Source organism: Aliiroseovarius sp. D2-2, from assembly GCF_055809455.1.
The window spans coordinates 854,976-1,085,661 of the sequence record NZ_CM147913.1 but is presented as its reverse complement, the minus strand read 5'-3'; the positions used below and the strand labels follow the sequence as shown (position 1 = coordinate 1,085,661).

At 56.2% G+C, this 230,686-nt stretch carries 198 protein-coding genes, 2 tRNA genes, 20 pseudogenes and 1 riboswitch (2 of these 221 only partly in view); of the genes and pseudogenes, 94 read left to right on the top strand and 126 right to left on the bottom strand.

Annotated elements, in window-relative coordinates; translation table 11 throughout:
- Positions 1–829 carry the 5' portion of a xanthine dehydrogenase family protein molybdopterin-binding subunit gene (locus AC0L6A_RS05340; RefSeq protein ID WP_473292681.1) on the bottom strand. Its footprint begins 1,406 nt before the window's first position, so 829 of the gene's 2,235 nt are visible here — the first part of the coding sequence; its start codon is at positions 827–829; its stop codon lies off the left edge, out of view.
- A 2-nt stretch (positions 830–831) separates the two neighbouring features.
- On the bottom strand, positions 832–1,290 hold the full coding sequence (locus AC0L6A_RS05335) for a (2Fe-2S)-binding protein (RefSeq protein ID WP_473292680.1): 459 nt from the start codon (positions 1,288–1,290) through the stop codon (positions 832–834).
- Between the two features lie 282 nt (positions 1,291–1,572).
- Here AC0L6A_RS05335 and AC0L6A_RS05330 point away from each other — a divergent pair, with 282 nt between their 5' ends.
- From AC0L6A_RS05330 to AC0L6A_RS05320, 3 genes are all read left to right on the top strand, one after another.
- On the top strand, positions 1,573–3,249 hold the full coding sequence (locus AC0L6A_RS05330; RefSeq protein ID WP_473292679.1) for a cytochrome D1 domain-containing protein: 1,677 nt from the start codon (positions 1,573–1,575) through the stop codon (positions 3,247–3,249).
- A gap of 109 nt (positions 3,250–3,358) precedes the next feature.
- Positions 3,359–5,185: a NapC/NirT family cytochrome c gene (locus tag AC0L6A_RS05325; protein ID WP_473292678.1), complete on the top strand. Its 1,827-nt coding sequence runs from the start codon at positions 3,359–3,361 to the stop codon at positions 5,183–5,185.
- A 66-nt stretch (positions 5,186–5,251) separates the two neighbouring features.
- A complete protein-coding gene (locus tag AC0L6A_RS05320; RefSeq protein WP_473292677.1) occupies positions 5,252–5,671 on the top strand; it encodes a cupredoxin domain-containing protein in 420 nt (139 codons plus the stop codon).
- A gap of 12 nt (positions 5,672–5,683) precedes the next feature.
- Here AC0L6A_RS05320 and AC0L6A_RS05315 read toward each other — a convergent pair whose 3' ends face one another.
- The 9 genes from AC0L6A_RS05315 to AC0L6A_RS05275 form a co-directional block, all read right to left on the bottom strand.
- The gene (locus tag AC0L6A_RS05315) at positions 5,684–6,382 is read right to left on the bottom strand and encodes a Crp/Fnr family transcriptional regulator (protein WP_473292676.1); all 699 of its coding nucleotides are present in this window, start codon (positions 6,380–6,382) and stop codon (positions 5,684–5,686) included.
- Between the two features lie 141 nt (positions 6,383–6,523).
- On the bottom strand, positions 6,524–7,423 hold the full coding sequence (locus tag AC0L6A_RS05310) for an FAD:protein FMN transferase (protein ID WP_473292675.1): 900 nt from the start codon (positions 7,421–7,423) through the stop codon (positions 6,524–6,526).
- The gene (locus AC0L6A_RS05305) at positions 7,420–7,938 is read right to left on the bottom strand and encodes a nitrous oxide reductase accessory protein NosL (protein ID WP_473292674.1); all 519 of its coding nucleotides are present in this window, start codon (positions 7,936–7,938) and stop codon (positions 7,420–7,422) included. The genes AC0L6A_RS05310 and AC0L6A_RS05305 overlap by 4 nt, the downstream gene beginning before the upstream one ends.
- Positions 7,935–8,756, bottom strand: a complete 822-nt coding sequence (locus AC0L6A_RS05300; RefSeq protein ID WP_473292673.1) for an ABC transporter permease — start codon at positions 8,754–8,756, stop codon at positions 7,935–7,937. Before AC0L6A_RS05300 ends, AC0L6A_RS05305 begins: the two co-directional genes overlap by 4 nt.
- Positions 8,753–9,649 carry an ABC transporter ATP-binding protein gene (locus AC0L6A_RS05295; RefSeq protein ID WP_473292671.1) on the bottom strand — a complete coding sequence of 299 codons (897 nt, stop codon included), beginning with the start codon at positions 9,647–9,649 and terminating at the stop codon, positions 8,753–8,755. Before AC0L6A_RS05295 ends, AC0L6A_RS05300 begins: the two co-directional genes overlap by 4 nt.
- On the bottom strand, positions 9,639–10,898 hold the full coding sequence (locus AC0L6A_RS05290) for a nitrous oxide reductase family maturation protein NosD (RefSeq protein WP_473292670.1): 1,260 nt from the start codon (positions 10,896–10,898) through the stop codon (positions 9,639–9,641). Before AC0L6A_RS05290 ends, AC0L6A_RS05295 begins: the two co-directional genes overlap by 11 nt.
- A gap of 4 nt (positions 10,899–10,902) precedes the next feature.
- Positions 10,903–12,816, bottom strand: a complete 1,914-nt coding sequence (nosZ, locus tag AC0L6A_RS05285; protein ID WP_473292669.1) for a TAT-dependent nitrous-oxide reductase — start codon at positions 12,814–12,816, stop codon at positions 10,903–10,905.
- Positions 12,813–14,954 (bottom strand): 4Fe-4S binding protein, encoded by a 2,142-nt coding sequence (locus AC0L6A_RS05280; protein ID WP_473293385.1) that lies wholly within the window; start codon positions 14,952–14,954, stop codon positions 12,813–12,815. Before AC0L6A_RS05280 ends, nosZ begins: the two co-directional genes overlap by 4 nt.
- A gap of 59 nt (positions 14,955–15,013) precedes the next feature.
- Positions 15,014–15,505 carry a hypothetical protein gene (locus AC0L6A_RS05275; RefSeq protein WP_473292667.1) on the bottom strand — a complete coding sequence of 164 codons (492 nt, stop codon included), beginning with the start codon at positions 15,503–15,505 and terminating at the stop codon, positions 15,014–15,016.
- A gap of 550 nt (positions 15,506–16,055) precedes the next feature.
- Between AC0L6A_RS05275 and cobA the strand changes: the two genes are divergently transcribed.
- Genes cobA through AC0L6A_RS05230 form a run of 9 tightly spaced genes read left to right on the top strand, consistent with a single transcriptional unit; the run spans position 16,056 to position 23,701 of the window.
- On the top strand, positions 16,056–16,817 hold the full coding sequence (gene cobA / locus AC0L6A_RS05270) for a uroporphyrinogen-III C-methyltransferase (RefSeq protein ID WP_473292665.1): 762 nt from the start codon (positions 16,056–16,058) through the stop codon (positions 16,815–16,817).
- Positions 16,810–17,115 (top strand): c-type cytochrome, encoded by a 306-nt coding sequence (locus tag AC0L6A_RS05265; RefSeq protein WP_473292663.1) that lies wholly within the window; start codon positions 16,810–16,812, stop codon positions 17,113–17,115. The genes cobA and AC0L6A_RS05265 overlap by 8 nt, the downstream gene beginning before the upstream one ends.
- Positions 17,112–18,263 (top strand): cytochrome D1 domain-containing protein, encoded by a 1,152-nt coding sequence (locus AC0L6A_RS05260; RefSeq protein ID WP_473292662.1) that lies wholly within the window; start codon positions 17,112–17,114, stop codon positions 18,261–18,263. Before AC0L6A_RS05265 ends, AC0L6A_RS05260 begins: the two co-directional genes overlap by 4 nt.
- Before the next feature lie 3 nt (positions 18,264–18,266).
- Positions 18,267–19,265: a siroheme decarboxylase subunit beta gene (gene ahbB, locus AC0L6A_RS05255; protein WP_473292661.1), complete on the top strand. Its 999-nt coding sequence runs from the start codon at positions 18,267–18,269 to the stop codon at positions 19,263–19,265.
- The gene (locus tag AC0L6A_RS05250) at positions 19,262–19,714 is read left to right on the top strand and encodes an Lrp/AsnC family transcriptional regulator (RefSeq protein ID WP_473292659.1); all 453 of its coding nucleotides are present in this window, start codon (positions 19,262–19,264) and stop codon (positions 19,712–19,714) included. Before ahbB (AC0L6A_RS05255) ends, AC0L6A_RS05250 begins: the two co-directional genes overlap by 4 nt.
- Complete coding sequence (ahbB, locus tag AC0L6A_RS05245) at positions 19,711–20,199, top strand: siroheme decarboxylase subunit beta (protein WP_473292658.1); 489 nt, start codon at positions 19,711–19,713, stop codon at positions 20,197–20,199. The genes AC0L6A_RS05250 and ahbB (AC0L6A_RS05245) overlap by 4 nt, the downstream gene beginning before the upstream one ends.
- Position 20,200: 1 nt before the next feature.
- Positions 20,201–21,415 carry a heme d1 biosynthesis radical SAM protein NirJ gene (gene nirJ, locus AC0L6A_RS05240; RefSeq protein ID WP_473292657.1) on the top strand — a complete coding sequence of 405 codons (1,215 nt, stop codon included), beginning with the start codon at positions 20,201–20,203 and terminating at the stop codon, positions 21,413–21,415.
- Positions 21,390–22,952, top strand: a complete 1,563-nt coding sequence (locus AC0L6A_RS05235; RefSeq protein ID WP_473292655.1) for a cytochrome D1 domain-containing protein — start codon at positions 21,390–21,392, stop codon at positions 22,950–22,952. Before nirJ ends, AC0L6A_RS05235 begins: the two co-directional genes overlap by 26 nt.
- 29 nt (positions 22,953–22,981) lie before the next feature.
- The gene (locus AC0L6A_RS05230; protein WP_473292654.1) at positions 22,982–23,701 is read left to right on the top strand and encodes a cobalamin biosynthesis protein CbiX; all 720 of its coding nucleotides are present in this window, start codon (positions 22,982–22,984) and stop codon (positions 23,699–23,701) included.
- A gap of 3 nt (positions 23,702–23,704) precedes the next feature.
- On the opposite strand, the gene AC0L6A_RS05225 is transcribed toward AC0L6A_RS05230, so the two are convergent.
- The 11 genes from AC0L6A_RS05225 to AC0L6A_RS05175 form a co-directional block, all read right to left on the bottom strand.
- A complete protein-coding gene (locus tag AC0L6A_RS05225; protein WP_473292652.1) occupies positions 23,705–24,208 on the bottom strand; it encodes a DUF2478 domain-containing protein in 504 nt (167 codons plus the stop codon).
- On the bottom strand, positions 24,209–25,432 hold the full coding sequence (gene hemA / locus AC0L6A_RS05220) for a 5-aminolevulinate synthase (protein WP_473293384.1): 1,224 nt from the start codon (positions 25,430–25,432) through the stop codon (positions 24,209–24,211).
- Positions 25,433–25,799: 367 nt separating this feature from the next.
- Positions 25,800–27,026 (bottom strand): NnrS family protein, encoded by a 1,227-nt coding sequence (locus tag AC0L6A_RS05215; protein ID WP_473292650.1) that lies wholly within the window; start codon positions 27,024–27,026, stop codon positions 25,800–25,802.
- Positions 27,023–27,301, bottom strand: coding sequence for a hypothetical protein (locus AC0L6A_RS05210; RefSeq protein ID WP_473292648.1), 279 nt, complete (start codon positions 27,299–27,301; stop codon positions 27,023–27,025). The genes AC0L6A_RS05215 and AC0L6A_RS05210 overlap by 4 nt, the downstream gene beginning before the upstream one ends.
- The gene (locus AC0L6A_RS05205; RefSeq protein WP_473292647.1) at positions 27,301–27,501 is read right to left on the bottom strand and encodes a hypothetical protein; all 201 of its coding nucleotides are present in this window, start codon (positions 27,499–27,501) and stop codon (positions 27,301–27,303) included. Before AC0L6A_RS05205 ends, AC0L6A_RS05210 begins: the two co-directional genes overlap by 1 nt.
- 76 nt (positions 27,502–27,577) lie before the next feature.
- Positions 27,578–27,841 carry a cytochrome C oxidase subunit IV family protein gene (locus AC0L6A_RS05200; protein WP_473292646.1) on the bottom strand — a complete coding sequence of 88 codons (264 nt, stop codon included), beginning with the start codon at positions 27,839–27,841 and terminating at the stop codon, positions 27,578–27,580.
- A complete protein-coding gene (locus tag AC0L6A_RS05195) occupies positions 27,841–28,377 on the bottom strand; it encodes a cytochrome c oxidase subunit 3 (RefSeq protein WP_473292644.1) in 537 nt (178 codons plus the stop codon). The genes AC0L6A_RS05200 and AC0L6A_RS05195 overlap by 1 nt, the downstream gene beginning before the upstream one ends.
- Entirely contained in the window at positions 28,374–30,317 is a 1,944-nt protein-coding gene (locus AC0L6A_RS05190) for a nitric oxide reductase activation protein NorD (RefSeq protein WP_473292643.1), read from the bottom strand. The genes AC0L6A_RS05195 and AC0L6A_RS05190 overlap by 4 nt, the downstream gene beginning before the upstream one ends.
- A 71-nt stretch (positions 30,318–30,388) precedes the next feature.
- Positions 30,389–31,195, bottom strand: a complete 807-nt coding sequence (locus AC0L6A_RS05185; protein ID WP_246928370.1) for a CbbQ/NirQ/NorQ/GpvN family protein — start codon at positions 31,193–31,195, stop codon at positions 30,389–30,391.
- Between the two features lies 1 nt (position 31,196).
- Positions 31,197–32,561 (bottom strand): cbb3-type cytochrome c oxidase subunit I, encoded by a 1,365-nt coding sequence (locus tag AC0L6A_RS05180; RefSeq protein WP_246928371.1) that lies wholly within the window; start codon positions 32,559–32,561, stop codon positions 31,197–31,199.
- A 21-nt stretch (positions 32,562–32,582) separates the two neighbouring features.
- A complete protein-coding gene (locus tag AC0L6A_RS05175; protein ID WP_473292641.1) occupies positions 32,583–33,035 on the bottom strand; it encodes a c-type cytochrome in 453 nt (150 codons plus the stop codon).
- A gap of 395 nt (positions 33,036–33,430) precedes the next feature.
- Here AC0L6A_RS05175 and AC0L6A_RS05170 point away from each other — a divergent pair, with 395 nt between their 5' ends.
- The 4 genes from AC0L6A_RS05170 to AC0L6A_RS05155 are packed head-to-tail and all read left to right on the top strand — an operon-like array spanning position 33,431 to position 38,836.
- A complete protein-coding gene (locus AC0L6A_RS05170; protein ID WP_473292640.1) occupies positions 33,431–33,790 on the top strand; it encodes a hypothetical protein in 360 nt (119 codons plus the stop codon).
- Positions 33,787–34,395: a TetR/AcrR family transcriptional regulator gene (locus AC0L6A_RS05165; RefSeq protein WP_473292638.1), complete on the top strand. Its 609-nt coding sequence runs from the start codon at positions 33,787–33,789 to the stop codon at positions 34,393–34,395. The genes AC0L6A_RS05170 and AC0L6A_RS05165 overlap by 4 nt, the downstream gene beginning before the upstream one ends.
- Positions 34,392–35,750 (top strand): efflux RND transporter periplasmic adaptor subunit, encoded by a 1,359-nt coding sequence (locus AC0L6A_RS05160; protein WP_473292637.1) that lies wholly within the window; start codon positions 34,392–34,394, stop codon positions 35,748–35,750. Before AC0L6A_RS05165 ends, AC0L6A_RS05160 begins: the two co-directional genes overlap by 4 nt.
- On the top strand, positions 35,747–38,836 hold the full coding sequence (locus tag AC0L6A_RS05155; protein ID WP_473292636.1) for an efflux RND transporter permease subunit: 3,090 nt from the start codon (positions 35,747–35,749) through the stop codon (positions 38,834–38,836). Before AC0L6A_RS05160 ends, AC0L6A_RS05155 begins: the two co-directional genes overlap by 4 nt.
- Positions 38,837–39,241: 405 nt before the next feature.
- On the opposite strand, the gene AC0L6A_RS05150 is transcribed toward AC0L6A_RS05155, so the two are convergent.
- Both AC0L6A_RS05150 and AC0L6A_RS05145 read right to left on the bottom strand, forming a co-directional pair.
- Complete coding sequence (locus AC0L6A_RS05150; protein WP_473292634.1) at positions 39,242–41,668, bottom strand: SIR2 family protein; 2,427 nt, start codon at positions 41,666–41,668, stop codon at positions 39,242–39,244.
- Between the two features lie 131 nt (positions 41,669–41,799).
- The gene (locus tag AC0L6A_RS05145; protein ID WP_473292633.1) at positions 41,800–42,552 is read right to left on the bottom strand and encodes a BglII/BstYI family type II restriction endonuclease; all 753 of its coding nucleotides are present in this window, start codon (positions 42,550–42,552) and stop codon (positions 41,800–41,802) included.
- Positions 42,553–42,637: 85 nt separating this feature from the next.
- Here AC0L6A_RS05145 and AC0L6A_RS05140 point away from each other — a divergent pair, with 85 nt between their 5' ends.
- A complete protein-coding gene (locus AC0L6A_RS05140) occupies positions 42,638–43,255 on the top strand; it encodes a BglII/BstYI family type II restriction endonuclease (RefSeq protein WP_473292631.1) in 618 nt (205 codons plus the stop codon).
- Here the strand turns inward: AC0L6A_RS05140 and AC0L6A_RS05135 are convergent.
- The 3 genes from AC0L6A_RS05135 to AC0L6A_RS05125 all read right to left on the bottom strand — a co-directional run bounded on the left by AC0L6A_RS05135 (position 43,252) and on the right by AC0L6A_RS05125 (position 45,579).
- Positions 43,252–44,871 carry a DNA cytosine methyltransferase gene (locus tag AC0L6A_RS05135; RefSeq protein WP_473292630.1) on the bottom strand — a complete coding sequence of 540 codons (1,620 nt, stop codon included), beginning with the start codon at positions 44,869–44,871 and terminating at the stop codon, positions 43,252–43,254. The two genes, AC0L6A_RS05140 and AC0L6A_RS05135, sit on opposite strands and share 4 nt — an antisense overlap.
- Positions 44,872–45,039: 168 nt before the next feature.
- Positions 45,040–45,306, bottom strand: a complete 267-nt coding sequence (locus tag AC0L6A_RS05130; protein WP_473292628.1) for an Arm DNA-binding domain-containing protein — start codon at positions 45,304–45,306, stop codon at positions 45,040–45,042.
- A 183-nt stretch (positions 45,307–45,489) separates the two neighbouring features.
- A tRNA-Ser gene (locus AC0L6A_RS05125) sits at positions 45,490–45,579 on the bottom strand.
- 192 nt (positions 45,580–45,771) lie between these two features.
- On the opposite strand from AC0L6A_RS05125, the gene AC0L6A_RS05120 reads away from it, so the two are divergent.
- Complete coding sequence (locus AC0L6A_RS05120) at positions 45,772–47,682, top strand: cation:proton antiporter domain-containing protein (protein WP_473292626.1); 1,911 nt, start codon at positions 45,772–45,774, stop codon at positions 47,680–47,682.
- Between the two features lie 43 nt (positions 47,683–47,725).
- Here AC0L6A_RS05120 and AC0L6A_RS05115 read toward each other — a convergent pair.
- Positions 47,726–47,812: transfer RNA gene (locus tag AC0L6A_RS05115), tRNA-Leu, on the bottom strand.
- Between the two features lie 125 nt (positions 47,813–47,937).
- Here AC0L6A_RS05115 and lipB point away from each other — a divergent pair.
- The 3 genes and pseudogenes from lipB to AC0L6A_RS05100 all read left to right on the top strand — a co-directional run bounded on the left by lipB (position 47,938) and on the right by AC0L6A_RS05100 (position 51,078).
- On the top strand, positions 47,938–48,621 hold the full coding sequence (gene lipB / locus AC0L6A_RS05110; RefSeq protein WP_473292625.1) for a lipoyl(octanoyl) transferase LipB: 684 nt from the start codon (positions 47,938–47,940) through the stop codon (positions 48,619–48,621).
- Positions 48,622–48,735: 114 nt separating this feature from the next.
- Entirely contained in the window at positions 48,736–49,209 is a 474-nt protein-coding gene (locus AC0L6A_RS05105; RefSeq protein WP_473292623.1) for a c-type cytochrome, read from the top strand.
- A 194-nt stretch (positions 49,210–49,403) separates the two neighbouring features.
- Positions 49,404–51,078 (top strand): annotated as a pseudogene (locus tag AC0L6A_RS05100) (cytochrome c oxidase subunit I).
- Between the two features lie 60 nt (positions 51,079–51,138).
- Here the strand turns inward: AC0L6A_RS05100 and AC0L6A_RS05095 are convergent.
- Positions 51,139–51,459, bottom strand: coding sequence for a hypothetical protein (locus tag AC0L6A_RS05095; RefSeq protein ID WP_473292621.1), 321 nt, complete (start codon positions 51,457–51,459; stop codon positions 51,139–51,141).
- Positions 51,460–51,640: 181 nt separating this feature from the next.
- Between AC0L6A_RS05095 and AC0L6A_RS05090 the strand changes: the two genes are divergently transcribed.
- Positions 51,641–52,153, top strand: coding sequence for a DUF2244 domain-containing protein (locus tag AC0L6A_RS05090; protein WP_473292619.1), 513 nt, complete (start codon positions 51,641–51,643; stop codon positions 52,151–52,153).
- On the opposite strand, the gene AC0L6A_RS05085 is transcribed toward AC0L6A_RS05090, so the two are convergent.
- Both AC0L6A_RS05085 and AC0L6A_RS05080 read right to left on the bottom strand, forming a co-directional pair.
- Positions 52,150–52,545, bottom strand: a complete 396-nt coding sequence (locus tag AC0L6A_RS05085; RefSeq protein WP_473292618.1) for a hypothetical protein — start codon at positions 52,543–52,545, stop codon at positions 52,150–52,152. The two genes, AC0L6A_RS05090 and AC0L6A_RS05085, sit on opposite strands and share 4 nt — an antisense overlap.
- 77 nt (positions 52,546–52,622) lie before the next feature.
- Entirely contained in the window at positions 52,623–53,081 is a 459-nt protein-coding gene (locus AC0L6A_RS05080; protein WP_473292616.1) for a GatB/YqeY domain-containing protein, read from the bottom strand.
- 189 nt (positions 53,082–53,270) lie between these two features.
- Here AC0L6A_RS05080 and carA point away from each other — a divergent pair, with 189 nt between their 5' ends.
- Together carA and AC0L6A_RS05070 are read left to right on the top strand one after the other, a co-directional pair.
- The gene (gene carA / locus AC0L6A_RS05075) at positions 53,271–54,443 is read left to right on the top strand and encodes a glutamine-hydrolyzing carbamoyl-phosphate synthase small subunit (protein WP_473292614.1); all 1,173 of its coding nucleotides are present in this window, start codon (positions 53,271–53,273) and stop codon (positions 54,441–54,443) included.
- A gap of 127 nt (positions 54,444–54,570) precedes the next feature.
- Entirely contained in the window at positions 54,571–56,577 is a 2,007-nt protein-coding gene (locus tag AC0L6A_RS05070; RefSeq protein WP_473292612.1) for a glycosyltransferase family 2 protein, read from the top strand.
- On the opposite strand, the gene AC0L6A_RS05065 is transcribed toward AC0L6A_RS05070, so the two are convergent.
- The gene (locus AC0L6A_RS05065; protein WP_473292610.1) at positions 56,549–57,193 is read right to left on the bottom strand and encodes a GntR family transcriptional regulator; all 645 of its coding nucleotides are present in this window, start codon (positions 57,191–57,193) and stop codon (positions 56,549–56,551) included. The genes AC0L6A_RS05070 and AC0L6A_RS05065 overlap by 29 nt on opposite strands.
- A gap of 150 nt (positions 57,194–57,343) precedes the next feature.
- On the opposite strand from AC0L6A_RS05065, the gene AC0L6A_RS05060 reads away from it, so the two are divergent.
- From AC0L6A_RS05060 to AC0L6A_RS05050, 3 genes are all read left to right on the top strand, one after another.
- Complete coding sequence (locus AC0L6A_RS05060) at positions 57,344–58,015, top strand: pyrimidine 5'-nucleotidase (protein ID WP_473292609.1); 672 nt, start codon at positions 57,344–57,346, stop codon at positions 58,013–58,015.
- 15 nt (positions 58,016–58,030) lie between these two features.
- Positions 58,031–59,230 (top strand): FAD-dependent monooxygenase, encoded by a 1,200-nt coding sequence (locus AC0L6A_RS05055; protein WP_473292607.1) that lies wholly within the window; start codon positions 58,031–58,033, stop codon positions 59,228–59,230.
- Between the two features lie 97 nt (positions 59,231–59,327).
- On the top strand, positions 59,328–59,528 hold the full coding sequence (locus AC0L6A_RS05050; protein WP_473292605.1) for a hypothetical protein: 201 nt from the start codon (positions 59,328–59,330) through the stop codon (positions 59,526–59,528).
- 44 nt (positions 59,529–59,572) lie between these two features.
- Here AC0L6A_RS05050 and AC0L6A_RS05045 read toward each other — a convergent pair whose 3' ends face one another.
- The 3 genes from AC0L6A_RS05045 to AC0L6A_RS05035 are packed head-to-tail and all read right to left on the bottom strand — an operon-like array spanning position 59,573 to position 61,667.
- The gene (locus tag AC0L6A_RS05045) at positions 59,573–60,700 is read right to left on the bottom strand and encodes an aminotransferase class V-fold PLP-dependent enzyme (RefSeq protein WP_473292603.1); all 1,128 of its coding nucleotides are present in this window, start codon (positions 60,698–60,700) and stop codon (positions 59,573–59,575) included.
- Between the two features lie 59 nt (positions 60,701–60,759).
- Positions 60,760–61,215, bottom strand: a complete 456-nt coding sequence (locus tag AC0L6A_RS05040) for an Lrp/AsnC family transcriptional regulator (RefSeq protein ID WP_473292601.1) — start codon at positions 61,213–61,215, stop codon at positions 60,760–60,762.
- Positions 61,212–61,667, bottom strand: a complete 456-nt coding sequence (locus AC0L6A_RS05035) for an Lrp/AsnC family transcriptional regulator (RefSeq protein WP_473292599.1) — start codon at positions 61,665–61,667, stop codon at positions 61,212–61,214. Before AC0L6A_RS05035 ends, AC0L6A_RS05040 begins: the two co-directional genes overlap by 4 nt.
- A 139-nt stretch (positions 61,668–61,806) precedes the next feature.
- Here AC0L6A_RS05035 and ilvC point away from each other — a divergent pair, with 139 nt between their 5' ends.
- Positions 61,807–62,829, top strand: coding sequence for a ketol-acid reductoisomerase (gene ilvC / locus AC0L6A_RS05030; protein ID WP_473292598.1), 1,023 nt, complete (start codon positions 61,807–61,809; stop codon positions 62,827–62,829).
- Positions 62,830–62,918: 89 nt separating this feature from the next.
- Positions 62,919–63,821 carry a DMT family transporter gene (locus AC0L6A_RS05025; protein ID WP_473292596.1) on the top strand — a complete coding sequence of 301 codons (903 nt, stop codon included), beginning with the start codon at positions 62,919–62,921 and terminating at the stop codon, positions 63,819–63,821.
- Here AC0L6A_RS05025 and glmM read toward each other — a convergent pair.
- The 9 genes and pseudogenes from glmM to AC0L6A_RS04980 all read right to left on the bottom strand — a co-directional run bounded on the left by glmM (position 63,818) and on the right by AC0L6A_RS04980 (position 74,191).
- Positions 63,818–65,164 carry a phosphoglucosamine mutase gene (gene glmM / locus AC0L6A_RS05020; protein ID WP_473292594.1) on the bottom strand — a complete coding sequence of 449 codons (1,347 nt, stop codon included), beginning with the start codon at positions 65,162–65,164 and terminating at the stop codon, positions 63,818–63,820. The genes AC0L6A_RS05025 and glmM overlap by 4 nt on opposite strands.
- A 20-nt stretch (positions 65,165–65,184) precedes the next feature.
- Positions 65,185–66,188, bottom strand: a pseudogene (folP, locus tag AC0L6A_RS05015) (dihydropteroate synthase).
- A complete protein-coding gene (locus AC0L6A_RS05010; RefSeq protein WP_473292593.1) occupies positions 66,185–67,084 on the bottom strand; it encodes a dihydroneopterin aldolase in 900 nt (299 codons plus the stop codon). The pseudogene folP and the gene AC0L6A_RS05010 overlap by 4 nt, the downstream one beginning before the upstream one ends.
- A gap of 90 nt (positions 67,085–67,174) precedes the next feature.
- The gene (locus AC0L6A_RS05005) at positions 67,175–67,834 is read right to left on the bottom strand and encodes a cell wall hydrolase (protein ID WP_473292591.1); all 660 of its coding nucleotides are present in this window, start codon (positions 67,832–67,834) and stop codon (positions 67,175–67,177) included.
- Positions 67,835–67,890: 56 nt separating this feature from the next.
- Positions 67,891–70,466: pseudogene (locus AC0L6A_RS05000) on the bottom strand (putative PEP-binding protein).
- Positions 70,467–70,550: 84 nt separating this feature from the next.
- Positions 70,551–71,079, bottom strand: a pseudogene (locus AC0L6A_RS04995) (DALR anticodon-binding domain-containing protein); the annotation flags it as partial.
- A gap of 191 nt (positions 71,080–71,270) precedes the next feature.
- A pseudogene (glyS, locus tag AC0L6A_RS04990) lies at positions 71,271–72,776 on the bottom strand (glycine--tRNA ligase subunit beta); the annotation flags it as partial.
- Positions 72,777–72,781: 5 nt separating this feature from the next.
- Positions 72,782–73,250 (bottom strand): annotated as a pseudogene (locus AC0L6A_RS04985) (DUF6446 family protein).
- Positions 73,247–74,191: a glycine--tRNA ligase subunit alpha gene (locus tag AC0L6A_RS04980; protein ID WP_473292590.1), complete on the bottom strand. Its 945-nt coding sequence runs from the start codon at positions 74,189–74,191 to the stop codon at positions 73,247–73,249. The pseudogene AC0L6A_RS04985 and the gene AC0L6A_RS04980 overlap by 4 nt, the downstream one beginning before the upstream one ends.
- A gap of 212 nt (positions 74,192–74,403) precedes the next feature.
- On the opposite strand from AC0L6A_RS04980, the gene AC0L6A_RS04975 reads away from it, so the two are divergent.
- A complete protein-coding gene (locus AC0L6A_RS04975) occupies positions 74,404–76,248 on the top strand; it encodes a trypsin-like peptidase domain-containing protein (RefSeq protein ID WP_473292588.1) in 1,845 nt (614 codons plus the stop codon).
- A gap of 74 nt (positions 76,249–76,322) precedes the next feature.
- Here the strand turns inward: AC0L6A_RS04975 and AC0L6A_RS04970 are convergent, their stop codons facing one another.
- The 3 genes and pseudogenes from AC0L6A_RS04970 to AC0L6A_RS04960 form a co-directional block, all read right to left on the bottom strand.
- Complete coding sequence (locus AC0L6A_RS04970) at positions 76,323–77,771, bottom strand: TrkH family potassium uptake protein (protein WP_473292587.1); 1,449 nt, start codon at positions 77,769–77,771, stop codon at positions 76,323–76,325.
- Positions 77,772–77,843: 72 nt separating this feature from the next.
- Positions 77,844–78,950 carry a GTP cyclohydrolase FolE2 gene (gene folE2, locus AC0L6A_RS04965; protein WP_473292585.1) on the bottom strand — a complete coding sequence of 369 codons (1,107 nt, stop codon included), beginning with the start codon at positions 78,948–78,950 and terminating at the stop codon, positions 77,844–77,846.
- Between the two features lie 87 nt (positions 78,951–79,037).
- Positions 79,038–80,218, bottom strand: a pseudogene (locus tag AC0L6A_RS04960) (aminotransferase class I/II-fold pyridoxal phosphate-dependent enzyme).
- A gap of 70 nt (positions 80,219–80,288) precedes the next feature.
- Positions 80,289–80,367: riboswitch (SAM riboswitch) on the bottom strand.
- A gap of 120 nt (positions 80,368–80,487) precedes the next feature.
- On the opposite strand from AC0L6A_RS04960, the gene AC0L6A_RS04955 reads away from it, so the two are divergent.
- Positions 80,488–81,189 (top strand): glutathione S-transferase N-terminal domain-containing protein, encoded by a 702-nt coding sequence (locus AC0L6A_RS04955; RefSeq protein WP_473293383.1) that lies wholly within the window; start codon positions 80,488–80,490, stop codon positions 81,187–81,189.
- Between the two features lie 15 nt (positions 81,190–81,204).
- Here AC0L6A_RS04955 and AC0L6A_RS04950 read toward each other — a convergent pair whose 3' ends face one another.
- The 3 genes and pseudogenes from AC0L6A_RS04950 to ftsY all read right to left on the bottom strand — a co-directional run bounded on the left by AC0L6A_RS04950 (position 81,205) and on the right by ftsY (position 84,108).
- Positions 81,205–81,816 (bottom strand): inner membrane-spanning protein YciB, encoded by a 612-nt coding sequence (locus AC0L6A_RS04950; protein ID WP_473292584.1) that lies wholly within the window; start codon positions 81,814–81,816, stop codon positions 81,205–81,207.
- 10 nt (positions 81,817–81,826) lie between these two features.
- Positions 81,827–82,729, bottom strand: coding sequence for an EamA family transporter (locus tag AC0L6A_RS04945; RefSeq protein WP_473292582.1), 903 nt, complete (start codon positions 82,727–82,729; stop codon positions 81,827–81,829).
- Positions 82,730–82,735: 6 nt separating this feature from the next.
- A pseudogene (gene ftsY, locus AC0L6A_RS04940) lies at positions 82,736–84,108 on the bottom strand (signal recognition particle-docking protein FtsY).
- Positions 84,109–84,211: 103 nt separating this feature from the next.
- Here ftsY and AC0L6A_RS04935 point away from each other — a divergent pair.
- The gene (locus AC0L6A_RS04935) at positions 84,212–84,958 is read left to right on the top strand and encodes a hypothetical protein (RefSeq protein ID WP_473292581.1); all 747 of its coding nucleotides are present in this window, start codon (positions 84,212–84,214) and stop codon (positions 84,956–84,958) included.
- Here the strand turns inward: AC0L6A_RS04935 and AC0L6A_RS04930 are convergent.
- The gene (locus AC0L6A_RS04930; RefSeq protein WP_473292580.1) at positions 84,955–85,590 is read right to left on the bottom strand and encodes a lysoplasmalogenase family protein; all 636 of its coding nucleotides are present in this window, start codon (positions 85,588–85,590) and stop codon (positions 84,955–84,957) included. The two genes, AC0L6A_RS04935 and AC0L6A_RS04930, sit on opposite strands and share 4 nt — an antisense overlap.
- A gap of 96 nt (positions 85,591–85,686) precedes the next feature.
- Complete coding sequence (locus AC0L6A_RS04925) at positions 85,687–87,372, bottom strand: NAD(P)H-dependent oxidoreductase subunit E (protein WP_473293381.1); 1,686 nt, start codon at positions 87,370–87,372, stop codon at positions 85,687–85,689.
- A gap of 157 nt (positions 87,373–87,529) precedes the next feature.
- On the opposite strand from AC0L6A_RS04925, the gene AC0L6A_RS04920 reads away from it, so the two are divergent.
- From AC0L6A_RS04920 to dtd, 7 genes and pseudogenes are all read left to right on the top strand, one after another.
- On the top strand, positions 87,530–88,588 hold the full coding sequence (locus tag AC0L6A_RS04920) for an alkane 1-monooxygenase (RefSeq protein WP_473292579.1): 1,059 nt from the start codon (positions 87,530–87,532) through the stop codon (positions 88,586–88,588).
- A 268-nt stretch (positions 88,589–88,856) separates the two neighbouring features.
- On the top strand, positions 88,857–89,744 hold the full coding sequence (locus AC0L6A_RS04915; protein WP_473292578.1) for a 5-bromo-4-chloroindolyl phosphate hydrolysis family protein: 888 nt from the start codon (positions 88,857–88,859) through the stop codon (positions 89,742–89,744).
- 16 nt (positions 89,745–89,760) lie between these two features.
- The gene (locus AC0L6A_RS04910; RefSeq protein ID WP_473292576.1) at positions 89,761–90,954 is read left to right on the top strand and encodes a toxic anion resistance protein; all 1,194 of its coding nucleotides are present in this window, start codon (positions 89,761–89,763) and stop codon (positions 90,952–90,954) included.
- Positions 90,955–90,986: 32 nt separating this feature from the next.
- Complete coding sequence (locus tag AC0L6A_RS04905; protein ID WP_473292575.1) at positions 90,987–91,952, top strand: DUF2927 domain-containing protein; 966 nt, start codon at positions 90,987–90,989, stop codon at positions 91,950–91,952.
- A gap of 19 nt (positions 91,953–91,971) precedes the next feature.
- Positions 91,972–93,078 (top strand): SPFH domain-containing protein, encoded by a 1,107-nt coding sequence (locus tag AC0L6A_RS04900; protein ID WP_473292574.1) that lies wholly within the window; start codon positions 91,972–91,974, stop codon positions 93,076–93,078.
- 69 nt (positions 93,079–93,147) lie between these two features.
- A pseudogene (locus AC0L6A_RS04895) lies at positions 93,148–94,264 on the top strand (TFIIB-type zinc ribbon-containing protein).
- Positions 94,265–94,302: 38 nt separating this feature from the next.
- Positions 94,303–94,740, top strand: coding sequence for a D-aminoacyl-tRNA deacylase (gene dtd / locus AC0L6A_RS04890; RefSeq protein ID WP_473292573.1), 438 nt, complete (start codon positions 94,303–94,305; stop codon positions 94,738–94,740).
- Positions 94,741–94,764: 24 nt separating this feature from the next.
- Here dtd and AC0L6A_RS04885 read toward each other — a convergent pair whose 3' ends face one another.
- The 8 genes from AC0L6A_RS04885 to AC0L6A_RS04850 all read right to left on the bottom strand — a co-directional run bounded on the left by AC0L6A_RS04885 (position 94,765) and on the right by AC0L6A_RS04850 (position 104,923).
- Complete coding sequence (locus AC0L6A_RS04885; RefSeq protein ID WP_473292571.1) at positions 94,765–95,697, bottom strand: 2-hydroxyacid dehydrogenase; 933 nt, start codon at positions 95,695–95,697, stop codon at positions 94,765–94,767.
- Positions 95,697–96,842 (bottom strand): rod shape-determining protein RodA, encoded by a 1,146-nt coding sequence (gene rodA / locus AC0L6A_RS04880; protein WP_473292570.1) that lies wholly within the window; start codon positions 96,840–96,842, stop codon positions 95,697–95,699. Before rodA ends, AC0L6A_RS04885 begins: the two co-directional genes overlap by 1 nt.
- Positions 96,839–98,794, bottom strand: a complete 1,956-nt coding sequence (gene mrdA, locus AC0L6A_RS04875; RefSeq protein WP_473292568.1) for a penicillin-binding protein 2 — start codon at positions 98,792–98,794, stop codon at positions 96,839–96,841. The genes rodA and mrdA overlap by 4 nt, the downstream gene beginning before the upstream one ends.
- A complete protein-coding gene (locus AC0L6A_RS04870) occupies positions 98,791–99,330 on the bottom strand; it encodes a rod shape-determining protein MreD (RefSeq protein WP_473292567.1) in 540 nt (179 codons plus the stop codon). The genes mrdA and AC0L6A_RS04870 overlap by 4 nt, the downstream gene beginning before the upstream one ends.
- Positions 99,327–100,268, bottom strand: coding sequence for a rod shape-determining protein MreC (mreC, locus tag AC0L6A_RS04865; protein WP_473292565.1), 942 nt, complete (start codon positions 100,266–100,268; stop codon positions 99,327–99,329). Before mreC ends, AC0L6A_RS04870 begins: the two co-directional genes overlap by 4 nt.
- Positions 100,269–100,319: 51 nt before the next feature.
- Entirely contained in the window at positions 100,320–101,357 is a 1,038-nt protein-coding gene (locus AC0L6A_RS04860; RefSeq protein WP_473292564.1) for a rod shape-determining protein, read from the bottom strand.
- 253 nt (positions 101,358–101,610) lie between these two features.
- Positions 101,611–103,149 carry a 2-isopropylmalate synthase gene (locus tag AC0L6A_RS04855; RefSeq protein WP_473292562.1) on the bottom strand — a complete coding sequence of 513 codons (1,539 nt, stop codon included), beginning with the start codon at positions 103,147–103,149 and terminating at the stop codon, positions 101,611–101,613.
- 259 nt (positions 103,150–103,408) lie between these two features.
- Complete coding sequence (locus AC0L6A_RS04850; protein ID WP_473292561.1) at positions 103,409–104,923, bottom strand: MORN repeat-containing protein; 1,515 nt, start codon at positions 104,921–104,923, stop codon at positions 103,409–103,411.
- 183 nt (positions 104,924–105,106) lie between these two features.
- On the opposite strand from AC0L6A_RS04850, the gene AC0L6A_RS04845 reads away from it, so the two are divergent.
- Positions 105,107–106,768, top strand: a complete 1,662-nt coding sequence (locus AC0L6A_RS04845; protein ID WP_473292559.1) for an NAD+ synthase — start codon at positions 105,107–105,109, stop codon at positions 106,766–106,768.
- A 21-nt stretch (positions 106,769–106,789) separates the two neighbouring features.
- On the opposite strand, the gene AC0L6A_RS04840 is transcribed toward AC0L6A_RS04845, so the two are convergent.
- A complete protein-coding gene (locus AC0L6A_RS04840) occupies positions 106,790–107,719 on the bottom strand; it encodes an MBL fold metallo-hydrolase (RefSeq protein WP_473292557.1) in 930 nt (309 codons plus the stop codon).
- A 96-nt stretch (positions 107,720–107,815) separates the two neighbouring features.
- Between AC0L6A_RS04840 and AC0L6A_RS04835 the strand changes: the two genes are divergently transcribed.
- Entirely contained in the window at positions 107,816–108,244 is a 429-nt protein-coding gene (locus AC0L6A_RS04835) for a DUF1801 domain-containing protein (RefSeq protein ID WP_473292555.1), read from the top strand.
- A gap of 9 nt (positions 108,245–108,253) precedes the next feature.
- Here AC0L6A_RS04835 and AC0L6A_RS04830 read toward each other — a convergent pair whose 3' ends face one another.
- On the bottom strand, positions 108,254–108,652 hold the full coding sequence (locus AC0L6A_RS04830) for a metallopeptidase family protein (protein ID WP_473292554.1): 399 nt from the start codon (positions 108,650–108,652) through the stop codon (positions 108,254–108,256).
- A gap of 61 nt (positions 108,653–108,713) precedes the next feature.
- On the opposite strand from AC0L6A_RS04830, the pseudogene gltX reads away from it, so the two are divergent.
- From gltX to AC0L6A_RS04810, 4 genes and pseudogenes are all read left to right on the top strand, one after another.
- Positions 108,714–110,040 (top strand): annotated as a pseudogene (gene gltX / locus AC0L6A_RS04825) (glutamate--tRNA ligase).
- Between the two features lie 66 nt (positions 110,041–110,106).
- Complete coding sequence (locus tag AC0L6A_RS04820; protein WP_473292553.1) at positions 110,107–110,646, top strand: hypothetical protein; 540 nt, start codon at positions 110,107–110,109, stop codon at positions 110,644–110,646.
- A 277-nt stretch (positions 110,647–110,923) separates the two neighbouring features.
- Positions 110,924–111,574, top strand: a complete 651-nt coding sequence (locus AC0L6A_RS04815) for a hypothetical protein (RefSeq protein WP_473292551.1) — start codon at positions 110,924–110,926, stop codon at positions 111,572–111,574.
- 103 nt (positions 111,575–111,677) lie between these two features.
- Positions 111,678–113,078 carry an MATE family efflux transporter gene (locus AC0L6A_RS04810; RefSeq protein ID WP_473292549.1) on the top strand — a complete coding sequence of 467 codons (1,401 nt, stop codon included), beginning with the start codon at positions 111,678–111,680 and terminating at the stop codon, positions 113,076–113,078.
- Here AC0L6A_RS04810 and AC0L6A_RS04805 read toward each other — a convergent pair.
- On the bottom strand, positions 113,007–113,627 hold the full coding sequence (locus AC0L6A_RS04805; RefSeq protein WP_473292547.1) for a gamma-glutamylcyclotransferase family protein: 621 nt from the start codon (positions 113,625–113,627) through the stop codon (positions 113,007–113,009). The two genes, AC0L6A_RS04810 and AC0L6A_RS04805, sit on opposite strands and share 72 nt — an antisense overlap.
- A gap of 98 nt (positions 113,628–113,725) precedes the next feature.
- On the opposite strand from AC0L6A_RS04805, the gene gcvH reads away from it, so the two are divergent.
- Complete coding sequence (gene gcvH, locus AC0L6A_RS04800; RefSeq protein WP_473292545.1) at positions 113,726–114,085, top strand: glycine cleavage system protein GcvH; 360 nt, start codon at positions 113,726–113,728, stop codon at positions 114,083–114,085.
- 66 nt (positions 114,086–114,151) lie between these two features.
- On the opposite strand, the gene AC0L6A_RS04795 is transcribed toward gcvH, so the two are convergent.
- From AC0L6A_RS04795 to ctlX, 3 genes are read right to left on the bottom strand one after another with little or no spacing between them, the layout of a single operon-like run.
- A complete protein-coding gene (locus AC0L6A_RS04795; protein ID WP_473292544.1) occupies positions 114,152–115,201 on the bottom strand; it encodes an ornithine cyclodeaminase in 1,050 nt (349 codons plus the stop codon).
- A 9-nt stretch (positions 115,202–115,210) separates the two neighbouring features.
- Positions 115,211–116,140 (bottom strand): arginase, encoded by a 930-nt coding sequence (gene rocF, locus AC0L6A_RS04790; protein ID WP_473292542.1) that lies wholly within the window; start codon positions 116,138–116,140, stop codon positions 115,211–115,213.
- Positions 116,137–117,093, bottom strand: a complete 957-nt coding sequence (ctlX, locus tag AC0L6A_RS04785; RefSeq protein WP_473292540.1) for a citrulline utilization hydrolase CtlX — start codon at positions 117,091–117,093, stop codon at positions 116,137–116,139. Before ctlX ends, rocF begins: the two co-directional genes overlap by 4 nt.
- Positions 117,094–117,219: 126 nt before the next feature.
- Here ctlX and AC0L6A_RS04780 point away from each other — a divergent pair, with 126 nt between their 5' ends.
- The 5 genes from AC0L6A_RS04780 to AC0L6A_RS04760 all read left to right on the top strand — a co-directional run bounded on the left by AC0L6A_RS04780 (position 117,220) and on the right by AC0L6A_RS04760 (position 122,116).
- Positions 117,220–117,645 (top strand): Lrp/AsnC family transcriptional regulator, encoded by a 426-nt coding sequence (locus AC0L6A_RS04780; RefSeq protein WP_473292539.1) that lies wholly within the window; start codon positions 117,220–117,222, stop codon positions 117,643–117,645.
- A gap of 60 nt (positions 117,646–117,705) precedes the next feature.
- A complete protein-coding gene (gene trxC / locus AC0L6A_RS04775; RefSeq protein WP_473292537.1) occupies positions 117,706–118,146 on the top strand; it encodes a thioredoxin TrxC in 441 nt (146 codons plus the stop codon).
- 385 nt (positions 118,147–118,531) lie between these two features.
- Positions 118,532–120,016 carry a di-heme oxidoreductase family protein gene (locus tag AC0L6A_RS04770; RefSeq protein WP_473292536.1) on the top strand — a complete coding sequence of 495 codons (1,485 nt, stop codon included), beginning with the start codon at positions 118,532–118,534 and terminating at the stop codon, positions 120,014–120,016.
- Positions 120,017–120,024: 8 nt separating this feature from the next.
- Positions 120,025–121,038 carry an imelysin family protein gene (locus tag AC0L6A_RS04765; protein WP_473292534.1) on the top strand — a complete coding sequence of 338 codons (1,014 nt, stop codon included), beginning with the start codon at positions 120,025–120,027 and terminating at the stop codon, positions 121,036–121,038.
- Positions 121,039–121,042: 4 nt separating this feature from the next.
- Positions 121,043–122,116, top strand: coding sequence for a DUF1513 domain-containing protein (locus AC0L6A_RS04760; protein ID WP_473292533.1), 1,074 nt, complete (start codon positions 121,043–121,045; stop codon positions 122,114–122,116).
- A gap of 60 nt (positions 122,117–122,176) precedes the next feature.
- On the opposite strand, the gene AC0L6A_RS04755 is transcribed toward AC0L6A_RS04760, so the two are convergent.
- The 4 genes from AC0L6A_RS04755 to AC0L6A_RS04740 form a co-directional block, all read right to left on the bottom strand.
- Entirely contained in the window at positions 122,177–124,681 is a 2,505-nt protein-coding gene (locus AC0L6A_RS04755; RefSeq protein ID WP_246928179.1) for a GcvT family protein, read from the bottom strand.
- A gap of 109 nt (positions 124,682–124,790) precedes the next feature.
- A complete protein-coding gene (locus AC0L6A_RS04750) occupies positions 124,791–125,447 on the bottom strand; it encodes a hypothetical protein (RefSeq protein ID WP_473292531.1) in 657 nt (218 codons plus the stop codon).
- Position 125,448: 1 nt separating this feature from the next.
- On the bottom strand, positions 125,449–125,982 hold the full coding sequence (locus AC0L6A_RS04745; RefSeq protein WP_473292530.1) for a hypothetical protein: 534 nt from the start codon (positions 125,980–125,982) through the stop codon (positions 125,449–125,451).
- 6 nt (positions 125,983–125,988) lie between these two features.
- Entirely contained in the window at positions 125,989–126,975 is a 987-nt protein-coding gene (locus tag AC0L6A_RS04740) for a 2-hydroxyacid dehydrogenase (RefSeq protein ID WP_473292529.1), read from the bottom strand.
- 134 nt (positions 126,976–127,109) lie between these two features.
- Between AC0L6A_RS04740 and AC0L6A_RS04735 the strand changes: the two genes are divergently transcribed.
- Both AC0L6A_RS04735 and AC0L6A_RS04730 read left to right on the top strand, forming a co-directional pair.
- Positions 127,110–127,655, top strand: a complete 546-nt coding sequence (locus tag AC0L6A_RS04735) for an SH3 domain-containing protein (protein ID WP_473292528.1) — start codon at positions 127,110–127,112, stop codon at positions 127,653–127,655.
- 50 nt (positions 127,656–127,705) lie between these two features.
- Positions 127,706–128,617 (top strand): cation diffusion facilitator family transporter, encoded by a 912-nt coding sequence (locus AC0L6A_RS04730; RefSeq protein WP_473292526.1) that lies wholly within the window; start codon positions 127,706–127,708, stop codon positions 128,615–128,617.
- Here AC0L6A_RS04730 and AC0L6A_RS04725 read toward each other — a convergent pair.
- From AC0L6A_RS04725 to AC0L6A_RS04695, 7 genes and pseudogenes are all read right to left on the bottom strand, one after another.
- Positions 128,614–130,632 carry a M3 family metallopeptidase gene (locus AC0L6A_RS04725; RefSeq protein WP_473292525.1) on the bottom strand — a complete coding sequence of 673 codons (2,019 nt, stop codon included), beginning with the start codon at positions 130,630–130,632 and terminating at the stop codon, positions 128,614–128,616. The two genes, AC0L6A_RS04730 and AC0L6A_RS04725, sit on opposite strands and share 4 nt — an antisense overlap.
- A gap of 66 nt (positions 130,633–130,698) precedes the next feature.
- Positions 130,699–131,181, bottom strand: a complete 483-nt coding sequence (locus tag AC0L6A_RS04720) for a GNAT family N-acetyltransferase (protein WP_473292524.1) — start codon at positions 131,179–131,181, stop codon at positions 130,699–130,701.
- Positions 131,174–132,115, bottom strand: coding sequence for a HesA/MoeB/ThiF family protein (locus tag AC0L6A_RS04715; RefSeq protein WP_473292522.1), 942 nt, complete (start codon positions 132,113–132,115; stop codon positions 131,174–131,176). Before AC0L6A_RS04715 ends, AC0L6A_RS04720 begins: the two co-directional genes overlap by 8 nt.
- The gene (locus AC0L6A_RS04710) at positions 132,075–132,209 is read right to left on the bottom strand and encodes a hypothetical protein (RefSeq protein ID WP_473292521.1); all 135 of its coding nucleotides are present in this window, start codon (positions 132,207–132,209) and stop codon (positions 132,075–132,077) included. Before AC0L6A_RS04710 ends, AC0L6A_RS04715 begins: the two co-directional genes overlap by 41 nt.
- 1 nt (position 132,210) lies before the next feature.
- Positions 132,211–132,680 (bottom strand): annotated as a pseudogene (dut, locus tag AC0L6A_RS04705) (dUTP diphosphatase).
- Positions 132,677–133,882, bottom strand: coding sequence for a bifunctional phosphopantothenoylcysteine decarboxylase/phosphopantothenate--cysteine ligase CoaBC (gene coaBC / locus AC0L6A_RS04700; protein ID WP_473292520.1), 1,206 nt, complete (start codon positions 133,880–133,882; stop codon positions 132,677–132,679). Before coaBC ends, dut begins: the two are co-directional and overlap by 4 nt.
- A gap of 66 nt (positions 133,883–133,948) precedes the next feature.
- Positions 133,949–134,749: a ChaN family lipoprotein gene (locus AC0L6A_RS04695; protein ID WP_473292518.1), complete on the bottom strand. Its 801-nt coding sequence runs from the start codon at positions 134,747–134,749 to the stop codon at positions 133,949–133,951.
- 89 nt (positions 134,750–134,838) lie between these two features.
- Between AC0L6A_RS04695 and cobU the strand changes: the two genes are divergently transcribed.
- From cobU to AC0L6A_RS04675, 4 genes are all read left to right on the top strand, one after another.
- On the top strand, positions 134,839–135,375 hold the full coding sequence (gene cobU, locus AC0L6A_RS04690; RefSeq protein WP_473292517.1) for a bifunctional adenosylcobinamide kinase/adenosylcobinamide-phosphate guanylyltransferase: 537 nt from the start codon (positions 134,839–134,841) through the stop codon (positions 135,373–135,375).
- A complete protein-coding gene (locus AC0L6A_RS04685) occupies positions 135,372–135,956 on the top strand; it encodes a histidine phosphatase family protein (RefSeq protein WP_473292516.1) in 585 nt (194 codons plus the stop codon). Before cobU ends, AC0L6A_RS04685 begins: the two co-directional genes overlap by 4 nt.
- A gap of 57 nt (positions 135,957–136,013) precedes the next feature.
- Positions 136,014–136,895 carry a glutathione S-transferase gene (locus tag AC0L6A_RS04680; protein WP_473292514.1) on the top strand — a complete coding sequence of 294 codons (882 nt, stop codon included), beginning with the start codon at positions 136,014–136,016 and terminating at the stop codon, positions 136,893–136,895.
- Positions 136,896–136,963: 68 nt separating this feature from the next.
- Positions 136,964–138,475: a YifB family Mg chelatase-like AAA ATPase gene (locus AC0L6A_RS04675; protein ID WP_473292513.1), complete on the top strand. Its 1,512-nt coding sequence runs from the start codon at positions 136,964–136,966 to the stop codon at positions 138,473–138,475.
- Here AC0L6A_RS04675 and AC0L6A_RS04670 read toward each other — a convergent pair.
- From AC0L6A_RS04670 to rsmI, 4 genes and pseudogenes are all read right to left on the bottom strand, one after another.
- Complete coding sequence (locus tag AC0L6A_RS04670; protein WP_473292512.1) at positions 138,448–139,374, bottom strand: alpha/beta hydrolase; 927 nt, start codon at positions 139,372–139,374, stop codon at positions 138,448–138,450. The genes AC0L6A_RS04675 and AC0L6A_RS04670 overlap by 28 nt on opposite strands.
- Positions 139,371–140,313 (bottom strand): annotated as a pseudogene (gshB, locus tag AC0L6A_RS04665) (glutathione synthase). Before gshB ends, AC0L6A_RS04670 begins: the two are co-directional and overlap by 4 nt.
- A gap of 64 nt (positions 140,314–140,377) precedes the next feature.
- The gene (locus tag AC0L6A_RS04660; RefSeq protein ID WP_473292511.1) at positions 140,378–140,731 is read right to left on the bottom strand and encodes a YraN family protein; all 354 of its coding nucleotides are present in this window, start codon (positions 140,729–140,731) and stop codon (positions 140,378–140,380) included.
- Complete coding sequence (gene rsmI / locus AC0L6A_RS04655) at positions 140,728–141,585, bottom strand: 16S rRNA (cytidine(1402)-2'-O)-methyltransferase (RefSeq protein WP_473292509.1); 858 nt, start codon at positions 141,583–141,585, stop codon at positions 140,728–140,730. The genes AC0L6A_RS04660 and rsmI overlap by 4 nt, the downstream gene beginning before the upstream one ends.
- 79 nt (positions 141,586–141,664) lie before the next feature.
- Here rsmI and AC0L6A_RS04650 point away from each other — a divergent pair, with 79 nt between their 5' ends.
- The 3 genes and pseudogenes from AC0L6A_RS04650 (at position 141,665) to murJ (ending at position 147,146) form a co-directional block, all read left to right on the top strand.
- A complete protein-coding gene (locus tag AC0L6A_RS04650; RefSeq protein WP_473292508.1) occupies positions 141,665–142,837 on the top strand; it encodes a penicillin-binding protein activator in 1,173 nt (390 codons plus the stop codon).
- Positions 142,818–145,608: pseudogene (locus AC0L6A_RS04645) on the top strand ([protein-PII] uridylyltransferase). The gene AC0L6A_RS04650 and the pseudogene AC0L6A_RS04645 overlap by 20 nt, the downstream one beginning before the upstream one ends.
- Positions 145,608–147,146, top strand: coding sequence for a murein biosynthesis integral membrane protein MurJ (gene murJ / locus AC0L6A_RS04640; protein ID WP_473292506.1), 1,539 nt, complete (start codon positions 145,608–145,610; stop codon positions 147,144–147,146). The pseudogene AC0L6A_RS04645 and the gene murJ overlap by 1 nt, the downstream one beginning before the upstream one ends.
- Positions 147,147–147,220: 74 nt before the next feature.
- On the opposite strand, the gene AC0L6A_RS04635 is transcribed toward murJ, so the two are convergent.
- Positions 147,221–147,907 (bottom strand): rhomboid family intramembrane serine protease, encoded by a 687-nt coding sequence (locus AC0L6A_RS04635; RefSeq protein ID WP_473292505.1) that lies wholly within the window; start codon positions 147,905–147,907, stop codon positions 147,221–147,223.
- Positions 147,908–148,004: 97 nt separating this feature from the next.
- On the opposite strand from AC0L6A_RS04635, the pseudogene trpS reads away from it, so the two are divergent.
- The 4 genes and pseudogenes from trpS to AC0L6A_RS04615 all read left to right on the top strand — a co-directional run bounded on the left by trpS (position 148,005) and on the right by AC0L6A_RS04615 (position 150,451).
- Positions 148,005–149,031: pseudogene (trpS, locus tag AC0L6A_RS04630) on the top strand (tryptophan--tRNA ligase).
- Positions 149,032–149,155: 124 nt separating this feature from the next.
- Positions 149,156–149,800: a CDGSH iron-sulfur domain-containing protein gene (locus AC0L6A_RS04625; RefSeq protein WP_473292504.1), complete on the top strand. Its 645-nt coding sequence runs from the start codon at positions 149,156–149,158 to the stop codon at positions 149,798–149,800.
- The gene (locus AC0L6A_RS04620) at positions 149,797–150,000 is read left to right on the top strand and encodes a DUF2461 family protein (protein WP_473292502.1); all 204 of its coding nucleotides are present in this window, start codon (positions 149,797–149,799) and stop codon (positions 149,998–150,000) included. The genes AC0L6A_RS04625 and AC0L6A_RS04620 overlap by 4 nt, the downstream gene beginning before the upstream one ends.
- Positions 149,990–150,451, top strand: coding sequence for a DUF2461 family protein (locus tag AC0L6A_RS04615; protein ID WP_473292500.1), 462 nt, complete (start codon positions 149,990–149,992; stop codon positions 150,449–150,451). The genes AC0L6A_RS04620 and AC0L6A_RS04615 overlap by 11 nt, the downstream gene beginning before the upstream one ends.
- Positions 150,452–150,462: 11 nt before the next feature.
- Here AC0L6A_RS04615 and AC0L6A_RS04610 read toward each other — a convergent pair whose 3' ends face one another.
- Both AC0L6A_RS04610 and hisS read right to left on the bottom strand, forming a co-directional pair.
- The gene (locus AC0L6A_RS04610) at positions 150,463–152,259 is read right to left on the bottom strand and encodes an ATP phosphoribosyltransferase regulatory subunit (RefSeq protein WP_473292499.1); all 1,797 of its coding nucleotides are present in this window, start codon (positions 152,257–152,259) and stop codon (positions 150,463–150,465) included.
- Entirely contained in the window at positions 152,252–153,727 is a 1,476-nt protein-coding gene (gene hisS, locus AC0L6A_RS04605; protein ID WP_473292497.1) for a histidine--tRNA ligase, read from the bottom strand. The genes AC0L6A_RS04610 and hisS overlap by 8 nt, the downstream gene beginning before the upstream one ends.
- A 143-nt stretch (positions 153,728–153,870) precedes the next feature.
- On the opposite strand from hisS, the gene AC0L6A_RS04600 reads away from it, so the two are divergent.
- The gene (locus AC0L6A_RS04600; protein WP_473292496.1) at positions 153,871–154,080 is read left to right on the top strand and encodes a SlyX family protein; all 210 of its coding nucleotides are present in this window, start codon (positions 153,871–153,873) and stop codon (positions 154,078–154,080) included.
- A gap of 35 nt (positions 154,081–154,115) precedes the next feature.
- On the opposite strand, the pseudogene dnaE reads toward AC0L6A_RS04600, so the two are convergent.
- The 3 genes and pseudogenes from dnaE to AC0L6A_RS04585 form a co-directional block, all read right to left on the bottom strand.
- Positions 154,116–157,632: pseudogene (gene dnaE, locus AC0L6A_RS04595) on the bottom strand (DNA polymerase III subunit alpha).
- Between the two features lie 43 nt (positions 157,633–157,675).
- Positions 157,676–158,041, bottom strand: a complete 366-nt coding sequence (locus AC0L6A_RS04590) for a VOC family protein (protein WP_473292494.1) — start codon at positions 158,039–158,041, stop codon at positions 157,676–157,678.
- 50 nt (positions 158,042–158,091) lie between these two features.
- Complete coding sequence (locus AC0L6A_RS04585) at positions 158,092–158,913, bottom strand: DUF6544 family protein (RefSeq protein ID WP_473292492.1); 822 nt, start codon at positions 158,911–158,913, stop codon at positions 158,092–158,094.
- 189 nt (positions 158,914–159,102) lie between these two features.
- Between AC0L6A_RS04585 and xdhA the strand changes: the two genes are divergently transcribed.
- The 11 genes and pseudogenes from xdhA to AC0L6A_RS04530 all read left to right on the top strand — a co-directional run bounded on the left by xdhA (position 159,103) and on the right by AC0L6A_RS04530 (position 171,553).
- Positions 159,103–160,467 carry a xanthine dehydrogenase small subunit gene (gene xdhA / locus AC0L6A_RS04580; protein ID WP_473292490.1) on the top strand — a complete coding sequence of 455 codons (1,365 nt, stop codon included), beginning with the start codon at positions 159,103–159,105 and terminating at the stop codon, positions 160,465–160,467.
- Positions 160,464–162,740, top strand: coding sequence for a xanthine dehydrogenase molybdopterin binding subunit (xdhB, locus tag AC0L6A_RS04575; protein ID WP_473292489.1), 2,277 nt, complete (start codon positions 160,464–160,466; stop codon positions 162,738–162,740). Before xdhA ends, xdhB begins: the two co-directional genes overlap by 4 nt.
- The gene (gene xdhC / locus AC0L6A_RS04570; protein ID WP_473292488.1) at positions 162,730–163,719 is read left to right on the top strand and encodes a xanthine dehydrogenase accessory protein XdhC; all 990 of its coding nucleotides are present in this window, start codon (positions 162,730–162,732) and stop codon (positions 163,717–163,719) included. Before xdhB ends, xdhC begins: the two co-directional genes overlap by 11 nt.
- 7 nt (positions 163,720–163,726) lie before the next feature.
- Positions 163,727–165,223: an ABC transporter ATP-binding protein gene (locus AC0L6A_RS04565; protein WP_473293380.1), complete on the top strand. Its 1,497-nt coding sequence runs from the start codon at positions 163,727–163,729 to the stop codon at positions 165,221–165,223.
- A complete protein-coding gene (locus tag AC0L6A_RS04560; RefSeq protein WP_473292487.1) occupies positions 165,220–166,308 on the top strand; it encodes an ABC transporter permease in 1,089 nt (362 codons plus the stop codon). Before AC0L6A_RS04565 ends, AC0L6A_RS04560 begins: the two co-directional genes overlap by 4 nt.
- An 11-nt stretch (positions 166,309–166,319) precedes the next feature.
- Positions 166,320–167,243 (top strand): ABC transporter permease, encoded by a 924-nt coding sequence (locus AC0L6A_RS04555; protein ID WP_473292486.1) that lies wholly within the window; start codon positions 166,320–166,322, stop codon positions 167,241–167,243.
- An 82-nt stretch (positions 167,244–167,325) separates the two neighbouring features.
- On the top strand, positions 167,326–168,033 hold the full coding sequence (locus AC0L6A_RS04550; RefSeq protein ID WP_473292484.1) for an ion transporter: 708 nt from the start codon (positions 167,326–167,328) through the stop codon (positions 168,031–168,033).
- A gap of 1 nt (position 168,034) precedes the next feature.
- Positions 168,035–169,114, top strand: coding sequence for a BMP family ABC transporter substrate-binding protein (locus AC0L6A_RS04545; RefSeq protein WP_473292482.1), 1,080 nt, complete (start codon positions 168,035–168,037; stop codon positions 169,112–169,114).
- A 124-nt stretch (positions 169,115–169,238) separates the two neighbouring features.
- Positions 169,239–169,739, top strand: coding sequence for an EF-hand domain-containing protein (locus tag AC0L6A_RS04540; RefSeq protein WP_473292481.1), 501 nt, complete (start codon positions 169,239–169,241; stop codon positions 169,737–169,739).
- Between the two features lie 155 nt (positions 169,740–169,894).
- The gene (locus AC0L6A_RS04535; RefSeq protein WP_473292480.1) at positions 169,895–170,491 is read left to right on the top strand and encodes an aldo/keto reductase; all 597 of its coding nucleotides are present in this window, start codon (positions 169,895–169,897) and stop codon (positions 170,489–170,491) included.
- A pseudogene (locus tag AC0L6A_RS04530) lies at positions 170,484–171,553 on the top strand (NAD(P)/FAD-dependent oxidoreductase). Before AC0L6A_RS04535 ends, AC0L6A_RS04530 begins: the two are co-directional and overlap by 8 nt.
- Here the strand turns inward: AC0L6A_RS04530 and AC0L6A_RS04525 are convergent.
- The 4 genes from AC0L6A_RS04525 to AC0L6A_RS04510 all read right to left on the bottom strand — a co-directional run bounded on the left by AC0L6A_RS04525 (position 171,550) and on the right by AC0L6A_RS04510 (position 178,143).
- Positions 171,550–172,473: a histone deacetylase family protein gene (locus tag AC0L6A_RS04525; protein WP_473292478.1), complete on the bottom strand. Its 924-nt coding sequence runs from the start codon at positions 172,471–172,473 to the stop codon at positions 171,550–171,552. The pseudogene AC0L6A_RS04530 and the gene AC0L6A_RS04525 sit on opposite strands and share 4 nt — an antisense overlap.
- A 37-nt stretch (positions 172,474–172,510) precedes the next feature.
- A complete protein-coding gene (locus AC0L6A_RS04520; protein WP_473292477.1) occupies positions 172,511–175,192 on the bottom strand; it encodes a bifunctional acetate--CoA ligase family protein/GNAT family N-acetyltransferase in 2,682 nt (893 codons plus the stop codon).
- A 90-nt stretch (positions 175,193–175,282) separates the two neighbouring features.
- Positions 175,283–175,684, bottom strand: a complete 402-nt coding sequence (gene cueR, locus AC0L6A_RS04515; RefSeq protein WP_473292475.1) for a Cu(I)-responsive transcriptional regulator — start codon at positions 175,682–175,684, stop codon at positions 175,283–175,285.
- Positions 175,681–178,143: a heavy metal translocating P-type ATPase gene (locus AC0L6A_RS04510; protein ID WP_473292474.1), complete on the bottom strand. Its 2,463-nt coding sequence runs from the start codon at positions 178,141–178,143 to the stop codon at positions 175,681–175,683. The genes cueR and AC0L6A_RS04510 overlap by 4 nt, the downstream gene beginning before the upstream one ends.
- Positions 178,144–178,276: 133 nt before the next feature.
- On the opposite strand from AC0L6A_RS04510, the gene AC0L6A_RS04505 reads away from it, so the two are divergent.
- Complete coding sequence (locus tag AC0L6A_RS04505; RefSeq protein ID WP_473292472.1) at positions 178,277–178,468, top strand: heavy-metal-associated domain-containing protein; 192 nt, start codon at positions 178,277–178,279, stop codon at positions 178,466–178,468.
- A gap of 28 nt (positions 178,469–178,496) precedes the next feature.
- Here AC0L6A_RS04505 and oppF read toward each other — a convergent pair.
- From oppF to AC0L6A_RS04480, 5 genes and pseudogenes are all read right to left on the bottom strand, one after another.
- A pseudogene (gene oppF / locus AC0L6A_RS04500) lies at positions 178,497–179,478 on the bottom strand (murein tripeptide/oligopeptide ABC transporter ATP binding protein OppF).
- A gap of 2 nt (positions 179,479–179,480) precedes the next feature.
- A pseudogene (locus tag AC0L6A_RS04495) lies at positions 179,481–180,456 on the bottom strand (oligopeptide/dipeptide ABC transporter ATP-binding protein).
- Positions 180,457–180,470: 14 nt separating this feature from the next.
- Entirely contained in the window at positions 180,471–181,376 is a 906-nt protein-coding gene (locus AC0L6A_RS04490; RefSeq protein ID WP_473292470.1) for an ABC transporter permease subunit, read from the bottom strand.
- A 10-nt stretch (positions 181,377–181,386) separates the two neighbouring features.
- The gene (oppB, locus tag AC0L6A_RS04485; RefSeq protein WP_473292468.1) at positions 181,387–182,328 is read right to left on the bottom strand and encodes an oligopeptide ABC transporter permease OppB; all 942 of its coding nucleotides are present in this window, start codon (positions 182,326–182,328) and stop codon (positions 181,387–181,389) included.
- Positions 182,329–182,401: 73 nt separating this feature from the next.
- The gene (locus tag AC0L6A_RS04480; protein ID WP_473292466.1) at positions 182,402–184,024 is read right to left on the bottom strand and encodes a peptide ABC transporter substrate-binding protein; all 1,623 of its coding nucleotides are present in this window, start codon (positions 184,022–184,024) and stop codon (positions 182,402–182,404) included.
- Between the two features lie 536 nt (positions 184,025–184,560).
- Between AC0L6A_RS04480 and deoC the strand changes: the two genes are divergently transcribed.
- From deoC to AC0L6A_RS04465, 3 genes are all read left to right on the top strand, one after another.
- A complete protein-coding gene (gene deoC, locus AC0L6A_RS04475; protein WP_473292465.1) occupies positions 184,561–185,574 on the top strand; it encodes a deoxyribose-phosphate aldolase in 1,014 nt (337 codons plus the stop codon).
- A gap of 10 nt (positions 185,575–185,584) precedes the next feature.
- The gene (locus tag AC0L6A_RS04470) at positions 185,585–187,936 is read left to right on the top strand and encodes an aldehyde dehydrogenase family protein (RefSeq protein ID WP_473292463.1); all 2,352 of its coding nucleotides are present in this window, start codon (positions 185,585–185,587) and stop codon (positions 187,934–187,936) included.
- A 198-nt stretch (positions 187,937–188,134) separates the two neighbouring features.
- A complete protein-coding gene (locus AC0L6A_RS04465; protein WP_473292462.1) occupies positions 188,135–189,232 on the top strand; it encodes a Hint domain-containing protein in 1,098 nt (365 codons plus the stop codon).
- A gap of 1 nt (position 189,233) precedes the next feature.
- Here the strand turns inward: AC0L6A_RS04465 and AC0L6A_RS04460 are convergent, their stop codons facing one another.
- From AC0L6A_RS04460 to AC0L6A_RS04425, 8 genes are all read right to left on the bottom strand, one after another.
- Entirely contained in the window at positions 189,234–189,911 is a 678-nt protein-coding gene (locus AC0L6A_RS04460) for a DUF1523 family protein (RefSeq protein WP_473292461.1), read from the bottom strand.
- Positions 189,912–189,919: 8 nt separating this feature from the next.
- Positions 189,920–190,189, bottom strand: coding sequence for a hypothetical protein (locus tag AC0L6A_RS04455; protein WP_473292459.1), 270 nt, complete (start codon positions 190,187–190,189; stop codon positions 189,920–189,922).
- The gene (locus tag AC0L6A_RS04450; protein ID WP_473292458.1) at positions 190,189–191,553 is read right to left on the bottom strand and encodes a DUF6638 family protein; all 1,365 of its coding nucleotides are present in this window, start codon (positions 191,551–191,553) and stop codon (positions 190,189–190,191) included. Before AC0L6A_RS04450 ends, AC0L6A_RS04455 begins: the two co-directional genes overlap by 1 nt.
- On the bottom strand, positions 191,550–192,179 hold the full coding sequence (locus AC0L6A_RS04445; RefSeq protein ID WP_473292456.1) for a hypothetical protein: 630 nt from the start codon (positions 192,177–192,179) through the stop codon (positions 191,550–191,552). The genes AC0L6A_RS04450 and AC0L6A_RS04445 overlap by 4 nt, the downstream gene beginning before the upstream one ends.
- A complete protein-coding gene (locus AC0L6A_RS04440; protein WP_473292455.1) occupies positions 192,179–194,113 on the bottom strand; it encodes an ATP-binding protein in 1,935 nt (644 codons plus the stop codon). Before AC0L6A_RS04440 ends, AC0L6A_RS04445 begins: the two co-directional genes overlap by 1 nt.
- Positions 194,114–194,128: 15 nt before the next feature.
- Complete coding sequence (locus tag AC0L6A_RS04435) at positions 194,129–195,298, bottom strand: hypothetical protein (protein WP_473292453.1); 1,170 nt, start codon at positions 195,296–195,298, stop codon at positions 194,129–194,131.
- Positions 195,288–195,503: a hypothetical protein gene (locus AC0L6A_RS04430; protein ID WP_473292452.1), complete on the bottom strand. Its 216-nt coding sequence runs from the start codon at positions 195,501–195,503 to the stop codon at positions 195,288–195,290. Before AC0L6A_RS04430 ends, AC0L6A_RS04435 begins: the two co-directional genes overlap by 11 nt.
- A gap of 256 nt (positions 195,504–195,759) precedes the next feature.
- Positions 195,760–196,836, bottom strand: coding sequence for a hypothetical protein (locus tag AC0L6A_RS04425; RefSeq protein WP_473292450.1), 1,077 nt, complete (start codon positions 196,834–196,836; stop codon positions 195,760–195,762).
- Positions 196,837–197,038: 202 nt separating this feature from the next.
- Here AC0L6A_RS04425 and AC0L6A_RS04420 point away from each other — a divergent pair, with 202 nt between their 5' ends.
- Positions 197,039–198,328, top strand: coding sequence for an acetylornithine deacetylase/succinyl-diaminopimelate desuccinylase family protein (locus AC0L6A_RS04420; protein ID WP_473292449.1), 1,290 nt, complete (start codon positions 197,039–197,041; stop codon positions 198,326–198,328).
- A gap of 3 nt (positions 198,329–198,331) precedes the next feature.
- Here the strand turns inward: AC0L6A_RS04420 and AC0L6A_RS04415 are convergent, their stop codons facing one another.
- Together AC0L6A_RS04415 and AC0L6A_RS04410 are read right to left on the bottom strand one after the other, a co-directional pair.
- Entirely contained in the window at positions 198,332–200,854 is a 2,523-nt protein-coding gene (locus AC0L6A_RS04415) for an ABC transporter permease (protein WP_473292447.1), read from the bottom strand.
- Positions 200,851–201,519, bottom strand: coding sequence for an ATP-binding cassette domain-containing protein (locus tag AC0L6A_RS04410; protein WP_246928981.1), 669 nt, complete (start codon positions 201,517–201,519; stop codon positions 200,851–200,853). The genes AC0L6A_RS04415 and AC0L6A_RS04410 overlap by 4 nt, the downstream gene beginning before the upstream one ends.
- Before the next feature lie 26 nt (positions 201,520–201,545).
- Between AC0L6A_RS04410 and AC0L6A_RS04405 the strand changes: the two genes are divergently transcribed.
- Positions 201,546–202,199 carry an arylesterase gene (locus AC0L6A_RS04405; RefSeq protein ID WP_473292445.1) on the top strand — a complete coding sequence of 218 codons (654 nt, stop codon included), beginning with the start codon at positions 201,546–201,548 and terminating at the stop codon, positions 202,197–202,199.
- A gap of 161 nt (positions 202,200–202,360) precedes the next feature.
- Positions 202,361–202,981: a LuxR C-terminal-related transcriptional regulator gene (locus AC0L6A_RS04400; RefSeq protein ID WP_473292444.1), complete on the top strand. Its 621-nt coding sequence runs from the start codon at positions 202,361–202,363 to the stop codon at positions 202,979–202,981.
- Between the two features lie 6 nt (positions 202,982–202,987).
- On the opposite strand, the gene ccoS is transcribed toward AC0L6A_RS04400, so the two are convergent.
- The 8 genes from ccoS to ccoN all read right to left on the bottom strand — a co-directional run bounded on the left by ccoS (position 202,988) and on the right by ccoN (position 211,092).
- Positions 202,988–203,149 (bottom strand): cbb3-type cytochrome oxidase assembly protein CcoS, encoded by a 162-nt coding sequence (gene ccoS / locus AC0L6A_RS04395; protein WP_473292442.1) that lies wholly within the window; start codon positions 203,147–203,149, stop codon positions 202,988–202,990.
- 4 nt (positions 203,150–203,153) lie between these two features.
- Entirely contained in the window at positions 203,154–205,349 is a 2,196-nt protein-coding gene (locus AC0L6A_RS04390; RefSeq protein WP_473292440.1) for a heavy metal translocating P-type ATPase, read from the bottom strand.
- Positions 205,350–205,379: 30 nt separating this feature from the next.
- Complete coding sequence (locus AC0L6A_RS04385) at positions 205,380–205,865, bottom strand: FixH family protein (protein ID WP_473292439.1); 486 nt, start codon at positions 205,863–205,865, stop codon at positions 205,380–205,382.
- A 3-nt stretch (positions 205,866–205,868) separates the two neighbouring features.
- Positions 205,869–207,281, bottom strand: a complete 1,413-nt coding sequence (gene ccoG / locus AC0L6A_RS04380) for a cytochrome c oxidase accessory protein CcoG (protein ID WP_473292438.1) — start codon at positions 207,279–207,281, stop codon at positions 205,869–205,871.
- Between the two features lie 362 nt (positions 207,282–207,643).
- Positions 207,644–208,516, bottom strand: coding sequence for a cytochrome-c oxidase, cbb3-type subunit III (ccoP, locus tag AC0L6A_RS04375; RefSeq protein ID WP_473292436.1), 873 nt, complete (start codon positions 208,514–208,516; stop codon positions 207,644–207,646).
- A gap of 36 nt (positions 208,517–208,552) precedes the next feature.
- The gene (locus tag AC0L6A_RS04370) at positions 208,553–208,732 is read right to left on the bottom strand and encodes a cbb3-type cytochrome c oxidase subunit 3 (protein ID WP_370738861.1); all 180 of its coding nucleotides are present in this window, start codon (positions 208,730–208,732) and stop codon (positions 208,553–208,555) included.
- A 9-nt stretch (positions 208,733–208,741) separates the two neighbouring features.
- Positions 208,742–209,476 (bottom strand): cytochrome-c oxidase, cbb3-type subunit II, encoded by a 735-nt coding sequence (gene ccoO / locus AC0L6A_RS04365; RefSeq protein WP_473292434.1) that lies wholly within the window; start codon positions 209,474–209,476, stop codon positions 208,742–208,744.
- Between the two features lie 14 nt (positions 209,477–209,490).
- Positions 209,491–211,092, bottom strand: coding sequence for a cytochrome-c oxidase, cbb3-type subunit I (gene ccoN / locus AC0L6A_RS04360; protein ID WP_473293379.1), 1,602 nt, complete (start codon positions 211,090–211,092; stop codon positions 209,491–209,493).
- Between the two features lie 213 nt (positions 211,093–211,305).
- Between ccoN and AC0L6A_RS04355 the strand changes: the two are divergent.
- A pseudogene (locus AC0L6A_RS04355) lies at positions 211,306–212,146 on the top strand (universal stress protein).
- A gap of 20 nt (positions 212,147–212,166) precedes the next feature.
- Here the strand turns inward: AC0L6A_RS04355 and fnrL are convergent.
- Positions 212,167–212,907 (bottom strand): transcriptional regulator FnrL, encoded by a 741-nt coding sequence (fnrL, locus tag AC0L6A_RS04350; RefSeq protein WP_473292433.1) that lies wholly within the window; start codon positions 212,905–212,907, stop codon positions 212,167–212,169.
- Positions 212,908–212,985: 78 nt separating this feature from the next.
- Here fnrL and hemN point away from each other — a divergent pair.
- Positions 212,986–214,342 (top strand): annotated as a pseudogene (gene hemN, locus AC0L6A_RS04345) (oxygen-independent coproporphyrinogen III oxidase).
- Between the two features lie 53 nt (positions 214,343–214,395).
- On the opposite strand, the gene AC0L6A_RS04340 reads toward hemN, so the two are convergent.
- On the bottom strand, positions 214,396–215,076 hold the full coding sequence (locus AC0L6A_RS04340; protein WP_473292431.1) for an esterase/lipase family protein: 681 nt from the start codon (positions 215,074–215,076) through the stop codon (positions 214,396–214,398).
- Positions 215,077–215,305: 229 nt separating this feature from the next.
- Positions 215,306–216,442: a DUF8173 domain-containing protein gene (locus AC0L6A_RS04335; protein WP_473292430.1), complete on the bottom strand. Its 1,137-nt coding sequence runs from the start codon at positions 216,440–216,442 to the stop codon at positions 215,306–215,308.
- A gap of 204 nt (positions 216,443–216,646) precedes the next feature.
- Here AC0L6A_RS04335 and AC0L6A_RS04330 point away from each other — a divergent pair, with 204 nt between their 5' ends.
- A complete protein-coding gene (locus AC0L6A_RS04330) occupies positions 216,647–216,982 on the top strand; it encodes a cupin domain-containing protein (RefSeq protein ID WP_473292429.1) in 336 nt (111 codons plus the stop codon).
- A gap of 107 nt (positions 216,983–217,089) precedes the next feature.
- On the opposite strand, the gene groL is transcribed toward AC0L6A_RS04330, so the two are convergent.
- The 4 genes from groL to AC0L6A_RS04310 all read right to left on the bottom strand — a co-directional run bounded on the left by groL (position 217,090) and on the right by AC0L6A_RS04310 (position 221,107).
- Positions 217,090–218,739: a chaperonin GroEL gene (gene groL, locus AC0L6A_RS04325; RefSeq protein ID WP_473292427.1), complete on the bottom strand. Its 1,650-nt coding sequence runs from the start codon at positions 218,737–218,739 to the stop codon at positions 217,090–217,092.
- Positions 218,740–218,779: 40 nt separating this feature from the next.
- Positions 218,780–219,067 (bottom strand): co-chaperone GroES, encoded by a 288-nt coding sequence (locus AC0L6A_RS04320; protein ID WP_473292426.1) that lies wholly within the window; start codon positions 219,065–219,067, stop codon positions 218,780–218,782.
- A gap of 139 nt (positions 219,068–219,206) precedes the next feature.
- Positions 219,207–220,280 carry a cytochrome-c peroxidase gene (locus AC0L6A_RS04315; RefSeq protein WP_473293377.1) on the bottom strand — a complete coding sequence of 358 codons (1,074 nt, stop codon included), beginning with the start codon at positions 220,278–220,280 and terminating at the stop codon, positions 219,207–219,209.
- Positions 220,281–220,456: 176 nt separating this feature from the next.
- Complete coding sequence (locus AC0L6A_RS04310) at positions 220,457–221,107, bottom strand: DUF2161 domain-containing phosphodiesterase (RefSeq protein WP_473292425.1); 651 nt, start codon at positions 221,105–221,107, stop codon at positions 220,457–220,459.
- A gap of 193 nt (positions 221,108–221,300) precedes the next feature.
- Between AC0L6A_RS04310 and AC0L6A_RS04305 the strand changes: the two genes are divergently transcribed.
- On the top strand, positions 221,301–222,221 hold the full coding sequence (locus AC0L6A_RS04305; protein WP_473292423.1) for a manganese-dependent inorganic pyrophosphatase: 921 nt from the start codon (positions 221,301–221,303) through the stop codon (positions 222,219–222,221).
- Between the two features lie 85 nt (positions 222,222–222,306).
- On the opposite strand, the gene AC0L6A_RS04300 is transcribed toward AC0L6A_RS04305, so the two are convergent.
- On the bottom strand, positions 222,307–222,864 hold the full coding sequence (locus AC0L6A_RS04300; RefSeq protein ID WP_473292421.1) for a hypothetical protein: 558 nt from the start codon (positions 222,862–222,864) through the stop codon (positions 222,307–222,309).
- A gap of 269 nt (positions 222,865–223,133) precedes the next feature.
- On the opposite strand from AC0L6A_RS04300, the gene AC0L6A_RS04295 reads away from it, so the two are divergent.
- The 6 genes from AC0L6A_RS04295 to AC0L6A_RS04270 all read left to right on the top strand — a co-directional run bounded on the left by AC0L6A_RS04295 (position 223,134) and on the right by AC0L6A_RS04270 (position 227,460).
- Complete coding sequence (locus AC0L6A_RS04295; RefSeq protein WP_473292420.1) at positions 223,134–224,009, top strand: TIGR01459 family HAD-type hydrolase; 876 nt, start codon at positions 223,134–223,136, stop codon at positions 224,007–224,009.
- A gap of 187 nt (positions 224,010–224,196) precedes the next feature.
- Positions 224,197–224,640: a MaoC family dehydratase gene (locus AC0L6A_RS04290; RefSeq protein WP_473292419.1), complete on the top strand. Its 444-nt coding sequence runs from the start codon at positions 224,197–224,199 to the stop codon at positions 224,638–224,640.
- 81 nt (positions 224,641–224,721) lie between these two features.
- Positions 224,722–225,672, top strand: a complete 951-nt coding sequence (locus AC0L6A_RS04285; protein ID WP_473292417.1) for a bifunctional riboflavin kinase/FAD synthetase — start codon at positions 224,722–224,724, stop codon at positions 225,670–225,672.
- Positions 225,669–225,959: a Dabb family protein gene (locus AC0L6A_RS04280; protein WP_473292416.1), complete on the top strand. Its 291-nt coding sequence runs from the start codon at positions 225,669–225,671 to the stop codon at positions 225,957–225,959. The genes AC0L6A_RS04285 and AC0L6A_RS04280 overlap by 4 nt, the downstream gene beginning before the upstream one ends.
- The gene (locus tag AC0L6A_RS04275; protein WP_473292415.1) at positions 225,959–226,411 is read left to right on the top strand and encodes a YcgN family cysteine cluster protein; all 453 of its coding nucleotides are present in this window, start codon (positions 225,959–225,961) and stop codon (positions 226,409–226,411) included. Before AC0L6A_RS04280 ends, AC0L6A_RS04275 begins: the two co-directional genes overlap by 1 nt.
- A complete protein-coding gene (locus AC0L6A_RS04270; RefSeq protein WP_473292414.1) occupies positions 226,411–227,460 on the top strand; it encodes a threonine aldolase family protein in 1,050 nt (349 codons plus the stop codon). The genes AC0L6A_RS04275 and AC0L6A_RS04270 overlap by 1 nt, the downstream gene beginning before the upstream one ends.
- 11 nt (positions 227,461–227,471) lie before the next feature.
- On the opposite strand, the gene AC0L6A_RS04265 is transcribed toward AC0L6A_RS04270, so the two are convergent.
- The gene (locus tag AC0L6A_RS04265; protein ID WP_473292412.1) at positions 227,472–228,293 is read right to left on the bottom strand and encodes an alpha/beta fold hydrolase; all 822 of its coding nucleotides are present in this window, start codon (positions 228,291–228,293) and stop codon (positions 227,472–227,474) included.
- Between the two features lie 2 nt (positions 228,294–228,295).
- Positions 228,296–228,895: a DsbA family protein gene (locus AC0L6A_RS04260; RefSeq protein ID WP_473292410.1), complete on the bottom strand. Its 600-nt coding sequence runs from the start codon at positions 228,893–228,895 to the stop codon at positions 228,296–228,298.
- 106 nt (positions 228,896–229,001) lie between these two features.
- Here AC0L6A_RS04260 and AC0L6A_RS04255 point away from each other — a divergent pair, with 106 nt between their 5' ends.
- A complete protein-coding gene (locus tag AC0L6A_RS04255; RefSeq protein WP_473292409.1) occupies positions 229,002–230,015 on the top strand; it encodes a ribose-phosphate pyrophosphokinase in 1,014 nt (337 codons plus the stop codon).
- A gap of 63 nt (positions 230,016–230,078) precedes the next feature.
- Here the strand turns inward: AC0L6A_RS04255 and AC0L6A_RS04250 are convergent, their stop codons facing one another.
- Together AC0L6A_RS04250 and AC0L6A_RS04245 are read right to left on the bottom strand one after the other, a co-directional pair.
- Positions 230,079–230,426: an H-type lectin domain-containing protein gene (locus AC0L6A_RS04250; protein WP_473292408.1), complete on the bottom strand. Its 348-nt coding sequence runs from the start codon at positions 230,424–230,426 to the stop codon at positions 230,079–230,081.
- Positions 230,427–230,492: 66 nt separating this feature from the next.
- Positions 230,493–230,686, bottom strand: the 3' end of a protein-coding gene (locus AC0L6A_RS04245) for an MFS transporter (protein ID WP_473292406.1). 1,003 nt of this gene lie beyond the right edge of the window; 194 of the gene's 1,197 nt are visible here — the last part of the coding sequence; its start codon lies beyond the right edge, outside the window; it ends in the stop codon at positions 230,493–230,495.

Sequence of the window (230,686 nt, the reverse complement as noted above, 5' to 3'; positions counted from 1 at the left end):
CATCAGCGGCATCAAAGGACAGCATCTCGCCCCCTTTGCGCGGGTTCACGCGAACGGCCGCATGCACCATGCCCTCCATCCGCATATCAATGCCATAGCTTTGCGTGCCGGTGGATTTCGCGACCATATCAACGCGCTGCATCGGCTTACCGACCAGACGCCACTGGGTCGAGGGGCGCAGGGTCACATCTGTCACGGGCTCGATTTCTGCGGCCTTAGCTGCGAGCGCTTCATAGGGAATGCGCTTGCCGTCGGGCAAAACCACGGCACCGCGTTCCGTTTTCAGCTGCGTGATGGCGAGGCCAGACATTTCGGCCGCCGCTGCCTTCAAAGTTTCACGCGCAACGGCACCTGCCACGCGCAGTTTTTCAAACCCGTCTGGAACGGTTGTCGAACCACCCGTGATCTGCATACCCATCAGCTTGATCACAGCGCCCATGAACCCGCGCATGGTTTCAGCCGCCATACCCCGATCGGTGGATGGGAACGGCACCCCTTCGGCAGCAATGGCCGTGTTCCAATAGGCGGGCGATGGCGGGCCGGGATCGACATTGATCTGGTCCAGCTCAACATCCAGCTCTTCAGCGATCAAAGCCGCTTGAACCGAGTACGCCCCTTGCCCTTTGTCAGCACGCGGGGTGATCAATGTGACACCATCCGCGTTGATCAGCACATAAGGTGTCAAAGCCGCCGTGCCGTCGCCCGGATCATCGTTCAGAGGATTATCTGCAGGTTGTTGGTACTTATAGTAACCAAAGGCGACACCGCCTAGAAAGGCTGCCGATCCGACAAGGAAAGTGCGGCGTGCAATCGTTCCGATGCGTCCCATGATCAGCCCTCCTGCAGGTTTTGAGCGGCGGTTTTTACCGCGGCACGAATGCGTGGATAGGTACCACAACGGCAGAGATTTCCGGACATGGCGTCGTCGATATCAGCATCACTTGGAGACGGGTTGTTGGCCAGCAAATCAGCGGCCTGCATCATTTGCCCACCTTGGCAGTAGCCACACTGCGCCACCTGATGCTCCAGCCACGCTTCCTGAATAGCGTGCAAATTGTCAGGGTTTCCCAGCCCTTCGATTGTGGCGACTGGGCCGTCCACATCAGACATCAATGTCTGGCAAGATCGGACCGCGACACCATCCACATGAACCGTACACGCCCCACAGGCAGCAACGCCGCAGCCATACTTCGGACCATCAATTTTCAGCTCGTCCCTTAGAACCCACAACAGTGGCATGTCATCTTCGACATCTACGTCGTGCGTAACCCCATTAACCGTTAGCTTCATTGCGATGGTCCTTTTTTGGCTACGGTTCGAGTCGTTTTGCCATCTGACAAAACACTAATGACCGCCGGTCATTAATACTGGCCACAGATACCTGCAGCCTGCAAGCCAAAATCTTGCTTTGTGAGCTTCAATAGGGATTTGAATTGTCCAGTCCGTTCGATTGGGACCTAGATCAAGAGCAGAGATCTCACTTTTTCGAGAGCTTCGTTGACTATTGTCAAGTTGCTAAGCCTCTTTTGGGCGCACTGTCCTGTTGCCTCACCAAGCAAACGGAGAGTGATCATGTCACTTGGAAACACCCAAAAGAAAATCCGCAGTTCGCTAGGGATCGGCTTTGCCATGATGCTCGGCACCGTTGCAATGCCGGCATTCGCCGAAGGACCAACGCTGAGCGATGAAGCATTTGAAGCTTCCAAGCAACTTTACTTTGAACAATGCGCAGGCTGTCATGGTGTACTGCGAAAAGGTGCGACGGGTAAGAACCTCGAACCACATTGGAAGAAGACCGCTGCCGACGGCACGATGACCGAAGGCGGTACACTTGCCCTTGGCCAGGAACGTCTTGAAAAGATCATTACCTGGGGTACCGAAGGCGGTATGAACAACTTCTCGGACATCATGACCGAGCAGCAAATCAAAGATATGTCGACCTATATCATGATGGATCCGCCCAAGCCGCCAGAAATGTCGCTTGCGCAGATGAAAGAGACCCGCAAGGTCTACGTCGAAGAAGCTGACTACCCGACCGAGCCACTTCATGGCCGCAACTGGGAAAACTTCTTCGTCGTCATCGAACGTGATGCTGGTAAAGTTGCTGTCATCGACGGCGACACCAAAGAAGTTCTGGCCCACATCCCGACCGGCTATGCCGTGCACGTGATCAAGGCCTCAGAGCACCACAAGATCACCGAACCTGAACAGCCCGGCCGCTTCTGGTACACGATGGGCCGTGATGGCAAGATGACCAAAATCGACCTCTGGCAGACACCGGACAAGATGTTGGTTTCAGAGGTTAAAGTTGCCTATGACGCACGTGACGTGGCCGTATCCGGCGACGGTAAGTACATCATTGGTGGCGGTTACTGGCCTCCGCACTTCGTGATCTCGGACGCCAAAACGATGGAACCGCTGAAAGTCGTATCGACCCGTGGCGTGAACACCGAAGGTGACTATGTAGAAGAAGCCCGTGTGGCCGCGATCTACACCACACCGAACGAGCCAACATGGCTGGTCGCTGTGAAGGAACTGGGCCAAATGTGGCAGGTCGACTATTCCGACCTGGACAACCTGCGTATTGACAAAATCGACACTGCACGGTTCTTGCACGATGGCTTCTTTGATCCGACAGGTCGCTATTTCCAAATCGCCGCAAACGCGTCGAACCAGATGGTCGTAGTTGATAGTAAAGAGCGTAAGCTTGAAGCCATCATCGACACCGCCGCATTGCCGCACCCCGGCCCCGGCGCCAACTGGGAAGATCCGAACTGTGGCCCGGTTGCAGGTACAACCCACCTTGGTGTTGGTACTGTAACGGTCTGGGGCAACGACCCCGAAGGCCATCCGGACAACGCTTGGAAAACTTGCTACGAAGTTGAAACCGACGGCGCGGGCCTGTTTATCCGGACCCACCCGAACTCCAAGTACTACTGGGCTGACCAAACGAAGCACCCAGAGCCTGAAGTTCAGCAATCGGTTCAGGTCATCTCGAAAGAGACTGGCGAGATCGTGAAAACCATCCAGGTTACAGATCAAGAAGGTCACGCTGCTGTGCACTTCGAGTTCAACGCAGACGGCACCGAAGTTTGGGTGTCGAACTGGAACCTGTCAGACTCGCTTGAGCCAAACGGTGAGATCGTGATCTACGACGCTGAAACGCTGGAAGAAAAAGCCCGCGTGAAGGGTCTGTATGCCCCGACTGGTAAGTTCAACGTCTTCAACCGTTCGAACCACGTAACCTAATCGTGAGTTCAAAGAAAACCAAAGGGGCGGGCACTACGCCCGCCCCTTTTCTGCTGTGCCTCAGCACATACCAACCAGCCATTAACCCAGCCAGTACGGAGCTCGGATTATGACCAACGGTCAAGAACCCAAAAAGCCACTTTGGCGTCGATATTTCATCTGGGGTATGCCGCTTGCAGGCATCGCAGGCGTCTTCGTTGCCGGCATTATCTTCTGGGGCGGGTTCAACACCGCCATGGAAGCCACGAACACCAAAGATTTCTGCATCTCGTGCCACGAGATGGAGGATTACGTTTACCAAGAATACAAAGGCACCATTCACGACGTGAACCGGTCTGGCGTTGGCGCAGTTTGTTCTGACTGCCACGTTCCGAAGGACTGGACCCACAAAATGATCCGCAAGATCAAAGCTTCGAAAGAGCTGTGGGGCAAGTTCACCGGCAAAATCAACACGCCTGAAAAGTTCGACGCTCATCGCCTGCAACTTGCGATGAACGAATGGGAGCGCATGAAGAACTCAGACAGCCGCGAGTGCCGTAACTGTCACCACTTCGACAGCATGATGCCTGAATACCAAGCTCCGCGTGCCCGTCAACAACACCTCAACGCGATGAAAACCGGTCAGACATGTATCGATTGCCACAAGGGCATCGCACACCTTGATTTGCGTGACCGCGCCGATGAGGAATACTTGGAGGCCTTGGAAGCTCCAAACCCAAAGTACGCCCGTGAAGTACCTCAGGCCTATCTGGATAGCCTTGCCCGAATTGAGGCGAAAGAAGCTGAAGAGACCGCGGCCCGCAAGGCCGACGAAGAAGCACAGAAAGCGCGCATCATGGCGGCCGTAGAAGCCGCACGTACAGATGAACGTGCCAAGGTCGAAGCCGAATTGGCCAGTTCTTCAGGCGCGACGACTGATGCCGCTACTGGAACCCCAGCCGCCGCTCCGTCTGGTGACACTGTTGCCGCGAATGTGGTGTGGGACAGCGTGCCCACAACTGATTTGGGCTTGTTCTATCCGGGCCAAGCCTCGTTTGAGTGGGTGCAAAACGGTAAGCAACACGGGGGGGCCCGTCCGCTGACCAAAGGTGGAGATCAATGTACAACCTGTCACGCTCAAGAGCTTGAGACGATCGGCAACAAAATCGTTGCAGGTGGCGGCGGTAAAGGTGACGGGCTTGAGCCGACACCGATCCCTGGCAAACGCGGCTTCATCAATGCCTCGTTGCAAGCAACCTATGACGATCAGAACGCCTATTTCCGTCTGCAATGGACGGATGGCGGTCACAACCCTGCCCCGTTTGTTGATGGCGGCAAGATGGACCCCGACAACCAGATCAAAGTAGGCATGATGATCACGGGATCCGGGATTGAACTGGGTCCACAAGTTGGGTGCTGGGCAAGCTGCCACGCCGACAACACCTATATGCCGTTCGATCCGGGCGCCGAGGCGATCTCAGCGAACAGCGCTGTTGCTGCTCAGCTTCAGGCTGACCAAACGATCACCAAATATCTGGCCGAAAGCCGGACTAAGATCGAGGTCAAAGGCCGCCGTGGCAAGGCGCAAGGTGGTTGGGACCAACTGAAAGACACCGCTGAGGTCGACCAACTTCTGGCCGATGGCACTTACTTGGATCTGTTGCGCGTCTATGCCGATGGCTCGTCTTCAAACGGGTATCTGCTGGACCGGCGTGTTGTGAACGATGGTGAAATGGCTGCCGAGGCGAACCTTGCCCCGGATGGCACTTGGACCGTGACATTCTCGCGGCCCCTGACCGGAGGCGCAGGAGACGTCGCCTTGGAAGCAGGCACAACTTACACAGTTGGCTTTGCGATCCACGACGACTTTGCCGCTGCGCGGTTCCACCATGTGACGCTGAACACGACCTTAGGGTTGGATAATGCAGAAGCCGCGATTAACGTGGTCGCACAATAAAAAACTGACGCGGCGGTGGCCTCAACCCGCCGCCGCGTTTTTTTTACACGTAGGAAAGGATCACCAATGACACGCATCTTGCACAAACTGGCCCTGCCCTTCACCGTCGCACTTTGTGCAGCACTTCCTGTTTTTGCCGACGACGACAAAACCGCCGCCATCTGCGCCGAAGCAGAAGAACGCTATGTCGAGCTGATCGGCGCACCCTCCGTGGACGCAGAAGGCGTCACCGTAGTGAAAATGTACAAATACAATTTCTGCCCTGCCGAACTGGTGGTTCCCGTCGGAACCACCGTGCGCTGGGTCAACGTGGACAAGCGCACGAGCCACAGCGTCATTGTCCCGAACGAGCCTGAAAGTGATCGTGCGTTTCCCGAGGAAACCATAGAATTCACGTTCATGACCGAAGGTGATCAGGAATACCTATGTGGCCCACATTGGGAAACGCAGAAGATGATCGGGATGGTAACGGTTGGCGGTAAATAGGCCGACTGAAGCTCACCGCATCCACGCCTGTGCGGGATCTTCTTCACAATAGATCCGCAGATGCTCGATATCATCAATTTTGGCGCGGTTCTGTTTGACCCGAACCCCCTCATCCTTCAGCCGTGCAAAGGCTCGGCTAAGGCTTTCTGGCTTCATACCAAGACGTCCCGCAATCAAAATCTTGTCGTAAGGAAGAACAACTTCGCATGCGCCTGTTTGGCATTCCGCAAGTTCGCAAAGGAACTCGGCCACCCTTTGGGCGCCGGTGCGCGCTTTAAGGGCTTCGATCTGAGATACCAGGTTGTGCAGATGCACAAAGGTTGCTGACAATAGCGAAATTGCGGTTTCTGGCGTTTCCCGAATTCGACGTAGATAATCCTCGGCATCAATGCGCAACAGAGTGCATTGCGTCACCGCTTCTGATGATACTGGATATACATCGCCCTGAAAGGCCAGCGCTTCGCCAAAGCTGCGCCCTTTGGTGAACACACCCACAACAGCTTCGGCCCCGCTTGGTGCAATACGATAAAGCTTTGCCCAACCATCCACCACGATGAAGATGGCGGTTGCCCGTTCACCTTGTAAAAAGACTGTCTGACCACGGTCGTAGTTGCTCACGCTGGCGCGCGAGAGCAATGCTTCGGCATCATCCGATGGCATACTGCTTAACAGCAAAGACTGATGCGCCACCGCCTTATGCTCTGGCTGCATATCTGGCTCCCCTAGCTTGATATGTTAATGAATACGCTTTTCTAAGGCCGCATTGCAACCGGCCTGAAAGGTTCATGAATTGGGCGTGAATGTCCGTGGGACCGTCCTCACTCTGCCCCATGAGGGCACGAGGAGGGAAAGCTAAGCCTGTTCGAGATACTCTAAACGAGCACCTTTGAAGGCCTGAACAACGTCAACCGATCGGGAGGCTGGAACAAGGCAAAGCGCTGTGGAAAGCCCATCGGCAAGCACCGCACGAGGCGCAGATACAGACACGATTTTCGCACGCGCGCGCATTCCTGTTGGGGACAAGATATGACCATTGCCAAGACCAATGGTCATCGCTTCAGGGACAGAGGTTGCGACGGCTCGATCATGCGCGGTCAACCGGTGCACCAACGTGCCATCGGGCAATGCCACGCCAATGTTCCAAGGGCCGCTTGGCCCGTTTCCGACAGCCGCAATTTCCCCCATGTCGACCAACACGTTATGAAGCCCATGGCGTTTCAAAAGGTCAACCACAGCATCCGTGACCGCACCCTGCGCGATACCATTCAGGGTCAACGCCCCTGCGTCGGGCAGACGGACACTGCTTGTGTCAAAGTGCACACGAGACCAGCCTACTGATTGTTTTGCTTGGGTAATTTCGCCTTCACCTTTGTTCAACGCAATGGCGCTCCACAGTGGTTGAATGCTGGGATCAAACGCGCCGTCGCTTGCAGAATGCAGCGCAGTGCACAAGCTGAGGACGGACAGAAGCTCGGGCGACGGTGCTGATAACTGCCCGTCCCGGTTCAGGCGAACAAGTTCTGATGTGTCCTGATACAGGCTGAAGATTGCCTCCAGCCGCGCCAGTTCAGCTTCCACCGCTGTGAAAATGGGCTGCGCTTCAGCATCGTTTAAGCCCGCAAGTTGCATCGACACTGGCCCGCCCAATGCCCGCCCGGTCCAGCGGGCCACTGAAGAGGCCGCAGCCGCACCCGGCATGGCGAAGGCAGCCGCAGTAATGGCCAGGAAACGACGGCGATCAAGACGGCTCATGATGGGGTCTCCAAAGTCAGGGATAGGTCGACAGGCGCTAAAACGGCGTCGTCCGGAATGGTGTCCAAGGTCAACATCTTGCCGCCATAGGTTTCGATGAACGAAGCGGCGGCTTCGGGATTAGCAAACGGCACAATTTCAGGGGCACCCATGCCGCCCGCAACTGGTGCGCCGACAACGAAATTTGCCTCTTCTGCGGGGATCCAGTTAGAGATACCTGGTTCCGCCCAACTGGGGGCCACGCCCATGTCACTGACGTAGACGGCCGTAATTGCAGCCTCGCGTTCAGGGCTTTTCAGATAGGCCATCAGATCGCGCACCTGCGCAAAGAACAGCGGGGCGGGAAAGCCTTCCAAATGGATTTGCCCCTTGGGGCCACCGTGTTCCGCAATGTTCATCTGGCAGAAGTAACTGAGGGCCTGATCAGTTAGATCGGAAGGCGATGGCGGGGCCTTCGCCTCGTCCTCATTACAAGCGGCCAGTGCGAGCACGGCCAGAAATACGATGCGCTTCATGGCTCAACCCTCTGAAAAGCAGCGCGCGCCATCAAGAAGGCGAGCACAGGCCAGATCACCAGCGACAAAGGCGCGGCCCAAGCGGGCAAGGTTTGCGCAGCGCCGGCCATGCCAGATGCCAGTGCAACCCCGTCTGAGGCCGCAATGTTCCACACGCGGAAAGCGTCTGCTGGGTTTGCAACCATCAGCCACGGGAAGATCGAGCGGGTGAAGCTACCGCCGCCATCCATCACAACCGCGCCCAACAGGCCGAGGTCGTAAAGCACAACGAAAACAAGCCACAGGCCAGCCGACAAGCCCGCCGCAGCGGTCGCGCTGCGTGACAAGGCCGACACAAGATAGCCAAGCGCCAAAAATACCGCGCCCAGCAAGATCGAGGTCAGGATGAGGCGTACAAGGGCAACAAGGCTTTCAGCGCCTGCCCCACCGAACCATGCGGCGACCGCTCCGGCGGTTCCGAAGCCGACAGTCATTGCGAACGCGAGAGCGGCCAGATGGGCTGCGAACTTGCCTAGCAAGATTTCTCCTCGTCCGGCGGGATAGGACAAAAGCAGCGACAAGCTGCCCCGTTCGGCTTCGCCCGCGATGGCATCAAAGCTGATCATCAGGGCCAAAAGGGGCGCAAGATACACTGACAGCGTGGTCATCGACGTGACCGAAACGGTCAACATATCAACGCCCAACGTCCCTGTTGGCGCACTGCCTGCAAAGGTTAGTGCCAGTGCGAACAGAACCATGATGACGGTTGCCATCAACAGCCAGCGGTTACGGCGCAGGATCAACATCTCGGTTGCGGCTATAGATAGGAAACGGGTCATTGTGTCCCCTCCTTGGCGTAGTGGCGATAGAGGTCTTCAAGCCGTGGCGGCATCATCTCGATATCCGCAACCACCTCGCCCATCGCGGCGACATCGCGCAGCCGGGCCATTTTCTGATCCGGTGCACAAAGGATTTCCACCGAAGCTCCGTTGATACGTGTGCCGCCGGTTGCTTCGGCAATCTGATCGGCATGCGCACCAGTTGCCCGAATGCGTAGTTTTGTCGGCAGACCAGCTTTGGCTGACAGGCTTTCAAGAGTGTCATCTGCCACCTTCACGCCTTGGCGCAGAATGGCGATCCGATCCGTCTGGGCTTCAACCTCGGTCAACGCATGGCTGGCGATCAGAACCGCGGTTCCCTGCCCGGCCAGCTCATCGATAATGGCATACAGGTCTTGGCGCGAAATCGGGTCGAGCCCGCTTGTCGGTTCGTCCAGAAGCGCAACCTTTGGACTACCAAGTAGTACCTGTGCCAACCCAAGCCGTTGCCGCATGCCTTTGGAATAAGCGCCAATTCGGCGATCCATGGCATCGCCCAACCCTACGCGATCCAGCAGACCGGGAACATCCGCAGCCTGCCCATCAAGGCGCGCAAACAGGGTTAACTGTTCGCGGCCCGTCAGAGCAGGGTGGAAGCTGACCGCTTCGGGGAGGTAAGCGGTCAGCCGTCGGGCCTGAGCAGAGCCGGGCTTCGCGCCATCGACGCGTATCCGGCCCGCCGTGAGTGGAGTCAGGCCCAAAATTGTTTTGATCAGGGTCGATTTTCCGGCCCCGTTATGACCCAGAAGCGCCACGCGCTCGCCGGGTTGCACGATCAGGGACACGTCATCCAAAACGGTCGCGTTACCGCGATCCTTCCGGACGTTTTCAATAGTCAGTGCGTTATCCGTCATGGGGCACCTTTGCGATTGCAGGCGGTCTCGGTGCCTGCATGAGTGGGTGAGAGTCCACCACCCCGCCCGGTAAAAGCGCGGGGAAAGCGGATTGAGACCAGCGCACCAGCTGAACAGCCGGAGAGCCAAGAAGCAATTTTGCGGCGGGTTGGGTCCACAGCACGTGATCCATGCTGTCATTAGGGCGATAGGGCGCGTCGGCCACGCCGTCTCCGTCCACGTCAAACGCAGCGAAGTCGGACCAGTGGTTGCCCTGCCCGTCCTCGGACCATTCGACCCATTTGGTCGACACGTACTTTACCTGAGTGCGATTGCCGATGAAGCTGTTGCCAACGATCCGGTTGTCATCGGACCCGGCGGTGAAGTGAATGCCAATTCCGCAGCCCTGAAACCAGTTGCCCGAGAAGTCGTTTTTATTCGAATTGTACAAGAATGTGCACTTCTCAGCCGCATTCTTCACATAGTTTCCGGTGATCACCGACTTATTCGCATAGTTCAGCATGACCCCGTGGTCGCGGTCATTTATCGACACATTGTCGGTCACCTTTACGCGGGTCGAGAACATGACTGCATAACCAAGGTGATTACCGATCGATACATTGCCCGTGACCTCGGAATTATCGGCATACATGTAATGCACGGCAAATCGCAGATCTCGGAAAGTATTGTTTCTAAATATGTTTTTCTTAGACGAGTTAACGAAGATGCCGTCACGGCCCCAACGAACCTCGTTTCCTTCAACAATCGCGCCGGGCGCGTTCCAGACGTAGATGCCATTGCCACGCGCATTCATGCGGCGATCTTGGCGGCCTTCAATGCGGTTTCCTGACACTCTCGCATCATCTGCACCGTGAATATCGATGCCATAAAGGTTGCCTAGAAGGACATTGTCGCGAATGACAGGGGCGTCGGCGGTCTTCAAAAGTTGGATACCGCTGTCGATGCCTTCATGCTCAGAACCTGAGCCGATCACGGTCAGCCCTTGAACGGTCACGTCATCACCGGTCACTGTGATTACGCTGCCCATGCCCTGCCCGTCGATGGTGGCATAGCCACCGCCGTCAAGCGTGATGGGCTTGTCCAACACAACAGTCTCAAGATAGGTCCCGGGCCGCAGGCGAAGCGTGTCGCCTTCTGCGGCCCGAGCCAGTGTTTCAGCAATGGCTCCCGGCGTTACGGGCACGTCCCAATCAGCCGCCTGCAAGCAGGAAGCGGAAAGAACAAATCCAAGGGTCAGGAGCCAGCGCATTGTCTTATGCGTCCCGTGGCTCGACCATCATCCGGCCGCGCATTTCCATGTGGAGCGCGTGGCAGAACCACTGGCAATAGAACCAGTGAACGCCCGGACGATCCGCAACGAAGGTCACCGACGCAGTTGCCATTGGTCCGACTTCCATGGCGACACCGAAGTTGGCCATACAGAACCCGTGGGTCACGTCGTCCACGTCGTCAAGGTTGGTCACATAAACCGTAACTTCGTCACCCTGCTTCACAGTGAACTTCTCAAGCGAGAAGGTCGGCGCGATCGAGTACATGTAGACACGTACTTTGGTGGGATCGTCCTTATCCCGGATGATCTCGTCCGAGCCTTCTTCCAGATCGACGCCATCGGCTTCGGCCTGTTTGCGGGCATCTTCCCACATCGGGTCATTGCGATCCCAAACGTTAACTGGGTTTACGATGTCGCGGCGAACAATGATTGAATCGTGCGGCTCGGCGAAGGTCGGGCCATCATGGACCACCTTCATCTTGTCGCCAGTGATATCAATCAGCTGCTCGTTTTCAGGCTTCAACGGGCCCACGTTCAGGAAGCGGTCTTTCGAGAATTTGTTCATCGAAATCAGCCATTGACCATCGGCATCCGCAGTTTCACCCATCGAGGTTGAGTTGTGACCGGGCTGATAATGCACGTCCACTTTGTCAACGATCGGATCAACTTCTTCACCCGCGTAAGCTTTGATCGCCTTGGCGATATCCCACTTCACAACCTGGCTGTCCAAGAACAGCGTGGTGTAGGCATTGCCGCGGTTATCAAACGCAGTGTGTAGCGGTCCAAGACCCAGCTCAGGTTCAGCAACGATGCACGAACGCTCATCCGCACCAGCAAACACGTCATCCAACTTGGTCACATCGATCACCGAAACGGTGGGCGACAGTTTACCATTGATCATGATGTGCTGTTTGTCAGGGGCCGCGTTTACGCCGTGTGGCGAGTTCGGGATCGGAATGTAACGGGTGTAGTTTTTGTTCTGACCTTTACGGCCATCAACAACTTTCACGCCTTTCATTTCCGTATAATCGCCGTTCTCGATCGCTTTCTCGATCTCTGCGATGTTGAACACAACAACGTGGTCCAGCTCGTTCTCGGTCATCTCGGGCAGGGTCATCCCCATTTCCGAGTTGTACGAAGTCGAGAAGGCGTATTTGCCCTGATAATCACAATCAGTGTTATCAAGGTTGCCCGAGACAATCACCTGCCAAGCCACTTCCATCTCGTCGCCATCAATGGCGGTGAAGATGTTCACATACTGCTCTGGCTCGTCCAGGATTTTGCCGTCGTTAACCAGCGGTGCTTCGTGCTCACCGTTGGCGAAAACATAGCCAGTGCGCGGGAATTTCTGCGGACGCAGGCCGTGGATGTCATGCGCGTTCGGGATCTCGATGATCTTGTCGCATTTCATCACGTCACAACGCACACGAGCCACACGGGTGTTGGCTTTGTCGTTCATGAACAGGAAGCGACCGTCATAGGTGCCATCTGTGAAAGACATGTGTGGGTGGTGCAAATCGCCGTTGTCATAAGTGACTTTGTTGTTCGACGCCAAGAACTGCTTGGTTTCAGGCAGAAGGCCTTCGGTCAAAATTTTCAGCAATTCATTTGTCTGGCCCCAACCGGTTGCCGAGCAACGGTTGAACACTGGGATACGCATGAATTCACGCATGGACGGCACACCCAAGATGCGCAGTTCGCCGGTTTGGCCCGAAGACCAGAAGCCGTAATAATCGTCCAGTTCACCTGGTTCCAGATGCGCGTTGGCAGCTGCACTTGCTTCTTTGGCTGACATCAGTGTCGAACCGATACCGGTACCTGCGAAGACCGCGCCCGTAGCGGTGGCCCCCAGCATACCCCGGCGGGTCATTGAGAGTTTTTCGTTCTTATCAGTCATTGTGTTTCCTCCTTAGGAGCTGTCGTTCTTTTGGCGTTTGGATGGTTCGCCGGTGGTTTCTTTGACGGGATATTCAGGTCCGCCACGCCGGTCTTGGCCCGCCGCTTAAGCGTGCGGATGACCACCGGACATTTTTCGGTCGACTGATAAAGAACCTGACAATGCAGGCAGTCGACACACTCGTTTGGATTAATTTCGCCCGTTGGATGGATGGCTTGAACGGGGCACTCGTTACTGCAGGTCTGACAAGGGTGCCCGCAGTCGTGATAGCGTTTCAGCCAGTCAAACATCCGCATCCTGGCAGGTATCGCCAGTGCTCCGCCCAGTGGGCAAAGATAGCGGCAATAGAAACGCTCGATAAAAAGCCCGGCGATCAGAAGTACGACGGCAAAGACCACGAAGGGCCATTCGCGCACGAACTTTAGAATGATCGCGGTCTTGAAAGGCTCGACCTCGGCATAGGTCTCGGCCAACGGGATGGACACCATGGACAGCCCAAAGAGCCCAAAAAAGATCATGTACTTGATTGGCCAAAGGCGTTCATGCAGACCCCAAGGCAAGGTCCATTGCGGCACTTTCAACGCTTGCGCGGCTTTGTTCAAAAGCTCCTGCAACGCGCCGAAGGGGCACAGCCAACCACAATAGGCACCCCTGCCCCAGAAGATCAGGGCAGCCGCCACGGCAAACCATTGGATGAAGACCAGCGGGTCCATCAAGAAGGCATCCCATGTAAAGCCAGACCGCAGGCTGCCGGCCAGCGCCATCAGGTTTACGATGGACAGCTGCGCGTTTGCGTACCAGCCAAGGAATACCAGCGTGAATGTCAGATACCCGATGCGGAACCAGTAGAAGGCGCGCGCATTGCGGGTAGCGTGGAACTGGAAGAAGAACGCACCAGACAGCACCAAAAGCATGACGCCCAGCACGCCAATCTCGACCGTTTTGTCTTTCCAGATGCGTTTCCAGAGCGCCGATTTGGCAGCGGCTTCGGCTTCGGCGTCATCAACAACGGGTGCGGCAGCGGCAACCGGCATCAGGAAGCGATCAGGCAGTTTGTAGCCCAGATCGAAAGTCAGGAAGGTCTTTTCTACTGCGCCAATCGCGCGCTGCGCCAGCAACTGCAGGCGAAACGGTTCGGCGGGATTGAACTCGGCCTCTGCAGGGATTTTGAACAAGTCAAGTTCAGCAAAGCTGGGGCTGTCCGTGGTGGCCAGATCGCCCAAGCGGCGCTGCTGCTTGTCAAAAAAGCGCACCGAATTGTCGCCTTGGATCAGCTGAATGCGGTCAAAGATACCGCCGCGCACATATCCAGAGCCCTTGAAACTATACGCCCCGCGCCCCAGCAAAAGGATCGCGTGTTCACCTTCTTCCAGCCAGCCCGTCAGGTTGGCATACTCAGCGTCGCCCAACAGCGACTTGCCGATCGAAGGCACGGACACGACCGCCATGTGCATGTCGATGAACGTATCCTCAGGCGCACCACGTTCGGGGCGTGCGATGGCTTTGGGGTCGCCTGTCGCTTCAAACGCCGCGTTGATTTGACCTATGTCCAGCGTCAATCGGCGCACCGACCCGTCGCCAGACAAAGTTGCCCAGTCTGAAATCGTTTCGTTCGCAAGATCAATCTTGCGCTTCGGCCCATCAGCCTGACGCGGAGACAACCCGCCCAGCCCCAGCGCACGCGCCACTTTAATGCCACCACGCACAAGACTGTCATCGATCACCATGATCGTAACGGTCGCGCCCGAGATAATATCAAGGTCGTGGGCTCCGCCGCCCGCAGCGGCTTCGGCTTTCAGGTCCAGCCCCGCATAGCCTTCGGTCAACTTGACCATCTTCGAGTTGGGAATACCAATCAGAACAATGGGTTCCGAGTGCTTTACAAGCTTCACGCCTGTCAGGATTGCTTCAGGGTCAATCGCTGCAACGACATGGATGGGTTTGCCCGAGTACCCGGTCGTTCCAACGAAGTCCGAGGTCAGGAACGCGTAGGCAATCGTCTTGCCACCTTTTAGGATCGGGGCGACGGGCACATCTTCACGGATGGGTCCAAACGCATCAGCGCCGGGGGCCAATTCAGCAGGTGTCAGGTCTGGGAGGAATTTGGCAAGGCTGTCCGCCTTTGCGGTATCGGTCATGACCCCAGTTAGGATCAGGACAATGGCACAGAGCCAAGAATGGATTGCGCGCTTTATGTTCACAGCGCACCTCCTTTTAGATGAGGGATTACTGTGAATGCGCCACGCGCGGCGCAGTTCGATTTTCCAGTTTTCGCGGCTGGAGGTCCACGGGTTTCAGGCCAAGCTCGTTCTTGGTTCAAACCAAGGGTTTGGGTGTGCAAAACTGTTGCCTGGGTCAAACCGGAACGATCATAACTTCTTCCATCCTGTCCGTAAGACAGGCCAGTCATAGAAGACGAACAGATTACGCAATTGGTGCAATCCTCACAGCACTTGTGGTCGCTTTCCGGATCGGAATCGCCGCTGCTCAGATCAACCTGAATATAAGTCCCACCTTCATCGGCACAAATCTCGATCCACGTCATATTACTGGCATGCCCGAGCGAGGCGGTGAATGGCTGTAACACCAGCGCCATAGCGCCCAACAGTGTAAGGAAAGCACGAAGAGACAGGCGACCACTGCGGTCACCTGACGTGTTCGTTTCAATCCTATGCCTGCGGAAAAGCATCCATGGCTCCGGTTACTGATTCCATGAAACAATTAGGCGAATCCACAGGCCTCGCCTTGACAAGGATCAAACATGCACATGTGAACTTTCGGGGACAGAACACACCAGCGAACCAACTCTTATATATTAATAACAAATAGATACGGACATCGTGTATGATAGAATTCCAACCAAATTAAAGATCATTAACTCGTGCAGTTTTTAATCCAGAAGCTCTCAACAGCAACCAGTCGTTCCTAGCTAGCATGCTGAACATTGTTCGTTGCCTGCTTGGGTTTCATGATGGCGAACCCACGGCCTTGGGTTCTCGAACTCATAATCATCGAGGCATCGTAGATCGGTTTTTGCGGAACAACTGGTCAATACAACCGTTCCTTCTTCCACTCTCTTAACATTCGTCAAGGAACATAAATCATCAAAGGCCCATCTTATTCCCACAAACCGGCCCATGCCTCACCCGCTGGCGATGTTTTAATTGGCGCGACCCCGCGCTTTCGTCTCTCAGTTGGTGTGTGGCGTCCAGCCAGCCATTTGACGAGCGAGAGAGAATATGACCGGTAAAGTATACCTGATCGGCGCAGGCCCCGGAGACCCGGAACTGATGACCATGAAGGCCACCCGCATGCTGTTAGAGGCCGACGCGGTGGTCTATGATCGCCTAGTCTCGGACGAGATTGTGGGCATGGCGCGTGCGGATGCGAAGATGATCTTCGTCGGTAAATCGTCCGACCGTCACACAGTTCCGCAAGACGGCATCAACGAAATTTTGGCCGAAGAGGCGCGCGCCGGGCGAACTGTGGCCCGTCTTAAAGGCGGTGACCCCCTGATTTTCGGGCGTGGCTCGGAAGAGGCCGCGCATTTGCAGGCCCAAGGGATCGAGGTTGAATACGCCCCTGGCATCACTGCGGCCCAAGGTGTGGCCAGTGTGACAGGCGTGCCCCTGACCCATCGCGGCTTGGCGACAGGCGTGCAATTCGTGACCGGGCACCGACAGGCCAATGGTGTGTTGGACCTTGACTGGAAACGGCTGGCCAATCCCGACACAACGCTGGTCGTCTATATGGGCGTGGCCAACATCGGTCAGATCGCTGTTGGCCTTATGACCGAAGGCCTGCCCGGTGCGACGCCTGTTATGGCGATCTCGAAAGCCACCTCGCAAGACGAACAACGCATGATTTCGACCCTTGATCATGTGGCAACGGACGCGCGCGAGGCTGGGCTTAAACCACCAACGCTGTTTGTCATCGGCAAAGTCGTCACGCTTTACGCAGGCGCCCTGCCCAGTCCCGCACAAGAGGTCGCCCATGCGTAGCCACTTGGCACTGCTGCTTCTGACCGGGGCCGCCTATGCAGGCGAACCCGCCTTGGATCAGACGGCGTTGACCCGTCTGGTGCATCAGGATTGCGGCTCGTGCCATGGGTTGACGCTGAAAGGCGGGCTTGGGCCGGACATCCGGCCCGAAACCATCGAACATTACGACGCCGAGGTTCTGACGACTGTCATCCTCGACGGCATTCCCGACACCGCGATGCCCCCATGGCGCCCCCTCATTTCCGAGCAAGAGGCCGCATGGATCGCAGAGTATCTTTTGAAAGGGGAAACCCCATGAAAACCCTGATTTCCGCCATCGCGCTTGCCGCCACTCTGGGCACCGCTGCCTTCGCCGAGACCATCGCCACCGGCGACTTGGGTCTGGTGATCGAACGCGCCAAAGGGTCCGTCCTTCTGGTCGATCAGTCCGAGCGCGCGTCGCTTACGCGGATTGAAGGGTTGGGTGATTTATCCCATGCCTCGATGGTTTACTCCCCAGACGAGCGTTTTGCTTATGTGTTTGGTCGCGACGGTGGCTTAACCAAAGTCGACATCGTGGAACGCAAGATCGCGAACCGCGTTGTTCAAGGAGGCAATTCGATCGGCGGTGCGATTTCGGATGATGGCAAGCTTGTTGCGGTATCAAATTATGAACCCGGCGGCGTACGCGTCTTTGATGCCGACACGCTGGAATTGGTTGCAGACATTCCAACAGGATCGAAAACAATCGGGCTGGTCGACGCCCCCGGTCGCCGTTTCGTGTTTACCATGTGGGACACGGGCGAGACGTGGATTGCGGACATGTCCGGTGAAGGCGATCCCACAATCACCAAAATCCCCGACATGGGCAAAAACCCCTATGACGCGTTGGTCACCGGAAACGGTCGCACCTATATCACCGGGCTGTTTGGCGAAGACGGTCTGACCGCGCTGGATCTGTGGGCAGACGATCCCCAGCCGATCCGCGTACTGCCAAACTATGGTCGCGGGCAGGAAGATATGCCGGTTTACAAGATGCCCCACCTGGAAGGTTGGGCGCTGACCGGATCCGAATTTGTGCTGCCCGCCGTGGGCCATCACGAGGTTCTCTGGATCGACGCAAATACACTTGAGGAAACTGGCCGCACCAAGACCTATTCCCAACCTGTATTCGCAATGGCCCGCCCCGATGGCCGTCAGGTCTGGGTCAACTTCGCCCACCCCAAGAACGACACCATTCAGGTGATCGACACCGTAACGAAAAAGATCATCCACGAGTTTAAACCCGGCCCCGCCGTGCTGCATATGGAGTTCACCTCGCGAGGCCATGAGATTTGGGTCAGCGTGCGTGATGAGAACAAGGTGAAGGTCTATGACACCCACACGTTCGAACTGCTGCGCGAGATTGAGGCCGACAGCCCCTCGGGCATTTTCTTCACCGCCCGCGCGCACCGGACGGGGCTGTAAGCCATGAAAGATATCGCCGACCCCATTGACCGTGCCCTGCTGGACGATTGGCAGCGCGATTTCCCTGTGGTGCCCCGACCCTTCGCAGAGATTGCGAAGGTTGCCGGTACCACCGAGACTGATGTGCAGACCCGCCTTGCAGATATGCAGGAATCTGGGCGTATCACTCGGGTTGGCGCGACATGTGCGCCGAACACTCTGTCGGCCTCGACCTTGGCGGCGGTGGCCGCCCCTGAAGGTCAGATCGAGAAGGTCGCGGCGATCATCAACGAAGACCCCGGCGTCAATCATTCTTACGAGCGTGAGGACCGGTGGAACATCTGGTTTGTGGCCACGGGTCCGGATCGCGATGCGGTGAATGCGTCGCTTGTGCGCATCTCGGATCGCACCGGATTACGTGTGTTAGACTTGCGACTGATGCAGCCGTTCAACATCGACCTTGGCTTCAAGATGAGCGGCGGTGACACCCCCGTGATGCAGACCGCCCCTCGTGCCGTGGATATGTCTGCGATCCGCGAGGGCGACAAAGCCTTGATGAGCATCCTGACCACCGGAATGCCTTTGGTCCCCGCCCCTTACGCCGTGATTGCTGATCAACTTGGTCGCAGCGAGGGCGAAGTGATCACCCGCATTCGCGCCTTGACGGATGCGGGTATCCTGTCGCGCCTTGGCGTGATCGTGCGCCATCGCAAGCTGGGCTGGAAATCCAATGCGATGGTCGTTTGGAACGTGCCGGAAGGCCGGATTTACGAGGCGGGTACCCAACTGGCTGCCCTGCCCGGTGTGACGCTTTGCTATGAGCGCCGCCCAGTCGCTGGCATCTGGCCTTATCGGCTTTACTGCATGATCCACGCGATGTCGCGCGAAGATGCCTTGTCTGTTCTGGACAAGGCGAAGGCCCTGCCCGCGCTGTCGGATGTGGACCACAAAACCCTCTTTTCCACCCGCTGTTTTCGCCAGACCGGCGCAATGATTGCCAAAGCGAAGGAGACCGCAGAATGACACCGCTTGATGATATCGACCGCAGCTTGGTGAACGCGCTTCAAGACGACCTGCCGCTTGAGCACCGCCCCTTTGCACCCTTGGCTGAGAAACTGGGATTGACCGAAGACGAATTGCTGACCCGCGTCACAAACCTGCGCAGCTCGGGTGTTCTGACCCGCTTTGGCCCGTTTTTCGACGCGGCCGCGATGGGGGGGGCCTTTTGCCTCTGCGCAATGGAAGTGCCCGCCGAACGCTTTGACGAGGTGTGCGAGCAAGTGAACGCCCACCCGGAAGTCGCCCACAATTATGAACGCTCACACAAGTTGAATATGTGGTTTGTATTGGCCTGCGAAACGCCAGATTGCATCGACCAGATGGCCACCCGGATCGAGCAAGAGACCGGGCTTGAGGTGAAACAATTTCCCAAGCTTCAGGAATTCTTCATTGGCTTCAGGGTGGCAGCATGAGCATTGACGCAACAGACCGCGCCATCATCGAAGCGCTGCAATCCGGCTTGCCGCTGGTCTCTACCCCGTTTGCTGAAGTGGCGGGTTGGTTACGACTGGACGAAGACGACCTGACCAAACGGTTGGAAGCGATGAAAGAAAGCGGCATCATCCGCCGGATTGCCGCTGCCCCCAACCACTATAAATTGGGCATGACAGCCAACGGTATGACCGTTTGGGACGTGGACGACGCGGCGCTTGGCAAAATCGGCCCCAAGATCGGCGCCTTGCCCTTCGTCACCCATTGTTACGAACGTCCGCGCGCGCTGCCGGATTGGCCTTATAACCTGTTTGCCATGGTCCACGGGACGTCTCGTGACGAGGTCGAGGAAAAACGTCAGCAGATCGTGACCCTTCTGGGCGATGCGCTGAACGCATCCGACACGCTCTATTCCACACGTATTTTAAAAAAGACGGGGCTTCGGCTTCGGAAGAAAGGGGACTGACATGTTCCGCCTGACTGAATACATGCACCAGCTTGTTGCTCCGACCCCCGTGCGCAAACGCGGTGGGGCCGGCATGGTCAAACCAGTGGTGATTTGGAACCTGACACGCCGCTGTAATCTGCGCTGTCGGCACTGCTACACGGTCTCTGCAGACGTAAAGTTTCCCGGTGAACTGTCTGAAGAACAAGCGTTTGATACGCTCGAGGATCTGGGCCAGTTTAAAGTGCCTGCAATCATCCTGTCAGGCGGCGAACCTCTCGATAGCCCCTATCTATTCCCGCTGGCCGAACGGGCCCGCAAACTGACCCGCGTGCTGGCCTTGTCCACCAACGGCACCAAGATTTTCGGAAAGACCGCCGATCAGGTCGCCGAGATCGGGTTCAACTATGTCGGCATCTCGATCGACGGCATTGGCGAAACGAATGACTGGTTTCGCGGTGTCGATGGCGCGTTTGATGCCGCCGTACGCGGCGTGCGCGAGCTGAAGAAACGCGGTGTTCGCGTGGGTCTTCGGTTCTGCCTGACCGAAGGCACCCAGCATCACCTGCCCGACCTTATCAAGCTGTGCGATGATGAAGGGGTCGATAAGTTCTATCTGTCCCACCTTGTCTACGCTGGACGTGGCGACAAAAACCGGGGCGAAGACGCGCACCACCAAATGACCCGAAAAGGGTTGGACCTGCTGCTGGAACGCGCTTGGGAAAGCGCGAATGGCGGCCGTCAGCTGGACATCGTGACCGGCAACAATGACGCCGACGCAGGTTACTTCCTTCGCTGGGCGGCAGAACGGTTTGACGCTGACAAGATCGCTCATCTGCGTGAACATCTTGTGGCTTGGGGTGGCAATTCATCCGGTCTGGGCGTCGCCAATATCGACTTCCTGGGCAAAGTACACCCCGACACCTATTGGTCCGACTACACCGTCGGCAATGTGAAAGACGACAAGTTTTCCGACCTTTGGACAAGCGACGATCAAATGCTCGCAACTTTGCGCACCCGCCCACGTCCGCTGAAGGGACGCTGCGGGGCCTGCGCGATCCAAGATGTCTGCGGCGGCAACACCCGAATTCGCGCCCTGCAAGTCACGGGCGACCCATGGGCCGAAGATCCGGCCTGTTACCTGACAAACGACGAAATTGGCGTGGCTGAAGCCGACCGGCTGGAAGTCACCCCCTTCCGAGGAAAAAGCAATGACCCGAAACACCAGTTCTTTTAAAGCCGCAATCCTTGCCACGGCGCTGGTCGCGTTGCCTTTCGCGGCAAGCGCCGATCCCATCGCGGATTACAAGGAATTCTGTGCGGATTGCCACGCGGAAAACCGTCTGGGTGCGCAAGGCCCAGCCGTAATCCCCGAAACACTCAAACGCATGCGCGGCCCAAAGATCGAGGCTGTCATTCGCGATGGGCGCGTCGCAACGCAGATGCCAGGCTACAGCGAAGAGCTGTCAGACCAGCGCATCGAAGAATTGGCCGCCTATCTGAAAACCCCGCTTGATGTCGTCCCCCCATGGGGCGAGGAACAGATCATGGCCAGCCGCGTGATGGACGAAGACTATGCGCCTGTTGACGCGCCGGTCTGGGACTCGGATCCCATGAACATCACGCTGGCCGTTGAAACCGGCGACCACCATGTATCGGTTCTGGACGGCGACACGTTCGAGGTGCTCGACCGGTTCGCAACGCCCTTCGCCGTGCATGGCGGGCCTAAGTTCACCCCCGATGGCAAGTTCGTCTTCATCATGTCACGTGATGGCTGGGTTCAGAAATACGACATCTACGCGCTGAAACAGGTGGGCCGCGTGCGCGCCGGCCTGAACAGCCGCAACATCGCGATGTCGGGCGATGGAAAGTGGTTGGCTGTTGCAAGCTATCTGCCCAACACGCTGACCATTCTATCGACCGAAGACCTCTCGGTTGCCGAAGTACACGAGGTTGTTGGCAAGGATGGCACACCAAGCCGCGTGTCTGCTGTTTATCAGGCCCCGCCGCGCGAAAGCTTCGTAGTAGCCCTGAAAGATGTAACCGAAATTTGGGAGGTCTCGTACAGCGAAAACCCCGATCTAGGCATATATGCTGCCGGATTCACACATGATTGGCGCATCGAAGGACCGACAAAACAGGACACAGATTTCCCGATCCGCAAGATCACCACGCCGGATTATCTGGACGATTTCTTCTTTGACCAAAGTTATGAACACGTCATGGGTGCGTCGCGCAAAGGCGAGGACGGCTTGGTCATTGATCTGGTGATCGGCATGAAAGTTGCCAATCTGGATCTGCCCGGCATGCCTCACCTTGGGTCGGGCATCACCTGGGAACGCAACGGATCAACCGTGATGGCAACCCCGCACCTGAAAGAGGGCGTGGTGTCGGTCATTGATATGAACAGCTGGGAAACCGTGAAGCGGGTCGAAACCGAGGGCCCCGGCTTCTTCATGCGAAGCCATAAGAACTCGCCTTACGTCTGGGCTGATGTGTTCTTCGGGCCAAACAAGGATGCGATGCACATCATCGACAAGAAATCGCTTGAGATCGTTAAGACGTTGCGCCCCGTTCCCGGTGCCACCGTGGCCCATGTAGAGTTTACCAAAGATGGCAGCCACGCGCTGGTTTCAGTCTGGGAAGACGACGGCGAGGTGTTGGTTTATGACGCGAAAACGCTTGAGATCGTGAAGCGTCTGCCCATGCGCAAACCGTCTGGAAAATACAACGTATGGAACAAGATCACCTTCGAAGAAGGTACGAGTCATTAACCACGCGCCAGCCCTGAAGGGAGCCAGCCATGGACCATTTCGACGCCTTGATCATCTCACACGGGCAACCGTCCTCGCCTGAACCGGCCGAAGACGCTCTGGCCGACTATGTCGCCCGAGTGCAAACCCATTTGCCCGGTGTGAAGCTAGGTTGCGCTACGCTGGCCGCGCCCGGCCGTGTGAGTGACGTGCTGGCCAAGACAAAACCCGGCGCACCTGTCTATCCGTTGTTCATGTCGGATGGCTGGTTCGTGCGGACCTGTCTGGCAGGCCGGCTGGGCGACGCGCCCGTCGAACTGATGGCACCATTTGGAATGGACCCGGATTTGCCCGGTTTGGCAGCAGCAGGTTTGCATGCAGAAGGTCTGGGCGATGGCGACCCCTTATTTCTGGTCGCGCATGGATCAGGCAGCGGCCGCCCTGCCCCCGAACGCGCCACGCGTGACTTTACCTCGAAGCTGGAAATCGCACTGGGTGGCACATCCATCGAGGTTGGGTTTCTGGAACAAGACCCCTCGATCCCCGAGAAGGTTAAGGGGCTGAACGGGGACAATCTGTGCCTGCCCTTCTTCGCGATGGAAGGTGACCATGTGCGCCGTGATGTTCATGCAGCCTTGAAAGCGGGTGGGTTTAACGGGCGGGTTTTACCTGTGATCAGCCAGTTGCCGGGCGTTGACGCCATGGTAGCCCGCGCAATCAAATTACATTTGGCGGGCCAGGGTTCGCCGCTTAAAGCCGCGTCTGCCTAAAAATCAGCCGCGGACCCAGGTCAGAACAGACTCTGGGTCTGCGGGCAGCGTTTCCGCCGTTTCGCCAACAAAATCGGCAAAACCTTTGCGACTGTTTTCCCCTGCCCCAAGGCCGACCAGAACGGGGATATCGTTTTCGATCGCCTCAGCAATGGCCGCGCGAAATCCACGGCCTTCAACTTCTTCGGGTCCGAATTTGTTTAGGATGAAAACATCCGCATTTTGAACACCGCACCCTGTCACCGACGCAACCGCATCTGCAATTCCGGCGGGATCCAAACGGCACGCGCCTGATCCGGGGCCAAGCGGTTGGGTGATTGCGATCACCGGGCCATCTGGCAAAACGCGCACTTTCATATCGCACCCGTTCTCAAACTCACTTTCATGTTCTAGGTGTTTTACGATCCCCACAGCCCGCGTTCCGGCTCGTTGCAGTGTCGTGGCGAGTTCAGCCAACAACCGATCCGTTTCACCACGGCCCTGCGCGGTAACAGACGCGATGCGCATTTACTGCGCCGCCATGGGAACGCGTGCAATTTCGCACTGGCTCCACAATTCTTCCAATGCGTCCAGCAGATGCGCGATGTCGGCATCCGTGTGAACAGGTGACGGCGTGATCCGCAACCGCTCAGTCCCTTTGGGCACGGTTGGATAGTTGATCGGCTGAATATAAACCCCAAAGTCACGCATCAACGTGTCGGTGATGAACTTACACTTCACCGGATCACCCACCATCACGGGGATGATGTGGGACGGGTTTTCAATATGGGGAATGCCCATCGCGTCAAGCCCCGCGCGCACTGTCGCCACGCGTTCTTTCTGGCTGTCACGTTCGGTGTTCGAACGCTTCAGGTGCTGCACAGACGCACGTGCGCCAGCGGCCACGGCGGGTGGCAAGGCGGTCGTAAAGATGAACCCACTGGCAAAACTGCGCACGAAATCACAAAGCTCGGCCGAGGCAGCAATATAGCCGCCCATGACGCCAAACGCTTTGCCCAATGTGCCTTCGATGACGGTCAGACGGTCCATCAGACCTTCGCGTTCGGCAATGCCACCGCCGCGTTGTCCAAAAAGGCCAACGGCGTGTACTTCGTCCAGATAGGTCATGGCGCCGTATTTATCGGCCAGATCGCAGATCTCTTTGATCGGGGCGATGTCGCCGTCCATCGAATAGACGCTTTCAAACGCGATCAGTTTCGGCGCGTCGGGATCTGCAGCGGCCAGCTTGGCCTCAAGATCTTCAAGATCGTTGTGCTTCCAAATCACCCGCGCGGCTTTTGAATGGCGAATACCTTCGATCATCGACGCATGGTTCAGCGCGTCCGAGAACACGATACAGCCCGGAATTTGCGAGGCAAGCGTGCCAAGTGCGGCCCAGTTCGACACATAGCCCGACGTGAACAGCAGCGCGGCTTCTTTGCCATGCAAGTCTGCCAATTCGGCCTCTAACAATACGTGCTCATGCGTTGTGCCCGAGATATTGCGCGTGCCCCCTGCGCCAGCACCCACGGTGTCGATCGCGGTGTGCATCGCATTTAATACGTCAGGATGTTGACCCATGCCCAAATAGTCGTTTGAACACCAGATCGTCACATCCCCAGTGCCATCGGCACCTCGGTGTTTGGCGTTTGGAAAGGATCCGCGCTTTCGCTGAAGATCGGCAAATACGCGATAATTACCATCATCGCGCAGCGCGTTCAGGCGGGTTTTGAAGTAGCCTTGATAATCCATGGGACGTCCCTCCGGTGCATCATCTGTTGAGCCATTGAACCCGATTGCACGATCCCTCGACATGATGTTTGTCAAGTCGGCGACAGATATCGAGATGCGGGCCCAAACCCTTTGACTGTAGAAAAGTAAGACCAACCACCCGCCACCCAGATGGATGACACTCGGCCTCATGGTGCAAATAAATACACCTGAGCGGTTGGCCTAAGGGTTCGAAAACCCAAGCGTGATCGGTTTCGCCACCGGCCTCACCCAAGAACAGAGGCGACATGATCACAGAGGCCGTATTCGCAGTATTAGGACGAGGCTGTGGGATAACCTCGCTGGGTGGGCCTTGCCCGGACTGTGACACAAGACCAGAGGCACGCACTTAACCAACGTCAAGCCGCAGACGTTTCATGTGGTCTGGCAGGGGTGGCGTTGGGCGCACCTCGCGAACCGGACGCGGGCCGGTCAGTGCATGAATAAATCCGACGAGGAACAGCACGAAGGCTGCGATCCACGCTGCGCCCGCAATCAAGATCAACGTGTTGTGCCAAGTGATCAGAAGATCAGCGGCCAGCCAGCGCGTCACGGCAGACAGAATCATCAGCCCATATCCCCATGCAACGGATGTCGGTGGAATGGGAGCACGACCCGTATGGCCAAGGATCGCGCGGCTCATAACTGCAAGCGTCATGCCACCGATCCCGCCAACGCCCAGAACGTGCAACGCACCAACCTCATCTCCGAAGCCCCATTGCGCAAAGGCCCAAAGAGCAAGGCCAGCGACAACCAAAGTCTGCGCGGAAAGTAAAGACCATAAAAGAGGATCACGAAGCGTCCATGTCACCCGCCATTGCGCCAATCGCAGCCCATGAAATAAGGCAAGTGCCAAGGCGATCATCGGGTGCAGGGTGGGAATGAGCAGGCTCCACGGCAAAAGTACAGCAAAGGCCACCGTTCCACGATCTAGCCGGGGCGTGACGGGGGGCCACGTCGCCTCGGGTCGTTGGGCACGTTTCATCGCATTTCGGATAAAGCCGGGCGTCACGCGGCCACCCAGCACGATGATCAATCCGATTTGCGCAAGCAGACCCAGTCGAAGGCCTTCATAGGCGGCACCCGGAACAAGACCGGTCCAATCCAGATGCACAGCGATGTTTCCCGCCATAAGCGCGGTTAGGAACACCAAAAACACCGCATGTTGGGGTTTTGGGCGACGCACCAATTGAACGGCTATCCGCGCGATCAAGACCAGTAGAAAGGAAAGATCAATGCCAGCAACAACCCCAGAAGGTAGCGCCGATGATTGCCACATCGCAATCCGGCCCGCCGCCCAAAGACAAGCAGTCAGCGTTATCACCAAACCGCGCCCGCTTGCCACTGCCGTTAGGAAAAACCCGCCGATCGCAGCGCCAGCATATCCGAAAATCATCTCATGCGCGTGCCATTCATAAGGCGACATGGCGAGGTTCGACATCTCAACCCCGTTGCCAACGGTTTGCGCGCCCAACCAGAACTCCCAGATCACGCCAGACAAGATGGCCCAGATCGCTGCCCCCAGAAAAAACGCTCGAAACCCTTCACTGAGGATGCGTTTTAGAACCTGGGTCATGGTCTGCCCTTCATATCTGTGTCCGTCAGGCTTCGTCTTCCGCCTTGTCGATTAACCCGCGCATCCATTTCCCGGAGAATCCACGCAAATGGCACGCCAAGAATGACGCCCCCGATGATGGATTGCACGGGCGTCAACGCGGTTAACCCGATGGCTTGCGTCATCAGGGTAAAGAAAAACAAGTTTACAGCCGCCGCACCTGCGGCGAGCGGGTAAAGCACGACGGCCAGCAACCAGACTGGCCAACGGCCAGATCTGTCTTGCGCATCAGCCATCACTTACGAAACACCGATTTCTGTACAGCGATCATCGCGATAATCATTGCAATAGCAGCGCCAGCCAACCAAAAGGTTGCGCCACCTACATCGTGGGTATGTCCATCGACAACGGCCTCGCGCAGCGGGGTTTTGTCGTGATGCGCCATAGCGGGTGAGGCCACGACCATGACCCAAACGGCCAATTTCAGAGCGTTCATGGTGAGACTCCTGTCAAGTTCAGACCCATGGGTATCAAGCCAAACGCACCCCGGCCTTGATCATCGTCAAGCTAATCTACATCGCCATCGGCAACGCATAGATCAACGCCGCCAACCCTAAAAACCCGATGAGAAACGCCGTGAACCCACCCCGAAAGCTGGGCGCATCACGAAGTCCCAGATAATCCGACAGGATCACGCGGGCCTTCAGACCCGACAGCGCCAGGACGGTTAGGACAAAGATGGGGCCGGCTTCGGGCAGAACGCCAGCGAAGACCGTGGTGACAAAGCTTAAACCGATCAACAGGATAAGGGCGCGGTTTAGGATCGGTGTTGTCATCAGTGCACCAGATAAATGATCGGAAACAGCAGCACCCAGACCAGATCGACCATGTGCCAAAAGGCGGCGCCGGCTTCCAGATTGCGCGGGGTGCCCCAGCGCATCAACAGCGCAAAGATCACCAGCCCAGCCACGACATGCAACGCATGAAAGCCGGTCAGAAGGTAGTAGAAGGTGAAAAAATCGCTGCTCTCGATCCCGATCCCGTGGCGTGCTTTCTCAGCATATTCGATCCATTTGATGATCAAGAAAACAAGGCCAAGCGCCATTGCGCCGGACAACCACGCCCGCATGTGACGTGCAGACTGCACCGCGCGCGCAGCGCAATACCCGCTGGACACCAGAACGATTGTGTTCACCGCCCCGGCAACACGATCAAGTTGCGCTTGATCGGCTGCAAATCCCACCGGGTCCATCGCCCGCATGCCCAAAAAGGCCAATAATCCCGCGCCGAACACCAAAAGCTCCGAGACGATCAGGATCCAGATCATCAGATCTCCGGGCAGCTCGTCCAAAACGGAAGCCTGGTCACTCATGCGCCACCCGTGATCTGGCGATAGATCTCTGGCAGAGCGGCCGTCAGCTTTGTGGGGTCTGGCACAATCGAAAATCCATCCGTGCCAAAGATACGCTGAACCCAGCCCTGCCCTTTCTGATCAACAACAACGCCATGCACCGCATGCCCTTTTCGGCGGGCTTCGCGTACGGCCATGCGGCTGTCTTCGATCCCGTGTCGTCCTTCGTAGTGATCAAGATCATTGGGTTTGCCATCGGTGAGAACCAGCAGCAACCGGCGCGTGTTTGGGCGGTCGTCCAACTCTGCCGTCATGTGGCGGATTGCGGCACCGAGCCGCGTGTAAAACGCAGGTGTCAGCCCACCAATGCGCGCCTCGACGCGGGGGCCCATTTTTTCGTCGAAGCCTTTGCATTTCTGCACATACACCCGGTCACGTTTCAGGGACGAAAACGCGTGGATCGCAAAATCATCCCCACAGGCATTTAACCCCCAAGATAGGGCGGTCATGGCTTCACGTTCCACGTCAATCACATTGCGCTCGCCGATCGAGGCTTCCGTTGATCGCGAGATGTCCATCAAGACCGAGATCGCCAAATCCCGCTCCATCACGCGTGCGGCCCGATAGACGCGATCGCTAGAGCGTCCGGTAGCCCTTAGTTCGACCTGGGCTGCAATGGCGGCTTCAAGATCAAGCTCATCGCCGTCCATCTGGCGCGGTAGGATCACGCGTTTGGGGCGCAAGGCTTCAAACTGGCGTTTCACCGCGCGGATGCGGCGTTCGGTGGCGGGATCGTGTTCCAGCGCCTCGACCTCATCTGCGACGCTGGCCAGAACGCGTGCATGCGCGGGAATATAGGCCCCTTTCCGGTGATCCCATTCGGGATAGAGAAACTTGCCTGATAAACGTTCCCGTTCCGCATCTTCCGGTGACAAATCAAGGTGGAATTTCAATCGCGTGGCGGTCTTTTTGGACACCTGACCAAGCGCCAACTCGTCCTGATCTTCGGCGGCACGGCGGGCGTTGTCTTCATCATCATCTTCGACCCGGCGGTTCATATTCAGGCTTTCAACCCAGCTGAAAATCGCCTCGAACTTATGCAAGATCAGGCTATCACGCCGTTCAGCCAGATCGCTTTCGGAACGGCGGGCCGCCTTGGTGCCCTCGGCCTCGTCGCCGGGTCCCTGCCCTTGTTCTTCGCTTTCCGGCAGCCGGTCAGCCGCTGCGCGTTTCGCCATGGGGCGTAGGTCAGGCCACATCGGCACCGGGCGAAACGGGCGATAGCCGTTTGGCGCGCGCAGGTGATCCAAATCCGCATCTGGCTGACGGATCAGCGCCACGAACTCACCATCAAGTTTGCCTTTAGGTTCCGGCCCACCCAACAGATGGTCAATTGCACCCTCCATCGCGGCCTCAAATTTTGGCAGCTTCGAGTCAGGTCGGGTTGCCCGACACGCCCCGACAAGAGTTTCATAAAACCCGCGCAAGCCGGGGCAGTCCTTCAGCGTTGCCTGCGTCATCGCGATCGACGCCTGAAGTGCACGCAGATCAGCCCGCAAAGGGTCTTCGTCGACAATAGGTTCGGGCGCATGCGCAACCGATGCCACAAGCCAGAAATAGAGCGCAGCGTTGGCCTCGCGCGCTGGGAATTCGGCGATAATCTCGGGAAGACGCAGAGCTTCGCCATCAAAGCTGGGCCGTGCTTCACGTTCGCGCCACGTGCCCAAGGCACGGCGGAAGGAAAGCCGGTGGTTTGAGACTTGCAGAGTCGCTGGCTTGATCTCAGCCGCATGAGATTCGCCAAGCCCGCGGAAGAATACACCTAGACGGCCGGAGATTTCTTCGAGCGAAACAGCGGTTTCGTCATGCGTGCTGCGGGCGTCAAGACCGCTGGCGTATTTATGCCAGATCTTGCCAACGGTTTCTTCGGGCTCAAAGGGGTCGAATACACGTTCGGACATAGGGAACCTCGGGTGTCAGGTCATCCAGTGTGAAGGCTGCGACCGACCCCATGGCCGGTCGCAGATTGGCATCAGCCATAGATCGCGGTGACAAGGTCCATCAGTCCCCGTTTGACGTCTTCATCGTCAGACAGAGGCTCAATCATCGCCGCGCGGATTGCACGGTCAACGGACATGCCGTCTTCGATCAGCGTGGCGCAATAGATCACAAGGCGGGTCGAAACGCCCTCTTCCAGATCTTGCCCTTTCAGGCCGCGCAGTTTGTTTGCCAGCCGAACAAGGGACGTTGCCCGACTGACATCCAGCCCGCTTTCGCGTGTGACAATATCGATCTCACGTTCGTGGGAAGGAAAATCGAAGTCGATCGAAAGGAAACGCTGGCGGGTTGAAGGCTTCAGGGTCTTCAGGATGTTCTGATACCCCGGGTTGTAGGATGCGACGAGCATGAAGCCGGGGGCGGCCTCGATTTCTTCGCCGGTTTTATCCAGAGGCAAGATGCGACGATCATCGGTCAGCGGGTGCAGAACAACGGTCACGTCTTTGCGCGCCTCGACCACCTCGTCCAGATAACAAATCGCCCCTTCACGCACAGCGCGCGTCAGTGGACCATCAACCCAGACGGTTTCCCCGCCCTTCAGAAGATAGCGACCAACAAGGTCAGCAGCAGACAAGTCATCGTGACAGGCTACGGTATAAAGTGGGCGACCCAAACGGGCAGCCATGTGAGAGACGAAGCGCGTCTTACCGCAACCGGTCGGACCTTTCAAAAGCAGCGGCAGCCCATGGCGTTCAGCAGCTTCGAAGATATCGCATTCGTCAGAAACGGGTGAGTAGAAGGGGGCGCGAGCCCCCTCCGTGGTTTTTTCTACGGCGGCCATATCAGGCACCTTCGCTTTCAGCACCGCGCGCAATCACTTCGCGACGAGGGGCCAGTTGGGCGTAGATGAACAGGATGGCGCCAATGACGACACACAGTCCCGAACCCCAGCGCATGATGAAGAACAGGTGCAGACCTTCTTGGATCTCCATGAAGTTCTCACCCAGCACACGTTGCATGTGGGTCTGAATGGTACCGGCAAAGGTCAGGACGAATGTCATGAACGCCATACCACCGGTCATCAGCCAGAAGCTAACCATGTTGAGAACCTGGTTATACGGGTCGCGGCCCGTCAGGATCGGCATGGCATAGGTGATGATCGCAAGGTTCACCGACACATAGGCACCAAAGAAGGCCAAGTGACCGTGGGCTGCGGTGATCTGCGTGCCGTGGGTGTAGTAGTTCACACCGTGCAGCGTATGCAGGAAGCCCCAGACACCCGCGCCAAAGAAGGCGACAGTTGCGGCACCCAATGCCCAAAGCAAAGCTGCTTTGTTGGGGTGATCACGTTTGCCCTTCCAGACCATGACGAAGCTGAAGCTCATCATTGCAAAGAACGGGATGACTTCTAGCGATGAGAAGATCGACCCGATCCACTGCCAGTAGCCCGGCAGACCGATCCAGTAGTAGTGGTGGCCCGTACCCAAAATGCCCGAGAACAGAGCGGTTGCGACGATGATGTAGAGCCATTTCTCAATGACCTCTCGGTCGACACCAGTCAGTTTCAACAGCAGGTAAGCAAGGATGGATGCCATAACCAGCTCCCAGGTACCTTCTACCCACAGGTGGACGATGTACCACCAGAACATTTTATCCAGCGCAAGGTTCGCCGGGTTGTAGAAGGCAAACAGGAACAGCAGCACCAGACCCCAAAGGCCCAGAAGCAGCACGTTCGTGATGGCAGTCTTACGACCTTTCAGAACCGTCATCGAGATGTTGAACAGGAAGATCAACGCCGCAACAACGATGCCAAGCTTCACCCAAACGGGTTGCTCAATGAACTCGCGGCCTTCTTTGCCCAGGAACCAGTTTCCGGGGAACAGGTCGAACGTGTATGTTACAACCACGCCCAACGTGCCGACCAAAAGGATGATCAGCTGAAGGTAGGCCAGCATTGGTGAATGGATCTCACGTTCGGCTTCTTCCGGTACAAGGAAATAGGCCGCGCCAAAGAACCCTAGAAGCAGCCACACAATCAAAGAGTTTGTGTGCAGCATGCGAACGATGTTGAACGGTAGCAGCTCGGACAGGAAGTTCGGGCTGACATAGATCCAACCTGCCAAAAGGCCACCCAGCACCTGAACGGCGAAGATCGCCATCGCTGCCAGGAAGTACCAATAGGCAATTTTTTGTGTTTGGTATTTCATGTCTTGTCTCCTCGTCCGGCCTTAGCCCGCCTCGTTCGGCGGCCAACCTTGTGCGTCGATCGTGTTGACCCAACGGAAAAACTCCGACAGATCGCGAATATCTTCGTCGCTCAGGTTGAATTGAGGCATCTGACGACGCCCTTCGATGCCGGTTGGCTGTGCTTCCATCCAACCTTTCAACACTTCGAAAGCGTCTTCAGGTTCGTCTTGCACGCCCCAACGGGTCATTACGTTTTGCAGTTCAGGGGCGAAGTAAGCGCCTTCCCCCATCAGTGTGTGGCAGTTGATACAGGCGTGTTTTTCCCACACATGTTTGCCACGGGCGACACTGTCCGTCAGTGGTGCATTTGCTGTCGACTGGGTCACCACATAGCGAACCGAATGTGCCGACAAGAGCAAAAAGACTACAATGAAGAACAGCGAGCCGCCATAGAACACGTTACGTGCCATGGTCTTAGTCATGACTTCTCGCATATCGGCCTCCAGCTCAGTTATCCAATTTTCTGGATAGAGGAGCCCGCGCGCCAGTAGCTTGACTATTGTTAAGGAGGTTGGGTTTTCATGAATTTGGGGCGCGTTTTCAGACGAATTCGAGGTGTCCAAGGCCTCTGGTCGCATGATTTCCATCCACTGCAGTTGTTCCATCAGCCGACCAATGGCGGTTCACTAAGCTTTTCGAACTGAGAGCCTTTCAAGAATTCGCGTCGATGGCTTTCAGAGCCACTCGGCGATAACCCAGCACCCTGTGCCGCTGCTAGGTGTTGCAATCCGGCAAACTGATCATTAGTTATAAGTCTATAACCTATATGGATTCTCCGATGACAACCCCGTCACTTCGCCCTTCAACTCCCCCCTTTCGGATAAAGGTCATGGCGATTTTTGCGCTGGTCTTTGGCATCATGACGGTTATCTCCGGGGGCGGCGTACTGTTCGGACCAGCCGACCTACAGGCAAAGGCAGGAGATTTCGTCGGATTTGTCGTCTGGTTCAATTTTGTTGCCGGTTGGGTCTATGTTGTCACCGCGATCGGCTTGTGGCTCGGAAAAGCATGGGCCGCACGATTTGCTGCGCTCATCGCGATTTCAACAGCCCTTGTCGGATTAGGTTTTGGTATCGCGGTTCTGCGCGGCACCCCGTTCGAGATGCGCACCGTAGGTGCATTGATGCTTCGGTTCTCGATCTGGCTCGCGATTGCGCTTGTTGCTAAACGGGCGGGTCGATCAACATGAACACACGCAAATCGTCCCCTGATCGGAAAGCAGAAATTCTGACAACGACGTTAGGGCTGGCATTCGAGGTTGGCCCGGACCACGTAACCACGGGCATGATTGCGGGCCGGCTTGGCCTTTCACAGCCCGCGATTTACAAGCATTTTCCCAAGAAGGAAGACGTCTGGCAAGCCGCCGCGCAATCGCTTTGTGAACGCATAGCTGAAAACACCCGGTTGGGCAGCGTGACGGACAGGTCAGCGATCGAAAATTTGCGGCACTTGGTCTTAAGTCACCTGCATCTGGTCACCGAGATTCCGGCCTTGCCCGAAATCATGGTCACGCGCGATCCAACAGGGTCATTGACCGCCGCACGCCAGCAAATCCAAAGGGCAATGAGCGAATTTCGCGCCGCTGTGACCGCAGCATTGGACACAATGAGGACTGCGGGACAAATGCGTGCCGGGCTCACCACCGATGACGGCGAGATGCTCGTCTTTGGCATCATTCAAAGCCTGATACTCCGCTTGATCGTAACTCGTGATCCTGCACCACTTGTACCTGACGGCAAACGTTTGCTTGATCTGCAACTCATGCTGTTCACTGATAAAGGAAGCGCGCCATGAAAACTGGTTTCAAACTGGCCCTGATCACCCTGCCAATCGCGGCAATCGGCGCGGGTATACTGGCGCTGGTCGTCTCGAACTCTCCGCCGCCCGAACGGGTCGAACTGGCGGAACGTGCCAACACGGTCAGCATAGTTACAGCCGAGACCCGTTCGATCATTCCGAAAATTTTGGGTTTCGGCGTTGTCGCCCCAGCGCACACATTCGATGCTATCGCGGAAGTTGGTGGAACGGTCGACTATGTGAATCCACGGCTACGTGATGGACAAATCCTGCCAGAGGGCGCGGTGTTGCTGCGTCTTTCTCCAACGGATTTCAACTTGGCCATTGCCCAAGCAAACGCAAATATCCGAGCAGCTGAAGCACGCCTGACCGAACTGGACGTTTCTGAGGCGAACCAACGCATAGCACTTGAAATAGAACGTGAAGTTCTTGCCGTGCGTGCGTCCGACCTTGCACGGGCCGAGACATTGTTCGCCGCCGGAACGCTAACCCAAACCGCCCGAGATACCGCCCGCGCGGCACATCTGGCGCAGCGACAAAAAGTACAGGGTATCGAGGGCACGTTGGCCCTATTCCCAACCCAACGTGCAGTCCAATCCGAACAAATCTCTATTTATCAGAGCACCCTAACCACAGCTGAGCGAAACCTTGAAAGAAGTGAGCTTCGTCTACCTTTCACGGCGCGGGTCGCCGAGCACAATGTGGAGGTCGGGCAGTTCTTGAAAGTCGGTCAGACTGCCGCCAGTCTTGATGGGATCGACAATGCAGAAATCGAGGTTCAGGTCTCGATCAATGCGCTGCACGGTCTGGTGCGGTCAGCTGTATCCCCGCAAGCGACGCTTCCCCTTGATCCAACCCGAATGAGCGAGGTTCTGGCTGAAATGAACCTGATCGCGCAGGTGCATCTGCGTCTGGGCAACGAAGTTGTCACATGGCCTGCCCGCGTAGATCGGTTGGCCGATGGTATTGACCAGAAAACCGGGATGATGGGTGTTATCGTACAGGTCGAAGGCGCTTATGGTCAGACCGGTGCAAGTAACCGCCCGCCGCTGACGAAAGGTATGTTTGTCAACGTCACACTTGGCGCACGGCCTGTCTCTGGCATCGTCCTGCCGCGCAGTGCGTTGCGTGATGGGCAGGTCTATCTTGCCGACAACGACAACCGGCTGCGCATCATCGCCGCCACACCACATTTGGTTCAAAGCGGGATCGCGCTTTTCTCTGACACGATTGCCGAAGGTAGCCGCATCGTGCTTGCGCCCCCCAACCCGGTGATCGATGGGCTTTTGCTAGATCCGGTTTTAGACGCTGAATTGATTCCCCAACTGTTGGCCGAGGACGCCGCACAATGATCCGGTTCTTCGCCGCACATCCGACCATCGCCAACTTGCTGATGATCCTGTTTCTGGCCGCTGGCCTGTTCGTCAGCCCGACGCTACTGCGTGAAACCTTCCCGCGTGCTGACGCAAGTGAAGTCGAGATCAACGTGCCCTATCCGGGCGCCCGCCCCGAGGATGTTGAAACCGCGATTTGCGAGCGGATCGAAAGCGCGTTGGACGCGGTGACCGGCATCGAGCGGCACTCATGTGAGGCGCGCGAGAACTCCGCGCGTGCCGTGGTAAAGCTTCGCGAAGGTGATGATTTTCAGGCCTTCGTGGCCGAAGTGAAATCAGAAATCGATGCGATCACAGACTTCCCCGACCGCGCCGAGGCCGCGACCGTCAGGCCGCTTGGCTTGACAGATTTTGTCGCCTCGGTCGCTATCACGGGGCCGAAATCGCGCAGTGATCTGAACGACTATGCCGAACAGATTCGCACCGACATGCTGCGATGGGGTGGTTTGCCCCGCGTTGATATTCGTGGTTTTTCCACGCGAGAGTTACAGATCGAACTGCGCCCGGATGATCTGCAAAAGTTCGGCGTATCAGTCGCCGATATTGCACGTGCGGTGCAGGCAGGAAGCCTTGATCTTCCAACGGGCAGCATTGAAACGGCAACTGAAACCCTGTTGATCCGTGTGGCCGAAGAACGGCGCAGCACAGATGCTTTGGCGGCACTGATTGTACGATCCTCATCGCAAGGGGGACAGGTTCAACTGGGCGAGATCGCTGACATTTCGCAGGGATTTGCGTCGAAGGATGATGTGATCTTGTTTGATGGCGAACCCGCTGCGATCCTAGACATCACCAAAACCCGTGCCGAAGACAGCCTGCGTACATTGGATGCTCTCAAGGCATTTCTTGAGGCTGAACGTGCACAAGCCCCACCCGGTGTAACACTGGAAATTACCGCTGACGGGGCATCAGTCGTGCGCGATCGACTGACCCTAGTCGTGGTTAACGGCTTGCAGGGCTTGGCACTTGTATTCCTTGTTCTGTGGTTATTTTTCGGATTTCGGTTCTCGTTCTGGGTGGCGATGGGGTTGCCGGTGTCGTTCATGGGCGGCGTCGCCTTGATGGGGATGGTTGGATATTCCCTGAACCTGATGACAACGCTTGGCCTGTTGATCGTGATCGGATTGCTGATGGATGACGCCATCGTCATTGCCGAAAACATCGCCCGACAACGCGAGAAAGGACGCAGCGCATTGGATGCAGCCGTTGAAGGTGCTGCACAGGTATTCCCCAACGTGTTTGCCTCGTTCGGCACAACAGCCATGATCTTCGGATCGCTCGCCTTTCTGTCCGGCGATCTGGGAGCAGTTTTGCGCGTCGTGCCCGTGGTGATGCTGTTCGTCCTAATGGTATCATTGGTCGAGGCGTTCCTGATCCTACCCCACCACTTAATCCATAGCCTTGAGACAACGCACAACGACACAGGCGTTCGTGCGCGGGTCGAAGCCACTGTCGCCTGGACCCGCGAAAACGTCGTCGGCCCGCTGGTCGATCTAACTATCCGCTGGCGTTACGCCACTGCCGGGATCAGCCTTGCGGTTCTGCTGGTCTCAGCTTCAATGTTGGCAGGTGGGTACCTAAAGTTCACTGCGTTTCCGGAACTGGACGGCGACACCATCGTCGCCCGCGTGCTGTTGCCCCAAGGCACGCCCCTGTCACGCACCGACCAAATTGTTGCGCAATTGGAAAAGGGGTTGGATGAGGTCAACGCCACACTATCCCCTGAACAACCGGTTGAGGCACCTTTGGTTCAGCACATCTCGGTCTTTCACGGGCTGAACCGGGATGCTTTCGAAACAGGCGCACATGTGGTCACGATCAGCGTTGATCTTCTGCCCTCGGCGGAGCGTGTCAGTAGCCCCGACGAAATCATGGAGCTGTGGCGCAATTCAGTTGGGCCGGTACCGGATGTCATCAGCCTGAAGTTTGCCGAAAGCACAATCGGACCTGCAGGGATCGCAATTGACCTCCATTTGAAAGGTGACGACCTGACCGCGCTCAAGTCCGCGTCGATCGAGCTGCAGAACTGGTTATGGCAATACAATGGGGTGACTTCGATCCTGGATGACCTGCGCCCAGGGAAACGCGAACTGCGTGTGATGCTGACGGATGCAGCAGGGCCAATGGGGATCACAGCTGCCATGGTCGCGGATCAGTTACGTGCCGCCTATTTCGGCACAACAATCAGTGAAATGCAGATCAATGGATTACTGGTCGAAGTCACCAGCCAGTTCACTGATCAAGATCGCGGCAGCCACACTGTATTTGATGATTTCATAATCACCCGTGCCGACGGGTCCTATGTGCCGCTGTCGGTGGTGGCACAGGTCGAAATTGGTCAGGGCTACAGTCGGATTAATCGCGAAAACGGCGTGCGTAGCGTGACTGTGCAGGGCTCTATCGACACCCGGATTGCCAACGCGAGCGCCATTGTCGGCGACACGCTTGACCGGTTCGTGCCAAAGCTACTTGAGCAGTTTCCAAGCGTAACCCTTGACGTAGAAGGCCAGAATGCTGAAGCCGGAAAGACACAAAAATCCATGGTTAAAGGTTTCGCGATCGGACTTCTGGGTGTGTTCCTTCTGCTCAGTTTTCTGTTCCGGTCATATGTTGAGCCCATCGTGGTGATGCTGGTGATCCCGCTGTCCTTGCCAGGTGCGATCTTCGGGCATATGGCGATGGGTCTGAACTTTTCGATGCCCAGTATGCTGGGTTTCATCGCTTTGGCCGGTGTTGTCGTCAACAACTCGATCTTGCTGGTGGATTTCGTAAAACACGAACACTCTGACGCAACAAACATTTCGCAGGCCGCCGCGCGTGCTGCACGTGCGCGTTTCCGAGCGATTTTTCTGACCACCACCACGACAACGGCAGGGCTTCTGCCGATCCTGACCGAAACCAGCTTGCAGGCGCAGATCCTGATCCCACTGGTGGCAAGTTTGGTCTTTGGCCTGCTGACCGCCAGCCTTGTTGTTCTGTTCGTTCTTCCGGCAATCTACGCAATACTGGATGACCTTGGTCTGAGCACACTGAGCAAAGAATAGAGCAAGAGTGGGAGAACAAAGGTCTGTGTGCATTCTGTGTGCGTTGACCTTGCACAATCCACCCTGCATTCCTTCTTGGTTTCACGCCGCCATCAGCGCGTTGAACACATCAATCGGATCGAAATTGAGCACTTCTGCAATCCACCCCCAATTCAATCTCCAAAGCGACCGATTAGTAAAACAAAGAAAGGTCGGATGAGCGACCAAACCTCCACAGCCACCAAACGTCCGTAACCGTCCGAAATCACGGAAGACTATCGAGAAAACACACAGATACAGAAAACCGAAGGGTGGGTGGCGGAGACGAAGGAATGCAAATAAATAACCCAAATTATTGATTTATAAATACATTATATGTGAGCAGTAAAATCCATACCACAAAACGTACCCCAGCAGGTCACCCAATTAAGCTTTACCAACACATTTCAGTGAGATCGATTTACAAATCTCATGCGCGTGTTCCATCGAATCCTTCACATACCCCGGTTGTTGGGATTGGCAACGTCCATCCACCTGCTGAGCCAGAACATTTAGATTCCTGGATATGATTAACTTATGCGCTTCAATGAGGGACGGCTCGGCTTTCTCAAAATATTCAACTATCGACTTTATGGTCAAGTAAGGGTGAGATGTCTGATCCGGTCTACCTACGAGCCGAGACATTATCTGAATGACTTCATTGAAAGCTCTAAGATAATTCGCTGAAGTATCTCCGGCTTTCGCAGACTCCAACATCAGGCCAGCTTTTTGATCATCCAGGTGATGAGTGTCAAAGCCTTCCCAGTTATGAGATCGCCCATACGCTTCATCAAGATACTGTTTTGCTCGGACAAAATCTTTATTGTCTCTCATGGCCATCGACCATTGGAGCCAGAACAAAACATGGCTTTGGCAAAATCCAAATTCTGAGAGCCGATCAAAAAAGAAGTCACGCTCTGATTCACTCAAAACTACATGCTTTAGCTGGGTATATCTCATTAACTGGGAATACACTGACTTGAACAAGACTTGCGTTCTTAAGGGAGCCAATCGTTCTAGCGCATCGATAATTGCCAGTACCACTTCGCGATCATCAAACAAAAATGCCAATGCATCGCGGGCGTTGATACTAGCAATCACATCAAACCGCTTAAGTGTTTTATTATAAGAGATAAACGGCGATGCAGCATCACCCAGCAATGCCTTAGCACTGTCTCCCCCCAGCATTTCATCAAGCAAATTTACTTGAATATTCTCGCCAATATGGCGCAAATAGAAGGCAAGTATTAGCGCTTCAGTCGCAGTTTTGCCACGGGTCCGGAAGCGATCAAGCTCTCCTACGAACTTGTTGCGTATGTGTTGTGAATTGAAGCGACCTAGCAAAAATCCGGAAAGCCGCGCATTGTTATCTCTTGCAACTATGCGCTTCTTGTCAGATTCTTTTGTAACATCTTTGCCCCATCCGCCTATCCTGTTCGTACAGGCGATAATACCGTCAACTTCACTGTCAGACATGACTTCTGTGTCAAAAATTTGAAGGGGGGTATCCTCCAGCAAAAATGTTCTAATGTCTTCCTCAGAGTCGTAAGGCAGTGTTCTAGATGCTAAAAGGAGACGATTCCCGGCCCCATTGACGATCTTCAAGACGGATCGCAATTCATCCCTCAGCGTGAAGCAATCATCGATAACGAAAATTGCAGTCGGATAAGACTCGACAATCCTTTGTGCTTCTCGGGACAGGTCATGATATTTTTCTCTTAAGTAGAAGACGGTTTCACCCCGTGCCGAAAGATCAAAACAAACTTCTTCAAGAAGCGTAGTCTTGCCAGAGCATATTCCCCCCAAAATGAGAGCGACAGAATGGTCCTTCCTCAGGAAATCGGCAATGTTAGCACGCTCACTCCTCGGAGCCCTGAAGCTCAGAGAAGACTCAAACATGTCTTTATAGTGAAATGGTCTCTTATATTGTCCGTATACCAGAAAACCTTCCTGATCCTCAACGCTTGCAGGATCGTCAGGTAGTTTCGGTAGTTCTTCATAACTGAAACTAAGAGTGTTCAGTTCGTAACTTGCCGCTCCTGAGTGCGCGTCCACAACGAGTCCGGCGAAACCATCCTTGCCAATAGACAAAGACTGCCCAAACTTCCTTTGCTTCGCCAACAAGCTTCGATCACCCCCAGAGCCTTCGCGATTTATGAAAAACACCTTATCCGTTGAACCCGCCGCAGAAAATAGCGCTTCCGCAAGATAGAAATCTGTGTTCGAAAACCCGACGAAAAAGATGGCTTTAGCTCGGGCAAAGTCTTCCCGGAGAGTTGGGTTCCAGTTCGTATCCTTTGCAATCCGCATGTAGCTTTCGCGACCTAAGACACAGCTCTGAAGAAGGTTATGGATATCCCAGCTTCGGAGCGCGCCATGTAGATGCACCACCCATTGGCTGTTCGCGGAACGCTTTTCAAAGTCTCTTTTGGACTCTGTATTGTTAGCCACCGAATGCTTGAGGCCCAAATCGGTTAGACTTTGAGAAATTAGGTCGTCGTAGTTCGTCGTGTAAATCCGATCCCATGGGTATTTCAGTATTTCATCTGTAGAGGAAGTTCGCTTCGAAATTGTGTATTTTTGCGACAACATGGCAAACAAGCCATGCTCACCTTGTTTTTCGACGTATTCATCAGCAGCTTCTTGCAAATCGGGGTACTCAAAGCCTACAGCATCATTGAGAGCTTTAAGCAAAGGGGAAGAAGCCCCCAACTCATCGCCAGAAAAATTCAGGCTGTCAGCCGAAAATCCAGCACCGCAGAACAACAGATTTCCACCACCGCAACCCAGCGCTAAATACTCTTCAATAGACAATTTATGGCTCCCCGAATGAAATACTCTCGTAGAGCAAAACCTTAATTGAACTGTTCTGCAAGGCATCAATGAGATTTAGGTCGTAGTGAACACTATCAAAAAGTAACAAAACGCCACAGGTCCACAGCCAATCAAGTAAAATCGACGATTCTGTCTGGCAGCCCTATGAGCAAAAGTGGACATGGGTTTCCAACTCCCCTCTGCACACGATCTTCCAATTTCCGCCAATGTGTCGTCGCTTCACCAAATTTGTCGGCAACAAACTTGCGGCAAAATGCTTCGCGAAATGTAAGCGGATTCTTCACTCGATTTACCAAGCCGCTGATAGTTGCTTTTTGGCGTGAAGTCGGTTCATACCCAAAATCCGCTAGGCCATCGAGCGTAAGAATTTGGTTCTCGTCCAAGAACCTTCCGACCATGTCCCTCATGTTTTCATGAAGTGACGTGCCGCGAGTAATGATAACCCCTACTGAGATCGCACCATCAGCATGAAGTCGTTTGTAATTCTCCAAATCCCGGTCAAAGAACGGGTCTTTATTGTTCCATTCGATTTCTAAGGCCACCCGACCAGCCGGAAGCTCTCGAACATGGTCAACCTCATGGGACTGGCTCTCAAGGAGCTTTCCATTGATCTTACGCTCGACATGGAAGTGAAATTTTGGCCACTGCCTTTCAGCGAGTGCATTTCTCAGTCTCTGAGTGCCTTTGGCCTCACCACCACCCCCAGCGATCAGTTCCTTCACGGGAATCTTGAAGCCCTTGAGAACTTCGGTCAGCTCAGCTTCAACCTCTGGAAAATCAACCTCAAGGATTGCACGAGCATGAGATAGGACTTCGACTTGGTAGCCTTGCTTTTGCAGTTCAAGTAACATCGTTGCTTCCATCAGGTTTGGCCATGATAATCGCTGAATACCCGCTGGAGTCGAGTCGATTCCGTTGGACCAGCATTCAGGAAGCCATTGTTACCTCATGAAAATCCACAAAATTTACTCGCACTTGAACGGCGAAGAATACTTGATAGCAAGAAAGCCTGCTCTCTGGGCAGAAATTCAAAGTGTGATAGCAAAAGTTGATAGCGCTGCTTGCAAGACCAAACGGTCAAAAGAGAAGCGCAGATATGGCGACATGCTGTATTCTCCACCCGCCCTGAACGCTGAATTCAAAAAATGGTTTGGAAAGTGTGCACCACCTTGGGCAAGTGAGGAATTCAGCTATCATGTTTGTGAAGATGAACGCACGACACGGCGTATCCAAAACTTGCCCAAAACCGAGCAAAAGAGGCTCATTAAGGACGCTGGTTTCGAAGTGCTGTCGACAAAGAATGAGACTGATTTTGTTAAAGAGCGGGTAGCGGTTGAAGTCCAATTCGGCAAGTATTCGTTCGTCGCCCACGATCTGTACGTGAAGCATCTGGCCTTCTTTGCAGCAGACAAAATTGATGTCGGGGTGGAGATATTACCAATGAAGTGCTTATCCCGCGAAATGTCTTCCGGACCCACATTCTTCGAGAAAGACCTGAGCAACATCATAAGGCAAGGCAGGGGCATACCGGGTGTACCGCTAGTCGTCATTGGGGTCGGCCCTTAGGCTGCCCGCGCAAGCTGCTTAGCGAAGTTCTTCTGGCCAAACCAAACACCGACGATGGCTCCAGAAATTATCCGGTGAGCATACCGCTTGAGCTTTGCTTCATTCGCAAATTTACCGTTGCTCTCACGCTGCCCAACCAGTTCAAGCACAACGCGCTCCGCGTCCTCTTCGGGCAAGGCAGCGACGAGATCGTCATAAACATCGCTGGCAATTTCGCCTAGAAGATCAACCCAGCGATATGGGCTTTCTCCTTTGGTACGCCTCGTCCAAATCTCTTGAAGACGAACTCCATCAACTGAGGAAATCAACTTCTCCAAGCTCTTGCGACCTGCAGTTGCTTCAACTGCAATGCCCTCAAGTTCGCTACATTTCTGAAGACGAAGACCAAGGCTCTCGTCCAAATAGTGCGTCCGAATATCTTTTGAATTACCAGAATAAAAACGCATCGACCAAGTGGTATCACCTTCACCAACATCGTTCGCAAATTCAAACCGCATGCCACTCTTAAAGCGAAGGTGAGGAATAGCGGCACGAAATCGGCGCTTCTCGGGGTAGGTCTTGCCAGCAGTGTCCACCTTGGTGATGGGTGCATCCTTGGCGGGGAGAGAAAGGTCAACGCCTGCCTCTCTATGAGGAACGAAATCGTCGCTTGCCCGCCCAAGAGCGTATGACGCTAGTATATAACTAAACGTCGGTGGGATCGCGTTCCCGATCATTTTTGCCTTCTCAGCAAACGACTTACCGAAAAACTGATATGTGATGGGGAAGCCTTGCAAGGTCGCCCGTTCTCGAACCGTCAAGCGCCGATAGCCTGTTTCACTAGCAACGACGATACTCTCTCTCGATACTCGTGTACACGTCGCTGTAACTGTACGCGCTGGCACATCAAGGCGGTCAGGAAAAGACATATTATTATAAACTGGGTGGAAAATTTTGGACTCGCGATTGAGGCGGAGCTCTTCTTCGTTCAACAGCTCTTCCTGCTCAAGTTCAGTCACTTGAGACTGAGAAAGTTCGACACCCCAGACAGGGTCAATTACCTGCTCTTTGCCTGCAAGTGCCTTGGTCACGTCTCCCAACGTCAAATTCGCACATTGCGGCTTGAATTTGTTTATCTGTGCCAATGGAATGTTGGTCGCTACGCATCTCTTGCGAGCCTGAGGGCAACCGAACTCTGAAAAATCGAAAACACCAATGTTTGGTTTTAGTTTTCGATACTTATAAAGTGATGAGTCAGGGTCCGAAAAGCATGCTTCCAAGTATTTTGCCACCCTAGGCACGTTCTCCATTGCCCAAAAGCGTGGCTTCAACCGATCAACAATTGCAAAGAATCGCTCAAGATCAACTTGCCCATCTGCTAAGTCTCCACTTCCGCCGCGATTTGAGTAAGAAAACTGAGTGCATGGAGGGCTACCCACCACGAGATCAATGTTGTCGGGCAAGTCGTCTAAATCCATCGTGCGGATGTTGACCGATGCTAACTCTGTACCATGGTTGCCATTGTGCGTGTCTATGGCAGGCTGCCACCATTCATACGAATTAACCACATCAACACCAGCGAGCTTAAGCCCAAGGCTCCAGCCTCCAATACCCGCATATAGATCAATTGCTCTCATAGACGCCTCATCTTTCAGGAACCAAACTATAGCATTCTGAGAAAGACTGAAGACTTAACGTAACTGGATGAGACGAGCCGCTTGCCTTGGTTCAGCCGCCTTAAGGCGCTTGTCACTCTTGGCCGTCGTCATGCCTGTGATCGGTGTCCGCGATACGACCCGGACATCTCATAGCTCCACGTTGCGCTCAACATCCTGCCAATGCTTGTTTTCAGGTAATGCCTTCGCTCGTTGAGCAACGTCGCGGATTGTGATGGGCGCATAGCCCCAAACATCAACCCCGCCAAGTCCGAAATCCGTCCGCAATGGCTTGCCTTCGCGGTTGCGTTGACCCTTCACTGTTACACGGACAATCCATCGCCTTGCGCCAGATGGGTCGACGACAAGGTACAGACCGCACCCGTCGCCATGACGACCAGCACCGAGGGTTCTCACCAAATTCTTCGTCAGCTTTCCGCTAAGTGCCGCCATGAAAATACCACGATTTCTACCACGCAATGAATAGAAACGAGTCTAATCGAAGAGAAATGACAAGCAACAATGAATGCAGATAGATCAACAAAAACAGCCCCATAAGGGGTTGAATGACTACCAACAAAATTGAATGAAAATGGTGGGTGGCGGAGACGAAGGGATTCGAACCCTCGAGACGGTTTCCCGCCTACTCCCTTAGCAGGGGAGCGCCTTCGACCACTCGGCCACGTCTCCGCCGACCCGTTTAGCCATCTCGTGAAAGAGGGGCAAGGGTCAAAAGTGAATTTTGATGCGCTTTTCGGTTCAATGCCCAATCAACATCAAAGCGGCGCGCTCTTGACCCGCCCCGCAGACAAGGCTTTGCTAAAACGGCCGGTCTGATGCGAACAGAGCTGGCGCGACTTAATACAAATCGAGGGCCGCCACATGACCGCCGAATTCATGCTGATTACATTTACTTTGTTCCTTGCAGGTGTGATCGCTGTTCCCATCGCATCACGATTCGGGCTTGGCTCGGTCCTTGGTTATTTGGTTGCAGGCATCGCGATCAGCCCCATTCTGCATTGGGCCGGAGCAGATGTGATCGCTCTTCAGCATTTTGCCGAATTTGGTGTGGTCATGATGTTGTTTATTGTCGGCCTTGAGATGAACCCGAAATCTCTTTGGGAAATGCGCAGTCGGATTTTCGTTCTGGGTGGGCTGCAGGTGGGCCTAACGACCTTGGCGGTGATGATCATCGCTATGGCATTTGGCCAACCTTGGAGTGTTGGGCTGGCCATTGGGTTGGTGCTGGCCTTGTCATCAACAGCAATTGTTAACCAGACGTTGCGCGAAAAGGGTCTGCTTAGATCGGATGGCGGACAGGCCAGTTTCTCGGTCCTGCTGATGCAAGATATCGCGGTCATCCCGATGCTAGCGCTGATCCCATTGCTGGCCCTTCCCGAGCTGAGCGAAGCCCTTTCGCATGGCGCAAGTCACGGGGCCGATGCCGCAGGACATGGCGGCGAGGCGACTGGCGACCATGGTGGAGCATTGAACCTAAGCCTGGTCGAAGGGCTGTCAGGTTGGCAGACCGCACTTGTAACCCTAGCGGCGATAGCGGGTGTGATCTTTATCGGCACATACCTGACGACACCAATCTTCCGTTTCGTCGCAAAGGCCCGGTTGCGCGAATTGTTTGTCACCACCGCCTTGATGATGGTTCTTGGCATCGCGCTGTTGATGACTTTGGTCGGCCTTTCCCCTGCGCTCGGCACATTCCTTGCGGGAGTGGTCATGGCGGGCAGCGAATACCGCCACGAATTGGAAAGCGATATCGACCCCTTCAAGGGCATCTTTCTGGGCGTATTTTTCATCACGGTCGGGGCAAGCATTAACTTTGGCCTTTTAGGCAGCAACATCGCCATGGTGCTGGGCCTGACCTTTGGCTTGATTGCCCTAAAGGCTGCGGTGTTGTTGGTCCTTGGGCGGGCCTTCAAACTAAAGGGGGGCGACAAATGGCTGTTCGCCCTTGGCCTTGCGCAAGCGGGCGAATTTGGCTTTGTGCTGCTGTCCTTCACTGTCGCAAATGCGGTTATCCCACAGGGTATCGCAGACCTCCTCTTGCTCGTCGTCGCATTGTCGATGCTGCTGACCCCTGCCCTGTTCATCTTGTATGATCGTGTGATTGCGCCGCGTTATATCGGGCAGGATGACCGCGAAGCAGACGACATCGAAGGCGAGGCTTCCATTATCATCGCTGGCCACGGTCGCTTTGGTGGCATCGTGAACCGGGCTTTACGCGGTGCTGGTTATGATACGACAGTGCTGGACTATTCGTCCGAGCAGCTTGAAATGCTGCGCCGCTTCCGGATCAGCGTGCATTTCGGAGACGCCACCCGGCCGGATCTTCTACATGCGGCCGGCATAAACGAAGCTAAAGTTCTAGTCATCGCCATTGACGACAAGGAAGCCATCACCGAGTTGGTCCGCTACATGGTGGAACACCATCCGAACGTGCATCTGGTGGCACGTGCCATTGACCGCAATCACGTCTACGACCTTTGGTCTGTTGGGTGCCGCGACATCATTCGCGAGACCTATGACAGTTCGATCAGGGCCAGCCGCTCAACCTTTGAAGCGCTGGGACATACGCGTCCTCAGGCGGAAGAGCTGTTGGCAGAGTTTGAAGCTGCCGATCGCGAAGTCATGTTGGATCTGGCCGGACTTTACGACATCAACATTCCTCCGTTCGAAAACGAAGCCTATATGGCGCGGGTCGACGAGATGATGGAGGAATGGCAAGATCAGCTTCGTGGGCGCATGCAGGATGTGAAATCGGCCAAACCTGCCGAGTGATACGACGGGCCACATATAAAGCAAAAAAATTTGATGGGGGTGATGGTGCGGTCGGTGGGACTCGAACCCACACGAGTGTTACCTCACAGCGACCTCAACGCTGCGCGTCTACCAATTCCGCCACGACCGCATGTCAGGCTAGGTGACGCGGTTCATAGCGAAGGGGTCGTGTGATGTGAAGCGCAAAATTCGACACGCGAAAAGAATTTCCCTGCGCGTTTTGACATGTGCCTCGTCAGGTGCCAAATGACTGGTATGAACAACACTTTGGAAATGCCCCCCGTCACATGGGAAGTCGCTCGTGATCTGGTGGACTACGAGACCGCCGTCGCCAGAATGGAAGCGCATGCCGATGCCATGGCACGCGGTGAAGCCGGTGAATTGATCTGGCTCTTGGAACATCCGCCACTTTACACAGCAGGGACCTCGGCCAATCCACGTGATCTGGTCGCACCGGATCGCTTTCCTGTCTTTGAAAGCAAGCGTGGTGGGCAGTACACCTATCACGGCCCCGGCCAGCGCGTGGCTTATGTCATGCTCGACGTGGGTAAACGCGGGCGAGACGTACGGGCGTTTGTCGCAGCGCTTGAGGAATGGGTGATCCGCACCTTGGCTGAGTTTAACGTGACAGGCGAGCGGCGGGATGGGCGCGTTGGCGTTTGGGTGGTTCGCGATGACAAGCCGCTGACCGCTCTAGGCCAGCCACCGGAAGACAAAATCGCCGCCATCGGTGTGCGTTTGCGCAAATGGATCAGCTTTCACGGAATATCTATCAACGTCGAGCCTGATCTCGAGCATTTTTCGGGGATCGTGCCTTGCGGAATAACAGACCATGGCGTGACAAGCCTTGTAGATCTGGGATTGCCCGTCACGATGGATGACTTGGACGTCGCATTGCGACGCGTCTTTGATGAAGTTTTCGGCCCGGATCAGCGTTAATCCGCAGCAATTCAGACCTGCGACACCCCGGCACCTTTCCTTTATGGAAAAATTATCGCAGGTTTGCCCGCAAACCGCGTCATCAGGCGCATGTGATCAAGCAAGAGGACTATCATGAAAACGATTCTCTCATCCGCAGCCATGATCATCGCACTCTCCGGCACCGCGTTTGCCGAAGGCGATGCCGTGAAAGGCGAAAAAGATTTTAAGAAATGCAAATCCTGCCACGCTCTCGCCACCCCTGAAGGCGAAGTGATCTTCAAAGGCGGCAAAACCGGCCCGAACCTTTACGGAATCGTTGGCCGCGCTGCAGGCAGCGTTGAAGGTTTCAAATACGGCAACTCGATTGTGGACGCAGGCACCGCCGGTCTGGTTTGGGACGCTGACAATCTTGCAGCCTACATCAAAGACCCCAAGGGTTTCCTGAAAGAGGCCACTGGCGACAGCAAGGCAAAGTCGAAAATGACCTTCAAATGGGGCAAGCCCGAAAACATCATCGCTTTCCTCGCGACATTCTCGGAAGAGATGCCTGCTGAGGAAGCGGCAGAAGGCGAAGCGGCGGAAGCCGAATCGACGACCACCGAATAAAATTCGGCTGTCCGGTCGCGTTATTGCGCTAACGGTGCGTCCTGAACCAGAAATCTCGGTTCAGGACGCATTTTTTTTGGCAAATGCGACGATTGCGGCGTTGCCCCTGACCCACCGGGCATATTACACACGTTAAAAAGCCGGGCAGGGATTTTCCCAGCCCTGTCCTCGTTTAACCCCAAAGGGAGGGATACATGGCGGACGCAGCCATCCACGACCACGACCACCACGACGATCGTGGTTTCTTCACCCGGTGGTTCATGTCGACCAACCACAAGGACATCGGTATCCTGTACCTGTTTCTTGCTGGTCTGACGGGTTTCATCTCGGTCGCATTCACCGTTTTCATGCGCATGGAGCTTATGGAACCTGGTGTTCAATACATGTGCCTTGAAGGCGCTCGTTTCATCGCCGATGCAACGGCTGAATGTACACCAAACGGCCACCTGTGGAACGTGATGATCACGTATCACGGCGTCCTGATGATGTTCTTCGTTGTCATTCCGGCGCTGTTCGGCGGGTTCGGCAACTACTTCATGCCGTTGCATATCGGTGCACCGGACATGGCCTTCCCACGCATGAACAACCTGTCTTTCTGGCTGTACGCCACGGGTGTTGCACTTGGCGTTGCCTCGTTGTTGGCTCCGGGTGGTAACGACCAGCTTGGATCTGGTGTCGGTTGGGTTCTGTACCCGCCGCTGTCCACGACCGAGGGCGGATATTCGATGGATTCTGGCGATCTTCGCGGTCCACGTATCGGGTGCGTCGTCAATCTTGGGTGCGATCAACATCATTACCACCTTCCTGAACATGCGTGCCCCTGGCATGACCCTGTTCAAGGTGCCGCTGTTTGCTTGGTCGATCTTCGTGACCGCATGGCTGATCCTTCTGTCGCTGCCAGTTCTGGCAGGCGCCATCACCATGCTGCTAATCGACCGTAACTTCGGCGGGACATTCTTTGACCCAGCTGGCGGCGGTGACCCGATCTTGTATCAGCACATCCTGTGGTTCTTCGGACACCCGGAAGTTTACATCGTGATCCTGCCAGGCTTCGGTCTGATCAGCCACGTTATTGGTACCTTCGCGCGCAAACCAATCTTCGGCTACCTGCCGATGGTTTGGGCGATCATCGCCATCGGCGCCATTGGCTTTGTTGTGTGGGCTCACCACATGTACACCGTTGGTATGTCGCTGCAGCAGCAAAGCTACTTCATGCTGGCAACCATGGTTATCGCAGTGCCGACAGGCGTTAAGATTTTCTCGTGGATCGCGACGCTTTGGGGTGGTTCGATCGAGTTCAAGACACCGATGCTGTTCGCGTTCGGCTTCCTGTTCCTGTTCACCATCGGCGGCGTAACCGGCGTGGTTCTGTCTCAGGCTGGCGTCGATCGTCTGTATCACGACACCTACTATGTGGTTGCTCACTTCCACTACGTTATGTCGATTGGTGCGGTGATGTGTATCTTTGCAGGTATCTACTACTGGATCGGCAAGATGTCCGGACGTCAGTACCCTGAATGGGCTGGTAAGATCCACTTCTGGACCTTCTTCATCGGCGTGAACCTGACCTTCTTCCCGCAGCACTTCCTGGGCCGCCAAGGCATGCCCCGTCGTTACATCGACTACCCGGAAGCGTTTGCTTACTGGAACAAGATCAGCTCGTATGGTGCGTTCATCTCGTTCGCTTCGTTCGTGTTCTTCATCGGCATCGTGTTCTACACACTGACACGCGGCAAACGCGTGACCGAGAACAACTATTGGAACGAATACGCGGATACGCTGGAGTGGACACTGCCCACACCGCCGCCAGAGCATACCTTTGAAATCCTGCCAAAGCAGGAAGAGTGGGATAAAGGCCACTCGCACTAAGGTAAGATCAAACTAGAAAAGGCCCGGAAATTCCGGGCCTTTTTCTTTGGCAGTTACGCCTTAGGGCAATTCAAGCCTGAAGCGTTCGTCAGACCAGTCATCCACACTTGTGCGCGCGCGGATCCAGACCGTCGATGTTCCATCTGGCACTGCTACGCCCGACAGGCTTCTGGTAAAGGGCTGTTCGTTCGCATGCGGATGCGCCAACACGCGGGTGCCCAGTACGTCACCGGCTTCTGTTTCAACGCGCCATCCATCGGCATAGTCATCCCAACCGGTCTCAGGGTGGCTTAGGGTGACATTAAATGACCAACTCGTACCGCTGGCACGCGCCTCCGCGCCCTCGATCACAGCGTCATGCGCCAAGGCGGGCCCAGCCATAAGTAAGCTGCTTAGTAAGAATAAACGCATCATGACCTCCTGCTTTTCAATGCAGAGTGCGTTCCGTATCCCCGAATTGCCAATCACTTCCCAGAGAGCAGCGAAACCCGGCCAACTGAACTTGCCAAGTCCCCCCATCATTTGCGATGTGTTGTCCGGTTCAAAAGACAAGGACACCCAAATGCCCTACGAGTGGGTTCAGGCCGACCAAACAGATGCCCAGCGCAACAGACCCAAGGCCGAGCTGCACCTTTGGCCCTATCGGTCGCTCCCGCGCCGTGGGTTCGTTTGGATCATGGGGATGGGGTTCGGGATGATGGCGCTTCCCCTATTGGCGTTTCTCGGCACCACTGCCCTGTGGGGACTACTTCCCTTCGGGCTCGCCGCCCTGGGTGCTTTGTGGTTCTTCATCGACAAAAGCTACAAGGACGGCGAAATCCTTGAAGAACTGCGCATCTGGTCAGATCACATGACTCTGACCCGCCACGGCCCGCGCGGTGATGTTCAGGAATGGGAAGGCAATCCCTATTGGGTGACCGTCCAACTTCATAAAACCGGCGGTCCCGTACCCGATTACGTGACGCTGAAAGGCAATGATCGCGAAGTCGAGTTGGGTGCGTTCTTGTCAGAAGACGAACGACCAATGATGCATGCCGAGCTTGCGCGGCGACTAGTCGAACTCAAGTCACGTTAGAGGCCCAGGCGCGCCTCGCGCGGAGTGCGATAGAAGATACAATCGTACCGCGCTTCCATCGTATGTTCGACGTTGTCCCAGAAACCTTCCATATCTTTAATCAACTTGGCGCGCGCCTCGACGTTTCTTTGATCGATCACGTCTTTGATCCGGGGCAAGAACAATGGATAATACTTTTTGCGTTGTTGGTTCGCATAGGCATGTGCTTTCTCACCTCGCGCCCAGACTTCTTTGTCGCTACTGCCGGGCTTGCAAAGATAGTGGAACACTTTGTTCGGCTCGTTCGCTTTGAACGTCACGCGTTTGTAACCGTCATAAGGTGGAACTTTGTAAGTCGGAGTTACACAGGCGCTTAAGGCAAGCACTGTGACGACAGAAAATACTGGTTTCAATTTGATCTCCAACAGAAAAAGGCAGTTCGAATGAACTGCCTCAACTTTGCGTAGAGCTCTTGGGAAGGCAAGAGGTTTTACCCAAGTTTGGCCTTCACCAATGGGCCAACTTTCCCGAAATCCATCTGACCAGTGAATTTGGCCTTCAAAGCGCCCATGACCTTGCCCATGTCGCGGATGCTGTCTGCGCCAACTTCGGCGATGGCAGACACCACGGCCGCATCGGTTTCCTCATCCGAAAGCTGGCGGGGCAGGAAATCTTCGATCACCTTAATCTCTGACAGTTCTTTCTCGGCAAGCTCAAGACGTCCGCCTTCTTCATAGGCGCGTGCACTTTCCTGGCGCTGTTTGACCATCTTCCCAAGAATGGCCAGCACATCAGAATCCGAGATCTGAGTGTCTTCACCTTTGCCTCGCAGGGCAATGTCCTGATCTTTGATCGCGGCATTGATCAGCCGCAGCGTAGTCAAACGCTCGGCATCTTTGTTTTTCATCGCCGTTTTCAGGGCATCATTCACGCGGCTGCGCATATCCATGGATCCATCCATCTGCTGTGACGTTCACAAAGACGGCTACTTATCGAAAAGCATCCCGTCAATCAACACAACTGTCTTGCGCTAACATATCAAAATGAACTTTCCGTGCTTTTTGTGCATGAAGCGCCTCTTGACCCCACCGGACCCCGCAACTAGGTTCGCGCCAATTTGTCGATCGGGAGTCGTTCAATGTCCGCTGCCACCGCCCCTTCTCAGGAAACTGCCAAACCCACTGCCTGTCTTGTTCTTGCCGACGGCACGATCTTTTACGGTCACGGGTTCGGAGCCACCGGTATCACCACCGCCGAGCTGTGCTTTAACACCGCCATGACTGGCTATCAGGAGATCATGACAGATTCCTCGTATGCCGGGCAAGTCGTCACCTTCACCTTCCCCCATGTGGGCAATGTGGGTGTGAACCCCGAAGATGATGAAACGGGTAACCCCGTCGCCGCTGGCATGGTCGTAAAGTGGGACCCCACTGAGCCATCGAACTGGCGTTCGACCGAACGTCTGGTAGATTGGCTTGCCAAAACCGGACGCATTGGCATTGGGGGCGTTGATACACGTCGCTTGACCCGCGCCATTCGCCAGCAGGGCGCACCACATGTGGCGATCGCCCATGACCCAGACGGAAACTTCGACATTGAGACGCTGATCGCCGAAGCGCGTAGCTTCTCGGGTCTTGAGGGGCTGGATCTGGCGAAAGAGGTCACCTGTGCGCAAAGCTACAAGTGGAACGAAATGCGTTGGGCTTGGCCTGATGGATATCCCAAGCAGGAAAGCCCGCGTCACAATGTGGTCGCGTTGGACTTCGGTGCCAAACGCAACATTCTGCGTTGCTTGGCCTCGGCTGGTTGCGATGTGACCGTGCTGCCTGCGACCGCCACCGCGGAAGAGGTTCTGGCCCACAATCCTGATGGCGTATTTCTGTCAAACGGACCGGGTGACCCCGCTGCCACCGGCGAATATGCCGTTCCGATGATCAAAACGATCCTCGACACCACGGATCTTCCTGTCTTCGGTATTTGCCTTGGACACCAGATGCTGGCACTGGCGCTTGGCGCACGCACGATCAAAATGAATCACGGCCACCACGGCGCCAACCACCCGGTCAAAGACAACGACACCGGCAAGGTCGAGATCACCTCGATGAACCACGGGTTCGCGGTTGATACGGCAAGCCTGCCAAAGGGTGTGATCGAAACCCATGTATCGCTGTTTGATGGCTCGAACTGCGGTATCCGCATGGAAACGCGCCCGGTCTTCTCGGTCCAGTACCACCCCGAGGCCAGCCCGGGTCCGATGGACAGCTACTATCTGTTCGAGCGTTTCTCGGACGCGATGGACGCACGCAGCTGATATCCAAATATCTGCCGCTAACCCTGTGGCAGAGTTGCACTTTTCAGACGTGATGGCGGGTTGGTTAACCCGCCATTAACCATTTAACCATCATGCTCGTCTGGTCTGACAGTCCAACGAGCATAAAATGCCATCCCAAGATCTTCGTATCGTCCAAACCAAAGATGCGCTTTCGGTTCAGACAGGAACCGACAAAGTCATCGCCTTCGGAACCACCGCCACCCGCGCGGCATCCCCCGGTTTTGCCCATCCCCAAGACACTGGCCGCAAGCCCTTGGGGCAAGTGTTGGTCGAGATGGGCGCGCTGTCGCCCGAACATTTGGCAATGGCCGTCGCCCTTATGGCACGCGAAGATGCACGGTTCGGGGATATCCTGTCGGCCAATGGCTGGGTGCGCAAAGCCGATCTTTATGCGGGACTGGCACACCAATACGAATGTGACATCGCTGATCTTACATCGCACAAGCCCGATGTACGTCTGATCGATCAGGTTGGGGCTGAATTCTGCATCCGCAATGGTATCGTCCCGTGGAAACGGGCTGGCGCGGCAACAATTGTGATCTGTTCGCGCCCTGATCAGTTCAAGAAACTTTCCAAACAATTTCCGCCATCATGGGGGAAATGTTATCTGGCGATCGCACCAGAAGAAGACATACAGAAAACGCTTGTAGACCTGCGCCACCGCAGCCTAGCCCAGCGCGCTGAAAGCCGGGTCGCAGCCTCTGAAAGTTGCCGCACCTGGAGACAAACCGCCGTCTTGCGCTTCAGTCTTGCCTTGGTTCTGGCAATCACAGCGGTTTTTGTGGTTTCAAGCTACGCTGGCTTTGCCGTTCTGGTCGGTTGGGCCGTTCTGACCCTGATCCTAAACTCATCCCTAAAGGCAATTGCCGCCTGGCAATTTTTCCGCGGCCGACACAGTACCCCCGCCGAATTCATCTCGGCTCGATCCCCGCAAGGGTTCCTGAAGCTTCCAACGGTCTCAATCCTTGTGCCCCTGTACAAAGAACGCGAGATCGCAGGACGATTGGTCAAGCGGCTCGAACGCCTGTCTTATCCTCGCGAGTTGTTGGATATCTGCCTTGTCGTCGAAGAAGACGACACGCTAACGCAAAACACTCTGGCACGATCAGATCTTCCGCGCTGGATGCGGCAGATTGTGGTCCCACGCGGCGTCGTTAAAACCAAGCCGCGCGCAATGAACTTCGCACTGGATTTCTGTCGTGGGTCTATCATCGGGGTTTACGACGCCGAAGACGCCCCCGACCCAGATCAGATTCACAAAATTGTGCGGCGCTTTTCAGAGCGGGGTCCAGAAGTCGCGTGTTTGCAGGGAAAGCTGGATTTCTACAATGCCCGAACCAATTGGCTCAGTCGTTGTTTCACTGTCGAATATGCAACATGGTGGGGATTGGTCTTGCCGGGTGTCGAACGCATGGGGTTCGCCATTCCATTGGGCGGCACCACATTGTTTTTCCGTCGCACTGCGCTTGAAGAACTGGGCGGCTGGGACGCGCATAACGTGACCGAGGATGCGGATTTGGGCATCCGCCTAGCGCGTCGTGGGTACAGGACCGAATTGATCGACACCGTGACTGAAGAAGAAGCAAATTGTCGCGTCTGGCCATGGATTAAGCAGCGGTCGCGCTGGATCAAAGGCTACGCCATGACCTATGGCGTACATATGCGAAACCCGCGACAGCTTCGTAAAGAACTGGGCTGGTGGAAATTTGCAGGGTTCCAAATCCTGTTTCTGGGCGCGCTTTCGCAATTCCTGCTTGCACCGATCCTTTGGACCTTTTGGGCGTTCCCGCTGGGGCTGCCGCATCCATTGCGCGGGGTCGCACCGAACAACCTATTGGTGGTCCTTGGTACGGTCTTCATGGCGGCCGAGCTTTTGACCATCACGGTCGGGGTGCAGGCGGTCAGCAATCCCAAACACCGCTGGTTGCGCTTTTGGGTTCCGACGCTGCACTTTTACTATCCACTGGCATCGCTGGCCGCGATGAAGGGATTTCTCGAGATTATGACAAAGCCGTTTTACTGGGACAAAACCCAGCACGGCAAATTCGATCAGGACCCCGCGACACCGCCCGAGGCATCGGAGATCAATCCGTTAGAGCCGAATCCAGTTTGATACGTGTTTCAAACGCCAGCGAAATGTGGCTTCGCAATGCGTTACGCGCTGCATCCTGATCGCGTGCTTCAATCGCAGTGACGATGGCGTCATGTTCTGCAATCGCATCCTCGCTACGCCCTTCAGCAGCTAATGAGGTCGTGGCCAACAGCGCCATTGAACGATGCACAAGATCCAATTGTTGCACCAGATAGCGATTGTGCGACGCCAGATGCAGCTGCTTATGGAACCGACGATTTGCGCGTGCCAAGGCGGACGGATTGTCCAAAAGTTGTCGGTCTTCTTCCACCATTTCACGCAGAACCCGGATTTCCTCTGGCGCTGCATGTTGGGCCGCCAAGGATGCAGCCAACCCTTCCAGTTCAGACCGCACAACATAAAGCTCGGCCAGTTGATTGTGATCCAGCGAGGCCACAATCAGGCTACGACCGTCACGCGTCAGAAGGGATTGGGTTTCCAGCCTTTGAAGCGCTTCACGGATCGGGGTGCGAGAGACTCCAAACCGCTCGGCCAGTTCGTTCTCGACCAAACGATCGCCGGGCTTGTAGGTCCCTGTATCAATTGCATCAAGGATCATTTCATACGCGTCGCGCTGCCCTTGTTTTCCTTCAGCCACAATTCAGTCCTTCCCGGCCCATGTCGATCCGCACAGATAAACACGACACCATGAACATGGCAAACACCAACCGCGTGTCGCGTCGTCGCAGTGCCTGATTTCCGCATTTCAGACCTTTCGCCCGCTTCCCGGTCAGGGTAGCGTCCGAACATGGTTGCAGATCTGTTTTCACATGTCAGTCACTGGGTCTTTGACCTGGACAACACGCTCTACCCGCCTCGGGTTCGGCTGTTTGACCAGATCGAAGTGCGCATGACAAATTGGGTCATGCAGGAACTTGGTGTGGACCGGAGTGAGGCGGACCGCCTGCGACAAGAATACTGGCGCGATCATGGCACTACACTTGCAGGGTTGATGCGCGTACATGGCGTGGATCCTGCCCCGTATCTTCATGATGTGCATGACATCTCGTTTGATGCGCTTGAACCTGACCCTGCACTTGCAAGCCAGATATCGAACCTACCAGGGCGAAAAATCGTCTACACCAATGGCACCGCCCCTTACGCAGAGCAGGTTCTGTCCGCGCGTGGCCTGTCTGGGTTGTTCGATGCGGTCTATGGGGTGGAGCACGCCGATTTTCATCCCAAGCCCGACCGCGCCGCGTTCGAGGTGGTATTTGCCCGCGATGGCGTAAAACCCGATGCTGCGGCCATGTTCGAAGACGACCCGCGCAATCTGGCCGTCCCGCATGCGCTTGGCATGAAAACCGTGCATGTCGCACCCGAACCTGAACCGGCAGAGCACATCCATCATCACACTGACGACCTGACCGCGTTTCTTAACCGGTTGGGCAATTCTGAAAACCCGGATCATACACACTGATCCCAAGGGGGAACCATGACCGAACATCGTGCTGACATCTTTATCTCTGGTGGTGGGATTGCGGGTCAGGTCACTGCCGCAGCGTTTGCCGCCGCAGGATTCAGCGTGCTCATGGCGGATCCATTTGTCCCTGTCACCACTGCGGATGACGAGAAATCTGACCTAAGATCAACGGCTTTTCTGCTGCCTGCCCGCCAGTTGTTTGACCGCATTGGCCTGTGGCCACATTTGCAAACCCATGCCAATCCGCTGGACCAGCTTGAAGTCATAGATACGACCGCATGGCCGCCTGAAATCCGCGATCGGCGGATATTCAGATCCGATGATATGGGCGACGAGCCCTTTGGCTGGAACCTGATGAATTGGGTCGTTCGGCGCGAGATTTGGACCTATCTTCAAGAACAACCCTTGATCACACCCCTTTATGGGACCGGCTTTCGATCCATCGTGCAACGAACCGATGAAATCATCGTGACGCTGACCAATGGCGACCGTGTACGCGCCCGCATGGGGATCGCGGCAGACGGCAAGTTTTCCCCTCTTCGCGAGGCCGCCGGGATCACCGTTTCGACCACGCGATACGGACAGAAATCACTGGCATTCACTGTCACGCACGAGTTGCCACACGACAACATTTCATCCGAGATCTATAATCAGGGCGGCCCCTTCACCATCGTACCACTGCCCGACATGGACGGAAAACATGCCTCGGCCATCGTTTGGATGAACAAAGGGCCACGGGCAGTCGAGCTTATGGATATGGACGTTGACGCATTTGAAGATGTGATGTTCCACCGCTCTACGGGCTTGCTGGGCCGTATGCAGCTTCAAGGCCACCGATCCATTTGGCCAATCATCACTCAGACAGCAGATCAATTGACGTCAGGGCGCGTCGCGGTCGTTGCCGAAGCCGCCCATGCACTGCCCCCGATTGGGGCACAGGGATTGAACACGTCGCTGAATGACGTCATCGCCCTTCTGGAACTGGCAGAAGCCGACCCAGACGGCTTGGGCGATCCACGCATGATGAAGGCCTATGACGCCGCGCGGGCAACCGATATTGCACGGCGTGCGCGTGCGATTGATTTGTTCAATCGAGTCACGCGCTCGGGCGATGGTGTGATGCAAACTGTGCGCTTGCTGGGGTTAAAGGCGGTGCATGACGTCGCCCCGATGCGCAAACGCGTGATGCGCGCGGGGCTTGGCCCAAGTTAGGACACCTGCGGCACGCCGCCACATGACACGATTGTCGCATTCTTTTTCCCGAACAGATGCAAGATATGCTTTTCTGAACGTGAACAGGAGAAACATCATGGCAACCGAACTGTCCCCCGAAGACAAAGCAAAAGAAGCACGCGCTGAAAAGATCGCCTTCATGATCATGGGCGGCATCGTCGCCGCATTGGCGCTTGGCTTTCTTGTCAAAGGCATCACCGGCGTTGGCCTTGTGGCCTTGGCGGCTGTGCCGGTGATCTATTTGCTGTTGATTTTGATGGCTGGCGGCAAGGGTTAAGGCTGGATTGGATAAAGGCGCGGGATCGGTCCCGCGCGCTTTTCCTAAAGAACCTTGGTCAAAACCGCTTCCAGACGCGCCACGCTGGCGTCCACATCATAAAGTTTGTCGAGCCCAAAAAGGCCAAGGCGGAAGGATGAATACTCCTCGCCTTCGTCACACATCAGCGGCACACCAGCAGCAATCTGAACCCCTTCGGCAGCAAAGGCTTTGCCAGCCTTGATGTCGGGATCAGCTGTGTAAGACACCACGACTCCCGGTGCTTCAAACCCCTCCGCCGCCACTGATTTAACCCCGTTTTCGACCAGCAGTGCCCGGACGCGACTGCCCTGCTCCCACTGCGCATCACGCAGCTTGTCGAACCCATAGGTTTTGGTTTCCAGCATCGTATCGCGGAAAGCGCGCAGGGCGTCGGTAGGCATAGTTGCATGATAAGCATGCCCGCCGCTTTCATAGGCCTCCATGATCGAAAGCCATTTGCCCAAATCCACCGCGAACGAGGTCGAGGTGGCGGTTTTCGCCATGTCCCGCGCCGTATCGTTCATCATGACCAGACCGGCAGAAGGTTGGGCAGACCACCCCTTTTGCGGGGCCGAGATCAAGACATCCACACCGGTCGCTTTCATATCGACCCACGCACAGCCAGACGCGATGCAATCCAGTACAAAAATGCCACCCACCGAATGGATGGCGTCAGCCACTGCCTTTAGATAGTCATCCGGCAAGATCATCCCGCTTGCCGTTTCCACATGCGGTGCGAACACGACGTCAGGTCGGTCACGGTGGATAAGCGTTACAACCTCGTCAATCGGTGCTGGGGCAAATGGCGCATCTGGCGCATTCCCAACACGCCGCGCTTTCTGAACCGATTCAGCTGCCGGGATCGATCCCATCTCGAAGATCTGGCTCCAGCGGAAGGAAAAGAACCCGTTGCGGATCACCAAAACATCTTTGTCAGTCGCAAACTGACGAGCCACAGCCTCCATTGCATAGGTGCCCCCACCGGGAACCACGGCGACGGCGTCCGCGTTATAGACCTCTTTCAACGTGGCCGAGATGTCGTTCATCACGCCCTGAAAGGCTGTCGACATGTGGTTCAGGGATCGGTCGGTGAATACGACCGAGAACTCAAGCATGCCATCGGGATCGATATCGGGCAAAAGTGCGGACATGGGGGTCTCCTTCGCTGTGCCAAGATAACGTGGCCCAATTTCCCAGCGCAGGGAAGAGGTCAAATAGGTCCGGGGCGTTGTTCTTCTGATAAAAGCACATTGGCTTCGACGTCACCCACGCCGGGCATGGTCATGATCCGACGGCGCAAAACGCGTTCGAAATCCGCGATGTCGCGGGCCACCACGCGCAGGCGGTAATCATAAAGCCCCAACACATGCTCGACTGTCTGCACTTCGGGAATGGCAGACACAGCGCGTTCAAAGTCTTCAAGGCTCACCCCCCCTTTGGTGGCGAGCTTTACGCCAAGAAAGACGGTCACACCAAAGCCCAGCGCTTCGCGATCCAGATCCAGCCGCCGTCCCGCGATCAAGCCTTGATCCGTCAAGCGTTTGATGCGGCGCCACGTGGCCGGTTGGCTTAATCCAACCTCACGTCCTAATGCGCCTGCTGACCACGTGGCGTCCTTGGACAACAGTCGCAGCAGGGCGAAATCTGTATCATCCAAGTCGATCATAGCGGCAGGCTTTCATCAGATTTAATCCGGGCCACATGCATCAAAGCTTCAATGTCTGCGATATGCGGCAGAGATAGGATTTGGTCGCGATAGATCGCCTGATAATGGGCCATATCGCGCGCGATGACCGAAAGGCGCACGTCAACACGCCCGACAAAGGTTTGGATTTCGATCACCTCAGGAATTTCGCGAGCTGCCTCGATAAAGTCGTCAAAGGCGCGGGGCTGGGTCTTATCGAGCGTCACCCGCAAGCTTACCTCAACCTCGTATCCCATTGCGCGCCAGTTGATCACTGCACGGGGACCGCGCAGAATATTTTGATCGCGCAACCGATCAACGCGTCGCGTCAGCCGGGCAACGGACAGCCCCACACGATCTGCCAAATCCGCGCCCGCCATTGTCTGATCGGCCTGCATCTGTCTGAGTATGCGTCTATCAAGATCGTCAAGCATGATTTATTCACTATCACATCATCTGACGAATAGTAATCACCATCTTTTCGTGCCATCCCGTCCATTTCCCACTCGAAACCACACATAACCTGCCTATGATGCGACCTCAGAGAACAACCAATGCAAGGGAGCGCCCGATATGCGCGTTTACTACGATCGCGATTGCGACATTAACCTGATCAAAGACAAAAAAGTGGCCATCTTGGGCTATGGCTCGCAAGGTCACGCCCACGCGCTGAACCTGCGTGACTCGGGTGCCAAGAACCTTGTCGTCGCTCTGCGCGAAGGTTCGGCTTCGGCCAAGAAAGCCGCCGCTGAAGGTCTGGAAGTCATGGGCATCGCCGAAGCTGCGGCTTGGTGCGACGTGATCATGTTCACCATGCCCGACGAACTGCAGGCTGAAACCTATAAGAAATACGTCCACGACAACATCAAGCCGGGCGCAGCAATTGCATTCGCCCACGGCCTAAACGTTCACTTTGGTCTGATCGAGCCCAAAGAAGGCGTCGACGTAATCATGATGGCCCCCAAAGGCCCCGGCCACACGGTTCGTGGCGAATACGTCAAAGGCGGCGGCGTGCCCTGCCTTGTAGCTGTAAACACCGACGCAACCGGCAAAGCGCTGGAAATCGGTCTGAGCTACTGCTCGGCCATCGGTGGCGGTCGCTCCGGCGTCATCGAAACCAACTTCCGTGAAGAATGCGAAACCGACCTGTTCGGTGAACAAGCCGTTCTGTGTGGTGGTATCGTTGAACTGATCCGTTGCGGTTTTGAAACCCTCGTTGAAGCTGGCTACGCACCAGAAATGGCTTACTTCGAGTGTCTGCACGAGACCAAGCTGATCGTGGATCTGATCTATGAAGGCGGCATCGCGAACATGGATTACTCGATCTCGAACACTGCAGAATACGGCCAGTACGTCACCGGCCCGCGCATCCTGCCGTACGAAGCCACCAAGAAAGCCATGAAGGAATCTCTGAACGACATCCAGTCGGGCAAATTCGTTCGCGACTTCATGCTGGAAAACGCCGTTGGTCAGCCGACCATCAAAGCGTCGCGTCGTGCCAATGACGAGCATGAGATCGAGGTTGTCGGCAAGAAATTGCGCGACATGATGCCTTGGATTTCGGCTGGTAAAATGGTCGACAAAGAAAAGAACTAAGACCCAAAACGCGGCGGGTTGATTTTCGCCGCGCAGACAGGTCAAGTGGGGCGTCCGATTGCGGGCGCCCCTTTTCGTTGAGAACACAAATGACTGATAATCCCACATCCCGTGACTGGGCCGGCGTCGTGACACTTGGCCTTATCTGGGGCGGTACATTCATGGTCGTCGCGATCGCCTTGGAAGGCTACGGACCCGTTACCGTTGCCACGGCACGCACGACGCTGGGCGCGCTGGCGTTATGGGTGCTGATGCGCGCTACTGGGAAGAGTATGCCGGGATTCAGTGCAGCCCTATGGTGGTCCATTGCGATCATCGGGATACTCTCTACTGCGCTGCCCTTCGTCTTATTAAGCTGGGGACAACAATACGTACCCTCGGCCTTTGCGGGGCTGTCTATGGCGGCCATCCCATTGATGGTTCTTCCACTGGCTCACCTCTTCTCGGACGAGCCACTAAACGCGCGTAAATTCATCGGGGTGACGCTTGGGTTCTGTGGCGCTTTGGTTTTGATCGGACCGGGTTTGGCTCAATTGGGACAAGGCAACGAGCCGCTGGCGCAATTGGCCTGCATTGGCGCGGCATTCTGCTATTCCGTGGCATCGATCCTGACCCGACGCTGCCCTCCTATTGACCCAGTGGTCTTGGCCACACTCACACTTGTGGTAGGCTCTGCCATCTTACTGCCAATCATGCTTGTCACCGAAGGGTGGCCCGCTTGGGAAGGAACAAGGTCCGGCCTGGCCATCGTCGCGCTGGGGCTGTTGCCCACAGCTCTGGCAACACTGCTGCGGGTGGCAATTATCCGTAGCGCCGGTTCGGTCTTCATGACGCTGGTGAATTACCAAGTGCCTGCATGGTCGATGGTTTTTGGCGCGTGGATCTTGTCCGAGACTTTGCCGCTGCGGTTCTTCGCAGCCCTTGCGCTGATCCTGACGGGCTTGGCCATCAGCCAGTGGTTCAGTTTGCGCAAGATGCTGCTTGGCACTTAAGCAGTTGCCGCCTCGACTTCCGCAACGATTCCGTCCACGACATTCACAAGAAGCGTGTCGTCTTCGCATTCTGCCATCACACGGATAAGGGGCTCGGTGCCGGATTTACGGATCAGCAATCGACCTTTGCCATTCAGTTTAACTTCGGCATCCGAAATTGCAGCCTTAACCCGATCTGTTTCCAGCGGCGTTTGTCCCAGTGTATAACGCACATTTTTCAAAAGCTGTGGCACAGTCTCGAAGACTTGGCACAATTCAGACGCAGGCTTACCCGTCTCCATCATGCATGCCAAAAACTGAAGCCCCGCAAGCAGGCCGTCACCCGTGGTGGCATAGTCGCTCATCACGATATGGCCGGACTGTTCACCGCCCAGATTATATCCGCCAGCGCGCATTGCTTCGACGACGTGGCGGTCACCGACCTTTGTGCGCAACAGTTCCAGACCTTGCCCAGCCATGTGCCGCTCAAGACCAAGGTTTGACATAACAGTTGCAACCAGTTTGCCGCCCTTCAGACGGTCTTCAGATGCCCAATGCGAGGCGAACAGCGCCATGATTTGATCGCCATCTGCCACCTGCCCTTTTTCGTCGATAATCATGATGCGATCAGCATCACCATCCAGACAGATGCCAAGATCGGCACCAGTCTCAACCACGGTGCGCGCGGCCAAAGCAGTATCGGTCGACCCACAGCCCTTGTTGATATTCGTCCCATCAGGCGAAACGCCCACCGGGATGATATCGGCCCCAAGTTCCCACAACGCATCAGGTGCAGCGCGGTAGGCTGCGCCATTGGCACAATCAATGACAACTTTAATACCGCTTAGGCGCTTGTTCTTCGGGAAGGTGGTCTTCAGATATTCTGTGTACCGTTGACGGGCCTCTTCGATCCGTTTGGCGCGGCCGATGTTCTGAGGTTGCACCGGATCAACACCTTCATGAACCAATCGTTCAATCTCGGCTTCGTCTTCATCTGACAGCTTGAATCCATCCGGGCCAAAAAACTTGATGCCATTGTCGTGGAACGGGTTGTGCGACGCGGAAATCATGATCCCAAGGTCGGCCCGCATTGAAAGTGTCATGCGACCAACCGCTGGTGTTGGCACCGGCCCCAAAAGCAATACGTTCATGCCTGTCGAAGTCAGGCCTGCGGTCAGCGCGTTCTCCAACATGTAACCGGACAAGCGCGTGTCCTTACCAATCACCACGCGGTGCACGTTAGAATGATCACGACGGAAGTGGCGTCCTGCGGCAGCACCAAGCTTCAAAGCCATCTCGGCGGTCATGGGCCACGAATTTGCAAGCCCGCGAACCCCATCGGTTCCGAATAGTTTTTCGACCATGCTGCCTACCTCTTACTTTTTTATTTCTTCTCGGTCATGGCAGCGTGAAGGCGCAGTGCCTGCCGAGTTTCAAATGTATCATGGACCCGCAAAATCTGCATGCCCTGTGCAATTCCGTGCATCGCTACGGCGACAGATCCCGCCACCCGATCGCGGGCCACGTCAGCCTGCCCAATCGTACCAATGAACCGCTTCCGCGACACACCAAGCAATACTGGAAGCCCAAGATCATGTAACAGTGCCAGATTACGTAGCAAAGTCACATTGTGTTCCAAAGTCTTACCAAACCCAATGCCGGGATCGGTTATGATCCGCTCGCGGCGAATACCTTTTGCTTCAGCAAAGCTGATACGTTCCTCTAGATAATCCATGACATCAAACAGAACGTCGTCATATCGGGGGTTGTCCTGCATGGTGCCCGGCCTGCCTTGCGAATGCATCAAGCAAACAGGCACGTCGCGCTCAGCCACAAGATCCGCCAGTTCAGGATCGAAGGAAAACGCGGATACATCATTCACAATGTCCGCGCCAGCATCCAAGGCCGCTTCAGCCACACGGGCTTTGCGGGTGTCGATTGAAATCGGCGTGGTCACGCCAGCGGCCCGGATCGCTTCGATCACCGGGGCTGTTCGGCGAATTTCTTCTTCTATGTCCACTTCGTCTGCGCCGGGTCGTGTGCTTTCCCCCCCACATCCAAGATGTCTGTATCTCCAGCCATTTCACGCGCGCGTGTCACGGCAGCTTCGAGCGTATCGAGCTCTCCTCCATCCGAAAAACTGTCGGGGGTGACATTCAGAATGCCCATCAATCGGGGCTGGTCCAACGTCATCCCGCAAAGCGTGGGACGCGGGTCGCTCAGGCGCGCAACAGTTGACTGATCAACTTCGGCAAGGGGAACAGTATGCGTTTCACCACCACGCTGACGCTGCAGAACCTGATCAAACCAAAGGTTGTCGCTTCCACAAAGGGCGGGACCAGAATGTGGACGACCCGTCCGGGCAATAGGCTGCGCGCGCTGTGTCATGCCAACTCCTCTAGCTTAACAATGGTCGAGGCGATTTCGGCTTCATCTGGTGCGTCACAACCCACCCACAGGATCTGGCTGGCCTCTACCTCTTTTGCGAACCACAAAACCAGATCGACTGGGTCAGTTGTCTTGGGTGCATCGGTTGCATCCAACACCATCTTCGATGGGGCCCAAACGCTCAACTGGTTGTTTTTAAGCCCCCAGTCCAGTTCTGTTCTTGTGCCAACTGGCACCGCACGTTCATGCGCCTGCGCAAGCCGCCAAGCTGCCTGATCGACCTTCAACAGGGCAATATTGCGAGCTGCCCAGCCAGTATTTGACGATAGGTTACCGGCGTCCACACACAAAATGGTTGGCACCCCGTCATGTTCCAAACTGTCAAGAAAAGCGCTCAACTCAGGGGCAATCACGGCCTGCGAAGATAGAAAAACAACAGTCGCGGGAGGAGCTTGCGCTGCCTCAACGCTTGAAAAAGCGCCGGAGCGATCACGAACAATCTCGACCCCCAGCTTACCCGGCCCACGATCCAGCTTTTCGATGCGAACAAACACACGCTGCGGCTGGGGAGATTGCAAAAGTCGCCGCGCAATCCGCTCGGCTAATGTTTCCAAAAGGTTCAGCCGCTCAGCCTCAAGCTCGGCCATGATGGCTTCGGTAATCGTGTCGTAGGATAGAATGTCATCAACGTCGTCGGACGCGGCCCCACCATGATCCGCGACTTCGACCACAACACTGAAGCTAAGCCTTTGCGTGACGCCACGCTCGGCCTGAAACGCACCGATTTCGACATCCACTACATGGTCGCGTACAGATATACGGTCGGCGGGTTCACCGGTCCCCATCGCATTGGCGCGATCTTCAAGTTTCGAAAATGCCAAGCTGACATCGCTCATCACATGTCCCCTTCAAACTTCGCAGGACCATGCCCCGAACCCATCCCTGAACGCCAGTCCAAAGCGACAAGCGGGCGTGTTCTTGCGTCTTTAGCCGGGCATCCGATAGAAGCGATGCACTCCTATCGACGCCGTTCTTTGAAACCGGCTTGCCCAGCGAGGCGTGACTGCAGTGGTGTGGTAGTGTGTTGCCCCATGGGTCAAGTCACGAGGGGCCCCATCGATCATCGCCCTTGCGATACGTCCCAACCGATCGTGAATGGCTGCTTCATTGACGACTTCTTCACGTCCATCACAGGTGTAGGTGAATTGACAGGCATATTTTTTGCCGGTTCCTTGATGAATTACTCCGCAGATCGAGTTTGGGAACCGTGAGTGAGCGACGCGGTTCAGGATCACTTCTGCAACGGCGAATTGACCCTGCACTGTTTCGCCGCGGGCTTCGAAATATAGCGCTTCGGTCAAGCAGTTCCATTCGGCGTCTTGCTTAGGGGAAGGTTGCGCCGAAAGCCAAGCAACCGTCCGTGCAAATCCTTTGGGCGCTGCTTTAGAGACTTCGGACGCTTTTGGCAGAACAGAGATGGCCGAAAGCTTCTCGCCTCCCATTGCGCCAAGTCCGCTATGTTCTTGCAAAAGCGCGGCTCCGAAGGGGTTAACTGACGTATCAGTTTCTGACGCCAAAACAGGTGAAAAAGCACCCATGAAAGCGACAACAACTGCGACGAACTGAAATTTACACTTGATACGCATCGAACAAACTTCCCTAGAACTGCGCCGGGAGTCCTATGCGATTACGCGTACTGCGTCTAGTCCTGAGCCTTTGACCCGTTGCCTGGCCGTGGAGATATAAGGGCCAAATGTGCAGCTGCGAGTCGGGCGATAGGCACCCGGAACGGAGAACATGAGACATAGTCGAACCCGGCATCACGACAGAAGCGGATGCTTTCGGGATTGCCTCCATGCTCACCACAAATTGACAGAGTGAGGTCAGAGTTTTCGCTGCGTCCGCGTTCAGCCCCGATTTGCAGAAGCTCGCCCACACCATCAGCGTCCAGCATGTGGAACGGGTCTTCTTCATAAACCCCTTGTGCTACGTATTCTCCCATAAAGCGCCCCGCGTCATCACGCGACAATCCATAAGTCATCTGGGTCAAATCGTTTGTCCCAAAGGACATAAAGGACGCATGTTGGGCAATTTCACCCGCGCGCAAGGCGGCCCGGGGTGTTTCGACCATGACCCCCAGCCGATAATCAAATTCGGCACTGCGTTCGATGCGAACTGCCGCAGCAACCGCATCAATTCGGGCTTTTACAATCTCAACTTCACGCTTGGCCGATACCAAGGGGATCATGATTTCAGGCACGATTGGCGCGCCGGAATTGGACGCATCAATTGTCGCCTCAAAAATGGCGCGCGCTTGCATGTCATAGATTTCTGGCACGGTGATGCCCAGCCGAACGCCCCGCATCCCCAACATCGGGTTGAATTCGCGCAGCCCGGCCACTCGGCGTTCTACGTCACGCAGCGGCAAATCCAAGGCCTCTGCCAGTTCTCGCAGACCTTCACGGCCATGAGGCAAGAACTCGTGCAAGGGTGGGTCGAACAATCGAATACAAACGGGCTGTCCCTGCATGATCTCGAACAGATCGGTAAAATCTGCCCGCTGCATGGGCAATAACCGCTCCAATGCGGCGCGTCGATCTTCGGCATGGTCAGCAAAGATCATCTCGCGCATGGCCAACAGGCGGTCATCGTCAATGAACATATGCTCGGTCCGGCAAAGCCCAATCCCTTCGGCCGCAAACATTCGGGCATTGCGCGCATCCGGTGGCGTATCGGCATTGGCGCGCACACCGATATCACGAAATGCATCTGCCCATGTCATAAGCGTTTGAAAACTCTCGCCAAGCTCAGGAGGTAGCATGTCGACCGCACCAACCAGTGCCTCACCAACCGATCCGTCAACCGAGATCACATCACCTTCGCTGAACTCGCGCCCATCGGTGGCTTTCATCTTCCCTTTTTTCTTGTCGAGCATCAGATTCCCTGCCCCGACGACGCATGGCAGGCCAAGACCCCGCGCGATCACGGCAGCATGGCTAGTGATCCCACCGCGAATGGTCAAAATGCCCTTAGCGGCATGCATCCCGCGAATATCTTCGGGAGAGGTTTCACGCCGCACAAGAATGCAGTCCTCCCCCTGTGCGGCCATCGCTTGTGCCGCCCTTGCATTAAAAACAATCTTCCCTGTCGCAGCGCCGGGGCTTGCCGCAATCCCATGTGAAAACGCATCACGCGTACCTTCAGGATCAATTTGACTGTGCAGCAGCTCTGCCAGCGCGCGCGGTGGTATGCGCAAAACAGCTTCTTCGCGCGAGATGACTTCGTCTTTGGCTAGGCTCACGGCGATGCGCACATTGGCGCGTTCAGCCCGCGCAACACGCACGGCATCCAGAATAAACAGCTCATCATTTTCGATCGTAAACTCGATCTCCATCTCTTCGCGCAAACGTGTCCGACACAGATTCTCCATAGCGCAGAAGATCGGCGAAGTTTTCAGGCAGCACTTCTTCGATTGAACGACCGCGCTGGTCTTTGGTCAAATACATGACGTCCCGATCATCAGCTTCGGTCAGCGCGTCACGTCCCTGACTTTTACATAAGTAGCGACCACGAATTTCGCGGTGCCCGGTCACGCCGCTGACAAACTGAATTACGCCTGAGCCGCAGAATTCCTTGGCCGACGCCAAGAACCATCTTTTGCACAACCAAGCCCAGACCCGCATCCGCTGGTGCGCCTTTGGCTTGCCGTAACAGCCGTGCCGTTGTGCCTTCCCACGCCCGTGCCATGGATCGCAAAATCTCGGCCAGTTGTTCCTTAGGGTCTTGGGGGAAATACTCGTCAGTTTCTTCTTCATACAACGCCAGTGCCGCCTGAAGCGCATCAGCGGTCGGAGAAGAGAAGATTTCGAATTCATCAGGATCAAGCCGGCCAACATTGACCGCATAGGATTGAATGAACCGTAGATAAAGCGCGTTTGCAGCGGTTTCACCATGCGTCTTGCACAATTTGGCATGTACCACATCGTTCATCCCGATGTTCAGTATGGCGCCGGGGCCACCCCAATCCGGATCCTCAGACGAAGGTCGTACGGACACAAGCGGCTCAGACCCGAAAAGGGCCAACATCTGATCCAGGTCCGGCATATCGCCGGCTGAAACGCCGTGCACAGCACCAAAATCCAGCGCAATCGTCCGAGGTACCGGCATTTCCAGCCGGATCAGGCGTTGAAGGCACTTGGCCCGCCCGCCATGACGTTTGGTATCAATATCAGCCGTCGGCGTGATTTCGACAAAGCCAGATGAAACTTCTTTCTGCACTGCAGCACCGCCTTTCGACCATCACAATAACGCGCAAAGCGCGCTACACAAGGTCTAGCTTGCCTTGGCAAGTTGAAGCTCTGATCAGCCGTCGATCTTTGACAGATCTGCCACTCCGGCACATGTCACGCGAATACGCGATAGAAGGTTCAGGCGGTTGCGGCGTAGGTATCTGATTGTCCGTATTAATCTGAACGGCTTCAAAGAAGGCATCAATCGGCGCGCGCAGGGCGGCCATGGCAGTCATCGCGGCAGCGAAGTCTTCGGCTTCCATTGCAGGCGAAATAGCTGCCTCGGCAGTATCAAGTGCTGCGAACAGCGCTTTTTCGCTGTCGTCTTCAGCAAATTTCACATCCGCACCATAGGAGTATTCAACCCCATCCTTTTCTTCGGCCTGAGCCAAGATATTGGTGGCACGCTTTACGCCTTGGATCAGGTTCTCACCGTCTTCCGTCGACAAGAACGCGGCCAGCGCTTCTGCCCGTTTAACCAAAAGTGTCAGGTCGTCATTGCCCGGCATTGCTAGGCAAGCGTCAATCACGTCGTGTCGCACGCCTTTGTCACGCAGATAGACCTTCAAGCGGTCATGGAAGAACCCAAGCAGATCGCTGGATGTGTCGGGCAAACTGGCCTTCACCCCTTCGAGGTGCTTGGACAGATCCCATCGAAGTGATCCAGAACTGTGCGGATGGCCGCACCAAATACGCCGTGATCCGCAATCTCATTGTCCAGATCACGCAACAGAGCCGCACGAACGTCGCCGTTTTCGTTCAGCTCAATCTCGTGACGCAAAAGCTGGGCATCGAACAGTTGATCCAACCCGACGCGCAAATCATTTTCCAGAACCAGACGGATCACGCCCAGCGCGGCGCGGCGCAAAGCAAATGGGTCTTTTGATCCGGTCGGCTTTTCATCAATCGCCCAAAAGCCCGTCAGCGTATCAAGCTTATCTGCCATCGCAACAGCAACTGACACTGGCGCAGACGGCACATCATCAGACGGTCCCAGCGGCGAATAGTGCGCAAGCGCAGCATCTGCCACTTCTACGGGGTAGCCAGCAGGTGCGGCGTAGTATTTGCCCATAAGACCCTGAAGTTCCGGGAACTCGTATACCATTTCTGAACTTAGATCGGCCTTGGCCCAACGCGCAGCCTGATCAGCCAGATCAGCATCCGCACCGATTGAGGGCGCGATCGCGCGGGTCATCGCGGCAATGCGGTCTATGCGTTCGGCTTGCGTGCCGAGCTTGTTGTGGAAGGTCACGTTTGCAAGGCTCTCAAGCCAGGGTTTCCCGCCTGCTTCCGCAACGCGAATATCATTTTCCCAGAAGAACTTGGCGTCTGCCAAGCGGGCAAAAAGCACCTTTTGGTTCCCTGCAAGGATGGTGGCACCGTAATCAACCGTTTCGCGGTTTGCGACGGTAATAAACTTCTCAATCCGATCCGTTTTCGGGTTCTTCACGGAAAAGAACTTCTGGTGCTCACGCATCGAGCTTTGCAGCACTTCCGGCGGCAGGTGGATGAAGTCCTCGGCAATGTCGCCCATCAGCACGACGGGCCATTCGACAAGTCCGGCGACCTCGGCCAGCAGGCCTTTGTCTTCGACGATTTCAAGCCCTTGGGCAAAGGCTGCATTTTGCGCTTCGGCCCAAATGTAATCGGCCCGTTCAGCCGGAGACAGGATCACCTTCGCGGTCTTCAACTTGGCTTCGTAGTCGGCAAAGCCGGTAACGGTAAAGCGGCCCGGCGCCATGAAACGATGACCTTCGGTGCTATCACCCGATGTGATCCCATCCACATCAACAGGAACCACGTTGGTTCCCGCTTCATCCGTCAAAATGCAAAGGATCGAGTGCAGCGGACGTACCCAACGCAGGCTGCCAGAGCCCCAGCGCATCGATTTCGGCCATGGGAAATTGCGGATCGCATTCTCAAGTACCTCGGCAATGATATCCGCCGCAGGACGCCCCTGTTTCTCGATCGTGGCGAAGTAAATCGCGCCCTTTGGGGTGTCGCGTTCTACCAGCTGATCACGGGTGATACCTGCACCACGCAGAAAGCCCTCGATCGCCTTATCCGGCGCGCCCACCTTGGGGCCTTTGCGTTCTTCGCGCGTGTCGGGGGACTGGTCCAACAGCCCTTCAACAGCCAGCGTCAGACGGCGCGGGGTCGACAAGGCGGCCGCACCTGCATAAGTCAGGCCAGCTTCCACCAAACCATCGGTTACCAGCTTTTTCAGATCCTCAGCGGCACGCGCTTGCATGCGGGCTGGGATTTCTTCGGAAAAGAGTTCAATCAGCAGGTCAGGCATATCGCTTACTCGCTATATTTTTCGTTCAACTGATGCCAGACGAAACCCCGGCCATCAGGGAAGATGGCGACGACGCGGTCGACCCCATCACGGATATCGCGTTCACCCATAAAAGCCAGCGCTTCACCCTGTTCCAGCGCAGCCCCAATGGCGACAGCATCAAAACAGTCGAACCAGCCGGGCGCAGTCAGTGGGGTGGCTTCTTCGTAAAGCTCGAACGTCTCGGTCAGCATTGCAAGGCTCATCGTTGTGGTGAAACACCCGCGATAGCGCAAAGGCGAACTGTCCGCATCGATCCCTTGAAAGCCGTCATAGACTACGATTTCAGGCTGGCCGGTGACCAGATTGGTCATGCGGTACTCCATCCTCGGCCGAGACTTCGTCGTAAAAGGCGTAAAGCTGCAACCAATAGATCGCTACACCTGCAATAAGGGCAATTCCCACGATAAAACTCCCTACCAGACGGCCGCTCACGCTGCGTCCCCATCAGAAGTCCAGCCACCCGCCGTCGTTTGGATAAACGCATCCGCGCACAGCTTTGAGAGCGTACGCACACGACCGATATAGGCCTGCCGTTCGGTGACCGAGATCACGCCGCGTGCATCCAGAAGGTTGAACAGGTGCGATGCCTTGATGCATTGATCATAGGCGGGATGAACCATCACGATGCGCTTGCCTGTTTTGGGGTCCACATGGTCTTGGTCCAAAATCGCGCGGCATTCGGCCTCGGCTTCTTCGAAATGGCGCAACAGAACTTCGGTGTTAGCAACATCAAAGTTCCAGCGGGCGTATTCTTCCTCGGTCTGTTTGAACACATCACCATAGGTCATTGGGATCAACGCATCCGGTGCGTTGAAAGGCATATCCATCACGTGGTCGACGCCCAGGATATACATGGCCAGTCGTTCCAGCCCGTAAGTCAGCTCTCCTGAAACGGGCTTGCAGTCATGCCCGCCAACTTGCTGGAAATAGGTGAACTGACTGACTTCCATACCGTCGCACCAGACTTCCCAGCCCAGTCCCCAAGCACCAAGCGTGGGGCTTTCCCAGTCATCCTCGACAAACCGGATGTCGTGCATATCCATGTCGATGCCAATGGCTTCAAGCGAGCCTAGGTACAGCTCTTGCAAGTTGGGCGGGCTGGGTTTGATAAGCACCTGATACTGATAATAGTGCTGCAACCGGTTCGGGTTTTCACCATACCGCCCATCGGTGGGGCGGCGTGAAGGCTGCACATAAGCTGCTGCCCAAGGCTTTGACCCCAGCGACCGCAAAGTTGTAGCCGGGTGAAAGGTGCCCGCACCGACCTCAAGGTCATAGGGTTGCATCACAGCACAGCCCTTTTCAGCCCAGTAATTCTGAAGCCGCAGGATGATTTCCTGAAAGCACTGAGGTTTGGTCTTGGTCGTGGCCATGGCGCTGCCCTGAACTGGTTTATGCAAAGGTTGCCACTCAATAGGCGCTGGCCCGGACAGGGTCAACGCGGGAAACAGGCTCAAGGGTTGGGAAAACCCGCCGTTTTCCCGAGAAATTTCCGAAAGGCGGCATGCTGATGTTGACCTTATCGGGGGCCGGTGTGTTACTTGCGCGAAATTCAGCCCATTTCGCCTATTGGCTAAGAGGATCTATGACCAAACAATTTGCCCTTGCATTAGCCACTGGCCTTCTTCCCTGTGTGACCACCATTGCTGCAACCAGTGTGGTGGCCATTGTTGCTGCCCAACCCGCCGTTGCACAGCAATCAACCAATTCACAATCGGTGCGCTGGATTCAGGTCGAAGCCCAACCATCGCTGCGAGAAGCCGAGGCAAGCGCACGCCGCTACTCCAAGCGACTTGAGGGGGTCAGCGGTTTTCGCATCGGTGGAAACTGGTATGCCATCGTCCTTGGACCCTACACTCCGAAGGCTGCCGACGTGCAACTGCGTAACCTCAAAAGCGCCGGTCTTATTCCACAAGACAGCTTCATTGCGTTCTCAAGGCAGCTTCGCCAGCAGTATTGGCCCATTGGGGAAAGCACTCTGACGGCACCCCCGATCGAAACACCTGAAGCACCAACTCCGCTGCCCGAGCCTCAGCCCGAGGTTCAAGCGGAGACAACGACGCCAGCTACGACGACAGAACCTGTTGTCGAACTGATTCAAGAAGAAACAAAGCGCGAGGCGCTGGCCGGCGAACGTCAGTTGGACCGTGACGCACGAAAAGCGCTTCAGGTCGCATTGAAGTGGGAAGGCTACTACACCTCGTCGATTGATGGTGCGTTTGGGGCAGGCACCCGCCGGTCAATGGCAACTTGGCAGGGTGACTACGGGTACGAACCAACTGGCGTTCTGACCACCCGTCAGCGCGCTGCCCTGTTGGACAATTACCAATCCGTTTTGGATGCACTTGGTATGTCAGCATACGAGGATCTTGGCGCAGGTCTATCGATGGCCATTCCAGCTGCGATGGTGGAATTTGATCGCTATGAAGCCCCGTTCATCCACTTCAAGACCAAGGGCGACAGCGGTGTGAAACTTGTGATGATCAGCCAAACGGGTGATCAAAACACGCTCTATGGACTGTACGACATTCTGCAAACACTTGAGATCGTCCCGACCGAGGGTCCGCGCGAACGTGGAAAGAACGGTTTCACCATCGAAGGCGAGGACAACCAGATTACGTCGTTCACTCAGGTCAAACTGGTGGATGGCACCGTGAAAGGGTTCACTCTTGTTTGGCCCAAGGGCGATGACAAACGGCGTAACTTGGCGCTTGGTGATATGAAAGCCAGCTTCGCATCATTGGGACCGCAAGCCTTGTCCGACGATGCGGGACTTGATGCATCTACACAAAGCTTGGATCTATTGTCCGGGCTGGAAATCCGCACCCCTGACCTATCCCGATCAGGGTTCTATGTTGATGATTCTGGGCGCATCCTAACAACGTCCGAGGCCGTCCAGTCTTGCGCGCGCATTTCCATCAATGACGAGTTTGATGCAAATGTTGTTGCCATTGAAGACACACTTGGCCTTGCTCTGCTGGAACCCGCCACGGCCCAAGCACCCATTTCGTTTGCTTCATTCCTAACATCAGATCCGCGCTTGAAATCGGATGTGGCCGTTGCTGGATTTTCCTACGAAGGGCGACTAAGTGCACCCAGCCTTACTTTCGGCACGCTGTCAGAACTGGCGGGCTTGAATGGCGAGACCGAGCTTTCACGGCTGACCCTGACCGCCCTGCCCGGCGATGCTGGCGGACCAGTGCTGGATGCTGGCGGATCTGTGATGGGTATGCTGTTGCCAGCTGGTGGAACCAACGGACGTTCTCTTCCCTCCGACACCAGCTTTGCGATGGATGCAGCTAAAGTATCCGAGTTTCTGAGCAATAATGGCGTTACGACCAGCACGACAGATAGCGTCGCGTCGATTGACCCGGTTGAGCTGAACACCAAGGCTGCGGACATGACGGTTCTGGTGAGCTGCTGGAAATAACAACGCAGACAGCAGTGTGAACTCAGAAAGGCTCGGATCGAAAGGTCCGAGCCTTTCTTTCATTCAGATCGCGCTTACCCGCGCCAGAAGGTCACGGTGAACAAGACGAACACCGCCAAAAGCTCCAATCGTCCGATAAGCATCGCGACAATCAAGATCCATTTTGCCGTGTCGCTGAGACCAGCAAAGTTTCCTGACGGCCCAATCAGATCGCCCAAGCCAGGACCAATATTTGCAAGGGCGGCCGCTGCCCCGGACAAAGACGTGGTAAAGTCCAGCCCGGTCAGACCCAACAACACCGCGGTCGCGCCCAATGTCACAACAAAGAACACGAAAAAACCCATAACCGAGGACAAGACGTCGTCATCCACCCGGCGACCGCCATATCGCGGTGTGAAGATCCCGTGTGGCGAATAAATCGATTGGATCTGCGCTTTGATAGAAGACAGCAGCAGCTGATAGCGGAAAACTTTGATCGAACAGGCGGTCGACCCAGCGCAGCCACCAATCAGGCCGACAAAGAAGAACATCACCACGGGAAACCCACCCCAAGTCATGTAGTCCGTTGACGCATATCCTGTGCCCGTCAGGATTGAGGTTAGATTGAACAGCGTTTTACGCAGAGCCTCTTCGCTGAACTGCCCGGCAGCCAGCCAGCGCCACAGCGCCATGATCAGAACAATAACCACCAGCGTCATGAAGAATGCGCGCACTTGCGGGTCATGCAACAATGGGCGCGCTGTGCCCTGAAGGATCTGCACGTAACGCACGAATGGCAAAGCGGCCAGCAGCATGAACACCACCGCGGCATATTCCGGCCCTGGCCCGAACGCTCCAAAAGACGCGTCGTAGTTGGAATAGCCTCCCGTTGCGATTGTGGTCATCGCATGGGTGACGGCGTCGAAAAAGTTCATCCCCAACGCAAAATATGACATCGCGCAAAGCGCCGTCAGAGTGAAATAGATCACCGAAATGCGGGACGAAATCTCGGTCGCTCGGGGAAGGATTTTCCCAAATGTATCAAAGCCTTCGGATCGGAAAATCTGCATACCGCCAACACGCAGCTCTGGCAGGAAAACCATGGCGACAACAATGATCCCGATGCCTCCGAACCACTGCAACAGCCCACGCCAGAACAAAAGCCCCTTGGGCATTTCATCCAGTCCAGACAACACCGTAGACCCTGTTGTGGTCAGACCTGACATGGCTTCGAAGAACGCGTCGACAGGGCGGGCGTCAATTTCGGCCAACAGAAATGGGATTGCTCCAAAAATGGGCAATGCAACCCATACACCGGTGGTCAAAAGGAAGGTTTGCTGAATTGTCAGCCCTTTACCGACCCCGTTTGCGGTGGCCAAAGCCATCGAGCCACCAATCAGCATGGTCACAATCGCGCTTTGAAGGAACACCTTCCAATCGGGATTGTTGTCGTACAGGTCAACCGCAACCGGAATCAGCATCGTAGCGCCCAAAACGGCGACAAGAAGCCCGATAACATAGATGACTGGTCGCAGGTCCAACATGGGCGCAGGGTTGGCTTTACGCGCGCAGAGTGTCAAGCATCAGCGTGCTTTGTCGCCGCGCAGTGTCACCCATTAGCCCACATGAAACAGGGTCGAAAACAGCTTGGGATCAAGGCTTTCTGCTTCGAACGTGTCGCCTTCGATCAGGATCGACACTGCGTCGTGGCTGTGCAGGCTTTCCTGATGACTGGCAACGATACGGAAATCTCCGATCCGATCATCCAGCTGCAATTGCTCGCAGAACAAACGCGCAGCGTCTTCGACAAATATCGGGTTGGCAGCGTTCAGTTCAGCAAAGGCCTGTTCATCCTCGCGTTTGACCATCACCTGTGTTTCGGTCGGCACCGCGACGCGGCACAGATCAATCAAATCTTCAAACCAAAGCGTGCCCGAGGGCTGATAAATCTTCTCAACCGAAATCCGTGCGACCGAGCGTTGCGAATGCGGTGTGGCCAGCTGGCCTCGCATCTGGCGGGCATGCTCTGACAGCTCAAGCGAACATGGGCAGGTCGAGCTGTAGACATAGTCCAGATGCATGAACTTTCGCCGCTTGCCGCGATGCTCGACCAATTCAAGCGCAATGTCGTAATACTGATAGCCGGACAGGCCTGACCGCAGGCTTTCCACCCGCGCAGGGTAGGAAAAACGCATTTCAATGCGGGCGTCCAAGCTTTCCAGATCAGTTTTATAATCGTCCAGAGCTGCCTCGATCACGTCAAAGCTGAAGGTCTTTTCGGCGTGGGCATAAAAACTGCGCATGATGCGCGACATGTTGATGCCCTTTTTGCCGGCCTCAAGGCTGACTGATCCGGTAACCGACGTCTCTAGCGTCACGTCCGATCCATCGCGAGTATGAAAGCGAAGTGGCAAGCGAAAGTTCGAAATACCCACGTGCTGGATGTGGCGCTTTGCCCCTTGGATCAGACTGGCAGGGCCATTTTGTAGATCCGGCATGGACGCCTTGTAGTCTGCATCGGGGGAAAAATCGCTGGGATAGTTGCGGCTAAGATCAGGATAGTTCGGCAAATCCGCAGACGGCAAAAGTCGTGCGATCGCTGGATCCAGCGCTGCAACCTCGACCGGGTCCGCGGTGGTCGCCCAGTTGCGCAGGACTTCAAGGGCATCCTGTGCCTCAGACTTGCCCACTGCATCCCCACTCTTGCGCTTCATCTGGTTCATGTTGAACCCTCCGATCCTGCTTTCGCATGCCTATAGCATATTCATTTGGCATATAAACGCCAAACGCGAAGGACAGAATGCGACAGATCAGGCCGCGTCCAAGCCGTTCATCAGGTCCGAGATCAGGTCTTCCACGTCTTCCAACCCTATCGACAAACGCACCAGACCATCGGAAATGCCCAACATGTCCTTCTGTTCCTGAGGCAGTCGTTGGTGGGTTGTTGTGGCAGGATGAGTGGCGATGGATTTCGCATCGGCAAAGTTGTTTGAGATAATGAATATCTCAAGCGCATTAAGGAAGCGGAAGCACGCCTCTTTCCCACCCTTCACCTCAATCGCCAGCACGGTGCCGCCCGACGGCGACTGCTGCATGGAGACGCTTCATGTTGTGGATGCGACGGGTGCTGCGGGTAACTCATACGGGACAGTTTTGGGTGCTCTGCCAAGGCTTCAGCCACTTTCATGGCAGCATCAGCCTGCGCACGCACACGCAGATCAAGCGTTTCCAGTGCCTTCAGGTGCGTCCATGCGGCAAATGGATTGATCGCCCCACCGGTGTGTTTCACGTAAGTTTCAATCGGGCCACGGATCAACTCACGCGAGCCACAAATCGCACCGCCCAGCATCCGCCCCTGCCCGTCGACATGCTTGGTGGTCGAATAGACCACAAGATCGGCACCTAGCTCTGTGGCGTAGGAAAACACAGGGGTCGGCATGGCGTTGTCCACCACAACCAGCGCCCCATTGGCATGGGCCAGCTTCACGACGTGATCCAGATCGATCACTTCCAGGGTTGGGTTGGAAATCGCCTCAAGGAATACCAATTTCGTGTCCGGACGGATCGCGTCGTTCCACGCGGCATTATCTGTGCCATCAACCAATGTAATCTCAACACCGAACCGGCCCATAATATCTTCGAGCACATACAAGCACGATCCAAACAACGCCCGCGAGGACACCACGTGGTCACCGGCTTGTGTCAGCGCCATCAGCGCACCATTCACCGCAGCCATGCCCGAGGCACAAGCAAACGCGTCTTCTGTACCTTCAAGCGCAGCGATCCGGTCTTCAAACATGCGATTGGTTGGGTTGCCGTAGCGGGCATAGATAAACTCATCATGTCCGCTTTCGATAAAGCGCGCTTCGGCCGCTTCGGCACTGTCATAGGCAAATGCCTGCGTCATGAACATGGCTTCGGACAGCTCTCCGAATTGGCTGCGACGTACACCGCTGTGCACGGCCTCGGTCCGTTTTCCCCATTTCGTCATGGCGCGTTCCTTTCGCACAAAAAAACCCCCACCGCATCACGAGCGTCGGGGGTATGCATTGCGGATGTGCTCCGCCGTATCCCTGACCTCTTTAGCGGCTTGTTTAACGAGGCCCGCAATCCGGTGAACAAATCGCCTCGGACACAGCCCTAGCGCCTGCAAACAAAGGCGTCAAGAGCAGCTAAAGAATGGCTCGCCATATCGTGAAAACTGCATGCTTGCCATTTCGCAATAGGCTGCCATCCTTTGGGCACGCGAAAGGAAACATGATGAACAAACCCATAGAGCTTTATTATTGGCCCACACCAAATGGCTGGAAAATCTCGATCGCACTTGAGGAGATGGCCCTGCCCTATGAGGTTAAACTGGTCAACATCGGAGCCGGCGACCAGTTCGAATCGGATTTCCTGAAAATCGCCCCCAACAACCGAATGCCTGCCATCGTGAATCCTGACGGACCGGATGGGAAACCGATTTCGGTTTTTGAAAGCGGTGCAATCCTTCAGTATCTCGCGCGCAAAACCGGGCAGTTTTATGGTCAGACCGAACGCGACCGTGTGGCGGTGGACCAGTGGTTGATGTGGCAAATGGGGGGGCTTGGGCCGATGGCGGGTCAAGCGCATCATTTCCTGAAATACGCCCCTGCAATGGATCCGCCGCATGATCTTCCATATGCCAAAGACCGCTATCGTACCGAAGTCGCGCGGCTATATGGCGTCATGGATCGGCGTTTGGGGGAAGCTCGATACTTGGCGGGCGATCTCTATTCGATTGCGGACATGGCGTGTTGGGGTTGGGCATCACTCTGGGAGGGGCAACAGCAAGACTTAAGCGACAAACCCAACCTTACTAGATGGCTGAACGAACTCTCAGCCCGCCCTGCCGTTCAACGCGGTCGCGCAGTGTCCGAAGACCAACGGAGCAATTTGCAAACAGACAAAGATGCCCAGAATTTGCTGTTTAAACGCTGACTTTGAAAGCGCAGCTTATCCTTGATCCGCCGCGTCTTCTTCGGTTCCGTATTTCTTGAATAGCCCCGCCTGCGTCATGAAAAACGCAATCGTTCCCAGTGGCAGGCCGAAGGTTTTGAAGTTTACCCAAGCATCTGTCGACATGGTGCGCCAAATCGCTTCGTTCGCAAACGCAAGCGCCAAGAAGAAGAACGCAAGCCGCTTGGTCAGGATCATCCAACCTTCGCGCTCCAACGGAAGCGCCTTGTCCATCACGGCCTCAAGATAGCTTTCGCCGCGCATAAGACCGAAGCCAAGAAGACCCGCGAACAACAGATAAATCATCGTGGGTTTCATCTTGAAGAAGCGTTCGTCGTTGAACCAGATCGACAGCCCCCCAAACCCGACAACCAAAACAAGCGTAACGATCTGCATTTTCGACAGATGACCCGTCAGCTTCCACATGGCGAGCGTGGACAAAACCAACACCGGGATGAACATCGCCGTCACGGCGACAAAGCCCGAGTATTCCGTCCCTGAAACCGTAAAGGTCTGATCTTTCAGGAATGTGTAGGCCGCAAAGAACAGGATGATGGGTCCGTATTCCAACGCGCCACGCAAGGCGGGATTTACCTGTTTCTCAGACATGGGGTCTCCTTCATCCGCCCAGTTCCACTATCACGGCGCCTGCTGCGATCAAAGCCATCATTGTCAGACGACGCGGGCCCACCTTTTCACCCAGCACGATCCAGCCAATCAGCGCCGCAAACACGGTCGAGGTTTCGCGCAGCACCGCCGCCTCGCCCACGCTGTCCAAGCGGGTGGCCAACATGATTGAGCCAAAGCTGAAATAGGCAACGAACGCGCCTATCAGACCACGCCCCATCAAGGGGCCAAGGGCCGGACGCTCGGCCATATTCCACCAACGTACCCCGGCAATCACAGGCATGAAGAAGCCGTCGATAAAGAAGAACCATGCCAGAAAGGTGAATGGATCAGCGGTCGCGCGAATGCCATAGGCGTCATAAGTGGTATAGGCGGCGACGAACCCGCCGGTCAGAACTGCCATTGCGAGCGCTGGTTTCAGTTTGTCACGGCCAACCGGCCAGTGGCGCAGGTTGTAAGCTGCCAGTGCAAAAATCCCCGCAACCAAGGTAAGCACGCCAATCCATTGCACGCCGGTGAATGTCTCTCCGAACAGATACCCAGCGCCAATCACCGCGAAAAGCGGCCCGGTGCCGCGCACCACGGGGTAAACTACGGTGTAAAGTACAGGCACATAGGTGTAACTTTGCGCGAGCTTGTAGCCAACGTGGATCAGGAACACGACGCCGAAGATTGGCCACATATGCGGTTCGGGCCACGGGACCACAAACAGCGCAAACGGGGCGGCGATTACGCCGTAGCTTAGATCGATTGCACCGCGTGATAGCCACGGATCGTGGCGTCCCTTTTGAAGCGCGCCGAACAAGGCATGTAAGAACGCAGCAAACAGTGCCAGCGCCAGCGCCAGATCGTGTCCGGCAGGCGTGCCCTCAAGCGATGTGAGCCAAGCGCTCATCGCGGATCAGTCCGAGATGCCGATCAGGGCGCGCGCGAATTCTTCCGGGTCAAATGGGGCCAGGTCGTCAATCTGCTCGCCCACGCCAATCGCGTGGATGGGCAAGGCAAACTTATCCGCCAGTGCCACCAGAACACCGCCCTTTGCGGTGCCGTCCAGTTTGGTCATCACAAGCCCCGAAACGTCGGCCAGTTCTTGGAATGTGCCCACCTGCGACAGAGCGTTCTGTCCGGTCGTCGCGTCCAGTACAAGAAGCGTATTATGTGGCGCAGTTTCGTCCTTCTTCTTGATAACGCGGACAATTTTGGCCAGCTCTTCCATCAGATCGGTGCGGTTTTGCAAACGCCCCGCAGTGTCGATCATCAAAAGGTCAGCCCCGTCCGCTTCGGCCTGTGTCATGGCGTCAAACGCAAGTGATGCAGGGTCAGATACCTTCCGGCGCGGTCAGAACCGGCACTCCGGCGCGATCGCCCCAGACCTGCAGCTGTTCCACAGCCGCCGCGCGGAATGTATCACCAGCCGCGATCACGACCTTCTTGCCGGCAGCCGTAAACTGACTGGCAAGTTTGCCGATGGTCGTGGTCTTACCTGCACCATTTACGCCGACGATCAGAACGACCTGCGGGCGTTTGGCGTAAAGCGGCATGGGAACGGCGACCGGCTCCATGATCCGCGTGACCTCGCCCGCCAAAACGGCTTTGATTTCGTCGACCGACAGCTTCTTGCCGAAATGACTTTCCGAGATATTGGCCGTCACCCGCATCGCGGTGTCCACGCCCATATCTGATGTGATCATCAGATACCTCCAGGCTTTCCAACATGTCATCGTCGACCGTGCGGCGAACCACCTTCTGCGCCTCGCGACGCCCGAACATACGGCCTAACAAACCGGGTTTAGCGGTAGGTTCGGGCACGCGTTCGGCCAATGCGTCCACAGGTTCGGGTTCGGGTTCGGGTTCGGGTTCGGGTTCGGGCTCAGGCTCAGGCTCAGGCTCAGGCTCAGGCTCAGGCTCAGGCTCAGGCTCAGGCTCAGGCTCAGGCTCAGGCTCAGGCTCAGGCTCAGGCTCAGGCTCAGGCTCAGGCTCAGGCTCAGGCTCAGGCTCAGGCTCAGGCTCAGGCTCAGGCTCAGGCTCAGGCTCAGGCTCAGGCTCAGGCTCAGGCTCAGGCTCAGGCTCAGGCTCAGGCTCAGGCTCAGGCTCAGGAGAGGCGGATTCTTCTACAACAGGTTCGTCAACATCAACGGGCGCAGTTTCTTCTTCTGCAACAGGCGCTTCGACAACTTCCTCTTCACCGCCATCTTCAACAATCGCCTCAAGCCCTTCTTCGAGCTTCGAAGAGGATTTGAACAACCGTTCCTTGAGTTTCTTGAAGAATGCCATGCGAGCGACCTTATACTGCTTTTCTTTCAAGTAAGGCACAAAAGGGTAGGATGGAAGGGGTTCCCCCCCTTCTAAACTGTCATGAAAATGATACACAGCGCGCATGACCAATCATGATCGCCATTTTGACGACCCAACCCTGCAATCCCAGCTTGATCAGTTTCTAGCTGATCCTGATGCCCGGATTGCTCGGCTAGCGCACGAAGGCCAGACATTCTGGGCCAAAAAGGCAGAAACGCTTTCCCTGCGTTGGCGCCTTCAAAAGGGTGATCCGATGAAGGCATTCCGCGCTGATGTGGCCGGGCATCATGCCTTGGCGAACGCCGGTGTGCCCGTGCCTGAAATCGTTGCCGAGGGTGAGAATTACATCGTCACAACGGATTGCGGCCCCACACTTTCTCACATTCTGCTGGAGCAGTTGGGAACAAGCGCTGACCGTCTGAAGGCCTTCCATGCAGCGGGGGCCGAATTGGCCAAGATGCATGCCAAAGGTTTGACGCATGGTCGGCCTGCGATCAAAGACATGTGTTGGGATGGTCAGAACATCGCAATGCTGGATTTCGAACGGTATGCCCCATCGCGCAACACGGCGCGCGGGCACATGCATGACCTGATCATCTTCATCCATTCGATCTATGGCTTCGTGCCGAAGGACATTCCAGAAGCAGAGGCCGCAGCTGCCGGGTATCGCGCCGAAGACACGTTAGGTATGTGGGATCGCGCCGCGGCTTGGTGCCATAAGATGCGGTGGCTGGATCCAGTCACTAAGCCGCTTCAATGGGGCAATCGTGTGGGGGCAATGGAATTCAAGGCCATCCCTCTGACGCTCAAAACGTTTGGAGTGCGTTAGGCGACCAGCCCGCCCCAAAGGATCAGCATCTGCCCGGCGATATAGAAGCCCCAGATCGCATAGCCTGCCTTGAACCGATGGTGATAGGTGTCGGACATCCGAAACAGGCTGATCGCCAGAATTACATCCGAAATAATGAACAGCCCGGCACCGATGACAGCCCAACCAAAGGGCAACGCCAACGCGCTAAGCCCCATGAGGCCGATAATCACGACATAGATACGCACGGGCCATTGAAGGTGTCCGGTATGGGTCGCGAGCCACAGCTCGGTCGAAACGACCAACCCCACCAGCACAAGCGCTGCAATTGGTGCTGTTGAGAATGCCTCGTAAATCGGTGCGCCGGACAAGCCAAGGAAGTGCAGAATATACAGCAGATGCGCCAAGGCGAAGGCCGACAGGCCATACAGGAATGGGCAATCCCCATCCCGCGACAATCCAAAATCCCCTAAAGCCGAGAGAAACAGCCCGGCCACAAGAAACGCCCCGGCATCCCCCAGATAGGCGGACAGCGAAAACGCCAATAACGGAATGGTCTTGATGATCGAACGCGGCCAAGCGGCCCCCCGCGAGGTCAGCGGGAAATAAGCCAGCGAGACCAGAAGGCCAAGGATGAGCGGCAAGTGAGCCATGTCTTTGCGTAATCCAGTTTGGTTAACGGCGCGTTGACGCACGAAAACCCGCCACATCCCTGGCGGTCAAGCTTGACGTCACCGGAATATGCGCGCTCAGACCTCGTCCGGGAAGTGCTTCATGGTCAAACGGATTGGGTTCGGCGCGGCCTGCCCCAGCCCGCAAATCGACGCATCGACCATGGTCTGGCTCAGCTCTTCCAGAAGATCCTGATCCCACTTATCCGCCTGCATCAACTTCACGGCTTTTTCGCAACCGACACGGCACGGCGTGCACTGGCCGCAGCTTTCATCCTCGAAGAAACGAAGCATGTTCAGCGCAGCCTGTTTGGCGCTGTCTTTGTCGGACAGAACCACCACGGCAGCGGACCCGATGAAGGTGCCATGCGGTTGCAGCGTGTCGAAATCCAGCGGGATGTCAGCCATCGATGTGGGCAACAGGCCCGAGGACGGGCCACCCGGCTGATAAGCCTTGAAGCTGTGCCCGTCGGCCATGCCTCCGGCGGCTTCGATAATGTCGGTGATGGTCGATCCTGCGGGCAACAGATGCACGCCCGGATTGGCAACACGGCCCGACACAGAGTAGCTGCGCAGGCCCTTACGGCCATTGCGTTCAACCGAAGTCAGAATTTCCGGTCCTTCGCGCATGATGCGGGCCACCCAATGCAGGGTTTCGACGTTATGCACCAAGGTCGGGCGATTGAAGATGCCGACCTGAGCCACAAAAGGCGGGCGGTGACGGGGCATGCCGCGTTTACCCTCGATCAATTCAATCATCGCGCTTTCTTCGCCGCAGATGTAAGCGCCAGCGCCACGACGCAGGTCGATATATCCGGGCGCAACGATACCGGCGGCTTCCAGTGCCGAAATTTCCTTTGCCAGGATATCCAGCACGGCAGGATATTCGTCGCGCATGTAGACGAAACAGGTCTCGGCCTCGACCGCCCAAGCGGCGATCAACATGCCTTCCAGCATCAGATGCGGGGTGCGTTCCAAATAGTAGCGGTCTTTAAATGTGCCCGGCTCGCCTTCGTCGCCGTTGACGGCAAGGTAACGCGTGCCTTCATTGGCGCGTACGAATCCCCACTTTGTGCCCGATGGGAAACCTGCGCCACCAAGGCCGCGCAATCCAGCAGACAAAACGGTTTCCTGCACGTCTTTCCAGTCACCGTTTTCGCGCAACTTGGCAAGCTCGACATATCCGCCGTCGGCCTGATATTCGGCAAGGGTCTGATAGTCGGGGGTATGAGCGTGTGTGTCGTCAGATTTTATCGCAGCTACGGTCTTGTCAAACGTGGCGTGATCAATGTGGTTGTGACCCAGTTCCAGTACCGGTGCGGTGTCGCAACGCCCCATGCAGGGTGCACGTACAACGCGTACTTCCGATGCATCTAGCCCGTCCTCAAGCGCCTTTTGCAGCGCCTCGGACCCAGCCAGCTCACACGACAGCGAATCGCAAACCCGGATGGTCAGCGCGGGCGGAGGCGTCTCGCCTTCCTTCACCACATCGAAATGGGCGTAGAAACTGGCAACTTCGTAAATCTCGGCCTGACCGGTGCCCATTTCCTGCGCCAAAGCGCGAATGTGATCGGCAGACAGGTGGCCATAGGCGTCCTGAATAAGGTGCAGAAATTCGATCAACAGGTCACGACGACGTGGCCGGTCGCCCAGCAGTGCTTGGATTTCTTCCAACGCATCCATGTTGATCTGACGGCCCTTAGGCGTACGACGCCCTTTGCCTTTGCCCGATTTCCAGATGCCTTTTTTCTCGTCCAGCGCCATGCCGATCCCGCCTTGAAGCTTGTATAGAACGTCGCCAGCATAGCGCCCCACAGCATCCGCACGCTATTCAAAAGCGACATGCGCATGACGGATTGCGTAGAACGGCAAATTCAAGTTTACATACAGACGCGTATTGCAACACGATCCGAGGTTTCAGATGTCACACCCTTTACGGTTCTTCGCCGTTGCGGCAGGCATCCCTGCGCTGCTGATCGCTGCCGCGTGCTTCTTTGGAAGCTACGTTTGCATCGCACTTATCCTGTACATGACGGCCATTGCCTTTGGCTTGGATCAAGCAATTTCGCGCACTGCCCCTGTGTTAGACGAAGACCAAGTCGCGCGTGATGCCGATGTGCTATCAATTGCAATTGCCATCTGCCATTTCATCGCACTTGTTTTGGTAGTCCTCGCCTTAGCTGGGCACACAGGGCTTTCAGGTTGGGAGCGCGTCGGCCTTTTCTGGGGCGCTGGTATGTATTTCGGGCAGGTGTCAAATTCGAATGCGCATGAACTGATTCATAGGACTGATAAACGACTGAGAAGACTGGGCGTTTGGGTCTATATCTCACTTCTTTTCGGCCATCACAGCTCGGCCCATCCGAAAGTGCATCACCGTTTTGTCGCTACTCTTGACGACCCGAATACCGCGCAAGAGGGTGAGAGCTTTTACGCGTTTGCCCCACACGCTTGGAAAGGATCCTTTGTCGCGGGCTATGAGATGGAGATGCATGATCTGGAACGCGCCGGGCGCAGCGCAGTGCACAACCCCTATGTCATCTACGTTCTGGGCAGCGTTGTGATGCTTGTATGCGCCGCAATGATTGGTGGGTTTTTCGGGCTTATCGGCTACGTCCTAATCTGCGCCTACGCTCAGATACAGCTTCTGCTGTCGGACTACGTGCAGCATTACGGACTTTCGCGGGCAATTGATAAAGATGGTCGATTGGAAGCTGTTGGCCCACATCACAGCTGGAATGCTCCGCATTGGTTTACCGCACATATGATGCTGAATGCTCCGCGCCATTCGGACCACCATGCACATCCGATGCGCCCCTACCCGGCGTTGCGTCTTCCTACCGCCCAAGAAGCGCCGATGCTGCCCTATTCGCTTCCCATTATGGCGACACTTGCCCTGTCGCCAACGCTTTGGAGGCGCGTTATGGGTCGCGCGCTTCGCAGGTGGCGGGAACACGCGGCGCAAGTGACGCTAGACTGACACTGTGGTTTCCCGCCAACGGGGAGCCCATCGCAGCATTCCCCCTTGTTTATCACCCATGTAAGCCTATTCTCATCCATGATTGATTTTCGCTGAGCTGACTGGCCTGGAAGACCAATTTGCACTGAGAATGTGCAGATGCTTTTCGAAAACAACTTCGCCCGGTTCTGGAAGGGGGCCCGAACGTGACTGAAAACGGACTACAGAAAACTGCGTTCTTTATGTTGCTTGCGCTGATCGTCTACGTGTCGATCATGGGAGGTGCATAATGGCACAGCGTTATGGTGGCGAATTCAGCCCCGACGGGCAGCCCAAGGGCGCGACCCCTCGCCCCCGCCGACCTTTTGACGGTCAAGAGCCTGCGCGCAGCGCGGGACGTGTTAATTTCCTGTTTCTGGCACCCCTACCGTTGGCAATCCGGGCATTTTTCCAACCTCCGACCGAAATGGCTTTGACGCTGGTGGCGTTTGGCTTGCTGATCGGTTCTGCATGGTTGACCCGTGAAGGTGTGGTTGCACACCAAGCCTATGATGCCCGCAAGATCGCCCGCCGCCCCGCATTGCCCCGAAAGTTGTTCGGAACAGTCTTGATGGGCGCTGGCTTGGCGCTGGTTGGATTTGCAGGCGGATCGATCCTGAATGCCGTGATTTACGGCGCATTGGGCGCTGGCTTACACCTTGCAGCCTTCGGCCCGGATCCTTTGCGTAACAAAGGCGCTGAAGGCGTTGATGAGTTCCAAACTGACCGCGTTGCACGCGCTGTTGGCGAGGCCGAGAAGCATTTGAACGTGATGCGAGACACCGTTGCCCGCATTCGTAACCGCCATATCGAAGCACGTCTTGATCGGTTCATCGCCACCGCACGCGATATGTTTCGCACGGTCGAAGACGATCCGCGCGATCTAACGTCGGCCCGTAAGTATCTGGGTGTTTATTTGCTGGGCGCGCGCGACGCGACGACCAAATTCGTCGACATTCACCTGCGCGATCCACATGGCGGCGCGCTAACCGATTACGAAACCCTGCTGGATGACCTTGAGGCGAACTTCGCCGCGAAAACCCGGCAATTCCTGAACGATGATCGCAGTGATCTTGATGTTGAGATCGAGGTATTGCGAGAGCGACTGGCACGCGAAGGTGTGCGAACAGAAGATTAAGTACGAGGACGATTACATGACACAATCTACACGCGAGCAGGCCCAGGCCGCTTTGAAAGAAATTGAAGCCACAACAGCTGTCATTTTGCCCGAGCCTTCAAACGCTCTGGTTCCATTGGCTAAGGCAGACAAACCAACCAGCGCTGAAATCAAAAAGCGCATGGATGAAATCGACATGGCCAATAGCCAGTCGATCATCGAGTTCGGTTCCGCCGCGCAATCCGAACTTCAGGTCATCAGCCAAGACATGCTGCAAGGCGTGCGCAACAAGGATGTTGGCCCTGCAGGGGATAGCCTGCGCAATATCGTGACCACGATCCGCGGCTTTTCAATCAGCGAACTGGATATGCGCCGTAAGCGCAGCTGGTGGGAACGACTGCTTGGTCGCTTGGCACCCGCCGCGAAATTCATGGCGCGTTATGAAGACGTTCAGGGCCAGATCGACAAGATCACTGACAACCTGCTGAACCACGAACACGTGCTTCTGAAAGATATCAAATCTCTCGACAAGCTTTATGAGAAGACACTCGATTTTTATAACGAGCTGGCGCTGTACATCTCAGCAGGTGAAGCCAAGCTGGTTGAGCTGGACGAAAAAGTGATCCCCGCCAAAGTGGCCGAAGTGGACGCCGCACCCGAAGAGCAAGGCGTGATCAAAGCCCAAGAACTGCGCGACTTGCGCGCCGCACGTGACGATCTGGAACGCCGTGTGCATGACCTGAAGCTCACGCGCCAAGTCACCATGCAGTCGCTGCCTTCGATCCGTCTGGTGCAGGAAAACGACAAGTCGCTGGTGACCAAAATCAACTCGACACTGGTGAACACCGTGCCGCTTTGGGAAACTCAGCTGGCGCAGGCCGTGACCATTCAGCGCTCGGCAGAAGCTGCGGTGGCCGTCAAGGATGCTACTGATCTGACGAACGAACTGCTCACCGCAAATGCTGAGAACCTGCAAGAAGCAAACCGCATGGTCCGTCAGGAAATGGAACGCGGTGTGTTCGACATCGAAGCCGTGAAATCCGCCAACGCCACCTTGATCGCTACGATCGAGGAAAGCCTGGCCATTGCAGACGAAGGCAAAGCCAAACGCGCTGCTGCGGAAGAAGAGCTGATCAAGATGGAAGCCGAGTTGAAAGAAACTCTGGCGTCAGCCCAAGCACGCGGCACTGCTTCAGGTCACAATCTGGCCGAAAGCGTCTCGAACAGCTAAAAGGGGGCAAGTTACCCGAAAGGCTAATATTTGTGAGCAATTTTGCCTTCAAAAATATCAAAGGGGCCGTCATCGTTTTGACGGCCCTGACTGCTGTTGCGGCCTGCACCGTGCAAACTACTACCCCAGTGCCGCCGACCCAGCGCCCAGTCGCTGAAAAGCCACTGGCACAGCTGTCTGTTCCGACCCCAACTGGGGGCAGCGCTTACTACAAGAATTACTACGCCAAGATCCAACACAGTCTTTTGGTCCACGACCAGTTAAGACGGGATGGCGGTGGGCCGGACACGCCGTTCACAGCTGAAATGCTGGCGCGCAACTTCGAACGCATCGCGTTCAATAGCGAATACAGCACAATTGGAAACCGCCGCATCACGCAAGAGCGCGCCGTTAAACTTACCCGCTGGACAAAGCCTGTCCGGTTCGCCCTGAATTTCGGGGATGCGGTGCTTGAAGATGCCCGGTCGAAGGATCAACAGACCTTTTCGAAATATGTTTCGCGTCTGGCACGTCATACGGGCCATCCGATCAGCGCGTCCCAAAGCAGCGCCAATTTCAACGTGTTCATCCTGACAGAAGATGAGCGGCGCAACTTCGGTGCGCGACTGCGCAGCTTTGTCCCCGGCATCAGCCTGTCTGACCAGCGCGAGATCACCGGACTTCGTCGTGACACGCAATGTGTCGTGCTTGCGGTTGATGCCGATGATGACAACCAAATCGAACGCGCCATTGCCGTCATTCGGGCTGAACTTCCCGATCGGATGCGCACGGCTTGCCTGCACGAGGAAATGGCGCAAGGACTTGGCCTGCCCAACGACAGCCCAGTTGCCCGCCCATCGATCTTCAACGACTCTGACGAATTTGGTCTTCTGACCTCGCATGACGAGCTGTTGCTTGAAATGCTTTACGACCCACGCCTGCGCCCCGGAATGAACGCGGATGACGCACGCTTGACTATCAACAAAATTGCCGCCGAACTTGTAGACGGCACTGTGTGACCCCAAGGAGGAATTAACCATGGGAATTCTAGATTTTCTAACCGGTGAGTTCATCGACGTCATTCATTGGGTGGATGACACCCGCGACACGATGGTTTGGCGATTTGAGCGCGAAGACCACGAGATTAAATACGGCGCGAAGCTGACCGTTCGCGAAGGCCAAGCCGCCGTGTTTGTACATGAAGGCCAGTTGGCGGATGTGTTCACGCCCGGTCTTTACATGCTCGAGACCAACAACATGCCGATCCTGACCACGATCAACCATTGGGATCATGGTTTCAAATCGCCCTTCAAATCCGAGATCTATTACGTCAACACGACGCGTTTCAACGATCTGAAATGGGGCACCAAGAACCCGATCATGTTGCGTGATCCCGAATTTGGTCCCACGCGTATCCGCGCATTTGGCACTTATTCGGTACGCGTTTCGGACCCGGCGCGGTTCCTTGTTGAAATCGTTGGCACCGATGGCGAATTCACGATGGATGAAATCAGCTATCAGATCCGCAACATCATTGTTCAGGCCTTTAGCCGGGTCATCGCAAGCGCGGGCATTCCGGTTCTGGATATGGCGGCAAACACCGCTGATCTGGGCAAAATCGTAGCCGCCGAAATCAGTGGCATCATCGCCGAGTACGGCCTTACGATCCCCGAGTTCTACATCGAAAACATCTCGCTTCCGCCCGCCGTGGAAGAGGTGTTGGACAAGCGCACCTCGATGGGCATTGCTGGCAACCTTGAAAACTACATGAAGTTCAATGCTGCCGAAGCAATGGGGTCAGAGAATTCGGCCATGGCGTCCTCGATGGGGGCTGGCATGGGGGCCGCAATGGGTATTGGCATGGCGGGCCAGATGACAGGTCAAGCTGGTCCTTGGGGTGCTGCCCCAGCCGCGGTTCAGACCCCTCCACCCCCGCCGGTGGAACATGTCTGGCACGTGGCCGAAGCTGGCGAAACAAAGGGGCCATATTCGAAAGCAGCCATGGGGCGCATGGCAGCTGAAGGTGGCATAACTCGCGACACCCAAGTTTGGACCCCGGGTCAGGACGGTTGGATGCGCGCTGAAGATGTGGCCGAACTGGCGCAGCTTTTCACAATTCTGCCGCCCCCGCCGCCCGGCGCATGACTAAGTAAGGGCGATCCGATTGGGTCGCCCACCTGACTGAACATCAACACTTCACGAGGTTTTTCCCGGATGGCCTTTCCGCGCGAAGATGCCCAGACGATTATCGAAGAGCACCGCTTTCCTTGTGATCAATGCGGGGCTGATCTTCGGTTTGATCCGGAACACAACCAATTGACCTGTGACCATTGTGGTTTCAAAGCTCCGATCGAAGATCGGCAAGCTGCCCAAATGGTCATTAGGGAACTGGACTTGAAACGGGCGCTGCGCGCAGATCTTCCTGATCACGAGCTGGAAGAGACCCGCGTTCTGACATGCCCCAACTGTGCGGCTCAGACCGAATTTGACAGCGCCACGCATGCCGCAGAATGCCCGTTCTGCGCGACGCCTGTGGTCACTGATACGGGCACGCATCGGCATATCAAGCCCAAAGGACTGGCCCCGTTCGAGATTGAAGAGCGTGAGGCACGCAAAGCCATGACCGATTGGTTGGGGCGTTTGTGGTTTGCCCCCAACGGATTGAAGGAATACGCCCGCAAAGGCCGAAAGTTGACGGGCATATACGTTCCCTATTGGACGTTCGATGCAGACACCAAAACCCGCTATTCAGGGCAGCGCGGCATTGTTCACGAGCGCACCCGAACGGTTATGGTGAATGGCAAACGCGAACAGAAAACCACTCGCCATGTGCGCTGGACATCGGTATCAGGCCGGGTCGCGCGATTCTTCGATGACGTATTGGTCTTGGCCTCCAAAGGTTTGCCGAAAAAATACACCGATGCGCTGGAGCCATGGTGATCTGTCGCGCCTTGAACCTTATCGCCCCGAGTTTCTGGCAGGCTTCCGTGCAGAAGGCTACACCATCGAACTGGACGAAGGGTTTACCGAAGCGCGTGACTATATGAACCGGATCATCTTACGGGATGTAAAGTTTGATATCGGCGGGGATCGTCAACGAGTCTCGTCAATGGATACGGATATGTCCGATCTGACGTTCAAACATGTCCTGCTTCCCGTTTGGCTGGCAGCCTACAAATATCGGGGTCGCACCTATCGGTTTGTGGTGAACGGCCAAAATGGCCGCGTTCAAGGGGAACGCCCATATTCAGCCTGGAAAATCGCCTTTGCGGTGATTTTAGGGCTGATCGCAGCAGGCGTAATCGGCTATTTGTCGGCACAAAGCCAGTAGCTTTCACCCCACCCGCGCGTTTCTGAAAGGATATATATATGAGAGCCCTGATCCAACGCGTCAGTGAAGCATCCGTCCGCGTCGATCGCGTGACGGTCGGTGAAATCGGTCCGGGCCTTTTGGTGCTGGTCTGCGCCATGGAGGGCGACGTCGAAGCGAATGCAGACACGCTTGCTGCCAAAATCTCAAAACTTCGGATATTCAAAGACGATGCCGACAAGATGAACCGATCGCTGCTGGATACAGGCGGGTCCGCGCTTGTGGTCAGCCAGTTCACCTTGGCGGCAGACACGTCGCGCGGAAATCGTCCGGGGTTCTCGACCGCCGCCCGCCCGGAGGAAGGTGAACGCCTATATGAATACTTTGCAGATCAATTACGGGGGCACGGGATCGAAGTTGCACAAGGCCAGTTCGGCGCCGACATGAAAGTGTCTTTGCTGAACGATGGGCCGGTGACGATCTCGATGGAGTTTTAAGCTTTCGTCGGTGGCCGACGAAAACTAGTAACCCGCTTTCTTGTCGACCAAGTGCAAGAAGGGTTCTTTAGCTTCCCCACGACGAATATTTTCGGCAATGACTTTGGCGGCGGTATCCGGTCGTGTGTCAGACGCGATATGCGGCGTGACGGTCACATTCGGATGCGCCCAATACGGATCTTCATCCGGCAGGGGTTCCACCCGGAAAACGTCCAAAGTTGCGTGCGAAATGTGGCCACGATCCAGAGCCTCAAGCAGAGAATTGTCATCGATAAGCGGCCCGCGGCCGGGGTTGATAATCACAGCCCCTTTGGGAAGCATCGCAATGCGGTCCGCATCCAAGATATTCTCGGTGGCTTTGGTGGCGGGCAGCAGTAAGACCAGAATGTCAGAGTTGCGTAGAACATGGTCCAAGCCCTCATCACCATGAACACAGGTCACACCGTCAATTTCTTTGGCACCACGGCTCCAACCAGACACGGAAAAATTCAGATCGGTAAGCGCCTTGGCAGCCACGCGGCCCAGCTCACCCAATCCCAGTATCCCCACACGCCGATCCCGCGCCAACGGGGGTGCAAGTCGGCCCCAGGCAGGGTCAGTCCGATGGATGTCCTGATCCATTTCGAGGTGATGGCGCAGCACGTGGCCAACGACCCATTCGGTCATACCCTCGCTTAGCCCTTGATCGACCATGCGCGTGTAGGGCTGCGTCAGGGTTCGATTATAAACGATCCGTTCAACCCCTGCCCACAGGCCCAGAATTGCTTTGGTTCGGGTAAAGGGCGTGAAGTCCTGAAGTGCGCTGTTGGGATCATAGATGATGTAATCAACTTGGTCCGCCGGGATGTCACAAGACAGGTTTGCGTCGATCTTGATGTCGTTCAGGGCTTTGGTGATTTCATTCTGATAAACGTCCCAACGCTTGGGGTTGCCCGCATAAAGAATGTTGATGCTCATCACTTTTGTCTCGCTCTGTGAACATGTGCGCTTTGAACCAAACCAAAACCAACCAGCAATACCAGCATGGCAGAGCCGCCATAGCTAACCATCGGCAACGGCACTCCTACCACGGGGGCAAGGCCCATCACCATGGACATGTTCACCGCAAAGAACAAGAAAAAGGTGACCGCAACACCAAGGATCAAAAGCGAGCTGAAACGGTCTTTATTTTTGAAAGCTGATATCGCGCAGAACGTAAGAATGAGCACGTAGAGAGTTAAAAGAGATACGCCCCCCAAGAACCCGAACTCTTCCGCCAGGGTCGTGAAGATAAAGTCGGTGTGCTTCTCGGGCAGGAAATTCAGTCGCGATTGCGTGCCTTGCATAAAGCCGCGCCCAGTCCAACCGCCGGACCCCAAAGCAATCTTGGATTGCGTGATGTGATAGCCCGCCCCCAATGGATCTGTGGAGGGATCTAGGAATGTGTCGATCCTGCGGAACTGATAGTCTTTCAGCAACTGCCATTCCGTGCCCCGAGACATGAAAACAGATGTCACCAAGCCAACACCGGACGCAATGACCGCCCCAAAATACCAAAGGCTGACCCCGGCAAGGAACATGATCACACCCCCTCCGGTCACCAACAGGATCGAGGTGCCAAGGTCCGGCTGTCGCAAAACCAATAAGGTAGGAAGAACAATCAAGATCAGTGGGATAAGCACCCAAAGTGGTCGCGAGACTTTCTTGATGTCCAGCCAATCATAATAAGCTGCCAACATCATGACCAAGGTGATTTTCATCAACTCTGAGGGCTGCAACCGCATGAAGCCCAAATCAATCCAGCGCTGCGCGCCCATCCCGGTTGTGCCGATGATTTCAACCAATACCAACAAGACCAGAGACACCAGATATCCCAGCCCTGCCATATTGCGCCAAAACCAGATGGGCACCATGGCGATGACAAACATCAGTCCCATGCCCAGCGCAAACCGCTTCATCTGCGCCATGGCCCACGGGTCCATGTTTCCGCCTGCAACGGAAAAAAGCATAAGAAACCCGACACTTGCGACGGCAGTTAAAAGCAGGATCAGGGACCAGTTCATATAAAGAACTTTGCGCAGCCCTGAGGGCACATATTTTACGTTGTACTCAAGATAACTCATGCGCGCCCCTCGGCCGCTTTCAGACGATCCGCGTGCGGCATCTCAAGCATCTCTTCGATGTCACGTTGACGGGACCGGATCGTGCCACGTTGACTTGAGGGATAAGCCTCAAGCGGTGGCTGGCCCTGATAGGCTGTTTGCAACATGATATCGCGGGCAATGGGCGCGGCGGCCTTTGATCCGCCACCGCCATGTTCCACAACCACAGAGACCGCATAGCGTGGGGCATCATGAGGCGCATAACCCACGAAAAGTGCGTGGTCGCGCCGTTCCCAAGGCAGGTCTTCATTTCGCGTCACACCCCGCGCGCGCTCAGCGGCGGTAATGTTGCGCACCTGACTTGTGCCAGTTTTACCCGCCATCCGCAGGTCGTCCCCGACTACTTTGGATCGCCCAGCTGTGCCGCGACGCGCATTCACAACTTCGTACATGCCCTTACGGACCGCCTCGATATTTGTGGTGCTGATACCCAAGGCACCGTCATTGCGTATCTCGGTCTCGACCCCGTTGACTGATCGCACAAGCCGCGGATAGATCGCCTGCCCGGTCGCAATTCGCGAGGTCATGACCGCAAGCTGCAACGGAGACGCCAATACAAAGCCCTGACCAATGCCTGCATTCAGGCTGTCACCCACAACCCAGTCAGCTTGTCGCGCTTCGCGCTTCCAAGCTTTCGTCGGCATCAAACCTTGTGCAACGGCAGACAAAGGCAAATCATGCCGTTCCCCCAATCCAAGCTTGCGTGCCATTGCGGATATCTTCTCGATCCCGACTCGTTGCGCGATTTCATAGTAATAGATATCGCAGCTCTCACGCAGGCTTTTGACCAGATCAACTTGTCCGTGCCCCCCGCGCTTCCAGCAATGGAAATTCCGGGAATGAACCTCGACCCGACCGACGCAGCGGATGGTTTCATTCAAGTCGATCACGCCCTCTTCCAGCGCGGCCAAAGCGGTGACCATCTTGAAGGTCGAGCCGGGCGGATACGTACCCTGTGCGGGCTTGGCAGCCAGTGGACGGTAGGGATCGTCCAGAAGGGTCTTATAGTCGGAGCTAGAGATGCCACGCACAAACTTGTTTGGATCGAAAGTTGGCGCGGACCCGATGGCCAACACGTCACCGGTTACCGTATCCATCACCACAGCTGCTGCGCTTTCGCCAGCAAGGCGTGCTTGCACATAGGCTTGAAGATCGGCGTCAATCGTCAGCTGGACATTGTCACCTGCACGACCCTCTTCACGCCCAAGCTCTCGCATCTCGCGACCGACGGCATTGACTTCGACTTCACGTGTGCCTGCCGCGCCGCGAAGATCCAGTTCCATCTTCGCTTCAACGCCGCTTTTGCCAATCTGGAAACGCGGGATCTGCAAAAGCGGATCAGGATCTTCCAGTTTCGACAAATCATAATCTGAAACGGGTCCGACATAGCCAATGACATGGGCAAAATCATTCGCGCGCGGGTAGCTGCGGGAAAGACCCACATCTGCAGTGACACCAGGCAAAGCCGGGGCGTTCACGGCGACTTCGGCCACGTCCTCCCACGCGATACGATCAGCTACTGTCACTGGCACAAAGGGGCTGCGGCGACGCATCTCATCCAATGCGCGCTTCACATCCTCATCTGAAATCCAAACGATTTTGCGCAAACGCTCCAAAACCTGCTCGGGATTTTCGGCATCCTCGCGGATCATGACAATCCGATAGTTCTGTTCGTTCCCCGCAATCAGTACACCGTTGCGATCATAGATCAGGCCACGCGCCGGCGGGATCAGCTGGAATTTGACGCGGTTTTCTTCAGCAAGGTCTCGGTATTCGTCTGCCTGTTCGACTTGCATGTAGCGCATGCGACCAACCAAAATGGCCGCAAAAGACACCTGAAGACCGCCCAATAGAAGACCACGCCGCGTAATCTTGCGTGCACTTGCTTCGGTATCTGACGGAGAGCGTTTCATGCTGCTTGGCTCCGAATAGGATCATCACCCGGCTGTAGTTTTTCGATCCCCAGAAAGAAAACCGAGATGAAAACAACAATGGGATAGATGGCGATCGTAGCCAAAAACTGCATAAGGGCGCGCCCAAAGGGGATCTGATCAACAAAGAAGACCATCAGCAGGATTCTTTCCCCCAAAAGCATGGCCAGCAGCACGGCAGACACCACACCCATTTCCACCAAAAAATGCTGCTCGCGAAGACCCGCCTCGCGGCGACGCAGAACTTCTAAGCCGAGAACTGCCATCATAGCCCCGACTGCTGGTATATCCTGAAACAACAGATCGGTCAGGAAAACGATAACAGCCACAAGTAAGATTGGAACGTAGTCTGGACGGCGCAGCATCCACGCCATGACGATCGCCATGAAGATGTCAGGGCCCGGAAACCGCCCAGCGCTGAGGTCCAACGGAAGAAGTTTTACAAAAAGAAGCCCGACCGAGACCGCAACCAGCAGCCCCCAGAACGCCCAACGCAGCAGGGTAATGCGATCGGTCATTCCCCCTGCCCTCCATCTGTTACGTCGGGCTCGGGTTCTTCGCTATCTGCGCCAATCACCGGTACGGGCGGCGCGGCTGGCGTTGAGACGATCAGACTGCCTTCGCCCTCGACCATCTCACCCGGATGGCTGCGGAGAACCCGCAGGAACTCTAAGCGTTCGTAGTCGGCAGCCAAGCGAACACGCAAACGACGATCACTGCCCAAAGCCACATGCCCCACCAAAAGACCTGCCGGGAACACACCACCATCGCCCGATGACACGACGCGATCCCCAGGCCGAACCTTTTCAGGACTTTCCAGAAAATCGATTGGTGGCGCGGCCGAGTTGTCACCAACCAAAAGGGCATTTTGACCAGATGGTTGGACCATGATCGGGATGCGACTGTTGCTGTCAGTCAGTAGGATGACACGGCTTGTGCGTTTTCCAACGCCTGAAATCCGTCCGGCAAGCCCAAGGCCATCCGTTGCAGCCCATCCATCTACAAGCCCGTCACGGGTGCCGATGTTCAGCAGGACCGACTGGCGAAAGGGTGAGCCGCTATCAGCCAGTACCACGCCGGTCACAAAGCTTAGCTGAGCGTCCAACCGTACATTGTTCAGGTTCAACAGCTGGGCGTTTTCCTGCTCCAACTGCAAGGCCGCTTCCTTCCACGCCTTCATTTGCTGAAGCTCGCGGCGCAATTCTTGGTTTTGTTCGTAAATGCGTGTGTAGGATTGGAAATTCTCAACCATACCAACCAACTTGGTGACCGGCACCAATGCCCAGTCAAAACTGGGAACAACGGCGTCAATCAGGTTGGAACGGAAACGTTCGACCCTTGGGCTATCGATCCGCCAGACCAGAAACACCAGAAACAAACACAGCACCAGCAGACTGATAAACAGCCTGCGAAGCGGACGTACATAGTCCTCGCTCTGGTTTGGTTTAAGTGCCAATCTGGCCTCCGGTTACCCGACGGGCGCGCCCCACCGGCGGGGCAGACCCGATCAGCTGTCGTAGTCGATTACGTGACGCAGTTGCTTTTCGAACTCCAGCGCTTTGCCGGTGCCCAGTGCCACACAGTTCAAGCTTTCATCTGCAACCGAGATGGACAGACCCGTCTGCTCGCGCAAGGCAAGGTCCAGCTCGCCCAACAATGCGCCACCACCTGTCAGCATCACGCCGCGATCCACAATATCCGCGGCCAAATCGGGCGGTGTGGCTTCAAGCGCGGTCATCACCGCTTCGCAGATTTGCTGCACTGGCTCGGCCAGAGCTTCCGCAACTTGCGCTTGGTTAATCTCGGTTTCCTTAGGCACACCGTTCAGAAGGTCACGCCCTCGAATTTGAAGCGAGGTGCCACGGCCATCATCGGGCATGCGTGCGGCACCGATGGTGGTTTTGATACGCTCGGCGGTGGTTTCACCAACCAGAAGGTTCTGCTGTCGACGCAGGTAGCTGATGATCGCGTCATCCATGCGGTCACCACCAACACGAACCGAACGTGCATAAACAATGTCACCCAATGACAAAACGGCCACTTCGGTCGTACCACCACCAATGTCCACAACCATGTTACCGGTTGGGTCAGTGATTGGCATGCCTGCCCCGATGGCTGCGGCGATCGGCTCGGCCACAAGACCGGCGCGACGGGCACCTGCAGACAGAACCGACTGACGAATGGCCCGCTTTTCAACCGGGGTCGCACCATGAGGTACGCAAACGATGATTTTCGGCTTCGAGAATGTCGTGCGCTTGTGGACCTTCCGGATGAAGTGTTTGATCATCTCTTCCGCGCTGTCAAAATCTGCGATGACACCTTCACGCATCGGGCGGATCGCTTCGATCGAGCCGGGTGTCCGGCCAAGCATCAGCTTGGCGTCTTCGCCCACGGCCAGAACTTTTTTCACGCCGTCTTTGACGTGATAAGCCACCACTGAGGGCTCGTTCAGAATGATGCCTTTGCCCTTTACGTAGACCAGCGTATTCGCGGTCCCAAGGTCAATCGCCATATCCGACGAAAACAAACTCGAAAGCCCTACCATTTGGATGCCTATCCCGTTCAAATACCCTTCAGCGCCCGCGACTCCCCTAGGGTCCGGACCGGTGGATATATAAGCGTCCAAGCCCTTTGGTGAAAGCCCTAAAGCAAACACGCAAGCGGCTTATCGCCAAGAACCAAGGAAATTCATACAATTGGATGAGGTTTGCCCGCGCAGGGGTGGGCAGGACTTTCAATTTTCGAACCAAACACCTGTCATACGGGCAAAATTTCTCTGCCCGTATGAAGTTCTTTGATCAAACGCTTTCAGGTTTGGTCTTTTCGCGGCGCGTGATCAGGTTATTCAGCGCGTTCACATAGGCCCGAACCGATGCCAGGATCGTGTCTGTATGGGATGACTGACCACTTACGATCTTGCCGTCTTCTTCCATGCGAACCGACACAGTGGCTTGTGCATCTGTCCCTTCAGTCACGGCATGCACTTGATAAAGCTGCAATTTTGCCTCGTGCGGGAAGACCTGCTTTATGCAGTTGAACGCCGCATCTACAGGCCCATCACCTTCGGAACTGACTTTGCGCTCGACCCCATCGACGGTCATGGTCAGATCGGCGGTGTTCTTTTCTTCCGTTCCAGCCACAACATGCAGCGACTTGACCTGCAGACGGTCATTGGCATCATCCGTGCCGTCGGTCATCAGCGCGATCAGATCATCGTCGAACACTTCTTTCTTGGTATCAGCCAGTTCTTTGAAGCGCACAAAGACGTCTTTCAACTGGTTGTCACCCACATCAAAGCCCAAATCAGTCAGCTTTGCCTTCAGCGCAGCCCGGCCCGAGTGTTTGCCCAATGGCAAAGAGGTGCCAGCCAAACCGACATCCTCCGGGCGCATAATCTCGAAGTTTTCTGGGTTTTTCAGCATACCATCTTGGTGGATGCCACTTTCATGCGCGAAAGCGTTCTTCCCAACGATGGCCTTGTTATACTGAACCGCAAATCCCGACACCTGCGCCACACGACGCGAGATGTTCATGATCTTCGTGGTATCGATCTGGGTTTGATAAGGCATGATGTCGTTGCGCACTTTCAGTGCCATGACGACCTCTTCCAGTGCGGTATTCCCAGCCCGTTCACCCAAGCCATTGATGGTGCATTCGATCTGACGCGCACCCGCTTCGACAGCCGCCAGAGAATTCGCGGTCGCCATGCCCAAATCATTGTGGCAGTGGGTGGCAAAGATGACCTCATCCGCACCAGGAACACGTTCGATCAGCATCCGGATCAAGTCCGCACTTTCGCGCGGCGCGGTGTAACCCACCGTGTCCGGGATGTTGATTGTGGTTGCACCAGCCTTGATCGCGATCTCAATCACGCGGCACAGATAGTCATGCTCGGTCCGGGTCGCATCCATTGCTGACCACTGAACGTTATCGGTCAGATTGCGCGCATGTGTGACAGTCTCGTGGATCAGATCCGCCATTTCATCCTTGGACAGGTTGGGGATCTCGCGATGCAACGGCGAGGTGCCGATGAAGGTGTGGATACGCGGCTTGGCAGCGTGGCGCACAGCTTCGGCGCAGCGGTCAATGTCTTTAACGTTTGCACGGGCCAGTCCGCAGATGACAGAATTTGTCGATCGCTTTGCAATCTCGGACACAGCCGCGAAATCACCTTCCGAGGCAATCGGGAAGCCTGCCTCGATGATATCCACGCCCATCTCGTCCAGCATCTCGGCGATTTCAATTTTTTCATCATGCGTCATGGTTGCGCCGGGACTTTGTTCGCCGTCACGCAAAGTGGTGTCGAAAATCAACACGTGATCCGATGGTTTGTTCATTGTCTTATCTCTTTGATATGAGTGTCTTAGCCTAGGTAGCCCGTCATGCTGGGCTGGTTCGTGGCGCGGCTGGCGTGTCCCCTGAGCGGTCGCGCCAAAACGGCACGCTCAGAGGCGGCTAAGAAGTAGCAGAAGACCCTGCGCGGGGCCGGACGTGATGATATGTATCTGCATTGCCATAAGCGTGAATATACGGCGCTTTACGCCGAGTTAAAGCCCTTTTTTGGGAAAACCGCTCAGAATGCAGCCGCGAACCTGCTTATTCGCTGCTTGGTTGCTCTTCTGTCACGGCCGGTGTTGTTCCTGCTGCAGATGCGGCGCCTGCTGCCGCTGCGGCTTCGGCGGCTGCTTCACTATCAACAGCCGGTGCAGGAGCTGTTTCAATCGCGTCGGCAGCCACGCCGTCTTCCCAAGTGCCCTCTTCCTGACTGCCATCAGCACGATAGACAATCCCGGCACCGTGGCGCTTTCCGTTCTGGAAGTTTCCTTCATATCGATCTCCACCAGGATAGATCGCAATACCCGGTCCGTGGAACAATCCTGACAGCCACATGCCTTCGTAGTTGAACCCGTCAGCCGTGACGAATTTGCCGCGCCCTTCACGTTCCCCCCCGACAAATTCGCCATCGTAAATCGAGCCATCCGCCAGTTTTGATACGCCCTGCCCGTGGGGCATGCCGGATTGCCATCCGCCAACATGGCTGGCGCCATCGGACGTGACCAAGGTTCCTTCGCCATCAAACAGCGCATCCTTGAACATCCCTTCATAGCGCGCGCCATCGGCAAGAAGTGCAATCCCTTTGCCGTCGATAACGCCGCCTTTCCAGTCACCCTCGAAATTGCTGCCATCTGGGTAGGTGATCATTCCGGCACCATCCGCCAATCCGGCGCGGAACTGACCTTTGTAAACAGACCCATCGGGGTATGTCACGTTGCCATCACCTTCGATCACTCCGGCGACCCAATTGCCTTCGTAGCGATATCCGTCGCTTCCTACGAAAGCGCCCTGACCGTGTCGTTGATCTCCTTCAAAACTACCTTCATATCGATCGCCGTTTGCATAGGTGACTGTCCCAGCCCCTTGTCGCGACCCGGCTTGGAACTGCCCAGAGAACACATCGCCATTTGCTTGTGTCAGGACACCTTCGCCGTGCATCTGACCCTTGGTCCAGTTGCCTTCGTACTTCATACCGTCAGGTTGGGTCAGCTTGCCTGCGCCATCGCGCTCTCCGGCCCGCATGCCGCCTTCATAGACAGAACCGTCTGGATAGGTGGACCTGCCACGGCCCTCTTTTACACCTGCAATCCAATCGCCTTCGTAAACGTAACCCGACGGGCTTTGCAGACGACCTTGGCCATGATGCATTGCGTTGCGGAACCCACCTTCGTACTGAATGCCATTGGCATAAAGGGCCTGACCTGATCCATTGATCTTGCCATCCACCCAATCGCCTTCAAAGCTGGCACCGTCCGCGAAAGTGATTTTGCCAAACCCCTCCGGCTTTCCCTTCACGAAGTTGCCTTCGTAGATCGACCCGTTGGGGAAACGGGCCACACCTTGCCCAAGGATCTCTCCGTCAATGAATTCGCCGGTGTATTCATAACCCGATGGAAGGCTAAGCGTTCCCATTCCGTGCTGCAAACCGCCCTTGAAAGTCCCTTCATAGACAGAACCATCGTCATACTGTTTGGTTTCAACCTGCGCTGCAGCGGCCACTGGCATGCATAGCGACAAGGCAATCAATACTCGTATTCCGGCAAATGGGCGTTGCATCTCGAAACCTCGTTCAAATTCTTTGACTTTTTATTGGACCGCCGAAGCAAGCCTGCGCCCAGACTATGACGTCCCAAAAGCCGAGACAACGCTTTTCAAGCTCAGCCTCTTTATCCTGCGGACAAACCTGCTACATCTGTGCCGAACCATCTTCGGCTACGGCCGGACACAAGGACATGCGTGATGAGTGAGAAATTTCGCCTGACACTGGCACAACTGAACCCAACCGTGGGCGCAATTGCGGCAAATGCCGACAAGGCGCGCGCTGCATGGGACGCCGCGAAAGACGCTGGCAGCGACATGCTGGCTCTGCCTGAAGCCTTCTTGACCGGGTATCAGACGCAAGATTTGGTGATGCGCCCGCAGTTCTATCGCGACGCGATGGACGCGGTGGACCAGCTGGCAATTGACTGCGCTGATGGGCCGGCCATTGGCGTCGGTGCCCCTTACCATGACGGCAATCACCTGTTTAACGCCTATTACATCCTGAAAGACGGGAAGGTCAGCACGCGCGTTTTGAAACAACGCCTGCCAAACGAAACCGTCTTTGACGAGGAACGTCATTTCACCTCGGCCGATCCGCAGGGTCCCTATTCGATGGGACCAATCCGCATTGGCACGCCGATCTGCGAGGACGCATGGCACGCCGAAGACGTCTGCGAAACGCTGGCCGAAAGCGGTGCCGAGTTTTTGCTGATCCCCAACGGATCACCCTATTACCGCAACAAGTTTGACGTGCGGCTGAACCACATGGTGGGCCGTGTGGTCGAAACCGAGCTGCCGCTGATCTATCTGAACATGGTTGGCGGGCAAGATGATCAGGTGTTTGACGGTGCATCCTTCGCCTTGAACCCAGGCGGAGAACTGGCCTTCCGCATGGCTGATTTCGATGAAGAAATCAGACACGTAGACCTTATCAGCACCGATGATGGCTGGCGCATCCAGCCCGGAACCATCGCCCAGCTTAGCGATGAGTGGGAAGGGGATTATCGCGCGATGGTCGAAAGCCTTCGTGATTATATGGGCAAAACCGGCTTTAAACAGGTGCTTCTGGGCCTGTCTGGCGGGATCGACAGCGCGATTGTTGCGACCATTGCCGCTGATGCGCTTGGCCCCGAAAACGTGCGCTGCGTGATGCTGCCGTCCGAATACACGTCGCAAAGCTCTTTGGATGACGCCAAGGACATCGCGAACCGCCTTGGCTGTACGTATGATTTTGTACCGATCAAAGAAGGGCGCGACGCGATTACCAACACTCTGGCCCCGTTCTTCGAAGGACTAGAGCCCGACGTGACCGAAGAAAACATCCAGTCCCGCCTGCGTGGTCTGCTGTTGATGGCGCTTTCCAACAAAACCGGCGCGATGCTTCTGACCACCGGCAACAAATCCGAGGTCGCCGTGGGCTATGCCACGATCTATGGCGACATGTCGGGCGGCTATAACCCGATCAAAGATCTGTATAAGATCCGCGTGTTCGAACAATGCCGCTGGCGCAATGCCAATCACCGCGACTGGATGATGGGCCCGGAAGGCGAGGTTATCCCCGTCTCGATCATCGACAAACCGCCCTCGGCCGAGCTGCGACCGGATCAGAAAGACGAAGACAGTCTACCCCCTTACGAGGTGCTGGATGCGATCCTTGAAGGCCTGATCGACGACGAAAAATCCGTGGCTGAACTGGTCGCCGAAGGGTTTGACAAGGCAACGGTCAAGAAGATCGAGCATCTGGTCTTCATCAGCGAATACAAACGATTCCAGTCCGCCCCTGGTACACGCTTGACCAAGCGCAGTTTTTGGCTGGATCGCCGCTATCCGATCGTGAACCGCTGGCGGGACGGCACGTGAGCCACCCCGCAGCATGCTTGATCACATCAACAGCTGATAGCTGTGCGGCACATATTGGAACCCCGCATCACGGGCTTCGACATAGCCCAGCGCGGGGAACGGCATGTGATAGCCGATGAAGGGCATTCTCTCGGCGGCCAGCATCCCCAGCAGCGATTTGCGTGTGGCGGCTGCGGCTGATTTGTCCATGTCGAACTTCACCTCCCAGTCGGGATAGCCCAGCGACCAGACATAATGGTTGGCAAAATCCGCTGCAATCAACAGCGACTGACCGTCGCTATCCAGCCGATAAGCCATATGACCGGGCGTATGGCCAAAGGCTTCGACGGCTTCGATCCCTGACAGAACCGCGTCGCCGGGCGACAGCATCGTCGTCTGTTCGGCCAGCGGGGCCACCTTGGCGTTGAACCCATCATTGCCGGCGGCAGCCCAGTGATCAAACTCGACCGCCCCCGTCACATAGCGCGCATTTGGGAAAGTTGCACCTGCGTCGCCCATCAAGCCGCCGATATGATCGCCATGCATATGGGTGATGACGACGATATCGACATCCTCGGGTGCGTATCCAGCCGCCGTCACCGCTGCGGTGATCCCTGCAGGATTCAATCCAGTGTCAAACAATACCAGATCCACGCCGGTGTTGACCAAGGTGGGCGTAAAGAAGAACTGCGCCGCATCCGTCGGGATATTGGCGGCCGCACTGGCGGTGGCGAACTCGTCCGCACCGACGTTCATACCAAAAATGGCCTGAGGGTCAGGCACGGTTCGCGCGCCTGCCAGCAAGGTCGTTACCTCGAACGCGCCAAGCTTGAAACGACGGGCATCTATGGTCTGCGCGCCCAGTTGCGGCGCCATTGCCTGCGCGGTCGAGGCCAGCCCAAGGGCCGGAGCTGCCGCGCCCAGCGCCATGAAATGACGGCGTGACAATTTGGGAATTGGGAAATCGGACATCGAAGCCTCCCTTTGAATTTTGTTGAAACGAGTGCGGAGAGTATACTCACAATTATCCAGCACAGACGCACCGTCACAAGATTGTGAGACCCACACATGTCCCAGAACAAAACAGCCCCAACGGATCAGAGCGTGCAGGACTTCATCGCCGCAGTTGAACCCGCAGCAAAATGTGAAGACGCGCAGGTGCTCGACCACCTGTTTCGCGATGTTACCGGGTTTCAACCCGCCATGTGGGGGCCGTCGATTATCGGATATGGCCAGTATCACTATGTCTATGAAAGTGGGCGCGAGGGCGACTTTCTGGCAACCGGATTTTCACCGCGCAAGGCCCGCCATTCGATTTACATCATGCCGGGTTATGCCGACTACGCAGACATTCTGGCGCGGTTGGGAAAGCATAAGATGGGAAAATCCTGTCTTTACGTGAACAAGCTGGCTGACATCAATCTTGATGTTTTGACAGAGCTTATCCAAGCCGGGCTTGCCGATCTGGACAAGAAGTGGCCGGTTCAGCCAACTTAATCCCGCTGCTTATTCCCACCAGTGATCAATCGCGGCAATGTCCTCGTCAGACCATCCGAAGTGATGGGCAAACTCATGCACGACAATATGTGTCACCAGTTCGACTATGGTTACATCCCCGCGCCGCGCCAGTTCATCCAAGATAGGGCGCCGAAACAGCCATATCGCATCCAAGGCCAAAGGCTGATCGCTTGGCACCTTTTCTGTTAAAGGCACACCGACATACATGCCGGTTAGTTCATAGGGGTCAGCAATGTCGTGATCAGCCAGCAAGTTGGCGCCTGGGATCTCGGCCACATGAATACCAACGTCCAAGGCTGGCTCGGCAAATGGGTCTGGCAGATGGGCACGCGCCTCAAGCGCTAGTTGCTCAATCTGCGCCAAACTGGGTGCAGATGTCTTCTCCATAGGGAATATTATGGACAATTACGGGCCAATATGAAAGAGGGACCGCCAAGGAGATCAACCCATGACCACCACCCGTTTCGCCCCTTCGCCCACCGGCTATATCCATGTGGGCAACCTGCGCACCGCGCTATTCAACTATCTGATCGCTGCAAAATCGGGTGGCCAGTTCATTCTGCGCTTGGATGACACCGACCCGGAACGCTCGAAGCAGGAATATGCGGATGCGATCATGGAGGACCTGGAATGGCTGGGCCTGACATGGGATCGCGTGGAAAGACAGTCTGATCGTCTGGACCGCTACGAAGCCGCCGCGCAACAGCTGCGTGACATGGGCCGTTTCTACGAGTGCTTTGAGACCCCGACCGAGCTGGACCTGAAGCGCAAGAAGCAGCTGAACATGGGCAAACCGCCGGTCTATGACCGCTCAGCGCTTGCGCTGTCTGACGACGATAAAGCCAAGCTGCGTGAAGAGCGTGGCCAAGGCCATTGGCGCTTCAAGCTGGATCATCAGCGGATCAACTGGACCGACGGCATTCTGGGCGACATCTCGATTGACGCGGCCTCGGTCTCGGACCCGGTTCTGATCCGCGGCGACGGGCAGTTCCTTTATACGTTGGCTTCGGTTTGCGACGATATCGACTTCGGCATCACCAACGTGGTGCGTGGTATCCGATCACGTGACCAATACGGGCACGCAAATCCAGATCATCGAAGCCCTCGGCGGCGCTGTGCCCAGCTTTGCCCACCATTCGCTTTTAACCGGACCGCAAGGCGAGGCTCTGTCCAAACGTCTTGGCACGCTGGCCATCCGCGACCTGCGCGAACAAGGCGTACAGCCAATGGCCCTGCTCAGCCTGCTGGCGCGCCTCGGCTCGTCGCAACCGGTAGAACTGCGCAGCTCGCTGGAAGAAATCATCGAAGGGTTCGACCTGACGACCTTCGGCTCGGCCCCGACCAAATTCGACGTGCAGGACCTGTTTCCGCTGACCGCACGCCATCTGGCATCCCTGCCGCTGAATGCAGTGCAGGCCAAGCTGGACGAGATTGGCGTGCCCGCAGAGTTGGCTGAAGACTTCTGGACCGTCGCGCGCGAAAACATCACGACGCTGGCCGATCTTGATGGCTGGTGGGCGCTGTGCCGCGACGGCGCCGAGCCGCTGATCGACGACGACGACAAAGACTTCATCACCGAGGCCATGACCTTGCTGCCCGACGGACCCTTTGACGGCGACAGCTGGTCAAACTGGACGTCGGCCGTGAAAGAGGCAACTGGCCGCAAAGGCAAAGGCCTGTTCATGCCGCTGCGCAAGGCCGTAACCGGCATGGAACGCGGACCCGACATGTCCGCCCTTCTGCCCTTGTTGCAAGTTGTGCGCGCGAAGGGGTAAGGCGCGACCAAAACAAGCAAGGTCGCCAAACCCGGCGATCTTACACAACTATTCTCGGCTTCAAGAATGCCCAGCGTCACATGCCTGAACTCCGAAAAAACAAGCCTCGGCTTAATCCGTGCGCAAGCCACGGTTTCTGGCGTCGAGATATCACCTAAAATTGTCTCCTTAAAGAGGAACAAGATCGAGCCTCGTCTTCCTCCGGGCATGCGCGTGCTGAACTGCTCTGCATTCATCCTTAGAATTTCGGGGCCGGTTCAGATCGAACATTTGGAATTTCGCATCGCGATGGAGGGCCAAATTGAAGGCTCTCCGTGTACAGGTCAGTGTTTGGATGCTCAGGAATGGTCATCGGAGGACTTTACCGTTGTCGTAGGCACCGAAGACGGTGAAAGCCTCGGTGCCCGGCTTGAGCAACCAAAACTCGAAGATAGTGCAGTTGTGAGCTATAGTGAGCATTCCATGATACTTAGGCTCCAGAACTTAGCGAAACGTAAGGAATACTCTTTCCATTTTCTGGTCGCTGAAAACTCTCACCCAGAACCGGTAGAGTCTTCGGCGTGGTTTGCGGTCGATCAATCACACGCGCACGTCTTGCGCTTCTAGAATGCTGTTCAATCGACCCTACTCCTCCTCATCCCCGCACATTCTGTGTGCACTGCGTGCACTAGCGCTGCTATCTAACCTGCCTCATGCTGATTCCAGTAAAATTTGGGAGTGATGACCATGGTTAAAACGCATGCCAAGTTCTTTGAAGGCAACCTTTCAAGCACATCTCGGTCATATCCCTGACCGCATCTGTCGTCTCTGTTTCCACTGTTGCAAGTGTTCCGCGCAAGGGGCTAACTTTGCCTCAAGTTGAAAAACATCAGTAAGGATAGACATGACTGATTTTCGGAAAGCAGGCGGCATAGCAGCGCTGATTTGTGCGGCGACATACCTGTTTGGTATCGTGATAATGGTTGCTGTGCTTGAACCTGCGGGCTTTGGCGCGTCTGATGCTTCGCCACAGTCACGTCTGGACTTTCTGACCGCGCAGCAATCGGTTTTGTCGATCTGGTATCTGGTCATTTATGTGGTGAATGCTGTCGCGCTTGCCGCTTTGGTCATCGCCTTGCGCGCATTGCTAAAGCCCGCAGCCCCGGTCCTGTCCGACATGAGCGCTGGCTTTGGCATGATCTGGGCCACACTTGTCATGGGCGCGGGTATGATCGCCAATGTGGGGCTTACAGCCACCCTCTCGATGACCGCCTCACCCGAGCTTGCGGCCCATCTGTGGACCACCATCACCACCATTGAAAACGGCCTTGGTGGCGGGAACGAGATCGCAGGGTCCGTCTGGGTGATCACCATCAGCCTTGCCGCGTGGTCGGCAGGCATTCTACCGCGCGCATTGAACCTGTTTGGCTATATCATAGGCGCCAGTGGTCTGCTTACCATCATCCCAGCACTTGAGGCCTTTGGCATGATCTTCGGACTGGGTTTTATCGTGTGGTTCGCCGCTGTCGGCTTTGTCCTGATGCGCAAAGCCTGACCGCACTTCGCCAATTTGTGCACACCACCTGTGCGCCACGCGCACTGGTGTCACCACCCGTTCTGCGCCATGGTAATCCCAGCGAACAGTGAAGGTGACAATCATGGCCGAGGCGCAAGCAAAATTCCTTGAGGGCAACCTCTTCCGGCATATCTCGGTTATGTCCCTGACGGCCTCGGTCGGGTTGATGGCGATCTTTCTTGTTGACCTCGTCGACATGATCTTCATCTCGATGCTGGGCCGGGACGAATTGGCTGCGGCTGTTGGCTATGCGGGTGGCATCCTCTTTTTTACATCGTCCTTCGGGATCGGCATGTCGATTGCAGCCGGAGCGCTTGTGGCGCGTGCACTGGGCGAGGGTGACGCCGCAACGGCCAAACGTCGGGCGGCGACAGCATTGCTTTACGGCGTGGTTATCGGCGCGGTATTCACAGCGGTGGTTTGGTACTATGCCCCGTCGTTGATTGCCCTTCTGGGTGCGTCCGACAACACGCTTGCACTTGCCACATCCTACCTGCGGATCATCCTACCCAGCCTGCCAATTCTGATCATCGGCATGGTCGGAGGCGCTATCTTGCGTGCCCACGGAGACGCACGTCGCGCGATGATGGCGACCATTGGCGCGGGCGTGATCAACGCGATCCTTGATCCTATTCTTATCTTCGGCTTTGACCTTGATTTAACCGGCGCGGCTTTGGCGTCAGTGGCGGCGCGTATCACCATGGCTGTCATGTCGATCTACCCGGTCATTCGTCACTATGGTGGGCTGGATCGCCCAACCCGGGCCGAATTCAGTGTGGATTTCCCCGCCATCATGACGATCGCCCTGCCTGCGATTTTGACCCAGTTTGCGACCCCCGTCGGGCAGGCTTTCGTCACAAGATCTATGGCCGAATTTGGTGAAGACGCGGTTGCGGGGATGGCCGTTATCGGTCGCCTGATTCCTGTGGCATTTGGCTCTATTTTTGCCCTTTCAGGTGCGATTGGCCCCATCGTAGGACAAAACTTTGGCGCGGGCCGGGTCGACCGTGTCAGGCAAGCCATCCGTGACGGGCTGATCTTTGTGCTGGTGGTTGTCGTGTTGGTCACAGCCGTTTTGTTCCTGACGCGCGACCTTATTGCGGACCTGTTCAACGCCCAAGGCCTTAGCCGCGAGTTGATCTTCCTTTTCTGCGGGCCGCTGGCGCTGGCATGGTATTTCAACGGGGTCATTTTCGTAACCAACGCAAGCTTCAATAACTTGGGTCACCCGTTTTATTCCACATGGGTCAACTGGGGCCGGCAGACGCTTGGCACGATCCCGTTGGTCATATTAGGGGCGACCTACTGGGGTGCTCAGGGGGTCCTTATCGGACAGGCTGCTGGAGGACTGATTTTCGCCGGTGTTGCCTTGATCTTGTCCGCGCGTGTGATGCGCAAGGCCGAGGATGGGTTATGCCCCGGTGCCGCGCATCCGTTCCAGCGTCAGACCCGTCTCATCTCGCTCTTTCACAACCGCCGATAAGCGCGAGAGGCCTTCGTCGACCAGTGCGATTTCCTCGGCCGTCAGCATTTGCGCGCGCGGATATATGGGGTCAGCACGGTCGTTCAGGATCGGCGCATTCCAGCCTTCTGTCGTCTCGAAGAAGTGGGTGACGCCGTCCAAACCGAACTCGTGGAAATACCCTTGAACCACAACATCAAGATAGCTCAGCAGCACCGGATTGTCGTCTGTGGGCGGCAGGTGATCTCCGGGTGCAATTGCGTAAATCGCCACGTCCAGATCGCCCCCTGCATGACTGACCTCGGACCCCAACGCGACCCGCGCATAGGCACGTTCGCGCGCATCCAAAGCCGCCCAATCTGCACCCGGAACTGAAGCAATCAGACCTTCAATGTAATCCGCACTGTCCGGCACCGCTGTCAGATAACACAGCGCCCGATGAGGCGATCGTCGCCACGCCCGGTGCCACCCGGTCACACGGGCTGCGCGCGGGTTGTCATAACTGTGCGTTTGACGGTTCACCAAAGAACCATAACCAAAGAAATGCGGATCGCATGTTGTGTTGCTCATGTCCCCCAACCTGCACCTGCATGCCTTTGGACACAAGCTCTTGCCGCCACGCGCGGGCAGCGCTACGGTTGGCTTAAATCCCTGAGGAGTGACCCAAAATGAAATACACCGAAGAACACGAATGGCTGCGCGAAGAAGATGGCGTCTACGTGGTTGGCATTACCGCCCATGCGGCAGAACAGCTGGGCGATGTGGTCTTCTTGGAACTGCCCGAAGTGGGCGACACCGTTTCCAAGGATGATGAGGTTGTGGTGATCGAAAGCGTGAAAGCCGCATCCGACATTCTTAGCCCGCTGGACGGCGAAATCGCCGAGGTGAACGAAACCATGGTGAACGAGCCGGGCAAGGTCAACGACGACCCTGAAGGCGACGCGTGGCTGTTCAAGATCACAGCGTCTGACACCAGCCCGCTGGACGATTACATGGACGAAGCGGACTACAAGAAATTCATCGCCTGATCACGTCAATTCAAGCAAAAGGGGCGCATACCATCCGGTGTGCGCCCCTTTTTGTTTCGGAATTGCTTACGCTTTCGACCGCTCCAGCATCCCGAAAAGATCACGCGGATCATCCGGGTCTGCCAACATGTCCAACCGGCTGAAATAGGCCGTGCCTTCAATCGCATTTGAGATGTAGCGCAGCGCCGAGAAATCCTCGATCGCGAAGCCCACACTATCAAACAGCGTGATCTGCTTGGCATCTGTCCGCCCTTGCGTTTGCCCGGTGATCACCTGCCACAATTCAGTGATTGGGTGGTCTTTCTCAAGCTGCTGGATCTCGCCTTCGACCCAGGTTTGCTCTGGGTACTCAACAAAGATTTTTGAGCGGAGCAAAATGTCACGGTGCAGTTCCGTCTTGCCGGGGCAGTCGCCGCCGATTGCGTTGATGTGCACACCTTCACCGACCATGTTGTCCGTCAGGATCGTGGCACACTGCTTATCGGCGGTGCAGGTGGTGATGATCTCAGCGCCTTCCATGCTTTCTTCGCCCGATTGGCAAGACACGACGTTCAGCCCGTGCCCTGCAAGGTTGCGTGCGGCCTTTTCAGTCGCCGCCGGATCGATGTCATAAAGCCGTACGGTGTCGATGCCACAGATTGCCTTGAAGGCCAGACACTGGAATTCAGATTGCGCACCATTGCCAATCATCGCCATGGTCGTTGCCCCTTTGGGAGCTAAATGCTTGGCCGCCATGGCGCTGGTGGCCGCTGTGCGCAGGGCGGTCAGCACGGTCATTTCGGACAGAAGCTTTGGATAGCCCGAATTCACATCCGCCAGCAGCCCAAAGGCGGTCACGGTTTGCAAACCCTCTTTGGTGTTTTTCGGGTGGCCGTTCACGTATTTGAAGCCATACATCTCACCGTCCGAGGTCGGCATCAGCTCGATCACGCCCACATCCGAATGGCTGGCAACGCGGGGCGTCTTGTCGAAAAGTTCCCAGCGTTTGAAATCATTCTCGATCTCGACTGCCAGCTCGCGAAGCACGGTTTCAATACCGATATGGTGGACCAGACCCATCATGTGTTCGACCGACACGAAGGGGACGTAAGCAAGTTCAGAGGGAAGTGGGGGCATCTTGGGGCCTCAATAGCTGGTGGTGAAACGGTCAAGCACGCGGCGGCCAAAAAGGCTCGCCGTCAGGTCGACCATCAGCCGCGCAGTGCGGCCACGTTCGTCAAGGAAAGGGTTCAGCTCGACCAAATCGAGCGACGTCACAAGACCGCTGTCATGCAACATCTCCATAATCAGATGTGCCTCGCGGAAAGTTGCACCACCGGGGACCGTGGTGCCAACAGCCGGGGCGATGTCGGGTTCGATGAAATCTACATCAAGGCTGACATGCAACAGACCATTTTCCTGCGCCACCTGATCCAAGAAGGGACGCAGAAGCGTCACGATTCCATGTTCATCAAGTGCACGCATATCATGGGCCTGAACGCCTGAGGATTGCAAAAGATCACGCTCTTGACGGTCAACGGAACGCAAGCCAATCATGCACAGCTGTTTCGGATCCAGCTTAGCGGGTAGCGGTTTGCCCAGAAGATCCGGAAAGCCTTCCAGACCACAGGCGAACGCCATGGGCATGCCGTGAATATTTCCGCTGGGCGAACTGGCAGGCGTGTTAAAATCAGAATGCGCATCCAGCCAAAGCACGAATTGCGGGCGGCCGATCTCAGCTGCAGCAGCGACATGACCCGTGACAGTCCCCAGAGCCAAAGCGTGATCGCCGCCCATGTAGATCGGCAGCACGTCCTGCTTGGCCAACTCAAAAGCGTGCCGGTGCAGGCTGCGAGTCCAGCCCGCGACCTCTGGCAAGAACTTCAGATGGCTGTGATTGGTGTGGATCGCGTCCACATTGTCGCGCGCCGCGTCGCCCAAATCCGTGACGGGATGGCCCAACGCGGCCAATTCGTCGGCCAGTCCAGCGGTTCGATAGGCGGCCGGCCCCATGATGCAGCCCCGGCGGCCTGCGCCTTCTTCCATGGGCACGCCAAGCAGATGGATATTGGTCATGCAGCTTCTCCTTCAGTTTTTGGATGAGGTCGCGGACTTAGGTGAATGCCCGCAATGGTGCAGCGCACTGATCCGCCCGCCATTTCGATCGTGGGAATGTCCAAAGGCAGGATCTTTAGATGTGCTTCAATTCGCCTATGTTGTTCAGGTTGCAACGCGTCAAACGCCCGTCGCGACATCGCCAGAATGCGACCATCACCTCCCTGTAACTCGATGGCATTCCCTGCGAATTCCGCAATCTGTTCGTGGCTTAGCGCGATCACATCGCGCCCGCCATGTGCCAGCCGCTTGCGAAGCTCTTCCCGACGGCCAGCATCCAAGATGGTATCCAACCCGATAAGCGCGACATCCGTACCGACACACATCAACACATTGGTATGATAGATCGGAAGCCCCTCTGCATCATGTGCGTCAAACACCATGGGTTCATAGTTGAAATGCGTGCAGAACCGCTCCAACAAAACTTCGCTGGTACGTTTCGACCGCGCCGCATAGGCCACGCGCTCAACATGATCCAGAACCATCGCACCGGTCCCTTCCAGAAACAGCGCATCCTGTTCCAGACCGGAATAATCAATGATGTCCTGCACGCGGTAGCGCGCCTTTAACATCTCCAACACATCCTGACGGCGTTCAACTCTCCGGTTCTGCGAATACATCGGAAAGACGGCAACGTGTCCTCCCGGATGGGTCGAAAACCAGTTGTTCGGGAAAACGGCATCGGGTCGGTCATCGCGCGGATCTTCAAAGAGGTTCACCTCGACCCCAGCGCGTCGAAGGGTCTCAACCGCTGTTGTCACTTCTTCATAAGCCCGTTCAGACACCTCAGCGTCAGAGCCCTTTGGGGCAGACACCTGAAACCCATTGTCACGCGCCGTTTGCGTGTTTGGGCGAAAATGATGCGGTCGGATCATGATCACGGCACTTGGTGCCTGAAGCGAGGTTTGGGGCATTTCTGCTCTCATTGTCCTGAGGAATGCTCAAGCTTAACATGTACATGTTTCCAAATATAATGAGCTTAATAGTCACTATGCCAAATTGTTTTTGCCATAGTGTACATAAGTGTTTATCAGATTGTTATGCATATCTTTGATGACCTCGATCGAAAGCTGATCGCCATCCTACGCGAGGATGGCCGAGCACCAGTTTCAAAACTGGCAACAATTCTTGGCGTTACCCGCGCCACGATACAGGCCCGGTTGGACCGGCTTCAGGACAGTGGGGCTGTTCTGGGTTTCACCATCCGTGCGCGAGAAGATCATGGGCCCGATGGGGTGCACGCCATCATGATGATCGAGGTGACCGGGAGATCGACGCTTTCGGTGATCAAGCGTTTGCGTGGATTGCCCGAACTGCGGTCCTTGCATTCGACAAATGGCAAATGGGACTTGGTTGCACAGCTTACCGCAGAAAGCCTGCCTGACTTTGACCGCGTGTTGCGGGAAGTGCGCGTGGTTGAAGGGATTACCAACAGCGAAACCAGCATCCTGCTTAGCACGGTCTGACCTTGACCTTCCCATAGGCACAACACATATGCGACCTACGATATGTGAATGGAGCCCGTGATGCCCTCTGCCCTGAAAATGACCTGTCTTGAATGCAGCGCGGTTAATCGTGTTCAGGCTGACAAAATCTCGGCCGGCCCGAAATGCGGCACCTGTGGCGCACGCTTGAACGACGGCAAAGTGCGTGCGCTGGACCCTGCCACGTTAGCCAAAGCTCAGCGCAATGATGACGTGCCGCTGTTGGTGGATTTCTGGGCGCCTTGGTGTGGCCCGTGCCGAATGATGGCCCCCGCCTTTGAACAGGCCGCGCGCGCCATTTCCCCACAGGCTCGATTTGCGAAGATCAACACCGAGGATCATCCCAATGTTTCAGGCAAATTTGGAATTCGCGACATTCCCGCGCTGATCTTGTTCCAAAACGGGAAAGAGATTGCACGTCAAGCCGGCGCGGCTCCAGCCCCAGCCATTGAGCAATTCGTGCGAAGCAAAGCCCGCTTTTAGGGTCCTCAGGCATTCGGGATTCTCTGCCCTGGTCTTGGGATAGTTGATGCCCATCACAAGCGCCGATTTCTGCAGAGCAAGGCGGATACGCTACCAAGACCGGCGTCCGAAGAACCCCCTGCAAGCAAAAGCTTAACCAGCGCATCATGCACAACATCTGGAATCCGCCGACCATAACGATCCGCGATGTAAGACACGGGCTGATTATCGCGCCTACACAGATGGACTTCTTCACCAGGAACTGCTGCGGTCAACATCTTGGATATGTTGCTCGCACCCATATATTGGTTTCAAAACTGGAAATTATACCAGAGTATTTTTATCAACTAATCTTTACCTCCCGGTCTGCACCTCCTAAAACGCCTCTGAAACAGGAGCAGACCAGATGCGTATCGCAACCCTATTTACCGCTATGGTTTTCATCACCTCGCCCGTCCATGCGCAAGAGGTTGGGCCATGGGGAGAGCCCCATTTATCACCCCAAATAAGAACCAAAGCCGAGACGAAACGCATTCAAGCAGCCATCTCTGCACCCGAAGATTTTATGGAACCTGCCGCATTTGAAATTCGCAGCGCTGGCGCCGCGACGCAGATGGCCCCGCAACCAGGCACTTTGTTCTCATCCCCGCTTCCAACCCTGCCCGCCGACAAGGAACTTGATTTCACCCTTGGCGAAGCAATTTTTGAGAAGCTTTGGGTTCAAGCGCCATCGTCGACAATCTCGTCGGATGGGCTGGGGCCGCTGTACAACACCCGCGCTTGTTCGGCATGCCACATCAATGACGGGCGTGGGTTTGTCGCCACATCCGACGATCACAAGGGGTTGGTCTTGCGTCTTTCTGTGCCGGGATCCGGGATGCAGCCTGAACCAAGCTATGGGTTCCAGTTGCAAGACCGGTCGATCGCTGGTCACGAAGCTGAAGGGCGGCTGTACATCACTTATGATGAGAAACCGGTCAAACTGGGTGACGGGACAATCGTATCGCTGCGTGCACCGCGCTATTCAGTTCAAGACGGCACGTTTGGGGATTTGGCTGCGGACGCCATGTCCTCTCCTCGGGTTGCACCCCAAATGATTGGACTTGGACTGTTTGAGGCGATCCCTGAGGCTGACATTCTGGCGCGCGCAGATCCACTGGATGCGGACGGGGATGGGATATCTGGCAGACCCAATGTTGTGTGGTCCCACGAGTTTAACCAAAACATGTTGGGACGGTTCGGCCACAAGGCAGGCAACCCAACGCTCCGCCAGCAATCTGCGGATGCGGCCAATGGGGATGTGGGCCTGTCTTCAACTTTGTTTCCCGCGCATTCAGGCGACTGCACCGAACAGCAGACAAACTGCCTTCGCGAACGACATGGCGGCACCGAGGCTCAGGACGGGGTGGAACTTGGCGACAAAGCTTTGGACGTCCTGACAACCTATGTCGCGAACTTGGCCCCACCCGCACGCCGAGATGTATCGAACCCGGAAGTCTTGCGTGGAAAAGCCCTTTTTTATCAGTCAGGCTGCACCGGCTGTCACACGCCCGCGTTTGTCACCCATCGATTGCCTGACGACCCTGCTCGTTCGTTTCAGCTGATCTGGCCCTATAGCGACATGTTGTTGCACGACATGGGGGAAGGGCTGGCGGATCGCCGCCCGGAATGGCAAGCTAGCGGACAAGAATGGCGCACGCCGCCATTGTGGGGAATCGGCCTAACCGGCCAGGTGAGCGGGCACTCGACCTTTCTTCACGACGGGCGCGCGCGATCCCTTCTTGAAGCCATCCTGTGGCATGGCGGCGAAGCGGAGGCGGCACGGGAAACCGTTCGCCTGATGGACGCGCCGGATCGTGCTGCGCTGATCACATTTCTGGAGTTGCTTTGATGCGCCTTATGACAATTGTTGCCGCCTGCATGTTGCCCGCGCAGGTCTTGACCGCTCAGGTCGCCCCCCGTGTTGACCATTCGGAAATTGCCGAACGTGTTTTGACCGTATTCGACACTCAGTTTGGTGCGTTTCGCGACCAAAGCGCCAAACTGGCCGAAATTTCGGAAGCATACTGTGAAGGAGGTGTGCGCGGGCCTGTTCTTGACGCTTTTAGGGACACTTGGCTGGCTTGGGCACCGCTGGACGCCTACCAATTCGGACCCATAGAACAACAGGCCGCCGCGCTGACCGTGAATTTCTTCCCGGACAAAAAGAACTTCACCGGCCGCGCATTGCGCCAACACTTGAAGCGACCCGAGGAAGAGCAAGGAGATCCGGTTGTCGTCGCGGCCTCGAGCGCTGCCCTTCAGGGATTGCCCGCGATCGAGCGTCTGCTTTTTGAGGATCTACCAACCTGCCCGTCGCTTGTCGGTGTCACCGGAAATCTGGCGCGTATTGCGCAGGATTTACATGATGGGTGGTTCGCCTCCGCTGGCTGGGCGGAATTGGTAAGAACGGCCGGACCAGACAATCCCGTCTACCTAACCGACGTCGAATTCACCAAACAGGTCTACACAGCCCTTGGCTTTTCGATCCAACGGCTAAGGGAACACCGCCTTGGACGACCATTGGGAACCTATGAACGCGCCTTTCCCAAACGGGCTGAGGCTTGGCGTGCAGGGTTTACCAACCAGATCATGATCGCCCAGCTGGATGGCATGATCGAGGTTCTAAACCTTGGATTTGCCGGATCGGTCTTCAACCCTTCCCGCGCTTGGATTGTGAAGGTCATCAAAGACACACAGGCCCGCATTGAGGCGATTGGCGCGCCGTTATCCGAAGCCGTTTTAGATCCGATGATGCGCGTGCGTGTCGAAGGCATTCAAACCAAACTGGACTACCTAAAGGCCCAAATGGACGAAGATATCGGCCCAGGTTTGGGTGTCGAAACGGGCTTTAGTGCTGGCGACGGGGATTAATCCAATGAAACGTCGCGATTTTTTTGGCAAGGTGGCGGCTGGGTTTGGCGCAGCCGCACTGCCCTTTCCCGGTTGGGCTGACGCGGGCGCCCCAGATTTCGTAACCGCAGGAAACAAGCCGGACAACTCGACTTGGTTGGTTGGCCTCGGTGAAACTGGACAGGTTCGGTTTCATATCCCGATCCCCGGTCGCGGTCACGCCGCCGCGCTACATCCCCAGCGGCCCGAAGCTGTTGCCTTTGCACGCAGGCCGGGACAGTTTGCGGTGGTTATTGACTGTGCTTTGGGGCGCGAAGTTGCACGACTGGACAGCCCAGAAGGGCGGCATTTCTATGGGCACGGAGCCTATTCGGCCGATGGCACGCTGCTTTTCACCACAGAAAATGACTATGACACGCCAGCTGGTGTTCTGGGCATCTGGGACGTCGCGAATGGGTATACACGCTTGGGCGAGATCTCTTCGGGCGGTATCGGCCCACATGAAATCCTAACACTGCCGGATGGGGGATTGGTTGTCGCGAATGGCGGCATCCAAACACACCCGGACATGGCGCGCGCCAAGCTGAACCTACCTGAAATGAAAACCAATCTGACCTATCTGGGAACAAACGGCGTCATCACAGAACAGGTCGCATTGACCGGCGAAATGCATCAGAACTCGATCCGTCACATCGCGATCGACAGGGATGGGAATGTTGTCGCTGCCTTGCAATGGCAAGGTTCACCCGCAAAGCGGGTCGCGTTGGTTTTACGACATACAAGAGGCGCGGAGCCGCAGCTGTTGTCCCATCCAGACCAACAGCACCTGAAGCATTATGCAGGGTCCATCGCAACCTGCGCTGATAGCGGAGAAATCGCCGTGACAGGTCCCAAGGGCGGCCATGTCCTGTATTTCAATTCAGACGGCACCCCCAACGGATCAGCACCCCATGCCACCGCTGCTGGCGTCTCGCGATCAATATCCGGTGGGCTGATGATCACTTGCGAAGGCGGCTTGGTTCACCGACATCGCGGGACAGAACGTTTCATTCCCGTCGCGGGTGGCTGGGCGTGGGACAATCATTTGGTTTCAGTTTAACGCCCGCAAAAAGGAAAAGGCCCCGCAAAAGCGAGGCCTTTCCAAGTCATTCCAATCCGATCAGCCGTTCAGGCGGATCGTTTCGTTTTTCGGGTCATAGGGGCTGTCGACCGTGACCTCGGCGTCATAAAGCGCGCCCATGATCTTGACCTTCAGCTTCTGGCCCGGCACCGCCAGTTCCGGCGGCAGATAGCACATGCCGATCGATTTCTCGAACGCGACCGAATAGCCGCCCGAGGTCAAACGACCCACCTTCTTGCCATCAAGGAACAGTGCTTCGCGGCCCCACGGGTCCGCATCATCCGGCCCATCGATCAGAACAGTGCAGCACTTCACGCGCACGCCGGTTTTCACCATGGCGTCTTTGCCGTGGAAGTCTTTCTCAAGATCGATGAAGCGTGGCAGGTCAGCTTCGGCGGGGGTTGCATCACGGCCCAACTCGGTGCCGAAGGCGCGATAGGACTTCTCTTGACGCAGCCAGTTTTGGGCGCGGGCGCCAACCAGTTTCATGCCGTGCTTTTCGCCTGCGTTCACCAACAGATCCCACAGATAGTTCTGCATCTCGATCGGGTGGTGAAGTTCCCAACCCAATTCGCCAGTATAGGCCACACGAATTGCGTTCACCGGACACATGCCCAGTTCAATCTGGCGGGCCGACAGCCACGGGAACCGCTTGTTTGACAGAGCGGTTTCGGGATCTGCATCGTTGATGACCTCTTTCAAAACATCACGCGATTTGGGACCTGCGATGGCGAGAACACCCCACTGGGTGGTCACGTCCTGGATCTCGATATAGCCGAACTCCTCCATCTTGTCCTCAGCCGCCTTACGCAGGAAGTCGGCGTCATATTCCGTCCAAGCCCCGGCGGAAACGAGGTAGTAGTTATCCTCGCCGTTGCGCACGATGGTGTATTCGGTACGTGTGGTTCCGTGAGACGTCAGCGCGTAGGTCAGGTTGATACGACCGATTTTCGGCAGTTTGTTACAGGTGAACCAGTCAAGGAACTGGGTTGCACCGGGGCCTTTGACCACGTGCTTGGTAAAGGCTGTGGCGTCGATCAGGCCAACGCCTTCGCGCACGGCTTTGGCCTCGTCCACGGCATATTGCCACCAGCCACCACGGCGGAACGAGCGGGCTTCTTCGTCGAAATTCGCGGGCGCATCAAGCGGGCCGTAATAGTTCGGACGTTCCCAACCATTGACCCAGCCAAACTGCGCGCCTTTGGCGGCCTGACGGTCGAAAGCAGGCGACGTGCGCAGCGGCCGGGCTGCCGGACGCTCTTCATCCGGGTGGTGTAGGATATAGACGTGCTCGTAGCATTCTTCGTTCTTGCGCGCTGCGAATTCGGTGGTCATCCAGTTCGACGAATACCGTTTGGGGTCAAGCGACGCCATGTCGATCTCGGCTTCGCCATCGACCATCATTTGGGCAAGGTAATAGCCGGTGCCGCCAGCTGCGGTGATCCCGAAGCTGAAGCCTTCTGCCAGCCACATGTTGCGTAAACCGGGGGCCGGACCCACCAGCGGGTTGCCGTCTGGCGTATAGCAGATCGGGCCATTGAAATCGTCTTTCAGGCCACTTTCTGCGCAAGACGGCACGCGTTCAGCCATCGCCATGTACTGGTCTGCAATCCGGTCCAGATCCAGCGGGAACAGGTCGGCGCGGAAGCTGTCCGGTACGCCGTGCTCAAAGCGGGCGGGTGCGCCACGCTCATAGATGCCCAAGATCCAGCCGCCGCGCTCTTCACGGGCATAAGATTCGTTGTCGGCATCGCGCACAACCGGGTGCTCCGGGTTGCCAGCTTCGCGCCATTTCACCAGCTCGGGATCTTTATCCATGACGATGAACGTGTGCTCGACCGGGATGGCAGGCATCTTGATTCCCAGCATCTTGGCAGTGCGCTGCGCGTGGTTGCCGGATGCAGTGACGACGTGCTCGGCGGTGATCACCACCTTCTCATCGGACTCAATAAGGTTGCCACCCTTTTCCACCATCTTGGTACAGGTGACTTCCCAGTGGGTGCCGTTCCAGTGGAAGTCGTCCGCCTGCATCTTGCGCACGATCTCAACGCCGCGCTGACGGGCGCCTTTGGCCATCGCCTGCGTCACGTCTGCAGGGTTTATATAGCCGTCTTCGGTGTGATACAGCGCGCCCTTCAGGTCCGAGGTTTCAATCAACGGCCAACGTTCTTTGATCTGATCCGGGGTCAGGAACTCATAGTTGATGCCAACGGTATCCGCGGTCGACGCATAGAGCTGGTATTCATCCATACGCTCGTCGGTCTGCGCCATACGCAAGTTGCCAACCACAGCGAAGCCCGCGTTCAAGCCAGTTTCAGCCTCAAGCTCTTTGTAGTACTTGACCGAATAGTCATGGATGTGGGTCGTCGCATAGGACATGTTGAACAGCGGCAGAAGACCGGCAGCGTGCCAGGTCGAGCCCGAGGTCAGCTCGTCTCGCTCGATCAGCATCACATCATCCCAGCCAGCTTTGGCAAGGTGATAGGCGATCGACGTGCCAACGGCACCACCGCCGACGACAAGCGCTTTTACATTGGTTTTCATGGGGCGACTCCCTTAGGAAAAATCTGTTGCATCATAGATGCCGCAAGGTCGGGTTTCGTGCCAAACCAGCCCGACCTAACGCAGAATGAAAACGACATATCGGTCGGAATCAGCGCGCCAATGCTTCTGCAAGAGCCTCTACCGGGATCACTGGCGTGATGAGCGCTTCGATTTCTTTGCGCCGGGGGTGATCGGGAACAAACAATGTCATGCACATGTAATCTTCGACCAATGCCGCTTGTGCTTCGAAATTATAGCTTAAGTAAGCGCCCTGTTCGCGGCCTGGCCAATAGTAAGGATCACCTGGTTGAAAGCTCTCAGCGCCAGATTTGAAAGGCGTGTAACCGGTGCGGTTGCGGTTTTGCCATTGCCACACATGCACCAGCTCATGCGCCATCAAAAGCGCATGCGGCATAGGCAGGCTTTTCGGCCAACCCTCGAACATGTCGTCGCGATAGAAGTCTCGTTTCAGGTAGATCTGATTCCAAAGCACAAACCCCGCTGGAAAACTCCATTTACGGTCAGGCTGCGGAACGCGATCACAAACAGTCTTGGGAATTTCACGCGGCGTCGCTTTTGGTGTGTCTTGGCTGATCGGTTCAGGCTTAGGAAGCGGCAAAGCCCCAACTCCTGCGCGCACGCGAACCTTGCTGGTGTCCAGAGTTTCGCCGAACAGAACGCGCGACATCTCGATTTCGTTCTCGGACAAGGGTCGCGAGCAAGCCGTTAGACAGATAAAGGCGACAAAGGCTACTTGCTTAAACATTTTAACGCCCATCTGGCTGGGTGTTTAGTGTTTTGCGGCGTGCCCTGCGCACCTGCGCACCAACATAAACCAAGCCAACCACCAGCCCAATGATACCCGCAAGATACGATGTATCGTGCAGCATCGCCGCGCGCCCATATCCGATCGGATCTTTGGCTGCGGCGGGTACCGGAATGTGGTCCATCGGCGGGGCCACCAAAAGGCTTACCAACCCCAGTGCAAGCGTGATCGAGACCACAAGAAATGCCGCCCGAAAGAACACTTTCCTCGCCAAAGTCGGCGAAGGAATGCCCAGCGACATGACTGCGATTGGAATGCCAATCACCAGCCCCATCCACCAGCTTGCCTGCCAACCGACCAGCGCCGCACCAATACGGTCGTGGAAATACTCTGGCATACGGAACTGAGTAAACTTCAGTGCGTGAAAGTAGTCTGGCCCGACCGAGTAGCTGATTTGGTTGTGCACCATTCCATAGATGCCAGCCAAAACGCATGCAAAGCAGACCAGCAAAGGAAGTTGCAGCACACGTCGCATGACTGATTAAAGCAGCCCCGGCACAACTTGATCGGGTGGACGATGACCATCCGCAAAGGTTTTGATATTGATCAGGACCTTTTCACCCATCTCAACACGACCTTCTACGGTGGCTGATCCCATATGAGGCAGCGCCACCACGTTCGGCTGATCACGTAAACGGGGATTGATCTCATTCCCATGTTCGTAAACGTCCAGCCCAGCCCCCGCGATTTCACCAGCGCGCAGCATGCGTGTCAGCGCGTTTTCGTCGATCACTTCCCCGCGCGAGGTGTTCACGATCACCGCGTCCGGTTTCATCAGCTTCAAACGCCGCGCGTTCATCAAATGAAACGTGGATGGGGTGTGCGGACAATTGATCGAGATGACATCCATCCGCGCAACCATCTGATCAAGGCTTTCCCAATAGGTTGCCTCAAACTGCTCTTCGATCTGGGGGTGCAGCCGTTTGCGGTTGTGATAGTGCACCTGCATGCCAAAAACACGCGCACGGGCGGCCACGGCCTGACCAATGCGGCCCATCCCCAGAATACCAACGCGCCGTCCCTGAATGCGACGACCCAGCATCGCGGTGGGCGACCATCCCTCCCACTGACCCGAGGACATGACCCGAATACCTTCCGGAAACCGCCGCGTGACTGCAAGAATCAGCGCGATGGCCATATCTGCCGTGTCATCGGCGGACACACCCGGCGTGTTGGACACCAAGATGCCACGCTCTCGGGCAGTTCCGATATCAATGTGATCGACGCCAGCACCATAATTGGCAATCAAGCGCAGCCGTTCACCGGCCCCTGCCAACATATTTGCGTCAATCTGGTCATTGATAGTCGGCACCAAAACATCGCAGCGCTTCATGGCATCTGCGAGCTCTGCCTGACTCATTGGTTGGTCATTGTCTCGAAGCTCGACGTCGAACAGTTCCATCATCCGGGTCTCAACGACCTTGGGCAACCGTCGCGTCACGACAACACTCAGACGTTCAGCACTCATGCGAGCCCTCCCTGCGGCTTTTCTTTTGCGCATCTCCCTGCCAAAGTGACAAGGAACGAGGCAAGGTACAAGCTCTCTCCGGATCGCAAGCGAAATAAAATTGCGCGGGCGGAGACGAGCAGCAGGAGATCGGTGTGAGTATTCGATTTGGCAGTAGTTTCGCAGCATGTGTGCTGGCGGTTTTTCTGGGCACGCAATCTGCCCATGCCCAGTCCGCTGAGCAGCCCGCTGAGCAGCCCGAGGTTCAGCAGGAACGTGGGGCTGTTACCAACCTTCCGATTCCGCGTTTCGTGTCCCTGAAAGGGTCTGAAGGAAACGTCCGTCGCGGTCCATCACTGCGGCACCGGATTGACTGGGTGTTCAAACAGCGTGGGATGCCGTTGCGAGTAATAGGTGAGTTCGAACACTGGCGTCAGGTGCAAGACCGTGATGGCGTCGGGGGCTGGGTTCATTACTCGCTGCTATCAGGTGTGCGCACTGCTATTGTGGACAACGATCTGATGCCACTTTACAGCCGCGCTGATCCTGAAAGCCAAATCAACGCCTATCTTGAGGCGGGTGTGGTAGCCCGGATTGAAAGCTGTGGTCCGGCTTGGTGCCGATTGAAGGCTGACGGCATCCGGGGCTGGACACTGAAAGACGTCATCTGGGGTGTCGGACCAGATGAAGAGGTCAAGTAGCGGGGTTCTTCACCTTGCGTATCAGGCAAGCAATACGCTAGCCCAGTGATATGAGTAACTCACACAGCACCAAACTGAACCTTTCTGCCGGAATGGCATCTGCTCTTGTGGCGGTGACGCTTGTGGCATTGAAGCTGTGGGCGCTGGGCGAAACGCAGGCCCTGTCTGTAGCGGCCTCGCTTGCGGACAGCGCGATGGACCTGATGGTGTCACTTGGGGCGCTAGCTGCAATTTGGTATGCGTCCCGCCCTGCCGATGAGGATCACGCCTTCGGCCATTCCTCGGCCGAGGATTTGGCCGCTTTGGGGCAAAGCCTGTTCATCCTTGTTTCAGCTGGCATTATCGCCTGGGCCGCAATTGCCCGGCTTTTGTCGGGGGAACCCGCCCCGATCATGTCGCACGAAAGCGGCATTGTCGTCATGGTGATATCCATCGTGCTAACATTGGTGCTGGTTTTTTGGCAGCGCCACGTGGCCACACGCACCGGATCAGCAGTCGTGAAGGCCGATAGCCTTCATTATCTTGGTGACCTCATTCCAAACATTGGTGCGATCTTATCGCTTTGGGCCGCAGCTTGGTTCGGGATGGAGCAGATCGACAGCGTGGTCGCAATTGGCGCTGCTATCATGCTGGCCGTCGGCGCGATCCGTATTTTCAAAACAGCGTGGGATGCGCTGATGGACCGCGCAGCTGACCCGGACCTGATTGCAGGTGTCGAAGCGATTGCCAGTGAACATCCCGGTGTACATGGGTTTCATGACCTTAAAACCCGCCGCGCGGGCTCGATCACCTTTATCAACATGCATATTGAATTGGATGGAAGCCAGACTTTGGACGCCGCCCATTCCATTGGCGCCAGCCTGCGTCGCGCCATTCTTCACGCCTACCCAAACACGGATGTGTTGATCCACAAGGATCCGGTGGGGGTCGAAACGCACCCGGACGACCCCCAAAAAAGCTAAGCCAGCCCGCGACCTTTCAACAGCGGCTCGACACCCGGCATGCGCCCACGAAAGGCTTTGTAAAGGTCCTCGGCCTCGACCGAGCCACCTTTGGACAGGATATTCGCTTCCAGCTTCGCGGCCATATCCGAGTCAAACGCATTGCCGGTTTCAGTGAAGGCTTCGAACGCGTCGGCATCCATCACCTCGGACCACATGTAGCTGTAATACCCTGACGAATAGCCATCGCCTGCAAAGACATGAGCGAAATGCGGGGTTGCGTGGCGCATTCTGATCGCGCCGGGCATACCGATCCGTTCAAGTGTTTCGGCTTGCGCCTGCATCGGGTCCTTAGGGGCCGGACCATCATGGAAATCAAGATCCACCAGTGCCGAGGACAGGAACTCCACCGTTTGGAAACCCGTGTCATGGGTCGAGGCCGCAATAAGCTTGTCGAGCAGAGCCTTGGGCATGACTTCGCCCGTGTCGGCGTGGGTCGCAAACTTGCCAAGAACTTCGGGCACTTCCAGCCAATGTTCGTAAAGCTGGCTGGGCAGCTCAACAAAATCACGTGCGACCGAGGTTCCCGAGATTGACGGATAGGTTACGTCAGACAGCATTTGGTGCAATGCGTGGCCGAACTCGTGAAAAAGGGTGCGCGCATCATCCCAAGACAAAAGCCCCGGGCGTCCTTCTTCGGGTTTGGCGAAGTTGCAGACATTCACGACGATCGGGCGGATGTCACCTTCCAGCTTTTGCTGGCTGCGCATCGCAGAACACCAAGCCCCTGATCGCTTCGAGCCGCGCGCAAAGTAATCCCCGACAAAGACCGCAATGTGCTGGCCGCCTCGCGTGACCTCCCACGCACGGACATCCGGGTGATAAAGCGTCACATCAAGCGGTGCGAATTCCAACCCGAACAGACGATTTGCAGTGTCAAAAGACGCCTCAATCATCCGGTCGAGTTGCAGATATGGCTTGATCTCAGCCTCGTCCAGATCATGCTCGGCCTCGCGGCGACGCTCCGCGTAAAAGTGCCAGTCCCACGGCTCCAATTCGTCGTTGTGACCGTCCGCATGCAGCATTTCTGTCATTGTGGCCGCATCTTTCAGGGCGGCAATGCGCGCTGGTTCCCAGACTTGCATCAGAAGATCACGCACCCGGTCGGGGGTGCCCGCCATTTCGGTCTCAAGCTTGAAGGCCGCAAAGCTGTCATAGCCCAAAAGACGTGCGCGTTCTTCGCGCAGTTGCAGCGTTTCCGTCGCGATCGTGCGGTTATCCGTATCACCCCCATTCGCGCCACGCGAAACATAGGCCTCATAAGCACGCTGGCGCAGGTCGCGGCGCGGTGAGTGCTGTAAAAACGGCGTGATTACGGATCGTGCCAAGGTGATCGCCGGGCCCTCAAGACCTTTGTCAGCCCCGGCCCCACGCGCGGCGTCGACGACAAATCCGGGCAGACCTTCCAGATCAGCCTCGGACAATTCCATATGCCATGCGCGTTCATCCGCCAGAAGGTTTTGGGTGAAATCTGTGCCCAGCATTGCAAGACGTTCAGCCACTGCTTTCAACCGATCCCGATCCGCACCCTGAAGTTTCGCCCCAGACCGGACAAACCGACGACGGGTCAGCTTCAAAACGCGGCGTTGTTCGGAGGACAGGCCAAGCTCATCCATATGACGCCAGAGGGTATCGATCCGGTCGAAAAGCGCCGCGTTCATTGTCACCTCGGCTGAGAACGCAGCCAGCAAAGGCGAAAACTTCCGTTGCAATTCCTCACGCACGGGGCTGCTGTCAGCACCTGCCACGTTGTAAAACACGCCCAACACTCGGTCGAGCGGCGCGTCCGAAAGCTCCAACGCCTCAATCGTATTGGCAAAACTAGGCGCGTCCGCGTTGTCCGTAATGGCGGCAATGGCCACACGGGTGTCGTCCAATGCAGCATGGAAGGCCGGTTCAAAATCAGCGTCACTGATCTTGGCAAACGGAGGCAAATTAAAGGGTGTGTCCCAAACGGACAGAAGCGGGTTGGTCATGGGGATCTCCTTTGTCGGAAACCTATGGGGCCAAATGCGGAAATGCCAGACGCGAAGACGATATTGTCAGTCCAGATCTAGATCGCGGCGGAATGTTTTGCATTCGAAGTCATCAATCACATCGCTTCCAGTCGCGTGGAAGCCGTTCTTTTGCAGAACCCGCATGGATGCCGGATTGTCCAGTTTCACGCGCGCCTCAATCGCCCAAAGGCCAAGATTGCGTGCTTCCTCGATAAGCAACGCAACCCCGTGCGTGGCCGTGCCGCGCCCCGCCTGTTCCTGCCCGATCCGATAGCCAAGCTGTGCCACGCGTGCCTCGACACCCGTCAGGTTCACGCGTCCAACAATCTGGCCCCTGTCTTTCAAAAGAAACATCAGCTCGCCTGCTTCGACCTGCTCGTGGACCAGCTCGGTCAGGCGGAACAGGTTCCAGTAGATATCCGGGCGCGGTCCAACATGCGCTTCGAACCATGATTTGTTGCGCTTTTCGAACAAGAACAATGCCGGGGCATCCGCGATTGCCAGACGCTCTAAAGACAGATCAGCCACAGCACTCACACCCAACGCGCCGCTTCGCTTTGATCACGCGCATCTCTGCATACATGGCGTCATAGATCAGCATACGTCCGCGCAGACCTTCGCCAGCGCCGGTGATCTCTTTCACCGCTTCCATCGCCATGATGCCGCCAATGATGGCTGGCAATGGACCGACGACGCCAGCCTCTGAACAGCTGGGGGCCAGACCCGGTGCAGGGGCTTCCGGGAAGATACATTGATAGCAGGGGGCATCGTTTGCAGGATCAAACGTCGACACCTGCCCTTCCCATTGGCTGAGCGCGCCACCAATGACGGGCTTGCCCAGCTTGGCCGCGATACGGTTCACCAAATAGCGGGTTTCGAAATTGTCCGAGCCCTCAAGGATCAGGTCATATTCGGCCAACAGATCGTCGGCAATGTCATCCGTCAGACGCTGGTTATATGGGTGAACTTCGATGGCAGGGTTTTGGGCGCGCATCGCGGCCTCGGCCGAAAACACCTTGGGCACTCCAATATCCGCGTCGCGGTGGATCACCTGCCGTTGCAGGTTCGAATTGTCGACCACATCGTCGTCGATAACGCCAATCGTGCCCACGCCTGCCGCTGCCAGATAAAGAAGTACGGGCGAACCAAGCCCACCTGCCCCGACCACCAGAACACGCGCATTTTTCAGGGCCACCTGTCCGGGGCCACCGATTTCGCGCAGCACGATATGGCGCGCGTAGCGGTCAAGCTCTGTGTCTGTGAAGGGGCCGTCGTCATCCGAATTGGAACCCGGCGCATCAGGAACGCGCGCTTTGAGCCACGCCAAACCTCGGCCGTAAAGCGCGGCCAAACCGATGCCTGCAAAGAAAACTGCCCAGATGGTAAAGTTGCCGCCCAATCCGGCGGTGATCAGATTGCCCTCAGGCAAAACCGAAAAGCTTAGCAAGATCACCCCAGCCATAAGCGCCGTCAGGATCACAACGCTGAGATTTCGAGAAGTTCAGATAGCTACCGCCCAACCAAATCAGCAATAGCGCCAAGAGAACCCAAAGCATGTCAGCCCCGACCTGTTGAGCCAAAGCCGCCAGCACCGCGTGTGGTATCGCCCAGCGCGTCGACCAATACGTATTCGGCCTGCACCACGGGTGCGATCACGGCCTGCGCAATGCGATCGCCATGGCCTACGGTGAAAGGCTCAGCGCTTAGGTTGATCAAGATGACACCCAATGGGCCGCGATAATCGCTATCGATCGTGCCCGGTGCATTGGCCAGCGTCACCCCATGTTTGGCGGCAAGGCCTGAACGCGGGCGGATTCTTGCATCTCATACCCCGCCGGGATCTCCACCCTCAGGCCAGTAGGAACAATCCGACGTTCCATTGGCGCAAGCACCAAGCCATTGGCACGATCATCCGCAGGCAAGTTTGCACGCAGATCTGCACCTGCCGCCCCAGAAGTCTCGTAAGATGGAAGTGCGATTGCGAGGTCGCTGCCCTCGTCACGCAGAACCTTGATCACGGGCATCACTTCTTCCCTTTCAGCGCATCGGAAATTCGGGCTGCCAGCTGACGCGCGACGTCATCTTTACCCATGCGAGGCCATACATCAGCGCCGTCTTCCGTGATCAGCGTCACAGCATTTTCGCTGCCGCCCATGATCCCGGTTTCCGGGCTGACGTCATTGGCTACGATCCAGTCGCATTTCTTGCGCTCCCGTTTCGACGTGGCGTTGACCATCACGTCATCAGTTTCAGCGGCAAATCCCACAACCAAAGGCGGGCGGCCCTTTTTCATCTGGGCGACTGTGGCCAGAATGTCCGCGTTTTCTGCGAACTTCAGCACAGGCAAGCTGCCTTTTGCGTCTTTCTTGATCTTGCTCCTCGACGCAGACGCCACGCGCCAATCAGCAACGGCAGCGGCGAAAACCGCGGCATCAGCAGGTAATGCAGCCTTCACGGCTTTCAGCATTTCTTTGGCCGATTGCACTTTCACCACATTCACGCCGTCTGGCGGCGGCACATCTGCTGGCCCAGTCACAAACGTCACGTCAGCCCCCAATGCAGCAAGCGCGCGGCCCAGCGCGGTGCCCTGCGCACCCGAGGACCGATTGGCGATATATCGCACCGGATCGATGGGTTCATGCGTTGGGCCAGAGGTCACAAGGATGTGCTTGCCCTTCAAGGGGCCATCCATCAAGGCGGCTTCAACGGCTGCGACGATCTCAAGCGGTTCGGACATACGGCCGGGGCCGAACTCGCCACACGCCATTGCGCCGTCGTTCGGGCCAACAAACAAAACGCCATCCCCTTTCAAGGTTTCAACATTACGCTGGCAGGCGGGGTGTTCCCACATACGGACGTTCATGGCTGGCGCTACCAACACCCGCTTGTCTGTCGCCATCAGAAGTGTCGATGCCAGATCATTCGCCAGACCACCGGCCATCTTGCCCAGAAGGTCCGCCGTTGCGGGGGCGACGACGACCAGATCGGCCGCGCGCGACAACTCGATATGGCCCATCTCGGCCTCGTCGGTCAGATCAAACAGATCGGTGTAGACTTTGTTCGCTGCCAATCCAGAAGCGGATAGCGGCGTCACGAATTCCTGCCCTGCCTTGGTGATCACGGGCGTCACCTCGGCCCCGCGTTCACGCAGCCGTCGGGTCAGATCAAGCGATTTAAAGGCGGCGATGCCACCACCGATGATCAGTAGGATGTGTTTGCCAGCCAGCATAGGGATCCCCTTTGAAGTACAATCAAACAGTTACGGGAGCACGGCCTGCCTTTCAATGGTCAGGTGCTATTTGAACTGATCACAAGGATCAGGACGTTCAGGCGCAGGAGCGTCCAAAACGATGTCAAACCCACCCTCGGTCAGCACACCATCTTCGCCCTGCCCGACAGAGATCACCGTCAATTCCGGCGCAACGCGCGCCAAGTAGGCAGGCACACCCCAATCTTTACGTGCATGGCCGTTTCCGGTGATAACCACCACCGGTCCGCCAGTGTCAGAAACAGCCTGCACCACGCGCAGGGACAAAATAGCATCACGCAGGCGCTGCACCTCGATCATTCCACCAAGCATCTCACGCGGCATCGCTTCGCAATGGGCATGAAACTGAAGCTCAATCCGAGCAGCGTATTGGTCTTCCATCAACGGTTGGTTCAAGCCATAAGCCACCGCGTCGCCTGTGAAATGTGCAGCAACCCCATCCGAATAGGTCGCCTTTGCCACATCACGCGACACCCCTGCGCCGATGATCGCACCGGGGGGATCCTGACTGCGAACAGCGTCAAAAATCGGCAAATACATCTTATAATCAGGCCACCCAATTTCCGCCCAGCGCGCAGCGAAAGCCTTGGGGTCTTGCGCCAGCGCGTCTGCATCAGCCTTGATTAACATCTCAACCACCAGCGCCGCGGGTTGCAGTTCCTCCACGATTTGCGCTTGCGTGGCGTGATGAGTGGGGTTGTCATGCACCTCGCCAATGATGACGACATCAGCCGCTTTCAAGCGCGACAGATCGTCGGCATTTACATCAAGGGATTGGGCAAACGCAGGGGATGCGCAAGTGATCAGGGCACATAAAAGGGCTTTCATGATGACAAGCTAGGCTGCAACAATCACCCCCGGCAAGGGCTTTCAACTTGACGCGCCATATGCCGCAATGTCACCTCGGAGGCATGAGTATGAAACTTCCCCCTCTGACCCTTGTATTAGGCGGCGCGGCCTCGGGCAAATCGGACTATGCCGAACGGCTGGTCTTGGGCACCGGACGTCCGATGCTTTATATCGCCACCGCACAATCTTTCGACGCCGAAATGGATGACAAGATCGCTCGTCACCAAACGCGACGGGGGGACGGATGGCGCACGATCGAGGCACCGCTAGACGCATCTGCCGCCTTTTCCTGCGCGCAGGAGAACGAGGTTGTTTTGTTCGATTGCGCGACCATGTGGCTGTCGAATCAATTGTTTGCCGAGACCAATCTGGGCGACGCAGAAGGTACTCTGTTTAAAGCCATGTCCGACTGCGCGGCCCCGGTTGTTGTCGTCTCGAATGAAGTGGGCGCTGGGATTGTACCCGAAAACGCTTTAGCGCGCCGGTTCAGACAGGCGCAGGGCGAGCTGAACCAACGCATCGCAGCAAAGGCGGATCTGGCAATCACAGTTATGGCCGGCTTGCCCTTGGCACTGAAGGGTGTGTTGCCCAACGGTGCACCGTGACCAAACCCGTCACATGGTGGTGGGTACGCCACGGTCCAACGCATGCCAAAAACATGGTGGGCTGGCGCGATTTGCCAGCAGATCTTTCGGATACTGCGGCTCTGGCGCGGCTATCAGATCATCTGCCAGACCGCGCCGCAGTGATTTCAAGTGATCTGATCCGCGCATCGGACACGGCGGATGCAATCGGAGGCGGGCGAACACGTCTGCCGCATCACCCCGATTTGCGCGAATTTCATTTCGGTGAATGGGATGGATTGGGGTGGCAGGAAGTATCAGAGCGTGACCCAAAGCTGTCGCGGGCCTTTTGGGAAACGCCCGGCGACCACGAAGCGCCGGGGGGCGAAAGCTGGGACCAGCTTTCTGCGCGTGTGACAGCTGTGGTGGACGGCTTGAACCAAAGCGATCACCGCAACATCGTGGCCGTCGCCCATTTCGGCGTGATCCTAACCCAGATCGCTATCGCAGGCGATCTGACCGCCTACCAGGCCCTTAGCCACAAGATAGATAACCTGTCTGTTACACGGCTGGACTGGGACGGAATACGCTGGTCCGTTGGGCAGATTAATCATCTGCCGTGATCCTGCCCGTCACAAAAAGGAAATTGCGCCGGTCGCTTTCATCGCTAACCTGAGCCAATGACTTATGACCTTTATATCGGTGACCAGAGTTTTTCGAGCTGGTCCTTGCGCGGCTGGCTGATGTTTGAGAAATTCAACATCCCCCACCGCACGCATTTAGCTGGACTATATAGTGGTACATTGAAGCAAGACCTTGAAAAGCTTGCTCCGGCCCGGTTCGTGCCGGCAATCTGTACACCCGACGGAACACCCGTTGGCGATACTCTTGCCATCGCAGAAACGTTGGCCGAACGTCACCCTGAGGCTGGGCTGTGGCCCAAAGACCCCGCCGCCCGTGCCTTGGCGCGCTGGCTGGTGGCCGAGATGCATTCTGGCTTTGGAGCCCTGCGAAACGATTGCCCGATGCAGCTTTTGGGAGTTGTCGAGGGGTTTTCCGTAAGTCGCGACGTCAATACTGACCTACTTCGGATTGAAGAGCTCTGGAACACTGCTTGGAAGCAATTTGGTTGCGAGGATAGCCCATGGCTTTTCGGAGACTATTCGCTCGCGGACGTGTTTTATGCGCCGGTCGCGGCGCGGATTGCGGGCTTTGGATTGCCCGTAAGTGAGGCGGCACAAGACTATGTCGCAGCTCATCTTGCTGACCCTGCATTTCGCCGCTGGCGGGCCATTGGGCTTTTAAAATCCTATGACCCCGTGCCCTATATCGAAGGATTGCCTTTGGCGGATTGGCCCGGTCCCTCCCCCCTCGATGCATCCCAATCCGAGGGTCCTTCGATCAACGAGGTGTGTCCCTATTCAGGCAAACCCGTCACGGATTTCCTTGAGCTGAATGGGCAGGTCTGGGGGTTTTGCAATCCCGGCTGTCGCGACAAAACCATAAGCGATTCCGAAGCTTGGCCCGCCTTCATGGAAATGGTGGCTGCTCACAACGCCTGAACGCCGGAATTAACGTTTTGCTAACCATGGCAATCTAGCCTGCTCAAGAACAAGGGGCAGGCTGGATCATGGTGGCACGTATCAGCACAGTGGCATTTGAAGGCATCGATGCGCGCATCGTCGAAGTCGAATGCGCCCTATCCCCCGGATTGCCGGGATTCTCGATCGTTGGACTGCCCGACAAAGCGGTGTCCGAGGCGCGCGAACGCGTCCGATCAGCCTTGGCCGCCATGTCCGTGGCGCTGCCCCCTCGCAAAATAACAATCAACATGTCCCCTGCAGACCTGCCCAAAGAAGGATCCCACTTTGATCTGCCCATCGCGCTGGCGCTTTTGGCTGAAGCAGGAATGCTGGAGCGGGACGAGTTGGCAAATACGCTGGCCATAGGCGAGCTGTCTCTGGATGGCTCGTTGATACCTGTTCTGGGTGCCCTGCCCGCGGCACTTGCAGCGGCGGAGAAAGGACTGGACCTGATTTGCCCGAAGCCTTGCGGGGCCGAAGCTGCATGGATTGATGCCACCAAGGTTCTGGCTGCCGAAAGTCTGGCGGCGGTGCTTCAGCATTTTACTGGACAATCGCCCATCGCACCTGCCGTTGCGGGCCAGATTACAGTTGAAACGACATTCAAAGACTTGGCCGAGGTAAAGGGGCAGGAACGCGCCAAACGCGCGCTGGAAATCGCGGCAGCTGGCCGCCATCATCTATTGATGATCGGGACGCCTGGTTCGGGCAAGTCGATGCTTGCAGCCCGCCTTCCCGGCATCATGCCGCCCTTATCCGCGCGCGAGGCGCTCGAAACCTCGATGATCCATTCTGTGTCCGGCTTGCTGGATGCGGGTGGTATTTCGCAAACACGTCCCTTCCGTTCGCCGCATCATACAGCGTCTATGGCGGCAATTGTGGGCGGAGGGCGCGGGGCCAAACCCGGCGAAATTAGCTTGGCGCATAATGGCGTGTTGTTCATGGATGAGTTTCCAGAGTTCAATCGTCAAACGCTTGAAACGCTGCGCCAACCATTGGAAACGGGCGACGTGACGGTGGCGCGCGCGAATGCGCATTTACGCTATCCCAGCCGCTTTCTGCTGGTCGCCGCAGCAAATCCCTGCAAGTGCGGATACCTGACCGATGCCGGGCGTGCTTGTAACCGCGCACCGATCTGCGGTGAGGACTATATGAAGAAAATTTCCGGGCCACTTCTGGACCGATTTGATCTGCGGCTGGACGTCCCGCCCGTCAGCTTCCAAGACCTCGATCTTCCTGCAACCGGAGAGCCATCGTCGGTCATCGCTGAACGGGTTGCCACTGCACGTGAACGGCAGACGCAGCGCTATGCCGACCAGCCAGATGTTACAACAAATTGCGATATCGAAGGGGATCTGCTGACACGCGTTGCCACGCCAGACGCAGAAGGGCGTGATATCCTGAACAAAGCCGCCGATCGGTTTGGCCTATCCGCCCGCGGATATCACCGCGTTTTGCGTGTTGCGCGCACAATCGCAGATCTGGACGGGGCAGATTGCGTCGAACGCGGCCATATTGCCGAAGCGTTGGGCTATCGCCTTGTCACGCCATTCCCGTGATCGTCCACTGCACGCTTAATCGCATGCGCAATCCGGCTGATGGATTTGTTGGCTTCAGGCAAAGGCCCTGCAAACATCTGCCAAACATGCGCAAGCCCGTCGTCTTCTTGTAAATCCACAGACACACCCTGTTTTTCCAACGACGCAGCCATTCGGCGGGCGTCATCCAAAAAGATCTCGGACCGGCTGACTGTGATCAAGACAGGCGTCGCCCCTGTGTATGTCGCAAAAAGAGGGCTTGCGCGCGGGTCAAGCGCATCCGCGCCATCAAGGTAGTAGGCAGCAAGCTCAGACATTCGTTCGGCCGGCAAGACCACTTCGGTCTTGTCGTTGTCCCGGATCGACGCACCGCTTGAGGTCAAATCGGTCAGAGGCGACAACGCGATGGTCAGCGCGGGCTTCGGCAAGTCCAAAGCAACGATCTGCGCAAGCAAAGCCAGCGCCAATCCACCACCGGCACTGTCCCCTCCAACAATAACAGCCCGGTCGGGATGGGCTGCAATGACCTCTTTATAGATCGCAAGCGCATCATCCGGGGCTGCAGGGAACGGATATTCGGGCGCGAGGCGATAGGAGGGTAGAAAGGCGCGCGCGCCAGCATCCCGTGCAATACGCCCGACCATGTTGCGCACGGTGCGGGGCGAGCCAAAGAAGTAGCCGCCGCCGTGGAAATACAGAAGGATTGGCGCGTCCTCAGCCACACCCGGATCAATTTCCATCACCGGACGGGCCATGTCGTGCCATGTGTATTGCAAGCCGCGCGGCGGATGCAGCGACAAGCGTGTCACCGTCTCGAACCGGCGCCGCACCCGGCCCACGGTTTCAGGCGTGGCACGGGTCAGCGCTGGTCGCTCAGTCAAGCGCAGCCAGAGGTTCAGTGGGCGACGCAGCCAGCTCATGCGCGGCGTGCCTCGATCGCCTGCCAGATCTTTTCGGCCACGTTGGTTCTATCAAAGCGTTCAAGCTCTTGAATGCCCGTGGGCGAGGTCACGTTAATTTCGGTTAGGTAATCGCCAATCACATCGATGCCTACAAAGACTTGGCCTTTTTCACGCAAAAGCGGGCCAATCGCCTCGCAGATCTTCGCGATCACGCTCGGTCAGACCAACTTTTTCAGGGCGCCCACCCACATGCATATTTGAACGGGTTTCACCCGCAGCTGGCACACGATTGATCGCGCCAACGGGCTCGCCATCGACCAAGATAATACGCTTATCCCCGTTCGAGACGTCAGGCAGGAATTTCTGAGCAATCAGCGGCTCGCGGTTGATACCAGCAAACAGCTCGTGCAGCGACGCAAGGTTGCGATCATTGTCGTCCAGACGGAACACACCCGCACCACCATTGCCATAAAGTGGCTTTAAAATAATGTCGCCATGCGCGTCTTTGAATGATTTCAGCGTGGCGAAATCACGCGCGATCATTGTTGGTGGCGTCAGGTCAGGGAACTCAAGAACCAACAGCTTCTCCGGGTAGTTTCGCACCCAGAACGGGTCGTTCACAACCAACGTGTCGGGGTGAACCATATCCAGAATGTGGGTTGTTGTGATGTAGCCCATGTCAAAGGGCGGATCCTGCCGAAGCCAGACCACGTCCATTGTGGCAAGGTCTACATCCTGCAATTCGCCAAGGGTGAAGTGATTTCCCTGCTCACGTCGAACAGTCAGAGGCCAGCCGCGTGCCATGACGCGCCCCTCGCGATAGCTAAGCTGATCAGGCGTGTAGTAAAAAAGGCTGTGCCCACGCGCCTGAGCCTCTTCGGCGATGCGGAATGAACTGTCGGCATTGATATCGACGTGATCGATCGGGTCCATTTGAATGGCAACTTTAAGCGACATGGGGGGCTCCGTCTGAATTCAGTCTCCCATAAATGGGGCAGAGCAGCCCGTGGCGCAATGGGGATCAGTATCCCAATGCGTTTTCAATGATCTGGATTTCGCCTGAACCGTTCACAAGTGCGACATCAAAGCGTGTCGGCGTCAGGTCGCCTTTGGGTTCGCCCGTCAGGAACTCAGCGGCCGTTTGGAAAAGCCGCTTGATTTGTGGCTTTGACAGGGCTTCTGCCGCGCGCAGAAAATCACGGGATTTCTTTACTTCAACAAAGATGACTTCGTCTTGGTCCCGCACAATAAGATCAATCTCACCCTGTTTGCCGCGCCAACGACGAAAAGCCACTTCCCGTCCACCCTGCTGATAGGCCCGTGCCACACTATCTTCGGCAGCGATACCTGAGAGATATGAAACCATCCCGCTCATTGGTCACGGCCCATGCTCAAAGCAGTCTGATAAACCTTTCGGCGCGGCAGGCCGGTTGCTTGCGTCACCATAGCGACAGCGTCCTTCATGCTCATGTCCTGCAATGCATTGGTTAGCATCTGTTCCAGATCCACCTCTTCCTCGCCCTCTTCGGACTGCCCCAGCACAAGGGCGATTTCACCTTTCAAAGTCATCTCGGGTATCTGATCAAGAAGATCCTGGACCGTCCCACGCCTGATTTCTTCGAACTTCTTGGTCAGCTCCCTGCACAAAGCGGCCGGACGTGACTTTGCTTCAGTGGAACACAGCTCCTCTAACAAGCGGTTAATGCGTTTCGGGCTTTCGTAAATGATCAGCGTGGCCGGCATGACCAAAAGTTCAGCCAGCCACTTCTGACGTGCTCCTTTGGCAGATGGCGCAAAGCCAGCAAAACAGAAGCGGTCCGAAGGCAGACCAGACAGGCTGATCGCGGTGATCGCAGCCGTGGCGCCGGGCAACGCGGTGACATGATGGCCCTCTTTCGCAACTTCACGTGCCAGAGCAAAGCCGGGATCGGCGATAAGTGGACTGCCTGCTTCGCTTGCATAAGCCACTGATTTGCCCTGTCCGATCAGCTTCAGAATGCCCGCACGGCCCGCCTCTCCGGAATGGTCGTGATAGGCGATGACTTTTCTGTCCCCCAAAGATACCCCATGGATTTCCAACAGCTTACGTGTGGTTCGAGTATCCTCGGCGGCAATCACATCAGCTGATGCCAGCACATCAAGTGCCCGCAGGGTTATGTCACGGGCGTTCCCAATCGGTGTCGCAACCAGATAAAGTCCGGGCTCAAGGGGGGTAATCAGGGGTTTCACTCTGGACCTGTCTGTTCTGAGGGTTATTATGGCGCGGTCTGTCGGGGTGCGTTCTGCCTCGCCCGGGAAAGGATATTATATGTTTGCCGTTTTCGCACGCACCCGCAAGGCGCTGGGTGCACTTACCGCCTTTGCGTCTCTTTCTGCCCTTGTTGCCTGTAACGTCGCAGCTCCGCAAGTTGGCCAAAACATTAACACGAATAAACCCGTACCAGTTGCCCTTCTGGTACCGTCGGGATCGGGGTCGGCCAATGATGCCAACCTTGCCCAATCGCTGGAAAATGCCGCCCGCCTAGCCATGTCTGAACTGTCCGGGGTCAAGATTGATCTGCGTGTCTACAGCACCGCTGGCAGCGCGAATCAGGCGGCCTCGATGGCGACCAAGGCGGTGAATGATGGTGCGAAGATCATTATTGGTCCGGTTTTCGCCCAAAGCGCCAATGCCGCCGGTGTTGCCGTCGCACGACGCAACGTGAATGTGCTGAGTTTTTCGAACAACCCAAGCATCGCGGGCGGAAACGTCTTCATTTTGGGTAACACCTTCCAGAACACCGCCAACCGCCTGACTCGCTTTGCAGTGCGCCAGGGTAAAGGCCGCATCATGGTCCTGAACGGCAACGACCAAGCCGAGGCCCAAGGACGCGCCGCCATTGAAGCCGCCATCCAGAATTCGGGCGCAACGCTTGCTGGATCGGCCTCGTTTGAGCTGTCTCAGAACGGCATCGTGAACGCACTGCCCGGTATCAGCGCCAAGGTGCGCAGTTCGGGTGCGCAATCGGTCTTCCTGACCTCTGGCACATCGGGCGCACTGCCTTTCCTGGCCGGTCTGCTGCCTGAAAACGGCGTTGATCCTGCAAAAGTCCAATATATAGGCCTGCAACGCTGGGATATCCCCGCCAATGCAATGGCACTTCCAGGCCTACAGGGCGGATGGTTCGCCATTCCTGATCCTGCGCTGAGCAGCCGCTTTGCCGGTCGTTATCAAGCCCGGTACGGCGCATCGCCTCACCCCATCGCGGGCTTGGCCTATGACGGCATTGCGGCCATTGGTGCGCTTGTGAAGGCTGGAAAATCCAACGCTTTGACCACAACTGCTTTGACCCAACCCCAAGGCTTTGTCGGCGTGAACGGTGTATTCCGCCTGCGTGCTAACGGCACCAATCAGCGCGGTCTTGCAATTGCGCAGATCCAAAACGGGCAACTTGCTATCATTGATCCTGCGCCCAGAAGCTTTGCCGGTGCCGGGTTCTGAGGCAGACCGGAACCTTCCGGCCCAAACGGCGGGGCATCTTATTTGCCCTGCCGAAGAAATCCTGAACGAAGACGCTCTCTGGCAAAAGCTGGAGCATGCGTTTGAAGATGCCAAAGATGCCTCGGAAATTCGCAAACTGACGGTTTCCGCGCTTCGCGACAGCATCAAGGCAGGACGCACGAAGATTGCTGACGCGCTGTCGAAAGACCCCCTGGACGCCCATCCCGCGATTGCAGCTTACAGCCATTTGACCGACGGCATTGTTCGATGCGTTCATCGTGTCGCAACTGAGAAGCTTCACCCTCTTCCTTTGCCAACGACGGCCGAGCGGATCGCGGTGATCGCTGTCGGAGGATGTGGTCGTGGCGAAATGGCACCGCAATCTGACTTGGATCTGCTGTTTTTGACGCCTTACAAAATCACCCCTTGGGCCGAAAGCGTCATCGAAAGCATGCTCTATATGCTTTGGGATTTGCGCCTGAAAGTGGGCCATTCAGCACGTACAATTGAAGATTGCCTACGACTGGGGCGCGAGGACTATACGATCCGTACCTCCTTGCTGGAACAGCGGCCGATCTGTGGCGATCAAGAATTGGCGCGGGAACTGGACGACCGGCTTTGGAGCGATCTGTTCAACGACACTTTGGCTGACTTCATTGAAGCAAAACTAGCCGAACGTGATGCCCGCCATGAAAAGCAAGGGCAGCGCTATGTGGTCGAGCCTAATGTGAAAGAAGGCAAAGGCGGCCTGCGCGATTTGCAGACGCTTTTTTGGGTCGCCAAGTATCAACACCGCGTGTCTCATCCGTCCGAGCTGGTCTCGAAAGGTGTGTTTACCGAGGATGAGTTCGAAACCTTCCGCGAAGCAGAAGGGTTTCTTTGGGCCGTGCGCTGCCAATTGCATCTGTTGACCAACCGCCCATCAGATCAGCTGAACTTCGATTTGCAGGTCGAAGTGGCGGATCGGTTGGGTTTCAAGGACACCGAGGGCCGCCGGGGCGTGGAGCATTTCATGCAATCCTATTTCCGCCACGCAACCCAAGTGGGCGACCTGACCCGTATCGTGCTGACCGCGCTTGAGGCCCAGCACCTGAAGCAGGAGCCGCGATTGATGCGGCTTTTGAAACGGCGCAAAAAGCTGAAACACGGGTTTGTCGAAAAACATGGGCGCCTTGATGTGGGCGACGAAACCGATTTCCTGTCCAATAATCTGAACCTTCTTCGCATCTTCGAAGAAGGCTTGCGTACGGGCATGTTGATTCACCCACACGCCATGCGGCTGGTGTCACATAACCTTGATCTGATCGACGATGAGATGCGCAAGAACAAGGAAGCCGTCCGCATTTTCCTTGATCTTCTGCTGAAACACGGCAACCCGGAACGCGCATTGCGCCGGATGAATGAACTTGGCGTTTTGTCTGCTTTCATCCCCGAATTTGAGCCCATTGTGGCGATGATGCAATTCAACATGTACCACAGCTACACCGTTGACGAGCACACGATCCAAGTGATCTCGAACTTCGCGCAGATTGAACGGCACGAGCTGGAAGATGAGCTGCCGATCAGCTCGGAGATCATCGACAAGGGCGTCAATCGCAAGACGCTTATGGTGGCGATGCTGCTGCATGATATCGGCAAGGGACGCCCGCAGGATCACTCCATATTGGGCGCGCAAATTGCCCGCAAAGTGGCCCCCCGTCTTGGCCTGACACAGCGTGAATGCGAGACCGTCGAATGGCTGGTGCGCTATCATCTTCTGATGTCCGACATGGCACAGAAACGCGACATTGCCGATCCGCGCACCGTGCGGGATTTCGCGAAAGCCGTACGGTCTGTGCGACGGTTCGTATCTGCTGACAGTGCTGACCGTCTGCGACATTCGTGGGGTCGGGCCGAACACATGGAACAACTGGAAAGCGACGTTGATCCGCACGCTTTACAACCAGACCCGCCGGGCGTTGGAAGACGGGATGGAGGCGCTGAACCGGGAAAGCCGTGGTACCGAAGCAAAGCGCGCATTGCGTCAAGCGCTGAGCGATTGGAAACCCAAAGACCTAAAAGTCGAAACCGCCCGTCACTACGATTCTTACTGGCAGGGGCTTCATGTCTCAGCCCATACGGTGTTTGCCCGCCTTCTAAAGGATATCGAAGATGACGAAGTACGGATCGAACTGGAGCCTGACGAAGACCGTGATGTAACCCGCGCCTATGTGGTGCTGGCTGACCATCCGGGGATTTTTTCGCGGCTTGCTGGTGCCCTATCTGCGGTTGGCGCCAACATCGTGGACGCGCGTACCTATACCTCTAAGGATGGATACGCGACGGCTTGTTTTTGGATGCAGGATGCAGATGGCAGCCCGTACGATATCACGAAGCTTAAACGCCTGACCCGGATGATCCACAAGATGCTGAAGGGCGAGGTTGTGGCGCATGAGGCCATCGCCGGGCGCGACAAGATCAAGAAACGCGAGCGCGCCTTCAAAGTGCCCACCACAATCACCTTCGATAACGATGGTTCTGAGATCTACACCATCATCGAAGTCGACACCCGCGACCGCCCCGGTCTGCTGTATGACCTGACACGCACCCTGGCCAACACCAATGTTTATATTGCCTCAGCCGTTATCGCGACCTATGGCGAACAGGTGGTGGACAGCTTCTATGTCAAAGACATGTTCGGTTTGAAATTCTACGCCGAGCACAAAAAGAAGCTTTTGGAAGACAAGCTGCGTGCAGCCATCGAAAAAGGCGCGGAAAGGGCAACCTCATAATGGCATCGAGACTGGCACGAGGCTTCATGACCGTTGGTGGTTGGACAATGGCCAGCCGCATTCTGGGCTTCGTGCGCGACATCATGATAGGTGCATTTCTGGGCTCTTCTGCCGTGGCCGAAGCGTTCCTGATCGCGTTCTCGCTTCCCAATATGTTTCGTCGTTTCTTCGCCGAGGGCACGCTGAACGTGGCGTTTGTGCCTATGTTCGCCAAGAAACATGAAGGTGGTGAAGGCGCGTTTGAGTTTGCGCGCGATGCGTTTTCAGGCCTTGCGTTCATCCTTGTGATATTCTCAATCATTGCGCAGATCTTCATGCCAGCACTGGTTTACGCCATGGCATCCGGCTTTACTGAAGACAGCCGATTTGATCTGGCGGTGACCTACGGGCGCATCGCCTTCCCTTACATCTTGTTCATTTCGCTGGCCGCGCTTCTGTCAGGGGTTCTAAACGCCACGGGGCGTTTCATGGCTGCAGCCGCGGCCCCCGTGCTTCTGAATGTGATCTTCATTGCGGCCATGCTTGTGGCGGACATGGCGGGCTTTGACCTCGGGACCACCCTTGCCTGGACGGTACCGGTCGCGGGCGTTGCGCAAGTGGCCTTGGTGTGGATGGCGGCCAGTCGCGCAGGCTACCGTCTGATCCCGCGCATGCCGCATATGACGCCTGAACTAAAGCGCCTTGCGATCATCGCGGCCCCTGCTGCCCTTGCCGGCGGTGTGACCCAGATCAACCTTCTGGTCGGTCGTCAGGTTGCCAGCTTTTACGAAGGCGCTGTGGCGTGGCTGTACTATGCTGACCGCCTGTACCAATTGCCTTTGGGCGTGGTTGGGATTGCCATTGGTGTCGTGCTTCTGCCCGAGCTGTCGCGCAACCTGCGGGCAGGCGATGCGATTGCAAGCCGCGAAGCCCTAAGCCGCGCGGGTGAGATGTCGTTGGCCCTGACCATCCCCGCTGCCGTTGCGTTGATGGTGGTGCCAACTCAGCTGATCGAGGTGCTATTTCAACGCGGGGCGTTCTCGGCCGATGATACGGCTTGGACAGCCCTTGCCACGGCCATCTATGGCGCAGGGCTTCCTGCATTCGTGCTGCAAAAGGTTTTGGCCTCGGCCTATTTCGCGCGGGAGAACACAAAAACACCCTTCTACTTCGCGCTGGTCGGCATGATCGTGAATGCAGTCCTTGCGATTGGGCTTAGCTACTACATTGGCTTCATCGCTGCAGCCATTGCCACCACGGTCGCTGGATGGACAATTGCATTGCTTACATGGGTCGGCGCGGCGCGCATGGGCGAGGAAACCCGCTTTGACGCACGCTTCTGGTCCCGTTTCTGGCGCATCGTGGCGGCCAGCTGGGCGATGGGCGCGGCCCTATGGGCCATGCTGATCGTGATGGGGCCAATGTTTGGGTTGGCAGGGCTAAAGATCATCGCCCTTCTCATTCTAGTTATCGGAGGGATCGCGATCTACGCGGTCCTTGGTCAGCTGTTTGGCGCCTTCAGGTTCTCTGAGATTAAATCCGCATTCCGCCGCGGATAACCCACGCCCGGTGTTTTCTTTTCAGAGCATTCATTTCCGTCCAGACTTCGTAGCGGTCAAGCCGCTGACCGGCATTACCGCCGACGCAATCTTTTCAGGACGCGCGACCAGCCACCGGGGCTGACCAGAAAACTCAGACCAAAGCCTGCGACAAATCCAGCAATCTCGGCGACCCAGTTCAGCCCTGCCCCAAACAGCAGTCCGAAGATAAGCTGAATGCCCAGCAAGAAGACGATGATACGGAACGCGGAAAGCTGATTGCCGCCTGTGGCCGACAGTTCAGCCCACAGAATGAAAGTGTACGCTCCAATCAAGCCATAAACCGCCGGGTATCCACCAAACAAAACGACCCCTGTGTCCCAAACCAGCCAATAAGCAAGCGCACCGAAAATCGCAGACCCAAAAAATACGACCAGAAAAGCAAAAGCTGAAAACACTTCACCAACCATTTTTCCAAGTGCCAATAGGAAAACCAAAACGAACAGAAGGTGCATGAAACTTAAGTGCAGGAAGGAATAGGTAAAGAACCGCGCCAAGTCCTTCAGGGGAAAACGTCCATTTTCAACCATCCACGAAAACAATGGCTCACGAAAGCCCCAGTTCTCGATCGTGGTGATGCGCCAACCTGCGGCGTCCGCCCCTCCGATCAGCCCAGCATTGCCGGCCACAAATACAAGTTCGATTCCCACCAGAAACACTGACAGCGCAATGACCACGGGCGGCAATGGATTCACGGGACTTTCTTCTTGGATATGGCTCATTCACTGCTCCTATCCCGGGTTTCTCCGGGCTTTCCTTGACGGTTTCTACACAGCTAGGTAATCGACAAGGGCACATAATTCCAGACGGAGCAAACACATGACCAATCACACGCCGCGCGTATTTTCGGGGGTCAAACCCTCGGGCGGGCTGACCTTGGGCAACTACCTAGGGGCCATCAAGCGATTTGTGGACATGCAGGCACAGGATTTCGAGGCAATCTATTGCGTCGTCGACCTGCATGCCATCACCGTCTGGCAAGACCCGAAAGAGCTGAAAGATGCGACCCGCGAAGTCGCGGCTGGTTATCTGGCCGCTGGCATCGATCCATCAAAATCGGTTCTTTTCAACCAAAGCCAGGTGCCCGCACATGCCGAATTGGCATGGTTGTTTAATTGCGTCGCACGTTTGGGCTGGATGAACCGCATGACGCAGTTCAAGGACAAGGCCGGTAAGAACGCCGAGAAAGCCTCGCTGGGTCTTTATGCCTACCCTGCCCTGATGGCGGCTGACATCCTGCTTTATCATGCCACCCATGTACCTGTGGGCGAGGATCAGAAACAACATGTGGAGTTGACGCGCGACATCGCCGCCAAGTTCAACCACGATTTCGGTGCCGAAGACTTCTTCCCCATGCCCGAACCCATCATCGATGGCCCCGCAACCCGCGTGATGAACCTGCGTGATGGATTCCAAGAAGATGTCGAAGTCGGGTGAAAGTGACATGGAGCGCATCAACATGACGGATGATGCGGACACAATTGTCAAAAAGTTCAAGAAGTCCAAAACCAACTCGGAGCCTCTTCCTGAAACCCTAGAAGGGTTGAAGGGTCGTCCTGAGGCCAAGAACCTTGTTGATATCTACGCGGCACTTTCCGGTCTGACGGGGGAACAGGTGATCGCAGAATATGCCGGTGCTGGTTGGGGTAGATTTAAGCCCGCGCTGGCGGATTTGGCAGTCGACAAGCTTGCTCCGATCTCGACCGAGATGTCACGCTTGATGAACGACAAAGCCGAGATCGACCGTATTCTGGGCGAAGGCGCTGACAAAGCCAACGCCATTGCCCAACCGATCCTTGATCAAGCCTATGACATCACGGGTTTCTTACGCTCGCGCAAACGCTAACGCTGACGCGAAAAGCAAGGCTACAACATGAACGAAGGGCGTCGGAACTCCGACGCCCTTTTTCGTGATTTTGCGAATTTCAGGAATGGCGCTAGGCTGCACATACGCAGCGGGGGAGCCACGTATGAAACGTAAAGAGTATTCTGGACAAGATATAACTGTCACATTTGACTTGAACCGATGCATTCACGCGCGAAATTGCTTTCTTCAACTGCCGGAAGTTTTCGATCCGTCAAAGCGCCCTTGGGTACAGCCTGACAATGCAAGTGCCGAAGAAATCGCCGCGATGATACGCTCGTGTCCATCCGGGGCTTTGGCATTCAAGCGGCCAAGCGGTGTGGAAGAACGCGCGCCAAAAATTAACAGGTTGGCGATCTTGGAAAACGGTCCGTTGATCTTTGCCGGCGATGTCTGCGTCGAAGGCGGCGAACGTGAAAACCGGGTTGCCCTATGTCGCTGTGGATTGTCTAAGAACAAACCCTACTGCGACTACAGCCATGTTGAGGGTGGGTTTGAAGCGACTGGGGAACCAGCCCCTGAGACACCAAAGCAAAACGAAGATGCTGGCGGCCCCGCCAACGTGTCCCGCCGCTCTGACGGGCCATTGATGGTCGATGGAAATCTTGAAATTTGCTCGGGCACAGGTAAACGGATTGGTACGGTCGGCAAGGCGTTTTTATGTCGATGTGGAGCGTCAAAGAACAAGCCGTTCTGTGATGGTAGCCACAAGGCCGCTGGATTTTCCGACCCGCAGGACCCCGCATCATGAATTGGTTCAGCGATGAAACCCTGACGTTTCTTCGTGACCTGTCCCAGAACAATCGCCGCGAATGGTTCGAAGCCAACAAGCAGCGCTATTCGGATCATGTCAAAGACGCGGCCAAACAGTTCTCTGATGCTCTAAATCAGATACTCACAGCAAGATATGCAACCGAGGTGAGCACCCGGATTCTTTCGCATGCACCGTGATCTGCGGTTTTCCAAAGATAAGACACCCTACAACACCCATATCCATATCGGCTTTTCGGATGCGCAAACCGGTGCCAGCTGGATGGTGGGTCTGCAAATGGATCATCTTGTGGTCGGCTTTGGGCAGTTCGCATTTGACAGCAACGTCCTTGAGCATTGGCGCGAGACAGTGGCGGGCCCGCAGGGTGAAGTTCTGACAGAGCTGAATGCGAAAGCCGTCGCAAACAGCCTGAGATTATCAGAGCCAGAATTGAAGCGTATTCCAATGGAATGGGAAGCAGACCACCCCCAAGGCGAGCTGCTTCGCCGCAAAGGGATCGTCTGGTGGAATGATCATGTGCCGCAGCATGAGATTTTTGGGCCAGACGCACCACAAATTATCGCGGACGAACTTGCCGCGATGGACCCCTTACATGACTGGCTGAAACTGGCACTGGACCCCACGCACTAGGTCTAAATCACTTAGACGTGGATGCCCAACTTTTCTGTCAGCGCCGCAAAGCTCGCGCGGGTGTTTTCGTTCCAATCAGCGCTTCGTGCTTTGAACAAGGTCGCTTGCGATTTGTGAACGGGCACGCCAGCTAAAATCTTCAGATGATTGGCGCGCAGAGTTTCCCCAGTCGACGTAATATCGGCTATCGCCTCGGCCGTTTCGTTTTTCACGGTGCCTTCGGTGGCACCCTGACTATCCACCAATTGATAGTCCGCGACACCATGGTCGCGCAGGTGATCGCGGATCAAACGGTGATATTTGGTGGCGATGCGCAGCCGGAATCCGTGTTTGGCGCGGAACGCCGCTGCCACCGCATCCAAGTCGTCCAGAGTGTTCACATCAACCCAGCATTTCGGCACTGCGATCACCAGATCTGCGTGACCAAAGCCCATAAGCGCAAGCTCTGACACTTTATCGGGCCAAGCCGCCAGTTTCTCGCGCACAAGGTCCGACCCGGTCACGCCCAAATGGATGCGGCCGGCGGCCAACTCGCGCGGGATTTCACCGGCTGAAAGCAACACAAGCTCGACACCTTCGATCCCTTTGACGGCCGCCGCGTATTCGCGATCAGACCCTGTACGGGACAGCTCAATGCCGCGCGCACCGAACCAATCAAAGGTTTTCTCCATCAGGCGGCCCTTAGAGGGCACTCCAAGCTTCAACGTCATGCTTTGTCCCCCGCACCAAGTTCCAACAGAAGCTCCGGCCGAATGACCCCACCAACTGCTGGGTATCTCACCGCTGCCATTTTGATTGCCCAAAACGCGGGTCAGCGCATCATAGCGCCCGCCGGTTGCAACGGGTGGCAGGTCTGGGCGCGCTTCGGCGTAGAAACCGAAGACAAACCCGTCATAATACTCCATCGACGTGCGTCCATAGCTGCCTTCGAAATCGAGTGTATCGACATCCACGCCACGCTTAACCAGCGCTTCGGCACGCGCTTCCAAGCGGTCAACGGCATCTGCGATTGCGGGCATGTCCACTGCGATATCGCGCAAATGCTCCAGCACATTCGACGTGGTCTCGCGCAGGGCCAGAAGGTCATCCAGCAGTTCGACCTCTTGCGTTGAGATCGCGGCCGCAGCAGCGTCTTCGCGCAACGCGTCAACACGCTCAGATATTTCGGCAGAGCTGCGCAGGCCGATTTGCGGCCCGGCATCGATCATCGGATCTCCTTGCGCCAACAGCGCCTCGCGGCCTTCCGGCAAAGACGCGCGGCCTGCGAACCTGTCTAGAAGCGCACGGAACCGGCGCGGACGCCAGATATGACGCAACAGGGCGGCTTTGCGGCGATCGGTCGTTTTCAAGCCACGCACGGCAGCCAGCAGAAGACCCATATCCCCAGTAGCCGCACGCAATGACAATGGTTCCAGCGCTTCGCGGATTAGGGCAAAAACCTCAGCGTCCGCATCGATCGGCGCGTCACGATCGAACACCTCGTATCCCACTTGGAAATACTCTGGTGCTCGTTCGGCGACTTGCTCCTGCGCGCGGAACACCTCGCCCATATAGGTATAGCGCGCTGGTTCTGCCCCCTCGGCCATGTGCATTTGCACCACTGGCACGGTGAAGTCTGGGCGCAGCATAACCTCGCCGCGAATTGGGTCATGACTTACGAACGCGCGGCCGCGAATATCTTCGCCATAAAGGTCCAGAAGTGTGCCAGCGGGCTGCAGGATATCAGCTTCGACAACCTGTGCCCCGTTCGTTTCAAAGAAGCCCCTTAGCCGCGTTGCTTCGGCCCGGATTTGTGCCTTGTCAGTCATCAGACGCCTCGATGATATCGCGCACTTTGGCGACCAGTTCAGAGCGATCACATTCGAACTGGCTGGGGCGCTCTTTCCATTCCTCAAGCGTGGCGCTTTCGGCAATCTTTGCACCCAACACCAGATCCTTGACCTGGACCTTTCCGGCATCAAACTCATCCGAGCCTGCGATCACTGCGACGGGTGAGTTGCGCTTGTCGGCATATTTCAACTGGTTGCCGAAATTCTTAGGGTTGCCCAGATAGACTTCGGCCCGGATGCCCGCGTTGCGCAGCTCGGACACCATGGACTGATAATCCGCCAGACGCGCCTTATCCATGACGGTCACGACGACCGGACCAATGGCCTTGCCGTCCATGCGTCCCTTGGCGCGAAGCGCCGCCAGCAAACGATCAACACCGATTGAGATGCCCGTTGCCGGAACCGCTTGGCCTGTGAAGCGCTTGACCAAATCGTCATAACGACCACCACCCGCGACTGAACCGAACTGACGCGGACGGCCCTTTTCGTCGAGGATTTCGAAGGTCAGTTCAGCCTCGAACACCGGGCCAGTGTAATAGCCAAGGCCGCGCACGACCGAGGGATCAATCTCGATCCGGTCGGGGCCGTAACCTTGGGCAGAGAGGAGCTTCGCGATCTCTTCCAGCTCGGCGATACCCTCGGCACCAATCACGCTATCCCCCACAGCGACGCGGAGGTTCGACAGGGTTTCCTCTGCCGTTGCACCTTTCGAAGTCAGGAAGGCCAACACCGGTTCCGCCTGTTCATCAGACAGCCCAACACCGTCGATATAGGCACCTGACGCATCCAATCGCCCTTTGCCCAGAAGCTCGCGCACGCCAGCCTTTCCAACCTTGTCGAACTTGTCGATGGTGCGCAGCACTGCATCGCGCACAGGGCCGTCTTCGACCCTCATGACTTCCAAGACACCGTTCATTACTTTGCGGTTGTTCACGCGCACCAGATAGTCACCGCGTGGGATGCCGACGGTTTCCAGAGTGTCGGCCAAAAGCGCGCAGATCTCGGCGTCTGCCGCCATACTTGCCGTGCCAACAGTATCCGCATCACATTGATAAAACTGACGGAAACGTCCCGGTCCAGGCTTTTCATTGCGCCAGACCGGACCCATCGCATAGCGGCGATATGGCGATGGAAGATCATTGCGATGCTGGGCATAAACACGCGCCAACGGTGCCGTCATGTCATAGCGCAACGCCATCCAGTTCTCGTCTTCGTCCTGCCAGGCGAACACACCTTCGTTCGGGCGGTCCACATCGGGAAGGAACTTGCCCAGCGCCTCGACCGTTTCTACAGCCGAGCTTTCCAGCGCGTCAAAACCATAGCGATGGTAAACCGCCGCGATCTGGTCGAGCATCAGTTTGCGCTCGTCCACTTCCGCTCCGAAATAGTCGCGAAATCCCTTGGGTGTGATTGCCTTGGGGCGGGGCTGTTTTTTCTGCTTGGCCATGACTGGTCCCAGTTCCGATAAGTGTCGCGGGCGGTCTAGCGGATGGGGGCGTCAGGGGCAAGGAAAGCCTGCAATTGCGCGCGCAATCCAGCTTGTGAGAAAAAGCGCTGGGTCTTGACCGTGACCCACGTTATGACGACACCATGACACAAGATCGCATCACCCAGCTGGAAGAAACCGTCGCCCATCTTAGCCTAACCGTGGATGAGCTGAACGAGGTTGTCACAAAACAGGACGCCGAATTGGCGCGTGTGTCACATCTTGTGCGCATCCTGACGGAACGCGAAGCCGAACGCGAACAAGGCAATTCTGGGGGTGTTGTTCTGGGCGATGAACGGCCACCGCATTATTAAGGCATGTTGGCGTCCATCAACCTGCTGAGCTTTTGTTAGACCTCTTCCACATCAATCACCCCATTTAGTGATTTCAGCGCGCCCTTAATTTGCGGGTTAAGCGGGTAGGATTGTCCAAGGGTCATTTCGACCTCGCCCGGCAGGCTGGGGTCCATCAAACAGACGGAAACTTCGCCGGGCCGCACGTTCCGAGCTTTTTCGGCAGCATCGTTTAACAGCGTTGCGACTTGTTCCAACACGGACGGTTCCTCAAGATACAGCTTCAACGCCATGCCGCCCACATCCGAAACCACGTTGTCGATCGGTGATATCGACCGCGCCAACAGCTTTAGTTGTTCTGCTTCCATCGTGGCTTCGACCGTCACGACCACGTTGGCCCCTGTCTCAAGATAATCGCGGCATTTTTCAAGTGCCTCCGAGAAAATCGTGACTTCGTATTGTCCTGTCGGATCAGTTAGTTGCGCGAAGGCAAAACGGTTGCCGCGTGCGGATTTGCGTTCTTGCCGCCCGGCCACAGTGCCTGCAATCTTGGCGATGGATGCACCGCGTTCAGCTTTCTTTTCCAGCTCGGCCAACGACATAACCTGCTTGCGTTTCAGCGCTGCCATATAGTCATCCAGCGGGTGGCCCGACAGGTAAAAACCAATCGCCTTTTGCTCTTCCGCCAGCCGTTCGCTGGGCAACCAGTCCCCCACGGGCGACAGGCGCGGCTCGGGCAAATCATCGCCCGCTTCCCCAAACAACGACACCTGATTTGAGGCACGTTGTTCATGAATTGCTGTGGAATAGCCAACCAGCCCATCCAAGCTGTCGAAGATGCGTCGGCGGTTTTTGTCCAGCTGATCAAAGGCACCGGCGCGGGCCAGCATCTCCATCGGGCGCTTGCCGACACGTTTCAGATCCACGCGACGGGCAAAGTCGAACAGCGTGGCGAAAGGTTTGTCGACGCCGTCCACTTTGCGGCCTTCGACCACCAGTTTCATCGCTTCGACGCCCACGTTCTTTAGGGCGCCCAACCCATAGACGACCTTGCCGTCTTTCACGCTGAACATCTCAAGCGAGCGGTTCACGCAGGGCGGCACGATCTCGATATCCATGCCGCGCCGCACTTCGTTGGCATAGACGGACAGTTTATCGGTCAGGTGGATATCACAGTTCATCACGCCGGCCATAAACTCGACCGGATGATTGGCTTTCAGCCATGCAGTCTGATAGCTGACCACCGCATAGGCAGCGGCGTGGGATTTGTTGAAACCGTAGTTGGCGAACTTTTCAAGAAGATCGAAAACTTCCGAGGCCTTCTTGGCGGGCACGCCATTTTCGGCAGCACCTTTTTCAAACTTGGGACGTTCAGCGTCCATCGCCTCTTTGATTTTCTTACCCATCGCGCGGCGCAGTAGGTCAGCGCCGCCAAGCGAGTAGCCCGCCATGACCTGCGCGATCTGCATAACCTGTTCCTGATAAACGATAATTCCTTGAGTTTCCTCAAGAATATGGTCGATCAGGGGGTGGACAGACTCGATTTCTTTCAGCCCGTTCTTGACCTCGCAATAGGTCGGGATGTTCTCCATCGGGCCGGGACGATACAGCGCCACCAGCGCCACGATGTCTTCAATACAGGTCGGTTTCATGCGCCGTAGCGCGTCCATCATGCCAGTCGATTCCACTTGGAACACGGCGACGGTTTTGGCGGCTGCATAGAGCTTGTAAGTAGGTTCGTCATCCAACGGGATGGCGTTGATTTCGTTCACCGCACCTTCGGGCGGTTCGTACAGGTGATCACCATTCGGTCCCGTATGGATGTCCCGACCCTGCCCCCGGATCAGGTCCACAGCATTCTGAATCACGGTAAGCGTTTTCAGACCCAGAAAGTCGAATTTTACCAATCCGGCCTGTTCCACCCATTTCATGTTGAACTGGGTCGCGGGCATGTCGGAGCGGGGATCTTGATACAGAGGCACAAGCGCATCCAAGGGACGGTCCCCAATCACCACGCCCGCCGCGTGGGTTGAGGCATTGCGAAGCAACCCTTCGATCTGTTGACCATATGTCAAAAGTCGTTGCACGACCTCTTCGGCACGCGCTTCTTCGCGCAGGCGCGGTTCATCCGCCAACGCCTTTTCGATCGAAACGGGCTTCACCCCTTCAACCGGGATCATCTTCGACAAACGATCCACCTGCCCGTAAGGCATCTGTAGCACCCGCCCAACGTCACGAACTGCCGCCTTGGACAACAACGCACCGAAGGTGATGATCTGCCCAACCTTGTCGCGACCGTATTTTTCCTGAACGTAACGGATCACCTCTTCACGGCGATCCATGCAAAAATCGATATCGAAGTCAGGCATCGACACACGTTCGGGATTGAGGAAGCGTTCGAAGAGAAGCGAATAGCGCAGCGGATCAAGGTCAGTAATCAACAGGGCATAGGCAACAAGGCTACCTGCACCCGAGCCACGGCCCGGCCCCACCGGGATACCTTTATCTTTGCTCCACTTGATGAAATCAGCAACGATTAGGAAATAGCCTGGAAAGCCCATGCCTTCGATGATGCCCAGCTCAAAATCCAGGCGCTCCTTGTAGTCTTCGACGCTGACGGCGTGGGGGATCATCGAAAGCCGATATTCCAAACCCGCCTCGGCCTGTCGCCGCAATTCGGCGACCTCGTCATCCGCAAACTTCGGCAAGATCGGATCGCGGCGATAGGCCATAAAGGCGCATCGGCGCGCAATTTCCACCGTATTTTCAATCGCCTCGGGCAAATCCGCAAACAGCGTGATCATTTCCTCAGGGCTTTTGAAATAGTGCTGCGGGGTCAGACGGCGACGCCCGTCTTGCTGATCCACATAGGCACCTTCTTTGATGCAGATCAGTGCATCATGGGCTTCATAAAGCTTTTGGGCGGGGAAGTAGACGTCATTGGTGGCAACCAGCGGGATGCCCATCGCATATGCCATTTCAACAAAACCGCGTTCGGTCAGGCGTTCGGGTTCTGTCGGCTGTCCACCCTCACCGGGGTGGCGCTGCAGCTCGACATAAAGGCGGTCACTATAGATCGTGTGAAGCTTGCGCATCAGGGCTTCGGCCTTATCGCGCTGACCGTTTTGAAGAAGTTGACCGACCGGCCCTTCCGCCCCACCCGTCAGGCAAATCACACCTTCGGAGTTCGCTTCGAGTATCCTCTAATGTCACCTGAGGCTGCGCGCCGTCTTTATCAACATAGAGGCAGGTGTTCAGCCTCATCAGGCCCTCATACCCGACCTCGGTTTGGGCCAGCAAAACTACGGCAGCCGGGGCTTTGGGGGCTTCTCCCGGTTCGGATGGGTCATAGCAGACATCAACCTGACACCCGATGATCGGCTGCACACCTTCATCTGAGGCCGTCACGGAAAACTCCAGCGCCGCAAACATGTTGTTCGTATCCGTCATAGCGACGGCCGGCATGCCATGTGCTGCGCAAAGACCGGGCAATTTCTTAACGTGGACTGCGCCTTCCAGAAGCGAATACTGGGTGTGCGTGCGAAGGTGAATGAATCGGGGTTGGCTGCTCATTGCGACAAGTTAGACGAGCGGACAGAGTTCTGGAAGAGAGCGTTTACGTTTTGACGCGCTCAAGGCATTCAATTCGATTCCCGAACGGGTCTTCGGTGTAGAATCGATGATAGTCAGGCAGCTTTTCATCCCAAAGGACTGGGCAGCCGGCCTGTTCCAATTGGTCACCAAGCTCATCTAAACCTGCAACTTCGAAGGCTGGATGTGCTTTGCGCGCTGGCTGAAACGGAGTTTCAACTCCAAGATGAACACGCAAGTTCCCAAGGCAAAACCAGACGCCGCCGCGCCCATGCAAGGTTTCCGGTTTCGGTTCTTCCGTCAGCCCAAGCAAATCAGTGTAAAACGAACGGGCCTCATCCTCGCGCCCTTTGGGCATCGCAAGTTGCACATGATGGAGGTTCAGGAGCATGGTACAGGCCTTTGATATTCGGTATACATTTGCATACTAAATCAAAAATTTCAACCCGCACCGCCGTCGCAGAGGCCTAGCCGGCCCCGCCAATAGCCTTCATAACCATCAGAATAGTCGTAGCCCACTTCACCACTGATCGGCACCCGCCGCCCGTCGAACATTGCGTAGTTCGAGTAGGTCCCGCGCCAATCCAACAGCATCAGTTTGCCATTGCTATCCTTTGCAGGGCGTTCTTTCGCCTGCATCCCAACTATGTCGCCTTCCGCGTCAAATCGGAACGTCACACGCGCCTCTTTGTCCCCAACAGGCAAGTTGACATCAACGCGATCATCGGCGATCTGCTGCCAGATGACATGTTGGTTTGCGAGGATGGAATCGGGAAACCATGGCAGCTCGGCAAGGTAACGCATCGCTTCGCCCCGGTCTGCTTCGACACCGGTTTCCCGCCCCATGGGCCAGGCGCCCAGAAGCCGCACCTCAAGCTCTCCTGTCCCCTGAACAAACCGGTCAAGTACTCGGACCACGGGCACAGGACCAAGCCGCATAGTGGCCGACCAAACAAAGCCGGGTTCCGTGGCCGACACGATCTGGCGCGCCGTCATTGGTTGCCAATCCGCCCCCTTCGAAAGGCGCATTTCAACATCTTGCGTCACGCATAGGCTTGTCCGTATTTGGTCATCCCCCGCCATACCCTTCTGGGCAAAGTTGGTAACAATCGCAGGCAAGTCAGTACGCATTTTCCCAGTTGCATCGCGCTGCAAATACTCAGAAAGACCCCGTATCTTTGCGGCAAACCGAAACCCTAGAAACAGCTGCCCGATCAATAGGATAGCTGCAATCAGCAGCAGTATGAATCCAAATGTCTTCATCGCAACCTCCACCTAATACTTAGAGGCTTTAGGATTGATTTGGGTTGATCGTGATCAAGGATTTCCTTGCTTCACAAGCGATTCTCGGTTTTCCTATTCCGACATCAAGAATAACCCGCGCGTTTTCTACGCCGCATCGAAGACGCCAATAGCGGGGCCACCAACAGGGTAAGGCGGCAGGACTATTTAATGACTATCACCTTTCTTCTGAATGGAGAGAGCGTGACCCTGCGCGATGTCGACCCGACGCAATCCACGCTTAACTGGCTGCGAGAAAATCGCGGACTGACCGGAACCAAAGAAGGCTGCAACGAAGGTGATTGCGGTGCTTGCACTGTCATGGTGCAGGATGCGGACGGGGCAAAAGCCGTGAATGCCTGCATCCTCTTTTTGGGCCAGCTGGATGGAAAAGCCGTCACCACAGTCGAAGCGTTGGCGGGTGACGATGGCCTGCATCCTGTGCAAACAGCCTTGATTGAAGAACATGGATCGCAGTGCGGGTTCTGTACGCCGGGGATCGCTGTGTCGTTGGCAACGGCACATCTGAACGGCGACAAGGCACATGATGATGTGTTGGCTGGGAATCTGTGCCGGTGCACGGGCTACGCCCCGATTGTGCGCGCCGCCGAAAAAGCCAGTGAACAACCCTCGCCCGTACAATTTTCCCAAACACCAGAATTGCCAACCGTGCATGGCGACGATCCCATGCAGCCGAAAGACAGTGATGGCTTGGCGAAAGCGTTGATGGAACATCCGCATGCAACATTGGTGGCCGGGGCGACAGATGTTGGGCTTTGGACCACAAAGGTGCTGAAGGACATCCGTCCAGCGATCTTTCTTGGGGGCGTTTCGGACCTAAAACAGGTCGAGATCACGGACACACATATACATATCGGCGCTGGCGTTAGTGTCGAAGACCTGCGTCGGTTGATGCAGGGTCACCACGCGCAATTTGCAGAAATGCTGCGCCGCTTTGCCTCGCTCCAGGTGCGCAATGTGGCGACGATAGGCGGCAACATTGCCAATGGCTCTCCGATTGGGGATGGGCCACCCCCGCTTATTGCTCTTGGTGCAACGCTTCATTTGCGGCGCGGTGACATGCGCCGTCAGATCGCGTTAGAGGATTTCTTCATAGAATACGGCAAACAGGACCGTCAGGCCGGTGAATTTGTCGAGGCGATCTCGATCCCGCGTCAGGCGGATCAGCTTCGGGTCTACAAACTGTCCAAACGGTTCGATCAGGATATCTCGGCCGTTCTGGGCGCGTTCAACATCAGCGTTAAGGATGGCACAGTCACCTCTGCCCGAATTGTATTTGGCGGCATGGCCGGAACGCCGAAACGCGCCAGCCATGTCGAAGCCGCGTTGACAGGACAGCCGTGGGACCTTGCCAACATCCAGTCTGCGTCCAAAGTATTTGCCAATGATTATCAGCCACTAACTGACATGCGGGCCGCGGCGGACTATCGACTGCAGGCTTGCCAGAACATGTTGATCCGGTGTTTTCACGAGGATCAGGGCACTGCGTCTTCAGTGCTGGAGGTGACGTCATGAGCGCTGGAATATCCTTACCCCATGACGCAGCCGCCCTTCATGTGACGGGGGCTGCACGTTATGTGGACGACATCCCCACGCCTTCAAACTGCTTGCATCTTGCCTTTGGATTAAGCGATACCGCGCGCGGGATCATCACGCGGGCTGACCTGTCCAAGGTACGGACCGCAGTGGGAGTGGTCGCGGTCCTGACCGCTGCGGATTTGCCTTTTGACAACGACGTCTCACCCTCGGCCCATGACGAACCACTTTTGGCACAGGGCGAGGTCTTCTATCACGGACAGCCTATTTTTCTTGTGGTCGCAACCAGCCATTTGGCCGCGCGAAAGGCCGCTCGTCTGGGCGAGATCACAATCGATCCCCGCCCTGCCATTCTGTCTATTGATGATGCCATGGCCGCAAACAGCCGGTTCGAAGACGGGCCGGTTATCTGGACACGAGGGAACGCCGAAGACGCGCTTTCAACAGCCCCTCATGTCATCGAGGGCAGTTTTGAGTTGGGCGGGCAAGAACACTTCTATCTGGAAGGACAAGCCGCACTGGCAGTGCCGAACGAGGACGGGGATATGCTGGTCCACAGCTCGACCCAACACCCGACCGAAATTCAGCACAAAGTGGCCGAGGCCATCGGCAAACCTATGCATGCGGTACGTGTTGAAACACGGCGCATGGGCGGGGGATTTGGCGGCAAGGAAAGCCAAGGCAACGCGCTGGCGGTCGGCTGCGCCATCGCCGCGCGGCAGACCGGGCAACCCTGCAAAATGCGCTATGATCGGGATGATGACATGGTCATCACCGGCAAGCGGCATGACTTCCGCATTTCCTATCGCGCGGGCGTCGATGATGAGGGGCGATTGGTAGCGCTGGATGTCACACAAATGACTCGCTGCGGCTGGGCGCAGGACCTATCCCTGCCCGTTGCAGATCGTGCCATGCTGCATGCGGACAACGCCTATTTCCTGTCCGATGTCCGGATCGAAAGCCATCGTTTGAAAACGCACACGGCCTCGGCGACAGCATATCGTGGATTTGGTGGGCCGCAGGGCGTTTTTGGGATCGAGCGGATTTTGGATCACGTCGCGCAAGTGCGCGGGCTGGACCCCAAAAGCGTGCGGCGCGTGAATTACTATCGCGACGGGCAGACGACCCACTATGGACAAGAGATTCAGGGATTTCACATCCCGGCCATGACCGATGCGCTGCTAGAACGCGCCGATTACACCCGTCGCAAAAACGAGATCGCGACGTTCAACGCTGAAAACCCGCTGCTGAAAAAGGGGCTGGCGTTCTCACCCGTTAAGTTTGGGATCAGCTTCACGCTGACCCATCTGAATCAGGCTGGCGCATTGGTTCATGTGTATCAGGACGGCTCGATCCAGATGAACCATGGCGGCACCGAAATGGGACAAGGGCTGTTTCAAAAGGTGGCGCAAGTCGCTGCCCGTAGCTTTGGCGTGCCGTTGGGCCTTGTGAAAATCACGGCGACGGATACAGCGAAGGTGCCCAATACCTCGGCCACGGCAGCATCGTCGGGATCGGACCTAAATGGCATGGCCGTGCAGAAAGCTTGCCTTACTATACGCGAGCGTATGGCTGAGCATTTGGCACAGCTTTGGCAATGCAGCGCTGCCGAAATCACTTTCGCGGATGGAGACGTCCACGGCCCAGCGCAGAGCATTGCTTTCCAAGAGGCTGCAAAGCTTGCCTATGAAGCACGGGTCAGCCTGTCAGCAACCGGGTTCTATAAAACGCCCGAGATCACGTGGGATCGGGTCAAAGGACAAGGTCGGCCGTTTTTCTATTTTGCCCATGGCGTCGCCTTGTCCGAAGTGGTGATCGACACTTTGACGGGCGAGAACCGCGTGTTGCGGGCCGATATCTTGCATGACGCAGGCACCAGCCTGAACCCGGCGCTGGATATCGGACAGGTCGAAGGTGGCTATGTGCAAGGCGTGGGGTGGCTGACGACTGAGGAACTCGTTTGGGATGACAAGGGCGTGCTGCGCACCCATGCGCCATCCACCTACAAAATCCCGGTGTGTTCGGACCGCCCCCGTGTATTCAACGTGGACCTTTGGGACCAACCCAACCACGAAGAAACTATTTTTCGATCAAAGGCCGTAGGAGAGCCGCCCTTCATGCTTGGCATCTCAGCCTGGTTGGCGTTGGCAGATGCCGTTTCGTCTTGTGGCGAAGGCTTCCATGACATGAACGCGCCCGCAACAGCACAAGAGGTTCTGGCAGCGGTCGAAAGGGTGCGCGATGGCGATTGATCTGACCTCCCTCCGCGAAGCACTTGCGAACCATCCCGCTGTGGTACGTGTGGTGGTGGCAGACACTGCCGGTTCGACCCCACGCGAGGTTGGCGCAGCTATGCTGGTCTGGCAGGAGGATCAATCCGGCACAATCGGTGGCGGAGAGTTGGAATTCCGCGCCGCGAAAGCAGCACGCCAGCAGTTGGCAGATGGCACGAAGCAGACCATCCAGCGTTTGCCCCTTGGCCCGGCTTTGGGCCAGTGCTGCGGCGGAGCGGTCACGATCTTGTCCGAAATCTATAGCGCAGATGACCTGATCGCCCTTCAGGACGCCCCCGTGCATGCGCGCCCGGTCGGAGGTCAATCCGACATGCCCCTTGCAGTAAAACGGTTGATCGCGACAGCACGCAATCAAGGCACCAAACCCACCGCTGAATTGCTGCAAGGCTGGATGGTGGAGCCGATCGCACATCCGAGCGAACCCGTTTGGATCTACGGTGCTGGACATGTGGGACGCGCGTTGGTTGCCACTCTGTCCCCATTGCCCGACCTTGCCGTAACTTGGGTCGACGTGGCGTCAGACCGCTTTCCAGAAACACTGCCCGAGAACGTCACCTGCCTGCCCGCGCCTGACCCGGCCAAAGCAGTAGGCCTTGCACCCAACACCGCACACCACCTTGTGCTGACCTATAGCCATGTCATGGATCTTGAGATCTGCCATGCGATTCTGTCGCACGACTTTGCGAGCGCTGGCTTAATCGGATCAGCAACGAAATGGACACGTTTCCGTCGCCGCCTTAACGCTTTGGGACACGGCATAGGTGAAATTGACCGGATTGCCTGCCCAATTGGCGACCCGAGCCTTGGAAAACACCCTCAGGCCATTGCCGTAGGGGTTGCGTCCGCGCTACTTAAGAGCGTGGCATATAACAATAAATCAAACACCACACACCACGACAGGGGGATGTCATTTGACAGGGGATTTGCGCCAAGCTGATGCGCTGATGACGTTGGAGGGTCTGACCAAGGCCTATCCCGGCGTTGTCGCCAATGATCAGGTCTCGTTTTCGCTGCTGCCCGGCGAAGTTCACGCCCTTTTGGGTGAAAACGGCGCGGGTAAATCGACCCTCGTCAAAATGATCTACGGGTTGGTGAAACCTGATGCGGGTCAAATGACCCTGAAGGGCGAAACCTTTACTCCTGTGAACCCAGCCGCAGCACGCGCGGCGGGTGTGGCGATGGTATTCCAACATTTCAGCCTGTTTGATGCGTTGTCAGTGGCCGAGAACATCGCGCTTGGCATGGACAACCCACCGTCCCCGCGCGAACTGTCCGCCCGTATCCGCGAGGTAAGCCAGGCCTATGGGCTTCCGTTAGATCCAGAGCGCACCGTGGGCGATCTATCGGCAGGCGAACGTCAGCGGGTCGAGATCATTCGCTGCCTGCTTCAGAACCCCAAGCTTCTGATCATGGACGAACCGACCAGTGTTTTAACCCCGCAAGAGGTTGAAATCCTTTTCGAAACTCTGCGCAAGCTGACCGCCGAAGGCACCGCGATCCTCTATATCTCGCACAAGTTGGAAGAAATTCGCAGCCTGTGTGAGCACGCTACGATCCTGCGTCATGGTGTGGTGGTCGACACGTGCGACCCGCGCGAAAAATCTGCCCGCGAACTGGCCGAGATGATGGTCGGCGACACGCTTCATGTGCCGACGCGAGAGCAATGGGAACCGGGCGCAGAGGCGTTGTCGCTTGACGGCGTTTCTATGGCCTCTCCCAACGAGTTCGGCGTGAACCTAAGAAATGTGAGCCTGACCGTACGCAAGGGCGAGGTGCTTGGGATCGGCGGCGTGGCGGGCAATGGGCAGGACGAACTGCTTGCCGTTCTGTCGGGCGAGGCGCGCGCCAACACGGGCTCAATCAAACTGGCCGGTGACGAGATCAACACCTTGCCACCCAACGCGCGACGTGCGCGCGGGTTGCTTACCGCACCCGAAGAGCGGCTGGGCCATTCGGCTGCCCCCGAGATGAGCTTGACCGAAAACGCTCTGCTTACCGGCGCGGTGCGCGAGAACCTTGTGGAACGCGGGTTCCTGCGTTGGGGCAAAGCTGAAAGCTTCGCCCGCCGTATCATCGAAGCTTTCGATGTGCGCACGCCGGGAACCGAAAATGCAGCGGGATCACTGTCCGGTGGCAACCTGCAAAAATTCGTCATTGGCCGTGAGGTGTTGCAAGACCCTGACGTGCTGGTTGTGAACCAGCCCACATGGGGCGTGGATGCAGCCGCTGCGGCCTCGATCCGGCAGTCCTTGCTGGATTTGGCCCATAAGGGTGCCGCCGTGATCGTGATCAGTCAGGATCTGGATGAGCTGATGGAAATTGCCGACCGCTTTACGGCATTGAACGAAGGGCGCGTGGCCAACCCCGTGCCGACCCAGAACCTAAGCGTCGAGGAAATCGGCCTTATGATGGGTGGTGGAGAAGGTGAGGTGGCCGCATGATCCGTCTTGAGAAACGACCGCGCCCCTCGAAGCTATGGGCAACGATGACCCCAGTCCTTGCGGTGATCGCAACAATGATCGCTGGCGGCATCATGTTCTGGATGCTGGGCAAAGACCCGTTCGAGGCCATTCGCACAATCTTCTGGGATCCATTGTTTCACGAGACTTTCGGCCCCTATTCACGGCCACAACTTCTGGTGAAAGCCGCCCCTCTGATCTTGATCGCCATCGGCCTGTCGTTGGGCTTTCGCGCAGGCATCTGGAACATCGGGGCCGAGGGTCAGTACATCATGGGTGCCATCTGTGGCGCTGCCGTGGGGCTGGCGTTCTATCCTTCTGAAAGCATGCTCATTTTCCCGGCCATGGTGCTGGCAGGCGCGATTGGCGGTTGGGCTTGGGCAATGATCCCTGGGCTTTTGAAAGTGAAATTCGGCACCAATGAAATCCTTGTCAGCCTGATGCTGGTTTATGTGGCCGAGAACCTTTTGGCCTCGGTCAGTCAGGGGCTGTTGAAGAACCCCGACGGGATGGGCTTCCCCGGATCGCGCAACTTCCGCGACTTCCCAGCGGCCTATAATACCGAGATCTTCACGGGCACCGGAATGCACTGGGGCGTGGCCGCAGCCTTCATCGCGGTGATCCTGTCTTACATCCTTTTGACCCGCCACATGCTGGGCTTTCAGGTGCGACTGGCAGGCGAGGCCCCGCGCGCAGCACGATTTGCAGGCGTGAACCCCACCCGTTTGGTACTGTTTTGCCTTGGCACATCAGGCGCGTTGGCCGGTCTGGCGGGGCTGTTCGAAGTGTCCGGTCCTGCGGGACAGGTCACCATCGACTTCAACTCGGGCTATGGCTTTACCGCAATTATCGTGGCTTTCCTTGGTCGATTGCATCCGGTCGGCATCTTGCTGGCGGGTCTTCTGATGGCGTTGACCTACATTGGCGGAGAGCTGGCGCAGCTCATGCTGGGACTTCCCGGCGCAGCGATCCAGATGTTCCAAGGCATGTTGATGTTCTTCCTTTTGGCGATGGACATGCTGTCACACTACAGGCTGCGGCTTAAACGCCCGGCACCGGCACAATAGGAGCGACGATCATGGACCTAGGACAAATCAATCCGATCCTGCTTTTGGCCTCGCTCATGGTGGCGGCCACCCCGATCCTTCTGGCTGCCATTGGCGAAGCCGTGGTCGAAAAATCCGGCGCCCTGAACCTTGGGGTTGAGGGCATGATGATCACCGGTGCTGTGGTGGGTTTTGCCATTGGGGTAAACACTCAAGCCCCGGCACTTGGATTTGTTTCTGCAGCCATTGCGGGGGCAGCTCTTTCGATGCTTTTTGGCCTTTTGGTGCTTTACCTTAAGTCCAACCAGGTGGCGACCGGACTTGGCCTGACGCTCTTCGGCCTTGGCCTATCGGCTCTGATTGGCAAGCCCTACGAAGGGATCAAAGCCCCTACGATGGCGAAGTGGGAAATCCCGCTTTTGTCGGATATCCCGGTGCTTGGCCCGATCCTCTTCAAACACGATCCTATGGTCTATGTCAGCCTGATCATCATTGCGGCGACGTGGTATGTGCTGACCAAAACCCGTGCTGGCCTCATCCTGCGTGGCGTCGGTGAAAACCACGACGCAGCCCATGCGCTTGGCTACAAAGTGAACCGCGTGCGCCTGATGGCGATCGCTTTCGGGGGTGCCTGTGCGGGCCTTGGCGGAGCTTACATCAGCCTTGTGCGGGTACCGCAATGGGTCGAAGGCATGACCGCAGGCGCAGGCTGGATCGCTTTGGCCATCGTGGTCTTCGCAAGCTGGCGGCCGTGGCGGGTTTTGCTGGGTGCCTACCTCTTTGGCGGCATCACGGTACTGCAGCTGAACTTGCAGGCAGCCGGTGTCGCGCTTCCCGTCGAAGTCTTGGCGATGAGCCCCTATGTGGTGACAATCCTTGTGCTTGTCGGTATCTCGTTCAAAGGAAACCACGGGGCACCCGGATCGTTGGGCCGCAGTTTCCACGCCACGCATTAAGGGACGTTTATGACCAAATCAAAGAATCGACGACATTCTTGACGGGCACACGCCATTGGGCGGTGTGAATGTCGGGCGTGTGATGGATGTTTTGATCCTTTTGTCAGCCGTTTCAATTGCGCTGGAGACTATGCCGCAATTGCCTGGACAGATTCGAAATCTTCTGTTCAGTTTCGAGATTCTACTTCTCGTCGTTTTTGCGGCTGAATATGTGCTGCGCCTTGTCACCGCACCGCGCCCAGCGCGGTATGCGTTCAGCTTTTGGGGCATTGTCGATTTTCTCGCCTTTGCTCCGGCCATCGCCTTCCTGACCCCACAATGGCAGGTGCTACGCGCCTTCCGCCTGTTGCGCCTTGTGCGCCTGCTGAAACTGTTTCGGGGCAGTCACGCGATGGAACGGATGGTCGTGGCCTTCCGGCAAGTGCGCGGAGAACTTGCCATTTTCGGCGTGATTGCAGGGCTGATGCTCTATATCTCGGCCGTTGGCATCTACATTTTCGAACATGACGCCCAACCCGAGGTCTTTTCCTCGATCCCCAACAGCCTGTGGTGGGCAGTGGCAAGCTTCACCACTGTTGGTTATGGCGACATGTTCCCGATCACGCCCGGCGGGCGGATCTTCACCACCTTTGTCCTGTTCATTGGGCTTGGCGTTATTGCCGTGCCCTCGGCCATCGTGACGACGGCGCTATTGGAAAGTGAAACCAATATTCAGCGCCGCATTCGCGAGGCCCGCGAGAACGGGGAAGAGAACAACAACGAAACTGCTCAAGACACCAAGGGAGACTAATATGCGTGTATTGAAAAAACTTCTGGCGACTGCTGCTCTGGCCACCGGCCTGGGTACCGCAGCAATGGCAGAAGACAAAACCAAAGTTGGCTTCATCTATGTTGGCCCGGTCGGCGATGGCGGCTGGACCTACGAACACGATCAAGGCCGCAAAGCGGTTGTGGCCGAGTTCGGCGACAAGGTTGAAACCATCTATCAAGAAAGCGTTCCTGAAGGCGCTGACGCCGAGCGTGCAATCACGCAGATGGCGCTGGCCGGTGCTGACCTGATCTTCACCACCTCGTTTGGCTATATGGACCCGACCATTGCCGTGGCCGAGAAGTTCCCGAACGTGAAGTTCGAGCACGCCACAGGCTATAAACAGGCAGACAACGTGTCGGTTTACTCGGCCCGCTTCTATGAAGGTCGCGCCGTACAAGGTCACATCGCGGGCAAGATGACCAAGTCGAACATCGTCGGCTACATCGCCTCGTTCCCGATCCCGGAAGTTATCCGTGGCATCAACTCGGCTTACATCCACGCCAAGAAAGTGAACCCGGATATTCAGTTCAAGATCATCTGGGCCTACACTTGGTTCGACCCTGCAAAGGAAGCCGACGCTGCTAAAGCTCTTATCGAGCAAGGCGCAGACGTGATCCTGCAGCACACCGACTCGACCGCACCGCAGGCCGCTGCCAAAGAAGCCGGTAACGTAATCACCTTCGGTCAGGCATCTGACATGTCGGATTACGGCCCGATGCCGCGCGTGTCATCGATCATCGACGATTGGGGGCCCTATTACGTTGCCCGCACCAAAGCGGTCATGGATGGCACTTGGGAAAGCGTATCGACCTGGGACGGTATCGGCGCTGGCATGGTTGGCATCGGCGAAATTTCGGACGCTGTACCAGCTGACGTGAAAGCCGAAGCGGAAGCTCTGCGTGATGCGCTGGCTGACGGAAGCTACCACGCGTTCACCGGTCCGGTGTACAAGCAAGACGGCAGCGCATGGCTGGCTGAAGGCGAAACCGCAGATGACGGAACGCTGGCTGGCATGGGCTTCTATGTAGAAGGCATCGAAGGTGAAATTCCGTCGAACTAATCGACTGAAAATCTGATCTCGAAAGAGCCCTGCCATTGGTGGGGCTCTTTTTTTTGCATAAATCGCGACGGAACCCAGGTCGCATTCCGTTTAACGCATATATAGACAAAAACGGAGCGTTACGATGCGCAAATCTACCCCCTTTCTGACCGTCGCTGCACTGGTCGTCGCCCTTCCCGCACTGGCACAAAACCAGCCCGGCGCTCATTTTCTTGAGATGTGGGATCTGGATGAAAACGGTTCGGTCTCGATCGAAGAAGTCCGCGAACGACGTGGCGATATCTTCACCACTTTTGACGCCAATGATGACAATGTTTTGACCGCCGAAGAATACGTGTTTTTTGACGAAGCCCGCGAGGCTGACATGAAGGAACACGGTCTTGGCCAAGGTCAAGGTGGCGGCCAAGGTAAAGGTCAGGGCAAAGGCCAGGGTCACGGCAAAGGTAAAGGTAATGGCATGGGTGAACACAGCGCCGCCATGTCCATGACCCGCGAGAACGCAGATCTAGATGGTGATGGTCAGGTGACCCGCGAAGAGTTTCTTGCCGGTGTCGACATCTGGTTTCCAAAGCAAGATCGCAATAGCGACGGCATTTTGACCTCTGACGATTTCGGACGGAGTTAACTGCGTTCCTTCGTTTGCCTTTTGGGTAAACCGTCCGAAGATCAGGCCCTGCGAAAGCGGGGCCTTTTCCTTTCTGGGCGTGCGTGGCAGGGTCACGTCATGACCGATCTGATATCGCTTGATGGCACCCCTGCCCCCGCTTCGCATTCGGCACCATGCAATTTGGTGACCAAGCAGATGATGCTGCGTCCCGCACGATGTTCGAAGCTTGTATTGATGCGGGCATCACACATTGTAACACGGCGCATCTTTACACAGGTGGGGCCGCAGAAGATTTTCTGGAATGCTTCATGAACGACCAGCGCGAGCGCCTAATGATCGCCACCAAAATCGGTTACGACGCGCCGGACAACATCGATGCATTGCGCCAACAGTTCGACACGTCAAGTGGTCGGCTGGGGTTAGATTGCGTAGATATCCTCTATCTACACCGCTTCAATCCCAACGTCGTACTTGAAGCACAGATCGGGTTCTTGGCGGATTTGCAGGACAAAGGACTGACCCGCCATCTGGCCCTGTCCAATTTCGCAGCGTGGCAAGTGATGAAGGCCCAGGCCATTGCCAGTTCAATGGGCTCGCGGATCGGCGTGGTTCAACCTATGTTCAGCCTTGTGAAACGACAGGCCGAGGTCGAGCTTTTACCCATGTTGGATGCGCTAGCTTATGCGATGTTGCCCGACCTGCGCGACCGCCTGACCGCCCTGACCCCGACACCCGCGCCCGCCACAGACAGGATCGAAGAACATGGATGATTTTCTGGTAATTGGGGGCGGTATTGCCGGCACCTCGGCAGGCGCGCGATTGGCGCAGCTTGGCACTGTGCGGTTGCTAGAGGCTGAAGACGCGCTTGCCTATCATGCATCGGGACGGTCGGCTGCATTGTTTGAAGAAAGCTATGGCACCCCCGCTGTTGTCGCATTGAACCATGCTTCGCGCAGCCACCATGAGGCCAACAAGGTTCTGTCCCCGCGTGGCTTCATGGTGGTGGGCGCAACAGGTCAGGACGACATATTGGCGCAGGACTACTGGCAAAGATGAACCTGGATGCGATCAGCATTCAGGAAGCCTGCACATTAATGCCGATCCTGAACCCTGATGTGCTGTGCGGCGCGGGCTATCACGCCGACGCATGGGATATCGACACTGACCGATTGGTGCAGGGTTTCGCGCGTGAGACCCGCCAGAATGGCGAGGTTATGACGGGGGCTTCGGTCACCGGGATCACGCGTCTGACGGACGGCTGGCAGGTCGAAACCACAAAAGGTGTTTTCACAGGCCGCAAGCTGGTGAACGCGGCGGGCGCTTGGGTGGACGAGGTTGCCGCTATGGCCGGTATCCGCCCTATCGGTATTCGCCCCTTACGTCGTTCCATGGCACGCATTCCGGCACCCGGCGGACTGGATGTCTCCAGTTGGCCAATGACGCTAAATGCAGGCGAAACATGGTATGCAAAGCCTGACGCCGGCGCGTTGATCGTGTCACCTGCTGATGCAGACCCAACCACTCCACATGACGCATGGGCCGACGATATGGTGTTGGCCGAGGGGCTTGCGCGGTATGACGAAATGGTGACCGAGCCTGTGACCCGCGTGATTTCGAACTGGGCCGGGTTGCGCAGCTTCACGCCAGACGGGAACCTTGCAATTGGTCCGTCCGTGGACGACCCCGACTTCATCTGGTTCGCAGGACAAGGCGGGTATGGCATGCAGTCCAGCCCGGCTGCGTCACAATTGCTGGCGGACATTGTGGGCGGAAGGCCGTCTGAGCTGGACGCCGAGACTGTTGCAAGCCTCAGCGCCGCGCGGTTTGGTTAACCCAGCAAAACATCCAAGTGCTTGACCACGGAACGGGCCAGAACGTCAGGCTCGTATCCGCCTTCCAGCATCGACACGATCCGTCCTTCAGCGAATTCATCCGCCACGGATTTCAGCTCGCGCGTGACCCATGCGTAGTCTGCGTCCGTCAGCTGAACACTGGACATATCGTCCGCCACATGGGCATCGAACCCCGCGGAAATGAAGACAAACTCCGGTTTGAAGTCGCGCAGGTGCGGGATCCAATGGCCAGACACAGCTTCACGGAATTCCGCACTGCCCGCGCCCGCAGACAGCGGGATATCGACAAGGTTGTCTGTCTCTTTCTCATGTCCTGTGAAGGGATAGAACGGATGTTGGAAACTGGAACAGAACAGCACGCGTGGCTCGGCCTTGAAGATCTCTTCTGTGCCATTGCCGTGATGCACATCGAAGTCGATGATCGCAACGCGCGAAAGCCCATGGGCCTCTAACGCATGGGCCGCAGCCACCGCAATATTGTTGAACAGGCAAAACCCCATCGCCTTGTCGCTTTCCGCGTGGTGGCCGGGCGGGCGGACCATGCAGAAGATCGGGTTTGCCTCTTTCGCCATGACCAGATCAACACCCATGCATCCAGACCCGGCCGAGCGTTCGGCGGCCTTCAACGTGCCCGGGCTCATCACTGTGTCACCATCGACTTCGACACTTTCCATGCCCTGCCCCGGTGCCAGCGCATAGACGCGGTCAAGATAGTCGCCGTCATGCACACGCTCTAACTGTTCGCGCGTGACAAGCGGCGCATCGTGATGGCGCACCACGTAGTCCATGCCGGACATGATCAACTGGTTATTGATCGCATCAAGTCGCGCCTTGCTTTCCGGGTGCAACGGCCCCGCGTCATGGTCGCGACACTCAGTGTGCGAAATGATGGATAGCATATGGTCTCCTCCCCCAAATCCCTCGTCTGATATTTCGTTAAAGCCAACGTTCGACGATCACCACGTCACGGTCATCCGGGTCCGGACGCTGAGTGAAGCCAAGCTCTTTCATCAAGCGCAGCATCGGTTCGTTCTTCTTCAGAACTGTGCCTTCGATCACGTCCAGATCATGGTCCTGCGCAGCCCCGAAAAGGCCCTTCATCAAGCGCGTGCCAAGCCCTTGGTGCTGAATACGGTCGGACACCACGATGGCGAACTCGCAGCTTTTCTGATCCGGGTTGATCACGTAGCGCGCCACGCCAACCAATACGTCTTTCCCATCAATCTCAGCCATGGCGACCAAGGCCATTTCCCGGCGATAGTCGATGGCCGAGAACTGCGCGAGCAATTCGGGGCTGAGTTCATTCACAGACCCCATAAAGCGCATCTGCTTTGCTTGGGGTGATAGATCCCGCATGAACGTTTGAAGATACTCTGCATCCTCGGGCCGGATGGGACGGATCACAAGAAGCGTGCCGTCCGACAGATACGTTTCGCGTGCAAGATGGCGCGGATAGGGGTGAATGGCCATGTGATCGTAAGGGCCATCCTTGGCGGGTGCTCGCTTGACAGAAATGCGTGCATCAACAGCCAGCACACCATCGGGGCTGGCAAACAGCGGATTGATATCCAACTCGGTGATCTCGGGCAGTTCACTGACGATGATCGACACGCGTTTCAAGACATCAACCAATGCTTCGCGATCCACAGGGGCAGAATCCCGGAATTCCTCCAACGCTTTGGAGACACGTGTCTTGTTGATCAGTCGCTCTGACAAAACGGCATTCAACGGAGGCAAGGCGACCGCGCTGTCTTTCAAAACCTCCACCATTGTGCCACCCGCCCCGAACAGAACGGTTGGTCCAAAGACCGGATCGCGGCTGGCACCAATGACAAGCTCTCGCGGATCTTTCAATTTCGCCATCGGTTCAACCGTTATGCCGTCGATTTTCGCATCCGGCCGGGCAGATTTGGCTGACTTCATAAGCTCGTGGAACACGCGCGTGACCGATGTGGCATGGGCGACATTGACCCGTACACCACCCACATTTGTTTTGTGGGTGATGTCAGGGGATGAGATCTTCATCGCCACCGGGTACCCAACGGTTTCAGCGGCAACCAACGCTTGCGACGGGGTTTGCGTCTCGATCGTCATGTTAACGGGGATGTTGAAAGCCCTTAAAAGCGCCTTGCTTTCCGTGTCCGACAACATGTTGCGCCCATCCGACAAGGCCGAAGCGATGATCAACCTTGCCCCGTCCAGATCTAGGCCTTTCTCGAATGCCCGCGCACGTGGCACTTCTAATGCCAGTTTGCGATTGCGTCGGTGCTGCACCAAGTAGCTGAACCCTTCGACCGCACGTTCGGGTGTTTCGAAATCGGGCACACCAGCTTTGGAAAGAATTGCGCGCCCAGCCTCGACCGATGGCTCCCCCATCCAGCACGCCAGAACGGGTTTGCGCCGGCGCTTGGGCAATGCGTCCACCACGGCTTGTGCCGTCGCCACGGCATCCGTCATGGCTTGCGGGGTCAACATCACCAACACCCCATCATTGTCAGCATCTTCAAGTGCGGCTTTAACTGCCGCAGCATAGGCCGCTGGATCCGCATCCCCCAAAATATCGACGGGGTTGGCATGGCTCCAATAAGCAGGAAGGGCTTTGTCCAACACGGCTTTTGTCGCGTCAGAAAGTGGTGGCAGTGTTAGGCCAAGATCACCAGCCCGGTCCGCCGCAAGCACCCCGGCGCCACCGCCATTGGTGATGATGCAAAGACGTTCGCCGTATACTTTGCGGGTGTTTGCCAGAACCTCGGCCGCCGCGAATAGCTGACCAAGCGTCCCAACCCTAACCGCACCAGCACGTTCAAGGGCTGCATCAAAGACCTCGTCCGAGCCAATAAGCGCGCCCGTGTGGGTATGCGCCGCTTTCGAGCTGCTGGCGTGGCGGCCAGACTTCAGCACGATCACCGGTTTCAAGCGCGACGCACGGCGCAGGGCAGACATGAAGTTCTGCGCGTCCTTGATGCCTTCGATATACAAAAGGATCGCATCTGTTCGCGGGTCCATCGCAAGAAAGTCCAGCACGTCTCCGAAGTCGATATCGGAGGAATTGCCAAGGCTGACCATGGCCGAAAAGCCCGAGTGATGCGGCCCGGCCCAATCCGCGATCGCGGACACCAAGGCACCTGATTGGGATACGAATGCCAATCGTCCTTTGGGTGGGTCCGAACGCAGAAAGCTTGCATCAAGGCCCAGCCACGGACGCACCAAACCAACGCAGTTAGGCCCCATAAAGCGAATGCCGCCTTTACGCGCCGCTGCTTTGACCTGAGCCTCCAGATCCTTGCCGCGCCCATCGCCCTCACCGAACCCTGCAGACAGGATAATCGCGGATTTCACCCCAGCGTCCGCGCAATCGCGCATGATGCCCGGCACAGTGCGGGCGGGGGTTGCGATTACGGCCAAGTCTACTTCCTGAGGCAAGTTTGACACTTTGGAAAAGCACTTATTGTCTTCGATGGTTTTGTGTTTTGGATTGATCGGGAAAAGCGTTCCCTTAAAGCCACCTGCCGTCAGGTTTCGCCATGCCATCGCCCCAACGGAGGTGCCAGACGGGCTTGCCCCAAACACGGCAACAGATGCCGGGTCAAACAGCGTCGTAAGAGGGCTTTTGTCCATCAGTAGCTTCCTTAGAAAATTGCTTTCAAGGCAGTATAGCAGCTTACCAATGGGTAAACGCTACGCAGCCCTGATCGTCTTTGATGTGCCTCAACCTTCTGACAGAGAAGTTGTTTCAATACCCTTTAGAATTGGACAATCAGGGCGATCATCCCCAGCGCATTCACGCACAAGATGCGAAAGCGCGTCCCGCATGGCGTTCAGGTCGGTGATTTTCGCCTCGATTTCGTCCAGATGGGCGCGTGCGATGCGTTTCACATCGAAACTGGCGCGGGACTGATCCTCGTAAAGGGCCAGAAGGGCGCGGCAGTCTTCGATAGAAAATCCCAATGCGCGGGACCGCGCAAGGAAGGTCAGTTTGTGCAGGTCAGTCTCGCCAAACACACGATAACCATTGGTGTCGCGCAAGGGCGTAACCAGCCCGATTTCTTCGTAGTAACGGATGGTTTTGGCGGGCAGGCCCGTTTGCTTGGCAGCGTCAGAAATGTTCATGTGGCCTCCTTCAAGGCGGGTTTGATGAATCGCAGCCTTAGCGCGTTGCTTAGAACCAACACCGAGGACGCGGCCATGGCCCCAGCCCCCAGCATCGGTGACAAAAGCACGCCCCAAACAGGGTACAGGACACCCGCGGCCACCGGCACCAGAGCGACGTTATAACCAAAAGCCCAAAAGAGGTTCTGGCGGATGTTGGTCATGGTGCGACGGCTGATTTCAAACGCGTTCACCACCCCGGACAATGCCCCCGACGACAGGACGACATCCGCAGCCTCGATCGCGACGTCCGTGCCGGTGCCGATGGCAATTCCCACATCCGCCTGCGCAAGCGCGGGCGCGTCGTTGATACCGTCGCCGACGAAGGCAACTGTACTGCCTTGGGCCTGAATATCCGAAAGGGTCTGCATCTTTTCACCGGGCACGACCCCAGCGACAACGCGGTCTATGTCCAACCTATCCGCAATCGCCGCCGCTGTCGCCGGATCATCGCCTGTGATCATCACAAGCTCTCGGCCCATTGCGCGCAAGGCTGTCAGCGCAGCGGGGGTATCCACTTTCACCGGATCTGCCACACCAATCAGCGCAGCAAGCTCACCATCAAGTGCTGCAAAGAACACCGTTTGGCCATCCGCACGCAACGGATCTGCACGGGTCACCAAATCGGACAGAATGACACCTTCGCGCGCCATATAGGCTTGCGAACCGATCAGAAGCTGGTGGCCTTTCACTTTGGCGGACAAGCCAAAGCCGGTTTCGGTCTGGATTGAATCGACGGCGGCTGGAATGACACCGCGCGCTGCGGCGCCAGACAGGATAGCCTGTGCCAACGGGTGTTCACTTTGCGCTTCAACCCCTGAGATCATCGCCAGAAGCGCGTCTTCGTCTTGACCTTCTACTACCTCAAAGGCCGTTAACGTTGGTCGCCCTTCGGTCAAAGTACCGGTCTTGTCAAAGGCCACCACATCCACGGATTGTAGCGTTTGCAGAGCATCCCCCCGCCGGAAGAGCACCCCCAACTGCGCCGCACGACCTGTCCCCACCATGATCGAGGTTGGCGTCGCCAGACCCATCGCACAGGGACAGGCGATGATCAAAACAGACACGCCGGCGACCAGCGCCAGACCCAATGCAGGGTCGGGGCCGAATACCAGCCAGACGGCGACCGTCAAAAGCGCCACAGCGATGACCACAGGCACAAATACCGCGGTGATCCGGTCGACCAGCGCCTGAATAGGCAAGCGCGCACCTTGGGCGTCTTCGACCATGCGCACGATTTGGGCCAGCATCGTGTCGGGACCAACGGCAGTCACGCGGGCTTTCAAAGCGCCCGTTCCGTTGACGGTGCCTGCAGTGACCGTATCGCCCTGCGCTTTGGCCACTGGCACAGGTTCGCCGGTGATCATGCTTTCATCTACAAGGCTGCTGCCGTGCAACACCTCGGCGTCCAGCGGCACGCGTTCGCCAGGGCGGATCACGATGACCTCGCCAGTGATTACCTGCGCGACGGGGCGGGTGATCATACGGCCTTCGACCTCAACCGTGGCTTCGTCCGGGGCAAGTTCGACCAACGCGCGGATCGCCTCTCCAGTGCGGCCTTTGGCGCGGGCTTCCATCCACCGACCCACAAGGATCAGAGTCACAATTACGGCGGCGGCTTCGAAATAGACATTGGCAGTGCCCGCAGGCAGCACGCCGGGGACCAGCACCGAAACGAGCGAGTACAGGTAAGCTGCCGACGCCCCAAGCGCGACAAGCGCGTTCATTTCAGGCGCACCGCGCAACAGCGCGGGAATGCCCTTGGTGAAAAACAGTCGCCCCGGACCAAAAAGAACAATCGTTGTCAGGATCATCTGGAACCAATGGGAATTGGCCTGCCCGATAGTGCGCGCGACCCAGTGGTGGAAGGGAGGATAGAGATGTCCGCCCATTTCGATCACAAAGACGGGAAGGGTCAGGGCAGCGGCCAGAAGGGCCTTGCGTCCAAGGGCGCGGGTCTCACCTTCCTTGTCGCGCGGCCCTGATGTGGCGCTGTCCGACCGCAGTGTGGATGGGAACCCTGCTTTGGTGATCTTTGCGGCCAATACATCCGCCGAAGTCGACCCGGCCAAATAGGTTACAAATGCCCGTTCCGAGGCAAGGTTCACACGCGCCTCCAACACACCGGGGGTGGCTTTCAGCATGCGTTCCACACGCCCTACACAGGCGGCACATGACATTGATTGGACATCCAAAACCACCGTGTCGCGTCGGGCAGGATAGCCTGCGCGATCCAGAGCATTCGCCAAATCCCCAGCTGTCGCCGGTGCCGCGAATGAGACACGCGCGGTTTCGGTGGCAGGATTTACAGGCGCGTCCGTCACGCCTTCGACGCCTGCAAGCGCTCGCTCGGCCCGCCCGACGCAGGACGCGCAAGACAGATTCTGCAGCTCGATGGTCAGAGGAATTGGGGTAGCCATGGTGATCTCCGTTGTATCACCTATGACATAGGGATTCCAGTTACTGGAAGGTCAAGAGGTGTTCAGAAGAATTGACGCATTGACCCGTCGAATGTGCGCTGTATTCAGAAAGCACCGTATGAAAGGACACCAGATGACTACATTCCTTGTTCCCGACATGAGCTGCGGCCATTGCAAAGCTGCGATCACGGAAGCGCTGGAAGGGTTGGGCGAAGTCGCTTTGCGCTTCGACATGGAGGCGCGCGAAGTGCAGGTGGAAGGGCTAACAGCCTCCAAGGTCATCGCTGCACTTGAAGATATCGGCTTTCCGGCCACTGAAAAGTAAAACCCCGGCGCAAAGGCCGGGGTTTTGGTTAGCGTTTGTGGCAGGCGACAAGTTGATTGTTGCCAAGATCCTTAAGCGGCGGCTTGCTTTGTGCACATTCCGGCCCGGCGATTGGGCAACGGGTGCGGAACACACAGCCCGATGGTGGGTTCAGTGGTGACGGCAGATCAGCATCCAGTATCAAAATCTCTTTCGATGCTTCTGCTTCAGGATCCTGGGATAGGCACCGCTGAAATCAGGGCTTCCGTATACGGATGGCCAGGCGCGCGATAAAGCTGTTCAGCCTCGCTGATTTCCATCACATTGCCCAAGTAAAGCACCATCACGCGAGTCGAGATGTGCTTCACAACGGACAGGTCATGCGCGATGAAGATCAGGCTCAGCCCCATCTCTTCCTGAATGTCCATCAGAAGGTTGATCACCTGCGCTTGAATGGACACATCCAACGCCGAGACGGGTTCATCACAGATAATCAGCTGCGGTTTCACGATCAGCGCACGGGCAATCCCGATCCGCTGACACTGCCCACCCGAAAACTCGTGCGGGTAGCGGTTGATCATGTTGGGCAGGATGCCCACACGCTGAAGCACTTCACGCACCCGATCCTTTACTTCAGACGCAGAAATGCTTGGGAAATGTGTTTTCAGCGGCTCAGCCACGATCTGGCCAATGGTCATTCGCGGGTTCAGGGATGCCAGAGGATCCTGAAAGATCATCTGCATCTCTTTACGGTGCTCACGCATGTCGTGCTTGTTCAGCTCCAGCAAGCTGTCGCCCAACCACATGACCTTACCGGCCTCGGCGGGGACCATGCGCATGATCGCGCGGGCAAGCGTAGACTTGCCACAGCCACTTTCGCCCACGATACCAAGCGTTTCACCCGGCATAAGGTCAAAGTCGACCCCATCCACGGCCTTAAGCTTTTGTGCCGAAGTCCAGGGCATCGCGCCCTTCGCACGAATGTCGAACCAGACCTTCAGGTCGCGCACCGACAATAGAGGTGATTGCATGTTCATGACAGCTCCTCCAAGGGTTTCAGGCACGCCCTGCGGCGCACGGCACGGCCAACAACACCATCCAAAGTCGGACGTTCCACAACACAGCGGTCATCCGCAAAGACGCAACGCGGCGAGAAGGGACAGCCCTTGGGCATGTTCATCATGTTGGGAGGACTGCCCGGAATGGTTTCCAAACGATCGCTTTCGATGTCCAAACGCGGAACAGCTTGCAACAAGCCCATCGTGTAGGGGTGTGTTGGCAATTCGAACAGGCCCTTAGTGGTGCCATATTCCATCTGTTGCCCGCCATACATAACCAGCGTTTCCTTACACGATCCAGCCACGACACCAAGGTCGTGAGTGATCAGGATAATGGCCATGTTGAACTCTTTCTGGAGGTCTTCCAGAAGCTTCATGATCTGCGCCTGCACCGTCACATCAAGCGCCGTTGTCGGCTCGTCCGCGACAAGAATGTCTGGTTTACACAAAAGCGACATTGCGATCATGACGCGCTGGCGCATCCCGCCCGAAAACTCGTGCGGATACATGTTCACACGTTTTTTGGCCTCAGGGATACGCACCGCATCCAGCAAGTCTACCGATTGTTTCACGGCGTCACTTTTGGACATGCCTTTGTGATGGGTAAGCACCTCGGCCATTTGGTCAGAAACCCGCAAAAACGGGTTCAGACAGGTCATCGGATCCTGAAAGATCATCGCAATGCGCTCTGCGCGGATCTTTGTTCAGTTGTGCCAGCGACATGTCGAGGATTTCTTCTCCCTCAAGCTTCACCGACCCTGTTGCCTGACCATTCTGGGCCAAAAGACCCATGATGGCGAACACGGTCTGACTTTTGCCCGACCCGCTTTCCCCAACCACACCAAGGGTTTCCCCGGCATCAAGGTCAAAGCTGATCTTGTCTACGGCCGTTACAGTGCCATCCGGCGTATCGAATTTGACGCTCAGGTCACGGACTTCAAGTAGTGCCATAACTCACGCCTCCCTTAGCGGTCTTTGGGATCAAGTGCATCACGCAGACCATCACCCAGAAAGAAAAATGCAAACAACGAGATAAGGAAGAAGAAGAGCGGGAAACCCAGCATCCACAGTGTTCCATATCGCATTTGTCCAGCGCCTTCGTTGATCAATGCACCCCAGCTTGTCAGCGGTTCCTGAACTCCAAGGCCAAGGAACGAGATGAAGCTTTCGAACATGATCATCTGCGGCACCAGAAGTGTCGCATAGACGATGACCACCCCAAGAAGGTTCGGCACGATGTGGCGCAAAATGATCGACGGTGTCGAAACACCTGTGGCCACTGCAGCCTCGACGTACTCTTTGTTCTTGATCGATAGGGTCTGACCCCGCGCAATCCGCGCCATATCCAGCCAAGAGATCATTCCGATCCCGACAAAGAGCATGAAGATCGAACGACCAAACACCACAAGAAGCAGGATCAAGACGAACATGTAAGGGATCGCCATAAGGATATCGACGATGCGCATCATGATATTGTCGATACGTCCACCGACAAAACCAGCAGTGGCCCCATACAGTGTTCCCACGACCACCGAGATCAACGCACCTACAACCCCGATCATCAGCGAGATTTGAGTCCCCTGAACGACACGGGCAAAAAGGTCACGCCCAAGCGGATCAAGACCAAAATAGTGGCTCGTTTCGAAAGATGGGCCACCCAAAGTGCGTACTTCACCCATCAGGTTCCAGTCGATCTCTTCATTCGACCAAGGAGTTACAAAGCTTCCAAAGATCGCGAACAGCGAAATCAGCGTTAAGATGATCAGCGAAAGAACCGCTGCCTTGTTTCGGAAGAATCGCGCGCGTGCATCACCCCAGAGCGATCGCCCTTTCAGCAGTTCTGCACTTTCCATGTTTGTATCTAAACTCATTGTTCCCCCCTTAGTACCGAATGCGTGGATCGATCCACGCGTAAAGTACGTCAACGATCAGGTTGAACAGGATTGTCAGCATCCCAACCAGAATGGTGATGCCCATGATAACCGAATAGTCGCGGTTCAGCGCAGCTTGGACGAAGTCTTTACCGATGCCACCGGTGGACAGGAACATGTCCACAACAACCGATCCGGTGATCATGCCCACGAACGCCGGTCCTAGATAGGAAATAACCGGGATCAGCGCTGGTTTCAGCGTATGGCGGAAGATGATGACCCGGTTAGGCAGACCCTTTGCGCGGGCTGTTCGAATGAAATTGGAGTGCAACACTTCAAGCATCGACGACCGTGTCAACCGCGCAATCGACGCGAGGTAAGAGGTCGACAACGCAATCACTGGCATGACCAAGTAAGCTGAGTATGCGTTTGGATCTCCGGGACCTGTATACCAGCCGCCACCTGGAAGCCAGCCAAGCCCGAGAGTGAAAATCAGCACTAGGATCGGAGCCATAATGAAGTTTGGCATCGCCTGCGCGCCAATCGAAAAGCCAACGGCAAGATAGTCAAGCCAAGTGTTTTGCCTGAGTGCGGCAAGGATCCCAAGGCTTCCTCCGATCAACACCGCAAAGACAAAAGCCCAGAACCCGTAGGTCAGCGTAACAGGAAACCCGTCCGCGATGATCTGGTTCACTGTCCGATCCTGGTAAACAAAGCTTGGACCAAAATCGAAATGGAACACGATGTTTTTCAGGTAGGTGCCAATTTGAACAAGGAACGGGTCATCCAGCCCGTATTTGGCGTTGATGTTTTCCAGCACGACCGGTGGAAGTGCACGTTCTTTCGTGAAGGGGCCGCCAGGGGCAGCGCGCATCAACACAAAGGAAAACACAATCAAGATGAGGATAACAGGTATTGCCATCGCTATGCGACGAAGAACAAACCCAAGCATTTTGGAAACCCCGCAGATATGCGGGCGCGGGCGGTTTCCCGCACGCGCCCTAGTTGATTAAAACAACACGGCCTTATTCGGCAACGCGGTACATCCGACGCGTATAGATGTTGTTCATCAGGTCATTGAAAGGATAGCCCTTCATGTCCGGCTTAACCATGATCACCTGAGTATACTGGTAAACAGGAGCGATAGGCATATCGTCGGCCAGAAGCTGTTCCATCTGCTTGTAGTCTTCGGCAGGGTTGTCCGAAGTCTTCGCAGCTTTTGCCAGCTCGTCAAATTTGGGGTTCGAATACTTGCCGTTGTTGTGGCCCGAAGTCGAAGTGAACAGGTCGGTATAGGTCGACGGTTCGTTGTAGTCACCACACCAAGCATAACGGGCCATGCCGAAGTCACCCGAACGCAGTTTGTCCAGGTGAACCTTCCACTCGAAGTTTGCCAGTTCAACTTCCACACCCAGCGTCTGCTTCCACATTTGCGATGCTGCGATAGCGATCTTCTTGTGAGCTTCCGAGGTGTTGTAGTTCAGGGTCAGCTTAAGCGGCTTGCCACCTTCGCCGTAACCAGCTTCTGCAAGCAGTTCCTTGGCTTTGGCGTCACGCTCTGCCTGGGTCCAGTTCGAATACTCGATGTCGGGCATTTCGAAACCAGCAGTCTTCTGGTGGGTCCAGTTGTAAGACGGATACTGACCACCCTTCAGGATGCTGCCAACAATCACGTCACGGTTCAGTGCATAAGACATGGCCTTACGAACACGAACGTCTTTCAGCTCTTCCGGGCCATTTTCACCCAGGTTGAACATGTAGATGTATGAACACGAGCGTGGTGTCGAATAAGTCTCTTCCGGCAGTTTTGCCTTCAATGTCGGGAACTGACCAGCCGGCACTTCGGTCTTGTCAACTTCACCAGCGTCATACCGGGTCAGAGCGATGTTCTCATCGTTGATGACCAGTGCGACAACCTTCTCGATGATGGTGTTGTCGTTGTCCCAATACATCGGGTTACGCTCACGGGTAACCTGTACGCCTGAGGTGTAGTCGGTCAGAACGTAAGCACCGTTACCAACCAGATTGCCCGGCTTTGTCCACTCGGCGCCGTTTGCTTCCAGAACCTTCTGGTTCACCGGGAAGGTCGAAGCGTGTGTCAGCATGCCGGGGAAGTAGGGGCGCGGTGCATCGATTTTGACGACCAGCGTTTTGTCATCAGGTGCGGTGACACCCATGGTGTCGGCGGCCATCTCGCCTGCAACAACTTTCGCGCCGTTCTCAACGCCCATCAGTTCCATATACCAAGCATATTCCGAAGCGGTTGCCGGATCTGCCAGACGACGCCACGAGTAAACAAAGTCACCCGCGGTGACAGGGTCGCCATTGGACCACTTGGCATCGCGGATTTTGAACGTGTAGGTCAGGCCATCTTCCGAAACTTCCCAGCTTTCAGCCGCACCCGGAACCGGGTTACCATCTGCATCCGAGTTTACCAGACCTTCAAACAGGTCGCGCAGTACGTGCGAGCCTTCGACGTCGGTATTGATTTGTGGGTCAAACGACTTGATGTCGTCCAGCATACGATAGGTGTAAGTCTGGTTGTCAGACAGCTGCTCTCCGGTCGCCGGATGGGTGCCAGCGGCAAATGCCGGGCTCGCCAAGGCGAAAGCCGAAGTCAGCAACGCTGCTTTGATTGATAGGTTCATGAAAGTTCTCCCAATTATAATTTTTTCAGACAAATGGACGAGGTATTAACACACGTGTACAGCGAAAGACTCACTGCCCTCGGCTTTTGTCAGTGAGGCATCCTATGCGCATCGCTTTAAAAGAGACAACACTTAACAGCGTGACCATACATCCTCTGACTCTCATCGTCATAACGTCGGTAGAAGGCCATTCTTCCGTCGTTATCACGATGCACTTGGTCGTTTTGAGGTCATTTATCTTACGCATAGCCTCCGGATTGCGCACTATTGCTTCTTACAACGAAGCGCCCAAACCCGGGTTGGAAGGAACCAAAACCCGTATCAGCGGAAGACCTGGTTCATCATTTCACCCTGCGATTTCTTTGTGCAAGGGGGGTCATTAACGCGATCCAGTCGCTCGTTTAAATTGATAACCACCAAAAAGCCGCTCTACTTCCCATTCGGCGTTTCACAAAATTTTACTAACTGGTAAAATCATTGCCAAAGCCCGCATGTCGTGCGAGTTTTGTACGCTTAAGAGATTTAGAGGAAATCCCTTGCAGACAGAAACATCAAAATCAGGACAGACTTCTGCTGTCTCATCTCAGCTTCCGCAGGTCACTGTGCCGCGAAATCCGGGAATGCCGCTTGATATGAATTGGGTGCGCGCTGCCCAGGCCAACACTTCGGCTATTGAACGCAGGGCAGCAACCCTTGGCGCGCGCCGCAGCGTCAAGAAAACCCATCAGGCTGCATGGCTTCTTAAGGCGATCACAATGATCGACCTGACCACGCTTTCGGGCGACGACACCGAAGGCCGTGTGCGCCGCTTGTGCGCAAAGGCTGCCCACCCTGTCCGCCCCGAGATCATGTCGGCCCTTGGTATGGACCCTGTCACCACCGGGGCTGTCTGTGTCTATCACGAGATGATCGAGACCGCCGTTGCGACCCTGAAAGGTCTGGACGTCCACATGCCCGTTGCCGCTGTGTCCACCGGCTTTCCGGCGGGTCTTAGCCCTTATCATTTGCGCGTAGAAGAGATCCGCGAAAGCGTGCGTGCTGGCGCTGAAGAGATCGATATCGTCATCTCGCGCCGTCACGTGCTGACCGGAAACTGGCAGGCACTTTATGACGAGATGCGCGACTTCCGGGAAGCCTGCGGTGATGCTCATGTAAAAGCTATTCTGGCCACAGGCGAACTTGGCAGCTTGCGCAATGTCGCGCGCGCTTCGCTTGTCTGCATGATGGCTGGCGCTGACTTCATCAAAACCTCAACCGGCAAAGAAAGCGTGAATGCGACGCTGCCGGTGAGCCTTGTAATGATCCGCGCCATCCGCGACTATTTCGACGCCACCGGATACAAGGTCGGCTACAAGCCCGCCGGCGGCATTTCAAAAGCCAAAGACGCGTTGGTTTACCTGTCGCTGATCAAAGAAGAGCTGGGCGACGACTGGCTCAATCCACATCTCTTCCGTTTCGGTGCAAGTTCGCTTTTAGGCGACATAGAACGCCAGCTGGAACACCATGTGACCGGCCACTACTCGGCCACTTACCGCCATCCGATGGGTTAAGGATACGATTATGACCGTGAAAGAAATCTTCGAAAGCATGGATTACGGCCTCGCCCCGGAAAATGCCAAGGAAGCGGAAAACTGGATCGCCGACCGCGACGGCAAATTTGGGCTTTATATAAACGGTAAGATGACCGCTGCTGGTGATCCCTTTGAAAGTCGGAACCCCGCCACGGGCGAAGTTCTGGCACAAGTGACCCAAGCCACGCCAGACGATGTGGATGCTGCCGTGACGGCCGCGCGCAAAGCGCAGAAAAGCTGGGCTGCTTTGCCGGGTCATTCCCGAGCAAAATACCTCTATGCTCTGGCGCGATTGGTGCAGAAACACGCACGCCTGTTTGCTGTGTTGGAAACCATGGACAACGGCAAGCCCATTCGCGAAAGCCGCGACATCGACATTCCGCTGGTTGCGCGCCATTTCTATTATCATGCGGGCATGGCGCAGCTTCAGGACGCTGAACTTCCAGATCGCGAGGCGCTGGGCGTCTGCGGCCAGATTATTCCGTGGAACTTCCCGCTTTTGATGCTGTCGTGGAAGATCGCACCTGCGATTGCGATGGGCAATACGGTGGTACTGAAGCCCGCCGAATATACATCCCTGACTGCGCTTTTGTTTGCGCAAATCTGTGAAGAAGCCGGGCTGCCCAAAGGTGTCGTCAACATCGTGACCGGCGATGGGCGTGTGGGCGAAGCCATCGTGACCCATGAAGACATAGACAAGATCGCCTTTACCGGCTCGACAGCCGTGGGTCGACATATTCGTCGCCAAACCGCCGGGTCTGGCAAGTCTCTGACGCTCGAGCTTGGTGGCAAGTCACCTTATATTGTCTTTGACGATGCGGATTTGGATTCAGCCGTCGAAGGGCTGGTCGATGCAATCTGGTTCAATCAAGGACAGGTCTGCTGTGCGGGCTCGCGCTTGATTGTGCAGGAAGGTATCGCGGATCGCTTCTATGCCAAGCTCAAGGCCCGCATGGACAAACTTCGCATAGGCGACCCGTTGGACAAGTCCATCGACGTTGGTGCTGTGGTGGACCCCGTGCAACACCAGCGCATTACAGAAATGGTCAAGCTTGGTGCGCCCGAAGGCGAACTTTACCAAGCCCCCTGCCCGCTGCCTGAACAGGGATGCTTCTACCCGCCCACGCTGATCACCGGTTTGTCGACCGCCTCGACCTTGATGCAAGAAGAGATCTTCGGCCCTGTACTGGCCGCAACGACCTTCCGCACTCCGTCCGAAGCCATCGAGATTGCCAACAACACACGTTACGGATTGGCGGCAACTGTCTGGTCGGAAAACGTAAACCTTGCGCTTGATGTTGCACCGAAACTGGTCGCCGGCGTCGTGTGGGTGAATGGAACCAACATGTTCGACGCGGCCGCAGGTTTCGGCGGTGTGCGCGAAAGCGGCTTTGGGCGCGAAGGCGGATGGGAAGGGCTTTTGGCCTATACCAAGCCAAGCGGCAAATCCGTGGCTTTGAAACCCATCGCCCCCATGTCTGCCCCGAAAGACGCCAAGGTTGATGCGCTGGACCGCACCGCCAAATTCTATATCGGCGGCAAACAGGCCCGTCCGGATGGCGGCTATTCGCAGGCTGTATGGTCCAAACAGGGCGCGCTTCTGGGGCATGTCGGGTTGGCCAATCGCAAGGACATCCGCAATGCGGTAGAAGCCGCAGCGGCTGCCAAAAGCTGGGCAAAGACCACAGGTCACGCCCGCGCGCAGATCCTTTACTATATCGGTGAAAACCTTTCCGCCCGCGCGGATGAGTTCGCTGGTCGCATTGACGCCATGATGGGCGGCAAAGGTGGCGCGAAAGAGGTCGAGGCGGCGATTTCACGCCTCTTCACATATGCTGCTTGGGCCGACAAGTTTGATGGTGCAGCCAAGCCCGTGCCGATGCGCGGTGTCGCACTGGCAATGAACGAACCGATTGGCGTAATAGGTGGCTTTTGCCCGGATAACGCCCCCCTTCTTGGGTTGGTGTCACTGATGGCCCCAGCCATTGCCATGGGCAACCGAGTGGTGCTGACAGCAAGCGAGCCGTTCCCGCTGGCCGCCACCGATTTCTATCAGGTGCTGGATACCTCGGACCTACCAGGTGGTGTGGTGAACATTGTCATCGGCAGCCATGCCGAATTGGCAGCACCCCTTTCAGGCCATCTGGGTGTAGACGCGGTCTGGAGTCATTCGGGCGCGGACATTTCAGCCATTGTCGAAGTGGAAAGCGCAGGCAACGTGAAACGCAGCTGGGTCAACAACGCGCAAGCGCGTGACTGGTTTGGGGCGGATGGTGAGGGGCGCGAGTTCCTGATCCACGCCACCGAAGTAAAAACGGTCTGGGTACCTTACGGGGAATAGCTCAAGCTTTAATACCGCATAGGATGTATTCTGTCCGGAATGTGGGCGCATTCCGGGCAGACCGAATGGAAAATCGGTGATTTTGTTGGAATCGCCTTCTTTTTTGCAGGAATTCCTAAATAATTCCTTTATTACTCAGCAAAAGCGACAAGATAAGTCGTCATCGAGGCAAACGCATACAGTTACGCAGGGAAGGCAATGCCGACCACATTTAATGTGATCTCATTGGGCAATCACGCCCTCATTGACCCAACTGAAGGCAACGATGTTATTGAAAATGCATCGGCGCTGGTTGGGCTAACCGTTGGCGGCCTGGGCGACCCCCTGCTTGACGGGTTTTCTTCTTTCTCATCAGCCGGCAGCGGTTTCGGTGGCGGCAATTCTACTGCCTATGACAACAACAATAGCAACTCGAACGATCAGTTCTCGATCGACGGTGGTCCGGCACAAACCTTCGATGCGGTAGCGCCCTATTCAGCAACAATCACTTTCATTGATGGCACGACAGCGACTGTGACCGCGGTCGTCTTTCAAGATACCGCTGGAAACACCTATCTCGCGCCGGAGTTTTCGTCGAACGCGGATCAGGCATTATATGAATTTGGCGCAATGCGATCCATCACGTTGGACAGCCTTATCGGTGGCACCTATTCGGGGCTGACAGGCACGCGCGAAACGTGGAATTACGTGACATGCTTTGGCAAGGGCACACATATCCGGACTCCGAAGGGTGGGGTACCTGTCGAGCAACTCACCCCCGGCGATACCGTCTGCACGTTGGGCAGCGGTGATCAAGTCGTGCGGTGGGTTGGTGTGCGCGAAGTCCCGGTAACCGGAAAGCTTGTCCCGATCCTCATTAAAGCTGGCGCACTCGGACAAGGTCTTCCTGAACGTGACCTTTGGGTTTCACGCCAGCACCGCATGCTTTGTCGGTCGCGCGTCGCAGCACGGATGTTTGATACGCCAGATGTCCTTATTGGGGCCAACAAGCTGACGGTGCTTTCAGGCGTGCGCGAAGATGACAGCATGGACAAGATCACCTACTGCCACATCCTGTGCGACAATCACGAGGTCGTCTTTGCCAATGGAACACCCGCCGAAACGCTGTATCTTGGCCAACACACGAAAACTGCGATGAGCCCAGAGGCATTGGACGAAATCCGCGCGATCTTCCCAGAGCTGGTCGACGGCTCAGAACCGCCCCATCCGGCTCATCCCATCCCAGACAACGCACCGCAGCGCAATTTGATGCGCCGCCTGCGCAAGAACAACCGCGCCTTTATCGAGGCGAACTAACCTACTTGCTGCGCCAGCTATCCAGCCAACGCGAAAAACGCCCCTTGGCTTCACCGGCCCGTTCATCCACGGCCTCCCATGCCTCGCCTGCATCTTGCAATGCCGGATCGATCGAGCGTTCGCGGAACTGACGCCACAGCGCACGGATAAATCCGATCACGACGGCCAGAACCAAGAAGAACATGATGTTGAACCACGGGATGATGGTGGCATCGGGACCAACAACCGGACGAATAGCGACCGCGTTCGGGAATGCCGAGATCAGTTCATTACGCCAACCATAATGCGTCACCACCGCCCATTTAGGGCTTTCTGGGGTCGAGCGCAGGTCGTCAACCTCGGTCTGCAGGCTTGCTGTGTCAAACTTGAAATAGAACGGCCACGACCATCCGGTGTCTTCGTTCCGGTACACCATCACCTCATCCGCATCGGTGCGAATAAAGCCCAGCAGGTAGGTTTTCTTTTTCACAGTCTGGATAAACTGAACATCCCGGTTGATCAGCCCGCTGGCCTGATCATCTGGTTTCGACCAGAAAATCCGTGTCCAGTCGCCAAGGTCCTGACGTTCCTGATAGGTGTTCACAACGCGCACGACATCATGTTGTGGCAGCGTATAGTGCAGCACGCTAAACAGGATCAGCGCGATCAGAATTCGAATGATGATACGGAAACGGCGCATGGTGAACCTCAGTTAATTAGAATGATAGACAGCAAAACAAGCAGCGCAGGCACGACATAGACCAGCAAAATCAGCTTGGGCCGAAAGCTTTTCTGATATGCCTCCATCCCTTCGCGAAGCCAAATTTCACGATCACTTTCGTTGCCATTGGGATGCTCTTCGGCCCATTTCTCTTCCAGCTTCTCCAGCCGGACTGAACGGGAATACAGGCTGACCAAGACATAGACAATGCTTAGCCCGATAAATCCAAATACAATCAGTCGTAACGCAGCTACCATCAATCCCTCCCTTTAACAGCGCCCCAAGGGCCAACCATTTCGATCACCTGTTCGCGCGTGCGCTTGCGCGTGGTGCGCGGTGCTTTCAGGCTTTCTTTGCGCCCGCCAAACAGCTTATCACGCGCACCGGCCTTATTAGCCATATAATCACGATGCAGGAATTCTGCCACAAACTCGCGCTTTTCGTCAGGCCATGTGGCGTAAGAGGCATAGAAAAGCTCTTTATGACAGATGAACAGCTGGCGGAAATCCATCGGAGCCAGCTCGGACAAAAGCCGATTGATCAGGTCGCGATCCGGATGATCGGGCCGCGCACGCAACGTGTAGAAATAGGCCGGATGGCGGCTGTCGATCCGCGGCCACTGCCCGCCTGCATCTGCCCAGCGAACAAGGGCTGCCAACCCGTGGAAAGCTGCGGGCAGGCTTGATCCCAAACGCTGTGCAACGTGGCGGAGCGTCCGCGAGGACATGTCGCCCAAATCCAATCCAGCACTGGTTGCCGCGTCGACCAGAATGAATTCCATCTTCTGACGCAAGATCCGCGCACCGACCTCGCCTCGGGCTTTCACCAAGGGCTCGACCAGATCGTTTTTGCGCAGGAAACTGGCAATCCGGTTTGGTTCAGTCGTGTCGATGAACGGCAGACGGGGGAACTTCTCCATCCGATCTTTATCGCCCGACACAATCACCACGGGGGCTTCAACATCGCGGAAGATGTAAAGCCCGCCGAAATGATCGGTCCAGAAATTGCCCTGCTCAAACTCCTGCACACCCAGATCGACCGGAACACGCGTCACGTCCCCGGTTTCGCGGGCCAGATCAATCATCTCGGCAATCAGGTCGTCGTCATACCACGCGTTTGGCGCTGACTGGAAATGGTCGATCTTTTCGGCCAGCGCGCGGGCGTTTTTGACATGGCTTTGGGTCGTGTCAGCCTCGATCACGATCTTGCGGATGTCGAACAGCCGCGACGGGTCCGAGATGTCATAGACCGAGTTCATCAGCTCGCCCGCCACCGCGTCATGGGCGGTCAGCGCAAAAAGCTTCGCCTCGTTATCCGCAATGAACTGCCGCAATATCCCGCGCGAGGTCGAGAACATGGCATTCAACAGCGGCGCCTTCTTCTGATCCACCGTCAGAATGATGAACTGCCGGTTGCAGCCATTGGGGTTGAGGTAGAGCGGGTCTTTGAATTCCTCACCGATCTCGGGCGAAAAACCAGAGACATCGATATGAAATTCTTTTAGCTTCGTCTGCTTGCCCGCCAACCCCTTAAGCGCACGGTTATACCGCTCGATCAGCGCCGGGCTGTCGACCCGGATCAGATTGCCAAACATGAGACCGCGTTGGATGAGGCGTTTCATTTCTGTGCCGTCAATTTTGATTTAAAGATGCTTCGGAGTTGGTCAGCCGCCGCCGTGTACTTCGCGTCGGTCTCATCATCAATTCTCCCAAATGCTAGCCTGCGATTCTTTATGGACTCTTCGCGTGCCTCTTGATCCCTCGGCTCTCGGTCTTTCTCGATTTTCTCATCTGCCACTCTTTGAATTGCGAAAACGACATCGTGCTCGAAATCAACCAGATTGTCCGATAGTTCTTTGATCTTCTCCGCTCCCCAGACTACTTCAGCTTCGATCTGATAACCGTAGTACTCAAGTCTCGCTGTCCGCAAATCCTCCAAACGAACATTCATGGCTAATACCCACGCCTCGTCGTTCTCAATTTTACGTTCCGAGCCGCGGCTTTCCAGCTCCTTTTGCACTGCTGTGCTCATCTCTGCAGCTGGCATAAAACCATTTCGAACGCGCCGAAAAGCATCAATTCGTCGCTGCAATGAGATCGCCATTTTTCGAGCGAGCGCATGATCGTTTTCCCAGCGCTTTTCTCTTTTCCAAGTGTTTAGCCCACGCCAAGCAACGTAGGCGCCAAATGGCGCGGATATTGCAAGAGACACATTCCTCAGGAGTTCTGAACTATCGATCCAGTTCATCACCCTTTCCCCTCCAAATACCGCTTCTTCGCCTCTTCCTGACGGCCAAAGTCACGCACCATCGCCTCGATGGCGGCTTCATCCGATTTATCGGCATAGCGGAACTCTGAATCGGCGTAGCGGTTCACTTCCTGGATCACCATGTCGGTGGTGATGGGCACGCGCAGCTCGGCGATCATGTCTTTCTTGGTGTCATAGTCTTTGACCAAGAACAGCTCGGGATTTTCCATCCATTCGTCGGGCAATTCAAAGTCCATGGCGCGGACCTTCACCGCGTCGGTGATGTTTTTGATCGAGCGGCCCGTGAAGCGCTCATCAGCCTCCTGAATGCCTTTCAGATAGGTGCCGATTTTGGCGATGTCGTCCAGTTCCCCGATCTTGTCATTCACGCGGTCGAACACGTTCATCAGCCCTGTTTCCTGCGGCTTGTTATGCGCCTCGAACGACCGGGCGACGGCGGATTTGATCTCTTGCGCGCCGTAAAGGTCATGCTTGCCCAGCGGGATGTCGTGGTTCTTGCCCATCAGCAGATGCAGGATGTCGATATAGTCCTCGCGCGTGCGGGGCCCATCGACCAAGAACCGCGCACCGGCGCGTTGGCGAAGGGCGTCGTCCACATTCTCGGGATAGTTCGAGAACATGCCGAAGGTGCAGTTGCCGCGCACCACGGTATTGGCGCCCGCGAAGCTTTCCATCAAGACCGCCGTGACCTCTTGCTGACCGGCGGAGGACTGTCGATCCCCACGTTTGCCGGCGATCTGGTCGATGTCATCCACGGTGCCAAAGCCGATCACATTGGGGTCGAGCACATTGTTGATAAACGCCTTGGCGTTCTGGCCGGATTTACCCTGATAGCTGTCGATATTGTCGATGCCGAAGTTTTGATAGCGGAACGGATAGCCCGCCACCGCGCAATAGTCATTCACCAGCCCGGCCATCATCTGGATCAGCGTGGTTTTCCCGGTGCCCGGTTTGCCGTCCCCCATGAAGGTGAAGATGAAACCGCCCAGCTCGGCAAACGGGTTCAGTTTGCGGTCAAAATCGTAAGCCATCAACATCTTTGACAGCTTCATCGCCTGATATTTCGCGATGTGGTTGCCGACAACCTCGTTCGGTTTCTTGAAGGACATCGTGATTTTCGACCCGCGATGGGCGCGCGATGGGGTGAAACCCGAAATCGTCAGCTCATCCGACTCGACCCGGTAGTTGGCCGAGGTAAACGGACCAAGGTGGCCAGCAGTTTGGGCACGCAGCGCGACCTTCTCCATCAACTGTTCGACATAGGCCAAAACGGTTGCGACCAGCTTGTCCTCGGACGTCACAAAGGTGGCGAGTTCTTGGTCCAGCTCCCACAGCGCGCCGTTAAGCGCAAGCGGGGCGTTGTCGGTCAGGATTTCCTCAACCGCGCCAACTTCAATAGCAGCCTCGCTGGCATGGTCGGCCAGCAGGTAAGACGTTGCGTTGGCGAAGACGTGCAGGACAATCAGCGCCTCGGCCGTCAAAAGCTCCGAGAACGCCGTGGACTTGTCCGCGCCCAAACGGCCTTCAAGGTTGGCACGACGCAATGCGGCCAGTTCTGTCTGTTCGGCAAAGCCCTCGCCCACTGCCAACGCAATCGCGATGGCGCGGCGGAGCGTATGCAGCACGGTCGCCTGAAGCGGCGACACCAGCGGGTCGTCCCCATCTGATCCTTCGACCCGTTCGACCAGATGCACGCCTTCGGGCCGTGCTGTTGAACGGGTGATAAGACCCGGTGTGGTCGACCGAAAACGGCGCGCCCGCCCGACACCCGGACTGCGTTCAGCCTTAGGTGCCTCTTTCGGCTTGGCAATCCGGGGCGTGTGATCGAACCCGTCCAGATGCCCCGCAGCCGCGTCATAATGCGCGCGGATTTCCTCTTCACGAAGCTCCATCAAATCAGCGGGTAGAGACATCAATAACTCCTAAAATCAACGGTAAGACAGCACCCGGCCACCCGGGCTAACAACAAATTTACGTACATCGTGGAACCCGGCGGGGTTCTTTTCGGCAAGCACCTGAAACGGGCGTTCGGGCATGATGATCGAACGCTCCATCGCGCTGGCACCGATCCCGGACCCCGACCCGGCAAACGGATCGATCGCGAATATCTCTCGCTCAACCTTGCCGAACCAACCGGACTTTTCTTCTTTAACGCTTTGGCTTTTCAGCTCTTCCACGGTCCAAGCCAACGCCCAGTCTTCGCCGGGTGGGCTTTTCGCTTGCTCCAACACCTCACGCAGCGGGCCGGTCTGGCGGGTAAACGTGTGACTGTACATCGGGCCGACATGGAAACGACGCAGTCGTTTGGGGTGCAAGTCGTCAAAGTCCTTGTCGAAGCCTGTAGCAATCGTCACCAACTGCAACCCCGCCATAGATTGTGCCATCAGATGCGACTGCATCTGCGGCCAGCGACGTTCGTCTTTTGGCAACGCGGTGCGGCCTGTATCCTCAAGCTCCATCAGATAGATGGTAGGCAGATTGACCTCGCTGTCATAAACCGCCCAATGCGCCAGATAGACACGGCGCGTGTCGCGGCCTTCGCCCCTGTTGTGACGCCAAACCACATCGGGATGCATCTGCGGCCAGAACAGATCGCCGCGCTGAAGCTCCTCGTAATAAAGCCGCTGCGACAGAGCATATTGCAGCTTTTTTGGCACGGTCAGGTCGCCAACGATCTGGCTGACCATTTGGCTTTTCAGATCGCGGGCGGTGGCCATACCTTTCAGATGCGTGCCCGCCTGCGCAGCGTCCGAGGCCATTTGCAACAGCTCTGCATGGATCGGAAACCCACTGTCGCGTCGATCAAAGGTCAGCGTCTTGCCGCCCAGCCCATAGGCCGTTTCGGACATATGATACTTGTTGGCCAACGCCTTAAAGCTGATGCCAAGCTTGATCAGGTAACGGGCGAGAACTTCGACCTCGTCGCGCGCAAGCTTGCCCTCGACCTCCATCTGTCCAGCCACACGGGCCAGATGCGCGGTGATCTTCTCGAACTTCGAGAAATACCGACGCGTGATCCGCGTGTCCGTCAGCTCGGCATGGTCTGGGCGGGCAAAACCGGCAGAGGCGCGTTCGGAGGTTTTTATATTATCGCTCATCGGTGACTTCATCTCCAGATTTCCTGAACAGCCAAGGGCGATACTCGCTCTGAATTTGCTGGTATTTTAGCCGCGCTCTTAGCAGTTCCGTCACGGCAAAAATCACCCAAAATGCGGTAACCACCATCATCAAAACTGCACCGATTGTCGAGCCCAGCCCCAAATACTCAACAGCAAAGATCGTGACGCCGAGAAACAAGAACATTCCAACCGAGCCTCGCACTAGAGTCACGAGAAGCAATCTAACAACTGCACTCCGCTCACCCATCCGAACTGGCCTTCTCGCGCTTTGAAACTAATAGTCGTACGGCAGAACCCAAAACAGCGCTTATTGCTACGATGCCGACACCCAACGCAGACCGAGGAGAGTAAACATAATACAGAACCAAGAGGAGGGAAGCCATTGACGCTTGAGCCGCAAGCTGCCTCCAAGATTTGGCGCGCTCAAAAAGAAACACTAATTACTGCCCATACAGGTTCTTGTCATGCTTCTCGACAATCGCCTGGAACCGGCGCGCAAAGCGTTCGTCTGCTTTGGCTTTGGCCTCCAACACGTCACGGGCAAAGACCATCTGATCTTCATGGGCTTCCATCATGTCAGCCATCCGCTGGTTCGTCGCCGTCCCGATGGACGCCATTGCAGCTTGTGCTTCCTTGTCGGTCTCGACGCCAATCTCGTTGATCCGGTGGGCCACATCCTGCTGCTGCGCCGTTTTCAACGACTTGGTCAGCGCGTCATACAGAACCACACGTTGCTTGGTGTCTGTCTGCAATTTGTTGATCAGCACCATCTGCGTTGCCGCTTGGTTTTGTAGCGAGTCGACCCAGGTTTTGCCCTTCTCGATGTAACGCTCCAACGTCTGCGACTTGGCAAGTTTCACTTGCTCGTCCTGCACCATCTCGTTGTACTGCGAGTTCAGATCAGCCAGTTGAGTTTCCAGCTGCGTGCGTTTGGCGGCGTCCTGTTCGTTGGCAATCTTGCCCTCAAGCTCGATGATCTTGGGGTCCATGCCAAGGATCTCTGCGCGCAGGGCTTCCAGCTCGCCCACGGTCATTTCGCGTTCGTCCAGCGTGGTGGTCAGGTTCGCACCGACCTTTTCCTTCTGTTCGTTCAGCATGGCAAGCTGACCTTCCAGAAGGTTTACGATGCTGTCGGATTGCGCGATCAGCTCTTGCAGCTTGTCGTCGATGGACGCCGTCCGCATGCGTTCTTGACGCAGGCTTTCGGACTTGCCTTTGGAGAAGATGCCGACAAAAGTTTCCCACCCGGTTTTCGACCGCATCTGGTCAAAATCTGTGGAAAAGCCAGATGTTACATCATCCAGACCCATAATCAGCTCTGCGATATTGGCGTTCATCGCTTCGGTATGGGCATGCACGTCGTCCAGCGTCGCATTTTCAATGTCGATCGAGATATCTTCACCCGTCGCGGCCTTCGCGCGCGCGGTCTCGATCCGCGTCGTCAGTTCGGAAATCTTTGACTGCGCCTCTTCCACTTGCGCTTGGCTTTCACGAATCTGCTTATCAAAACTGGACATATGCCCTCCTTAATTCCACCAAATACCCCGGCAGGGTCTTGTCGCCCGCACAGGAAAAGTTAATCACTGTTACATTGCTATTTAGGTTGAGTTTAGCGCGATTTAAAGACCCACAACAGCGTTTTCGCTCGCCAAAGGGGTGAAATCGACGCTTTGGCAATCTGTCATTGTGTGACGCAAGTTTGACCCCTAGGTTTCTGTCATGATTGACGACATCGCCCCCCTTTTGGAAGAAATCGCGCGCAGGCGTGATGACCTTATTGCGCTGACACAGGACCTGATCCGCATCCCGACGCTAAACCCGCCGGGACGCGATTATCGCCGGATTTGTTCCTACATCGCAGAACGCATGGGCGCACAAGGCTGGCAGGTCGAGATGATCCGGGCGGAAGGCACCCCCGGCGACAGCACTGAATATCCGCGTTGGAATGTGATTTGCCGCCACGAAGGGTCTGTCCCCGGCGATTGCGTGCATTTCAACAGCCACCATGACGTGGTCGAGGTTGGGCACGGTTGGACCAAAGATCCATTTGGCGGAGAGCTGGAAGACGGGCGCATCTATGGGCGCGGCGCGTGTGATATGAAGGGCGGCTTGGCTGCGTCTATTATTGCCGCTGAGGCTTTTGTAGCGCTTTACCCAGACCATAAAGGTGCGGTGGAAATCAGCGCCACAGCCGACGAAGAAAGCGGTGGCTATGGCGGCGTCGCCTATCTGGCCGAAAAGGGGTATTTCGATCCGGATCGCGTGCAGCACGTGATCATCCCAGAACCCCTGAACAAAGACCGCATCTGCCTTGGCCATCGCGGCGTTTGGTGGGCGGAAATCGAAACGAAAGGGCGTATCGCCCATGGATCGATGCCGTTTCTTGGCGATTCAGCGATCCGCCACATGGGGGCCGTTCTGGAAGAAATGGAACGCCATCTGTTCCCGCTTTTGGCCACCAAAAGGACCGACATGCCCGTGGTGCCCGAGGGCGCGAAGCAGTCCACGCTGAACATCAACTCGATCCATGGCGGAGAGCCGGAACAGGATGCCGACTACACCGGCTTGCCAGCTCCGTGCGTCGCAGATCGCTGCCGCATCGTGATCGACCGCCGCTTCCTGATGGAAGAGGATATTGTCGAGGTGAAAGCCGAAGTCAGCAGCATGCTGGAAGCCATTCGCGCCGATCGGCCCGATTTCGAATACGAAATCCGCGACATGCATGAGGTCATTCCGACAATGACCGACAAGGACGCGCCAGTGGTCAAGACAACCGCTGCTGCCATCGAAAAAGTGCTTGGGTCGCAGCCATCCTATGTGGTCAGCCCCGGTACCTATGATCAGAAGCACATCGACAGGATCGGCAAGCTGAAAAACTGCATCGCCTATGGTCCGGGCATTCTGGACTTGGCGCACCAGCCCGACGAATGGGTCGGCGTGCAAGATATGATCGACAGCGCTGGCGTTATGGCTCTGGTCCTTGAAGAGCTTCTGGTCGGCGCGGGCTAGAAGTTATTCACGGGCCCGCAACACACGCGCGGGTTTGGTCGACAGAGGTCGGTACGCAAAAAGCATCCCGGCAAGCACAGTGGCAAAGACTCCACCCAACACGATGGCAAGCGCATTGGGCAGGTCAAAGACGAAACTCTCATCCATGATGTAGTGGGTAACGGCCCAACCGGCGACGCCCCCTGCGGCAACGGCCACGACACCCGCTGCGGCCCCCAATACGGCCGAACGGATCGCGAAGTTCAGCAAGATCCCGGCTCGTGTCGCACCAAGCGTCTTCAAAATCGCAGCCTCGTAGGTGCGCGCGCGTTCGCCCGCAGCAGCTGCCCCCATCAGCACGACAAACCCAGTGACCAATGTTGCCAACGCACCATAGGTGATCGCCGCCGCCACCTGCCCCATCAATCCGGTGATTTGGGTGATTGCGTCACGCACAGAGATTAAAGTGAGATTTGGATGGGCGTTTCCAAGATCACGCAAGATCGCCGCCTCACCTTCCTTTTCGGAATAGATCGTCGCGATGTGGCTATGTGGAGCCCCCGCCAAAGCGGATGGGTTCATTGTCAGGACAAACCCCATACCTGCTTGGCTAAAGTCAACTTCGCGCAGCGATGTAATCTCGCCCGTGATGTCACGCCCAAGAATATTGATGGTCAACTGATCCCCGATACCGATACCCATCTCGCGCGCTTCTTCTGCAGCGAAACTGATCTGCGGAGGGCCTTGGTAATCCTCGGGCCACCATTCCCCTTCGACCACGGTTGTCCGCGTTGGTTGCGCAGAATAGGTCAGCCCCCGGTCACCACGAATAACCCAGTGCCCTCCTGCAACCTCGCGCGCGGGGCGGTTGTTGATTTGAGTAATAACGCCGCGCAGCATGGGCGCTGTGTCGATACGGCTGACGAACGGGTCGTCTTCAAGGCGGGCTTTCACGGCATCAATTTGATCTGGCTGGATATCCACCACAAAGAAACTGGGGGCGACCTCCGGAAGATCGCGCGAAATCGAGCCGCGCAAGTTGTTGTCGACCTGACCCACGGCAGCCAGCACGGCCAACCCAAGGCCAAGCGACAGAACAACCGCCCCGGCCTCGCCCCCGGGTCCTCCGACAGCGGTGAATGCCATGCGCAGGGTCGGTACGCGGCGCAAGATCTGGCGATGCCCCAACCAGCGCGCGGCAAACTTCACCGCAAATCCCGTTAAGACCAGCGTGGCAAAGGCGCCGGCCAGACCAACGAAGCTCCACATCGCAAGCGCTTGCATGCCCGATAGCTTCGCCGCCACCCAAACCAACAAGGCCAGAATGCCGATGCACAGCCCAATGAACAGCGGACGCGGAAGCCGGGTTGACCCAAGGGCCGCATCGCGGAAAAGATCGGCGGCTTTAACCTCCTCCGTTCGCGCAAGAGGCCAGAGTGTGAACAGTAAAGCGGCCAACGCACCGTATAGCGTGGCCTCGGCCAATGGACCGGGATACAGCGTCAGCTCTGCCGAAATCGGAAGGGACTGCGAAATCACGGGCACCATCAGAACCGGGATCAACGCACCTAGTGCAACGCCCAGCGCTAGGCCGACCAGCGTTAGGATACCGATCTGCAAAAAGTAGGTCAGGAAGATCACACGACGCTCTGCCCCTAAAGCGCGCAGGATTGCGATCGTGCCGGTCTTTTCATCAAGATAAGACCGGATGGCGGCCGAAATCCCGACACCACCCACGGCAAGCCCCGCCAGCCCGACCAAGACCAGAAATGCCCCCAAGCGATCGATCAAGCGCCGCATGCCCGGCGCGCCGTTGCGGGCATCCTGCCAGCGCGCACCGTTCGGTTCCAGTTCTGGCATAAGATCGGCAAACGCTTGGTCGATCCCACCAGTGGTCAACCGCATGCGATAATGGCTGTCAAACAGCGTGCCCTCGGACAGAAGGCTGGACCCTTCAAGCGCGGTACGTCGCAGGATTGATCGGGGACCCAGCCCGAAACCGGCCGTGGCATTGTCCGGTTCGCTGACCAGCTCGGCCATCAGAACGAAAGGCACTTCGCCTAGTTTCAGGGTGTCCCCAATCTGTAGGCCCAAACGGTCAATCAACAGATCATCAAGCACGATGCCCGGCTGCCCGTTTGAGCCGTCCAACGCCGTGGCCAATAGCATCGGTGGATCGAGCTTCGGGTCGCCATAAAGCGGATAGGCATCATCCACAGCCTTTACTTGCGTCAATGCACGCTCCTCCCCGACCACGATCATGGATCGGAAGTCGGCGATAACAGATAGCACCTCGGCCGTGTCGTTTAGCATCTCCAGTTCGGTGTCATCTGCAAAGCGATAGGTGAAAGAGACTGACGCATCGCCCCCTAACAAAACCGCACCTTGGCTGGACAATCCGGCACGCAACGCCTCGCGGACTGATCCGACGGCAGCGATAGCGGCGACCCCAAGGATCAAACACGCAAGGAAGATGCGAAATCCTTTAATTCCGCCTCGCAACTCCCGGCGGGCCAGTCGCCATGCCATCGCAATGCTAGAGGTCATGCAAGCAGCCCATCTTGAATATGGACAACGCGGTCACAGCGTTCGGCAAGTTCTGGGGCGTGGGTGACAAGGATCAACGTCGATCCATGTCGATCGCGCAGGCCAAACAACAAATCCATGATCGCCGTACCGGTGGCGCCGTCTAAATTGCCGGTGGGTTCATCCGCCAGAAGAATTTCAGGACGCGGCGCAGCAGCCCGCGCCAAGGCAACACGTTGCTGCTCTCCTCCGGACATTTGACTGGGGTAATGATGAAGGCGATGCGCCAGACCCACAGCTTCCAGTTCCTGCGTGGCCAGATCAAACGCGTCTGGCTTTCCGGCAAGCTCTAACGGGATCGCCACGTTTTCCAACGCCGTCATGGTCGGGATCAGGTGAAAGGATTGAAACACAACCCCCATGTGATCGCGGCGAAATCGAGCCAATTGGTCTTCGTTCATGGCACCAAGATCTTCACCCAGCGCGCTGACGGAACCACCTGTCGCCTGATCCAACCCACCCATCAGCATCAGCAGGGATGACTTGCCTGATCCCGAAGGTCCGGTTAGTCCCAATGTCTCGCCAGTGGTCACATTTAGGTCAATGCCCTTGAGGATCTCGGTCCGGCCTGCATTATTGCCGAGCGTCAGGCGCACATCGCGTAGTGAAAGAACCGGGGTCGTCATAGGCAGACCTTCTTTAGGAGAATGGTATGGTATCGAGTGCATATGGGGTTTTGCTGCGTGGTCTCAAGGGGATTGTTCTATCAGTTTTCATGACTGGCACCGCGCAAGCCGAGACAACGACGATTTTAGCTCTGGGTGACAGCCTGACTGCGGGCTATGGCCTTCCGTTGGGTGATGGCTTTGTACCGCAGATGGAAGCAGCGCTTATCGACCAAGGATTGGATGTTCAGGTGATCAATGCTGGTGTGTCCGGCGACACCTCGGCAGGTGGTGCTGCGCGATTGGGATGGATCCTGACAGATGATATTGACGTCGCATTGGTTGCCCTCGGTGGTAACGATATTCTGCGCGGCATCCCCCCTGAAGAAACGCGGCGCAATCTGTCTGCAATCCTGACTGAACTTGACGCGCGGGGCATTCGCACCTTGCTGATCGGCGTTCTTGCATCATCAAACTTCGGCGACGGATACCGCACTGACTTTGAGGAAATGTACCAGGATCTCGCAAAGGAATTCAGTATGGAATTGTTCCCGAACTTCTTGGAGGGCATCGCCTCAACCGGATCATTTTCTGATGTGCAACGCCTTTATCTTCAGGCGGATGGACTGCACCCCAACAAGCAGGGTGTGGCGAGAATAGTGGACAAAATGGCCCCTTCCGTGGTATCCTTAATGCAGTAAATCTACGATCCCGCATTTAATGGTTGAACATGTCATCGAGTAGTCTCTGACGGTTGGCCAGGACAACAAAAACCTATTCCTTGAGACACCTATGCGGGGTTTTCTGACTGTGCCAATCTGACGACCCGTTGTAGCAGGTCGGGCCCCGACCCGATGCGAATGTGCGGAGCGCCGTTTTGAAGATACTGATCGCCTCAGACGATCCTGCGCTACAGCGCAAGGCTCTTACAGCCGCTGAAAAGTGTGGCATGCCGGCTCCCGCAGGGTTCGACACCATGCAAAAAGCTCTGGGAGCGCTCGAAAACCCACCGGAATACAATTGCGTCATTGTCGACTACCGCCTTTCGGACCTTGGTGGCCTGAAAACAGTCGAGAAACTATGCCGACGCAACAAACAATTGTCTGTTGTGCTTCTTTTACCGGGACAAGACGTTGAGGTCGCTCGCCATGCGCTAAGAACCGGGATCTGTGCCGGTGCACCGGTCGAGATATCTGACACAGCTCTGGCAAGCATCTTGAATCTGGTTAATGAAGACCTTGGGGTAATGGTATATCCCAAAGCGAACAAACCAGACTTCAAACGCGAAGAAACTGGGCTTTCACGCCGTGAACTGCAAATCTTGGCCTCTTTGTGCGAAGGGCAGCAGAACAAAGAAATCGCGCATCTGTTTGGCATTCAGGAAGTCACCGTGAAGATGCACATGCGCGCCATCATCAACAAGTTGGGTGCAAAGAACCGCACTCACGCCGCCATGATTGCATTGCGCAACGGCTTAGTGTGAACCCGATCAGTCCTCGGGCGGTTTTTCATCCCAACGATCATTGAGAATACGCTGACTGTCCCCGTCCGGATCGTCATATTGTTCGGATTTCAAGGTCCAGAAGAACGCAGCCAATCCCGCCCCACCTAGCAACAGGGAAATCGGGATAAGGTAAACTAAAACGTTCATCAGCTTAGCCTTTCTTCAAACGCAATGCGTTCAGTGACACTGACACCGAAGATGTGGACATGGCAAGGGCCGCGGCCAAAGGTGTGGCAAATCCCATCAATGCAATCGGAATGGCGATGGCGTTATAGCCTGCCGCGATGGCAAAGTTTTCCTTGATCCGGCGCGTGGCCGATTTCGAAAGATCAATTGCCCCTGCAAGCGGCTCCATCGATTTGCCCAGAAGAACGATGTCAGACACCACACGCGCGGCTTCCAGCGCAGATGCGGGTGAGATCGAGACATGCGCCGCAGCAAGGGCGGCCGTATCATTCAATCCGTCCCCAACCATCAGTACCTTCCGGCCGGACTTACCCAATCGCGCCACAAACTCTGCTTTGTCTTCCGGCAGCGTGTCAGCTTTCCAGTCTTCGATGCCTACACGTCCGGCAATATCAGCAACGGCGGCGGGCACATCACCTGAGATCAGCGTGACCCCCATGCCCTTGGCTTTCAGCGCTGTGATTGCTTCTTCCACGCCCGGACGCAAAGCGTCTGTAAACGTAAACGCCACCGGCTTGGCACCCGAGATGGAAAGGTATGTCGCGGTTTGACCCACGGCATTTGCCCCCAGCCATTCTGCACGGCCAAGACGCACGGTCTTACCCTGCCATTTCCCCTCGATACCCTTTCCGGGAACTTCAGTGACTTGCGTCACTTCCGCGGGCTGAACATCTTCAGCGCGCGCTGCTTGGGTCAGGGATTGAGCCAGAGGGTGGCTGGACCCTTCGGCCAATGCCAGAGCAATTTCAAGATCACGCGACTTGTGACGGGCAAGAGCATCCAGTGCGGGTTTGCCCTCGGTCAGCGTTCCGGTTTTGTCGAACACGACGTGATCAACCTCAGCCAGACGCTCCATCGCGGTGGCGGATTTCAAAAGCATACCTTGTTTGAACAGGCGACCTGATGCGGCTGTCGTCACGGCCGGAACCGCAAGTCCCAGCGCACAGGGGCACGTGATGATCAAGGTGGCCACCGCGATGTTCATCGCCATGCGCCAATCGCCGGAATACCAGAACCAAAACAGAAAGGCCGCTGCGGAAAGAATATGCACCACGGGGGCATAAACGGCCGCCGCCTTGTCCGCCAAAGACGTGTATCGGTTGCGCGCAGTTTCAGCTATGGCAACCAGATCGGCCATTCGGTGCAGCGAGCTGTCACGCCCAGCAGCGGTCACGCGTACAGTCAATGGGCCGGTCAGGTTCACCTCACCCGTTGAAACGATGCTGTCAGGGGATGCGGCAACAGGTAGGCTTTCCCCGGTCAAAAGCGAGCGATCCAGCTCGCTTTCGCCACCAACGACGATACCATCAACAGGCACACGTGATCCCGGCACAACGCGCACGACCTGGCCCGGTTCCAGTTCGGACACGGGGACCTGTTCGTCGGCTTGGCCTTCTGTGACACGAAGCGCGCGTGGGACTTCAAGCGCCGCCAATTCCTCGGCCGCAGACCGCGCAACAGCGCGGGTGCGGTAATCCAGATAGCGTCCCGCCAGCAGGAAGAAGGTCAGCGACAGGGCCGCATCGAAATACGCATGTTCACCCGAATTCATCGTCTCGTAGATTGACATGCCCAGCGCCAGTAGGATCGCCAGAGATATCGGCACATCCATGTTCAGGCGGCGCACTTTTAGAGCGGACCATGCCGATCGGAAGAACACCTGACTGGAAAACCCAACTGTCGGGATCGCGATGGCTGCACTGATCCAGTGGAACAAATCACGTGTGGCGTCTGTCGCGCCGGACCAGACCGCAACGCTTAGAAGCATCACGTTCATCATCGCGAAGCCCGACACGCCCAAACGCATCAAAAGGTCTTTGCCCTGCTTGTCAGTGGCGGTCGCGGTCAACTGACCGGGATCAAGCTCATATGCTTCAAAGCCGACACCGGTCAGGTAGTCCGCCAGATCTTGCGGCTCGACGTCCGGATCCACATCCACAACAGCACGTTTCAGCGTCAGATTTACGCGAGCAGCACGCACACCGTCCTGCTTGGCCAGACCACGTTCCACGCCCACGATGCAAGCTGCACAGTAAATCTGGGGCAAAGACAGCATAATCCGCTTCGCCTCCATCCCATTGCCAATATAGCCCTTGCCCGCCTGCTCTTCAGCAAACGAGGCAGCATCACATGCGGGACAGGCAGAGATCGGAGCAGCCATGATTTGATCCTTGTTCGTGCGCCAGAACGCCTAGTTGGCTTTCAGGTAGATCGGGATGCGCTGTTGAAAGCTGGTGCCATCTTCAGCCACAGCATTCATGCGCAGGTTCCAGTTGCCTTCACCCAGAGCACCTACTTGGGCAACATATGCACCGGTAGAGCTTTGGGTAAATTCAGGCTCTTGATCCTCGTTGACATGTGTGGCCCGACCAAGAAGCCCATAGATCGACGTAACGGTAACAGGTTCCCCCTGTGCGTCTTTGATATCAACAACCAATGTCTCGCCATCAACACGGGCGGACACATCCCAACCCAAAGATTCTTGCGCGATGCGTTGGGCATCGAATTTCTGGCTCGCGACATACGAGTTCTTCGTCTCGAGACCGGGGAAGGTTCCCACGGCTGAATAAGCCATGAAAAGATTCACTCCGATAATGATCGAAAACGCCGTAACCACGATGGCCAAAACATGTTTGCCCGTCAGTTCGAACTCTTTTTTCTCGGTCTGATCAGCCATTTCTTAACGCCCTCTTCCATTGAAGATCGTATCTAGGTGGGCACGATCCCCGGTGACGCCATCCACAACCCACAAACGTAAATCCGTACGGTCGAGAGTGGCCCCTTCTGAACCCGGAGGTGCAATCACGTAGACACGCTGTTTGGCCTCGGTATCTGGTGGAGCTACTAACACAAGTTTGTCAGTTCCTTCCAGTTCAACGATCAGGTCGCTGCCATCGGTCAAGGTGAAGTAGTAGGGCCATTCTTCGCCATGGCGGTTACGAACGCCCACGTCATAGGTGTTGCGGATCGAACCGTCAGCCAGCGTGACATATGTCGGGTTGCGCACGGGGCGAATGGTAACATCCACTTTAGGACGCGCGAACAGGGCCACGGTCAATGCAATCCCCACAAGTGTCCAGAGCGAGGTGTACAGAATGGTGCGCGGACGCAGCAAGTGCTTCATCACCGGGATTTTCTGGTTCCCGGCGCGTTCGTACGACTTGTCTTTCAGCGCAAGATAGTCGATCAGGCCACGTTCCTTGCCAACCTTCACCATCATCTCGTCACAGGCATCGATGCAAAGACCGCAGGTGATGCATTCCATCTGCTGGCCGTCGCGAATGTCGATCCCCATCGGGCATACGGCAACGCAGGCGTTACAGTCGATACAATCGCCCAGATCGTCCCGGCTTTTGCCACGTCCGCGTGGTTCACCGCGCCAATCGCGATAAGCGATGGTGATCGTGTCTTCGTCCATCATCGCGGCCTGAATGCGCGGCCAAGGGCAAGCATAGATACAGATCTGCTCACGCGCGATGCCACCGAAGAAGAAGGTGGTCAGCGTCAGCACCAATACCGTCGAATAAGCCAGCGGGTGCGCTTGACCGGTCATCAGATTCATCAAAAGCGTCGGCGCATCGGCAAAATAAAAGACCCACGCGCCGCCCGTGGCGACCGCGATCAACATCCAAGCTATGAACTTGATCAGGCGCTTGCGGATTTTCTCGCCGTTCCATTTCTGGCGCTGTAGACGGATCCGCGCGTTCCGGTCGCCTTCGATCCAGCGTTCCACAAGGATCATAAGGTCAGTCCACACGGTTTGCGGGCAGGTATAGCCACACCACACACGGCCAGCCGCCGATGTAAACAGAAACAGCCCAAGCCCCGCCATGATCAATAGACCCGCGATGAAATAGAATTCATGCGGCCAAATCTCGATCCAGAAGAAAAAGAAGCGCCGGCTTGCCATATCTACGAGGATCGCCTGATCCGGTAGATTCGGCCCGCGATCCCAGCGGATCCATGGGGCGAGATAATAAATCCCAAGCGTGATCCCCATAATCCACCATTTAAGGCTACGGAATGTGCCCTTTACTCGTTTGGGGAAAATTGGCTCGCGCGGGGCGTATAGCTGTTCGGGGGCGTCAGTCATGACTGTTTCTCGGATCCTGTGTTTCGCGTAGGGTTCCAGTTAAGAACTATTCCAGATTAAAGCATTGATGTGGATCAAAACATTTTTGACCCGGCCTCTGCAGCCCACTTATCTAAGCCTTTGTAAAAGCGCGAGTTTGCACAGTGTCGCAGCGCCAACTGGTCGCAGGTGGCATTAGATCGCACTATAGGTTTTATACCGTGAGTCGTTTTATCCGCAGGCCTTCAAAGAAAAACCCGGGCGCTATGCACCCGGGCTTCTTTTTGTCGGCACCGACCTCGGAGAAACGCGCGAACAGGATCAGAGGTCGGTGCCTTCGACCGGGGAGTGAGGCCCCGGATCTTAGGTTGTTGGCCGGTGGCTTATTCGCCGCCGCCCAACTGATGGATATAGGCCGACACCGCATTGATCTGGCTGTCGGTCAATTTGCCTTTCCAGGCTGGCATGACGCCATAGGGGCCTTCCGACACGATCGATGTGATGGTGTCTTTGTCGTCGCCAAAGAGCCAAATGGCATCGGTCAGGTTCGGCGCGCCTTGTGCGCGATCCCCGGTGCCGTCTTCCATGTGGCAAGACGAACAGTTGTCTTCGTAGACAACAGCGCCAGCTTCAGCCATCGACATGTCAGCAGCGTCCTTGGTCACCGGCGACAGCGACATGGCATAGGCCACGACCTGTGCGATCTCTTCATCGCTCAGATAGTCATCACCGAAGGCAGGCATTTCCGAATACCGAGTGTCCTCGTCTTCATCGGACCGAATTCCGTGGGCAACTGTCGTCTGGATGTCTTCCAGCGCACCACCCCAAAGCCAGTCATTGTCCAGCAAGTTGGGATAGCCAACGTTGCCAGCCGCACCTGAACCGTGACACTGCGAACACCAAGTGGCGAACGTCGCACGACCCGATTGAATGGCGTAGTTGTGCAGGTCCGAACCTTGGGTCAGCGTGGTCAGATCAGCCGAAGCCAACTGAGCCTCAAGTTCGCTGTTCATGCCCTTGAAGCGGTCGATCTCTTCCGCAACTTCTGCACGGGTCGAATAGCCAAGGTAGCCAGCTGTGGCCCCTTTGATCATCGGCCATGCGGGATAGGCGATGGAGTACCAAACACCCCAGAGAATGGTCAGGTAGAACACCCAGACCCACCAACGTGGCAGCGGATTGTTAAACTCTTGAATGCCGTCCCATTCGTGGCCCGTCGTTTCGGGTTCTTTCTTTTCAACAGGTTTCTTACTCATTGCCGCAACTCCTTTTGAGCTGAGCGCCCGGGAACATCAGTCCCGGTCACCGGCAGGTTTGTCTTCGTGGCGGAACGGGATGTTCGCAATGTCCTTGTGGACTTTGTTCGAGCCCGGGCGGAACGCAAACAGTGCTGCCCCGACGAAAAAGGCGAACATCGCGATCAGGAACCAGCTGTCTGCGAAGGCTCGCATAATGCCATAGGTGTCCATCATCCCTACTCCTTACCGGCTTGCGTCAGGTGTGAAGGTCGAGAAGTCGACCAGAGTACCCAACATCTGCATATAGGCGACCAAAGCATCCATTTCGGACACACCCGGCTTGCCATCGAAGTTGCGTGCTTGCGCCTTCGGATAACGAGCCAGAAGCGCATCAACGTCCGAATTGTCGCCATCGGGATCAGCTTGGCTTAGCCAGTCTGCTTCCGCATTTGCGATCTGTTCGTCGGTGTAAGGTACACCTACGATCCGGTTCGTCTTCATCAGGTCCTGGACGTATTTCGGCTCGATCAGCTTATCCAAAAGGAAAGCGTATTTCGGCATCACCGATTCCGGTACGACCGACTGCGGATCAGCCAAGTGATCCACGTGCCATTCGTCCGAGTAGCGGCCGCCGACGCGGGCAAGGTCTGGCCCTGTCCGCTTGGAGCCCCACTGGAACGGGTGGTCGTACTGGCTTTCAGCCGCAAGGCTATAGTGGCCATAACGTTCTACTTCGTCACGCATTGGGCGGATCATCTGCGAGTGGCAGACATAGCAGCCTTCGCGCACATAGATGTTCCGACCCTCAAGCTCGAGCGGCGAATAAGGGCGCATGCCTTCAACATCCTCGATCGTGTTTTCGAGGTAGAAAAGCGGTGCGATCTCTACGAGGCCACCCACGGTGACAACCAAAAGGCTACCGACCAGAAGAAGCGTTGCGTTCTTTTCAAGAACAACGTGTTTGTCGAGAATTCCCATCAGTCATTCCCTCCTTATTCTGCCGGCGCCGCTGCTGCGTCGCCTGCTGCTTGTGCAGCCGGAGAACGCTTCACGGTCATCCAAAGGTTGTAGCACATGATGATTGCGCCAGAGAGGAACAGAACCCCGCCCATGCCACGCACCACGTACATCGGGAACTTAGCGGCAACGGTGTCAGCGAACGAGTTCACAAGGAAACCTTGCGCATCAACTTCACGCCACATCAGGCCTTCCATGATACCAGTTACCCACATCGAAGCGGCGTAAAGCACGATACCGATGGTGGCGAGCCAGAAGTGCCAGCTAACCAGTTTCTGGCTGTACAGGCCTGCACGGTTCCACAGCTTGGGTACCAAGAAGTAGAGCATCCCGAAGGTGATCATGCCGTTCCAACCCAATGCACCCGAGTGCACGTGGCCAATGGTCCAGTCAGTATAGTGCGACAGCGAGTTTACTGCGCGGATCGACATCATCGGCCCTTCGAAGGTCGACATGCCGTAAAAGCCGATCGACACAACCATCATACGGATGACCGGGTCGGTACGCAGTTTGTCCCATGCGCCAGACAGCGTCATCAGACCGTTGATCATGCCACCCCAGCTCGGCATCCAAAGGATGATCGAGAACACCATACCAAGGGTCGATGCCCAATCCGGCAGTGCGGTGTAATGCAGGTGGTGAGGACCAGCCCAGATGTACAGGAAGATCAGCGCCCAGAAGTGGATGATCGACAGCTTGTACGAAAAGACCGGGCGTTCAGCTTGTTTTGGCACGAAGTAGTACATCATACCCAAAAAGCCAGCGGTCAAGAAGAAGCCCACAGCATTGTGGCCATACCACCACTGCGTCATAGCATCTTGAACACCAGCGAAAAGCTGAACTGATTTCGAGCCGAAGATCGAGACCGGAATGCTCAGATTGTTGACGATGTGCAACATGGCAATGGTGACGATGAACGACAGGTAGAACCAGTTGGCCACATAGATGTGCGGCTCTTTCCGCTTCATCAATGTCCCCATGAACACCAGCAGATAGGCAACCCAGACGACTGTTAGCCACAGGTCGGTGTACCATTCGGGTTCAGCGTATTCTTTCGACTGAGTTGCACCCAGCAAATAGCCGGTCGCAGCCAGTAGGATTACAATTTGATATCCCCAGAATACGAACCAAGCCAAATTACCGCCCCAAAGGCGCGCGCCTGATGTGCGCTGCACAACATAAAACGAGCTGGAAATCAGAGCCGTACCACCAAACGCAAAGATCACTGCAGATGTATGCAGTGGGCGCAGGCGGCCAAAGTTCAGATAGCCCTCAGCCCAGGCAAAGTTCAGGTCCGGAAAGGCCAGCTGGAACGCAATAAACGTCCCGACCAAGAAGCCTACAACGCCCCAGAAGGCGGTTAAGGCGACGCCCACGCGAACGGGCCCATCCATATATCCAGTATCAACGACCTTTTCGTCCCCCACGCCTCGAAGCGTGTAAACAAACAGGCCTGCCGCGATCAAAACCACCAGCACTGCGTGTACTTGGTAGGCTATGTCGCGGGCATAGCTTGCGGCGATCGCGGCCAGCACTGCAAGCAGGCCGTAGATCGCCAATTTGAGGTAATCCCACATTTTGCGTCCCTTCGTCATTGTCATGTGCCCACTCGACCCAAAATAAACTCGGGGACACCTTTCGACTTTTGTCGGTTTGGACTTAACCCCTCGACCTTACCTTGATCCATGTCAAAACCTGCCAATACGAGGCAGAATTCATCATTTGACCCATGTCAAAGCGTCGCAGGCAAAGCCTTGGCACCCTCAGACAACACCGTCTGGAGGCCTGATATGAACTACAAGACCATTATGACGATCATCTCGGAAAGTGCACCATACCGTCCTGCATTGGACACTGCGCGCTGTTTGTCCGAGCGTTTTGACGCACATCTCGAAGCAGTTTGCTTGGGCGTCGACCCTTCACAGCAAGGGTTTTACTATGCCGGAGCATCCGCGATGATGGTTCAGGACAATTTGACTCAAGTCCGCGAAAACACCGAAGCCTTAGAGGCTGAGGTCAGACAGATTCTTGCGTCAAACGTCCTTCCATGGTCCTCAACGGCACTGGCTACGCAATCTGTCACTCTGAACCATGTTGTCTCGCATCGCAGCAGATTCGCCGACTTAGTCATCTTGCCAAGGCCCTATGGTGAAGGCCGGGGCCATGATGCCGAGGCAGTCATCGAAAGCGCAATGTTCGATGGTGGCGTACCAGTTCTGGTTTTGCCTGATGACATATCCTTGCAGCAATGTCCGTCCAATGTGGTCATTGCATGGAATGAAAGCACTGAATCGTTGCGCGCGATCCGCGCTGCAATGCCATTCCTGCAAGCTGCCGATACAGTTTCAATTGCGATCATCGATCCGCCACAACACGGGCCAGAAAGAGTCCGATCCCGGAGGTGCGCTCAGCCAGATGTTGGCACGTCACGGCGTTCGGACCGAGGTCTCGGTCCTTGCGAAAACCATGCCGCGCGTAGCGGATATCCTGAACCGACATGCAAGCGACAAAAATGCCGATCTAATCGTTATGGGCGCGTATGGACATTCGCGATTCCGCGAATCCATTTTGGGTGGAGCCACCCGGCATATGCTTGAAATTGCTGCTGTTCCGGTCCTCATGGCGCACTAAGCCATACCGCGCATTCAGCGCTAGAAGATTGGACCGCCGTCCAAATCATCCCCAGTCTCTGAGACAAGTCTTTGCAGATCGGGGATGTTTACTTGCCGCTTGCCTTCCAGCAAGATCACGCCCGACTTTTTCAAAGCCGATATCTGTCGGCTTACCGTTTCCAACGTCAGTCCCAGATAATCCGCCATTGCTTCACGGGTCAAAGGAAGCTCAAACGCCATCCCGTCTGCTGGCAAACGCTTGTACAGCGCCGCGTCCCGGCGTGCGATGATCAAAAGAAGGCTGGCAATCTTCTCACGCGCGGTTTTACGGCCCAAAACAAGCATCCATTCACGCGCGCTATCCAGTTCATCCAATGTCATCTGCAACAAGCGCGAGCCGATGGACGGTGTGGATCCCATCAAGTCTTCGAACGGTTTTTTGCGGAAACAGCACAGGGTCAAATCGGTGACCGCCACCACATCAAATGGTGCGATTTCCCGGCCGGGGCGGCCAATGAAGTCTGATGGCAGAAGCAACCCGACCATCTGCGTTCGGCCATCTTCCATGGTTTGGCTAAGTGTGGCGATGCCAGTCACAACACTGGCAACAAATTCCATTTGGTCGCTGGCCCAGATAACGGGCTGGCCAGCTTCGTATGTACGATAGTACTTAATCTCGTCCAGATGATCCAATTCATCCGGTTCACAGCGCGAACACACGGCCCGATGGCGAATCGGACACGTACCGCAATCCCGAGAGTTAAAACTTGAGTGATTCATGGCTTCCTGAACAAGATAAGTATCTTGATTTGATCCTGATCAAAGTATGTTGCGCGTTTGGTGTTACAGCGTATTCGAATGCAGACACTTACGCAACTCAAACGCCTCGGTCTTTTTGACGCGCGCGTGCCCCGTTATACAAGCTATCCGACCGCGCCTCATTTCAAAACTGGGTTCGGAATCCGAGACACTTGCCAACTGGATCAGTGCGATCCCGTCAGGCAACAAGGTCTCGCTTTATGTCCATATCCCGTTCTGCCGACGCCTGTGTTGGTTTTGCGCCTGCCGTACGCAAGGCACATCCACAGCCGAGCCGGTGGTGGCATATGTCGAGAGCCTGAAACAAGAGCTTTCAACGATTAAAGCCCTTTTGGCCCCGGGGATCGAGATTGAGCATCTGCACTGGGGCGGCGGTACGCCGACACTGTTGCAGCCCGAGATGATCACCGATCTGACCAAGGCTATTTTGGACACAATGCCTCTTGCCGAAGGCGCACAATTTTCAGTCGAGATCGACCCCTCCGAAGTTGACGGGGTCCGTTTGGATGCGCTGGCAAAAGCGGGCATGAACCGGGCTTCGATTGGCGTGCAGGACTTCGATCCGATGATCCAAGAAGTGATTGGACGCCCACAAAGCTACGAAATCACAAAAGAAGCCGTCGATGGGTTGCGGGACCGTGGCATCGAAAGCCTGAACATGGACATCCTTTACGGGCTTCCCCATCAGAACACCGCGCGGATAACAGATTCCGTTGAAAAACTGATCAGCCTTGGCCCGGACCGTGTTGCCTTGTTTGGATATGCGCATGTGCCTTGGATGGCGCGTCGTCAGACACTGATCCCGACCGAGGCCCTCCCGTCCGCAGAGGAACGGTTGGAGCTTTATAATACGGCTCGCGATTTGTTTGTTGCCAACGGCTATGACGAGATCGGCATTGATCACTTCGCGCTTCCCTCGGACGGATTGGCCAAAGCGCACAAAGCGGGCACAATGAAACGAAACTTTCAGGGCTATACGGAAGATACGTCCGAAGTTCTGATGGGCATCGGCGCAAGCTCAATCGCACGCTATCCGCAAGGGTATGTGCAAAACGAGCCCGCCACAGCCAAGTATCAAGCCGCTGCGCGTGCCGACAAACTGACCGCTGCCAAAGGCCATACCTTTACTGGGGACGACATCGCCCGCGGGCGTGTGATTGAAGAACTGCTTTGCTATTTCCGCGCAGACTTTGACGCCTTGTCAGCCGAACTCGACCTTCCAATTGGCACATTCCTGGGCTGGGTTGATGGGCTTGAAGAGACTCTGCCGGGCTCAACCACGCTGGATGGTAATACTCTGACCATCAATGATCACGCGCGGCCATTGGCACGGATGATTGCACGCCATTTCGATGCGTATGATGTGAATGAAAGCGGTCACAGTCAGGCGGTCTGATTGGTCGGGCTAAATATGGACATTGCTCGAACGCCACTACTTTGCCCTGTGGCTTAGTTCTTTTTGCGATAGCCTGCTTCGACAGCGATACGATCAAGCACCTCAGCCAGGGTCAAACCATGCTCAAACGCTCCGTCGCGCAGGAAGGTTTCGACCTGCGCAATCACCAGCGGGTTCACCATCATAAACGTATGGGTCACCGGCAGGGTGATATGATCATCCATGCCTTTAATGCGGGTACTCTCGACCGACACTTTCCCATCGTCAGCCCCGTCAATTATGGCCGAATAGATTGGGTTCAAAGACCTGTTGCCCGCAATCACCCCAAGCTCAAAACGCGGTAAGCCCACCTGATTGGGCACCGAGTTTTTATCCGTTCCCAGTTGAAGCCCAGCGGGGCCATTCAGCCATTCAAACGGCTCAAGGTCTGCGAACTCGTCCACCAGCTGAGACCCTTGATTGGGCGGCGCTAACATCACGACGCGCCCCATTGTGGAGGGACGGTTGGTTTCAAGCCAAACGCGCGCGAGAATGCCCCCCATCGAATGAGTCACGAAGTGCACCTTGTCGTCGCCGCACGCTTCAATCGCGGGCGGAATAGCGTGCTCGACCAGAACAGAGATTTCGGCTGATGTGGACGGGTACCCAAGGTTCACAACCTTATATCCTTCGGCCACAAGCGCTTCTTCCATCACCCAAAGCGATGATGGCGAACGTGCGAGTCCATGCAGCATAACAACACAATCCGCGCGTGTGGGCAGCATGCTGCTAAGCAGGGTAACAATCGAAAGGCCGAATAACAGTCTCATACGATCTAAATAGTCACAACATTGCGGAGTTTCGAGTGACATGACGCCACGTCTCAGCGACCGGCAAGACTTAGCGCACGCGCAAACGAATGAAGCCGAAACGACAAACGCCCCCTGCTGTTTGGCAGAGGGCGTTGCACTCAATTGAGACGGCTTATCTGATCTCTGTATGGAACCCTGGGGCAAACCACCGGATGATCAAAGCGCCTGCACCCGCGATAGTAACTGCCAGCACAGCAAGCCAACCGATCACAGGGATCATCGCCATGACCGTGATCGCAACAGCCCCAATCAACGCGGCAATCGCACGCTCGCCCAGTGTTTCAGGAAGAGGTCGGCTCATCACACCTAAAACTCCTACACCAAGAATATATGTACCGATCACATAGCCCGCGATGCCCAACAGCAGCGCCAAGATGATAGAGGCCGGGATGAGCAGGATGCCATAGCCAGTCAGGGCAAACAGAAACAGTGAACCCGCCACGGCCGAGATAGACAGAAAACCCATCCACAGCGCGCGCATCGGTGTCTCAAGCGTCCGTTCACGCAAATTCATAAGGAACATTGGCGCCATCGCGGCGATGAGAGTAGCAAGGGCTGTCAGGATTAGAATCGTGCTGACCTTGCCTCCGAACCATGACGCCCAACCGTCGGATTCAGGTTGAACTGTTGCGCCACCTTCCGGGTCTGCAGTTGGGTCAAATGCATCTGAATCATGGCGTTCAATCCGCTCGGGCGGCGCGACATGCGCCGGAATCTCAATCTCGTCTGGTTCTTCCGAATAAATGTAAAGCGTGCCTTCGACGCGCGCGTTCTCACCAAAGCTCACTGTTTTGGTCGAAATACTTGCGTCACCTGAAATTACTTCTGTCAGCAAGATGTGCTCGGCAGCGATCAATGCGCTTTCCCCAATGGGGGCAGTAATCTCGGCGCGTTGGGCCGCAATACGCAGGTCACCTGAAACTGGGGCCGTGACCAGCACCGTGTCCCCCAACATCTGCGCATCGCCGCCAACTGGCGCGGATACGCTGACATTCATACCTGCAGCGTACAAGCTTTGCCCAACCGGGGCAGAGATGGACACCGAACGGCCACCAGCATGCGCATTGCCTTCAACAGGTGCGGAAATGACGACGGTGTTGCCGGCAACGAAAGCGTCATCCACCGCGTCGCCCGACAATGTTACGTTGTCGCCAGCGATATAGGCATCTTCGCCGAAGCGATATTCTTCCTGCGCAGCTGCTGGCAGCGCCGCAGCGGTCAGGAGTATAATTAGTAGTGATCTAAACATGGCTGTCCCCGCCAAATGTTGATGTTATTGCCGTTAACATAGGGTTGTTCGAAAGCTGTTGTAAGGGGGGCAATAAAAAATTGTACGGTTTTATGGTAGCATGTTCTCAGCACCAAGTAGATGACGCAATCACGTTAAACGTGTTGGCAATAACGCCAAAGCACACAGGGATTTAAATTCACACCACAACCAAAGGGTTACACGATGGACTACCCCGATTTCATTCGCGCATTTCCCGCACTAGACGCACCATTTTCAGAAGACATTGTGAAAAGTCACGCCATCCAGTCCCCGGCTGGCTTGGTGGTATTCTTTGAATTCTTTCAGGATTTCACCCTGCCAATGCACCACCACAAAGCGCAGTGGGGCACCGTGATTGAAGGTGAGATTGAGCTGACGATTGGGGATGACACCCGCCGATACGGACCCGGCGACAGCTATTCAATACCCGCCGGCGTCGAGCATGGAGGAAACATCAAAGCGGGCACCAAAGCCATCGATGTATTCGAAGAAGCAGACCGTTATCCCCTGAAAGACTGAAAAGAAAATGGCGGCCAAAAAGCCGCCATTTCCAAACTTGATTAGGGTCTCGGTGAATGTCCCGCGGGAACTCACCTGACGCTATCTGAATTCCGAAGGAATTCAGATTACATCATGCCGCCCATGCCGCCCATGCCGCCCATGTCGGGCATGCCGCCAGCAGCTGCGCCTTCTTTAGCAGGTTTGTCAGCAACCATGGCTTCGGTGGTGATCAGAAGGCCAGCGATCGATGCTGCATCTTCCAATGCGGTACGTGCCACTTTGGCTGGGTCGATCACGCCGAACGAGAACATGTCGCCATATTCTTCGGTCTGAGCGTTGAAGCCGAACGAAGTATCGTCGCTCTCGCGCACTTTGCCAGCAACAACTGCACCGTCAACACCAGCGTTCTCAGCGATCTGACGCAGAGGCGCTTCGATGGCTTTTTGAACGATGACAATACCAGCGTTCTGGTCAGAGTTTGCACCTTCGAGGTTTTCCAGCGCTTTTCCGGCCTGAACCAGAGCAACACCACCACCAACGATGACGCCTTCTTGTACAGCTGCACGCGTTGCGTTCAGAGCATCGTCGACACGGTCTTTACGCTCTTTCACTTCAACTTCGGTCATGCCGCCGACGCGGATCACAGCAACACCGCCTGCCAGTTTGGCAACACGCTCTTGCAGTTTCTCTTTGTCGTAGTCCGAAGTGGTTTCTTCAGCTTGGGTACGGATCTGAGCAACACGTGCTTCGATCTCGGCTTTCTCGCCAGCACCGTCAACGATGGTTGTTTCGTCTTTGGTGATTTCGATTTTCTTAGCCGAACCCAGCATGTCCATGGTCACAGACTCAAGCTTCATGCCCAGATCTTCCGAGATCACTTGACCACCGGTCAGGATCGCGATGTCTTGCAGCATGGCTTTACGACGGTCGCCAAAGCCCGGAGCCTTAACAGCAGCAATTTTCAGGCCGCCGCGCAGTTTGTTGACAACCAAAGTTGCCAGCGCTTCGCCTTCAACGTCTTCTGCAATGATCAGCAGCGGTTTTTGCGACTGGATCACCTGCTCAAGCAGCGGAACCATCGACTGCAGCGACGAGAGTTTTTTCTCGTGCAGCAGAACCATGCAGTCTTCCAGATCAGCGATCATTTTGTCAGGGTTGGTCACGAAGTAAGGCGACAGGTAGCCGCGGTCGAACTGCATGCCTTCAACAACAGTGGTCTCGGTTTCCAGACCTTTGTTTTCTTCAACAGTGATGACGCCTTCGTTGCCAACTTTTTGCATCGCGTCTGCGATCTGCTGGCCGATTTCAGCTTCGCCGTTGGCCGAGATGGTGCCAACTTGCGCAACTTCGTCGCTGTCTGCAACGTCACGTGCCGACGCTTTGATGCCTTCAACAACCTTGGCAGTTGCCAGGTCGATGCCGCGCTTCAGATCCATTGGGTTCAGGCCAGCTGCAACCTGCTTCAGACCTTCGCGAACAATCGCTTGGGCCAGAACGGTAGCAGTGGTTGTTCCGTCGCCAGCTTCGTCATTGGTGCGCGAAGCCACTTCTTTGACCATCTGCGCGCCCATGTTTTCGAACTTGTCTTCAAGTTCGATTTCTTTTGCAACCGACACACCATCTTTTGTGATGCGGGGTGCGCCGAACGACTTGTCCAGAACCACATTGCGGCCTTTCGGGCCGAGGGTCACTTTGACAGCGTCAGCAAGGATATTGACGCCACGCAGCATTGCATTGCGGGCATCGGTGTCGAACTTTACGTCCTTAGCAGCCATTTAGCTTACTCCTGGAAATACGTGTAAATAGGTCAGACGATCAGGCAATGATGCCCATGATGTCGGATTCTTTCATGATCAGCAGCTCTTCACCGTCGATGGTGATTTCAGTGCCCGACCATTTGCCGAAGAGGATTTTGTCACCCTCTTTGACGTCCATAGCGATGCGATCGCCGTCGTCGTCTTTGGCGCCAGCACCAACAGAAACAACCTGGCCTTCAGCCGGTTTTTCTTTAGCGCTTTCCGGAATGATCAGACCGCCAGCGGTTTTTTCGTCGCTCTCTACGCGGCGAACAAGCACGCGGTCATGTAGCGGGGTAAAAGCCATTTCTGAGACTCCCTAAGCTCAGTTAATATTTGTCTTAGCACTCACCTGATGCGAGTGCTAACGGCGAATAGTTAGGGGTGGCTTTGAAGGGAGTCAATAAAGGGCGGCTGAAAATCTTTCCCTCAGCGCAGCAAAACCCTCATTCCTCAAGCAAGTGCTCATACCGCTGGTCCGTCAGCGTCTTCATAAACGCAACAAGAGCGTCAATGCGCTTGTCATCCAAGGCGGGACCCTCAGTCAGTTCCATAACCGAGAGATTTTGTGGAATTTCAGGCATCGCCCAGTTTTTTTCTGTTTCCGGATTGATCTGTCGATCTGGATTGGTCGTGTTGTACTTATTGTAAAACAGCACAACCGTTCGAAGGTCTTCAAACACACCGTTGTGCATATACGGGCCGGTAATGGCTACATTGCGCAGCGTGGGCACCTTGTAACGTCCTGCAGCCTTTCGGTCGTCCACTGCTGGATTTGCCAGCAATCCCAGATCCGGCCCCTTGATACCGTTTGCTTCACGCACCGCTTTATTCTCGGGCACGCCGATGTTGTGATATTCGTAGTTGGTAAATGTCTCGTCCTGAGCAATCGGGGACGGGCGCAGCTGATGGCATAAGTTGCAGTTGGTGAATTGCTGTGACGTGAACAGCACCCGCCCAAGTTCCTCTTGCGCAGTAAGCTGCACTTCGCCACGCAGGAAACGATCATATTTGCTGTCAAATGGCGCGAAAAGAGATGTGCTTTCAAACGCCGCAATCGCTTGCGTCATCGCGTCATAGGCCGCGTCGTCAGACGACCAAATCTCATCCCCGAATTGCGTGCTGAACGCATCAACATAGCCTTGGTTTTCTTTCAGACGCACAACAACAGACGCCTTATCGGGCATTCCCATCTCAATCGGGTTCAGGGGCGGACCACCCGCCTGTCCGGCCAAACCAGCAGACCGTCCATCCCAGAACATACCCCCGCGCCAAGCTGCGGCGTCCAATTGCTCAAACCCTGGCGTGAACATCGCATAGCCAGCTGTTGGGGCTGATCGATCCCCAAGGCTTTCCCCGTCATCGCCCAACGATACGGCCCGCCCAACCTCGGTTTCGCGCGGATCTACAAAGGCGAATTCCGGATCGTGGCAGGTTGCGCAGGACTGGGTCCGATTTTTTGAGAGATTCACATCAAAGAACAACGCTTCACCCAGCTGCTCTAGGCTATCAAAGGCCATTGCAGGAGAAGCGGTGGCCAAAAGGGCAATTAGTGAGATGAAAGGGCGCACGTCTGATATCCTTTTTCGGCACTGATACCGTGTTTCGGCAATCACGCAACTTGATTCCGATCAAATTAGTCGGATTAATTTGAAGGCGAAAGATAAACTGCAAACGCAACAGCAATGTGACTAAGCTATTCGGCGGAAGTCCGACCTGTTTCTGTCAGATCATAAATTCCCCGCTCGACACGCTTGAACCAACCATAATGGTTGATCGCCATAATATTGGTCGCACGCGTTACGCCGGTCATCTTCGCAACCTCAGCCCCTTTACAGGGTCCGTGCTGAACCAGATGGACCCGAATTTTCTCGGCGTCCTGCCGATAGGCTGTCACAAGCTTGCCCCGCGTTCCGCCCGTATTGGGGTCGCCCTCGCGACGGGCAAATTCGGAAAGCAAACGCTTGGATTTGACCTTGGATTTTCTTGGCTGAAACGGGCCAGGGTCAGAGTGAACTTGCACAAACCCATCTTTAAGCCGAACAGACAGCACGCCCAGACCCAAGCGCTTGCACAATCCGACGTTGCCCTTGAAAGCCCGCCAGCCGGGTTTGCCTTTCCAGCGAGGCACGGCCACATAGACCAGATCAGTCACGGACTGCCGCGCAATGGCCTGTTGCAACAGCGTCAGTGAAAACCCAGCCTTCAATTCAACGATAACAGGCTCTTCTTCATTTCGAAGCGCGACAACGTCAGCCGGCCCGATCTCGGACTTCACTTCATAGCCCAAATCCTCGAGCCACGATTTAACGGGCGCATACAGCTCGGTTTCGGCGGGTTTGCTCACTTGGTTATTTTCCTGACCAACTTTGCAGACAGTTTCGCGTCCATATCAGCGATCTGCAAGGGGGCTTGCCTTGCCCCAAACGCATGGCGGGGTTTCTGCAACTGCACAGATGTTGGCCCTATCAGGGATGACAAGGTGCATTCGCCTTTCTATAAGGCACTCAAACACGACCACACATAGACGGATGATGCATATGACCACGCTTGTTTTCGGCCACAAATCCCCTGACACCGACTCGACCGGATCGCCCCTGATCTGGGCCTGGTATCTGAACGAAGTGAAGGGCGTAGACGCCAAGCCAGTTCTGCTGGGCCAACCCAACACCGAAGCCGCCTTTATGCTGAAGCGCTGGGGCTTTGACATGCTGGACATCATCGCGGACGTGGCAGACGACCAGCCTTGCGTCATCGTCGACACCAACAACCCGGCCGAGCTGCCCGCCAACATCAACGGCGCAGACGTTCAAGCGATCATCGACCACCACAAGCTGGTCGGCGGGCTTGAGACCAAAGGTCCGATCGACATCACCATCCGTCCGCTGGCTTGCACCGCAACCATCATGTACGACCTAATGGGCGACGACGTTGCCAAGATGCCTGAAAATATCAAGGGCGCGGCCCTGACCTGCATCCTGTCGGACACGCTGGAGTTCCGCTCGCCCACCACCACGGATCGTGACCGCGAAGTCGTGGCCGCTTTGGCCGCTGATCTGGGTGTGAATGTCACAGAATATGCAGCCGAGATGTTCGCCGCGAAGTCAGACGTATCCGATTTCTCGGACGCCGAGCTGATCCGCATGGACTCAAAAGAATATGAAGTGTCGGGCACCAAGTTCCGCGTATCGGTTCTGGAAACCACCGCACCGGAAATCCCGCTGAACCGCAAAGCCAGCTTGATGGAAACCTTCAAAACCGTCGCCGCCGAAGATGGCGTTGATCAAGTGCTGCTGTTCGTTGTGGACATCCTGAAGGAAGAAGCCACTCTGCTGATCCCGAACGACGTTGTGAAAGGTGTTGCTGAAAAGAGCTTTGGCGCCACTGTCGAAGGCGACGCCGTTGTCCTTCCCGGCATCATGAGCCGCAAGAAGCAGATCATTCCGAACCTGGCTGTTTAAGCTGGTTCAAACTTCAGTAAGAAGGCCCGTGCAATTGCGCGGGCCTTTTTGCATTTCTAAATGGCGTGGGCCGAAAGGCAGATGACTACTTATTCTGGCGCATTGCGCAAAGACGCTGGGTTGGGCAATCCCACTGCCACCCGACGACCTGAGGATGATAAAACAGGAATGTGTCGGGGATGGTGAAACCACGTGCGCGCAGCTTGTCGGTAATGGTCCACTCCATGCCCTTACCGGGCATAACATAAGCGTCGAGCGACAGATCCCCGTAAGCAGCCGAATAACCAAACTCTTGATTGGGGACGCTTTCTTTTCCAGCAACGAATGCTTTGTTCAAACCGCGAAACATAACCAATGCGCCGCGCGCGATCTTGTCATCTTCGTTGTCTGATTGCCCTCTCAGCACATAGACGTGGCGAACTTGGACTCCGAAAACATCACCTTGTTCATACCTTTCAGGTGTCAGCTCTCTTAGGCGGGGAAAAAACCTGCGTCGACTGTCCAGAACAACCACAAAGTGGTCATCAGCAAGCAAACGAACCTCAAGCTTTGTAATCCCGTCTTTCTGAACATCTGTCGCTGGATCAAACTGCGAGATATCAACGCGTTCCACAACTTGAGGCCGATCCGCAGAGTCCGGCACCAACCAACGCCCCTTAGGGTTTATCACAGATAATATACAGCAGATACCCCAACGCAAGCAGCGGAATTACCATCATGATTGGCCCGACATATTTCCCGGATCCAAATCGTTCGAAAAGTCGTTCTGGCACTCGTGAATTCCAACTTATTAGGTTTTTTGTGAATCTACGTTTGAAAACTGACAAATGATAGCTCGGATCCTTACGATGGTATTTCCCCCTAGCCTCGTTATCTCCCCTCTGCCATATCTCCCATAACAAGGAGCGCGCCATGACCCGTATTATCGAAAACCTGTCCGAGGTATCTTCTAACTACGACGCAATGTTCGTCGACCTCTGGGGCTGCGTGCACAACGGGATCACGGCGTTTGACGACGCGGTCGCGGCATTGCGCGCCTATCGGGCAAATGGTGGCTATGTGGTGCTGGTCACGAACTCCCCTAAACCCCGCGCGGGTGTGGTGGAGCAGCTGCCGGACTTCGGTGTGCCTTCGGATTGCTATGACACGATCGCCACGTCGGGCGACAGCGCGCGGGCGGCGATGTTCACGGGTGCGATTGGCAACAAGGTCTATTTCATGGGCGAATGGGAACGTGACGAGGGGTTCTTTGAACCGCTGCACGTTATCGACAATCCCGTCGAGATCACTCGCGTTCCCGTCGATCAGGCCGAAGGCATTGCCTGTTGCGGCCCGTTCGATCCAATGGCTGATCTGGAAGAGCTGCGCCCCGCCCTGCTGATGGCCAAACAGATGGGGCAGAAACTTCTTTGCGCCAACCCGGATATCATCGTGGATCGCGGTGAAGAGCGTGAATGGTGCGCTGGTGCAATCGCCAAGATGTATACCGAAATGGGCGGCGAGAGCCTGTATTTCGGCAAGCCGCACCCGCCGATCTATGATCTGGCGCGACGTCGGATGATTGCGGACGGACGCTCGGCCCCAGATAATCGGATCCTCGCCATTGGCGACGGGATTGCCACGGATATCAAAGGTGCATTGGGCGAGGATATCGATTCCCTCTTCATCACTGGTGGCCTGGCGCGGGAAGAGACAAAAACGCGCACGCAGCCCGATCCAGACGCGTTGGATCAGTATATCCAGTCGCAAATGATCACTCCGACATTTGCGATCGGCTTCCTGCGATAACGTAACTATTTAATATTAAACTGTCTTTTTCGATATAGCCGCTACTTCATCAGAGCCTAATGCGGCAAACCTTCCTTAGGTTGAAGCGAAAACTCGCGCCACTTTCCCCTTGATTTTCTGCAGTTGCAAAGTAATGTTATTGCCAATACGAACGGCAAATAATCCATTTGTTACCCGGAGGATCAGAATGTTGGACAACTTCCCACGCGGAACGATCTGCATTGAAGAGCTGGAAATAGGTATGTCGCGCCACGTCATCAAAGAGGTGACCGACCGCGATATCGAACTGTTTGCCGAGGTTTCGACCGACCGCAATCCGGTGCATTTGGATGATGACTACGCGAAAGACACGATTTTTCAGGGCCGCATTGCCCATGGAATGCTGACCGCCGGGTTGATCTCGGCTGTGATTGGCGAGCAACTGCCCGGACACGGCACCATCTATATGGGCCAGCAGCTAACGTTTCTTGCCCCTGTGCGCCCCGGCGATGTTGTGCGTGCAGAAGTGACCGTGATGGACATTGACTATTCCAAACGCCGCGTGACCCTGAAAACCGAATGTCTGGTCGACGGAAAACCCGTTTTGAAGGGTGAAGCGAAGGTGTTGGCACCTTCCGCGAAACTGGACTGACCCTGCCGTTTTCGACCCCGATTAAAGCCCGCGCATCAGCGCAGGCTTGCACCCCGTTGTCCCGCACGATAATGCCAGCATATGCGGATTATTCGTGACTATCAGTTTGTAGATCCATCGGACCGGGGCGCCACCGCCGTCATCGGCAACTTCGATGGTGTGCATCTGGGCCATCAATATGTGATCGACATCGCGCGCAAGAAAGCGACCGAGCTGGGCGCGCCGTTGGGCGTCATGTCCTTCGAGCCTCATCCGCGCGAGTATTTTGCCCCCAAGGCCCCACCTTTCCGCCTGATGAACGCCGAAACCCGCGCGCATCGGTTAGAAAAGCTGGGGATCGAAGTACTGTTTGAACTCAGCTTCAACGACACGCTGTCCGCCCTGACACCAGAAGAATTTGCCCGCGAGGTTATCGTGGACGGCCTTGGCCTGACCCACGTCTTCATCGGTGCAGATTTTCATTTCGGCAAGGGTCGTGCTGGAACGCCCGCGGACCTCGAAGCACTCGGCAAGAAGCTGGGCTTTGGCGTAACCGTTGCCCCCCTTATGTCGGACGATGTCGGCGAAGTCAGCTCGACCGCCATCCGCACCGCTTTGACCGAGGGCCGCCCACGCGATGCAGCCCGTATGCTGGGTCACTGGCACCGCATCGACGGCGAAGTGATCCGCGGGGACCAGCGTGGCCGCGATCTGGGCTATCCCACTGCGAATATGTCGATCGCTGGACTGCACCCGCCAAAGTTCGGTGTTTATGTGGTGGAGGTCGACATTCTGACCGGCCCGCACAAAGGCAGCTACGGCGGCGCGGCTTCGATGGGCACGCGCCCGATGTTCGGTGAAAACCTTCCAAACCTCGAAAGCTTCATTTTTGATTTCAAAGGCGACATCTATGGCGAACAGATCTCGGTTGCTTTGGTCGAATACCTGCGCCCGGAAGAGGTCTTCGACGGCCTTGAAGCGCTGATTGCACAGATGGACGCTGACTGTGACCGCGCCCGTAAGATCCTATCCAACCTGAAGAGCCAAGCATGATCCGTCACATCGTCTTTTTCACCGCGAAGAACCCAGATGACCGCGACGCAGTCCGCGAAGGGTTGGAGCTTTTGAAAGGCATCCCTGATTGCATCCGGTTGGAGATCGCTGAAAACCGGTTTGAAGATCCGATCCCAGGTCCTTCCCCCGACGTGATCGTCTATGGCGAATTCGAAGACGAGGCACAGTTGGCGGCCTACAAATCACACCCACTTTACCAACAATCCATCGCCCGCGTGCGGCCTTTGCGTGAAATGCGCATTGCCGCAGATTTCGAAGCCAACTGATGGCGGCGGCTTTGCGCAAACGGTTTTGGGAGCGTCCTTTGGGGGACCTGACCCCCGCCGAATGGGAAGCGCTGTGTGATGGCTGCGGTAAGTGCTGCCTGAACAAACTGGAAGACGAGGACACTGGTGATGTGGTTTTCACCCGTGTTGCCTGCCGTCTTTTGGATGGCGACACCTGCCAATGTTCACAATATGATATCCGGCTGCAGTTTGTACCCGAATGCATCCACCTGACACCGGAAAACATCGGCGAAACCGCCTATTTCATGCCAGCCTCATGTGCCTATCGTTTGCGCCACGAAGGGAAACCCTTGTACGACTGGCATCCGCTGGTGTCGGGTGATCCCGAAAGCGTACACAAGGCCGGGCGCAGCGTGCAGGGCTGGACAGTGCCTGAATTCGAAGTCCCAGAAGAAGAATGGGAAGACCACCTGATCGAGGAGCCTCACTAATGTATCTCGCCTCTGACAACACTGGCCACGTACACCCCAAGATCATGGAAGCGCTTGTGCGCGCCAATGAAGGTTATGCCATGCCTTACGGGGCAGACAGCGTGATGGAGCAGGTCACCGCCCGCATTCGTGATGTATTCGAGGCCCCCGAAGCGGCGGTCTATCTTGTAGCCACCGGCACGGCGGCGAACTCGATTGCATTGGCCACGCTGACGCAGCCCTTTGATACCATCTTTTGTTCACCCGAGGCGCATATCCACGAAGACGAATGCAATGCACCTGAATTCTATACGGGTGGTGCGAAACTGACGCTGGTGCCATCGGTCGATGCGAAGATGTCGGAAGGTTCTCTGTCGACCAGCCTCAGCAGGGAAGAGACCCGTGGCGTACATGGCCCCCAGCGCGGGGCGGTCTCGATCACCAATGTGACCGAACGCGGTACGGTTTATTCCGTGGCAGAAATGAAAGCGCTTTGTGATGTGGCAAAGGGGTTTAATCTGCCTGTGCATCTGGATGGCGCACGTTTCGCAAATGCAGTGGTTTCGCTGGGCTGCACACCCGCCGAGATGACGTGGAAAGCCGGTGTCGATGTGGTCAGTTTTGGCGGCACCAAAAACGGCTGCATGGGCGTTGAGGCCGTGATTTTCTTTGACCCCAAACACGCATGGGAATTCGAGCTGCGGCGCAAACGCGGTGGGCATCTCTTCTCGAAAAACCGCTATCTTGCGGCGCAGATGCTGGCCTATTTGGACGGTGATCTCTGGCTTGATCTCGCGCGCCGTGCAAATGGCGCCAATGCGCGCCTTGTTCGCGGGTTGAAGCAAATCGAAAGTGCCACGTTCCTTCACGAACCACAGGCCAATATCAGCTTTGCCGGATGGTCGCGCGCTGGCCATAAGCGCTTGCACGATGCCGGGGCCGCTTACTACGTTTGGGATGACAACCTTGAAGGGGACGATCCGAACGAGGTTCTGACCGCGCGCATGGTGGCCGATTGGTCAATGTCTGATGAAAACATCGACCGGTTCATCGAACTGGTACGCGGCTGATCACCCGTGCTCTAAGCGCAGGCAGGTTCTTCTAGAAATGCACGGATCCAGTCAGCCACCTCTTTCGGATGGCTGATCGGGCCCATATGCCCGGCACCCGCGATCACGCTGCGGTGGACATTCGGGAATCGCGATTGCATCCGGTCATGCACTGCACGCACCAAATCAGGCGAGCGTTCGCCTTCTAAAAGCAACACCGGAATTTGCACCTTTTCCAACGCCCCCGGCGCCACCTGGCCATGCACATCCTCGTGTGTGACGCTTCGGCCTGCGGGGATCAGGTGAATGCGTTCCGCCATGTCCGCTTTCAACCGATCAGGTAGGGCGTCCCACGCTGTGTCGCTTCCCCACTGGCAGTTGAACAATCGTGCGGCTTCCATCGGGTCGCCTGCACGCATCGCATCGGCGAAGACACCGTTCATATAGCGGTGGTTTTCCTCATAAGCGGGATCAGATTTTGCTGTTGTGAACAAAACCGGCTCGTAAAGGGTCAGGCTGCGGACCATTTCTGGGGCAATCTGCGCAATACGCAACGCGATTGTCCCACCAAAACTGTGACCAATCAGATTTACCTTACCCGGCGCGAACCGTCTCAAAAGGTCCAGCGCCACTTGCGTTGCGGTGTCTTGATAATCGCCCTGCCCGTCCCAATCCGCACTGCGGCCGTGTCCGGGCAAATCGTAAGCAAGTGATGACAGAACGTCACCCAACGCCGTGCGCACGCCGCGCCACGCACCGGAATGCGCCAAAGAGCAATGGATGAACAACGCATCCCGCGCGCCTGTTCCCATGCGGTCCCAATAGGTCGCATGCCCTGCGAAGTCTTCCTGCATGCTCATCCCTGCGCAGATAGATGCGCGTCAAGCAGATCGAGCCGGTCCTGCCCCCAGAATTTCTCGCCATCATCGCAGACATAGAATGGCGATCCGAAAACGCCCGCGTTGACGGCATCATCCGTGTTGGAGGCGTAGGTTTCCGCCCCCATCAGCAGCCCACTGTCCGCCAATGATGGGTCAAAGCCCGCTTCACCTAGACACGCCTTGATAACCGCATCATCCGCGATGTCTTTTTCATCGACCCAAATAGACCGCATAAGAGCGTTCACAAGCGCGTCGACATCCCCTGTACCTGCGCTCTGTGCTGCGATGATTGCATAAGAAGCAGGCGCACCGTTGGTGGGCCAATGTGCTGGGTTGAAGTTGATCGGCATGTTCAGCGTTTTCGACCAGCGTTTCAGTTCCTGCATGCGGTATTCCATGCGGGATGGATGACGATCTTTTGGCAATTGACCACCCGTGCGACCAAACAACTGCCCGATATCTAAAGGCTTGTAGGTGACCGAAACACTGTTCTTGCGCGTGATTTCGGCAAAACGGCTGCCCCCAAAGTACGCCCATGGCGACAGCACTGTGAAATAATAGTCGATATGGCTCATTTTTCTTCCTTGTGACACCTGAACTGTTTCAAGGAATTCTATCCCGATGTTATGGGGTGTCAACGTCACGATTCTGTCATACAGAGCAACTCTGGGGTCTGCTGCCATGCCTTCCATCACCGAACCGAAACTAATCTCGGGCAATGCCAATCGTCCATTGGCCGAAGCCGTCGCAAAACGCATGTCTATGCATCGCGGCTCTAACGTCGGGCTGGTAGATGCCCGGGTCGAGCGTTTCAATGACCAAGAGGTCTTTGTCGAGATCTACGAGAATGTCCGCGGCGAGGATATGTTCATCATCCAGTCGACCTCGAACCCAGCCAATGACAACTTGATGGAACTGTTGATTATGGCCGACACTCTGCGCCGATCATCAGCGCGCACCACCACCGCTGTGATCCCTTACTTCGGCTATGCCCGTCAGGATCGCCGCACCAAAGCCCGCACACCGATCTCGGCCAAGTTGGTGGCCAACCTGATCGCCCAGTCCGGTATCGAACGCGTTCTGACCATGGACCTGCACGCAGCCCAGATCCAAGGCTTTTTCGATATGCCCGTGGACAACCTTTATGCCAGCCCAATCTTCGCACTGGACCTGAAGCACCACTTTAAGGACTGCATGGATGAATTGATGGTGATTTCACCAGATGTTGGCGGGGTTGCCCGTGCACGCGAACTTGCAAAACGGATCAATGCGCCACTGGCCATCGTCGACAAACGCCGTGAAAAGCCGGGCGAGATTGCCGAGATGACTGTGATCGGGAATGTCGAAGGCAAACGCTGCATTATCATCGACGACATCTGCGACACAGCTGGCACCCTATGCAAAGCCGCTGAAGTTTTGATGGAGAACGGTGCGCAGGAAGTGCATTCCTATATCACCCACGGCGTCATGTCCGGTCCAGCGGTTGAGCGGGTACAGAACTCTGTGATGAAGTCATTGGTGATCTCGGATTCAATTGAACCGACACAACCTGTTTTGGATGCTAAGAACATTCGCGTAGTGCCCACCGCACCAATGTTTGCCCAAGCGATCCTGAACATCTGGGGTGGGACCTCGGTTTCGTCTCTATTTGATCACGACACGCTGGAGCCCTTGTACGAAGGCATGTATTCTTAATCACTGCTTCCAAGCACACGAAAGGGCCCTAAGGGGCCCTTTTTAGTTGCGTCACATTAAGATTTAGACGTCCCAGATCTCATCATCTGCAACTTCACCCATTGCAAACCAGTCTGTGCGCACGCGGGCGACACGGGTATCTCCCCAAGTCCGAAACACGATGTCAAAACCTTCGGTCGTAACGTTTTCCGTCGTCACATCCGCCCTTTGATTACTTTCACCCGCAATGTCCCACATGGACATCGAAACCGTTACGATTGGCGGTGACAGGAAGGGCTCTGAAAACTTGATTGGGCAGCGCAATTTGCGTGGGCCAGTTCCGGTCCACATTTCTCCGTCGTGCTCAAAATCCGAAAACAGCACTTTGCTGCCTCGGTCTACGCCCAACATATGGGGTCGAATTCGTCTCATAATTTATCTTATTCTAAAAAATTCAATCAGTTAATGCCCAACAATTATGGCCAAATCAAGTTTAGCTTACGATTTTAACCTTAGAAAAAGTGGTAGTAGTGCCAAGATGATAACGCCTGAGATTAAGAATGGCGCGCCCGGAAGGTAGAAACTTGCCGTGGAATCAGCAAATACCTGAAAGATTCCAGTGACCGCCATAGGGGCAATAACCGCAGCGATAGAGCCCAGACTGGCGATCACGCCCTGCAGCAACCCCTGCC

Bases quoted from the DNA above. Each gene is read 5' to 3' on its own strand.
- AC0L6A_RS04340 (WP_473292431.1), bottom strand. From the start codon at position 215,076: ATGCTGCATGGACTCGCACGTTCGCCATCATCGCTTTGGGTGATGGAA.
- AC0L6A_RS04510 (WP_473292474.1), bottom strand. From the start codon at position 178,143: ATGGCTACCCCAATTCCTCTGACCATCGAGCTGCAGAATCTGTCTTGC.
- ccoS (WP_473292442.1), bottom strand. From the start codon at position 203,149: ATGAACGTTTTAGTTTACCTTATCCCGATTTCCCTGTTGCTAGGTGGG.
- AC0L6A_RS04620 (WP_473292502.1), top strand. From the start codon at position 149,797: ATGAATTGGTTCAGCGATGAAACCCTGACGTTTCTTCGTGACCTGTCC.
- AC0L6A_RS04265 (WP_473292412.1), bottom strand. From the start codon at position 228,293: ATGCAGGAAGACTTCGCAGGGCATGCGACCTATTGGGACCGCATGGGA.
- AC0L6A_RS04320 (WP_473292426.1), bottom strand. From the start codon at position 219,067: ATGGCTTTTACCCCGCTACATGACCGCGTGCTTGTTCGCCGCGTAGAG.
- AC0L6A_RS04795 (WP_473292544.1), bottom strand. From the start codon at position 115,201: ATGCCCCCACTTCCCTCTGAACTTGCTTACGTCCCCTTCGTGTCGGTC.
- AC0L6A_RS05055 (WP_473292607.1), top strand. From the start codon at position 58,031: ATGACCGAACATCGTGCTGACATCTTTATCTCTGGTGGTGGGATTGCG.
- AC0L6A_RS04850 (WP_473292561.1), bottom strand. From the start codon at position 104,923: ATGCAACGCCCATTTGCCGGAATACGAGTATTGATTGCCTTGTCGCTA.
- AC0L6A_RS04660 (WP_473292511.1), bottom strand. From the start codon at position 140,731: ATGAGCGGGATGGTTTCATATCTCTCAGGTATCGCTGCCGAAGATAGT.
- AC0L6A_RS04560 (WP_473292487.1), top strand. From the start codon at position 165,220: ATGATCCGTCTTGAGAAACGACCGCGCCCCTCGAAGCTATGGGCAACG.
- AC0L6A_RS04450 (WP_473292458.1), bottom strand. From the start codon at position 191,553: ATGAAACGCCTCATCCAACGCGGTCTCATGTTTGGCAATCTGATCCGG.
- trxC (WP_473292537.1), top strand. From the start codon at position 117,706: ATGCCCTCTGCCCTGAAAATGACCTGTCTTGAATGCAGCGCGGTTAAT.
- AC0L6A_RS04695 (WP_473292518.1), bottom strand. From the start codon at position 134,749: ATGAAAGCCCTTTTATGTGCCCTGATCACTTGCGCATCCCCTGCGTTT.
- AC0L6A_RS05275 (WP_473292667.1), bottom strand. From the start codon at position 15,505: ATGCTTTTCCGCAGGCATAGGATTGAAACGAACACGTCAGGTGACCGC.
- AC0L6A_RS04410 (WP_246928981.1), bottom strand. From the start codon at position 201,519: ATGACGACCCCGGTTCTTTCACTACGCGATGTGCGCCTGACGCTCGGC.
- AC0L6A_RS04780 (WP_473292539.1), top strand. From the start codon at position 117,220: ATGCATATCTTTGATGACCTCGATCGAAAGCTGATCGCCATCCTACGC.
- AC0L6A_RS05205 (WP_473292647.1), bottom strand. From the start codon at position 27,501: ATGAACGCTCTGAAATTGGCCGTTTGGGTCATGGTCGTGGCCTCACCC.
- AC0L6A_RS04590 (WP_473292494.1), bottom strand. From the start codon at position 158,041: ATGCTCCTGAACCTCCATCATGTGCAACTTGCGATGCCCAAAGGGCGC.
- AC0L6A_RS04715 (WP_473292522.1), bottom strand. From the start codon at position 132,115: ATGGCTGGGGTGATCTTGCTAAGCTTTTCGGTTTTGCCTGAGGGCAAT.
- AC0L6A_RS05070 (WP_473292612.1), top strand. From the start codon at position 54,571: ATGCCATCCCAAGATCTTCGTATCGTCCAAACCAAAGATGCGCTTTCG.
- AC0L6A_RS05040 (WP_473292601.1), bottom strand. From the start codon at position 61,215: ATGATCGACTTGGATGATACAGATTTCGCCCTGCTGCGACTGTTGTCC.
- AC0L6A_RS04525 (WP_473292478.1), bottom strand. From the start codon at position 172,473: ATGCTATCCATCATTTCGCACACTGAGTGTCGCGACCATGACGCGGGG.
- gcvH (WP_473292545.1), top strand. From the start codon at position 113,726: ATGAAATACACCGAAGAACACGAATGGCTGCGCGAAGAAGATGGCGTC.
- AC0L6A_RS04845 (WP_473292559.1), top strand. From the start codon at position 105,107: ATGAGTGAGAAATTTCGCCTGACACTGGCACAACTGAACCCAACCGTG.
- AC0L6A_RS05235 (WP_473292655.1), top strand. From the start codon at position 21,390: ATGACCCGAAACACCAGTTCTTTTAAAGCCGCAATCCTTGCCACGGCG.
- cobU (WP_473292517.1), top strand. From the start codon at position 134,839: ATGAAACTTCCCCCTCTGACCCTTGTATTAGGCGGCGCGGCCTCGGGC.
- AC0L6A_RS04840 (WP_473292557.1), bottom strand. From the start codon at position 107,719: ATGTCCGATTTCCCAATTCCCAAATTGTCACGCCGTCATTTCATGGCG.
- AC0L6A_RS05010 (WP_473292593.1), bottom strand. From the start codon at position 67,084: ATGAGCGATGTCAGCTTGGCATTTTCGAAACTTGAAGATCGCGCCAAT.
- AC0L6A_RS05325 (WP_473292678.1), top strand. From the start codon at position 3,359: ATGACCAACGGTCAAGAACCCAAAAAGCCACTTTGGCGTCGATATTTC.
- AC0L6A_RS04975 (WP_473292588.1), top strand. From the start codon at position 74,404: ATGACCAAACAATTTGCCCTTGCATTAGCCACTGGCCTTCTTCCCTGT.
- cueR (WP_473292475.1), bottom strand. From the start codon at position 175,684: ATGAACATTTCTGACGCTGCCAAGCAAACGGGCCTGCCCGCCAAAACC.
- AC0L6A_RS05140 (WP_473292631.1), top strand. From the start codon at position 42,638: ATGAAAATCCACAAAATTTACTCGCACTTGAACGGCGAAGAATACTTG.
- xdhC (WP_473292488.1), top strand. From the start codon at position 162,730: ATGGCGATTGATCTGACCTCCCTCCGCGAAGCACTTGCGAACCATCCC.
- AC0L6A_RS04650 (WP_473292508.1), top strand. From the start codon at position 141,665: ATGTTTGCCGTTTTCGCACGCACCCGCAAGGCGCTGGGTGCACTTACC.
- AC0L6A_RS04835 (WP_473292555.1), top strand. From the start codon at position 107,816: ATGTCCCAGAACAAAACAGCCCCAACGGATCAGAGCGTGCAGGACTTC.
- AC0L6A_RS04295 (WP_473292420.1), top strand. From the start codon at position 223,134: ATGACCCGTATTATCGAAAACCTGTCCGAGGTATCTTCTAACTACGAC.
- AC0L6A_RS04760 (WP_473292533.1), top strand. From the start codon at position 121,043: ATGAAACGTCGCGATTTTTTTGGCAAGGTGGCGGCTGGGTTTGGCGCA.
- AC0L6A_RS04770 (WP_473292536.1), top strand. From the start codon at position 118,532: ATGCGTATCGCAACCCTATTTACCGCTATGGTTTTCATCACCTCGCCC.
- AC0L6A_RS04955 (WP_473293383.1), top strand. From the start codon at position 80,488: ATGAACAAACCCATAGAGCTTTATTATTGGCCCACACCAAATGGCTGG.
- AC0L6A_RS04815 (WP_473292551.1), top strand. From the start codon at position 110,924: ATGACTGATTTTCGGAAAGCAGGCGGCATAGCAGCGCTGATTTGTGCG.
- AC0L6A_RS04385 (WP_473292439.1), bottom strand. From the start codon at position 205,865: ATGGCTGATCAGACCGAGAAAAAAGAGTTCGAACTGACGGGCAAACAT.
- fnrL (WP_473292433.1), bottom strand. From the start codon at position 212,907: ATGAATCACTCAAGTTTTAACTCTCGGGATTGCGGTACGTGTCCGATT.
- AC0L6A_RS04505 (WP_473292472.1), top strand. From the start codon at position 178,277: ATGACTACATTCCTTGTTCCCGACATGAGCTGCGGCCATTGCAAAGCT.
- AC0L6A_RS04455 (WP_473292459.1), bottom strand. From the start codon at position 190,189: ATGGTAGCTGCGTTACGACTGATTGTATTTGGATTTATCGGGCTAAGC.
- AC0L6A_RS05045 (WP_473292603.1), bottom strand. From the start codon at position 60,700: ATGTCCGCACTTTTGCCCGATATCGATCCCGATGGCATGCTTGAGTTC.
- AC0L6A_RS04255 (WP_473292409.1), top strand. From the start codon at position 229,002: ATGCCTTCCATCACCGAACCGAAACTAATCTCGGGCAATGCCAATCGT.
- AC0L6A_RS05315 (WP_473292676.1), bottom strand. From the start codon at position 6,382: ATGCAGCCAGAGCATAAGGCGGTGGCGCATCAGTCTTTGCTGTTAAGC.
- AC0L6A_RS05005 (WP_473292591.1), bottom strand. From the start codon at position 67,834: ATGCGTATCAAGTGTAAATTTCAGTTCGTCGCAGTTGTTGTCGCTTTC.
- AC0L6A_RS04980 (WP_473292590.1), bottom strand. From the start codon at position 74,191: ATGGCCACGACCAAGACCAAACCTCAGTGCTTTCAGGAAATCATCCTG.
- AC0L6A_RS04945 (WP_473292582.1), bottom strand. From the start codon at position 82,729: ATGAGCGCTTGGCTCACATCGCTTGAGGGCACGCCTGCCGGACACGAT.
- coaBC (WP_473292520.1), bottom strand. From the start codon at position 133,882: ATGCTGGCTGGCAAACACATCCTACTGATCATCGGTGGTGGCATCGCC.
- AC0L6A_RS04540 (WP_473292481.1), top strand. From the start codon at position 169,239: ATGCGCAAATCTACCCCCTTTCTGACCGTCGCTGCACTGGTCGTCGCC.
- ccoG (WP_473292438.1), bottom strand. From the start codon at position 207,281: ATGACTGACGCCCCCGAACAGCTATACGCCCCGCGCGAGCCAATTTTC.
- AC0L6A_RS04900 (WP_473292574.1), top strand. From the start codon at position 91,972: ATGGGAATTCTAGATTTTCTAACCGGTGAGTTCATCGACGTCATTCAT.
- AC0L6A_RS05305 (WP_473292674.1), bottom strand. From the start codon at position 7,938: ATGAAGCGCATCGTATTTCTGGCCGTGCTCGCACTGGCCGCTTGTAAT.
- AC0L6A_RS05155 (WP_473292636.1), top strand. From the start codon at position 35,747: ATGATCCGGTTCTTCGCCGCACATCCGACCATCGCCAACTTGCTGATG.
- AC0L6A_RS04870 (WP_473292567.1), bottom strand. From the start codon at position 99,330: ATGACCGATCGCATTACCCTGCTGCGTTGGGCGTTCTGGGGGCTGCTG.
- AC0L6A_RS05265 (WP_473292663.1), top strand. From the start codon at position 16,810: ATGCGTAGCCACTTGGCACTGCTGCTTCTGACCGGGGCCGCCTATGCA.
- AC0L6A_RS04860 (WP_473292564.1), bottom strand. From the start codon at position 101,357: ATGGTAGGGCTTTCGAGTTTGTTTTCGTCGGATATGGCGATTGACCTT.
- AC0L6A_RS05280 (WP_473293385.1), bottom strand. From the start codon at position 14,954: ATGACCGATACCGCAAAGGCGGACAGCCTTGCCAAATTCCTCCCAGAC.
- AC0L6A_RS05180 (WP_246928371.1), bottom strand. From the start codon at position 32,561: ATGAAATACCAAACACAAAAAATTGCCTATTGGTACTTCCTGGCAGCG.
- AC0L6A_RS05335 (WP_473292680.1), bottom strand. From the start codon at position 1,290: ATGAAGCTAACGGTTAATGGGGTTACGCACGACGTAGATGTCGAAGAT.
- oppB (WP_473292468.1), bottom strand. From the start codon at position 182,328: ATGCTTGGGTTTGTTCTTCGTCGCATAGCGATGGCAATACCTGTTATC.
- AC0L6A_RS05195 (WP_473292644.1), bottom strand. From the start codon at position 28,377: ATGAGTGACCAGGCTTCCGTTTTGGACGAGCTGCCCGGAGATCTGATG.
- AC0L6A_RS04740 (WP_473292529.1), bottom strand. From the start codon at position 126,975: ATGAGTGCTGAACGTCTGAGTGTTGTCGTGACGCGACGGTTGCCCAAG.
- AC0L6A_RS05035 (WP_473292599.1), bottom strand. From the start codon at position 61,667: ATGCTTGACGATCTTGATAGACGCATACTCAGACAGATGCAGGCCGAT.
- AC0L6A_RS05160 (WP_473292637.1), top strand. From the start codon at position 34,392: ATGAAAACTGGTTTCAAACTGGCCCTGATCACCCTGCCAATCGCGGCA.
- AC0L6A_RS04260 (WP_473292410.1), bottom strand. From the start codon at position 228,895: ATGAGCCATATCGACTATTATTTCACAGTGCTGTCGCCATGGGCGTAC.
- hemA (WP_473293384.1), bottom strand. From the start codon at position 25,432: ATGGATTATCAAGGCTACTTCAAAACCCGCCTGAACGCGCTGCGCGAT.
- AC0L6A_RS04930 (WP_473292580.1), bottom strand. From the start codon at position 85,590: ATGGCTCACTTGCCGCTCATCCTTGGCCTTCTGGTCTCGCTGGCTTAT.
- ccoN (WP_473293379.1), bottom strand. From the start codon at position 211,092: ATGTGGGATTACCTCAAATTGGCGATCTACGGCCTGCTTGCAGTGCTG.
- AC0L6A_RS05095 (WP_473292621.1), bottom strand. From the start codon at position 51,459: ATGGCTGGGCCCGCCTTGGCGCATGACGCTGTGATCGAGGGCGCGGAG.
- AC0L6A_RS05185 (WP_246928370.1), bottom strand. From the start codon at position 31,195: ATGGCCGCCGTAGAAAAAACCACGGAGGGGGCTCGCGCCCCCTTCTAC.
- lipB (WP_473292625.1), top strand. From the start codon at position 47,938: ATGAACAACACTTTGGAAATGCCCCCCGTCACATGGGAAGTCGCTCGT.
- AC0L6A_RS04490 (WP_473292470.1), bottom strand. From the start codon at position 181,376: ATGAGTTTAGATACAAACATGGAAAGTGCAGAACTGCTGAAAGGGCGA.
- AC0L6A_RS04285 (WP_473292417.1), top strand. From the start codon at position 224,722: ATGCGGATTATTCGTGACTATCAGTTTGTAGATCCATCGGACCGGGGC.
- AC0L6A_RS04935 (WP_473292581.1), top strand. From the start codon at position 84,212: ATGACCAATCATGATCGCCATTTTGACGACCCAACCCTGCAATCCCAG.
- AC0L6A_RS05295 (WP_473292671.1), bottom strand. From the start codon at position 9,649: ATGACGGATAACGCACTGACTATTGAAAACGTCCGGAAGGATCGCGGT.
- dtd (WP_473292573.1), top strand. From the start codon at position 94,303: ATGAGAGCCCTGATCCAACGCGTCAGTGAAGCATCCGTCCGCGTCGAT.
- AC0L6A_RS04610 (WP_473292499.1), bottom strand. From the start codon at position 152,259: ATGACTGACAAGGCACAAATCCGGGCCGAAGCAACGCGGCTAAGGGGC.
- murJ (WP_473292506.1), top strand. From the start codon at position 145,608: ATGGCATCGAGACTGGCACGAGGCTTCATGACCGTTGGTGGTTGGACA.
- AC0L6A_RS05260 (WP_473292662.1), top strand. From the start codon at position 17,112: ATGAAAACCCTGATTTCCGCCATCGCGCTTGCCGCCACTCTGGGCACC.
- hisS (WP_473292497.1), bottom strand. From the start codon at position 153,727: ATGGCCAAGCAGAAAAAACAGCCCCGCCCCAAGGCAATCACACCCAAG.
- AC0L6A_RS04765 (WP_473292534.1), top strand. From the start codon at position 120,025: ATGACAATTGTTGCCGCCTGCATGTTGCCCGCGCAGGTCTTGACCGCT.
- AC0L6A_RS05250 (WP_473292659.1), top strand. From the start codon at position 19,262: ATGACACCGCTTGATGATATCGACCGCAGCTTGGTGAACGCGCTTCAA.
- AC0L6A_RS04545 (WP_473292482.1), top strand. From the start codon at position 168,035: ATGCGTGTATTGAAAAAACTTCTGGCGACTGCTGCTCTGGCCACCGGC.
- AC0L6A_RS04415 (WP_473292447.1), bottom strand. From the start codon at position 200,854: ATGACCTCTAGCATTGCGATGGCATGGCGACTGGCCCGCCGGGAGTTG.
- AC0L6A_RS04615 (WP_473292500.1), top strand. From the start codon at position 149,990: ATGCACCGTGATCTGCGGTTTTCCAAAGATAAGACACCCTACAACACC.
- AC0L6A_RS04885 (WP_473292571.1), bottom strand. From the start codon at position 95,697: ATGAGCATCAACATTCTTTATGCGGGCAACCCCAAGCGTTGGGACGTT.
- AC0L6A_RS04725 (WP_473292525.1), bottom strand. From the start codon at position 130,632: ATGACCAACCCGCTTCTGTCCGTTTGGGACACACCCTTTAATTTGCCT.
- AC0L6A_RS04480 (WP_473292466.1), bottom strand. From the start codon at position 184,024: ATGAACCTATCAATCAAAGCAGCGTTGCTGACTTCGGCTTTCGCCTTG.
- AC0L6A_RS04520 (WP_473292477.1), bottom strand. From the start codon at position 175,192: ATGGACAAAAGCCCTCTTACGACGCTGTTTGACCCGGCATCTGTTGCC.
- AC0L6A_RS04250 (WP_473292408.1), bottom strand. From the start codon at position 230,426: ATGAGACGAATTCGACCCCATATGTTGGGCGTAGACCGAGGCAGCAAA.
- AC0L6A_RS05190 (WP_473292643.1), bottom strand. From the start codon at position 30,317: ATGTCCGAACGTGTATTCGACCCCTTTGAGCCCGAAGAAACCGTTGGC.
- nosZ (WP_473292669.1), bottom strand. From the start codon at position 12,816: ATGACTGATAAGAACGAAAAACTCTCAATGACCCGCCGGGGTATGCTG.
- AC0L6A_RS04330 (WP_473292429.1), top strand. From the start codon at position 216,647: ATGGACTACCCCGATTTCATTCGCGCATTTCCCGCACTAGACGCACCA.
- AC0L6A_RS05170 (WP_473292640.1), top strand. From the start codon at position 33,431: ATGGCGATTTTTGCGCTGGTCTTTGGCATCATGACGGTTATCTCCGGG.
- mrdA (WP_473292568.1), bottom strand. From the start codon at position 98,794: ATGAAACGCTCTCCGTCAGATACCGAAGCAAGTGCACGCAAGATTACG.
- xdhA (WP_473292490.1), top strand. From the start codon at position 159,103: ATGACTATCACCTTTCTTCTGAATGGAGAGAGCGTGACCCTGCGCGAT.
- AC0L6A_RS04370 (WP_370738861.1), bottom strand. From the start codon at position 208,732: ATGATGGACACCTATGGCATTATGCGAGCCTTCGCAGACAGCTGGTTC.
- AC0L6A_RS05105 (WP_473292623.1), top strand. From the start codon at position 48,736: ATGAAAACGATTCTCTCATCCGCAGCCATGATCATCGCACTCTCCGGC.
- AC0L6A_RS04585 (WP_473292492.1), bottom strand. From the start codon at position 158,913: ATGAAGACATTTGGATTCATACTGCTGCTGATTGCAGCTATCCTATTG.
- AC0L6A_RS04465 (WP_473292462.1), top strand. From the start codon at position 188,135: ATGCCGACCACATTTAATGTGATCTCATTGGGCAATCACGCCCTCATT.
- xdhB (WP_473292489.1), top strand. From the start codon at position 160,464: ATGAGCGCTGGAATATCCTTACCCCATGACGCAGCCGCCCTTCATGTG.
- AC0L6A_RS04675 (WP_473292513.1), top strand. From the start codon at position 136,964: ATGGTGGCACGTATCAGCACAGTGGCATTTGAAGGCATCGATGCGCGC.
- rodA (WP_473292570.1), bottom strand. From the start codon at position 96,842: ATGAGTTATCTTGAGTACAACGTAAAATATGTGCCCTCAGGGCTGCGC.
- AC0L6A_RS04425 (WP_473292450.1), bottom strand. From the start codon at position 196,836: ATGTCCAGTTTTGATAAGCAGATTCGTGAAAGCCAAGCGCAAGTGGAA.
- AC0L6A_RS05310 (WP_473292675.1), bottom strand. From the start codon at position 7,423: ATGAGCCGTCTTGATCGCCGTCGTTTCCTGGCCATTACTGCGGCTGCC.
- AC0L6A_RS04805 (WP_473292547.1), bottom strand. From the start codon at position 113,627: ATGAGCAACACAACATGCGATCCGCATTTCTTTGGTTATGGTTCTTTG.
- ahbB (WP_473292661.1), top strand. From the start codon at position 18,267: ATGAAAGATATCGCCGACCCCATTGACCGTGCCCTGCTGGACGATTGG.
- AC0L6A_RS04830 (WP_473292554.1), bottom strand. From the start codon at position 108,652: ATGGAGAAGACATCTGCACCCAGTTTGGCGCAGATTGAGCAACTAGCG.
- AC0L6A_RS04335 (WP_473292430.1), bottom strand. From the start codon at position 216,442: ATGTTTAGATCACTACTAATTATACTCCTGACCGCTGCGGCGCTGCCA.
- cobA (WP_473292665.1), top strand. From the start codon at position 16,056: ATGACCGGTAAAGTATACCTGATCGGCGCAGGCCCCGGAGACCCGGAA.
- AC0L6A_RS04600 (WP_473292496.1), top strand. From the start codon at position 153,871: ATGACACAAGATCGCATCACCCAGCTGGAAGAAACCGTCGCCCATCTT.
- AC0L6A_RS04460 (WP_473292461.1), bottom strand. From the start codon at position 189,911: ATGCGCCGTTTCCGTATCATCATTCGAATTCTGATCGCGCTGATCCTG.
- ahbB (WP_473292658.1), top strand. From the start codon at position 19,711: ATGAGCATTGACGCAACAGACCGCGCCATCATCGAAGCGCTGCAATCC.
- AC0L6A_RS04445 (WP_473292456.1), bottom strand. From the start codon at position 192,179: ATGAACTGGATCGATAGTTCAGAACTCCTGAGGAATGTGTCTCTTGCA.
- AC0L6A_RS04405 (WP_473292445.1), top strand. From the start codon at position 201,546: ATGGTATCGAGTGCATATGGGGTTTTGCTGCGTGGTCTCAAGGGGATT.
- AC0L6A_RS05165 (WP_473292638.1), top strand. From the start codon at position 33,787: ATGAACACACGCAAATCGTCCCCTGATCGGAAAGCAGAAATTCTGACA.
- AC0L6A_RS04710 (WP_473292521.1), bottom strand. From the start codon at position 132,209: ATGCTTTGGGTTCTCTTGGCGCTATTGCTGATTTGGTTGGGCGGTAGC.
- AC0L6A_RS04855 (WP_473292562.1), bottom strand. From the start codon at position 103,149: ATGAACAAACCATCGGATCACGTGTTGATTTTCGACACCACTTTGCGT.
- AC0L6A_RS04430 (WP_473292452.1), bottom strand. From the start codon at position 195,503: ATGTTCTTGTTTCTCGGCGTCACGATCTTTGCTGTTGAGTATTTGGGG.
- AC0L6A_RS05060 (WP_473292609.1), top strand. From the start codon at position 57,344: ATGGTTGCAGATCTGTTTTCACATGTCAGTCACTGGGTCTTTGACCTG.
- AC0L6A_RS04550 (WP_473292484.1), top strand. From the start codon at position 167,326: ATGGATGTTTTGATCCTTTTGTCAGCCGTTTCAATTGCGCTGGAGACT.
- AC0L6A_RS05120 (WP_473292626.1), top strand. From the start codon at position 45,772: ATGACCGCCGAATTCATGCTGATTACATTTACTTTGTTCCTTGCAGGT.
- AC0L6A_RS04305 (WP_473292423.1), top strand. From the start codon at position 221,301: ATGACCACGCTTGTTTTCGGCCACAAATCCCCTGACACCGACTCGACC.
- ctlX (WP_473292540.1), bottom strand. From the start codon at position 117,093: ATGCCCCAAACCTCGCTTCAGGCACCAAGTGCCGTGATCATGATCCGA.
- AC0L6A_RS04915 (WP_473292578.1), top strand. From the start codon at position 88,857: ATGGCACAGCGTTATGGTGGCGAATTCAGCCCCGACGGGCAGCCCAAG.
- AC0L6A_RS04820 (WP_473292553.1), top strand. From the start codon at position 110,107: ATGCCCAGCGTCACATGCCTGAACTCCGAAAAAACAAGCCTCGGCTTA.
- AC0L6A_RS04750 (WP_473292531.1), bottom strand. From the start codon at position 125,447: ATGTTTAAGCAAGTAGCCTTTGTCGCCTTTATCTGTCTAACGGCTTGC.
- AC0L6A_RS05025 (WP_473292596.1), top strand. From the start codon at position 62,919: ATGACTGATAATCCCACATCCCGTGACTGGGCCGGCGTCGTGACACTT.
- AC0L6A_RS05175 (WP_473292641.1), bottom strand. From the start codon at position 33,035: ATGCGAGAAGTCATGACTAAGACCATGGCACGTAACGTGTTCTATGGC.
- AC0L6A_RS04290 (WP_473292419.1), top strand. From the start codon at position 224,197: ATGTTGGACAACTTCCCACGCGGAACGATCTGCATTGAAGAGCTGGAA.
- nirJ (WP_473292657.1), top strand. From the start codon at position 20,201: ATGTTCCGCCTGACTGAATACATGCACCAGCTTGTTGCTCCGACCCCC.
- groL (WP_473292427.1), bottom strand. From the start codon at position 218,739: ATGGCTGCTAAGGACGTAAAGTTCGACACCGATGCCCGCAATGCAATG.
- AC0L6A_RS04440 (WP_473292455.1), bottom strand. From the start codon at position 194,113: ATGTCTCTACCCGCTGATTTGATGGAGCTTCGTGAAGAGGAAATCCGC.
- AC0L6A_RS04635 (WP_473292505.1), bottom strand. From the start codon at position 147,907: ATGAGCCATATCCAAGAAGAAAGTCCCGTGAATCCATTGCCGCCCGTG.
- ccoP (WP_473292436.1), bottom strand. From the start codon at position 208,516: ATGAGTAAGAAACCTGTTGAAAAGAAAGAACCCGAAACGACGGGCCAC.
- AC0L6A_RS05135 (WP_473292630.1), bottom strand. From the start codon at position 44,871: ATGAGAGCAATTGATCTATATGCGGGTATTGGAGGCTGGAGCCTTGGG.
- AC0L6A_RS04970 (WP_473292587.1), bottom strand. From the start codon at position 77,771: ATGTTGGACCTGCGACCAGTCATCTATGTTATCGGGCTTCTTGTCGCC.
- AC0L6A_RS05215 (WP_473292650.1), bottom strand. From the start codon at position 27,026: ATGACCCAGGTTCTAAAACGCATCCTCAGTGAAGGGTTTCGAGCGTTT.
- AC0L6A_RS04535 (WP_473292480.1), top strand. From the start codon at position 169,895: ATGCAATTTGGTGACCAAGCAGATGATGCTGCGTCCCGCACGATGTTC.
- AC0L6A_RS04270 (WP_473292414.1), top strand. From the start codon at position 226,411: ATGTATCTCGCCTCTGACAACACTGGCCACGTACACCCCAAGATCATG.
- folE2 (WP_473292585.1), bottom strand. From the start codon at position 78,950: ATGAACCAGATGAAGCGCAAGAGTGGGGATGCAGTGGGCAAGTCTGAG.
- ccoO (WP_473292434.1), bottom strand. From the start codon at position 209,476: ATGGGAATTCTCGACAAACACGTTGTTCTTGAAAAGAACGCAACGCTT.
- AC0L6A_RS05080 (WP_473292616.1), bottom strand. From the start codon at position 53,081: ATGGATATGCGCAGCCGCGTGAATGATGCCCTGAAAACGGCGATGAAA.
- AC0L6A_RS05320 (WP_473292677.1), top strand. From the start codon at position 5,252: ATGACACGCATCTTGCACAAACTGGCCCTGCCCTTCACCGTCGCACTT.
- AC0L6A_RS04910 (WP_473292576.1), top strand. From the start codon at position 89,761: ATGACACAATCTACACGCGAGCAGGCCCAGGCCGCTTTGAAAGAAATT.
- AC0L6A_RS04810 (WP_473292549.1), top strand. From the start codon at position 111,678: ATGGCCGAGGCGCAAGCAAAATTCCTTGAGGGCAACCTCTTCCGGCAT.
- AC0L6A_RS04950 (WP_473292584.1), bottom strand. From the start codon at position 81,816: ATGTCTGAGAAACAGGTAAATCCCGCCTTGCGTGGCGCGTTGGAATAC.
- AC0L6A_RS05290 (WP_473292670.1), bottom strand. From the start codon at position 10,898: ATGCGCTGGCTCCTGACCCTTGGATTTGTTCTTTCCGCTTCCTGCTTG.
- ilvC (WP_473292598.1), top strand. From the start codon at position 61,807: ATGCGCGTTTACTACGATCGCGATTGCGACATTAACCTGATCAAAGAC.
- AC0L6A_RS05200 (WP_473292646.1), bottom strand. From the start codon at position 27,841: ATGACAACACCGATCCTAAACCGCGCCCTTATCCTGTTGATCGGTTTA.
- AC0L6A_RS05300 (WP_473292673.1), bottom strand. From the start codon at position 8,756: ATGACCCGTTTCCTATCTATAGCCGCAACCGAGATGTTGATCCTGCGC.
- AC0L6A_RS04745 (WP_473292530.1), bottom strand. From the start codon at position 125,982: ATGCGACGTGTGCTGCAACTTCCTTTGCTGGTCTGCTTTGCATGCGTT.
- AC0L6A_RS04275 (WP_473292415.1), top strand. From the start codon at position 225,959: ATGGCGGCGGCTTTGCGCAAACGGTTTTGGGAGCGTCCTTTGGGGGAC.
- AC0L6A_RS04435 (WP_473292453.1), bottom strand. From the start codon at position 195,298: ATGAGCGATAATATAAAAACCTCCGAACGCGCCTCTGCCGGTTTTGCC.
- AC0L6A_RS04730 (WP_473292526.1), top strand. From the start codon at position 127,706: ATGAGTAACTCACACAGCACCAAACTGAACCTTTCTGCCGGAATGGCA.
- AC0L6A_RS04390 (WP_473292440.1), bottom strand. From the start codon at position 205,349: ATGGCTGCTCCGATCTCTGCCTGTCCCGCATGTGATGCTGCCTCGTTT.
- AC0L6A_RS04470 (WP_473292463.1), top strand. From the start codon at position 185,585: ATGACCGTGAAAGAAATCTTCGAAAGCATGGATTACGGCCTCGCCCCG.
- AC0L6A_RS04315 (WP_473293377.1), bottom strand. From the start codon at position 220,280: ATGGCCTTTGATAGCCTAGAGCAGCTGGGTGAAGCGTTGTTCTTTGAT.
- AC0L6A_RS05145 (WP_473292633.1), bottom strand. From the start codon at position 42,552: ATGGAAGCAACGATGTTACTTGAACTGCAAAAGCAAGGCTACCAAGTC.
- rocF (WP_473292542.1), bottom strand. From the start codon at position 116,140: ATGACCAATATCCATCTGCTTGGCGTGCCCATGGAAGAAGGCGCAGGC.
- carA (WP_473292614.1), top strand. From the start codon at position 53,271: ATGTCCGCTGCCACCGCCCCTTCTCAGGAAACTGCCAAACCCACTGCC.
- AC0L6A_RS04920 (WP_473292579.1), top strand. From the start codon at position 87,530: ATGTCACACCCTTTACGGTTCTTCGCCGTTGCGGCAGGCATCCCTGCG.
- AC0L6A_RS04625 (WP_473292504.1), top strand. From the start codon at position 149,156: ATGAAACGTAAAGAGTATTCTGGACAAGATATAACTGTCACATTTGAC.
- AC0L6A_RS04670 (WP_473292512.1), bottom strand. From the start codon at position 139,374: ATGAGCTGGCTGCGTCGCCCACTGAACCTCTGGCTGCGCTTGACTGAG.
- AC0L6A_RS04280 (WP_473292416.1), top strand. From the start codon at position 225,669: ATGATCCGTCACATCGTCTTTTTCACCGCGAAGAACCCAGATGACCGC.
- AC0L6A_RS05050 (WP_473292605.1), top strand. From the start codon at position 59,328: ATGGCAACCGAACTGTCCCCCGAAGACAAAGCAAAAGAAGCACGCGCT.
- AC0L6A_RS04680 (WP_473292514.1), top strand. From the start codon at position 136,014: ATGACTTATGACCTTTATATCGGTGACCAGAGTTTTTCGAGCTGGTCC.
- AC0L6A_RS05090 (WP_473292619.1), top strand. From the start codon at position 51,641: ATGCCCTACGAGTGGGTTCAGGCCGACCAAACAGATGCCCAGCGCAAC.
- AC0L6A_RS04925 (WP_473293381.1), bottom strand. From the start codon at position 87,372: ATGGCGCTGGACGAGAAAAAAGGCATCTGGAAATCGGGCAAAGGCAAA.
- AC0L6A_RS04555 (WP_473292486.1), top strand. From the start codon at position 166,320: ATGGACCTAGGACAAATCAATCCGATCCTGCTTTTGGCCTCGCTCATG.
- AC0L6A_RS05210 (WP_473292648.1), bottom strand. From the start codon at position 27,301: ATGGCTGATGCGCAAGACAGATCTGGCCGTTGGCCAGTCTGGTTGCTG.
- glmM (WP_473292594.1), bottom strand. From the start codon at position 65,164: ATGGTCGAAAAACTATTCGGAACCGATGGGGTTCGCGGGCTTGCAAAT.
- AC0L6A_RS04755 (WP_246928179.1), bottom strand. From the start codon at position 124,681: ATGAAAACCAATGTAAAAGCGCTTGTCGTCGGCGGTGGTGCCGTTGGC.
- AC0L6A_RS05225 (WP_473292652.1), bottom strand. From the start codon at position 24,208: ATGCGCATCGCGTCTGTTACCGCGCAGGGCCGTGGTGAAACGGATCGG.
- AC0L6A_RS04565 (WP_473293380.1), top strand. From the start codon at position 163,727: ATGACGTTGGAGGGTCTGACCAAGGCCTATCCCGGCGTTGTCGCCAAT.
- AC0L6A_RS05230 (WP_473292654.1), top strand. From the start codon at position 22,982: ATGGACCATTTCGACGCCTTGATCATCTCACACGGGCAACCGTCCTCG.
- AC0L6A_RS04420 (WP_473292449.1), top strand. From the start codon at position 197,039: ATGATTGACGACATCGCCCCCCTTTTGGAAGAAATCGCGCGCAGGCGT.
- AC0L6A_RS05330 (WP_473292679.1), top strand. From the start codon at position 1,573: ATGTCACTTGGAAACACCCAAAAGAAAATCCGCAGTTCGCTAGGGATC.